A 171,537-nucleotide genomic window follows, 5' to 3' on the forward strand; every position below is an offset into this window, starting at 1 on the left:
CGGTCGGTGAGCCGATCAACCCGGAGGCCTACGTCTGGTACCGCCACGTCATCGGCGGCGACCGTACGCCGGTCGTCGACACCTGGTGGCAGACCGAGACCGGCGCCGTGATGATCTCCCCGCTGCCCGGCGTCACCGCCGGCAAGCCCGGTTCGGCGATGACCGCGATCCCCGGGATCGAGGCCGACGTCGTCGACGACGAGGGCAACTCGGTGCCCAACGGCTCCGGCGGATACCTGGTCGTCACCTCGCCGTGGCCCTCGATGCTGCGCACCATCTGGGGCGACGACGACCGCTACGTCGACACGTACTGGTCGCGCTTCAAGAAGGAGGGCTTCTACTTCGCCGGCGACGGCGCGAAGAAGGACGACGACGGCGACATCTGGGTCCTCGGCCGCGTCGACGACGTCATGAACGTCTCGGGCCACCGGCTCTCGACCACCGAGATCGAGTCGGCCCTCGTCTCGCACCCCAAGGTCGCCGAGGCCGCCGTGGTGGGCGCCTCCGACCCCGACACCGGCCAGGCCGTCGTCGCCTACGTCATCTTGCGCAACGACGCCGGGGACGGCGGCGCGGAGATCGTCAAGGAGCTCTCCGACCACGTCCGCAAGGAGATCGGACCGATCGCCAAGCCCCGCCAGATCATGATCGTCCCCGAGCTTCCCAAGACCCGCTCGGGCAAGATCATGCGCCGCCTGCTTCGCGACGTCGCCGAGGGCCGCCAGGTCGGCGACACCCAGACCCTCGCCGACGCCTCGATCATGGACCTGATCAGCGCCGGCCAGGCCACCTCGACGGAGGCGTGATCACTTGCCGGTCTGGCAGCCCGTCGTCTGGTCCGCGCTCCCGCCTGCGCTGGCGGAGTTCTGGACCGAACGGCACCTCTGCACGCTGAGCACCCTCGACCGCGACGGCGCACCGCACGCCGTCGCGGTCGGGGCCGTGCTCGACCCCGACCTCGAGTGCGCCTGGGTGATCACCGACGGCGGCTCGCAGAAGGCGGCCAACCTGCGCCGCGACCCCCGCCTCGCGGTCAGCCAGGTCGACGGTGCCCGATGGTCGACGATCATCGGCACCGCCGAGGTGCGCTCCGACGCCGCGTCCGTCGAGCGCGCCTGCGAGCGGTACGCCGCCCGCTACCGCACCCCGCGCGCCAACCCGGACCGGGTCGCGCTGCGGATCACAGTGACCCGGTTCCTCGGTTCGTCGCAGGTGCTTCCTCCGGACTGACCTCGCCCGCCGTCGGCCGCCGCGAGGCCAGCAGCAGGAGCACGACGCCGACGACCGCCGCGAGCACCGACGCGAGCAGGATGCCGACCTTCGCCTGGGCGGTGAGCACCTCCGCTCCGGGGAAGGACAGGCCAGCGATGAACAGCGAGACGGTGAAGCCGATGCCGGCGACCGCGCCGATGCCGACCACCTGCGGCCAGGAGGTGCCCTCGGGCATCCGGCCGAGACCGAGGCGGATCGCCAGGAAGCAGGCCAGGGTGATGCCGAGCGGCTTGCCGAGGACCAGGCCGGCGGCGATGCCGAGCGCGACCGGCGCCTGCAGCGCGTCGCCCAGGACGCCGTCACCGAGCGCGACACCGGCGTTGGCGAGCGCGAACACCGGCAGCACGACGTACGACGACAGCGGGTGCAGCTTGGTCTGGAGTCGTTCGACCACCGGCACGGACTCCGCGATGAGGAAGCGCAGCCGGCGCAGCTCCTCGGCGTCGAGCTCGTTGTCGCGCAGGCCCTCGACGGCGTAGTCCACGGCGACCTCGGGGCGCAGCAGCGCGACGGCCGGGGTGAGCAGGCCGATCGCGACGCCGGCGAGGGTCGCGTGCACGCCGGACTCGAGCAGCGCGAACCAGACGGCCAGGCCGAGCGCGGCGTAGACCGGGATCGCCCAGACCCGCGCGGCCCGCAACCCGGCCATCACGGCGAGCAGCCCGAGGGCACCGAGCAGCCAACCGAGGGAGAGGCCGTCGGTGTAGAAGACGGCGATCACGAGGATCGCGCCGATGTCGTCGACGATGGCGAGGGTGAGCAGGAACAGCCGGGCAGCGGACGGGATCCGCGGCCCGAGCAACCCGAGCACACCGACGGCGAACGCGATGTCGGTGGCCATCGGGATCCCCCAGCCGGCCGCGCCGTCGCCACCGCCCGCGACGGCGGCGTAGAGCACCGCAGGGACCGCCATCCCGCCGACCGCGGCCACGATCGGGAGCGCGGCGGTGCGCGGGTCACGCAGGTCGCCGTGGACCAGCTCGTACTTGATCTCGAGCCCCACGACGAAGAAGAAGATGGTCATCAGCCCGTCGTTGACCCAGTGCTGGAGGGACTCCTCGATCCTCCAGTCACCGACCTCCAGCGCGATCGGGGTGTGCCAGAAGTGGTCGTACGCCGACGCCCAGCCGTCGAACGGCAGGTTGACCCACAGCAGCGCGATCACGGTGGCCGCCAGCAGCAGCACCGAACCCGCCGACTCGACGTGCAGGAACTCGCGCAGCGGGCGGGCGAGGTACCGCACCAACGGACGTTCGCTCTCCGTCCAGACGGGGCCGCGGCGCCACAGGTCGTCGGGGTGGTGCGGGGACTCGGACACGGCGGTGTCTCCTGGCGTCGTGCGGGCAGGGGCGTTCACATGCCGACCAGACTTCCCGGCTCACCTGTGCCGAGGATATCGGTATCGGTAAGGTCGGCCGCATGGCCACCGAACCGCGCACCCTCCCTGGTGAAGAGCCGACCATCGGACGTCTCATCAAGGACGCGCAGACCGATCTCTCCACGATCATGCGCAAGGAGATCCAGCTCGCGAAGTCGGAGCTCAAGGTCAGCGTGACCGCGGGCGGTGTCGGCGCCGGGCTGATCGCGGCCGCCGGCTTCCTGCTCGTGCTGGCCGTCATCATGCTCTCGGTGGCCATCGCCTACTTCATCAACTGGAACGGCCAGGGTCTCGACCTGCACTGGGCGTTCCTGATCGTCTTCGCGTTCTACGTCCTCCTCGCGGGCCTGCTGGTGTTCCTGGCGATCCGCAGCTTCAAGAAGGTCAAGGCCCCCGAACGCGCCATCGAGCAGGGCTCGAAGATCCCGCGCGCGCTCAAGGGCCAGGCCTGAGCCGGACCGCCTGACGGACCGGACAGGGGGAGCCGATGGCGCGCCAGCCGGTCGTCGCCGGGAGGGCCGAGCAGCTGCTCGGCTCGGCGGTCGTCGCCACCGCACCGGTGGCGGGCGGCGACGTCTCCACGGCCGTCAAGCTGCGCCTGTCCAGCGGGCGCACGGCCTTCCTCAAGACGCTCAGCCCGGCACCGCCCCAGTTCTTCGCCCGTGAGGCCGCGGGCCTGCGCTGGCTCGCCGAGGCCACGCCGGGTGGCGGGGTCGCGACCGCCGAGGTGCTCGCGGTCGACTCGGACTGCCTGATCCTCGAGTGGGTGGAGGCGGGCCGTCCCACCGCCGAGGCCGCCGGCGCCTTCGGCCGCGCGCTCGCCGCCACCCATGCGTACGGCGCGTCGTGCTTCGGGCTCGACGAGAGCGCGCTCGGGGGATCCACCGGAGCCCTCCGTGTGGATGGGTACATCGGCCGGCTGCCGCTGCCCAACCGCAGCCTCCCGACCTGGGCCGAGTTCCACGCCGAGCGCCGGATCGCGCCGTACCTCAAGGTGCTGCGCGACAAGGAGATCGTCAGCGCCGAGGACGCCGCCCTCATCGAGACCGCCGCCGCGCGCTGCCCGTCGATCGTCCCCGAGGAGCCGCCCGCCCGGCTGCACGGCGACCTGTGGAACGGCAACGTGCTCTGGGCTGCCGGCGACCGGGCCGTGGTCGTCGACCCGGCCGCGTACGGCGGCCACCGGGAGGTCGACCTCGCCATGCTCGCCCTCTTCGGCCTCCCCCAGCTGCCGCAGGTGATGGCCGCCTACACCGAGGCCCACCCGCTGGCCGACGGCTGGGAGGACCGGCTGGGCTACCACCAGCTGTTCCCGCTGCTCGTCCACGCCTGCCTGTTCGGCGGCCAGTACGGCGCCCGCGCGGCGGGGGTGGCCCAGCGCTACCTCTGAAGCACCGGCCGCGACGTTTGGCTCCCGGCTCGCGGGGGATCTGGTGACCCATGGCCTACACCGCTGAGGATCTCCCGGAGCTCGTCGGCAAGATCGTGGACGCCGCCATCGAGGCGCAGCTGTCCTGGTTCGGCATGAACGGCACGGTCGACGGCGGGTTCGAGGGCACCGACGCCGGGCGCGGCATCCACATCTCGCCGCTCGGCGGTCGCTACAACGGCAGCACCTTCGAGAAGGGTGGTCAGGTCACCGATCCCTTCACCGGCACCCCGACCACCCTTCCCATCCCGCCGGGCTGGCCCTTCGACAGCCTCCAGGGCCTGGTCGACTACTACACGACCGAGATCCACGAGCTGTTCCGGCCGTGGATCACCCGGCCCCGACCGGCCGACTTCGACGGCGCGGTGCAGGCGACGTTCAACGCCGCGAAGGCGATCGCCGCCACCGGCAACCCGAACCCGAAGACCGGCGACGCCTGGGACCCGGCGGTCGACCTCTACACCTCCATCGACGTGGTCAACACCAACGTGGCGGGCTTCCGCGGCGAGGCGATGTGGCACCTGCAGAAGGACGTCACGGCGCGCATCCCGCACTCGCTGGAAGGGCTGGGCGCGGTGGCCTCGGTGCTCTACGCCGCGGCCCACGGCGAGGCCGAGGCCTGGAAGAACGGCGCCGACGGCCTCACCGACATCATGGTGAAGTCGATCGACGCGATGAAGGCCTCCGACATCTCGGCCGGAGGCGGCGGCGACATCGTGGCGGTCCTCAACGTGGTCGGGGCGCTCTCGGCCATCCTCGGCCCGCTGACGCTCGGCGCGTCCTCGGCGGCGTTCGCGATCGCGGGCACCGTCCTGCAGACCTCCAAGGACTTCATCCCGGAGAAGAAGGAGCAGCCGGTCCCCCTCGGCGCCGACAACCCGGTCGCCGTCCTCACCAAGATCCGCGAGGCTCTCGAGCAGCTCTCCGACGACATCGCGACCGAGGAGACCGCGATCCAGTCGATGGTGCGCACGGTGAGCCAGCTGCCCGGCTGGGAGGACGGCACCTACGACCTCGCCGAGCCGCGGATCCTGCAGCACACCGACCCGTCGTACTTCGACGAGATCCAGACCGACGCCGACGAGCTGCGCCGGATCGCCTCGTCCATCGAGACCGAGATCAGCCCCGTGCTGGGCGGCGCCGCCACCCAGCTCGACAGCGCCACCGAGTTCGCCCCGTGGCAGCGCCCCAGCGGCATGGGCCTGGGCACCTACGGCGGCTGGGGCGAGTACGCCCACCTCACGAACACGGTGCGCGACTCGTTGCGCAGCTCCGAGGCCTACCTCAACCACTGCGCCGACGTCGTCCGGCTGATCGCCCGCAGCTTCACGATGACCGACGCCGGGATCCGCGCGGGGCTGGAGCAGATCGCGGGCGAGGTCGACCGCGACCCGGCGATCGACGACGACTGACCGGCGGCGCCTCTCAGCCATCGCTCAGGCCGATCGGACATGATGGGAGGGTGCCCACCCGTCCCGCCGTGCCCCACCGCGTCCTCGTCGTCGACGACGACCGCGCGGTGCGGGAGTCGCTGCGACGCTCCCTGGTGTTCAACGGCTACGACGTCCACCTGGCCGGCGACGGGGCCGAGGCGCTGGCGGGGATCGGCGCGGTCGCGCCCGACGTCGTCGTGATGGACGTGATGATGCCCAAGCTCGACGGTCTCGAGACGACCCGGGCGCTGCGGGCGGCCGGCAACGACGTCCCGATCCTGGTGCTGACCGCGCGCGACGCCGTCGGCGACCGCGTGGAGGGACTCGACGCGGGGGCCGACGACTACCTGACGAAGCCGTTCGCGCTCGAGGAGCTGCTCGCCCGGCTGCGGGCGCTGCTGCGGCGGGTGACGCCGGTCGACGACGGCGCCGAGGAGGAGGTCCTCTCTTTCGCCGACCTCACCATGAACGTGACCACCCGCGAGGTGCGCCGCGGCAGCCGGTTGATCGAGCTGACCCGCACCGAGTTCACGCTGCTGGAGATGTTCCTGCGCCGTCCACGCCGGGTGCTCGACCGCAGCTTCATCCTCGAGGAGGTGTGGGGCTACGACTTCCCCACGACCGCCAACTCCCTCGAGGTGTACGTCGGCTACCTGCGCCGCAAGACCGAGGCCGAGGGCGAGCCCCGGCTGATCCACACCGTCCGCGGCATCGGGTACGTCCTGCGCGCGACGGAGACATGAGCCGGACGTGACGGTTCCCTGGGGCCTCACGGTCGGCCAGGGCGCCGACGGTCGCTGGCACTACCGCCGCTCGCTGGCGAGCCGGGTGATCTGGCTGACCACGATCGCGGTCGGCATGTCGGTCGCGCTGGTGGCCGTGGGCGCCTACATCACCGCCCGCGTGCAGATGCAGGACACCCTCGACAACGCGCTGGTCGATCGCGCCGAGAAGGCGGCCGACTCCGACAGCCTGCTCCAGGCCGGCTCGCAGGGCATCCCCTCGTGGGCGCTCGGCGCGGGTGACGTCCGGATCGCGATCCTCGACTTCAACCAGGGCACGCTGCGCATCCTCGACCGCGGACCGACCCTCGAGCTCGGCCAGTCCGAGCTGGAGGTGGCGCAGGGCAAGCAGGACCGCAGCCTGCGCACCGTCGTACTGGCGGGCGAGCGCTACCGCGTGGTCGCCGTCCCCACCCAGCAGAGCGGGATCGCGCTGATCATCGCCCAGCCGCTGGTCGACCAGGACCGCACCCTGCGCCGCCTCGGCTGGGTGACCGTCGCGTTCGGCTTCTTCGGCGTGCTCGTGGCCGGACTGGCGGGCTGGGCGGTCGCGAGCAACGGCCTGCGGCCAGTACGCCGGCTGAGCGCGTCGGTCGAGGAGATCGCGCGCACCGAGGACTTCACCCCGCTCGCCATCGAGGGCGACGACGAGGTGGCGCGGCTGTCGACGGCGTTCAACCACCTGCTGGTCGCACTCGACGCGAGCCGGATCCGGCAGCGCGAGCTGATCGCCGACGCGGGCCACGAGCTGCGCACGCCGCTGACGGCGCTGCGCACCAACATCGACCTGCTGACCATGACCGCACGCAGCCCCGACGGCCTCGCCGCCCTGCCGGCCGACGCGCGCGACGAGCTGCTCGACGACGTGCGGGCGCAGATCGAGGAGCTCACCACCCTCATCGGCGACCTCACCGAGCTGGCCCGCGACGAGCCGATGCCGATCCAGGTCGAGCCGGTCGACCTGGCCGACGTCGTCGACCACGCCGTGCAGCGGGTGCGACGCCGCGCTCCCAGCCTGGAGTTCGAGGTCTTCACCCGGCCGTGGTGGGTGATCGGCGAGGACGCCGAGCTGGAGCGGGCCGTGACCAACCTGCTCGACAACGCCGCGAAGTGGAGCCCCGAGGGCGGTCAGGTGACCGTCCGCCTCAGCGACGGCGTGCTCACCGTCGACGACCAGGGCCCCGGGATCGCCGAGACGGACCGGACCCGGATCTTCGACCGGTTCTGGCGTTCCGACGACGCCCGCACCATGCCCGGATCGGGCCTCGGCCTGGCGATCGTGCGCCAGGTCGCCGAACGCCACTCCGGCTCGGTCCAAGCCACCGCCAACGCCAGCGGTGGCGCACGCCTCGTGCTCAAGCTGCCCGGACGGGAGAACAACCCCCATGCCTGACCTCCGTCGTACCGCCCTCGTCGCGGCCCTCCTCGCTCCGCTCGCCCTCGCCGGCTGCGGCGGCGACGAGAAGGTCGGCCCGAAGCCGGACCTGCCGACCACTCCGGTGGCGCGGTGGAATCCCTGCGACGTGCTCGACGCGGCGTTCGTCAAGGCGCAGTTCGGGATCGAGGCCACCGAGCACGCCGGCACGCCGACGAAGCCGGAGTGCCGCTTCACCCCGGCCGAGGGCAGTGGCGAGGCGGTGGTCTCCGCCAACTACCTGCTCTTCCCCGGCACCCTCGACCAGGCGTGGAAGACGATGGGCCAGCAGGTCGACGCCGACGTCCGCACCCCTACCGTCGACCAGGCCGACGACGCCCGGGTCGTCGTCAACGCGACGAAGGACCAGCTCTACGTCACCGGCTTCGTCCAGAACGGCGACCTGATCCAGAAGGTCGACGTCGTCGACCCGGCGCCGTACGACGAGAAGCGGGTCGTGCGCGGCGTCGTAGCCACCCTCACCACGCTGTCGAGCCACGCGGCCCAGACGGGGGCCGGCTCCGACCCGAGCTGATCGCCTCGGAGGTCCTCGGCTCCCAGAACCGTGCCCGTCGCCTCAAGCGGCGCGTGGTCGGGCGGGTCGGTAGGTCGCTCTCCCGCGGAGGCTGTCGAGGGTGTGCCTGGGTGGTGGGGTCCACACGGGTTGTCGGGTGTCGGGGTCGATGTGGACGGCCCAGGGGGTCTGGTGGACCAGGACGTGGTGGTGACGGCAGAGCATGACGAGGTTGTCGAGGCTGGTGGCGCCGCCGTCGGCCCAGTGGACGACGTGGTGGGCATCGCAGGCCAACGGCATCCGGGTACAGCCCGGGAAGGCACAGTGCCGGTCGCGGACGACCAACGCCATCCAGATCGCGGCGGTCACCAGACGTTGGGCCCGGCCCACGTCGAGAACTTGGCCTTCGGCGCCGAGGACGCTCGGGATGATCTCGGCATCGCACGCCATGCGTCGTACGGCGCTCGCGGAGAACCGGGCACCGGTCGGGGTGTGCCCGTTGCGGGCCAGACCAGCATCGATCACCTGCTGCTTCAAGCTGTCCTGGTCGATGAGGACCACCACCCGCGGCTTCGACCCGTGGTCACGAGGAAGCTCGTCGGTGGCGGCGAGCCGGTCACAGGCATCGACCAGGGCGTCCCACAACCGGGCCCCGGCCTGCCGCGGGTCGCGGCCATCATGCCCACACTCCGGGGTCAGACAGGGTGCGCTGGTGGCGACACCGTTCTCGTCGAACATCGCCTCACCCGGCCGGCGGCTCACCCCGCCACAGGCACCGGGTTCGGTGGTGACCGGAGCCGCGAGGGGGTGCAGGGTGGCCTTGATCCTCTCCGCGTCTTCGACGGTGCCGTAGCCCTTGAGGCGCACTCCGCCGTGGCCGTCCTCGGCGAAGGACAGGTGCCGGGCGTGGTGGGCAGCGCGTTCGGCCTTCGCCTTCTCCTTCTCGGCGTCGACGATCGCGCTGTCGGGGTCGAGCTCGCGCACCACGTCGCTGAACGCGGTCTGCAGGTCGGAGGCGTCGTGGCCGTGGGTGTCGACCAGGTCCAGCATCGCGCCGGCGACCGCGGTTCGGAACTGCGGCACCCGGGGCAGGGTGTGCACCTTGGCCGCGATCGCGCGGGCCTGGGGCAGGGTGACCCGACCAGTCTCGAGGGCGGTCTGGACCTCGGGCAGGTCCCGTAGCTGCTCCACCGCCCGGACCAGCCCGCCACCGCTGCCCTTGTGGCCACCGGTGAGGTGGGTCAAGAAGTCCTTGACCGTCGCCCACCCGAGGCCACGCACCGCGTCGGTGGCCTCAACACGTGCGATGCCGCGCAACAGGGCGGCATCGAGGAACGAGCGCGCGGCAACCACCGCTTCCACGCCCGCCACCGCGTCCGGACCGGCGAGCACGTCCCAGTCCTCACCGGCCAGCTCCGCGGCACGCTCGGCCACGGCTGTGGCCTGGTCGAGCGCCCCGAGAGAAGACATGCGCTCAGTCTACTCGAACGTGTGTTCGAGTCAAGAGTCTCGGGGGGCGAGTTCCTTGTGATGTCTCAGGACATCGGTGACAGTTCTGTATCAGGACATCGGTGACAGTTGATGTATCAGGACTTCCGTGACGAATCCTGGTCTTTGGGGCGGGGGCCGCTTGGGCGACCGTTGCCGACGTAGCGCACGCCGGGGGCCGCGCGGGTGAGCTCGGCGATGATCACGCCGTCGAAGTCGGTGACGGTGACGGTGAATCGGTCCCCATCGGTGATCACGAGGACCTGTTTGAAGGCGTGGTCGACATGGAGCTTGTAGAAGACCTTGTCGATGTGGACGCCGCCGGCAGAGTTGACCTTCCGGACACGAGCGTTGGCCGTGGGTCAGCTGGTCGTTGCCGTCGCGGTGTCCGACGTGCGACGGCGGGACGGCCGAGCCAACTCCGCTCGGTGTTGGGTCAGGGTGGGTCGGCCTTCGGGGTCGCTGCCCACGCTGCGGCTGGGGTGACCCGCCCCGGCAGTCCTTGATGCGGACGCTGGGTGTTGTAGATGTTGTCGAACGTGTCGACCTGTGCCTGCAGCTCGGCCAGTGATGCAGCCAGGGGCTGCTTGTCGAGGTAGCGGAACAGAGTCTGGTGGAAGCGTTCGTTCTTGCCTTGGGTGGTCGGCTTGTAGGGCTTGCCGGTGATCGCCTCGACCCCCAGCCGGGCCACGTGATCGACGAGTTGGCCGACAACGCCACGCCGCGAGGGGTTCAACGCGAGTCCGTTGTCGCTCAGCAGCCGTTGCGGCACGCCGTGGGCAATGATGGCCTTGTCGACGACCCGGATGGCGTCCATGACCGTTTCGCCCCAGGCGACGTGGGATGCGACGGCGTAGCGGGAGTGGTCGTCGATGAGCTGGGAAGATCACGCACTTGCGGCCACCAGTCAGGACGTACTCGGTGGCGTCGAGTTGCCAGCACGCGTTCGGGTTGGGGTACACGAACCGTCGCCATGCCGAACGGGGTCGCATCTTGGGCTCAAGTCGCGCGACTCCTGCCTCGCGGAAGGTCCGGGCCAGCGACGCGACCGAGGGGACCTGCTCCAGGCCCATCGCCTTCATCTTGTCGTGCACACTGATCGGCCCATGATCGAGGCCTGAGGCTTCCAGCGCGGCGCGCACCTGAATGGCCTGCGTCTTGACCTCCTCACTCAGCCTCGACGGGCTCGACTTGGGCCTGCGAGTCCGGGGCTCGAGCACGGCAGCCGGGCCATCGACAGCGGCGCGTTTGCGGAGCTCGTAGAACGACTTGCGCGAGATGCCGTGCTCGGCACAGAACGTCGTCACCGCCCCACGAGGAGCGTCGTCGGGCCACTGTGAGATCGCGAGACGGGGATCAATGGGTTCACGAGTCGGCACCGCCGAAGCCTCGCGGGCGAAGTGTCACCACCAATACCACCGGAAGTGTCACCTATGTCCTGATGCAGAACTGTCACCCATGTCCTGCGACATGACAGACGAATCCTACGACTCAGTCCGGTACCAGGACGAGGGATAGCTCGGCAGGTCGGTGACGATGAGTTCCTTGCCGGGCTCGGTGCCTCGGTGACGCCCAGGCCGCCGTCGAGTGTCCCGACAGGAGCTTGTATCGGCGGTTCAGTCGGCCTCTGGCGGGGGTGTCCAGGTGCGGGAGTCGCGGAGGTTCGGACACAGGAAGTCCCAGGCGTTGTAGATGACGTCGCCGCGAACACCTCTGCGGCCGAAGGGCCACGTCGGAGTGGGTTCGACGGTACGGACGTACCGTCGGTACAGCTCGCCGGAGGTCTGGTTGGGCGCCTCTGCGGTGACAGGGGGCTCCCGCGAGAGCCATCGACAGGCGTGGTCGCCTTCGGCGATGTAGATGGCATCGGTGGCACGTCGAGCCTTCGCGGGGGCGTCGGCGAAGTATCTCTTGACCTGCACCAGGAACCGAGTCTCGTTCCGGGCCTGGTTCAGGGTCATGTCGCGCACGTGCGCAGGCGGGGCCGACGCCATCTGCGCCAGTGCTGCGCACGCCGTCGCCAGGACGAGCACCATGACGGCGACCGGGATGACGATCGAGCCCGTCGCTCGCTGGTCGACCGTCCTGAGGGCTTACGCGGGGCCGTCGACGTTCTTGGGCATGCGTGTCGTGGCCCGGTCGTCCATGAGCGCGACGATGGCAGTTTCGCTGTGCCCTGTGCATGCCCTCGACCGGGTAAATCCTCTGCTCTTTGATTTGTGGCCAGCATGGGTCCGCGCGGCCGGAACGGCTGCTCAGCCGGAGCAACCCCCGCGGGCGGGGGGCTGCTCGCAATTCCCACTTCTCAAGCTCGCAAGCTGGAATTGCTCACCAGGCAGCAAGGGAGGCGCTGTCGCACGGATCGCGGCAGATCCGGACGGTTTCGTGACAACCTGACCGTGTGGTGTCGCGGAACAAGTACGTGGTCAAGACGGACGGACTGAGCACCTCTGAGCGAGTTGAGCTGTGCCGGGAGCTTCTTGCGCTCGCGGCACCGGACGTCGCGACCTTCGAGACCGACATCCCGTGGTCCATGGCGGCGGAGTGGCCGACCGAAGTGCGCGAGGCAGCCGAGCACTTGAGCTCGCTGAGGACGCCCAAGCGGGGGGAAGACCGGCTCTACCGCCGGACAGGGGTCCGACAGAACGGCGAGGTCGCCGTATGGGATGCGTTCGTCGCGTTCGCGCCCTACTCGTTCGATGCGTCGGCGTGGGCGCCGGGTCCACGTCGTCTGGTCGCGCTGGCCGACTGCGCGCAGTCGATCGCCGTCGACCTGACCCGTGACCAGATCGCGTTGCTGAGCACCGCAGTCGAAGCTCGACTGGTGCCCACGAGGCGATGACCGAATGGAACACGGCTCATCGGCATGACCGAGTGGATCGCGGCAGATCCGCGCGGATCTCACGTGCAGTTGCGGTCCCTCCCCCTAGCCTCAACGCATGGCTGATGTGATCTTGGGTCGTGCGGGGAGCACTGTTCTCATCGACCTCGACGTCTGTGTCAAGACTGGTCGCGTCACCCACGACCGCGTGACCCTGCGCGGTCACACCACGCCAGCGTGGGTCACGCTTCTCCTGCTCTTCACCATCGTCGGCTTCTTCATTGCCGGCATGATGAGTTCGCGCCGTTACCGCGTCACGCTCCCGTTCAGCCACGAGGTCCATGAGCGCTGGCGCAACAACAGGCGCCTGGCCTGGCTGGTCGCGTTGATCGGTGTCTGTGCCCTCATGGCAACAGCCACCGTTGGCGACGACGACGCAGGGCTGTTCGTCGGCTCTGGCTTCGCGTTCATGGCGGGTGGAGTGGTCCTCGGAACCATTAATGCGGTCAAGAACAACGTGGGCATCCGCATGACGCGAGACGACGACCTCGTGCTCACTGGCGCTCACCCGACCTTCGTGCAAGCGGTGAACACGGCGTCCCGTGAGCCACTGACGCGCTGATCGTCCCGCAGGATCTGTCCGCACACCCACTGCGCGCTTCTCGGCAGATCCGGACACCCACTCGCGCCCAAGCACCCCTACGGGTTGATCGCCTGGAGCAGCCGTGCGGCCTTCCACTCCGTCTCGGCCCACTCCTCGTCGACGTCGCTGGCGACCGTGATCCCGCCGCCCGTACCGAGCACGTAGTCCTCTCCGGCGGTGGTGAGGGTGCGGATGACGACGCCGAGGTCGGCGCGGCCGTCGCCGGAGACCCAGCCGAAGGCGCCGGAGTAGGCCCCGCGTGGGGTCGCCTCGACCTCCTCGATGATCTCCATCGTACGCAGCTTGGGGGCGCCCGTCATCGAGCCCGCGGGGAAGAGCGCCTTGAGCGCGCCGACGGTGGTGACGTCGGCGCGCAGCCGGCCGCGGACGGTCGAGACCAGCTGGTGCACGGAGGCGTAGGACTCGACGTCCATCAGGGTGGGGACCTCGACGCTGCCGACCTCGCAGACCGTCGCGAGGTCGTTGCGGAGCAGGTCGACGATCATCAGGTTCTCGGAGCGGAACTTGGGGTCGCTCGCCAGCCGGTCGCGCGCCTCCTGGTCCTCGGCGGGGGTGCCGCCGCGCGCGGTGGTGCCCTTGATCGGCTTGGTCTCGAGGACCCGGTCCTCGTCGACCAGGGCATAGCGCTCGGGCGAGGAGCTGAGCAGCCAGGCGCGCGCGCCGTCGACGTCGTGCTGGAGGAAACCCGCGTAGGGAGCGGGATTCAGAGCCCGTAGGCGGAGGTAGGCCGCGGCCGGGGAGAGCGGGCTGCCGGCCCGGATCCGGTGGGTCAGGTTGACCTCGTAGGAGTCGCCCGCGCGCAGGTGCTCCTGGACCGCGGCGAAGGCCCGGGCGTAGTCCGGCGGAGTGGCGCTCGGCTCGTCGGCGCTGATGCCGACGGTGGCGGTCGGGGCCGCGACCGGGTGCTCGTACTCGCGGAGGTGGGAGGGACGCAGCCAGACCGCGTCCGGCAGGTCGGGGTCGGGTACGGCGGGCAGGTCGGCGCGGGCGGCGTACCCGAAGTAGCCGAACCACTGGTCGCTCGGCCTCCCGTCGGCGAGCTCGGCCTCCAGCACGGTGAACGGGTCGTCGCCGACCACCACGGACCGGCCGCCGGCGTGCCGGGTCACCTCGCGGGTCGCCGCGTCGTAGGTCAGCGAGACGTCGTCGTCGTCGAGCCAGCCGAGGATCGAGCGGCGACGGGACCAGTCGCGGGCACCGCCGCCGTCGAGCCAAACGCAGCGGGCGTGGCGCGCCTGGATCCGGGCGAACGCCTCGGCGGGGTCGCCCTGGGTCACCATCCGGCCACCATGCGGGTCAGCGTCCCATGGCGAGGAAGTTCGCGACCAGCCGCGCGCCGTGCTCCGAGAGCACCGACTCGGGGTGGAACTGCACGCCCTCGATCGGCAGCGTCCGGTGCCGCACCCCCATGATCGTGCCGTCGGCCGCCCAGGCCGTGGCCTCGAGCCCGTCGGGCAGCCGGGTGGCGGCGAGCGAGTGGTAGCGCACGGCGGCGAGCGGCGACGGGAGCCCGGCGAACACACCGCGGCCGTCGTGGGTGACCGCCTCGACCGTGCCGTGAGCCGGCTCGACCCGGCCCACCTCGCCCCCGAACGCGAGCACCATCCCCTGCAGACCGAGGCACACGCCCAGCACCGGGCGACCATCGTCGAAGCGCCAGTCGTACTCGCTGGGGTGGCCCGGGCCCGGGGACAGCACGACGTGGGAGTACGCCGACAGGTCGACCTCGTCGTCCCACTGGACGACGCTCGGCAGCACGCCGGTGACGCCGGCGATCAGGTGGACCAGGTTCCAGGTGTAGGAGTCGCGGTGGTCGACGACCACGACGTCGGGGGGACTCACAACGCGACCGCCAGCTCGCCGCGGCGCAGCGCGGCGACCACGCCGGGCGCCGCTACGACGTGCACCTCGGGCCAGTCGATCTCGCCCGCCGCCGGATCCACCGGCCAGGCCAGGCGTTCCTCGCCCAGCGAGAACTCCGCTGCCACGCCCGGCTTGTTGCCGCGCGGGTCCTGCCGGTGCCAGCCGCCGTCGAGGTGGACGGCGACCAGGCCGTGCACGACGTACCCGTCGCCGTCGGCCAGCCACTGGTAGCACAACCCCGTCGGCACGCCTCCGGCGCGAAGTACGGCGGCGAGCAGATGTGCCTTCGCGTAGCACCAGCCGACGCCGTCGGCGAGCACCTCGGTCGCCGTGACGGCGAACCGCGGGTCTCCCGCATCGCCCGCGTGGGCGATCTTGTCGCGCACCCACGCGAACGCCGCCGCCGCGAACGCCGCGTCGTCCAGCGCGCCCGCGCCAAGCCGCTCGGCCAGGGCTACGACCTCCGGCGCGCGGGCCTCGACGACGTCGTCCGCTGCGAGGTACGACGCCGGCGACCCTGCGATCAGCTCCACGTCACGACGCTCAGAGCAGGACGCCGGAGACCAGGTCGTGGACGATGTCGAAGCCACGCTCGGTGAGGATCGACTCGGCGTGGAACTGGACGCCGCGGAAGTGCGGGCCGGCCAGCGCGTGGACGTCGCCGGTGTCGGTGTCGGCGTCCACCCGGATCCCGGCAGGCAGCTCGACCTCCGGGGAGACCCGGCCCACGAAGGTGTTGTAGAAGCCGACCTTCTGCGGGCGGCCGTCGAGCAGCACGGTGGCCTGGGTGCCCTGGAAGACGATGTCCTTGTAGGCGAGCGGGATGCCGAGCTGGTGACACAGCGCCTGGTGGCCCAGGCAGACCGCGACGAACGGCTTCTCGTTGGCCAGCAGCCAGGCGACGGCGGCGCGCAGCTGGCCCATCTTCGGGTCGGCGTCGTCGCGCGGGTCGCCGGGGCCCGGCCCGACGATGACCAGGTCGTAGCCGTCGAGCACGCCGTCGGCGTACTCCTCGTGCCGGACGACCGAGCTGGTCATGCCCATCCGGGCGAGCATGTGGCGCAGCATGTTCACGAAGTCGTCCTCGCCGTCGAGGATGACGGCGGACTTCCCGGCCAGGCGCGGGTCGACCGGCGTACCGGCCTGGTCGGCGAGCCAGAAGCCGGAGAGCCGGTTGTTGCGGGCGTTGAGCGCGATCAGCACCTCCTCGTCGGCGACGAGGGTGGCGATGTCGGTCGTGGGGACGGGCGCCGGCGGGACCAGGCCGAAGGCGGACAGGATGCCGCCGGCCTTGGCGTGCGTCTCGGCGACCTCGTACGCCGGCACGGAGTCGCGCACGAGCGTGGCTCCGGCGGTCACCTTCAGCTCGCCGGCGGGTGAGACGTCGGCGGTACGCAGCACGATCGGGCTGTCGAGGACGGCCTCGCCGGCCTCGTCGCGGCCGAAGATCGCCAGCGCCGCGGCGTAGTAGCCGCGGCCCTCGGGCTCGTAGGCCTTGATCAGCCGGCACGCGTTCTCGACGGGCGAGCCGGTGACCGTGGCGGCGTACATGGTGTCGCGCAGGACCTCGCGGACGTCGCGCGTGGTGCGCCCGGCGAGGAGGTACTCGGTGTGGATGAGGTGGGTCATCGGCTTGAGGAACGGGCCGAGCACCTGGCCGCCCTCGGTGCAGATGTCGCACATCATCTTGAGCTCCTCGTCGACGACCATGAAGAGCTCGTAGATCTCCTTCTCGTCCTTGAGGAACTCAGCGATCCGGGCCTCGGTGCTGCGGGTCTCGCCGGCGGGCGGACGCAGGTGGAAGGTGCCGGAGATCGGGTTCATCCGGACGTCGCCGCCGTGGACGGAGACGTGTCGCTCGGGCGAGGCGCCGATGAGGAAGCGGTCGCCGGTGAAGAAGACGAAGGTCCAGTAGGCGCCGCGCTCGCGCTCGAGCAGCCGGCGGAGGACGGTGAGCGCGACGTCGGGGCCGAAGTCGGCGACGACGGCGCGGTAGTTGCGCCCGATGACGAGGTTCGCGCCCTCGCCCTGGCCGATCTCCTCGCTGATGATCTGCTCGACCAGCTTGCCGTAGTCCTCGTCGGACGTCTCGAAGCCGCCGCGGTCGGTGAAGTCGACGTCGACCGGGTCGATCGCGGCGATCACGTCGGCGACGGAGAACTCGTGCTCGCTCTGCACGTCGACCACGACGAGCGGCGTACCGTCGTCGTGGGCCTCGAAGCCGCGCTCGCCGACCTGGCGGAACGGTACGGCGACCAGCCGGTCGCAGATGTGCCCCGGCTCCGGCACGCCCGTCTCGAGCGGGATGTCCATGATCGACTCGACCACGCTGCGGGTGCCGCCGAGGACGCCGACGGTGTCGCGGTCGCCCGCGCGGGTGGAGCGCCGGATGATCGCCCAGGCCTCGTGCCCCTGGACGGCCGCGATGGCTTCCCGGGCGGTGAGGGCGGTGCTGGGCTGTTCAGGCATGACCGAAGCCTATGCGGGGTCGGGGTCCCAGGGATGCCCCCCTCCACCCGCTGGATCGCCGCGCCCCAGGCGAATTCGTCGTGGATCGGCCGGATCGGCGACCTATTCGAATGGGGCGCGCTCGATCAGAGCAGTCCGGGAACCAGCTCGCCGACGAACGGCAGCACCAGCGCGCAGCGGACCGGGCGCGGGTGCTCCGGGTCGAGCGCGTTGAGCACGAGCTGGGCGGCGTTGCGGCTCGAGGCGATCTGGAAGTGCTCGGAGTAGTCCTGCTTGCACACGTCCTGGAGCACCACGTTGTGCACGCCGGGCAGGATGCCGTTGGTGTAGGGCAGCACCAGCTCGTCGTACTTCGTGACGATGCTGGTGTAGCGCACCCCGGGCTGGACCATGCCGCCCTCGTGGAGCTTCTTCATGAACCTCGAGGTCGGCGAGAACTGCAGGCACGACCGGCACCCGGTCGGAAGCATGCCGTCAGGGAGGACGCCGGCCACGACGTCGCCGAGCGAGGCGACCCGGGTGCCGCGGTACGCCGAGGCGAGGCCGACGTAGTTCTCGACGCGCTTCGCGCCGCCGAGGAACTTCAGGTACCACTGCGGCATCACCGTGCCCTCGGAGTGCCCGACCAGGTCGACCTTCGTCGCACCGGTCGCCCTGAGCACCGTCGTGACGAACCTCTTGAGCTGGCGGGCGCTGACCCGCATGTCGTCCAGGCCGCCGAACAGGTTGACCGGGGTGACGTCGTACTCGACGCCGTAGGTCAGCGAGAACACGCAGTAGCCGTTGTTCCTCAGCAACGGGCCGTAGGTCTGCCAGTTGGTGGAACGGTTGCCGAGCAGGCCGTGGACCAGGATCACCGGGCGCGGGTGGGCGGGCGTGGGCCTGCAGCCGAAGTCGTTGGTGCCGGGGGCGTTCGCCCCGGGTACGCCGCCGAAGGCGGCGTTGGGCAGGAAGCTGTAGGGCACCGGCAGCGGCTTCGTGTCCGCCCGCGCCGGTGCGGGTGCGGCGAGGAGGCCGCCGAGCAGGGCGAGCAGGACGGCGACGGTGGTCAGGGCACGGCGCAGCATGTCCTCCCAACGAGAACAGGTTCTGTCGGTCACACGCCCAGGGCCAGGAACGCCGCTGCGGTGCCGGCCGCGACCGGGTCGCCTGCGGCGCGACGGCGCACCTCGCACAGGGCGGTGGCCGGGTCGCTGCCGACGGCGAGCGCCGCGTGCAGGTCGACCATCAGGGCGGCCGTGGCGGCGTCGTTGACCTCGCCGACGCTGCAGACCAGGCCGGCGGTGCCGAGGGAGAACAGCGCTGCCGCCAGCCCGAGCAGCTCCTCGGCCCCGACCGGCGCGAGCACGCCGGACTCGCAGGCCGACAGCACGACGCGGTACGGCGCCCGCGGGACCCGCTCCAGGTCGTGGACCGTCAGCGGCCCGTCGGCCAGGTCGAGCGCCGAGAACAGCGGGCTGTCGGCCCGGAACCGTCCGTGCGCGGCGAGGTGGACCAGGCCGGCGCCGTCGAGGTGGGCCAGCACGGCGTCGAGCGTGGCCCGCGGACCGTCGAGGAGGACGGCGTCCGGGTGGCGCCCGGCCAGGACCGGCACCTCCGCGCCGCCGCTCGCCAGGGCCGGACCGGCGACGAGGACGGTGCTGGCCGGGTCCGGTGGGGTGGAGGCACGGGCCCGCAGCCACTGCCCCGCCGACGGGACCACCGCGAACGGCCGGTCGTGCAGGGTGGGCAGCAGCGACCAGGCCAGGCCGTGCAGCCGGGCCGGGGGCGCGAGCACGACCGGGGTGTCGGGGAGGAGCGCGGCCGCGTCGCCGAGGACCGCCTCCTGGAGGGCCTTCCCGAGGCTCGTGGTGTCGGCCGGCCGGCCGCGGGCCGCGCGGCGCAGCAGCATCGCCGCCGGGCCGAGCAGGGCTGCGATCTCACTCGTCGCGCCGGCCACCCGTCGTCGTACCTTCCCGGCGTGGGCGAGAACGACGTGCAGGACCCCATCGACGTCGACCAGCTCGACCAGGCAGGTCTCGCCGGTCGCCGCGAGGATCTCCTCAACGCTCGCCGGCCGCTGTTGGGCGGCCGTGGTCGCCGACAGCGTGTGGCTCTCCGCCCGCACCGCCCGCTCCAGCCGACGCCGCTCCCGCTCGAGCTCCTCGGTCGGCGCCCCTTCCTGGCGCGCCTCGGCCAGCTGCCGTCCGTTGTCGCGCAGCGCCGCCAGCGACGCCGGGATGGTCGCCGCGTCCGAGGTCGCCGGCGGCTGCGCCAGCGCCGTCGCCCGGGTCCGCTCGCTCCACCGCAGCAGGGTCCTCGCGTCAGTGGCGGCATGGCGCAGCGCGATGGCGGTCAGCTCGCGCCCGTGGGTGGTCGCCAACGCCCTGAGCTCGGACGAACCGATCAGTCGCCGGTGCTCGTCGATCGCGTCCAGGCCCGCGGCGGCCGCGCGCAGCACCCCGCCCCGATCGTGCGTCTCCTCGCGGGCCAGGGCCCGGGCGTGCCAGGCGCCGGCGCGGACCAGGGCGTTCGGGTGGTGGCGGTACGACGCGGCCTGGGCCCACAGCTCACGACGCTGCTCGCCCGTGCTGAGCCGGCCCGCCAGGGTGAGGGCCGATGGGGCCTCGTGCGCCCGCTCGGCGTGGAGCTGACCGGCCAGCGCGACCGCTCGGACCCGGCTGGAAGGCGCGCGCGCGAGGTCGCGTGCCTGGAACTCGGCGAGCTCCGCGCGCGCTCGGTGCCAGGGGCGGTGCTGGCGTCCGAACAGGGTTCGTGCCGTTCGCGCCTCGGCCAGCGCCGGGACCGCGTCGCCCATCGCCAGGAGAGCCGAGGCGTGCAGGAGGTGGAGCTCCGCCTGGTCGACAGCAGGTATCTCGCGCTGCGCGAGGAAGTGATCGAGCAGTTCGACGGCCTCCCGTGCGAGGCCGGCCGAGAGGTACGCGCGCGCACGGGTCGCGGTCCCTGCATAGCGGACCTGCCTGCCCAGAGACCGGTATCGAGCAGCGACCTCTGCATGGATCCGGAGGCCAGTCGCCAGGTCTCCGCGCGCGATCGCGATGTCGGCGCGGTTCTCGATGGCGGTCAGCCGCTCGAGCTGCGCACCCTCCCTGTCCAGGATCTCTTCTGCGCAGCGCGTCTCCTCCTCCGCCACGTCGAGGTGACCGCGCCGCAGCTCCAGGTCTCCGAGCCAGATCCGGGCGCGCGCTTCCCAGACGGCGTCGCCGGTGAGGACGAGCGCGTCGCGTGAGGCCCTGAGAACCGGCACCGCCTCGGCGTCTCGACCGAGCAGCACGAGGATTCCTGCCCGTCGCATGCCGATGCGTGCGCCGAGCCCGCCGGTCGCTCCTGCGGCGGCGCGTTCGAGCTGGAGGAGACCGGATCGCGTGCGTCCAGCGAAGACCAGCGTCGCTCCCAGCGTGGCGCGCACGTCACGCTCACGATCGAGGACGGACGACCGGCGCGCGTCTCGGAGGGCCGCGCGCAGCTCCCGGAGCGCGGCGCCGTGGTCGCCCCTCTCGCGGTGGACGATGCCGAGGCACTGGTGCGCGTAGGACCGCCGGACGGGATCGGAGTCACCGACCAGGACCTCCTCTGCCCAGGCTCGGCCCCGGTCCGGGTCCTCGAGCGCGAGCGCGAGCAGCTCCTCCATCGACGGTCTGCTCCTTTACGGGACCTGCACAGCAGCAATACGTTAGCGCCGCCGACGGGTTTCTCGGCCTGTCATCAGCACCAGGAGCCGCCATGAGCGATCCCATCCGTCCCTCCCTGCCGATCGACCTTCTGCGCAGCCTTCTCGAGAAGCTGCGCCTCACCCGACCGCGACCGCCGCGCGATGTCGGCGCCGATCGGCTGCGCGCCCAGGTGCGCGTCATCAGGGACGCGATGAAGGAGTCGGGCGTCTCCGGAGCGCCGGTGGAGGGGTCGCAGCCACCGCGCGACGACGCTGACATCCACTACCTCTACCGCCCCGGTCACGCGCTGGTGAGGCGTCACGACCTCGGCCGGCTGGAGGAGTACTTCGGCACCGATGAGAACCGGGAGCGGTTCAGGGGCGATCTGGAGTCCCGGGAGACACGGATCCCGGGTCTGATGCTGGCCGCACTGCCGTCTCGGGTGGACGGTCAGGACGACGTCTTGGCGACGCTCGCCGAGCTGGAGCGCTCACACGTCGTCGAACCAGGCGCGATCACGCCGGACCACGTGGTCTACGTGACTCCGCGGGGCTTCATGTGCCCCGCCACCGAACCCGAGACCCCGCACCGCCACACCAAGCCCTGGCCCCCGGCCCTGCCCTCCTCGCGAGAGCTTGCGGACCGCGACCGGGTCCGGGTGGCGGTGGTCGACACCGGCCTGTGGACCGAGGCGGTCGGCAGCGCGATGTCCCCGTGGCTCGAGGTCGGCGACGTCGTGGCCGATCCTTCCGACGTCGAGACGGTCGACCCGACCGCGATCCACCCGTACGCCGGCCACGGCACCTTCGTCGCCGGGGTGATCAGCTGCCTCGCACCGGACACCCGGGTCGAGGTCGAAGGGGTGCTGGTGCACGGCGGCGCGGTCTACGAGTCGGAGATCATCCAGCAACTGCAGGAGGCGATCGACGACGACGACCACCCGCAGGTCATCAGCATCTCTGCGGGGACCCACACCCGCGGCGACTTCGCGCTGCTGGGCTTCGAGCTCCTCGGCGAGTCCAACAAGCTGGCCGAGCGGGAGGACGTGCTGATCGTCGCGGCGGCCGGCAACGACTCCAGCGACAAGCCGTTCTGGCCGGCGGCCTTCCCGTGGGTGGTGTCGGTCGGATCGGTGGACCCGGACGCCTGCGTGTCGGACTTCTCCAACGTCGGTCCGTGGGTCGACGTGTACGCCCGCGGGCGCGACCTGGTCAACGCGTTCCCGAAGGGCAGCTACACCTGCCACGAGCCGCCGAACGTCGGCGAGGTCCGCACCTTCGACGGCCTGGCCCGGTGGAGCGGTACGTCGTTCTCCACCCCGGTCGTGACCGGGCTGATCGCCGCCCGGATGCGGGAGACAGGCCAGTCGGCGCGGGAGGCGTGGCGAGACGTCCTCGCCACCGCGGCGCCGCACACCGACCCGCGGGGCGGCGCGATCAAGGTCGTCGGCCCGCTGACCTGACGTTTCGAGGCTCGTCGCCGGCGCTGCTCGCACCTCAACCAGCGGTCAGAGCATCACCCACGGGGTGGTGAGCGACCAGCCGCCCTGCTCGACGACGAACCGGACGGTGCCGGGGTGCACGCCCTCCAGCCGGAAGAAGCCGGAGGCGTCGGCCTCGGCACTCAGGGCGTGCGCGTCGGGACGTTCCAGCATCACCGAGGCCGGCTCGGTGACGGAGGCCGCCTCCCCGGCGGCGATCACCTGACCGAGGAGGGTCTCGCCCTCGACCTCGACCTCGAGGGTGAGGCCACTGTGGCCGAAGGACAGGGTGCGGGGCTCGCCCCCCTCGTCCGAGCCGGAGCGTACGGCGGCGCCCGCGTCGAGGGCGGAGTCGTGGAGCAGCTCGGCCAGCTCGGCGTCGACCGAGCGCCACGTGAGGGCGGCGCGGGCCGCCGTACGCCGCCGGTCGCTGACGGCCGCCTCCTCGGCGACGGCCTCGCCGAGCAGGGCCATCAGCTCGTCGTCGTCCAGGGGACCGGTCACGGGGTCACCTCCACCAGTCGGCGCAGCGCGGGGGTACGGCGCAGCTGCTCGAGCGCGCGGGCGCGGGTCGGGCCGATGCTGCCGACGGGGATGCCGAAGCGGCGGCTGATCTCCTCGTAGCCCACAGGTGGGTCGGCGAGGAGGAGCAGGAGCAGGGCCCGGCGGGCCTCGGGGAGCGCGGCGAGGGCCTCGCGGAGCAGCTGGCGGCTCTCGGCCGCGAGCAGGTCGGTGCCGGCGACGTCGTCGACGACCGCGTCGAGGCCGGTCGCGTCCTGCGGGTCGACGGGGCGGACCCGGCCGCGGGCGGCCAGCAGGCGCAGGCACTCGTTGCGGGTCGTCGTCCGGATCCAGCCGGGCAGCGCCGCGGGCTCGCGCAGGTCGCCGAGGTGCTCGACGAGGCGCAGCCAGACGGTCTGGCTGACGTCGTCGCCGTCGGCCTCCGAGAGCCGGTGGCCGCGGATGATCGCGTCCACCAGCGGGAGGAAGCGGTCCACGATCGCATCCCATGCATGCTGGTCTCCTTCCCGCGCCGCGGGGACGAGCGCGGACAGCGGTGAGCTCACGTCCACACCCGACCCCCTTCGCACGGTGCGAGAGCTTGCGGATGCATCGTCCCGCACTTCTGACCCGCGAACCAGTGCCGCTGATACGTCGAGACCGGGTGTATCACCCGGTCCCGCCGTCCCCTCCTCCTTCCATCACCCCACCGCGGCACTCCCGCAGCTCCCCGGAAGGAACCCGTCATGACCTGGACCGAGACCCACGAACGCACCCGCATCATCCGCGAGGTCGAGGCCGCCGCCGCGACCGACATGAGCGGGCGGTCCCCTGGCGCGAGGAGTGGCGCCCGTACTTCGACGGCCCCGTGGCCCTGGTCGTTGCGCTCCGGGCCCGCTGGCAGCACATGTGCGAGGCCCAGCTCGACGTCCAGGCCGGTGAAGACGAGGTCGAGCACACCTCTGCGCGGCTGCGTCGTACCCAGGCGGCCGTCCTGCTCATCCTGCGCCGGTACGACGCCGGCGCGCCCGGTGCGCCCGTCGTCCTCGGCCTGGCGGCTCCGCGGCCCGTTTCCGTCCCGCGGCGGCCCGCCGGTTCCACCTGCGCGGCCCGATCCTGCCTGCCTAGGCCCGGATCGACCGCCGTCCTCGCGTTCTCGGCCCGTGGGGGGTCGGTGCGGCGCGAGCGGGTGGCCCGTCCGGACGCCGGACGGGCCACCCCCTTCTCACGTCGAGGGGCTCAGCCCTCGCGCTCCTCGGAGCGCACCGTGACCTTCTTCAAGAGCCGGTTGAGGGTCGCGAGCTCGCGCTCGGTGAGGGCCTCCGCGAGGTCGTCCTCGGCCCGGCCCCGGAGGTCCATCGCCTGGCGCCAGATCGCCATGCCCGCCTTGGTGACCTCCACGATCACCCGCCGCCGGTCCTCCACGGCGGGGATCCGGCGGATCCAGCCGGCCTTCTCGAGGCCGTCGAGGCGCCCGGTCATCCCGGCCCCGGAGACGCCGAGCTCGGTGGCGAGCTCGGTCGGCGAGGCGGAGCCGGGGGTGTCGCGGATCATCAGCACGTGCAGGGTGTCGTACTCGAAGTCGGTGAGCCCGACCTCGGCGACGGCGCGCTGCTTGGCGCGGCGCAGGTAGCGGTCGATCCGGTTGACCCGGACGAACACGCCCTCGACGGCCTCGTCGAAGGCCAGGTCGAGCCAGTGGTCCTTCCACCGCGCGACGTGGCGGTCCGTCCAGTCCTCGGCCATGGCCGAACGCTACTGCGCGACGCGCAGCCGTCCGCGCCAGCGCCCGGCGAGGCCGGCACCGACGAGCATCGTGGCGACCAGCGGGAACAGGTACGACGGCGAGGCGAACCAGTAGTACGTCGACGGCAGGTCGCGGGTGAAGTCGAAGAAGCTCTCGATGTCGGCGAGGAACCACGCGAACGGCACCAGGCCCCAGAGCAGGCCGGCCAGCACCGGTCCCAGACCGGAGAGCCGCGCCGTCGCCGCGACGGCGAGCAGGATCAGGGCGCCGACCAGCATCAGCAGCAGCTCGTCGAGCGCGCCGGAGTTGTCCATGCTCCGCGCCCGCTCGATGTAGTACTTGCCCGCGCCGTAGTCGAACACCAGGACTCCGATCGGCGTCAGCCCGAGGGCGAGGACCACGCTGCCGAGGTGACGCAGCGCCATGGACGAGCGACGCCGGATCGTGGGAGACCCGGGAGACCCGGGCGGCCCGGGAGGCGGGAGGTAGGGAGCAGCTGGCTCGGTCATGGCGCGAGCCTGCCCCGGCGCGGACCGGTCCGAAACAGGTATTTCGTGAGCGAATACTTAGGTGGCGAAGTATCCTCCTCCGGTGCCCCCGTCCTCCCCGCTCCGCTCGCGCAACTTCCGGCTGCTCGTCGGAGGCGTTGCCGTCAGCGGTCTGGGGTCGGCGATGACCCCCGTGGCGCTGGCCTTTGCCGTCCTCGACCTCGGCGGCACCGCCACCCAGCTGGGCCTGGTCGTCGCCGCGTTCTCGGCCGCCGAGGTCCTCACCATCCTGTACGGCGGCGTGCTCGGCGACCGGCTCCCCCGCCAGCTCCTCATGCAGGGCTCGTCGGCGGCGACCGCCGTCAGCCAGGCGGCGTGCGCGACGGTGCTGATCACCGGCCACGGCTCGCTGTGGTTCCTCACCGCGATCGGGGTGGTCAACGGCTGCCTCGGGGCGATCGCGCAGCCCGCCTCCAACGCGATGACCCGCTCGACGGTCACCGACGAGCAGCTCGGCCGTGCGGTCGTGCTGCGCAGCCTGGCCACGCAGACCGCGTTCGCGATCGGCTTCGCCGTCGCCGGCGTCATCGTCGCGGTCACCAGCCCCGGCTGGGCGATCGCGGTCGACGCGGCGACGTACGCCGTCGCGGCGGTGCTCTTCGCGATGATCCGCGTCCCCAGCGCCGTGAGCGCCGAGCGCGAGCGACTCCTCGCCGAGCTCGCCGACGGCGCCCGCGAGGTCTTCCGGCACGCCTGGCTGTGGCTGCTGATCGGGCAGGCGTTGCTCTACCACCTGTGCTTCGGCGGGGTGCAGGGCGTGCTCGGGCCGATCGTCGTGAGCGACACGTGGAGCAAGGAGGCCTGGGGCTGGGCGCTCTCGGCCCTCATGCTCGGCTTCGTCGCCGGCGGCCTGGTCGCGCTGCGCTGGCGCCCGCGGCACCTGCTGCGCTGGGGCGTGCTGATGCTGTCCCTGACCGCCGCCTTCCCGCTCGCGCTCGCGGTCGCCGACGACCTGTCCGTGGTGCTCGCGGGCGCGTTCGTGCACGGCGTCGGGCTGCAGCTGTTCAGCGTCAGCTGGGACCTGGCGATCCAGGAGAACGTCGCCGAGGACATGCTCGCGCGGGTCTACTCCTTCGACCTCGTCGGCTCGTTCGTCTGCCGCCCGCTCGGCCTCGCGCTGACCGGTCCGGTCGCCGCTCTGGTCGGCACCGACCGGTGGCTGGTCCTGGTCGCCGCCGTGATCGGGCTCAGCTCGCTCGCCGCGCTGGGCGCGCCGTCGGTATGGCAGCTGACCCGTCGTACGACGCCGGTCGCCGCGCCCGCGCCCGCGCCGCTGTAACACGCCGTCCACCCGACAGGTCGGCGGTTGTCAGCAGCCGTACGGCGTGTCGTGCGGCGTGTCGCTACGTGGACAGCGTGTTACTTGAGCAGGGCCGGTCAGCGCAGCCGGGAGCGCTTCGGGACGACCAGCGGGGCGCCGGGCTCGCCCACCTCGACCTCGAGGATCGCGTGGTGGGAGGCCGTGCCGAGGATCGCCGACTGGTTGGCGACGAGCAGCCGAGTGCCGAGGAAGGTCGCGTTGGACGGACTGTCGAACGGGATCGCCGAGCCGTTGGTGCCGAGGACCGGGCCGGGCGGGAACTTCGCGAGGAGCGTGCCGTCCGGGCCGAGCTTGACCAGCTGGTTGGTCCCGAGCAGCGCGACGTAGACGTTCCCGGACTGCGCGACGCCGAAGCCGTCGGGCAGGTCGAGCGGGCCCGAGGTCCACACCGTCGCGACCGGGCCGGGGCTGCCGTCGGCGGCGACCGGGATCCGGTAGAGGTGGCCGCGGAGCAGGTCGAGCGGGTCGGTGGTGGTCTGCTGGCTGACCAGGAACGAGCGGCGGGAGCGCTCGTAGACGATGCCCGTCGTACCGAACCCGGCGCCGGCCAGGGTCTTCGACCGCAGCCATGGCGCCGGCTCGCCGCCCTTCGCGGGAAGACGCCAGATCACGCCCTGGCCGTAGTCGGTCAGGTAGAGCCTCCCGCCCGGGCCCCACGCGGCGTAGTTGGGGATCGGGTGTCCGGGACCCGGCAGGTCGGGCAGCGTCGCCTGCACCTTGAACCGGCCGGTGCGCAGGTTGAGGGTGAGCACCTGGGCGCGGGACTTCTCCAGCAGGACCAGGCGGCCGCGGGCATCGGAGGTGGCCACCTGGACCCCGCGCGGACGGCCGAGGTCCTGGCCGGGCACGGTCCACGACCGCAGCAGGGTGCCGTCGGCGGTCCACTCGAGGACCCGGGAGGCCATCGTGTCGCCGGCCGGGTTGGTGTACGTCGCGGCGTAGACCCGCCCGTTCGGCGCGACGTGCACGTACGCCGGGAAGCCGGGCTTGCCGACGGTCGAGAAGACCCGGGTGGGCCACTTCTCCGGCGACGCCTGCTCGCCGGACGCCGGGCCGGCGAGGCCGGCCAGACCGGTCATGCCGGCCAGCGCGGCGACGAGGGTCAGGGCGAGGGCGAGCGGTCGCCTCACAGGGCGTCCAGCACTTCCCGGGCCGCGCGCTCGCCGGAGCGGACGGCGCCGTCCATGTAGCCGGTCCAGTACGTCGAGGTCTCGGTGCCGGCCCAGTGCACCCGGCCGTGCGGCGTCCGGATGTGCCGGCCGTGGGTCGCCATCACGCCCGGCGGGTAGATCGCGGTCGGCCCGCCACCCGTCCACTGCTCGCGGGTCCAGTCGTGCTCGGTGTAGTCGATCGGGTGCAGCGCCTGCTCGCCGAACATCTTCGCGAAGCCCTCGAGGACCGCGGTACGACGCTCCTCGAACGAGCGGGTGCCGTACTGCTGCCACGCGGACCCGCCGACGAAGGCGAGCAGCACGCCGTGGCCGGTGTCGGTGACGTGGTTGTCGAAGGCGACCCGGACCGCGCCGGTCTCGGCGATGCCGAAGCCGGTGAGCCCCTTCTCGCGCCAGAACGGCGTGTCGTAGACGGCGTCGCACTTCATCAGCCGGCCCATCTGGACCTGCTCGAGCAGCGCGGTGCGGCCGGCGGGCAGGGCGGGCGAGAAGCCGATGCCGAGGACCTGCTTGGGCGGCGCGGCCACGATCACCCGGCGCGCCTTCACCTTGCCGCGGCGGGTGTGGACCCGGACCCGGCCGTGCGGGAGCTGGACGATCCTCGTGACCGCGGCGTTGAGCGCGATCCGCTTGCGCAGGCGGCGGGCGAGCTCGAGCGGGACCCGCTGGGAGCCGCCGACGAACCGGCTCTCCTGGGCGCCGCCGACGGTGTCGGAGTTGCGCTCGAAGGTGCCGGGGTGGGTCTCGTCGCCCGAGCAGGCGATGTAGTGGAGCACGAAGAGCAGCGAGATCTGGTCGGGGTCGGCGCCGAAGCCGGGCTGGGTCCAGGACTGGATGAGCTTCTCGACGCCCCGGCTGTTGACGGTGTTGCGGCGCAGCCAGTCGCCGAGGGAGACGGCGTCCCACTCGGCGGCGCGCGGGTGCGACCAGGGCGCGTCGACGGGGACCTCCTTCGCGAACGCGTTGAGGCGCTTGAGCGCGAGGGCGGCGTCGAGCAGGATCGTCGGGTCGGGCGGCACCGTGCCGGTGAACTCCATCCGGCCCAGCAGCGAGGACAGGTAGACGTTCTTGCCCGTGACGTACTCGTCGAAGGTCGCGATGCCGAGCCTGCTGGCGAGGTTCTTGATGTGGTCCTGCGTGGGTCCGACGAAGGCGCCGCCCGCCTCGATGGTGCCGCCGGTGGGGAGCTCGTGGTTGAGCACCCGGCCGCCGACCCGGTCGCGGGCCTCCACGACGAGGACGGAGTGCCCGGCCTGCTTGACCTGGCTCGCGGCGACGAGCCCGGCGATGCCAGCGCCGACCACGACGACGTCCACCTTGCGCGGCAGCCTGCCCTTGCGGACGCCGGCCTGGACGTCGGCCTCGAGGGCGTCGAGGGCGAGCACGCCGAACGCGGCGGCACCTCCGGCGAGCAGGCCGCGCCGGCCCAGGGTGTGTCGCGGGATGGTCTGCACGTCGCCTCCGAAGATGAATCTGTGTCAGGTTCGGTTTCGGAGGCTACACTTCGTGCATGTCTTCCGCCACCGTTGGACCCGGCACGGGTCCGAGCCGTCGCCGGGTCCCTGCCCAGGCCCGGTCCCGGGAACGGGTCGAGCGGATCTTGGAAGCAGCCGCCCGGCTCGTCCTGGTCAACGGCGTCGACGGGCTCACGACACGCTCGATCGCGGAGGCCGCCGAGCTGCCGGTCGCCTCGCTCTACCAGTACTTCACCGACAAGGAGGCCGTGCTCCTCGCGCTCTGCGAGCGGGACATGGCCGAGATGGACGACCAGGTCGCCACCGACCTCGCCGCCGTCGAGGAGCTCACCATCGCCTCGATGGTCGACACCGTGATGCGCGCGTTCGTGAAGGTCTACCACCGGCGTCCGGCCTTCATGCAGATCTGGATGCGCGGGCGCACCAACACGGCGATCTACGACTACGGCCGCCACCACAACCGCCGGACCGCCGAGAACCTGCTCGCCTTCGGCCTCGATGCCGGGCTCCTCGCCGCGGGCGAGTACGACGAGCAGGAGCTCGCCATGATCGCCGAGCTCGCCGTCGAGGTCGGCGACCGCGCGTTCCAGGTCGCCTTCGAGAACGACCCGCGCGGCGACGTCTTCCTCATCGACCAGGCGATCGCGCTGGTCACGGGCTACCTGGCCAAGATCGCGGCCGGCCGGTGACGGACCTCCGGCACGCGGTCGCAGCCGCGTCCCGGCAGCTCGCCGACGCCGGCCTCCTCGTCGGCACCGCCGGCAACGTGAGCGCCCGCGCCGGCGACCGGGTCGCGATCACCGCCACCGGCGTCCGGCTCGGCTCCTGCACGCCCGACGAGGTGAGCGTCGTTTCCCTCGACGGCACCGTCGTCGACGGGACGCTCGCGCCGACCAGCGAGCTCTCCCTGCACCTCGGCGTCTACGCCGACGGCCCGGCCGCGGCGGTCGTCCACACCCATGCCCCCTTCGCCACCGCCGTCGCCTGCGTGCTCGACGCGCTGCCGGTGCTCCACTACCAGCAGCTCGCACTGGGCGGCGAGATCCGCGTGGCGCCGTACGCCACCTTCGGGACGGGCGAGCTCGCGACCCACGTGCGCACCGCGCTCGAGGGGCGCAGCGCCGCGCTGCTCGCCAACCACGGCTCGGTCACCCTCGGCGGCTCGCTCGAGGCCGCCGTCGAGAACGCCCTGCTGCTCGAGTGGCTCTGCCAGCTGCACCACCGCGCCAGCGCCCTCGGCACGCCGCGCGTGCTCACCGAGGAGCAGCAGCTCGACGTCATCCGCGCCGCGATCGAGCGCGGCTACGGCACCGTGAAAGGTCTCCCCGCATGAGCATGGTGGTCGCCGCCGTCGGCGTGCACGTCCTCGACACCCACGTCCTCGGCATCGAGTCCATCCCCGCGGGCTCCGAGGGCCAGCTGGTGGAGACGATCCGGATGTCGCCGGCCGGCACGGCGGGCGGCACCGCCGTCGTGCTCAGCCGGCTCGGCGCCACGGTGCGGTCGTACGGCGCCGTCGGCACCGACCCCGTCGGCGACACCCTGCTCGGGCTGCTGGGCCGCGAGGGCGTCGACGTGGCGGGCCTGGTGCGCAAGGACACCGCACAGACCTCGGCCTCGGTGCTGCCCGTGCGGCCCGACGGCGATCGGCCGGCCTGGCACTGCATCGGCGCCAACGGCGCCTTCACCCTCGACGACCTCCCGGCCGACGTGCTCGACGGGGTGACCCACCTCCACCTCGGCGGCCCCGAGTTCCTCGGCGGCGACGCCGCCGCCGAGCTGCTCGCCCGCGCCCGCGCCGCGGGGATCACCACCTCGGTCGACATCCTCGCCCCCGGCGACCCCGACCTGCTGGCCTGGATCGCCGCCGCGCTCCCCCACACCGACCACCTGCTGCCCAACGACGAGCAGGTCCTCGGCTTCACCGGTGCCGCCTCGCTGGCCGAGGGCGCGCAGGCGCTGGTCGCCGCCGGCGCAGGCTGCGTCGCGGTGACCCAGGGCGCCCGGGGCGCCCTCGTCGCGACCGCCGACGGCGTGATCGAGGTGCCGGCGTACGCCGTCGAGGTCGTCGACACGACCGGCTGCGGCGACGCGTTCTCCGCGGGCTACCTGCGCGGGCTGTCGCTCGGCCGGAGCCCAGTCGGGGCCGCCGCACTCGGCTGCGCCACCGCCGCGCAGGTCGCGCAGGGCCTCGGCACCGACGCGGGGAGCTACGACCTGGCGTCGGTCGAGGCGTTCGTGGAGACCGCAGGCGGCTGAGGCCGGTCGTCGATCGTGCGCCAGTCCGGCGAGAGGACCGGGGCCATCGTGGTGAGGAGGTAGGCCGCGCCGAGGACCAGCAGACCCCCGGACAGGCCGATGCCGGTCACCGCGAGGCCCGCGAGCAGGCCACCGAGCGGCATCAGCGACCAGGACGCGGCGAGCGACAGCGCGCTGACCCGGCCCATCGCCTCCTCGGGGATCCGTTCGAACTGGACGGCGCCGAGGACCGGGTTGATGAACCCCGCGCCGAGACCGGCGACCACGTGCACGAGCGCGACCAGCCACAGGGGCGTGCCGAGCGCGAGGACGATCCAGCGCGGGGCACCGGCCAGCAGGTAGCCGACCACGTAGGTGCGGAACCGCGGCAGCCGCTCGGCCCGCCAGGTCGCCAGCGCCGAGCCCACGAGCGCCGCCCCGCCCATGCACGCACCCAGCAGGCCGATCGCGGCCGGCCCGCCACCGGCGTGCTCGGCCCAGACCGGCAGCAGCACCGCGGAGTAGCCCTGGTCGAGCAGGTTGGTCACCGCCACCATGACCATCATCCCCAGCAGCACGGGATCGCGGCGCAGCACCGCCCAGCCACCGCGCAGCTCGGAGAGGTACGACGACCCCGACTGCGGCTCCGCTCGGACGCGGTCGACCCGGCGGGTCGCGACCGCGAGGACCGCGGCGCACAGGAGGAAGGACCCCGCGTCCACGGTCAGCGCCGTGGCGGGCCCGAGGACCGCCACCAGGCCACCACCGACCGCCGCACCGACGAGTGCGGAGAGCCGGTCCGTGGTGCCGACCAGGCCGGTGACCCGCTCGGTGGACATCCCGACGTGCCGCACCAGCGAGGGCACCAGCGCGTGGCGGGCCGCCTCCGAGGGCCCCCGCAGCACACCGGTCACGGCCACCAGCGCGAGGAGCACGGGGAAGTGCAACCAGCCGGCGGCGTACGCGATCGGGACGGCGGCGACGGCGACTCCGGAGGCGACGTCGAACCCGATCGCCACCCGGCGCGCGCCGGTGCGGTCGATCCACGGCCCGCAGAGGGCCTGCGCGAGGACCAGCGGCAGCAGGCCGGCGAAGGCGACCAGACCGGTGCGGGTCGCGGACCCGGTCGTGGTCAGGACCAGCCAGGGGACCGCGATCTGCGAGAGCCGGGTGCCGGCGAGCGAGATCGCGTCGGCGGCGAGGAATCCGGCGAGGGCGCCCGAGCCCGCCCGCACGTCACTCAGCTCGCTCGGGTGCGACGTGGCCGGGGACCGGGAACGCCTGGAGCTGGAAGGCGAACGGCACCGCGTCCTCGCCCGGTTCGTCGGCGCAGGAGGCGATCAGCTCCTTGATCCGCGCGGTGAGGTCGGCGGCCCTGGACGCCGGGATGGTGTGCACCCAGTCGCTCACCGTCGACGCCGCCCGCCACTGCGGCGGCAGCAGCGGCCGCTCCTCCATCGCGGCCTGCAGGTTCTGGGCGTACATCACCGTCGCCGCCTGCAGGAAGGCGTCGGCGACGTCCCGCTCCTCCGGGGTGCGCGCCTGGGCCGCACGGCTGTGCGTCTCCTGGTGCGCGGCCCGCCACCAGCGGTCCCGGGCGTTGCCACGGCCTTCGTCCTCGACCACGAACCCGTGTTCGGCGAGCTGGCGCAGGTGGTACGACGTCGCGCCACTGTTGAGCCCGAACCGGTGCGCCAGCGTGGTGGCCGTGGCCGGCCCTTCGATCCGCAGGTGGCTGAGGATCCGCAGCCGGGTCGGGTGGGAGAGGGCCCGCAGGCCCGTGAGGTCGGGGGTCACCACGCTCGGTCGCTGCTCGGACATGGCTCGACCCTACGACCGCAAAGAACCATTTGCAAACAACTCTTTGCAATATGGACGCGCGAGGATGACCCCATGCACCCCGCGATCCGTGCCCAGCGTCCCGACGAGGGAGCCGCGACCCTGCGGCTGATCGCCGCCGCCTTCGGTGCCGAGGGCGCCGCCGTCGTGGCGGTGTGGAGCGACGTCGTGGCCCGGGGCCTGGACCGGGCCCAGCTGGTCGCGGTGGACGCGGCCGGGGAGCCGGTCGGCCACGTCGGGCTCAGCCACGGCTGGCTCGACACCCGGCAAGCACTGGTCGACGTGCTCGTCCTGAGCCCGCTCAGCGTCGCGCCTGCGCACCAGGGGGCGGGCATCGGTGCGGCCCTGCTCGAGGCCGCCGTCGCGGAGGCCGACCGTCTCGGCGCGCCGGTCGTGGTGCTCGAGGGCGACCCGGGCTACTACGGGCGGCACGGCTGGTCCCCGGCCGCCGACCTCGGCATCGAGGCACCCAGCCGGCGGGTGCCGGGTCCGGCGTTCCAGGCGGTGCCGCTGGCGTCGTACGAGAGCTGGATAAGGGGCCGGGTCGTCTACCGCGACGTGTGGTGGGAGCACGACTCCACCGGGCTGCGCGACCCGCTGCTCGCCGAGGTCGAGGCCGGCCTCGCCCCGCCCGCCGGCCCGCCTCAGGCGTCGTAGTCGATCCGCAGCTCCTCGGTCACCGGGTGCGCCTGACAGGTCAGCACGAAGCCGTCGGCGACCTCCGCCTCGTCGAGCACATGGTTCTGGTCCATCACGGCCCGGCCGAGGACGACCTTGGCGCGGCAGGTGCCGCACGCCCCACCGGCGCACGAGTACGGCGGGTCGATCCCGCGCTGCAGGGCCGCATCGAGCACCGAGTCGCCCGTCGAGGCGAGCGGGAAGGTCGTCTCGGCGCCGTCCAGGGCGACCGTGACCTGGCTGGTGACCTCGGCGAGCTCGGCGGCCGCCGCGGCGGTGGCGTGGAAGACCTCGGTCAGCACCCGCCCCGTGCCGGGTACCCGGCCGAGGGCGTCGCGGACCTCATCGACCATCTCCTGCGGGCCGCACAGGAACCAGGCGGCGACCTCCGCCGCGTCCGGCACCAGCTCGGCGACCAGGGCGGGCGTGATCCGGCCGGTGACGACGCCGGGAGCCGTCTCGCGGGAGCGCACGTGGTGCACGACCAGGCGCTCGCCGTACCGCTCCTGCCAGGCGGCGAGCTCGCCGGCGAACATCGTGGACGCGGCGGTCCGGTTGCCGTAGAGGAGAGTGAACCGGCTGCCCGGCTCGGCGTCGAGGGTGGTCGCGACGGTCGACATCAGGGGCGTGACGCCCGAGCCGGCGACGACCCCCACGTGGTGCCGCGCGGCGGCCGGGTCGAGGCTCACGTGGAACGCACCGGCCGGCGTCATCACGTCGAGCAGGTCACCGGCGACCAGTCGCTCGTTGGCGTACGACGAGAACCGCCCACCGGGCACGCGCTTGACCGCGACCCGCAGCGTGCCGGGCCCGTCCGAGGCCACCGGCGCGACGAGGGAGTAGCTGCGCCGCACCTCCTCGCCGTCGATCACCGCGCGCAGGGTGAGGTGCTGGCCCTGCACGTAGCGGTACGACGCCGCGAGGTCGGCGGGCACGTCGAAGGTGATCGCGACGGCGTCGCTGCTCACCGGCTCGACCGCGCGCACGCGCAGCGGGTGGAAGGTAGGTCGGCGGGTGATCTCGTCGGTGAGCCGGCGCCAGGTGCGGTACTCGCTGGGCGTCAACGAGCGACCGAACCACGTGGAGATCGCGGCGTTGCGGTCGAGGTAGGCCTGCTCGTTGCGCTTCCAGGCCCGGACGTAGCGGTAGAACGGGATGCTCGGGTGCAGGTGGTGCACCAGGTGGTAGTTCTGGTAGACGAACAGCGGCGTCAGCAGACCCTCGCCACCGACTCGCACGCGGGTCGCGCGGTACTTGTCCTCACGCTGCGTCGCGGTCAGCCCGTGGTGGGGCAGGTAGTCGAACCACCAGGCCAGCACCAGCATGCCGAGGCGCTGCGGCACCAGGAAGCACCAGAGCAGCTCGCTGCCGTAGCCGGCGGCCGCGATCGCGGCGAAGCCGCCGATCACGGCGGTGAAGACGGTGAAGGTCACCGCGACCTCGCGTCGGGGCCGGTCCGGCAGGCGGCGCAGGTAGAACGCGACGTACCAGAGGTCGATGGTGGCCCAGCGCAGCGGCAGCTGCCAGGCCGGGCCCTCCTCGCACCAGGCGTCCGGGTCGATCGACTTGGACTCGTTGGTGTTGCGGTGGTGCTCGATGTGGATGAACTTCACCAACGCGTACGGCGCCCACGGGACCACGAGCAGCACCGCGAGGTGGCCGAAGGCGTTGTTGACCCGCGTGTTCGTGCTGATCGCGTGGTGCGTGGACTCGTGCAGCACGCTGAACATCAAGAAGGTGACCGCGGCGCCCAGGGGGACCGTCAGCCACCGCGAGAGGTCCCACGCCAGCACGCCCGCCATCTCGACGCCGAACAGCGCCAGCGTGCCGACGTACAGGGCGGCGGTCGGCCAGGCCAGCGCCGGAACCCGCTCGCCGGGGTCCGGCAGTCCCGAGACGGACTGGGGGAGCTGAGCACGCGGCGCCGCGGCGGCGGTCGTGATCGGTTGGCTCTGCATGGGGGTGACCGTAGGAGCCCGGGCCCCGTCAGGGCCTTGGCCGCCCGTCACAAAATCGCCCCCGGCAATTGTCCGGGGGCCCGTACCTGCGGGGATGCGCGGTCCCGAGACTTGCCGCCATGACGACGATCGCGGTCGAGAACCCTGCCACCGGACGGGTCATCGGCACCGTCCCCGACCTGAGCGCCGACCACGTCGCCGACGCGGCCCGCCGGGCCCGCGCCGCGCAGCCCGCCTGGGCCGCCCTCGGCTTCGACGGCCGCGCGCAGGTGCTGCGCCGGATGCAGCGCTGGATCGTCGACCACACCGACGAGCTCATCGCCACGATCTGCGCCGAGACCGGGAAGACCTACGAGGACGCGCTGCTGGCCGAGGTCAGCTACGGCGCGGCGGCCTTCGGCTTCTGGGCCAAGCAGGCGCCGCGCTACCTGGCCGAGACGAGGATCCGCTCCAGCCAGCCGCTCGTGGCGGGCAAGCGGCTCGTCCAGCGCTACCGCCCGCTCGGGCTGGTCGGCGTCATCGGGCCGTGGAACTACCCGCTGACGAACTCGTTCGGCGACTGCATCCCCGCGCTCGCCGCGGGCAACGCGGTGCTGCTGAAGCCGTCGGAGATCACCCCCCTGACGTCGCTGCTGCTCGCCGAGGGCCTGGCCGCGTGCGGCCTGCCGGACGGCGTCTTCGGCGTCGTGACCGGTCGCGGTGAGACCGGCGCGGCGCTGGTCGACGAGGTCGACATGGTCATGTTCACCGGTTCCACCGCGACCGGACGACGCGTCGCGGCACGGGCCGCCGAGCGACTCATCCCGGCGTCGCTGGAGCTCGGCGGCAAGGACCCGATGATCGTGCTCGCCGACGCCGACCTGGAGCGCGCGGCCACGCACGCGGCGTACTACGCGATGTTCAACTGTGGCCAGACCTGCATCTCGATCGAGCGCTGCTACGTCGAGGAGCCGGTCTACGCCGAGTTCGTCGAGCTGGTGAGCGCCAAGGTCGACGCGCTGCGCCAGGGCGTGCCGCAGGGGCCCGGCAGCGTCGACGTCGGCTCGCTGACCTTCCCCCCGCAGGTGGACGTCATCGACCGGCACGTGAGCGAGGCGCTCGCCGCCGGGGCGCAGGCGCTGACCGGCGGCGTGCGTCCCGAGCGCCCGGGGTACTGGTACCCGCCGACCGTCCTCGTCGACGTCGACCACTCGATGGCGATCATGCGCGAGGAGACGTTCGGCCCGACGTTGCCGATCATGGCGGTGCGCGACGCCGACGAGGCCGTGCGGCTCGCCAACGACTCGGAGTACGGGCTGTGCGCATCGGTCTTCGGTCGCGACCTCGCCCGCGCCGAGGACGTCGCGCGCCGGCTGGAGGCGGGCGCGGTGACGGTCAACGACGCGGTGGTCAACTACACGGCGCTCGAGCTGCCGATGGGCGGGGCCAAGCCCGCCTCCGGGATCGGTCGGCGGCACGGGCGCGAGGGCATCGTCAAGTACTGCCGCCAGCAGTCCCTGCTCGTCTCCCGCTGGCACCTGCGCCACGACGTGCACACCTACCCCTACCGCGCCGCCCGCAGCCGGTTCCTCGCCCGGGTGCTGGGCGTGCTCAATCGCGGGCGGCGGACGACCTGAGCGGTGCTCCCGGGGCCGCGATGAACATCTCGTGGCACCGCAGCGCGACGTCGATCTCGGTGGACTCCTCGGCGATCCGGCGTCCCATCAGCTCCTCGGCGCGCTCGACGCGGTAGCGCACCGTGTTCTTGTGCACCGAGAGATGGCGGGCGGCCGCATCCACGCTCCCGGTCGAGAGCAGGGCCCGCAGGGTCATCCGCAGCCGAGCGGCCTGCTCGTCGGTCGCGGCGAGCCGGCCCAGGGTGCGGTGGATGTAGCGCCGGGTCGCCTCGCCGTCGCCGACGAGGGTCAGCAGCTCCACGTCGGTGAAGAAGGTGACCGGCACCTGGCGCTCCGCGCCCAGGCACAACCGCTGGGTGGCGAGGGCCTCGGTGTGCGAGGAGCGGAACCCGTCGACCCCGGGGGCGGCCGCGCCGACCATCGCCACCATGCGGCGCTCCCGCAGCCAGTCCGAGCAGGTCCCCAGCAGCGTCAGGTCGGGGGCCTCCGCCGAGCTGATCCAGGCCCAGAGGTCGCGGCCCCCGGGATGGACCACGAGCGGCTGGCGCAGGCCGAGGGACGCGGTCAGCGCCTGCGCCGCCTGGGGCAGGTCGGCGATCCGGGCGTCGTCGTCGGTGTGCAGCAGCAACGCGGTCTGAAAGGCGGACACCGGGTGCCCGCCGAGGCCGGCGGAGATCTCCCGCGGATCGACCAGCGTGCCCGCCAGGACCGCGCGGACGACCTCCAGCCTGCGCGCCGCGTCACCCTGCCGGATCCGCTCGAGCTCCTCTTGGAACAGCGCGACCGACATCTCGACGGAACGGTCGAACCACGTGCTCGAGCGGGTCCAGAAGTGCACCAGCGCGTCGGCCTCGCTCACCCCCGTCGGCGACCCCTCCTTGACCGCCGCGGTGATGAACTCCCACACCGCCTGCTCGCCCGCGGTGTAGATCTGGAACAGGATGGGCAGCGGGTAGCCGTGCTGCGCGACGACGAGCGGCACCTGCCGGGCCTCCTGCACCAGGTGGAAGGTCTGCTCGGGCTGGCCGAGGTTCGCCAGGAACGAGCGCCAGTGCGCGTCGCACGCGTCCCGCACCACGCTCTGCAGCGCGGCGTCCTGACGGACCTCGGGAACGCCGTCGACGATCCGGCCGAGCACGTGCGCCACCCAGGCGTCCACCGCGGTGTTGTCGGAGGCGGCACTGACGAAGTCGGCGATCCACCGCTTGAGGTCACTGGTGAGCGACACGAACCCTCCCTCGGGCGGCTTCGAACCGGGTGCCCGGTGCACGGCGGGGCCTCCCGTCGGGGACGAGGTTGTCACACCGGCCTCAGACCGGCGATGCGCCACCGGTCGCCGTCACGGGTCATGGTCACCTCGACCCGGCTGCCGGACACCGACGTGCCGCCCTTGCCGCCGCCCTCGCCCTTCGTGGTCGTGGTGGTCTGGGTCAGGAACAGCAGCACGACGACCCGGTCGCGGGAGCCGGAGACCACGCCGGCCGCGTCGACCACGGCGGTGGTGGAGATGCCGCGCTGGGCGGCCGTGGGCTTCACGACCTCGGCGAGGATCTTGCCGTAGTCGGTGCGGAAGGCGCCGGTGGTCTGCTCGGCGGCGACGGCCAGGTCGGCGTCGAGGGTCGCGGCGTCGTACCCGAGGAGCGCGGGGACCCGCTCCTTCGCCGCGGCGAGCGCGGCGGCGCGGGCGTCGGCCAGGCCCGCGGCACGGTGGGCCTGGACGGTCGTGAACGCCGCGGCGGCGACCAGCAGGACCAGGACGCCGGCCGCGAGCACGCCGCCCCGCGACGTTGTCCGCCGCAGGAGCGCGACGGGGGAGGCGACGAGCCTCGTGGGCCGGCTCATGCGACGAACTCCAGTCCGGACACCAGCCAGTCCCCCTTCACCCGCTGCAGGTCGACCGTGAGCCGGTAGTTGCGCGGCTCGGCGGCGGTCGTCTGCTTGTTCTGCACGGAGCCGGCGGCCGCGACGATCACCGTCGCCCGGTCCCCGGCGAGCTTCACGATGCCGGCGGAGACGACGTCGCCGCTGGCCCGGACGGCGTTGTCGGTGAGCGCCTGCTGCAGCCGGTCGGCCTGGGCCGCCAGCTCGGTGCGGAAGCCGGCGGTCGCGCCGGCGAGCAGCTTGGCCATGTCGGACTGCGAGGTGGCCGAGCTGATGTCGACGAGCCCCTCGACCTCGGCGGTCGCGGCCGCGACCGCCTCCTTCGCATCGGCTGCCTGGGCCCGCTCGTCCTGCCAGGCCAGCGCCCGCTGGCCGGTGCCGAGGAGCAGCACGAGCGCCACCAGCAGGACCGCGCCGCTGCGCCAGGTGAGGCGGTCCAGCGCGGTCGTCACCGGACCCCCAGGGGTGCCAGCACGAGGATCTTCCACAGCTCGTCTCCTCCGGTCCCGTCGGCGCCACTCGCCGTCGTGGTGGTCGTACTGGTCGTGCTGCCGTCGCCGCGACCCACGGCGAGGTCGTAGGCGACCGTGCCGCTCGAGTCCGGCCAGACCCCGCCGCCGAAGTGCTCGCCGCAGGCCGCCGGGGTGTTGCCGCGGCCGTCGCCCTGCGGGCAGGGCAGGTTGCGGGCGCCGCGGATCGCGGTCGGGTTGTCGGGCGCGAGCTCGCAGTGCGCCAGGGTGTCGACGTCGCGGACCTCGCTCGCGCGGGGGTTGCGGCGCTCCTTCGGCGACAGGTAGCCGCTCTGGCAGGTCGGCGGGTTGTTGAGCGCGGCGCGCAGGTCGAGCTGCACGTCGCCGTGCTCCGCCCGCGGGTTGATCGCCGACTGCAGGCGGGCGACCAGCGACGGGTAGACGACGAGGGTCTGGTGCACCTGCGGCAGGTAGGTGTTGAGCACCTGCGCGTTGGTGGTCAGGTTGGCCAGCATCATCGGCAGCACGGGCTGCAGGTCGGTGACCGTCCGGGTCGCGGCGTCCAGGCCGCCGGGTGCGTTCTTGAGCAGCGTGCGGACCGCGGCCGTGTCGCCCGCGGCGAGAGCACCGGTGAGCTGGTCGAGGGAGGCGGCGTAGGCCTGCGTCCGGCCACCGAGGTCGCGCTGGGTCTCCAGGACGGGCTGGACGGCGGCGATGAGCGAGGTGGTCGCGTCGATCCGCGCCTGTGCCTCGGTCAGCACCTCGCCGGTGGACGCGACGAGCTCGTTGAGGTCGGGGCCCGCGCCGCCGAGGCCGGCGTCGACCTGGTCGAGGACCCGCTTGGTCTCGGCCTTCGGCACCGACTCCAGCAGCCGGTTGACCGAGTCGAGGACGGGCGTGATCTGCGGCATCGGGACCGCTCGCTCGCGCGGGATCCGCGCACCGTCGGCGAGCACGTCCCCGGATCCGGCGTCCCGCTCCGCGCCGGAGGACCCCGGGCGTGGGTCGACGAGGTCGACGTACTGCTCGCCGACGGCGGAGGTGCTGTGCAGCTCGGCCGAGGCGCCGGCCGGGATCGCCGCGTCGTCCTCGAGCCGCAGGGTGGCGATCGCGCCCTCGTCGGTGACCTCGAGCCGGGAGACCTCGCCGACCTCGACGCCGCGGTAGGTGACGGCGGCCTTCGGGTAGAGCCCGCTCGCGTCACCGAAGTCGACGGACACGTCGTAGACGCCGATGCCGACCATGGCCGGAACCCGTGCGTACTGGAAGAACGCGAGGCCGAGCGCGATCGCCGCGAGCACGGCGAAGATACGCAGCTGGCGCTTGATCAGGGGCGTGAGCAGCATGGCCTAGCAACCTCCCAGGATCTTCTGGAGCAGCCCGCACGTCGGGGGCCCCTCGGCGGGCGCGACCGGAGGGGTGGCCTGACCGGCCTCCTGGTCCGTGGGTGCGGGGGTGCCGGGGGCCGGCACCGGGGCACCCGGCGCGGCCGGCGGGACAGGGCTGACGGGGGCGTCGGCGGTGTCCGCCGGCCCCTTCGGCGGTACGCCGACCAGGCCGAGCCAGCTGCCGAGGAGGCTGCTGTCGCGCAGGTCGAGCGTGGCGAACAGGTTGGCGTAGTCGCCCCGCAGCGCGTTGCGGGTGGTCATCACCGGGAACGGGATGGTGAGGCCGAGCTTGAGCGCCTCGGGCAGGGCCTCGCTGGCCTCGCCGAGCTTGGCCAGGATCGGCCCGAGGGAGTCGAGGTTCGCGAGCAGCGCGGACTCGCTGGCGCGGATGACCTCGACCGCGCGGGCGCCGGTGCGGCCGGTCCTCGTGACCGCCTTGACCAGGCGGTCGCGCTCCTGGTCGAGGACCTTCAGGCCGGGCGTGATCCGGTCGATCGCGGTGGCGATCCGCTGCTGGTCCTTGCGCAGGCCCGCGCTGAGGCTGTTGAGCGACTCGAGCGCGCGGACGATCTCGGACCTGTTGGCGTCGAGGACGGAGAGCAGCTCGTTGGTGTGCCGGATCAGGCCGCGGGTGTCCGGCACCCGGTCCCGCAGCGCCGTCGAGAGCTCGCCGGTGATGTCGCTGATCTGGGCGAGACCGCCGTTGTTGAGCAGCAGCGCGACCGCCCCGAGGACTTGCTCGGTGGCCGGGTAGGTACCGGTCTGCGCCACCGGGACCACCGCACCGTCCGCCAGCCGCCCACCGGTCGACGCCGCGGGGGCCGACACCTCGACGTACTGCGCGCCGAGGAGGGTCTTCTGCCCGATCGAGAACACCGCGTCGGCCGGCAGCGCGACGTCGTCGAGCAGGTGCAGGTCGACGACGGCCTCCCAGCCGTCGGCGCGGATCTCGCCGACGGTGCCGATCACGACGTTGTCCTTCTGCACCGTCGAGTTCGGGACCAGGTTCTCGATCTGGTCGAAGTGCACCTCGACGGTGTAGCCGTCGTCGCCGACCGCGACCTGGCCCGGGAGGGTGTTGTCGTTGGGCTGGATGTCGCAGCCGGTGAGGAGCAGCCCGGCCACCAGCGTGGCGGGGACGAGCGCACGGGACAGGCGGTTCACTGGGTGCCTCCGATCGAGCCGATGCCCAGCAGGTCGATGAGGGGCTGGAGCACCTTCGAGCACTGCTCGGCCGTGCCGCCGACCCCGAGGACCGCGCCGCAGAGCAGCTGCGGGACGTTGTCGAGCGCCGAGAGCGTGGCCCGGCCGGTGATCGCCTGGTCCTGGATGGTGTTGCTGAGGTCGACGATGGCGTGCGGTGCGACGTGCAGGACGCCGGCGAGCTCGTTGGAGCGGTCGGCCAGAGCGGCGGCGAGCAGGTTGACGTCGCTGGTCGTCGTCCGGATCCGGTTGCGGTGGTTCTTGAAGTACCTCTCCGTGACCGCGAGCACCCGTCCGAGGTCGGTCAGGGCACCGGTCAGGTCGGTGCCGTTGTCCGCGAGCACGGTGCTGACGTCGTCGAGCTCGGTCGTGAAGCCCCGTACCGCCGCGTCGTTGAGCGCGAGGTTGCGGGTGAAGGTGTCGAGGTGCTCGATGGTCGAGAACAGGTCCGACCGGCCCTCGGACAACGCGGTCGCCGCGCCGCGGAGCTCGGCGATCGAGGTTCGCAGCTGGTCGGCGTTGCCGGCGGCGAGACTCCGGTCGATCGCCTTGATCGCCACCGCCAGCGGGCCGTCCTTCTTGCCCGCGTCGGGTCCGAGGGTGATGGCGAGGTCCGTGAGCTGCTGCTTCACGTCGTCGAAGGTGACCGGGACCGCGGTCCTCTCGCGCGCGATGGTGGCGCCGTCCTCGAGCCGCGGGCCGCCGTCGTACACGGGCTCGAGCTGGACGAAGCGGCCGCTGACCAGGCTCGGCGAGACGATCGCGGCGCGCGCCTCGGCCGGGATCGGCTGGCCGGCGTCGACCTGGAGGGTGACGAGCACGCCGTCGGGCCTGTTCTCGATGGCGGTGATCGAGCCGACCTTGACGCCGAGCACCTTCACGTCGTCCTTGACGTTGAGCCCCTCGGCGCTGGCGAAGTACGCCCGGACCGTGGTGCTGCTGGTGTCGCGGTTCCAGGTGAACGCGCCGAACACGAGGGCAGCGGCCACGAGCGCGATGAGGATCTTCTTCTTGGTCACGGCACGATTCCCGACAGGATGGGGGCGAGGGTTCCGGGCGAGGTGAGGTTCTGGATGTAGGCGTCGAACCACGGCCCGCTCGAGATCGCCTCGCCGAAGGCGGTGGCGTAGCCCCGCAGGCCGACGATGCTGGCCTGCAGGTCCTTCCGGTTCGCGTTGAGCACGTCGACGACGCCGTCGAGCTCGTCGAGCGCCGGTCCGAGCACGTCGTCGGTGTCGTCGAGGAGCAGTCGCAGCTGGGCGGCGAGCGCGCGGGCGCTCTGCAGCAGGCTGACGACGACGTCCTGACGGGCGTCGAGCTCGCCGAGCAGCGAGCGCCCGCTGGTCAGCAGCGAGGCGATCTGCTGGTCCCGGCCGGCGAGCACCCCGGTCACGCTGTCGGCGTGGGCGAGCAGCGCGCGCAGCTCGTCGTCGTTGGAGGAGACCGCCCGGGACAGGGCGGTGATCCCGTCGAGCGCGGGACGCAGGTCGGGGCTGGAGGACGAGAGCGTCGCCGACGCCTGGTCGAGCGCGGCCGCGAGCTGCGTCTTGTCGATCGCGGCGGTGGTCTCGGTGAGCTGGTTGAGCGAGCTGGTCAGGTTGTACGGCGACGAGGTGCGCGCCAGCGGGATCGACTCCCCCGCGCCGATCTCCCCGGTGCCGCGGGGCACCAGCTCGACGGCGGCCCGGCCGAGCAGCGTCATGGTGATGATCCGGGCCTCGGTGCGCTCGCCGAGCACGATGTCGGGATCGGTGAGGACGACGTCGGCGACGACGCGCTTCCGGTCCAGCCGGACCTCACGGACCCGGCCGACCTGGGCGCCGGACACCATCACGGCGTCGCCGCCCTTGAGCCCGCCGGCCTCGGCGAACTCGACGTGCACGACGTCGCTGTTCCCGACCAGCGGCAGCCGGTTGATGTTGAGCGCCGCGAGCACGACGAGGACGAGGACGACGGTGCCGACGAGGCCGCGGGCGGCCAGACGGTCGGGGCTGGTCACGCGGCTCACTTGCACCTCGGGGCGTCGGAGTAGATCCACGGCGTCGTGACGTTCGCGCCGGCGACGCCGGTCTGGATCCGCACGCCGCACAGGAAGAAGTTGAAGAAGTTGCCGTACGACGCGGTGTTCTGGACCGCCCGGTAGTGCGCCGGCAGGTTCTCGAGCACGGCCTCCAGGGTCCCCGCGTTCTTGTTGATGCCGCGCGCGGAGACGGTCAGCCCCTCGAGGTCGGTGCGCAGGTCGCCGCGCGCCTTCGCCACCAGGTCGGTCGCCGTGGTCGCGAACGTGTCGATCCGGGCGGCGGCGTCGAGCACCTGGGTGTCCTGCTGGTCGAGCCCGGTCAGCAGCTGGTCGAGCCGGTCGAGCAGCAGCCCCACGGTCTCCTTGCGGTCGTCGACGGTGCCGAGCACGCTGTTGAGGTTGCCGATCACCTGCCCGATCAGCTCCTCACGACCACCGATCGTGGTCGTGAACGACGCGACGTGCTGCACCAGCGTGGCCACGGCGGCCTGCTGGCCCTGCAGCACCTGCACCAGCTGGCCGGACAGCTCGTTGACCTGGGTGGGGCTGAGCCCGGCGAAGAGCGGCTTGAAGCCGTTGAGCAGGGTGTCGAGGTCGAGCGCCGATGCGGTCTGGCCGGCGGGCAGCGTGCCTCCGGCCGGCAGCACCTGGGGCGTCTCGTCGCCGTCCGCCTCCCCGCGGGTCAGCTGGACCACCCGGTCGCCGATCAGGTTGCGGTACTGGATCGTGGCGCGGGTGTCTGTCGTCAGCTGCTGGTCGTCGCTGACGTCGAAGGTCACCAGCACGGTGTTGTCGCGGCGTACGTCGATGCCGGTCACCTTGCCGACGTCGACGCCGGCGACCCGGACCTCGTCGCCGACCTCGAGACCGGACACGTCGTCGAAGACCGCCTTGTAGTCGGCGCGGTCGCCGGGCCGGTACTCCCCGGTGACGGCGGCGACCCACACGGTGAAGACCGCGGCGAGGGAGAGGAAGGCCGTGAACTTGACCAGGTCGGCGCGCTGGCGCCGCTTCTCGGGACTGAGCCGACTCCTTGACGTGGCGCTCATGGCAGGTTCCCCACTCCCCGGAGCAGGCCCAGCAGCGTGTCGGTCACGGCCTCGCTGGGCGTGGGCGGCGGGCCGACATGGGGGTTGGCACCGGTCCGGAACGACGGCGGCGCGGCCTTGCCCTCCTGGGCGTCGACGTACGGGAGGCCGTAGCAGGCGGGGCCGTTGTCGGCACCGAGCTCGGGCAGGTTCTCCCGGTAGGTGTACGGGTCGCGGCCGGGGATGATCCGGGTGATCGTCGTGACGCCCGGGTGGGTGCCACCGACCGCGGGCTCGGCGAGCTCGTTGGCCGAGGCGAGGCCGAGCACCAGGCAGGGCAGCTCGGGCGAGTAGCGCTCGAGGACGTCGGTCACCGGCTGGAGCAGGCCGAGGGAGGTCACCAGCCCGTGGCGCGAGCTGCGGAGGAGCACGTCGGTCTGGTCGCTGAACCCGGTGAGGCTGCGCTCGAGGGCGCGCAGGGAGGCTTGCTGCCGCACCAACGTCCGGGAGACCTGTCCGGTGTGGGTGAGCGCACCGACCAGGTCGGGGCGCGCGATGTCGTAGACGTCGGCCACGTCGTCGGCGATCCGGAGGTCGGCGGACAGGGTGCGCAGCGAGGGGTTGAGGGAGCGCAGGTAGGTGTCGGTCTGCGTGATCAGGTCGCCGATCAGCTGGCCGCGCTCCTCGACGGCTCCCGCGACGGCGGTCAGCGCGGAGCTGACCTCGGCCGGGCGGGCGACGTCGAGGACCTGGGTCAGGTTCGCGAAGGCCTCGTCGACCTCGACGGTCACCCGGTCCGCCGGGATCACCGCGCCGGCGCGGATCCTCTCCCCGCTGCCGGTGCTCCCGGGGGGCGGCGTGAGCTGGACGTACTTCGCGCCGAACGCGGTGGGCGGCACGATCTGCGCGGTCACGTCGGCCGGCACGCGGTCGACCTTGTCGGCGTCGATCTCCAGCTCGATGCTGACCTTCCCGTCGGCCGCGGGGTCGTCGCCGATGTCGCCGACCCGGCCGATCTCGACGCCGCGCAGCTTGATCGGCGCGCCCGCGGCGAGGGTGAGGCCGGCGCGGTCGGACTGGACGGTGACCACGACGTTGTCCTCGAAGGCGCCGCGGTACTTGGCGATCGTGCCGGCGATCAGGGCCGCGACCAGAGCGACGAACAAGAACCCGTAGACGACCTGCCGGTCGACATGATGGGGGTGGTGGGCGTGCTTCTCCCGGGTCATTCCCGCCTCACCCCGCGATGTGGACCGACGGACCGCCCCAGACGGCGATCGCGAAGATCAGGTCGATGAACATGGTCGAGATGAGCGCGGAGCGCACGGCCTTGCCGACCGCCTGGCCCACACCCGCCGGGCCGCCGGCGGCGCGGAAGCCGTGGTAGCAGCAGATCGAGACGATCACGAGCGCCATCAGCGCGACCTTCACGATCGCGAGGAACAGGTCGCTCGGGATGAGGAAGGTGTCGAAGTAGTGCTGGTAGGTGCCCGGCGCCTGGTCGTAGCCGACGGTGACGACCAGGTAGGTCGCCAGCCAGCACATCATCAGCGCGATCGCGAACAGCGGGACGACGGCCACCAGGCCCGCGATGATCCGGGTCGTCACGAGGTACGGCACGGGCGGGACCGCCATCACCTCCAGCGCGTCGATCTCCTCGCTGACCCGCATCGCACCGATCTGCGCGGTGAAGCCGGCGCCGACGGTCGCGGTGAGCGCGATGCCGGCGATGATCGGGGCGACCTCACGGGTGTTGAAGTAGGCCGAGAAGAAGCCCGACAGCGTGGCGACGCCGATGTTGTCGAACGACGTGTAGGCCTGCAGGCCGACCTCGATGCCGGCCGCGGCGGTGAGGAAGCCGATGACCAGCACGGTGCCGCCGATGAGGGCGAGCGCACCCGAGCCGAGGGCGACCTCGGCCAGCAGCCGGACGACCTCCTTCGGGTAGTGCTTGAGGGCCCGCGGCATGTGGGCGTAGGCGTTGCCGTGGAAGCTCAGCTGGTCGCCGAGGCTGCGCAGCGAGGACATCGGCCTGCCGACGTGGCGAGCGAGGAAGCCCGGGGTGGTGGCGGACATCGCTACCTCACGCTCCCAGCTTGATCTGGAGGAACAGGGCACTGATCACGCTGTTGGCGGCGAAGAGCAGCATGAACGCGAAGACCACGGTCTGGTTGACCGCTTCGCCGACGCCCTTCGGTCCGCCCTTGGCGTTGAGCCCGAGGTAGCAGGCGGTGAGGCCGGCCAGCAGGCCGAACACGGCCGCCTTGGCCTCGGAGGCCAGGAAGTCCGGGAGGCCGACGAGCAGCGTGAGGTCGGAGAGGTAGAGCCCGGGCGTGGCGCCCTGGAGGACGACGGAGAAGAAGTACCCGCCGACCAGGCCGACCACCGTCACCATGCCGTTGAGCGCCACGCCGACCAGGGTCGAGGCGACCACCCGGGGAACGACGAGCCGCTCGATCGGGTCGATGCCGAGGGTCACCATCGCGTCGATCTCCTCGCGGATCTTGCGTGAGCCGAGGTCGGCACAGATCGCCGTGGCCCCGGCGCCCGCGACGACGAGCACCGACACGATCGGGCCGATCTCGCGGACCACCGCGACCGCCGCGCCCGCGCCGGCGAGGTCGACCGCGCCGATCTGGATGAGCAGCTGGTTGACCTGGAAGATGATCACGACGCAGAACGGGATCGAGACCAGCAGCGCCGGCCCGAACGACACGGTCGTGATGAACCAGGCCTGCGAGATGAACTCGCGGAAGTGGAAGCGCCGCGTGAACATCTGCGCGAAGACCTTGCCGACGAAGCCGTAGAAGTCGCCGAAGGTGCCCAGCGTCTTGAACGCGAACGTCGAGCGCACCGCCTCGCGGGCGACCTGCCGGGTCCGCTCGTCCATCCCGTCCGGGCCGGCGCGCCGCTTGTCGGGGGCCTCGAGCGTGGGTGCCGCGGTCATGCAGTGACCTCGGCGTCGGCCGGGCTCTTCACGACGTACAGCGGGAGGCGCAGCGCAGCCGGTGCGGTCGGGGGCACAGCCGGCCGCACCGGCGCGATCGGGGAGAGCCGCTCGTAGCCGGCTCCGAGGGCGGGGCGCCGGTCGGCCTCGCCCTGGTTGGGCCACACCGCCATCGCGCGCTCGGCCTGCGCGGTGATGGTGAGGCTGGGGTTGACACCGAGGTTCGCGGAGATCGCGGCGCCGTCGACGACGTGCAGGCCGGGGTGCCCGTAGACCCGGTGGTAGGCGTCGATCACACCGGTCCGCGGGGAGTCGCCGATCGGGCAGCCGCCCAGGAAGTGCGCGGTCATGGGGATGTTGAAGATCTCGCCGGCGGTGCTGTACGAGCCGCCGTCGATCTTGTCGCTGATCCGGCGCACGACCTCGTTGCCCGCCGGGATCCAGGTCGGGTTCGGCTCACCGTGTCCCTGCTTCGAGGTGAGGCGCACCCTGCCCTCGCGACGCAGCCGGCGCTTCTTCGGCAGGACCGTGATCGAGTTGTCGCTGGTCTGCATGACCAGCGCGATGATCGTGCGCTCGGGCCAGCTGCCGAGGCCGGCGTACGCCGACAGGAGCAGGAGCGGGTGGCGCACCGCCTGGCCGATCCACCGCAGCCAGCGCGGCGTGCGGCCGCCGCCGTCGGTCATCAAGGTGAGCAGCAGCCCCATCAGGCCCGAGCCCTTGCCGTAGCGGACCGGCTCGACGTGGGTGACCTCGTCGGGGTGGATCGAGGAGGTGATCGCGACGCCGTGGTGGAAGTCGTGCTTGCCCTTGTTGCGCAGCTTGGTGCTCGACGCGCACAGCGCCTCGGAGTTGGTGCGGGTCAGGTAGCCGAGCCGGTCCGACAGCTCGGGCAGGTCGCCGGAGCGGCGCATGCCGTGCAGCAGCTCCTGGGTGCCCCAGGTGCCGGCGGCCAGCACGACCTGGGCGGCCGCGACGGTCGTCGTACGACGCGCCGAGCGGCCCGAGCGGTGGGTGACCACGTCGTAGCCGCCGCCCGGACGCGGCGTGACCGCGGTGACGGTGGTGCGCTCGCGGACCTCGGCGCCGATCTTCTCGGCGAGGTAGAGGTAGTTCTTGAGCAGCGTGTTCTTCGCGTTGTGGCGACAACCAGTCATGCACTCGCCGCACTCGAGGCAGCCGCGGCGCTCCGGCCCGGCACCGCCGAAGTACGGGTCCGCGATCGCCTCGCCTGGGGTGCCGAAGCAGACACCGACCGGCGTCGCGCGGAAGGTGTCGCCGACACCCATCTCGTCGGCGACCTGCTTCATGACCACGTCGCTGGGCGTGACGGTCGGGTTCTGCACGACGCCGAGCATCCGGCTCGCCTGGTCGTAGTAGGGCGCCAGCTCGGCCTTCCAGTCGGTGATGTGGGCCCACTGCGGGTCGCGGTAGAAGGCGTCCGACTTCGGCTGGTACAGCGTGTTGGCGTAGACCAGCGACCCGCCCCCGACGCCCGCGCCGGCGAGCACGACCACGTCGCGCAGCAGCCGGATCCGCTGGATGCCGAAGCAGCCGAGGCGGGGCGCGAAGAGGAACTTGCGCACGTCCCAGGAGGTCTTCGCGAACTCCTCGTCCGCGAACCGGCGGCCCGCCTCCAGCACGAGGACCCGGTAGCCCTTCTCGGCGAGACGGAGGGCGGTGACCGAGCCCCCGAAACCGGAGCCGACCACGACGACGTCGTACTCGAAGCTGTCAGCGCGCATGCGGCGGCACCCCCATGAGAACGGCGGGGCCCCTGTGCCGGGCCCGCCTGTGAGCGCCTAGTCCACCCGGTGACGACCGTCACGCTCTCGTGGTGACGGTCCAAAGAACGAGGGGCCGGTTGTCCCGGCGCACAAAGCGCCTCGTCGCGCCCTAGGGTGTGGCGGGTGAGCAGCGCGTCCGTGCCGTCCGACCTCGCACCGTGGCTGCTGGCCTACGTCGCCGAACAGGCACAGCCCGCCCAGGTGGACGCCTGGGTCGACCGGGTCGCCAGCGCGATCCTGCGCGAGATACCCGAGGTCGCGCTCGTCGAGGGCCTGCCCGCGACGCTGCGGGAGACGGTCCACGACCACTGGTTGGCGTTCCTCGGCGACTTCGCCCAGCCCGAGCAGCACTTCCACCTCCCCGAGGCGGCTCGCCTGCTGGCGCTCGACATCGCCGAACGGCAGCTGCCGCTGGAGTCGCTGATCCGGTTCTACCGGGTCGCCCAGCAGGAGGTGTGGGCCTACGTCAGCGAGATCATCAAGGCGCTGCCGCCGTCCGACCTCGACCGGGCCGACCTGCTGATGTACTTCTGGAACCGGGCCGGCGTGTGGCTCGACCAGTCGATCACCGAGTCGATCGCCGCCTACCAGGCCGCGCGGTCCCGGGTGTTGGCCGGGGCGGCGGCCCAGCGGTTCGAGTCGGTCCGCTCGATCCTGTCCGGAGAGCTCACCGACCCGCGGGAGGCGTCGGCGGCGCTCGGCGGGTACCCGATCTCGGTCCACCACACCGCGGTCGTGCTGTCCGTCGGCGACGCCGGCCAGGCCGGCACCCTCGAGTCGCTGGCGCCGGACCTGGCCCGCCGGATCGGCGCGGCCACCCCGCTCGTGGTCAAGCCCGGCGGCCGCCAGCTGTGGATGTGGCTCGGCACCCGCGGCCAGCCGGACCTCTCCGGTCTTGCCGCGGCCGCCGCGGACCTGCGGGCGCCGAGCGTGGTCGTCGGCGTCGGCTCGGCGACCCCGGACATCGCCGGCTTCGTGGCCTCCCACCGCGAGGCCCAGGGCACGCTGCGGGTCACCGCCCCCGACACCGAGGACTGGCTGGCGGTCTACCCCGACGTCGAGCTGCCGGTGCTGCTCGGCTGCTCACCCGAGGTCGACCGGTTCATGACCCGCCAGCTCGGGCCGCTCGCCGGCGAGGAGGAGAGCCTCCAGCGCATCCGCGAGACGCTGGCGGCGTACCTCGACTGCGGGGGCAGCGCCGAGGAGGCCGCACGCACGCTGGTCGTGCACCGCAACACGATCCGCTACCGGCTCGGCCAGGCCGAGGAGATGCTCGGCCAGCCGATCACGCGGATCAGCCCGCAGCTCGCCGCCGCGCTCCAGCACCACGACCTCTTCCACCGGGGCCGGGGGGGCCGGGGCCCCCCCCCCCCCCCCCCCCCCCCCCCCCAGCCCGCCGGGCCCGGGCCCCCGCCCCCCCCCGCCCCCGGTCAGCCAGTCAGACGGTCAGCCGGTCAGCGGGCGTCCCAGCTCCAGGTCGCGGTGACGCTCTGGTCGCCGCCGGGGTGGTAGCTGCGGTCCCCACGGATCCAGGACATGTCGGAGTGCAGCGGGACGTTTCCGGTGTTGGCTGCGTCCCCGTTGAGCGGGGTCGTCCACTCGGTCTGCGGCTGACGGCCCGGGCAGGTCACGGTGACCTCCACCTGACGGGAACGGTCGGGGTAGAGCTGGCCGGTGTAGTAGCCGAAGTCCAACCACACGGCGAAGGACGCCCGGCCGGGCAGGGCAGAGGCCCCCTGGTAGGTGCAACCGTCGGGGTCCGTGCCGCTGATCGCCCACTGGAAGATGGCCGGTCCCTCGATCAGCTGCGGGGTCTCGTCGGTGCTGTCCATCGTGAAGGTGGCGGTCCAGGTCTCGATGACGCCGACGGAGTACTGCAAGGTGCCGCCGGCCGTCCCGGAGTACGCCGTGGAGTCGGCCGAGCGGCACGACCGCATCTCCTCCGCGTCGCAGCGGTCGGGGTCGCCGGGGGTGTTGGCGTCGCCGCCGGGCGCACCGCCGTCGCACGTGTCGCGGCCACCGTTGCCGGTGCAGATGTCGGCGCCGTCGCCGCCCTCGATGGTGTCGTCGCCGGGACCGCCGCGCAGCACGTCGTCGCCGGGACCGCCGTCGACGTCACCGGCGCGGCCGTAGACGTCGACGTAGTCGGCACCCACGCCGGCGAGCGCGTGCGAGCCGTTGCCCTCCAGGACCAGGTGGTCGTTCCCGGCACCGCCGATGGCCAGCTCCCGCTTGCCACCGCCGGTCCAGATCACGTCGGCCCCGGCCTGGCCGTCGACCACGTCGCGGCCGCCGCCGGCGTCGACGTAGTCGTCACCGCCGCCGCCGAGCACCTTGTCGGCGCCGCCACCGGCGCAGATGACGTCGTCGCCCCCGAGACCCTGGACCACGTCGTTGCCGCCCAGGGCGGCGATCACGTCGCGGCCCTTGGTGCCGGTGATCCGGTCGGCGCGGTTGGTGCCGACGATGGTCGCGGTCTCCCCGTGGCACCGGGGCTTGCGCTCGCTCGCGGCCGCGCCGGCCTGGACGGAGGGGGTGAGGAGGGGGACGAACAGGGCGGCGAGGAGGCCGACGGTCGCCGTACGACGGCGGGCGGGGCTGGACAACGAGGTTCCTTCCGGGAGGTCAGATGACTGCCCGATCCTGCCGGGACCGTGTCGGTGGGGACCATCCCAGATCGTTGGGGAATCGGCGCCGGGGGGGGCCCCCCCCGGGGGGGGGGGCCCCCCCCCCCGGGCCGATGATCCGGTGGTCGGCGGCGGCGCCTCAGCCCTGCAGGGTCAGGGCCAGCACCGGGCAGGCCTGGACGGCGGCGTACACGTGGGTCCGGTCGGACTCCGGCGGGTGGGCGTCGAGGACCGTGACCAGCTCCTCGTCCTCGTCCACCTCGAAGTAGTCGTCGGCCATGGCCTCGCACATCCCCAGGCCCTCGCACTTCGCGCGGTCGGCGACGATCCGCAGCGCACTCACGCTCCGACCTTGCCGACGAGGTGGCGACGGGGCTCGACGGCCGTGAAGTCGACCTTCTCGCGCACCCCGCAGTCGGGGCAGCACCAGTCGTCGGGGATGTCCTGCCACGCCGTACCGGCGGCGAACCCCTCGAGCTCGTTGCCCTCGGCGACCTCGTAGGTGTACCCGCACCCCGGGCACCGGGCGGCGAGCACCTCCCCCTCGAACGCCTGGGCGCTGGTGTCGGCCTTCGCCTGCTCCCCGGCGGGCTCGGCCGTGGGGACGGGGTACTTCCGCAGCAGCCGCTCGCGCTTGGCCGGCTGCAGGTTGGCCAGGCGCAGGTCTCCGTCGTAGTGGGCGACGACCCGCTTGTCCATGAGCGCCCGGAAGACGGGCGGGAACATCGCGACCACGATCATGCCGGTGTATCCGGTCGGCAGCACCGGCGCGTCCTTGAAGTCGCGCAGCGTCTGGTAGCGCCGGGTCGGGTTCGCGTGGTGGTCGCTGTGCCGCTGCAGGTGGTAGAGCAGCACGTTGGTCGCGATGTTGTTGGAGTTCCAGGAGTGCGCCGGCGTGACCCGCTCGTAGCGCATCCGGCCGGGGGTGCCGACCTTCTGGCGGACCATGCCGTAGTGCTCCATGTAGTTGACCACCTCGAGGAGCGAGAAGCCGACGACGGCCTGGAGGACGAGGTACGGCAGCAGGCCGAGCGGGTTGACGTCGTAGGCGAGGCCGAGCCAGAGCATCAGGCCGCCCCACAGGGCGACGGTCATCAGCCAGGCGTTGAGCACGTCGTTGCCGAGGTGGAACGGGTGGGTGCCCTTGCGCTGGTAGCGCTTGGCCTCGAGCTCCCACGAGCTCTTCAGCGAGCCGGCGACGGTGCGCGGCCAGAAGCGGTAGACGCTCTCGCCCATCCGCGCGCTGGCCGGGTCCTCCGGCGTCGCGACGCGGACGTGGTGGCCGCGGTTGTGCTCGATGTAGAAGTGGCCGTAGAACGTCTGCGCCAGCGCGATCTTCGAGGCCCACCGCTCCACCGACTCGCGCTTGTGGCCCAGCTCGTGCGCGGTGTTGATCGCCACGCCGCCGACCACACCCACCGAGATCGCCAGGCCGACCTTGGCCACGACGGACATGTCGGTGGTGGCGAGGTACCAGATCGCGGCCACGAAGCCGCCGTACTGGACCGGGAGGTAGAGGTAGGTCACCCAGCGGTAGTACTTGTCGTTCTCGAGCGCGTCGATCACGTCGTCCGGCGGGTTGGTGTCGTCGTACCCGGCGACCAGGTCGATCAGCGGGATGACCCCGAAGAACACCACCGGCGTCAGCCAGAAGAAGAGCGCCTGGCCACTCGCCTCGACCAGCGCGATCCCGACGATCGGCGTCAGCGGGACCACGAGCCCGAGGACCCACAGATAGCGCTTCTTGTCGCGCCACGGGACGGTCGTGCCGTCGGCTCCTTGTGTTGCGTACCTGGCCATCGGGTGCCTCCTTGGACGTGGCGACGGCGGCGGCGCCGCCGGGTAGGTCTCCCACGCTCGCAGCGCCCGGCAGCCCGGCTCTCGGGCGAGGTGCACAAGTTGTGCCGGGGGCGTTGGCTGGCTGCACAACGGTCCCCGGGACCGGGTTCCGGGCGTCCGGCCGGGGCCCGCGCTCAGCGTCCTCCGGCCCGTGTCACGCCGACGCGGCGGGCGGTGCCATCGCCCACCGGATGGTGCCGACCGCCGCGGCTCCCATCGCCCGGACCGCCGTGCGCTCGGCCATGGGCAGCCAGGGCAGCCGGAGCGGCGCGCGCGACCAGACCGGCATCAGCCCGACCGCCGCCGCGGCGAGGGCGCCGTAGGCGGGCCGCGCCAGCAACGGCAGCGGCGGGCGCACCAGCACGTAGCCGACGGCCTCCCGCGCCTCCGGCGTCCCGCGCAGCTCGGGCCGGAAGGAGGCCAGGACCTGCGCCAGCCCGGCCACCGTGGTGGGCGGGTCGAGCACGCCCAGGCGTCGCGCCACCTCGGCGGTCTGGGCGACGTAGGCGTCGTACCCCGCGTCGTCCAGCGGGTCGGCGCCGTAGACCCGGTGCGCCCGCAGGAAGCTGTCCACCTCGGCGACGTGGACCCACAGCAGCAGGTGCGGGTCGGAGGCGGCGTACGGCGAACCGTCGGGCATCGTGCCGCGGACCCGGTCGTGGATCGCGCGGACCGCGTCGACCGCACGCTGTGCGTCGGCCGCGGTGCCGAACGTGGTGACGGCGAGGAAGCGGCTCGTGCGCGCCAACCGCCCCCACATGTCGCCGCGGTAGCCGGAGTGCTCCGAGACCGCGCGCATCGCCGCGGGATGGAGGCTCTGCAGCAGCAGCGCCCGGATGCCGCCGACGAACATCGCGGCGTCGCCGTGGACCCGCGCGATCGGGCTGTCGCCGTCGAACCACCGGGGGCCGGCGGTGTGGTGGATCCGCTCGCGGTGGCGAGCACCGTCCGGCCCGGCGACCCGCAGGAAGAGCGCCTGGCCCAGCCGGCCGCGCACGTCCTCCACGGTGGGGAGGCGTCGGTCCGTCGTCATCGGTCCAGTGTGCCGGTGCGGGGCAACGGCCACGCTCGGACCGGCTAGGTTCCTCCGGTGGCCCGGCAACACCTCGACGACGCCGTCGGTCCCGACGGCATCCGGGTCACCATCGCGATCGAGCCCGCCGTCGACCGGTTCGTCCGAGCCCAGGACAAGCTCGGGAGCGCTCTCGTCGTACCCGTGCTCGGCCCGCTCACCGGCGGCCGCGGCCGCAAGCTCGTGCAGCGGGCCGTGTTCGCCGGCACCTGGGTGGTCGACGTCGAGTCCGACGCGGGCCAACGGGTCCGGGTACGCCGACCCGACCGCTCTCGTGCGCTCGACCTCGCGAAGGCGACCTGGCGCGATGTGGTCGCGCGTGGCGTGGTGGCGCTCCGCGAGATCGGCTGACTCCCGGGGGCGTGCCCCGCATCCGCGGTGGCCGGCCGGGAAGTAACACGCCGTCCACCCGACTACCTGACGGTACTCAGCGCGACACGCCGGGCAGATGGCCGCCCGGCCGCTGACGACCGGCGCCCAGTCGTATGGACAACGTGTTACAGCCACGAGGCCAGGCAGCGGCAGCCGGTACGACGGGCCCGTGTCGGCGTACTCGCCGCGGGTGACCGCTCCGGGCCACCCGCGCGGAGCCGGCGTCAGCCCACGGTGGTCAGCAGCTGGGTGGCGCGGGTGAGGACGACGTACAGCGTGGCGCGGCCGGTGGCCGACTCGTCCTCGATCTCCTGCGGCCGGACCACGACGATGCCGTCGAACTCCAGTCCCTTGGTGTCGAGGCCGGTCAGCACGACCACCCGGTCCTCGCCCGAGGGCGTGACCGACGAGTCGATCGCGGCGCGCGCCCCCGCGGCGTCGGCGGCCAGCTCGGGCCAGGAGGCGAGCCAGGCGTTGACCTCGGAGCGGCGGGCGACGGGGACGACGATGCCCACCGTCCCGGAGACCGCGCCCGCGACGTCGAGCACGGCGGCCCGGGTCGCCGCCTCGAGGTCGGCCGCGCCCGCGCCGGCGGGCAGGTCCACCACCACGGGCTCCGAGCCCGTACGGCGGACCGCGTCGGGCAGGTCCGCGTCGAGGCCCACCCGCTGGGCGTAGGCCGCGGCGTGGGCGTAGATCTCGGCGGAGTTGCGGTAGTTCGTCGACAGGTGGAAGGAGTGCACCTGCTTGCGCTCCAGCGCCGCCGAACGCGCCGCATCGGCCTCGGCCGGCACCGGCCACGAGGACTGGGCCGGGTCGCCGACGATCGTCCACGAGGCGGTGCGCCCGCGACGGCCGACCATCCGCCACTGCATGGGGGTGAGGTCCTGGGCCTCGTCGACGAGGACGTGGGCGTAGCCGTCGTCCTCGATGCTCGAGATCGGCGGGCGCCAGGCGCGACCCGACGGCGCGAACTCGCGGTCGGAGGCGGTCATCAGCTCCCGGATGTCGACGGCACCCTCGATCAGGGCCATCGGGTCGTCGCGCTCGTCCTCGGCCTTCTGCGGGACGTCGCCGAGGGCGTAGCGCAGCTCGTCGAGCAACGGCACGTCCTCGATCGCGATCTGGGGGCTGATCGGGCGGGACGGGTCGAGCTCGGCCCAGGTCTTGAGCAGCAGCCGCTGCTCCTCGGCCGACAGCAGGCCCTCGCCGACCCGGGCGAGGAACTCCGGGTCGCGCAGCCAGCACAGCACGGTCGGCGCGTCGAGCGGCGGCCACCAGGCCAGGGCGAAGTCGAGGAAGTCGTCGCGCGAGAGCATCTCGTCGTTGAACTTCTCGCGGCCCTGCTCGCGGCCGCGCTCGCCGCGGACCTGCCGCCACAGCGCGTCGAGGAGGGCGTTGGAGACCCGCGGGAGCTGCTTGTTGCGCAGCCCCTGCGACATCAGCTGCCGGCGGACCTGGCCCAGCTTGCCGCGGTCGAGGACCAGCCGGTCGTCGCGCCAGAAGACGCGGTACTCGCGGGGGCTGCCCGGCGCCTGCTGGCGCGCGGTGCGCCGCATCAGCTCGGCCATCCGCGCGGAGCCCTTGATGTCGGCGACGGCCGGCTCGTCGTGCCGGGTCGCGCGGACCTCGTCGACGACCTCGCCGAGGCTGCGCAGCGCGACCGCGGTCTCGCCGAGCGAGGGGAGCACCCGCTCGATGTAGCGCATGAAGACGCCGGACGGGCCGACGACCAGCACGCCGCCGCGCTCGTAGCGCTGGCGGTCGGTGTAGAGCAGGTACGCCGCCCGGTGCAGCGCGACGACCGTCTTGCCGGTGCCGGGTCCCCCGGAGATCGACACGACACCGCGCGAGGGGGCCCGGATCGCCTTGTCCTGCTCGGCCTGGATGGTCGCGACGATCGAGTGCATCGACCGGTCGCGGGCGCGGGAGAGCTGGGCCATCAGGGCGCCCTCGCCGACGATCGGCAGCGAGCGGCCGGCCGCCTCGGCGGCCTCCAGCCCGGCGGCGTCGAGGAGCTCGTCCTCGACCCCGACCACCGAGCGCCCCGCGCTGCGCAGCACCCGGCGGCGCAGCACGCCGTGGGGGTCGGCCGCCGTCGCCTGGTAGAACACCGCGGCGGCGGGCGCGCGCCAGTCGATCAGCAGCGACTCGTGGTCGTCGTCGCGCAGGCCGATCCGGCCGACGTAGCGCGGCGCGGCGTCGACGGCCGCGTCGAGGTCGAGCCGCCCGAACACCAGGCCCTCATGGGCGGCGTCGAGCTGTGCGATCCGCTTCGCGGCCTGGAACACCATCGCGTCGCGCTCCACGAGACCGCCCTCGTGGCCGAGCCGGCCGCGGGAGTGCCCTTCCTTCGCCAGCTGCTGGGCGGCCTTGCCTGCCTGCTCCAGCTGCCGGTAGACCCGGTTGACGAAGGTCTGTTCTTCCGCGACCTCGCGCTCCACCAGCTCGTCTGCCACAGCCCCGTTGCCCCTGCCGTCCGCACTCGTCCCTGACCGCCGCACGAAAGCGGCAAGCCACCAACTCTACAGGCGGCGTACCCGATGTCGGTGAACGGTGAGCGGACGGGACGGCGAACTCCCACCAAAGGCACTACCCTGGTGGTGAACGGCCCGAAGCATCGCGTGTCCAAGGGGGGAACACGATGAGCATGTCGACCGGGACGACCTTGTCCCGCAAACCAAACCGCCGCGGCGTGGCCGCGCGCGAGAAACTGTTGTCCACGGCGGTCGAGATGCTCGGGACCGGCCGCCCGGAGACGGTGTCCATCAACATGGTCGCCAAGGAGGCCGGCCTCAGCTGGGGCTCGGTGCAGAACCTGTTCGGCGACTCCGACGGGTTCTGGTCCGCCGTGGCCGACCAGGTCGCCGAGGTCGGACCCGACCTCTGGGCGAAGCCGCAGAGCACCACGATCGCCGGCCGCGTGGCCGAGGTGACGGAGCTCTACAGCAAGGTCCTGGCGTCGCCGTACGCCGTCACCGTGGAGACCATGCGCTGGGCGCTGCCGCGTCCGCTCGACGTGCTCGAGGAGACGCATCCGCGCACGGCCGCGTCGATCCGGCGCCTCGACGAGCTGGCCTCGAAGGCGTTCGTCCACTTCTTCGACGGGGTCGAGGGCCTCGACGAGGAGCGGCGGACCGCCATGTCCGAGGTGCTGCCCGCGATGCTGCGCAGCCTGCGCAACGAGCAGCTGCTGGGGACGCACGTCGACCTCGAGCGCGCGCACAAGGCGATCGTGACGATGCTGACGGACTACCTGGAGGGGTAGGGGCTCAACCACCGAGCAGCGCTCGGGTCGGCGCGATGACCTCCGCGCCGAACCGGGCGATGCCGTCGAGCCGCTGCTCCACGGTGGCGTGCGGCGGGTAGTAGTACATCCACGGCATCGTCATGCACATCGTCACGCCGCCTCGGGCGGCGCGGACGAAGTCCTCGGGAGCGAAGGCGTCGGTGAGCGCCGGTACGACGGCGAACGGCTCGTCCGGGTCCTTGCCCGCCCCGCGCCGCAGGGCCGACAGCCGCTCGACGATCGCGATCGCCTCGTCGACGGTCGCCATGTCGCCGATCCAGCCGTCGTTGCGCGCCGCCCGGCGCAGGGCGACCTCGGACAGCCCGCCGACCCAGACCGGGATCGGGCCCGGCGGCTCCGGCAGCATGACCAGCCGCTCACAGCTGTAGAACTCGCCGGCGAACTCGGTCCAGCCGGGCCGCCACAGCTCGCGCATCAGGTCCAGGCCCTCGTCGGTACGACGCCCCCGGGTGGCGAAGTCCTCCTCGAGCAGCTCGAACTCCTCGCGGCACCAGCCGACCCCGACGCCGAGGGCGACCCGGCCGCCGGAGAGCGCGGCCGCCGTACCCACCGCCTTGGCGACCACGAACGGGTTGCGCATCGCGGCGACGTAGATCGAGGTGAAGAACCGCAGCTCGGTCGTCACCTGGGACAGCGCGCCGATGGTGACCCACGGGTCGGGCCAGTCGACGTCGGGCGCCCAGCGCCGCTCGCCGTCGCGCGTGTAGGGGTAGGGCGTCGCGAGCGTCTCCAGGTCGACCACGTGGTCGGCGAGGCTCAACGCGGTGAACCCGGCCTCCTCGGCGGCGCGCGCCAGCGGCACGAGCTGGTCGATCGGGTGGTAGGCGGTGACCATCGCGAAGTCCACGGGCCGACCCTAGTCAGGAAATAGAACAGGTTCTAGCCTCGGCACGTGTTCTCCCACCTGCTCGCCCCCGGGCGGATCGGCTCGATGGAGCTGAGCAACCGGATCGTCCTGTCCCCGATGGAGACGATGTACGGCACCCCCGAGGGCCACCCCTCCGAGCGGACCGTCGCCCACTTCGCCACCCGGGCGGCCGGCGGCGTCGGCCTGGTGACGGTCGGCGCGACCGGCATCGACCCGCAGCACCCGGAGACGCCGGGCGGCCTGCAGATCGGTGAGGACGCAGCCGTCCCCGCCCACCGGCGGCTGGTCGAGGCGGTGCACGCGCACGGCGCCCGGATCCAGCCGCAGATCGTCCACGCCGGCCCCGACGGCCTCGGCCCGGAGCTGCACGGGGTCACCTCGCTCGGGCCGTCGGTGATCGCGTCGTACCTCACCGGGCGCCCCTCGGCCGAGGCCACCAAGGAGCAGATCGCGGCGGTCGTCGACCAGTTCCGGGCGGCGGTGGTGCGGGTGCGCGAGGCGGGGTACGACGGCATCGAGCTGCACGCCGCGCACGGCTACATGTTCCTCGGCTCGTTCCTGGCACCCCAGCGCAACCGGCGCGGGGACCGCTACCGCGGCACCTCGGTCGAGGGCCGGATCCGGGTGGTGCTCGAGACGCTGGCCGCGATCCGCTCCGAGGCGGGCCCGGACTTCCCGGTCACGCTGCGGATCTCCGGCTACGAGCGGGTCGCCGCGGGCCGCCCGGTCCACGACACCGCGACCATGGCGCCCCTGCTGGTCGAGGCCGGTGTCGACGCCTTCCACGTCAGCGGCGGCGTCATCGACCGGCTCGTCACCGGGATGGTCAACGCGGCCGACGACGGCGACGGGCTCAACGTCGGCGGCGCCGCCGCGGTGCGGGAGGTCGTCGACGTCCCCGTCATCGCGGTCGGCCGGCTGCACGACCCCGCCCTGGCCGAGCGGGTGCTGGCCGAGGGCCGTGCGGACTTCGTGGCCCTCGGCCGGCCGCTGCTGGCCGACCCGGACCTGCCGCGGAAGCTCGCGGGCTGGGGCGGTGGCGCCTCGGCGGTACGACGGTGCATCTCGTGCGAGAGCTGCATCGACACCCTGGAGGAGAAGCTGGCCGCCGAGTGCGCGGTCAACCCGCTGACCGGACACGAGCTCGAGCTCGTGCGGACCGCGCCCGCGCGGCCCCGGCGGCTGGTCGTCGCCGGGGGCGGTCCGGCCGGGCTGGAGACCGCGTGGCGGGCGGCGGACGCCGGGCTCGAGGTGGTGCTGCTGGAGGCCGCGGACCGGCTCGGCGGAGCGCTGCTCGACGCGTGCGCGGTGCACCCGGAGAACCGGTCGTACCTCGACTGGCTGCTGGCCCGGGTGGCGGCCGCGGCGGTCGACGTGCGACTCGGCACCGCGGCCGACGCGGCCCTGGTGCGCTCGCTCGACCCCGCGCTGGTGGTGGTCGCCACGGGCGGCCGGGTCAACCTCCCGGAGGTCCCGGGCGCCGACCTGCCCCACGTCGTCACCGGCATCGAGCCGGGCCGGGTGCCCGAGGGCCGCCGGGTCGTCGTCGTCGGCGGCCGGATGGCGGCGGTCGAGTGGTGCGAGCAGCTCGCCCGGGCCGGGAGGCTCGTGGCGCTGCTCCACACCGGTCCGGAGATCGCGCCCGAGTTCGGGGCGAAGCGGCGCACCGAGCACATGGACCGCCTCGACCGGCTCGGCGTCACCGTGCACGTCGGCTGCACCATCACCGCGATCACGGCGGACGGCGTTGCGTGGACGCCCGCGAACGGCACCGCGCGGGTGCTGCCCGCCGACGCGGTCGTCCTCGCGGGCGAGGTCGCCGCGGACTCCGCGGTGCGGGACCGGCTGGTCGCCGCGCTGCCCGCGCTCGACGTACGCGTGGTGGGGGACGCGAACGGGCTGGCGCTGATCCGCGGCGCCACCGCCGACGCGGCCCGGCTGGTCGCGACCCTGTGAGCGACGAATCACCACGGTGATGCAACCCTCGGAGGCGGCTACGGCCTTGGGGTAGTCGTGAGCACGAGGTCTCGGGAGGGGGTGAGCGGCGCGTGGACGCCGAGTTCGCCGCGTTCGTCGCGGCGAAGCAGAACGGACTCCTGCGCTACGGCATGCTCCTGACCGGCGGCGACCCCCACACCTCCGCCGACCTCGCCCAGGAGACCTTCCTGCGGCTCGGCCGGCGCTGGCGGCACGTCCGCGACGTCGAGCACCAGGACGCCTACGCCCGGCGCACGATGACCCGGCTGTGGTGGACCCGCAGCAAGCGCGACCGGCGCGAGCAGCTGCGGGCCGAGACCGAGGAGCGGGCCGGCAGCGAGGTCGGCCCGGCCTGGGAGTCCGACGTCTGGGCGGCGCTGCAGCAGCTGCCGCCGCGCCAGCGCGCCGTGCTCGTGCTGCGCTACTACGAGGACTGCTCGGAGAAGGAGATCGCCGAGGTCCTCGGCTGCCGGCCCGGCACGGTCAAGAGCCAGGCCAGTCGCGGCATGGCGAGCCTGCGGCGGTTGCTGGGCGTGGACCTGCTCGACGGCGACCTCGACGACGACCTCGACGGCGACAACGTGGGGGAGGTCGGCGTATGAGTGAGCTCGACGAGCAGCTGCGCGACTTCGTGCGTCGTGGCGCGGTGCCGGTCCCCCACGTGCCCGACCTCCTCGAGCGCGTGGCCGCCGGCCAGCGGCGGCACCGGCGGCGCCAGGTGGCCGGCCTCGCCGCTGCTGCCTGCGTGGTGGCCGGGCTCGGCGTGGCGGGCGTCGTGCTGCGCCCCGCCGGCCACGACCGGGTCCCGAACCCGGCCGCGTCCCCGGCCTGCGGCACCGTGACCATCCGGGCGACCGGGGTCGACCCCGGCGATCCGGGCACCGGCCTGCCGGGCGGGCTGGTGCTCGTCCTCGACGGCCCGGCGGCCCGCACCTGCGCCATCGGCTCGGGCGTGCGGATCACCGTCGGCACCGGTACGTCGGCGACCACCGGCACGATCCCGCCAACCTTCGCGCCGGTCTCGCTCGGCGTCGGGCAGCACGCCTCGGTGCACGCGTCGTGGCGCAACTGGTGCGGTGAGCAAAGCCCCGCCGTGCGGATCGACTTCCCCGACGGGTCGGCCACCGAGTCCGAGCTCGGTCGCGACGTCCCCGCCTGCACCGACCCTGCGACACCGTCGGTGCTGGAGTTCACGACCGCCCAGCTGACGGACGTGCAGGGCGGAGGACAGCGGCCCTAGCAGCAGGCTCCTAGCGCATCCGCACCGAGTTGGCCGCGCGGTCGAGCGCCCCGAAGTACCCCGAGCTCGCGACGAAGCCGTACGCCGCGCCGTCGTACCAGGCGTGGTTCCAGACCTTGAAGTCGCAGCGCGCGTAGCCCACGCCCGACCGGATCCGGTTGCGCCACTCGGGGGTCAACGTCGGCCAGGCCCACTCCACACCGGAGTCGTCGTCGCAGCCGCCGGGTGCCTCCATGACCAGTGCCGCGCCGGTCGCGTAGGTGCCGTCGTAGAAGATCGCGGTGACGACGGACGCCAGGGGGGCACCGGGGGCGCGGAACCCCGGGGCCTCGGCGGCCCCCGCCAGCCCGGACTCGATGGCCGCCACCGTCGCGGGCGCCGCGAGGTCGGTGGTGCTGAACCCCTCGGCGGGCTCGCCGGTCACGGCCTCCAGCAGCGCATCGGCGCTCGGATAGCACTGCACCCGGCCGGTCGCGGCCCGCACCAGGCAGGCCTCGTCGCTCGCCTCCGTGACACCAGCCGTCGCACCCGCCGGCGTACCCCCCGGCAGGACCACCACGGCCAGCGCCACCGCTCCCGCCACACCCGCCACGAGCCTGTTCGTCATCGTGCGCACCACGCCCACCTCCACCGGTGCCCATGCTCCGGATCCGGGCGTGGCAAACCCCGATCAGGGGCCCGGGTCAGCCCTTCTTGCGGGCGAGGAAGGCGGTCATCGCCTCGCGGGCCTCGTCGGAGCCGAAGAGCCGGGCGCTGAGCTCGACCAGCTCCTCGCCGTCGGCGTCGATCCGCTCGAGGAGGTCGGCGCTGAGCAGCCTCTTGGTCTCGCGCAGGCCCTGGGCGGCGCCCGTGGCGAGCCGGCCGACGACCTCGTCGGTCTTCGCCCAGACCTCGGCGGCGGGGACCGCGAACGTGGCCAGGCCGTAGGTCACGGCCTCGGCACCGGTGAAGACCTCGCCACCGAGGGCGGTCCAGGCCAGGCCGCGGGGGGTCAGCCGCGGGAAGACGGTCAGCGAGATGACCGCGGGGGTGAGGCCGAGCTTGACCTCGGTGAGCGCGAAGGTGGCGTCGTCGGCCACGACCACGACGTCCGAGGCGGCCACGATGCCGATGCCACCGGCGCGGGCAGCACCCTCGACCACGGTCACCACCGGCTTGGCGGAGGCGACGATCTGGCGCTGGAGCGCCACGATCGCCCGCGCGCCGTCCTGCATGGGGACCGTCGAGGCCTCGGACAGGTCCGCGCCCGAGCAGAACACCCGGCCCGACGACCTCAGCACGATCACCCGGACGTCGTCGGCCGCCTCCGCCGCCGCGAGGTGGCCGACCAGCTCGGTGAGCAGCTGGCGCGAGAGCGCGTTGCGGTTGTGGGGCGAGTCGAGGGTGATCGTCGCGATGCCGTCGGCGACGTCGAGGTGGACCAGCTCGGCGGGTGCGTCAGTCATGCGGGTCATCCTGCCGCACCAGCTGAGCTCGTAGCCGCGAGCGCCAGCGAGCGGCGTATCGAGACGACTGACCTGCGTCTCGATACGCCCTCGCCCAGGGGCTCGGTCTACTCGACGAGCTCAGGCAGGCTCACCCCTCGTGGATCGGCGTCTTCGGGAGCTTCTTGACCCGGGCGCGGCGCTTGGGCCGGGCGGGGATCATCGAGCGCATCTCCTCCAGCTTGCCGAAGCACAGCAGCCGGTCCTCGGCCTCCAGCACGTGGTGCGGGAACGGGTTGGGGATGACCAGGGTGCCGCGGTGGAGGGTGAGCACGGTGATGTCGCGGTCGCGCAGGCCGGAGTCGCCGATGCTCTTGCCGACGAGATCGGCGTCGCCGTGGACGACGAGCTCCGCGACGCCGTACCCGGTCGAGACGGACAGCCGTTCGCGGACGTCGATCTGGGGGAAGGCGACCTGGTTGTCGATGTAGTCGATGATCGCGCCGGCGACGTCGAGCTTGGTGGCGTTCTCGATGCCCTCCAGGCCCGGGGAGGAGTTGACCTCCATGACGAGCGGACCCGACTTGGCCTCGAGCATGTCGACACCGGCGACCTTGAGGCCCATGATCTGGGCGGCGCGGACGGCGACCTGCTCGTACTCCGGGTCCAGGTCGACCCGCTCGACGCTGCCGCCGCGGTGCACGTTGGAGCGGAACTCGTCGCCCTGCGCGACCCGCCGCATCGCGGCGACCACGCGGTCGCCGACGACGAGGGCGCGCACGTCGCGGCCCCTCGACTCCTTGACGAAGCGCTGGATGAGGACCTGCTGCTTGGTGCTCTGCAGGGTCTCGATGATCGCCTCGGCGACCTTGATGCTGGGCGCGAGGATGACGCCGATGCCCTGGGTGCCCTCGAGCAGCTTGATCACGACCGGCGCACCGCCCACCCGCTCGATCGCGGGGATCACGTCGGCGCGGTCGCGGACGAACGTCGTCGCGGGCATGCCGATGTTGTGCCGCGACAGGATCTGGGTGGCGCGCAGCTTGTCGCGCGAGTTGGCGATCCCGTTGGCCGTGTTGGGCGTGTAGACGTCCATCTGCTCGAACTGGCGCACGACGGCGGTGCCGAAGTAGGTGATCGAGTTGCCGATCCGCGGCAGCACGGCGTCGTAGTCCGAGAGCTGCTTGCCCCGGAACTGCAGGTCGGGCTCGTCGCCCGACAGGTCGATCGCGAAGCGGAGCGTGTTGAGCACCTTCACCTGGTGCCCCCGGTCGAGGGCGGCGGTGCGCAGACGCTGCGTGCTGTAGGACCGCGGAGCGCGGGAGAGGATCGCGAGCTTCATACCCGACCTGATTGGATTGGCTTGTGGACGCCGCCCATTCAACCAGTCCTCCGGTGGTCGCCGGATGGCGCGAGTGGGTGCGCCTGCCCGCACTGGGGGTGGGGCCGGTCAAGGCCAAGCTGGACACCGGTGCCCGCACGTCGGCGCTGCACGCCTTCGACCTCCACGAGTTCGAGCGCGACGGCGTCGCCTGGGTCCGGTTCTCGATCCACCCGTGGCAGCGCTCGGCCGAGGACGCGGTGTACGTCGAGTGCCCGGTCCACGACCGACGCACGATCCGCAGCTCCACCGGCCACACGCAGCAGCGCTTCGTGGTCCTCACCGAGCTCGAGCTGCTGGGGCGCACCATCACCACCGAGGTGACGCTGACCCGGCGCGACGAGATGGGCTTCCGGATGCTGGTCGGCCGCGAGGCCCTGCGGCAGGGCTTCCTCGTCGACTCCGGCCGCTCCTACCTCGGCGGCCGACCGCCGCGGCGGGTACGGCGCAAGAACCGCGGACGCGCCGAGGTCTCCTCCTGATGGCGCTGCGGGAGTCGTTCGCCATCGGCAACGTGCGCGTGCGCGCCGGCTCGGCCAAGGAGGTCGAGCTCCCGATCACCCGGCTGGTGACGGGCGGCGACATCAGCCTGCCGGTGCGGGTCGTGCACGGCCGTGAGCCCGGGCCCGCGGTCTGGGTCAACGCCGCCATCCACGGCGACGAGGTGATGGGCGTCGAGGTCGTGCAGCAGATCGTGGCGAGCCTGTCGCCGAAGACGCTGCGCGGCACGCTGCTCGCCGTACCGGTCGTCAACGTCTTCGGGTTCATGACCGGCGACCGCTACCTGCCGGACCGCCGCGACCTCAACCGCTCCTTCCCCGGCTCGGCCCGCGGCTCGCTGGCCAGCCGGATCGCGCACCTGTTCATGACCGAGGTCGTCAGCAAGTGTGACGTGGGCATCGACCTGCACACCGCGGCCGACCGGCGCAGCAACCTGCCGCAGATCCGAGCCGACCTCGACGACCCCCGCACCCGCGAGCTGGCCGAGACCTTCGGCGCCCCGGTCATGCTGCACGCCCGGCTGCGCGACGGCTCGCTGCGCCAGGCCGCCCGCGACAGCGGTGCGCGCGTCCTGCTCTACGAGGCGGGCGAGGCGATGCGCTTCCAGGCCGAGCCGATCGCCGTCGGCGTCGACGGGGTACGACGCGTGCTCGCCTCGCTCGACATGATCGAGCCCGACCCGGCCTGGGCCGACCACCCCGCCCCCGCCGAGTCCCGCTCCAGCGCGTGGGTCCGGGCCCGGGGCACCGGCATCCTGCACCTCGAGGTCAAGCTCGGGGACCGCGTCGAGAACGGGCAACGCCTCGGCGGCCTCTCCGACACCTTCGGCCGCCGGGTCCGCCTGGTCCACGCCGACCGCGACGGCATCGTGATCGGCTTGACCCGCGCCCCGATCGTCAACGCGGGCGACGCGCTCGTGCACATCGCCACGCCCGTCTGACCCATCTCCCGAGGGGGTCCGCGCCGAACCCCTCCCATGAATCGACTGCAACGGGCACTCCCCTGGGCCGGGTACGGCGTGCTGGCGACCCTGGTCGGCATCGGCCTGGCCCACCTCGTCGCCGCTCTCACCGACGCCGCCGCCTCCCCGGTGCTCGCCGTCGGCTCGGCGGTCATCGACCGCACCCCCACCCCGATGAAGGAGTGGGCGATCCGCAGCTTCGGGAGCGCCGACAAGACGATCCTGGTCGGCTCGGTGCTGGCAGGGGTGCTGGTGCTGGCGGCGGTGGCCGGCCTGCTCGCCCGGCGCCGGTTCGTCGCCGGGGCGGGGCTGCTGGTGACGCTGGTCGGCATCGCAGCGGTCGCCGTACTGACCCGGCCGGCACCCGACCCGCTGGACCTGCTCCCCTCCCTGGTGGCGGCGGTCGCCGCCCCGGCCGCGCTCCGGCTGCTGTCCCGCACCCACGCGCAGGCGGCCACCGGCGACGGCGGCCGCCGTACCGTCCTGCTGACGGTCACCGCGCTGGCCGCGATGGCGGCGGTGGGCGGCGTCGCGGGACGCCTGGTCTCCGGCCTGCGTTCCCGGCCCGAGGACGTCACCTTGCCGCGGCCGGCCGAACCGGCGCCCCCGTTGCCGCGCGGCCTCGACGACCAGGTCCCCGGGATCACCCGGTTCCGCACGCCGACCGCGGACTTCTACCGGGTCGACACCCGGCTCGACGTCCCCGTGATCAGCGCCGACGACTGGACCCTGACCATCGACGGCGACGTGGACCGGAAGGTGACGCTGCGCTTCGACGACCTGCTCGCGATGCCGATGGTCGAGCGCGACATCACGCTGACCTGCGTCTCCAACAGCGTCGGAGGCCCGTACGTCGGCGGGGCGCGCTGGCTCGGCGTGCGGCTGACCGACGTGCTCGACCTGGCCGGGATCGACGGGACGAAGGCCGACCAGATCCTGTCGACGGACTTCGCCGGGATGACGATCAGCACGCCGCTCGCGCTCGCCACCGACGGCCGTGACGCCCTCGTCGCGGTCGGCATGAACGGCGCGCCGCTGCCCCGCGAGCACGGCTTCCCCGTGCGCCTGGTCGTCCCCGGGCTGTACGGGTTCATCAGCGCCACCAAGTGGCTGGCCCGCCTCACCCTGACGACGTACGACGACCGGCAGGCCTACTGGACCGAGCGCGGCTGGGCGACCGAGGCCCCCATCAAGATCAGCGCCCGCATCGACACCCCGAAGGCGCTGGCCGAGCTCGACGCCGGGGACGTCGTGGTCGGCGGCGTCGCCTGGGCACAGGAGCGCGGCGGGATCGCCGGCGTCCAGGTCCGCGTCGACGGCGGCCCGTGGGTCGACGCCCAGCTCGGCCCCGACGGCGGCGACGACTACTGGCGCCAGTGGTTCCACCGCTGGTCCGCCGAGCCCGGGTCGCACCGGATCGCGGTCCGCGCGGTCGCCGGGAACGGCGAGCCGCAGACCGCCGTCCGCGCCGAGCCGTTCCCCGACGGCGCCAGCGGGCTGCACGAGCTGCTCGTCCGGGTCTCCTGAGCTCCCCCGAACCGTTCGATCGAACGGATCGGGGGACTTTTCGCCCGAGATCTCCCCCAGATCGTTCGATCGAACGCAATCCGCGACCGCCCGGGCTCCGAATCACCTGCACAAGGCACCGATCACCCTCCACGGAAGGCACCACCATGAAGATCCAGAAGCTCCGCCGGGTCACCGGCGCCGGCGTCGCCGTTCTCGCCCTCTCCGTCTCGCTCGCCGCGTGCGGTGACGACGGCGACAAGGACGGCACCGCCTCGGCCAACAACGACGGCGGCTCCAGCTCCGAGCCCATGGCCGCCGAGGACGCGGGCGCCCAGACCTTCGGTCCCGGCTGCTCGGCGATCCCGACCTCGGGTGCCGGCTCGTTCGACGGCATGGTCAAGGACCCGGTCGCCACCGCGGCCAGCAACAACCCGCTGCTGAGCACCCTGGTCACGGCCGTCACCAGCATCGACGGCCTGGCCGACACGCTGAACGGCGGCGAGGCGCTGACGGTGTTCGCGCCGTACAACGACGCGTTCGCCGCGATCCCCGAGGACCAGCTCACCGGCCTGGTGACCGAGGGCAAGGAGAAGGGCCAGGACAGCGCCCTCTACAAGATCCTCGCCCACCACGTGCTCGGCGAGAACGACACGGCCGACTCCGTCGCCGGCGACAAGGAGACGCTCGCGGGCGACAAGCTGACGATCGAGGGCGACGCGGAGAGCGGCATGACCGTGTCCGACGGCACCGTGACCGCCAAGGTCCTGTGCGGCAACATCCCGACCGCCAACGCGACCGTCTACGTCATCGACACGGTGCTCACCGGAGTCAAGTGACCCGCTTCGGGCACTTCCCGTACCCCAGCTGAACCGGAAGGATCACCACCATGGATCCGGTCCCCGGCGACCCGGCCGGCGCCCCCCACCCGGGGGCGCCGGCCGGCGGCCACGGCCCCGACCTGGGCGCACTGCTGCGGCAGTCCGCCCGCGGTGACAGTGCCGCCTTCGCCTCGCTGTACGACGCCACCGCGGCGCGCGTCCACGGCCTGGTGCTGCGCGTGGTCCGCGACCCCGCCCAGGCGGAGGAGGTCACCCAGGAGGTGTTCCTCGAGGTGTGGCGACAGGCGAGCAGGTACGACGCCGAGCGCGGCAGCGCGCTGGCGTGGCTGATGACCATCGCCCATCGCAAGGCGGTCGACCGGGTGCGCAGCGCGGAGGCCGCGAGCCGGCGCGACGTGACCTGGGAGCAGCGCAACCAGGGCGTCGAGCACGACACGACCGCCGAGGCCGCCCACGCCTCGCTCGAGGCGCACCGCGTGCGCGCGGCGCTCGGCCAGCTCACCGACGTCCAGCGCGAGGCCATCGAACTGGCGTACTTCGGCGGCTACACCCACACCGAGGTGGCCGCCCTCCTCGACCTACCCGTCGGGACGGCGAAGACCAGGATCCGCGACGGCCTCATCCGGCTGCGCGACACGATCGGAGTAGGACAATGACCGGTCACGACCAGACGCCCGGCTGGGACGTGCACGCGCTCTCCGGGGCGTACGCCGTGGACGCGCTCGACGACGCGGAGCGGGCGCGCTTCGAGGACCACTTGGCCCACTGCGCCGAGTGCCGCGACGAGGTGGACGGGATGCGCGAGTCGGCGGCGGTGCTGGGGGCCGTCGGTCCCGTCGAGCCGCCCGCTGCCCTCCGCGACCGGGTCCTCGAGGAGATCACCCAGATCCGGCCGCTGCCGCCGCTGAGCACGCCCGCGCCCGGGGGGTCGCCGGTGGAGCTCGGCGCGGCGCGGCGTCGGCTCCGGCCGCACCGGTCGGGGCGGACCGGCCACCTGCTCCTGGTGGCCGCGGTCCTCGTCCTGGTGGCCGCGGCAGGCGGACTCCTGCTGCGGCCCTGGGCCGACGACAACCCCGACAAGCCGAACCTGACCGCTGCCGAGCGGGTCCTCGCCGCCGACGACGCCACGTCGGTCGACAAGAGGTTCCCCGACGGGTCCACCGCGACCATCGTCGTGTCCCGCACCGAGGGCCGCGCCGTCATCCGTACGACGGACATGGCGCCGGCGCCGGACGGCAAGGTCTACGAGCTGTGGCTGCAGACGCCCGCCGGTGAGATGGAGCGGGCCGGCCTGATGCCCGACCTGCGCGACGCGACCGTGCTCCTCGACGGCGATGCCTCGCGGGCGACCGGCGTCGGGATCACCGTCGAGCCCGACGGGGGCTCCGACCAGCCCACCAGCGAGCCGATCGCCTTCTTCACCCTGGACTCCTGAGGCCCCGATGACTTCCACGACTCCACGGCGGATCGCCGTGGTGGGCTCCGGCGTTGCCGGACTCACCGCGGCCTACCTCGCCTCCCGTCCCGCGGCCGGCGCCCAGGTCACGGTGCTGGAGGCCGACGACCGGCTCGGCGGCCACGCCGACACGCACACCGTCACCGACCCGACCGGGCGGGAGCTGCGCATCGACAGCGGGTTCATCGTCCACAACCGGCGCACCTACCCGGTGCTGATCCGGATCCTCGACGAGCTCGGGGTGCCGACCCAGGCCTCCGAGATGTCGATGTCGACCAGCGACGAGGTCACCGGCCTGGAGTGGGCCGGTGCGCTCGGGCGGCGCGGACTGTTCCCCGCCGGCGCGGGCAACCACCGCAACCCGGTGTACCTGCGGATGCTGGCGGAGGTCCCCCGCTTCCACCGGGCGGCGCGGAGGCTGCTGGACGCACCGGACGGGAACGACCTCACCACGCTGGCCGCGTTCCTCGACCACCACGGCTTCTCGCCGTACTTCCGCCGGCACTTCATGGAGCCGCTCGTCGCGGCCGTGTGGTCCTGCGACCCGGACACGGCGCTGGACTACCCGGCCGCCTACCTCTTCGCGTTCCTGCACCACCACGGCATGCTCGCGGTCTTCGGCTCCCCGCCGTGGCGCACCGTGACCGGCGGCTCGGCCACCTACGTCGCCGCCGTCGCCGCGGCGCTCGAGGCGTCGGGCGGCCGGATCCGCACCTCGAGTCCGGTGCTCGCCGTCGTGGAGACCGAGAGCGGCGTCGAGATCACCACGCCCGGGGGCCGGGACACGTACGACGCGGTCGTGGTCGCCACCCACCCCGACCAGGCGCTCGGGATGCTCGCGGCGCCGACCCGGGAGCAGAAGGAGGTGCTCGACGCGATCCCGTACTCGAGCAACACGGCCCTGCTGCACACGGACACCCGGCTGCTGCCGCACGCCCGCGACGCCTGGGCATCGTGGAACTTCCGCCGCCCGCGGGTCGCCCAGGACCGGGTGCAGGTCACCTACGACCTGACCCGGCTGCAGCGGCTGCCCACCGACACCCACTACCTGGTCACCCTGGGCGGCGAGGACGCCGTCGACCCCGACCAGGTGCTCGTCCGGCGGGAGTACGCCCACCCGCTCTACACGCCGGAGTCCGTGGCCGCCCAGGCCCGGCTGCCGGAGATCGACACCGACCGGATCGTCTTCGCCGGCGCCTACCACGGCTGGGGCTTCCACGAGGACGGCGCGCGCTCGGGCCAGCGCGCGGTCGAGCGGCTGCTGGGGCCGAGCTCGTCGAGTGGCCCACGACCGAGGAACGAGGTCGTGGGCGTATCGAGACGCGGTGAGGCGTCTCGATACGCCGCCTCCGCTCGTTCCTCGCTCCGACGGCTACTCGACGAACAAGGACCAGCCGGCTGCTCGACGGCCTCGGGGCCCGGCGCCACGACGTACGCCACGACGCTGGTGCACCGCCGCCGCGAGCCGCTGCGCAACACCTTCACCCACCGCTCCCACCTGAGCGTCGTCGACCTCGACCGGGTCGCGGCCGACGGGACGGTCGCCGGCGTGCCCGGCCGGTTCCTGGGGCGCGACCACTTCGGCGGCGACACCCCCTCCGTGCGCGAGGGCCTGGACCGGTTCCTGGCCGCGCACGACATCGACCTGCGGGGCGGTCGGGTCCTGACGGCCACGCAGCCGCGTGCCTTCGGGCACTGCTTCAACCCGATCACGGTCCACTGGTGCTGGGCCGCGGGCGAGGAGCGCGGCCGCCCCGCAGCCACGGTCGTCGAGGTGCACAACACCTACGGCGGCCGGCACGCCTACCTGCTCGACCCGGGGCGCACCAGCGCGGACGGACGCTACGTCGTCGACAAGGCGATGTACGTCTCGCCCTTCCACGGCACCGACGGCCACTACGAGGTGCTCGCGCCGCCGCCCGACCCGGCGACCGGCCGGCTCCAGCTGGCGGTCCGCCTCGTCACCGACGACGGCGCCCGGTTCGACGCGACGCTGACCGGCACCCCCACGGCGCCGCCCCGGCTGCCCCTCGCCGGCCTGCGTGGCGCGGCCCTGATCCGCACGCACGGCGTCGCGCTGTGGGCGCGCCGTCTCCCCGTCCAGCCCCGACCGCGCCACCACTCCCCCGAAGGAGAGCCCCGATGACGCTCACGGCCACCCCCACCACGTCCTGGCCCGACCTCGCGCCGGTTCCCGAGGGCGGGCTCTCCGCCCGCATCGCGGAGCGGCTGTTCCGCTCGGCGGTCGCCCGCCGCCACGTCACCGTGCGGCTGCACCACCCCGACGGCACGATGGAGCAGATCGGGCTCGGCGGCCCCGCCGTCGTCGTGCACCGCCCCGCCGAGCTGTTCGCCCGGATCGGCCGGGACAAGCTGATCGGGTTCGGCGAGGCCTACCTGACCGGGGCCTGGGCCGAGGACGGCGTCCCCGGCGACGGGGTCCTCGGGGAGTTCCTCACCGTGCTCGCCGCCGACCTGACCGACCTGGTCCCGCGCAGCCTGCAGCGCCTGCGGACCGTCGTCTCCCCGCGCCTGCCCCGCAGCCACCGCGGCACCCGCGAGAACACCCAGGCCAACGTGGCCCACCACTACGACCTGTCCAACGACCTGTTCGCCGCCTTCCTCGACCCGACCCTGTCGTACTCCAGTGCGCTCTTCGAGGACCTGGCGACGGCGCTGACCGAGGACTTCGCCACCGCCCAGCACCGCAAGATCGACCGGCTGCTCGACCGCGCCGGCGTGGGCCCCGGCACCCGGCTGCTGGAGATCGGCACCGGCTGGGGCGAGCTCGCGATCCGGGCCGCCGCGCGCGGCGCGACCGTCCGCACCCTGACCCTCTCCGTCGAGCAGCAGGACCTGGCCCGCCAGCGGATCGCGACAGCGGGGTACGCCGACCGGGTGCGAGTCGACCTGTGCGACTACCGGGTGCTGTTCGACGAGCCCGCCGGGGCGTACGACGCCGTGGTCTCGGTCGAGATGGTCGAGGCCGTGGGCCGCGAGTTCTGGCCGGCGTACTTCCGCACGCTCGACCACGCGCTGGCGCCGGGCGGCCGGGTCGCGATCCAGGCGATCACGCTCCCCCACGACCGGATGCTCGCCACCGGCTCGACGCACACCTTCATCACCAAGTACATCTTCCCCGGCGGGGCGCTGCCGTCGGTCCGCGCGATCGACCAGGTGACGGGCCGGCACACCCGGCTCCGGATCGTCGACGACCTCGCCCTGGGACGGCACTACGCGGCCACCCTCCACCGCTGGGACCGCGCCTTCCTCGCCGCCCACGACCGGGTCGCGGACCTCGGCTTCGACGCGACCTTCGTGCGGATGTGGCACTTCTACCTGGAGTACTGCCGCGCCGGCTTCGCCGCCGACTACATCGACGTGCACCAGCTCGTCCTGGCCCGGGAGGACGCGCGATGAGCGCCGCCGTCGCCACCGAGCTGGCCGACGCGCTGCGGCCGTTCGTCGGTGGCGACCTCCCCGTTCGCCTGGTCGCCTGGGACGGTACGGCGGCCGGCCCGGCCGACGCGCCGGTGGTCGAGCTCCGCTCGCCCGACGCGCTGCGCCGGCTGCTGTGGCATCCCGGCGAGCTCGGGGCCGCGCAGGCGTACGTGACCGGCGAGCTCGACGTCCCAGGTGACCTGGATGCCGCGCTGACCCACGCGTTCGCCGTCGCCACCGACCGGTCGCTGCCCCGGAGGCCGTCGCTGCGCGCCCTCGCGCGGGCGGTGCGGACGGCGGCGGGGCTCGACGTCCTCGGACGCCCGCCGGCCGCGCCCGCGACCCAGGCCCGGATCCGCGGCCGACTGCACAGCAAGGACCGCGACCGGCGGTCCATCAGCCACCACTACGACACCACCGCCGACTTCTACTCGCTGATCCTCGACGAGCGGACCATGGCGTACTCGTGCGGCTACCACTCCTCGCCCGAGCAGCCGCTGGCCGACGCGCAGGAGGCCAAGCTGGACCTGGTCTGCCGCAAGCTGGGCCTGGAGCCGGGGATGCGGCTGCTCGACGTCGGCTGCGGCTGGGGCTCGCTGTCCCTGCACGCCGCCGAGCACTACGGCGCGCACGTCGTCGGGGTGACGCTCTCCGCCGAGCAACGCCGGTACGCCGAGGCCGCGGCGCGACGCCGAGGGGTGGCCGACCGGGTCGAGATCCGGCTGTGCGACTACCGCGACGCCGTCCCGCTCCCGGGCGCCGAGCACGACGCCGTCGCGTCGCTCGAGATGGGCGAGCACGTCGGCGAGCGGAACTACCCGACGTACGCCCGGGTCCTGCACGACGCGGTCAAGCCGGGCGGACGGGTGCTGGTGCAGCAGATGTCGCGCGCCGCCCACCATCCCGGCGGCGGACCGTTCATCGAGTCGTTCATCGCGCCGGACATGCACATGAGGCCGGTCGGTGCGACCATCGGCCTGCTCGAGGAGGCCGGGCTGGAGCTGCGGGGCGTGGAGGCGCTGCGCGAGCACTACGTGATGACCGTCGCCGGATGGCTCCAGCGGTTCGAGGAGAACCTCGACGCGATCACCGCGCTGGTCGGCGAGGAGCTGGTCCGGGTCTGGCGGCTCTACCTCGTCGGCGGCTCGATGGCCTTCCGCGACGGACGGATGGGTGTCGACCAGCTCCTGCTGCGCAGGCCGGCGCGATGACGCAGGTCGTCGTCAGCATCGCCCTGTCCGTGGCCGCCGCGGCCGTGGTGATGGCCGTGACCGCGCTCGTCGCCCGGCGCCAGGGCCGCGTGGCCGTCGTCGACGTGGCCTGGGGGGTCGCGTTCGCCGGCGCCGCGGTCGCGTCGGGTGCGGGGGCGGCGGCCGGGGACGCGGGCTCGGGCCCGCGGACCTGGCTGCTGGTGGCGCTCGTCGTGCTGTGGGGCGGCCGGCTCGCGTGGCACATCGGACGCCGGACGGCACAGCACCGTGACGAGGACCCGCGCTACGAGAAGCTGCTCGGCGGCACCCTCGCCGAGGTCGGGATGGCCCGGGCCGTGCGGAAGGTGTTCGCCCTGCAGGGCGCGATCGTCCCGGTCATCGCGCTGCCCGTCTCGGTCGGCGTGGCGCGCGAGGTGCGCTGGTGGCCGCTGGTCGCCCTGGGCGCCGTCGTGTGGGGGGTCGGGCTGTTCTTCGAGGCGGTGGGCGACGCCCAGCTGGCGTCGTACCGCTCCCGGCCACGCGACCAGCGCCCGCCCGTCCTCGACACGGGGCTGTGGGCGTGGACCCGGCACCCGAACTACTTCGGCGACGCGTGCGTGTGGTGGGGCCTGTGGCTCGCCGGGGGGCTCGCCTCGGGCTGGGTCGCGGGGCTGGCCACGCTCGTCGCTCCGCTCGCCATGACCTGGTTCCTCAGCGAGGCGACGGGCGCCCGCCTGCTGGAGCAGACGATGATGCAACGCCCCGGCTACCCGGCGTACGCCGCCCGGACCTCGCGCTTCGTGCCCCGACCGCCACGACGCGGACGCCACGTCGTCTCCTAGGGTTTCGTCCGTGAGCGATGAGCAGGAGTACCTGCGGCTGGCGTCGGCCGACAACTTCCGCGACGTGGCCGGTAGCGGCTACGCGACGGTGGACGGCGGGAAGGTCCGCACCGGCGTCTTCTACCGCTCCAACGACCTGCGCCTCAGCGAGGTCGACTCGGCGGCGCTGCACGCGATCGGGCTGAACGCGGTCATCGACCTGCGCTCCCCCACCGAGATCGCCCTGCACCCCGACCCCGAGGTCCCCGGGGCGGAGAACCTGCACTTCGACGCCATCGGCATCTCGATGGACCGCCTCTCCGGCCTGACCGATCGGGCCGAGGCGGTCGCGCTGATGGACGAGGTCTACCGGGGCTTCGTCGTCGAGCAGCGCTGCCGCACGGCGTTCGGCGGGGTGCTCCGCCAGCTCGCCACCGGCGGACCGCAACTCTTCCACTGCTCGCAGGGCAAGGACCGCACCGGCTGGGTCGCCGCGCTCCTGCTGCACGTCGCCGGCGTCGACGACCCGACGATCGAGAGCGACTACCTGCTCACCAACGCGCGCAGCGCGGCCAGCCGCGCCCGGGTCGCGACCGAGATCGAGAAGCACGGCGGCCCCGACCTGGTCGCCGTCTACGAGCCGACCCTCGTCGTCGACGTCGAGTACCTCGGCGCCGCCTGGGCCGCCGTCGAGGAGCACTACGGCGACCGGTCGACGTACCTGCGCGACGGGCTGGACCTCGACGAGGACACCCTGACCCGGCTGCGCGGGCTGCTGCGCGACTCCTGAGGCGGGCCGGCCGCGGCGGGGGTGTCCGCCGGGCCGGGCCGCCCGCGTCAGCCGAGCCGCTCGCGCTCCGCGGCGATGGTGGTGTCCTCGCCGTGCCCGGTGTGCACGACGGTGTCGCCGGGCAGGTCGAACAGCTTGGCCCGGATCGACGCCTCCAGGGTGGGCCGGTCGCTGTAGGAGCGCCCGGTCGCGCCGGGTCCACCGTGGAACAGGGTGTCGCCGGTGAAGACGCAGCCCAGGTCGGGCGCGTACAGGCACACCGCACCGGGCGCGTGGCCCGGGGTGTGGAGCACCTGCAGCGTCGTACCCCCGACCTCGAGGGTCTGGCCGTCGGCCAGGTCCAGGTCCCACAGGTACTGGGTGTGGGTGAGCTCCCACAGCGGCTTGTCGTCGGGGTGGAGCAGGATCGGCGCGACCACCTTCTCCCGCAGCGCCGGCGCGACCCGGACGTGGTCGTCGTGGGCGTGGGTGCACACGATCGCCTTCACCCGCCGGTCCCCGACCACGGCCAGGATGTCCTCGACGGAGTGGGGGGCGTCGATGACGACGCACTCGGTGTCGTCGCCGACGACCCAGACGTTGTTGTCGACGTCGAAGGTCTCCCCGTCGAGCGAGAACGTGCCGGACGTGACGGCGTGGTCGACCCGAGCGGTCCCGGCAGCGCTCACAGGATGACCACCGAGCGGAGCACGTCGCCGTGGTGCATCTTGTCGAACGCGGCCTCGATGTCCTCGATCCCGATCTCCTCGGTCACGAACGCGTCCAGGTCGAGGCGCCCCTGCTGGTAGAGGTCGACCAGCATCGGGAAGTCGCGGCTCGGCAGGCAGTCGCCGTACCAGCTGGACTTCAGCGCGCCCCCTCGACCGAACACGTCGATCAGCGGGATCTCGGGGACCTTCATGTCCGGGGTCGGTACGCCGACCAGGACCACCGTGCCGGCCAGGTCGCGGGCGTAGAACGCCTGCTTCCACGTCTCCGGACGACCGACCGCCTCGACCACCACGTCGGCGCCCTCGGCGCCCTCGTAGGTCTGCGCGCAGATCCGCTTGATCTCCTCGACCGGGTCCACCTGGGAGGAGTCGACCGTGTGCGTCGCGCCCATCTCGACCGCCTTGGCGAGCTTCTTCGCGTCGATGTCGACCGCGATGATCGGGGAGGCACCCGCCAGCGCGGCACCCGCGATCGCCGCGACGCCGACGCCACCGCAGCCGATGACCGCGATCGACTTCCCGCGGCCCACGGCGCCGGTGTTGATGGCGGCGCCGATGCCGGCCATCACGCCGCAGCCGAGCAGGCCGACGGAGGCCGGACGGGCCTTCGGGTCGACCTTGGTGCACTGGCCGGCCGCGACGAGGGTCTTCTCGGCGAACGCGCCGATGCCCAGGGCCGGGGAGAGCTCGGTTCCGGCATCCTCGCCCTCGGCGAGCGTCATCTTCTGCGTCGCGTTGTGCGTGTTGAAGCAGTACTGGGGCTCGCCGCGCCTGCAGGCCCGGCACTCACCACACACCGCACGCCAGTTCAGCACCACGAAGTCACCGGGAGCCACCGACGTCACGTCCGGGCCGACCGCCTCGACGATGCCGGAGGCCTCGTGGCCCAGCAGGAACGGGAAGTCGTCGTTGATCCCGCCCTCGCGGTAGTGCAGGTCGGTGTGGCACACCCCGCAGGACTGGACCTTCACCACCGCCTCGCCCGGCCCCGGGTCCGGCACGTTGATCGTCACGACCTCCACCGGCGCCCCCTTGGCCCTGGCCACGACCGCCTTCACCTGCTGGCTCATCCGCTGCTGCTCCCTGCACTCGACGTCCGGGACTGCTCTGCCCCACCGCCCATCATGGCGGCTCGGCGGTGAGCCCGGCATCGCTTCCGATCGCGTCGACCCACCTGACCCGATCGGCAGCGATCACCTCCACGCAGTCCGGACAGGTCGTCGGGCTGCCGTCCCAGCCGCGCACCTGGAACAGGCGGGCCAGCTTGGCGGCGGTGCGGCACGGCCGTCCGAGCACCTGGCCGTAGCCCAGGCGCAGGGTGTCCGTGCCGTCGAGGGCCGCGTCGAGGTCGCGCTCGAGGTCGCGGTCACGCGCTGCCGGCGAGTCGTGGAACACCCGGCCGTCGAGCTCGACGATCTGGCGCCAGTGCGGCCGTCGGCCCCCGTGGACGACGTCGCGGAGCATCCGTCGGCCGTCGGGTCCCACGGCCGGGACCTGGCGCAGGCCGCGGGGCAGCCCGTGGGGGCGCTCGACCCTCGTCAGGTAGGCGTGCTCCAGCACCGAGCACGTGCCGTCCGCGACGTCGGCCAGGACGGCGACCACGAGGTCACGGCGAGCCAGACGGCTCATCATCCCCACCCGTCGCAGGAGGCGGTCGGCGTCGTACGCCGGCTGCCGCACGCGTCCGCGAGCAGAGCGATGGCGCGCAGCTCGTCGCGGGCCCGGTCGGCGAGCTCGATGATCGCGTCGTCGTACCGCTGTCGGGGCGGGCTCAGGTGCAGCTGGACCGATTCGTCGAACCGGCGCGAGATCCGCACCCGTACGCCCGGGAGCGGGGCGGGATGACGGCCGTTGCGGACCACCACCTCGATCGGCCCGTCGTCCGCGAGCATCCGTCGGCCGGGCCCCTCGTGCGCGCGGATCGCCGACCAGCCGCCGAGCGCGGCGGGCCAGCAGGCGAGCACGGCCGCCCACGCCCGCTGCCGCCAGGCGAGCGGCCCGGTGCGGTCGACGTAGACACCCGGGTGCACGGGGACCCGCGCGCGCCGACGCAGCATCCGTGCGATCTCGGGATGGGTGCACCCCGCGGCCAGTGCCTGGCGGCGGGCGACCACTCCGTCCTGCAGCCCGATCAGCCTCTCCAGCTCGTCCATGGCGCAGCGATCCCCCGGCTCCGGACCGCCCACACCTGACGACCCGCGGCCTGTGGACGGGAGCGGTGGAGAGGAGTCCGCAGGGACATCGCTTCCGATCGCGTCGACCCACGTGACGAGATCGGCAGCGGTCAGACGGGCGGCGGCAGGTTGACCGGCTGGGTGGGCTCCTCGGCCGCCTCGGGTCGGGGCGGCCGGCCGGGGATGTGCTGCTTGTGCACCTTCTCGGTGCGCGGGTCCAGGACGATCTCGTGGGAGTCGCCGTCGCGACCGTCGAAGCGGACCGCGACCGTCTGGAAGCCCTTGTGCCGCTGCATCTGGGCGTACATGGCGTAGGCGCGGCGGTCCGCCTCGGTGAGGTCGACGGAGTCGGTGAACGGCGTGAGGAGCGCGCGCGGCCACAGCCTGCGCGCGAGCACGACGTTGACCTCGATGCCGATGACGCCCATGACGGCGCCGATGTAGAGCAGACCCATCAGGCCGAGCACGAGGCCGAAGGTCTCGGTCATGCTGTTGCGGTCGGCGCTGGCGATGACGTTGGTGACGTACCAGGTACCGATCCACTGCAGGAACTGCCACAGCACCGCGACCGTGAAGCCACCGGGCGCGGCCCGGATCCCGCGGTCCCGGATCGCGCGGGCCGCCGCCATCCGCAGCAGGACCGTCATCATCAGGCCGAGGAGGACCAGGGACAGCAGGCGCACCAGCCAGTGGAACCACCCATGGGTGGACAGGTCGCCGACCAGCTTGGTCTCGGTGAGCACCGCCGAGCCGACGAAGACGGTGAAGATCGCGATGCCGGCCACTGCCAGGATGAACAGGCTGTTGACCCGGGTCATCACCGGGTGCGGTCGGCTGTTGCGCGGCACCGCCCAGGCAGCCGACTGGACGTTCTGCAGGGCCAGGCCGAGCCCGAGGGCGCCGTACAGCGCCGTCAACGATCCCGCGATGATGCCGCCAGCCGAGCCTTGGATTCCGTTGGGTCGGCCCAGCTCCGTACCGATGATCGGGAACTGCCCCAGCGCCGAGTCGAGGACCTGCTCCTGGAGCGCCGGGCGGCCGTCGAGGACGAAGCCGAGGATCGAGGTGCCGAGCAGCATGAGCGGGAAGATCGAGAGGAACGTGTAGAACGTCAGGATCGCCGCGAGGTAGTTGCCCTGGTCGTCGAAGAACTTGTAGATGACCGCGAGCGGGAAGCCGGCGGCGGGGCTGCGCCGCTGTGCCCGATCGATGTCTCCGACAAGTCCCACAGGCGCAACCTATGACATCGACCCACCGGGCCACGCGAGGGTCGCCCCTCGGGATGTTGGGCCGGCAGCACCCTCGCGAAGGACGCGATGGCCGGTGCGAGCCCGCAGCGACCTTCCCGAGATCCGCTCAGGGGTGCAGCGGCGGCATCCCGGTGCCGGCGGACTGCGCCGCGCCGGAGAGGAACGCCTCGACCGCCTCGGCTCCCGTGTGCCGCGGCTGCCAGTCGAGATCGGCGTGGGCCCGGTCCGTGGCGAGCACGGGTACGGCGAGCAGCGCGTCCGCGAGCGAGCCCGGCACCCCGACCAGGCGAGTCAGCCACCCGGCGTCGAACGCCCCGCTGACCAGCCGGTGCGGGACCTCCACGGTCGGCGCGCCCACGATCTCACCGAGCTCCTCGCGCCGCAGCACACCGGCGCCGGCGAGGTTGAACGCGCCGCTGACCGGTCGTTCGACGGCGGCGCGGACCGCGCCGGCGACGTCCTCGGCGTGGACGGCCTGCAGCCGCAGCCCCCGCGGGACGGGGAGCGCCGGGATCCGTCGCCGGTCGAGCATCCAGGGGCGCAGCAGGAGACCGCCGAAGATCCGGCGCTGCTCGCTGGCCGCCGAGCGCTGGAAGACGAAGGCCGGCCGCAGCCGGACGACCCGGATCCCGGCGACGGTCGCCTCGAACGCGTCGAGCACCCGCTCGTTGTAGGCCTTCTCCCGGCAGTACGCCGCCGACGAGGCCCCGTCGGTCTCCCAGGCCTCGTCGACCGGGTCGTCGTGGTCGGCCGGGGAGTACGCCGCGAGCGAGGAGGCGCAGACCAGGGCGGGGACCCGCTGCCGCCGTACCGCGGCCAGGAGGCGGCGGGTGCCCACCACGTTGGTCCGCCAGGTCTCCTCCGGGCGGTGGGTGGGCTGGAACTGCCACGCCAGGTGGACCACCGCGTCCGCACCCTCGAGGAGCGGGTCGAGGTCGTCGGTGCCGAGGTCGGCGGGCCGCCAGGTCACCGATGCCTCGGCGACCGCGCGGTCGGACAGCTCCGGTCGGCGCCGGGCGACGCCCACCGCGTGGTGCCGGCCCTCGGCGGTGAGCTCGCGCAGCGACGCGCTCCCGATGTTCCCGGACGCTCCGGTGACGACGACCTTCATGCCGCGATCCGCCGGCGCGCCGTGGTCAGGTGCAGCTCGGCCAGCTTCTCGAGCTGGTGCTCCGAGCGGGCGACCAAGCTGTCGAGCAGGGCGGCGTCCAGGCGGGGGTCGGCGTCGGCGACCGAGCGCAGGGCCTGCCACCCGGCACGCTTGCCGAACACCGCGATCCGCAGCGCCTCGATCTCGACCAGGTCGGTCAGCGGTGAGCGGGTGAGCAGCCGGCCGTTGGGCTTGAGCCGGCCCAGCTCCGCCCCGGCCTTCGCGGCGATCGTGCCGACCGTGCTCGGCCGGGCGCCGAGGTCGTGCATGACCCGGCGCAGGGTCTCCCGCTCCTGCTCGATCTCGTCGGCGAGCTGGCCGACTGCGGTCGCCACCTCGTCGATCCCGTGGGTGCGGGCCACCCGCTGGAACAGCGACACCCCCGCCGTCGAACCGACCCAGTGGTGCTGCAGGTATCCGTGGAGCACCTCGTCATCCATCCTCCGGGGGTACCCGCCCCGGAGCGCGGCAGACCTAGACGGGGTCCGGGCCCTCCTGCTGGCGCCGTTCCTCCTCGCGCTGCTCCCGCTGCGTGCGCTCGTACGCTCGACGCTGCTCCTCGGCGCGCTCGCGGATCTTGCGCAGGAACTCCTCGTCCTTCTCCGCGTCGGCGGCGGCGAACCGGCCGCGACGCTCGTACTCCGGGAAGCCCGGCGCCGCACCCTGCTGACGGGTCAGCGGCCGGTCGGTGACCGGTCGCCCGGCGATGAACCAGGCGATCGACCCGGCGAGCGGGAAGAAGAAGACGATGAGCAGCCACCAGGTCTTCGCGAGGTTGCGCACGCTGTCGTCGCGCGCCGTGATCACGTCGACCAGGCAGTAGATCCACAAGATGAGGACCAGGAGGGGCGGCAGCAGGCGCAGCATCCCGGCATTGTGCCCCACGGTGCGCGGAGGAAGGCCAGTTTCACCGGCCGGCCGGTGAAACTGTCGGGGGTTGGACGACAAAACTCTCACGCTTGGACGAGGAAGTTTCCTCGTCCAAGCGTGAGTTTCACCGGCCGGCCGGTGAATCTGTCTCCCCGCCTCAGTACGACTTCGGCAACCCCAACGAGTGCATGGCCACGAAGTTGAGGATCATCTCCCGGCTGACGGGGGCGATCCGGCCCAGGCGGGCGGCGACGAGCATGTTGCCGAGGCCGTACTCCTGGGTGAGGCCGTTGCCTCCGTGGGTGTGGACGGCGACGTCGGTGGCGTTGCAGGCGACCTCGCCGCCGGCGTACTTGGCCATGTTGGCGTACTCGCCGGCCGTGAAGTCGTCGCCGGCGTCGTAGAGCGCCGCGGCCTTCTGCCAGAGCAGACGGGCCTGCTCGAGCTCGATCTTGATCTTGGCCAGCGGGTGGGCGATGCCCTGGTGGGCGCCGATGGGCTGGTCCTTCCAGACCGAGCGCTCCTTGGCGTAGCCCACCGCCTTGTCGAGCGCGTAGCGGGCCAGGCCGCACGACATCGCCGCGCCCATGATCCGCTCGGGGTTGAGGCCGGCGAAGAGCTGCCACAGGCCGCCGTCCTCGTCGCCCACCAGCGCGTCGGCGGGGACCCGGACGTCGTCGAGGAACAGGGTGAACTGCTTCTCCGGCGCCTGCCACGACATCGGGATCGGCTGCTTGGTGAAGCCCTCGGCGTCGGTGGGTACGACGAACAGCGCCGGCTTGAGCTTGCCGGTCTTGGCGTCCTCGGTGCGGGAGACGATGAGCACCGACTGCGCCTCGTCGACCCCGGAGATGAACGTCTTCTGCCCCTTGAGCACCCACTCGTCGCCGTCGCGGGTGGCGGTGGTGGTGATCTGGTGGGAGTTGGAGCCGGCGTCGGCCTCGGTGATGCCGAAGGCCATCAGGTGCGAGCCGTCGGCGATGGCCGGCAGCCAGCGCTGCTTCTGCTCGGGTGTTCCGCAGCGGCTGATGATCGAGCCGCAGATGGCCGGCGAGACGACCATCATCAGCAGCGGGGCGCCGGCCGCGGCCGTCTCCTCGAGGACGGCGGCCAGGTCGGCCATGCCACCGCCACCACCGCCGTGCTCCTCGGGGATGTTGACGCCGAGGAAGCCGGTCTGGCCCATCTCGAGCCACATCTCGGTCATCTTGCCGCCCTCGCGGGCCTGCTTCTCGACGTACTCGCGGCCGTACTTGCCGGCGAGCTTCTTGACCGCCTCGCGCAGGGCGACGCGCTCCTCCGGCTCGGTGAACATGGTCTGGGTCATGCGTCCTCTCCTTCGGACTCGGCGGGTTCGACGACGGCGAGCACGACGCCCGCCTCGACCTGCTGGCCGGCGCTCGCCGACAGCTCGGTGACGGTGCCCGCATAGGGCGCCGCAATGGTGTGCTGCATCTTCATCGCCTCCATCACGAGGATGGGCTGGCCTTCCTGTACGACGTCGCCGACCGCCGCGCGGACCGCGATCACGCTGCCCGGCATGGGCGCGAGCAGCGAGCCCGCGGCCACCTGGGTGGACGGGTCCACGAAGCGCGGCTTGCGGCGCAGGGCCACGTGACCCAGCGACGACTCGACGTCCACCCGGTCGCCGTCCACGAACACCTGGAAGGTGCGCGCGACGCCGTCGACCTCGATCGTCACCCGGTCCGGTCCGGCCTCGGTGACCACGACGCACTCCAGGTCGGCGGAGCGGAACGAGCGGCCGCCGTACCAGCGCACGGCGATCTCGTCGTCGCCCGCCGCCCCGCGCAGGAAGGTGGTGACCTGCGGACCCGCGATGACGTTGCGCCATCCCGCGGGGATCCGCGCCTGCACCGGCCGGGAGACCCGGGCGGCCTCGGCGAGCGCGACCGCCGCCGCGAAGGCCGAGATCTCGGTCGTGCCCTCGCCACCGGGCGCGGCCGCGAGGGCGGTCAGGTCGGCGGTGTCGAGCCAGGTCGTGTGCATCTCGGCGGCGCTGAGCACCGGGTCGCGGAGCAGGTTGACCAGCAGGTCGCGGTTGGTGACCAGCCCGTGCAGCTCGGCCTTCGCGAGCGCGCCGGCGAGCTGGCGCAGGGCCTGCTCGCGGGTCGGCGCGTGCACGATCACCTTGGCGATCATCGCGTCGTAGAAGGTGCCGATCGCGTCGCCCGAGCCGACGCCCGAGTCGAGTCGGACCCCGTACGATGACGGCCCCTCGAACGAGCTCAGCACACCCGGCACCTCGAACCGGGCGATCCGCCCGCTCTGCGGCTGGTAGTCGTGGGCGGGGTCCTCGGCGTAGAGCCGGACCTCGACGGCGTGCCCGACGGGCTCCCCGACCGCGACGGCCGGCGAGCGACCCTCCGCGACCGCGATCTGCAGCGCGACCAGGTCGACGCCGTACACGGCCTCGGTGACGGGGTGCTCCACCTGGAGGCGGGTGTTCATCTCCAGGAAGTAGAAGCGGTCGCGGGCCGGGTCGTAGAGGAACTCGACGGTGCCGGCGCCGCGGTAGTCGATCGCCTCGGCGGCGGCCCGCGCGGCCTCGTGCAGCGCGGTCCGGGTCGCGGTGGGCAGGCCGGGGGCCGGCGCCTCCTCGATCACCTTCTGGTGGCGCCGCTGCACCGAGCAGTCGCGCTCGCCGAACACGATCGTGCCGTCCGGCGTGCCGAGCACCTGGACCTCGACATGGCGGCCGTTCTCGACGTACGGCTCGACGAAGACGGTGCCGTCCCCGAAGGCCGACTCCGCCTCGGAGGCGGCCTTCTCGATCTCGCCGGCCAGGGCGTCGAGCGTGCGGACGACCCGCATGCCGCGACCGCCGCCACCGGCACTCGCCTTGACCAGCAGCGGCAGGTCCGCGGCGCTCGCCGTGTCGGCCGTGAAGTTGCCGAGGACCGGCACGCCGGCCGCCTCCATCAGCTTCTTGGACTCGATCTTCGAGCCCATCTGCTCGATGGACGACGGGTCGGGGCCGACCCAGGTGAGCCCGGCCTCGGCGACCTGGCGGGCGAAGGCGGCGTTCTCGGAGAGGAAGCCGTAGCCGGGGTGGATCGCGTCGGCGCCGGCCTTGCGCGCGGCCGCGATGACGAGGTCGCCGCGCAGGTAGGTCTCGGCCGGCGTGTTCCCCGGCAGCCGTACGGCGGCGTCCGCGTCGCGCACGAACGGCATCCCCGCGTCGGCGTCGGAGTGCACGGCCACGGTCTCGATGCCGAGGTCGCGGCAGGTGCGGAACACCCGGCGGGCGATCTCGCCGCGGTTGGCGACCAGGATCCTTCGGATCAAAGGCACTTCGTGCCTCCCTTCAGACCAGCCCGCTGCAAACGCGAGCTTGCGAGTGTTTGCCCGACCAACCGCGAGCGAAGCGAGCCTGGTTGATCGGAATATCCAGTCAGTGCGGCGAAGCCGCTCGATGCCTTTCGGGCGAAGCCCGGTGCGGCGAAGCCGCTCACATGCGGAAGACGCCGAAGTTCATGGCGCCCTCGATCGGCTGGTTGTCGATGACGGACAGGCAGATGCCGAGGACCGTCCGGGTGTCGCGCGGGTCGATGACGCCGTCGTCGTAGACCATCCCGGACAGCACGTAGGGCAGCGACTGCTCCTCGATCTGCGCCTCGACCATCGCCTTGACGGCGGCGAAGCCCTCGGCGTCGAAGGGCTGGCCCTTCTTCTCCGCTGACTCCCGCGCCACGATCTCCAGCACCCCGGCGAGCTGGGCGGGTCCCATCACCGAGGACTTGGCGGAGGGCCAGGTGAACAGGAAGCGCGGGTCGTAGGCGCGCCCGTTCATGCCGTAGTTGCCGGCGCCGTACGACGCGCCCATGATCACCGTCAGGTGCGGCACCTTCGAGTTGGAGACCGCGTTGATCATCATCGCGCCGTGCTTGATGATGCCGCCCTGCTCGTACTCCGCGCCGACCATGTAGCCGGTCGTGTTGTGCAGGAACAGCAGCGGCGTGTCCTTCTGGTTGGCCAGCTGGATGAACTGGGCGGCCTTCTGGGCCTCCTCGCTCATGAGCACGCCGCGCGCGTTGGCGAGGATGCCGATCGGGTGGCCGTGCAGCTGGGCCCAGCCGACGCACAGCGCGGTGCCGTAGAGCGGCTTGAACTCGTCGAAGGCCACCTCGTTGCCCCCTCCGGCGGCGGAGCCTGGCGAGACCCCGTCGACGATGCGCAGGATCGCCTCGCGCGGGTCGAACGGCTCCTTGAGGTCGGTGGGGATCAGGTCGAGCAGGTCCTCGGGGTCGAGGTCGGGCTCGGCGTACGTCGTCGCGGGGACGGCGCCCTGCTTGCGCCAGTTGAGCCGGGCGACGGTACGACGGGCGAGCCGGATCGCGTCGTGCTCGTCGACCGCGAGGAAGTCGGACGAGCCGGAGATCCGCGAGTGCATCTCGGCGCCGCCGAGGGTCTCGTCGTCGGACTCCTCACCGGTCGCCATCTTCACCAGCGGCGGGCCGGCCAGGAAGACCTTGGCCTGCTCCTTGACCATGATCACGTAGTCGCTCATCCCGGGGACGTAGGCGCCGCCGGCGGTGGAGTTGCCGAACACCACCGAGATGGTGGGCTGCTTGCGGGCGCTGGCCCGGGTGAGGTCGCGGAAGCCGCGACCACCGGGGATGAAGATCTCCTTCTGGGTGGGGAGATCGGCGCCGCCGGACTCGGTGAGGTTGATGGTCGGCAGGAAGTTCTTCTCGGCGATCTCGGCGGCCCGGAAGTTCTTCCTCAGCGACCACGGGTTGAGGGCGCCGCCCTTCACCGTCGGGTCGTTGGCGACGATCATGCACTCGACGCCCTCGACGACGCCGATGCCGGTCACCAGCGAGGCGCCGACCGCGAAGTCGCTGCCCCAGCCCGCCAGCGGCATCAGCTCGAGGAACGCGGAGCCCTCGTCGACGAGCAGGTCGATCCGCTCGCGGGCGGTGAGCTTGCCGCGCTCCTGGTGGCGGGCGATGTACTTGCCGCCGGCCTCGACCGCCTTGGTCTGCTCGGCGTGCAGGTCGGCGAGCTTCGCCTCCATGGCGCTGCGCCGGGCCTGCTCGGGCGCCTCGGTGGTCGTCATGACTCGCTCACTCCCTCAAGCACCGCCTTCATCCTCTCCAGGGTCGTGCGCATGCCGCGCTCGTTGGTCCTGCCACGCAGCCGACCCAGGACCAGCCAGTAGCCGCGCATGTACCAGGCCGGCGTGAGCCGGAAGTACTCGGTCACCCTCGTGCCGCCGTTCTCCGGCGCCATCCGGTAGCCCCACGTGTTGAGGGGGTTGCCCTCGAGCCCGACGCCGAACTCGAACACCTCGTCAGGGACGCACGCCGTGACCGTGCAGGGCGTCCAGTAGACGGGGCCGACGCCGTTGCGCCGCACGTGGCCACGGAACCGGGCGCCGACCGCGGGCCCGGTGGCACCGTGGGTCCACTCCGCCTCGAAGGTCTCGGGCGAGAACTCACCGATCCGGGTGACGTCGCTGACCAGCGCCCACACCTCCTCGACCGGCGCCTTCATGTGCACGCTCACCTCGCCGCCGAGCGGCTTCACCAAGAACGACATCCAGCACCTGCTTTCCGGGGGGTGGTCACGCATATCCGAGGAGTCGGGCGGCCAGGTCGGTGAGGACCTCGGTCGCGCCACCGCCGATCGGGAGCAGCCGGGCGTCGCGGTAGTGCCGTTCCACCTCGGTGCCGTGCATGTAGCCGGCGCCGCCGTGCAGCTGCACGGCGATGTCGGAGACCGCGACCGCCGTGTCGACGGCGGTCTGCTTGGCCAGGCAGGCCTCGGCGATCACGTTCTCGCCGGCGACGTGGCGGGCCGCGACGTCGAGGGTGTAGGTGCGGGCGACCTCGACCTGGCGATGCATCTCGACCAGCTGGGACCGCACGACCTGGTTCTTGTTCAGCGGCTTGCCGAAGGTCTCGCGGTCGCGGGTGTACTGCGCCGCGAGGTCGAGGCAGCGCTTCGCGTGGCCGTAGCCCATCAGGGCGAGGAAGATCCGCTCCACGACGAACTGCTGGGCGATGTAGTAGAAGCCGTGGTTCTCCTGCCCCACCAGGTTCTCCACCGGGACCCGCACGTCGACGTACGACAGCTCGGCGGTGTCGGAGCAGTGCCAGCCCATCTTCCTCAGCGAGCGCTGGACGGTGAAGCCCGGCGTCCCCTTGTCGACGACGATGAGCGAGATGCCGGCGTGACCGGCCTCGCCGGTGCGGCACGCGGTGACGACGAAGTCGCCGCGGACCGCGGAGGTGATGAACGTCTTGGCACCGTTGATGACGTAGTGGTCGCCGTCGCGGACGGCCTTCGTGGTGATGCCGGCGACGTCGGAGCCGCCTCCCGGCTCGGTGATGCCGAGGCTGCCGATCTTCTCGCCGGCCAGGGTCGGGCGGACGTAGGTGTCGATGAGGTACGGCGAGCCGTTCTCCACCATGTGCGGGACCGAGATGCCGTGGGTGAACAGCGAGGCCATCAGGCCACCGGACGCGCCGGCCTCCATCAGCCCCTCCTGCAGGGCACACGCGTCGAGCAGGTCACCGCCCTCGCCGCCGACCGCCTCCGGGTAGCCGACGGCCAGCAGCCCCGCCTTGGCCGCGGCCTGGGTGAGGCTGCGCGGCAGCTCGCCGGCGTCCTCCCACTCCTGCAGGCCGGGCATGATCTCGCGGCGCGCGAACTCGGTCGCCGACTCCTTGAGCGCCTGGCGCTCCTCGCTCCATCTCATCCAAACCTCTTCTCGAAACTGGGGCCCTCCGGCGGGGCCCCCGCGGCGTTGTTGCGGGGGAGCGAAGCGGAGGAGCAAGAACGTCGTGGGGTGCCTAGACCAGGTCCTCCTGGATGTGGACGATCCGGCTGCGGACCCACTCGCCCAGGCCCTTGGCCTGCGGGTCGAACCGGGTGGACGCGGCGACCCCGTCGCCGAGCAGGCCGTGGATGACGACGTTGACGGCGCCCAGGTTGGGCAGCACGTAGACGTCGACGTCGAGGTCCTTCGCCTCGGGCACCAGCTCGCGGATCTTGCGGTCCTTGACCATCTTCGCGAGCCACTGGACGCGCGCCTCGTACTTGGGCGAGCCGTCGTGCTTGACCCACAGACCGAGGTTGGCGTTGCCGCCCTTGTCGCCGGAGCGGGCGTGCACGAACGTGCCCAGCGGCATCCGGCGGGTGATCGTGTCCGCCGGGGCGGGGTACGGCGAGGGCCGCTTGCCGAGCCCGGGGTCGAGCTCCGCGGGGTCGGCGAACGTGGTCGGGTCGGCGATCACCTCGCGGGTGCCGTCGTGGTGGACCACGGTGTGCTCGACCAGCTCCCGGTCGACGTACTCGGGGGTGTAGATGCCGAACGGGCTGGGCTTCTGCGGCGGCGCGGTCATGGTGAAGCCGGGGTAGCTCGCGAGGGCGAGCTCGACGGCGGGACCGGTGAACGGCTTGCCGAGCGGGCCGGCCTCGGGGTCCTTGCCGATGCACCGCAGGATGACCGAGGCGCCTTCCTCGGTGTCGGCGTCGCCGGTGCGGGCCGGGGCCTGGGTCCAGGTGACGTCTCGTGCCGTGAGCTGTCCGTCGAGCTGGCTGCGCAGCCACTCCGCCTTGGCGTCGACGTCGAGGCCGGTGAGCACGAACTCGACCTGGTTGCGGTAGCCGCCGAGCCGGTTGACCGCGACCTTGAGCCGCTCGGGCGGCGCGGTGCCGGTGACGCCGCTGATCTCGACCCGGTCGGGCCCCTGCTGGTGGAGGCGGATCGAGTCGAGCCGCGTCGTCACGTCGGGGTTGAGGTAGCGGGTGGTCTGGATCTCGTACAGCAGCTGGGCGGTGACGGTGTCGACGGTGACCGCACCGCCGGTGCCGGCGTGCTTGGTGATCACGCTGCTGCCGTCGGCGGCGACCTCGGCGATCGGGAAGCCCAGCGGGGTGGTCATGGGGGCGCCGGCCCGGAACAGGTCGGTGAACCCGGAGAAGTTGCCGCCGGTGGCCTGGGTGCCGCACTCGATGACGTGGCCCGCGACGACAGCGCCCGCGAGCTCGTCGTAGGACGTGGGGGTCCAGCCGTGGTGGGCGATCGCGGGACCGACGACGACGCTGGCGTCGGTCACGCGCCCGGTGACGACGATGTCGGCGCCACGGTTCAGGGCGGAGGCGATGCCGAACGCGCCGAGGTAGGCGTTGGCGGTCAGTGCCCCGTCGAACAGGTGGGCGGCGCGCAGGTCGTCGCCCTCGACGTGCGCCACCTTGGCGTCGAGCCCCAGGCCCGCCGCGAGCTCGCGGATCCGGGTGGCGAGTCCCGCGGGGTTGAGGCCGCCGGCGTTGCTGACGATCTTCACGCCCTTGTCGAGCGCGAGGCCGAGCGTGCCCTCCAGCTGCTTGAGGAAGGTCCGCGCGTAGCCGAGGTCGGCGTCGCGCAGGGTGTCCATGCCGAGGATGAGCATGGTCAGCTCGGCGAGGTAGTCGCCGGTGATGACGTCGACGTCGCCCCCCTCGAGCTGCTCGCGCAGCGCGGAGAGGCGGTCGCCGTAGAACCCGGAGCAGTTGGCGATCCGGATCGCGCCGGTGGTCGAGGCGCGAGGCGCGCCAGCGCCGGGCCTCGAGACCTCCGGCCCCGTCATGCCAGTTCTCCCTTCGACTCGCGCCCTCCGCCGGCGGGGCCGGCGAACGCCTGCGCGATGGTGAGCCACTTCTCGGCGTCGTCGCCGACGGCCTTCAGGTCGGTGTCGTCACGGTGCACCCGCTGGGTGACCAGCTGGCAGAAGTCGTACGCCGAGCCGGTGACGAGCTGGGCTGCGTCCGGCGGCCCCCAGGTCCACAGCTCGCCGCTCGGTGCGACCAGCTCGACCCGGTGCTCCTCGGTCGGCGCCTCGAGCCCGTTGTTGGCGTAGGAGAAGCTGCGGGTGCGCACGCCGATGTGGGCGACGTGGCGGATCCGGTCGGTGGCCGCGGGCCGCACGCCGATCGCGTCGTAGACGTCGAGGGCGTGGGCCCAGGTCTCCATGAACCGCGCGGTCGCCATCGACGTCGGCGCCATCGGCGGGCCGAACCACGGCATCTTCTGGCCCGCGGGGTAGGCGCGGAGCGCGTCGAGGAGCGCCGGGCGGGCGGCGTCCCAGCGGGCGAGCAGCGCGTCGGGCGCGAGCCCGCCGATCCGCACGGCTTCCTTGTCGACGAAGCCGGTCGGGTCTTCGATCGCGGTGAGGACCACGGCGTCCCAGGCCTGCTTGCCCTCCTCACTCAGCGCGCCGGCCGCGAGCACCGCGACCTCGTCGGTCCACAGCAGGTGGGCGATCGTCGTGGCGACGTCCCACCCCGCGGCAGGGGTGGGCGTGCGCCAGGCGTCGGCGTCGAGGGCGGCGACCGTGGTGCGCAGCTGGTCGCCCTCCGCGCTCAGGTCGGCGATCACGTCGTCGAGGACACTCATCGGTTGTCTCCCTCGCTGTCGGCCGGGCGGAGCGCTGTCTCCAGGGTGCGCGCCCACTCGGTGAGGATCCGGCGGCGACGAGGGGCGTCGTCGCCGAGCGTGTTGGCGAGGCCGAGGCCGCGCACCAGGTCGAGGGTCGCCTGGACCAGCTCGCGCGCGCCCGGCTGCGTCTCGTCGACGCCGAGCAGCTCGACGGTCAGCCGGTGCGTCTCGCGACCGACGCGCTGCTCGAGCGGCCCGACCGCGTCGTGCAGGCCGGGGTCGGTGCGCGCCGCGACCCACAGCTCGAGCGCGGCCGTGAACACCGGCGAGGCGAAGTGGTCGCCGAGCATCTGCACGACCGCCTCGGTGCGTCCCTTGCCCTTCGGCAACCGAGCCGCCGCGGCCTCGAGGTCGGAGCCGCGGATCGCGGTCAGGTGGCCGACCGCCGCGACGACGAGGTCGTTCTTGGTCGGGAAGTGGTGCAGCTGCGCACCGCGGCTGACCCCGGCCCGCTCCGAGACGAGCGTGGTCGTCGTCCCCCCGAAGCCCTTCTCGACCAGCAGCTCCACCGTCGCGTCCATCAACCGCTGCCGCATGGCGCGGGTGCGCTCCTCCTGCGGGATGCGGGTGGTCGCGGGCGTGGTCACGTCGCCAGCATGACCCGTCACTAACAAACAGTCAAGACTGACTTTAAGTTGGAGGACAGGGATCCGCCTCGACCCGCGCCGCCGGGTAACGTGCACGACAGACTCGGCCCCACGAAGGATCCCCATGCGCACCCGCCTCGCCGCCCAGACCGCTCTCACCTGCCTGATCGCCCTGGTCCTGACCAGCGCTCTCGTCGCGACCGCGCCGGCCGGCGGCGCAGCCTCGCGGCGGGTGGAGCCGCGCGACCTGCCGTCGCGCTCCGAGGTGGTCCACGCGCTCCCCGGCCTCAAGGGCATCCGCCTGGGCCAGGTCCCCGACCAGTCGGTCCGCCACTACGCCGGCGTCTGCTCGAGCTGGACCTGGACCGAGGCGCGGTCGGGGCAGGCCCGCTCGGGCGACGACATCTGGTCCCAGCGCGCGTTCGACGCCCAGGTCGTGCAGTTCCGGCGGAAGAGGGAGGCGCGGGCGGTGTTCGCCAGCTACCGGAGCTTCGTGCGCGACTGCGGCCAGCACTGGGCGGGCGTCGACACCACCGTCCAGCGGGAGCGGGTGCCCCGGCTCGGCGACCAGCGGATCGGCTACCGCACCACCCAGATCCCCGCGCCCGAGACGAACCGGGCGCCGCGCCACTTCTTCACCGTCGTGGTCCGCACGGGCAGGCGCCTGCTGCTGCTGAACGTCCAGCAGCCGGCGCCGACCCGCCGGGCGCAGATGGCGCGCCTGACCCGGGTCGCCGTCGACAAGATGGGCTGACGGGCTACCGCTCGCAGCCCTGCTCCACCTCGGCGGAACAGGAGTCCTTGCCGGGGCCACCGGCCGCGGTGTCGTACCCGCCCTTGCCGTTGACCACGTCGTTCCCGCCGCCGCCCCGGATCAGGTTGTCGAAGCCGTCACCGAGGAGCAGGTCGTCGTCCGGGGTGCCGCGGACCTGCTCGACGCCCGCGAGCGAGGTGCGCAGCCGCAGGCTGCCGACCGAGGTCTCCGCGGACGCGAGCCCGAGCGCGAGGTTGACGTAGACGCCGGACGTCGCGCCGGCGAGGTACCCCTCGTAGAACTCGACCAGGTCCGCGCCCCGGCCGCCGTCGAAGGACCCGGTCCCGATCGGCGCCCAGTACGTGTCGGCACCGCGGTCACCCCAGGCGGCGCCGACCCCGTGGAAGGTGTCGCTGCCGCGGCCGCCGCGCACCCGGGTCCGCACGTTGCCGCAGACCAGGTCGTCACCGCCGAGCCCGAGCACGACGTCGCTGCCCCTGCCGCGCCCGGCGACGATCACGTCCGGCCCGCGGGTGCCGACGATCCGGTCGCCGCGCCGCGAGGGGTCGACGATGGTGGCGCGCTTGCCCGCGCACGTCGGCCCCGCGGCCGCCGACGGGGCCGCCGACGGGGACGCCGGTGAGGGCGCCGCCCCCGCCAGGCCGACCCCGGCCGCCAGCAGCACGATCGCCGCGCCCGTTCCGATCCTCCGCATCCCAGCTCCCCTTCCGAGTCGGCGTCACCCTGTCACAGCCACGGGTGCGGAACACTGGCGCCCATGGCACAGACGATCCTGATCACCGGTGCGTCCAGCGGTCTGGGGGCCGAGATGGCGCGTCAGTTCGCCGACCGCGGCTACGACCTCGCGCTGGCGGCGCGGCGCACCGAACGGCTCGAGCAGCTCGCCGCGGAGATCCGTACGGCACACCCGGAGTGCCGCGTCGCGCTGCGGGCGCTCGACGTGACCGACCACGCCGCGGTGTTCCGGGTGTTCGGCGAGCTGCGCGACGAGCTCGGCCGGCTCGACCGGGTCGTCGTCAACGCCGGCCTCGGCAAGGGCGCGAAGCTCGGCACCGGCCGCTTCGAGGCCAACCTGGAGACCGCGATGACCAACTTCGTCGGCGCGCTCGCCCAGACCGAGGCGGCCATGGAGATCTTCCGCGCCCAGGAGGCCGGGCACCTCGTGATGGTGTCGTCGATGTCGGCGATGCGCGGGATGCCCTCGGCGATGACGACGTACGCCGCCACGAAGGCCGGTGTCGCGCACCTGGCCGAGGGCCTGCGCACCGAGCTGCACGGCACGAGGCTGCAGAAGAAGATCAAGGTGAGCGTGCTCTACCCGGGCTACATCCGCTCGGAGATGAACGACAAGGTCGCGCAGTCGACGCCGCTGATGGCGACGACCGAGAAGGGCGTGGCCGCCATGGTGGCGGCGATCGAGAAGGAGGTCGCCGACGCCTGCGTGCCGCCGCTGCCGTGGGCGGCGCTGGCGCCGGTGATGAGGCACGCCCCGCTCGGGGTGCTCAAGAAGCTGATCTGACCGGCTCCCGAGGTCAGGACGTGTCCTAGCGGTAGGTCACCAGCGGCCGCGGCAGGTGCGGGTGCTCGTTGAAGGTGAGCAGCCGGGCACCGGTCGCGCCCACGATCACCCGGGTCACCGAGGTGTTCGCGATAACCGTGTTGAACCGCGCCCACACCGGTCCGACCGCCGCCGGGTCCGGTACGACGAGCAGCGCGGCCAGCGCCGCGATCACGCCCCCGGACGTGACGACGAGCGTCGGCCCCGGCCGGGCGGCCGCCGCGTCGAGAGCGGCGCGGGCCCGGCCGACGAAGGCGTCGTACGGCTCGGGGTAGCCGCCGTCGGGTCCGGCCTCGGTCCAGTGCGCGGTGGAGACCTCGAACTGCTCCTGGAAGGCGCGCCGGTCGGTGGTGTGGTCGACGGTGGCACCGGTGGCCTCGGCGTAGCGGGCGAGCACGGCGAGGTGGTCGAACTCCGCCCAGTCCTCGTCGACCGCCGCCTGCGGGGCACCGGGCAGCCCGGGCAACCAGCCCGCGCCCTCGGCGATCGCCTCCCAGGTCTCGCGGTGCCGGCGCATGCCGCCGTGCACGACGGAGACCGGATCGGGTCCCTCCTTGGCGAGCCAGCGACCGAGCACCCGGCCCTGCTCCCACCCGGTCTCGGAGAGCACGTCGTAGTCGTCGGCGCCGAACGAGGCCTGGCCGTGGCGGACCAGCAGCAGCACGCCCATCAGGCCCCCTCTCCCACGGGCAGGGCGGCGAGCACCTGCCGGCACCGGGTCTCCAGGTAGCCGACGGCCGGCCCGAACGCGGCGTACGCCTCGTTGGTGGTCTGGCCGTGGAAGTAGCGGTACCAGATCTGCTGGGCGATCACCGCGAGCCGGAACAGGCCGAAGACCTCGTAGAAGGCCCACTGTGCCGGGGTCAGGGTGAGGCCGCTGCGCTCGCAGTAGGCGTCGACGACCTGCTGGCGGGTCCACATCCCCGGCGCGGTCGTCGGCTGGCGCCGGAAGAGGCGGAAGAACTCGTCGTCGTCGGCCTGCACCCAGTAGGCGAGGGTGCAGCCGAGGTCCATCAGCGGGTCGCCGACGGTGGCGAGCTCCCAGTCCAGCAGGCCGATGATCCGGGTCGGGTCGCCGGCGTCGAGGACCATGTTGTCGAAGCGGTAGTCGTTGTGGATCATCCGCTGCCCGACGTCGGCGGGCTGGTGGGCGGCGAGCCAGCCGGTGATGTCGGACCAGTCGCCGGTGTCGTCGGTGCGGGCGGCCTCGAGGCGCGCGATCCAGCCGCCGACCTGGCGCGCGACGTACCCGTCGCCCTTGTTGAGGGCCGCGAGCCCCGGGACGGCGGCCACATCGATCGCGTGCAGTGCGACGAGGGTGTCGACGGCGGCGTCGCAGAGCGCGGACGCCTGCTCCGCGGTGATCGGGAAGCCGAACTCGCGGCGCGGGATCAGGCCGTCGAGCCGCTCCATGACGTAGAGCTCGCTGCCGATCGGGCTGTCCTCGGCGGTGCAGTACGCCACCATCGCGGGCACCTGGGGGAAGACCGGCCGGAGCGCGGCCTGGATCCGGTACTCCCGGCCCATGTCGTGCGCGCCCTTGGCCTTGGTGCCCACCGGCGGGCGGCGCAGGATCAGGTCGGGCCCCTCTGACTGCGCAGACATCCGCAGCAGGTAGGTCAGGTTGGAGGCACCGCCGGGGAACTGGCGCACCTCGGCGATCGGGCCGCGCCCGAGCCAGGCCTCGACGGCGCCGACGTCGAAGGCGTCCTCGTCGCGGACCGGCCGCGACTCGTCACGGCCCGCCCGGTCCACTCCGCTCACTCGGCCACCGCGTCGAGCTTGCGGGCCTGCGCGCGCATCACGGCGTCGTACGACGCCCGGTCGGTGAGCTTGAGCCGGTAGGCCGCCCGCGCGGCGTCGTCGGGGATGATCAGCTCGGCGCCGGCGTCGATCCCGTCGAGCACTGCGGCCGCGATCTCTTCGGGCCCGAGCGGCGCGTCCTGCACCAGCTGGGTCATCACCTGCTGCAGCGCTGCGTCGCGGCCCTCGACGCCGGCCATCAGGTTGGTGCGGAAGTACGACGGGCACACGACGTGGGCGCTGACCCCGTGCGCGGCGAGCTCGTGGCCGGTGGTCTCGGTGAGGGCGACGACGGCGGCCTTGGTGGCGTTGTAGCCGCCCATCCCGGCCGGGTGCACGAGGCCGGCGAGCGAGGCGATGTTGACCACCCGGCCGCTGCCCTGCCGCTTGAACATCGGCGTGAACGTGGCCGTGCCGCGCACCGCCCCGAGCAGGTTGATGTCGACCAGGCGCTGCCACTCGTCGATCCCGGACACGTCGAGCCGCCCGCCGCCGGCGATGCCCGCGTTGTTGACGAGCACGTCGAGCCCGCCCCAGGTCCGCTCGACGTGCTCGCGGGCCGCGGCCCAGTCGGCGTCGCTGGTGATGTCGAGCGGGAGGATCCCCTCGGCGGGCGCACGGTCGGTGCGGAGCACGTCGGCGCCGCGCTCCTCCCAGGCCCGGGCGAGGGCGGCGCCCAGCCCGGAGGCCGCGCCGGTGATCAGGACCCGCTGTTGCTGCTGCGTCACCCGGCCGACATTAGTGCCTACGCCAGCACGTCCCGCAGGGCGCTCACCAGCAGGTCGACGTCGTCCTCCGTGCAGACCAGCGGCGGCGCGAAGCGGACGGTGGAGCCGTGCGTGTCCTTGGCCAGCACCCCGCGTGCCATCAGCGCCTCGCACACCTGGCGCCCGGTCATCAGGGTCGGGTCGACGTCGACCCCGGCCCACAGACCCCGCGCCCGCACCGCGACCAGACCCGACCCGACCAGCGCCTCCAGGCCGGCGACGAGCCGCTTGCCGAGCACCCGGGCGCGCTCCTGGTACTCCCCGGTGGCCAGGAGCCCCACGACCTCGTGCCCGACCGCGGCCGCGAGCGGGTTGCCGCCGAAGGTCGAGCCGTGGGTGCCCGGGCGGACGACGTCCAGCACCGCGCGGTCGGCGGCGATCGCCGAGACCGGCAGGATCCCGCCGCCCAGCGCCTTCCCGAGGACGTAGATGTCCGGGACGACGTCCTCGTGGTCGCAGGCGAAGGTCCGCCCCGTGCGACCGAGCCCCGACTGGATCTCGTCGGCGACCATCAACACGTTCCGCTCGGTGCACAGCTCGCGGACGCCGCGCAGGAAGCCGTCGGGCGGCAGGACCACCCCGCCCTCGCCCTGGATCGGCTCCAGCAGCACCGCGACCGTGGTCCCGGCGGAGGCGTCGATCGCGGCCGTGAGGGCCGCCAGGTCGCCGTACCGGGCCCGGGTGAAGCCGGGCGTGAACGGCCCGTGGTCGGCGGTGGCGTCGGGATCCTCGGAGAAGCCGACGATCGTCGTGGTGCGGCCGTGGAAGTTGCCGCTCATCGTGATGATCGTCGCGGCGCCCGGCGCGACGCCCTTGACCTGGTAGCCCCACTTGCGGCTCACCTTGATCGCGGTCTCCACGGCCTCGGCGCCGGAGTTCATCGGCAGCACCATGTCCTTGCCGGTCAGCTCGGCGAGCGCCCGGGCGAACGGTCCCAGCTGGTCGTTGTGGAAGGCCCGGCTGGTCAGGGTCAGCCGGTGCAGCTGCTCGGCGGCGCGGGCGACCAGCCGCGGATGACCGTGCCCGAAGTTGAGGGCGGAGTAGCCGGCGAGGCAGTCGAGGTAGCGGCGGCCCTCGACGTCGGTCACCCAGGCGCCCTCGCCGGAGGCGAGCACCACCGGCAGGGGGTGGTAGTTGTGCGCGGCGTAGGTCTCGACGAGGTCGATGTGCTGGCGGGTCGTCGTCATGGCACCAGCATGAGGTCCCCGTCAGGCTGCCACAACGGTCACGACCGACGCCCGTCGGACCGGGTCCGCCCAGCGGCGTGCGGCCCGGCCGATCCGCACGGCCGCGACGGCGAGCAGGACGACCGCGCAGAGGGCGACCAGGTCGGCCCGGCCGACGCCGGCGAACCCGGCGAGCAGCAGCCCCGAGAGCGTCGTGGCGACAGCCAGGCGCAGCGAGTAGCCGACCATGGCGAGCGGGGGCGCGGGGGTGGCGCGCGCGGAGCGGAGGTCGACGGCGTACGGGTGGGCGAGGGACCAGCGCAGCGCCGCCGAGACCGACTGGGCGACGACGACGAGCAGGGCCAGGACCACGGCCAGCGCCTCGACGGTCGTCGGGCGGCCGGCCCGGAGCGCGCCGAGGGCCAGGGTCGCCGTACCGGCGCCGAGGAGGACCTCGGTCAGCACGAGGGCCCGGGCGAGCAGGACCGTGCGCGGCGCCACCGGGAGGGACTCGCGCCAGAGCATCCCGCGCCCGTCGAGGCACCACAGGTTGACGCCGAACAGCAGCACGCAGCCGGAGGCCACCAGGCCGGGCAGCAGCACGAGGCTCGACCACGCCAGGCCGCCGGCGAGCGCCACGGCGCCGGGCGCGAGGGCGAGCAGCACCGTGCCGCGACGCAGCGGGACGCTGCGCCACACCGAGGCCCGGTCGGTACGCCGCAGCAGGGCGAGGTCCGAGCGCGGCAGCGGTCGGGCCGCGTGGGTCGCGGTCTCCTGCCGAGCCTCGTCGCGCGGCACCCGGCCCGCGGTGAGGACCGCCAGCGCGCCGCCGACGGCGACCAGCAGGACCGTTGCGACGAGGAGACCGGCGACGGCCAGCGCCTGCTGGGCCGGGCGGCCGTGCCCGATCGCGGCGGCGACCAGCGGGGCCGGGGCCACCCCGAGACCCGCGAGCGGGAGGGCGAGCCAGGCGAGGACCCGGCGGCGGCGCAGGTACTCCGCGGCCCAGCCGACCGCCTGCGCCAGCGCGGTCACCGCCACCAACCAGGCCAGGGCCACCGGCGCTCCCCCAACGCCGGCGGCCGCCGCGACCAGGCCGAGCAGCGCCCAGGCCTGGATCAGCCAGGCGGCGCTGAGCGGGGCGAGGAGCAGCGCGCCGAGGTGGTCGGTCAGCGGGCTGATCGGGTACACCGCCGCGGGGTCGCGGGCCAGCAGCTCCCGGCCGCCGCCGCTCGCGACCGCACCGCTGACGGCGGCCAGGACGACGGCGGCCAGGGCCGGGGCGAGCAGCCGGTCGAGGTCCCCGCGCGCCGCGGGGGCGGGCACCAGGTCGGGCAGCGTCGCCGCGGCCACGGTGGCCGCCCCGAGCCCGGCCAGCGCGAGGGCGGCGGCCCGCGGTCGCCGTACCGTCGCCCGGCGGAACCAGAGCAGGTGCCGTACGTCCGCGACCGCGGCGAGCAGGCGGGCCCGGCGCTCAGGCCAGGAGCGCACGGTAGGCACGGGCTCCCTCGTCCCCGGCCATGTGGTCGGCGCTGACCGTGGCCACCCGGACCCCGGCGCGCAGCACGGCCACCTCGCTGCAGACCTCGACCGCGAGGTCGCGCAGGTGGGTGGACACCAGGACCCCGGCGCCGCGGGCGCGCGCGTCCTCGATGACGGTGAAGGTGGCCTCGACACCGACCGGGTCGACGCCGTCGAACGGCTCGTCGAGCAGCAGCACCCGGGGTTCGTGCAGGGCGGCGAGCACGACGCTGAGCCGGCGACCCATGCCGTGGCTGAACCCCGCCGTCACCCGGTGGGCGACGTCGCCCAGGTCGAACTGCTCGAGCAGCGCGCGGGCCCGCGGCTCCCAGCCGTCGAGCCGCCGCAGCCGGGCGCTGAGCTGGAGGTGCTCCCACGGCGTGGCGCGCGGCACCAGGCCGCCGACGTCCGGGCAGTAGCCGACCGCCCGCTTCGCCGCGAGCGGCTCGGCGTGGACGTCGTGCCCGGCGACCAGGGCGCGCCCCGCACTGGGCGGCACCACGCCCGCGAGCACCCGCATGGTCGTCGACTTGCCCGCGCCGTTGCGGCCGAGCAGCGCCAGCGCCTGGCCCGCCTCGACCCGCAGGTCCACGCCCGCCACCGCGTCGACGGCGCCGAACCGCACGCACAGCCCGGCGACCTCGACGGCAGCGTCGGCTGGGTCGGCTGGGTCGGCTGGGTCGGCTGCGTCGGCCGTGGGCTGAGGCTCCCTCCCCGTCACGGCTCCCACTCTGGCGGCGACCCGCCCGCGGCGCCAGGCGAAGGCAGACAATGTGTCCGATCGGTCAGCCGGCACCACCCGTCGGGAGGAGAGCCGCGGCCGACGTGGCTCCGGTCTTCCCGGCCGGCCGACTTTTGGAGTAGCGTTCAATTATGAGCGAGACTCCAACGACGATCCGGGCCGCCGCCGTCCAGACCGAGGCGCGCCTCGGTGACGTCGCGGCGAACCTCGCGGACTGCGAGCGGCTCGCCGACCGCGCGGTGGTCGACGGGGCCAGCTGGGTGGTGCTGCCGGAGTTCTTCTCCACGGGCATCGGGTACCTGCCCGCGCTGTCGGCGCAGGCGCCGGGGCCGGACGGGGAGCCGACCCGGCTGCTCGAGGCACTGGCGGCGCGGCACGGGATCCACGTCGGCGGGTCCACGCTCGTGCGCGACCCGGACGGCGAGGTCCGCAACGCGTTCTTGCTGTTCGGGCCACAAGGTCTCCTCGGGCGCCACGACAAGGACCTGCCGACGATGTGGGAGAGCGCGCTCTACACGGGCGGGCGGGACCCGGGCCGCATCGACGTGGACGGCACGAGGGTCGGGGTCGCGTTGTGCTGGGAGCTGATGCGCTCGCAGACGGTGGCCCGGCTCGGCGGCGAGGTGGACCTGGTGGTCGGTGGCTCCGGCTGGTGGAGCATGCCGTCGTGGCCGCTGCTCGGGGGCGCGGAGCGGCGCAACCACGCGCGGGCGACGGCGGCACCGGCCGTCTTCGCCCGGCACGTCGGGGCGCCCGTCGTCCACGCGGCCCACGCCGGGCGCGTGGAGTGCGGCTTCCTCGGCACGCCGCTGCGCTACCGCGGCCGGCTCGAGGGCGGGGCGCAGATCTGCGACGCGCAGGGCCGGGTCCTCGCCCGCCGCGACCGCGACCAGGGCGAGGGGATCGTGGTCGCCGACGTCACCCTCGGGCGGACCACGCCCAGCTACGCCAGCGACCGCTTCTGGCTGCAGCGGCGGGGCACCGTGGCCGCGGCCGCGTGGCACTTCCACAACCGGGTCGGGCGGCAGGTCTACGCCCGCGCCCAGGCGAGCCGGACGGAGGTGGCGCGATGACGACGACGCCGAGCGCCCTGGCCGCATCCGGCGCGGTCGAGCTCGCGGCGAGCGCCCTGTCCGGTTGGGTCTACACGCTCGCGATCGCGGACCAGGAGCGGGCCCGCCGCCTCGGCATCGTCAGCACGCCGCGGGTGCGCCAGTGGCACCTCGACCTCGCGGCGCTCGGTACGGCGACGGTGGCTCTCGGCGCGGCGCTCCCCGATGCGCCGCGCCCGCTCCAGCGCACGTTGGCCGTGGGCTCGTGGAGCAACGCGATGCTCTTCCTGCCGCTCGCGTTCCGGCCCGGGCTGGCCGAGGACCCTCGCTACCGGGCCGCGGTGGCGGGCTCGTTCGTGACCACCTCCGTCGGCTTCGTCGGGTTCGCCGCTACCGCTCTGCGGCGCCGACGCGCAGCGCGTCGCTGAGCAGCCGGCGGCCGACGGCGAGCGTCCGCTCGAGCTCGTCGTCGTCGACGCGGAGCCGGTCCTGGCGCAGGGACAGCGCGATGACGCCGTTCCAGGCACCCCACACGAAGCGGGTCGCCCGGTCCAGGTCGACGTCGGCGCGGATCTCCCCCGCCCGCACGGCAGCCTCCAGGTCGGCCTGCACGGCCCCGACGAGCGCCTCGACCCGGTCGGCGATCCGCGCCTCGACCTCCGGGTCGGCCTGGCCGGAGCCCGGCTCCAGCACCCGCAGCGCGATCATCTGGAAGGCGCCGGGCTGCTCGAGGTGGAAGCGCAGATAGGCGTCGCCCGCGGCGAGCACCCGCTCCAGGGGGCTGTCCAGCCCGAGGTCGAGCACCCGGGCCATCGCCTGCTCGTTGAGGTCGAGGGCCCGCTCGACCAGGGCGAGGTAGAGCCCGGCCTTGTTCTTGAAGTGCACGTAGACCGAGCCGACGGAGACGTCGGCCGCCTCGGCGACCTCGTCGATCGTGGTCGCCTGGAGTCCGCGCTCGCGGAAGAGGCCCTCGGCGGCGTCGAGGATCGCGGTGGCGGTGCGGGCCTTGCGGCGGGCGCCACGAGGGCTCGTCGTCACGTCCCGAACTGTAGTTGGCCTCGCCGGGCAACCGATCCGCCCTCCAGCACGTCTCTTCCTACGTGATGTGGCTCGCCGCCGGGATCTTGTGGTTCATCGTGCTCCTGCTCGCGGGCGTGGCGATCGCCCGACGCTGAACCGGCCCCGGGCGGAGCGAGCCGGTCGTCAGCTGCACAGGCCCGCGGCGGCCCGGTCGTCGTCCGACAACCCGCCGGACGGCGCCGGGCTGGCGGCACCACCGGGCGAGGCGGGCGCCTCCGAGGCCGTGCCGGACGGGGAGCCGGACGGGGAGCCGGAGGCCGTGCCGGACGGGGCGCCGGACGGGGAGCCCGGGCCGCCGCCCGGGGAGTCCCCGGCGCTGAGCGCGTCGTCGAGGAACTCCTTCGTGAGCGGCTTGTCGTCGATCACCAGCTGCCACAGGCGCGAGACCGACGGCCGCCACTCGACGCCGCCGCTGACCTTGTCGGTGTCGAGGGTCCACGGCGTCGTCACGAACTTGATGTTGTCGGCGCCCACGTCCTGCGCGCTGGCGGCGACCTTGGCCATCGCGGCGACGGAGGGGAAGTTGGTCTGCAGGTCGGTGGTCGCGGCGCCGATGAAGCTCGCGAGACGGTCCGGCCGGGCGAGCATTCCGCCGGTGAGCGCCTTGTCGATCATGGCGCCGATCAGCGCCTGCTGACGCCGGGTGCGGTAGGGGTCGATGCCGCCGCTGATGCCGTAGCGCACCCGCGCGTAGGCCAGCGCCTCCTCGCCGTCGACCTCGCGGGTCCCCGCGTCGAGGTGGATGTTGCCGGTCGTGTCGTCGATGTCCTCGGGCACACAGATCTCGACACCGTCGAGCGCGTCGACCATGTCCTTGAACTGGTTGAAGTCGACCACCACGAACCGGTCGACGTGGATCCCGGTCAGCTGCTCGAGCTGCTGGCGCGTGCAGCCCGGCCCGCCGACGGCGTACGCCGCGTTCCACTTCTCGTAGGTCGTGGCGGCGGGGATCTCGCTCTCGTCGGCCCGGTAGCAGGTCGGTCGCATCACCGCGGTGTCGCGCGGGATCGAGATGCCGTAGGCGAAGTCCCGCTTTGCCGAGAGGTGGAACAGGATCGTCGTGTCGGACAGCCCGCCCCCGGCCTCGCCGTCGATCTTGCAGCCCTCACAGCTGCGGCTGTCGGTGCCCATCACCAAGACGTTGAGGGCCTTGGTCGTCTTCTGGGGCCGGTTCTTGCCGACCACCGTCGGGTGCTGGAGGTTCCCGTTCCAGCTCTGGTAGGCGAGCACCACCCCCAGCCCGGTCAGCAGGCCGAGCGCCAACAGGCTCGCCGCGATCACCCGGAGCACCGTGCGCCCCGGCCGTGCCACCCGTCGCCGGCCGCCCATGCCCGGAAACGTACCGGGAGGGTGGGAGATTCGCCGGCCGGCCGGTGAAACTCACGCCTGGACGAGGAAGCTTCCTCGTCCAGGCGTGAGTTCTGTCGTCCCGGTCAGGGACTTGTCCACAGGATCAGGCGGGGAAGCCCTTGCCCGAGGCGGCCAGCTCGCGCAGCCACGGGGTTGCCCGGAAGCGGTCGCCGTACTTCTCGGCCAGCTCGTCGGCCCGCGCGAGGAAGGCGTTGAGCCCGATCTCGCCGGTCGCCTTGTTCTCGTAGCCGGTCATGAACTGCGCGGCGCCACCGGTGTTGGGCGGGAAGCCGATGCCCATGATCGAGCCGATGTTGGCGGCGGCCGCCGAGGTGATGACGCCCTCCTCGAAGGTCTTCGCGGTCTCGAGCGCCTCGGCGAAGAGCATCCGGTCACGGATGTCCTCGATCGGCGGCTGCTCCTCGGCCACCGGGAACAGGTCGGCGAGACCCGCCCAGATCGAGCCGCGCTTGCCGTCGACGTAGTCGTAGAAGCCGGCGCCGCGCAGGCGACCGGCACGGCCGGCCTCCAGCATCTTCTCCACCACGGCGATGCCCGGGTGCTCGGTGTCGAGGTTGCCGTCGCGCTCGTTGGCCTCGCGGGTGGCCTTGGCGATCTTGGCCATCAGCTCGAGGTTGAGCTCGTCGGAGAGCTGGAGCACCGGAGCCGGGTAGCCGGCGGAGGTGGTGGCGCGCTCGATGGAGTACGGCGCCACGCCCTCGGCGAGCATCGCCATGCCCTCGTTGACCATGAAGCCGATGACCCGCGAGGTGTAGAAGCCGCGGCTGTCGTTGACCACGATCGGCGTCTTGCGGATCTGCAGGACGACGTCGTACGCCTTCGCCAGCGCCTCGTCCGAGGTCTCCTGGCCGGAGATGATCTCGACCAGCGGCATCTTGTCGACGGGCGAGAAGAAGTGCAGGCCGATGAAGTTCGGGCGCTTCGACGCGTCCTCGATGCCCTCGGCGAGACCGGTGATCGGCAGGGTCGAGGTGTTCGAGCACAGCAGCGCGTCGGGGTTGACGTGCGGCAGGATCTCGGCGAACACCTTGGCCTTGAGGGCCGGGTCCTCGAAGACGGCCTCGATGACGAGGTCGCAGCCGGCGAGGTCGGCCGGGTCGGCGGTGGGCTTGATCCGGTCGAGCAGCTCCTGGGACTTCTCCTCGGTCAGCTTGCCGCGGGAGATCGCCTTCTCGTTGATGCCCTGGCTGTAGGCCTTGCCCTTCTCGGCGTTCTCGATCGCGACGTCCTTGAGGACGACCTCCATGCCGGCCCGGGCACAGACGTAGGCGATGCCCGCGCCCATCATGCCGGCGCCGAGGACGCCGACCTTGGCGGCCTTGTACGGCGCGACACCCTGCGGGCGCAGCGAGCCGGAGTTGATCGCCTGCAGGTCGAAGAAGAACGCCTGGATCATGTTCTTCGAGCCCTGGTTGATGATCAGGTTGGTCAGGTAGCGCGACTCGATCCGCGAGGCGGTGTCGAAGTCGACCTGGGCACCCTCGACCGCGGCCGCGAGGATCGCGCGCGGCGCCGGGTAGTCCGCACCCTTGAGCTGCTTGCGCAGCAGGGCGGGGAAGGCCGGGAGGAAGCCGGCGAGGGCCGGGGACTTCGGCGTGCCGCCGGGCATCTTGTAGCCGGGGGCGTCCCACGGGTTGAGCGCGGCCTCGGGGTTGGCCTTGAGCCACGCCTTGGCGGCCGGGACCAGCTCGTCCTGGGTGGCGACGAGCTCGTCGACGACGCCCTTCTTGAGCGCGGCCTCCGGGCCGAACTGGGTGCCCTGGAGCAGCACGTCCATCAGCGCGGTCTGCAGGCCCCACTTGCGCACGGCGCGGGTGACGCCGCCGCCGCCGGGGAGCAGGCCGAGGGTCGCCTCGGGGAGGCCGACCTTGATCTTCGGGTCGTTGACCAGGATCCGGTGCTGCGCGGCGAGGGTGATCTCGTAGCCGCCGCCGAGCGCGGCGCCGTTGATCGCGGCCACGACGGGCTTGGGGAACAGCTCGAGGCGGCGCAGCGCCTTCTTGACGTTCTCGGCCATCGCGAACACGTCCGGGGCGTCGTCCTTGGTCGCGGTGACCATGCCCTTGAGGTTGCCGCCGGCGAAGAAGGTCTTCTTCGCCGAGGCGATCACCACGCCGGTGATGTCGTCCTGCTCGGCGTACAGCCGCTCGACGGCGTCGGCCATCGAGGCGATGTACAGCTCGTTCATGGTGTTGGCGCTGGCGGTCGGGTCGTCGAGCGTGAGGGTGACGATGCCGTCGGCGTCGCGGTCGTAACGCACCGCGGTCTGCGTGTCAGTGCTCATGTCTTCTTTCGGTTCCGTGAAGTTCGAGGGTTCGGGACTACGACGCTCAGACGCGCTCGACGATGGTGGCGATGCCCATGCCGCCGCCGACGCACAGCGTGGCGAGGCCGCGGCGCAGGTCGCGGCGCTCGAGCTCGTCGATCAGGGTGCCGAGGATGATCGCGCCGGTCGCACCCAGCGGGTGACCCATGGCGATCGCGCCGCCGTTGACGTTCGTGATGCTGTCGTCGATGCCCATGTCGCGCATGAAGCGCATGGCCACGGCGGCGAACGCCTCGTTGATCTCGAACAGGTCGATGTCGCCGACCTCGAGGCCGGCCTTGGCCAGCGCCTTGCGGGCGGCCGGGGCCGGCCCGGTCAGCATGATGATCGGGTCCGCGCCGGAGACGGCGGTCGCGATGATGCGGGCCCGCGGCGTCAGGCCGAGGTCCTTGCCGACCTGCTCGTTGCCGATCAGGGTCAGCGAGGCGCCGTCGACGATGCCGGAGCTGTTGCCGGCGTGGTGGACGTGGTTGATCTTCTCGACCCAGTGGTACTTCTCGAGCGCGACCTCGTCGAAGCCGGCGTCGGCGCCGAGCTGGGCGAAGGACGGCTTGAGGCCGCCGAGGCTCTCGACCGACGTGTCGGGACGGATGGTCTCGTCCCGGGCGAGGATCGTCATGCCGTTGATGTCCTTGACGGGGACGACGGCACCGTCGAAGTAGCCGTTGGCCCACGCCTTCGCGGCGCGGTGGTGCGACTCGGCGGCGAAGGCGTCGACGTCCTCGCGGCTCCAGCCCTCGAGGGTCGCGATCAGGTCGGCACCGATGCCCTGCGGCACGAAGCCCGCCTTGAACGCGGTGGCCGGGTCCGACGCCCAGGCGCCGCCGTCGGAGCCCATCGGCACGCGGCTCATGCCCTCGACACCACCGGCGAGGATCAGGTCCTCGAACCCGCCGCGGACCCGGCTGGCGGCCTGGTTGACGGCCTCGAGGCCCGAGGCGCAGAAGCGGTTGAGCTGGACACCGGCGACGGTGTCCGGGAGGCCGGCGGCGATGGCCGTGGTCTTGGCGATGTCGCCACCCTGGTCGCCGATCGGCGAGACGACGCCGAGCACGAGGTCGTCGATCCGGTTCGGGTCGAGGCCCGGGTTGCGCTCCTGCACGGCGTCGACGAGGCCGACGGCGAGGTCGACCGGCTTCACCTCGTGGAGGGAGCCGTTGGCCTTGCCGCGGCCGCGCGGGGTGCGGAGGTGGTCGTACACGAATGCTTCTGCCATGACCGTCCTTGTTTCTGTACGGGAGAGGTGTCTCTGAGGACGATTGTGACACTATTACTGTCATGGTCAAGAGCGAGGGGCCCGCGGACGGTGTGAGCCACGACGCACCCGGCACGGCGTCGCGTCCGGATCCGCAGGCGCAGCGGGGCGAGGAGCTGCTCACCCTCGAGGAGCTCACCACGCGGGTCGGGCTGACCGTGCGGACCGTGCGTTTCTACACCTCACGCGGCCTGATCCCGCCGCCGATCAGGCGCGGCCGGTCGGGCTACTACTCCGCTGCCCACCTGGCCCGGATCGAGCTGGTGCTGGAGCTGCAGAGCCACGGATTCACGCTGTCGGCGATCGAGCGGTACGTCGCGGGCATCCCCGAGGACGCCAGTCCCGAGGACATCACCCTGGCGCGCACCATGCTCGCGCCCTGGCAGTCCGACCTGCCCGTCGAGATGGACCGCGAGCAGCTGGAGAAGAAGGCCGGGCGCGCGCTCTCGGCCGAGGACGTCGCCACGCTGCAGGCCCTCGGCGTGCTGCGGGTCCGCGGGTCGTCGTACCTGGTGGCGAGCAACCAGCTCGCCATCGGCATCCGGCTGCTCGAGCTCGGCTTCCCCCGCGAGGTCGCGGTCGCCGCCGCGGCGGTCTACCAGGAGCACGGCGAGCAGATGGCCAAGGAGCTCTACGAGGTCATCAACGACAAGCTCGCCCCGCTGTACGGCGACGCGACGACCTCCGAGCACTTCCGCGAGATCATGGAGCGGCTCAAGCCGCTGTCGGTCGGCGGCCTGGTGTCGGCGTACGAGTCGGCGGTCACGCGCGCGGCTCGCACCCCCGGGCGCAGCTGAGGTCGGGCGCACCCCATGCGCTCTGGTCGCGATCTGTCGGAATCAACGACCATTTCGCATGGGGCGCGGAACGTCAGCGGCGACCGGAGCTGAAGCCGGCAGCGCTGTGGCCGCCGCCCGAGGCTGAGCCCGCGCCGGCGCCCGAGCCGGCGCCACGCGAACGCGACCGGCCGCGGCCGCCGCCGCCCGAGCGCTGGCCGGCCGGCTTCGCGCCGCCCTGGCCACCCGAGCGCGGCTGACCCTGACCCTGACCCGGGCCGCCGCCGTTCTTGGCGCCCGGCTTCTTCGCGGCGGGCTTCTTGCCGGCGGGACGACGGCGACCGCCGCCACCGTTGCCGCCACCGTTGCCGCCACCCTGGGCAGCGGCCGGGGTGAGGTCGATGCCACCGGGGCGGGACCGCTCGCCGGGGGCGAGGTCCTGCAGCACCGGGTGGTCGGGGCCCTGGATCCGGGTGGTGGTCGGCGTGATGCCGGCGGCCCGGGTGAGGGCACGGACGTCCCCCCGCTGCTCGCTGGTCATCAGGGTGATCACGGTGCCGGCGGCGCCGGCGCGCGCGGTGCGGCCGGAACGGTGCAGGTAGGCCTTGTGCTCGGCCGGCGGGTCGGCGTGGACGACGAGCGAGACGTCGTCGACGTGGATGCCGCGGGCCGCGATGTCGGTGGCGACGAGCGTGGTCGCCGTACCGCTGTGGAAGGCCTCCATGTTGCGGGTACGCGCACCCTGGCTGAGGTTGCCGTGGAGGTCGACCGCGGGCACGCCGTTCTTGTTGAGCTGGCGGGCCAGCGCCTTGGCGCCGTGCTTGGTGCGCGTGAAGACGACCGTGCGGCCGGGCGCGCTGACCAGGTCGAGAAGGACGGGCAGCCGCTGCTCGCGCTCCACGTGGAGCACGTGGTGGTCCATCTTCGTGACCGGCGACTGGGCCGAGTCGGCCTCGTGCACCGCCGGGTCGACGAGGAAGCGCTTCACCAGGACGTCGATCGCGTTGTCGAGCGTCGCGGAGAACAGCATCCGCTGGCCACCCTTGGCCGTCTGGTCGAGCAGGCGGCGCACGGCCGGCAGGAAGCCGAGGTCAGCCATGTGGTCGGCCTCGTCGAGCACGGTGACCCGGACGTCGGCGAGGCTGCAGTAGCCCTGGCCGATCAGGTCCTCGAGCCGGCCGGGGCAGGCGATGAGGATGTCGACGCCGTCGCGCAGGGCGTTGACCTGCGGGCCCTGACCGACGCCGCCGAAGACGGTGGTGGTGCGCAGGCCGACGGCCTTCGCGAGCGGGGCGACGGTGGCCGCGATCTGGCTCGCGAGCTCACGGGTGGGCGCCAGCACGAGGGCACGGGGGCGCTTCGGCGCGGGGCGGCGGCGCTCACCCTCGGCGGCCAGGCGCGCGACGAGCGGGATGCCGAAGGCATAGGTCTTGCCCGAGCCGGTGCGACCGCGGCCGAGCACGTCGCGACCCTTCAGCGAGTCGGGCAGGGTCGCGGCCTGGATCGGCGTGGGGACGGTGATCTGGTCGGCCGTCAGGACGTCGAGCAGAGCAGTGGGCACGCCGAGGTCGGCGAAGGTGGTGGTCACGGTGTTTCTCTCCGGAGACCGCAGGACGCAGCGATCCCCTCAGGTGGGCGTCTCGCCGTGCTGCCTGTCCGGTGACAGGCGGTGAAGCGGTGCCTCTGGTGAGGGGCGCGGTCCGCGAGGTGGTGCTGCGCGGTGCGCCGGGATCCGGGGCAAGACTGGCCGGATCGGTGTCCCCAGCCTAGGGGCCGCGGGTCCGGCGGGGTGAATCCGCGCCGGACGTGGCGATGTGGGCTGTGCCACCTTGCCCGCGACCTTGCCCACCACCGGGCCCGGTGCCGGCGGGGATCAGCCCTCGAGCTGCACCGCGGCGCCGCGCTCGATCAGCCCGTCGACGTCCTTGACGCCCCAGGCCTCGAGCGCCTCGCGAGTGTGGGAGCCGGCGCCGGCGGCCGGCGGGTGCGAGAGGGTCGCCTTCGTGCGGGAGAACCGCGGCGCGGGCTGCGGCTGCACGATGCCCTCGTGCTCGACGAAGATCTCGCGGCCCTTGATGTGCGTGTGGTCCTTGGCCTCGCTCATCCGCAGAATCGGGGCGACGCATGCATCGGTGCCGTCGAAGATCGCGCACCACTCCTCGCGGGTCTTCTGCTTGAAGGTGGCGGTGATCAGGGCGCGCAGCTCGTCGGTCTTCGCGACGTCCCAGCGGTCGGGCGCGGTGTCCTTGATGCCGAGCAGCTCGACGAACAGGTCGTAGAACTGCGGCTCCAGGGCACCGACGGACATGTGCTCGCCGTCGGCGGTCTCGTAGATGTCGTAGTACGGCGCGCCGCCGTCGAGCAGGTTGGCCGCCCGCTCCTCCTTGTACCCGCCGCCGGCGAGGAAGGCCGAGGTCATCGCGTTGAGGTTCGCCGTACCGTCGACGATCGCCGCGTCGACGACCTGGCCCTGCCCGGAGGCCTGCGCCTCGAAGACCGCGGCGAGAATGCCGATGACCAGGTACGTCGACCCGCCGCCGAAGTCGCCGACCAGGTTGGTCGGGAACTGGGGCTTGTCCTTGACCTGGCCCAGGCCGTGGAGGGTGCCGGTGATGGCGATGTAGTTCATGTCGTGGCCGGCGGCCTGCGACCACGGGCCGTCCTGGCCCCAGCCGGTCATCCGGCCGTAGACCAGGCGCGGGTTGCGGGCGTGGCACTCCTCGGGGCCGAAGCCGAGCCGCTCGGCGACGCCGGGGCGCATGCCCTCGACGAGCACGTCGGCCTGCTCGACCAGGTCGAGCACGGTGGCGACCGCGTCGGGGTCCTTGAGGTTGAGCGCGACGCTGGGCCGGCCGCGGTTGAGCAGGTCGTGCGAGCCACCGGTCAGCATCTGCCCGCCCGGACGCTCGACCCGGATCACGTCGGCACCGAGGTCGGCCAGGATCATGCAGGCGTGCGGGCTGGGCCCGATGCCGGCGATCTCGACGACCTTGAGGCCCTTGAGCGGACCGGTTCCCTGACCAAGCGCGAACGTCATGGTGCCGATCCTCGCACAACGCTGACAGCGATGCTGTCAGTGTCTCGGGCTGGTCCTGTGCCGCGCCCCATGCGTTCTGGTCGCAGTTCGGCGGATCTGACGACCAGAACGCATGGGGTGCGGTACCAGACCGGCTGCGAGGCTCAGCCCGGGTTGACGATCCGAGCCAGCTCGAAGTGCATCGGGTCGGTGTAGGCCCAGTCGCCGCCCCAGGCGAAGCCCCACTTCTTGAAGATCGCGACGACGACCCGATCCATCTGACCGACCGTGCCGCGCTGGTTGCCCGGGACGTTGAAGTCGAGCGCCAGCCCGAAGGAGTGGTTGGACAGCTGGGTGGACCCGGCGATGAAGCGCGGGTAGTAGCAGCCGGCGTACTCGCCGGGGTGGATCTTGTCGGCCAGCTTGCTGGTGACGATCTCGGCGAGCGCCGCCTTGAGCTGCGGCATCAGGTACTTGTTGCAGGTGACCGAGCCGAGGATCGGGACCACCTCGGTCACGATGTGGGCCTTGACCCAGGCTGGGTCGGGCGCGATCCGGCCGCCGCCGATCGGCGTGTAGCGGAAGACACCGACCGCGTCGCTGAACGCACCGACCGGGATCGCCTGCTGGTAGGTGCCGGGGTCGATGCCGCTCTGCGCGACGATGTCGAGGGCGCTGATGGAGAACCGGTCCTTGCCGAAGGCCTTCTCGATCTTGTCGCGCACCACCTGCGGCGAGGACAGCCCGGTGTTGATCAGCACGGCGTTGTCCTCGGGCAGCCCGAGCGCGTCGCCCCAGCGGCTGTTGACGACCGCGGCGATGCCGTCGACACCGCCGGGGAACAGCGCGCCGATGTGGATCTTCTCGTCCTCGACGTTCAGGTAGCCCTTGGCGTCGGGCACCAGGTCCTGCTCCAGCGCCTTGGGGATCGCGACCTCGCCGCCGGCGATCCGGTCCCACTGCTCCTGGAACGTCGCGGACCCGTTCCCGGTGAACCGGCGGTACTCGCCCGGGTCGACGGCGGCGATGTTGAAGAGCTTGTTCTGCACCGAGAACTGGCCGTAGGACAGCTGGGTGAAGGCGGCGACGCCCTTCTTGCCGCGCACCATGACGCCGGTGATCGTGGCCAGGTCGGCCTCCGACAGGGTGCCCTCGGAGACGAGGAGCAGGTCGTCGCCGTACTGCTTGCCGTCGAAGGGCCCCGGCGGGGCCACCGCGTGCGCCGGGTCGGCCACGGCGGTCGTCGACGTGGCGGTCGTGCCGGCCGCCGCCTCGCTCGGGTCGGCCTTCGGGCCCTTCTCCGCACCCTGCGGCGTGCCGCAGGCGGTCAGCGCGAGGAGGGCAGCACCGCCTGCGAGCCCGACCACCGGCCGGCTCCACGGGGTGCGGCTCCCGAACCCCGGCCGGCTACGCGACGATTCCGACTCGATCTGGCGGCGTTGGCGTCGCTCGAAGGGCCATCCAGCACGACGTCGCTCCGCCGCCTTGCCAGATCGGCCGGAATCGCCGCTCGCCACGGCCGTGGCTCGAGAGCCACACCCCAGGGCGCGTCGCACCAACCCCATGGTCCTCATCCCTCCGCCGGCCCTCCCGACGGCTCCCGAGGCGAAGGGTAGTACGTGCGCGATCAGCGAAGGACGCGTTCGGCGATCCAGGCGATGTCGTCGCCCGTGCGGGCGGGGTCGGCCGAGGGCTGCATGACGTGGCTGAGCACCAGCCGCACGACCATGTCGATGCTGGCGGCCAGGCGGTCGGGAGGCAGGCCCACGTCGTACGCCGCCACGCGGTCGGCGACCACCAGCTTGGCGCCCTCGAGGAGGTACTCGGAGTGCGTGGTCAGCAACGGCAGCAGCTCGGTGTCGGCGCCGTGGGTCGCCGACACGACGGCGTGGAGCAGCGCGTTGTCCTGGGCGTACTTGAGGACCCGCCGCGCCGAGTCGCGGATCGCGGCGACCAGGTCGTCGGGGTTCTCGTCGAAGGAGCGGGTCACCCCGCCGAGGAAGCGGTCCAGCTCGCGGCGCACCATCGCCTCGGCGAGGTCGCTCTTGGTGCCGATCTCGTTGTAGACCGTCTGCCGGCTGACCCCGACCTCGTCGGCGAGGCGGGCCATCGTGACCTTCGCCCACCCCGCGGAGGTGGTGAGCTCGACGGCCGCCTCGAGCAGGCGGTCGCGAAGGGTCAGGGTGGCCACCCCTGTGAGGGTAGCCACCCGTTCGACCAGCGCCCGGGTCCGGTCGGCGAGGAGGGACATCGGGCCCCGGCCTCAGCCTTCGAGCGTCAGCGCGAGCACCGGGCACGCCTGCACGGCGGCGTACACGTGGGCCCGGTCGCCCTCCGGCGGGGCGTCGTCGAGAACGGTGACCTTGTCCTCGTCCTCGTCCACCTCGAAGTAGTCGTTCGCCATGGCCTCGCACATGCCGAGGCCCTCACACTTCTCCAGATCCGCGACGATCTTCATCTCAGGCCTGCACCTTCTCGGGGTCGAACGGGACGAAGTCGATCTTCTCGCGGACGCCGCAGTCCGGGCAGCACCAGTCGTCGGGGATGTCGGCCCAGGCGGTGCCGGCGGCGAAGCCCTCGTGCTCGTCGCCTGCGGCGACCTCGTAGACGTAGGAGCAGCCCGGGCACTTGGCGGCCAGCACCTCGCCGACGAACTGCTGCGCGAAGAGGTCCTCGGTCTTGACCGCGTGCTCGCCCGGCGGCGGGAACTTCGCGAGGTACTTCGCCTCCTTGCCCGGAGCGATGTTGGCCAAGGTGACGTCGCCGTCGAGGTGCTCGACCACCCGGTGGTCCATGACCTTGCGCCACAGCGGCGGGATCAGCGCCAGGTTGATCATGCCGGCGTAGCCGGTCGGCAGCGCCGGGGACTCCTTGAAGTCGCGCAGGGCCTGGTAGCGCCGGGTGGGGTTGGCGTGGTGGTCGCTGTGGCGCTGCAGGTGGTAGAGGAAGATGTTGGTGACGATGTTGTTGCTGTTCCAGCTGTGCATCGGCAGCACCCGCTCGTAGCGCTGCTTCTCGCCGACCCGCTGACGCTTGAGGCCGTAGTGCTCGAGGTAGTTGACGACCTCGAGGAGCGAGAAGCCGAAGACGACGGTGATCGGGACGTAGACCGCGACCTCCCAGCCGTTGAGCGCGACGACGGCGGCCCACAGCACGACGGACATGGCCCAGGCGTTGAGCACGTCGTTGCCGACGTGGAAGGGGTGCGTGCCCTTGCGGCGGTAGCGCTTGGCCTCGACCTCCCACGAGCTCTTCAGCGAGCCCCAGACGGTGCGCGGCCAGAAGCGGTACAGGCTCTCGCCGAGGCGGGACGACGCCGGGTCCTCGGGCGTGGCCACGCGGACGTGGTGGCCCCGGTTGTGCTCGATGTAGAAATGGCCGTAGAAGGTCGGCGCGAGGGTGATCTTGGCGAGCCAGCGCTCGACCGACTCCTTCTTGTGACCGAGCTCGTGGGCCGTGTTGATGCCGATGCCGACGACGCCGGCGATCGACAGCGCCCACAGCGCCTTCTCCCACCACGGCAGCTCGAGGTGGTCGACCATCAGGTTCGCGCTCAGGTGCGCGTCGCCCCAGTCACCCAGGCCGACGTGGTTGAGCAGCCAGGCGACCGGGTTGCCCTCGCCGATGATGTAGTAGCCCGCGAACACCAGCGCGAACATCATCGGCACGTAGGCGAAGACCACCCAGCGGTAGTACTTGTCGTTCTCGAGCTCCTCGATGACCTCGTCCGGCGGGTTGCTCTGGTCGGTGCCCATCGCCAGGTCGAGCAGCGGGATCAAGAAGTTGATCAGGAACGGCGCGACGAGGGCGAACCCCCACCAGCCGCCGGTCGCGATGTAGGCCAGCGCGAACAGCACGCCGAAGCCGGGGACCATCAGTCCCCACAGCCACAGGTAGCGCTTCTTGTCCTTCCACTGCTCCGTGGATCCCTCGGGAACGGTCGCACCGACATTCGGTCCGGTCATCGTCTGGCCTCCTCGCCCGCGGCAGGCACCTGCCGCTTGACAGAAAGGTAGGACTTGTAAAGTCTTTTGACAAGAGGGGCCGACTTGTAAAGTGCCTGTCGTCACATCCGCACGGTGGTCCGCACCGGCAGTCGCTCGAACCCGCGCAGCACCCGGGTGCCGCGCCGCTCGGGGCGGCCGGCGACGTGGAGGTCGGGGTAGCGCTCGTACAGCGCCCGCAGCGCCACGGCGGTCTCCAACCGGGCCAGGCTGGCGCCCAGGCAGAAGTGCACGCCCGCCGAGAAGGCGAGGTGCTGGTCCGCGTTGGCCCGGGTGACGTCGAAGACGCCGGGATCGGCGAACACCGCGGGGTCGCGGTTGGCGCCGCCGAGGTAGAGCAGGATGCCGTGGCCCGGCAGGAACCGCTTGCCGGCGACCTCGGTCTCGCGCAGCGCGATCCGCAGGGTCAGCTGGACCGGCGACTGGTGCCGCAGCACCTCGTCGACCGCGTTGCCCCAGCCGTCGGGGTTCTCCTGCAGCCGGCGCAGCTGGTCGGGGTGCCCGTCGAGGAGCGCGACGGCGTTGCCGATCAGGTTGACGGTGGTCTCGAAGCCCGCGGCGAGCACCAGCAGGCCGACCTGGTGGAGCTCGACCGGGTCGAGCCGGTCCGGGCCGTCGAGCAGGACCAGCTGGCTGATCAGGTCGTCGCCCGGACTGGCCCGCAGCCGCTCGACGTGGCCCCGGAACCAGGTGTGCATCTCGCGCAGCGCCACCTCCGCCCGGCGGAACTGCCGCCAGGACAGGCCGGGGTCGAGGGTCACGGCAGCCTCGTTGCCCAGCGCGAGGAGCCGGTCGCGGTCGAGCTCCGGGACGCCGAGGAGGTCGGCGATCACGGTGACCGGCAGCTGGGAGGCGTAGCGGGCGATGAGGTCGAACTCCTCGACCCCGGTCAGCTCGTCGAGCAGGTCGCCGGCGACGTCGCTCACCCGGTCGCCCATCCGGCCGACCTTGCGGGCGGTGAAGGCACGGGCGACCTGCTTGCGGTAGCGGGTGTGCAGCGGCGGGTCCACCGCGAGCATCGACGGCGGGTCGACGGGCCCGAGGGTGTCAGGGTCGATCACCTTGTGGTGCAGCCAGCGCAGCGGCTTCGGCAGCTCGCCCTGGCCGCCGGCGGTGCCGAAGGCGTCACTGCGGAGCACCTCGTTGCAGACCGCGTGGTCGACGCTCGCCGAGATCAGGTCGTTGGCGCCGATCACGCCCCGGCCACGCAGCTCCTCGTACGCCGGGAACGGGTCCAGACGCAGCGACGGGTCCATCACCATCCGGCTGATCAGGTCACCCCGGCGGGCGCCGCGCTGGATCAGTGAGCGCTGGATCCCGTGGGCCAGGCCCCAGGCGGCGAAGGAGCGCGGCAGGTCGACGGCGCGCGCGAGGTCAGGCGACCGCATGCGTCGTACCCAACTCTTCCCCCGTCTCGCTGTCCAGCACGGCGAGCACGCCGCGGGCGCGCTCGGCGAGGAGCCGGCGCTGCTCCTCGAGCACCCGCTCGGGCAGGTGGGTGTCGAGCTGGGTGGTGACGGCGAGCCGCCAGCGGTAGCGCAGCGCGGCCCGCAGGCCGGCACGGTCGCCGAAGATCAGCGCGAGCTCGTCGTTCCACGGGAGCGCGGGCCGATCCGTGGCCCCGAGCTCCTGCTCGATCGCGCGCAAGGCCTGCCAACGGCGGCGTGTCTCGGTCCAGGTCATCGTCCTCACCGACCTCTCTGTCGGGTGGATGTCGTGCGGAGGGATGGGTCGAAAGTAGGCGCGAGATCGCCATGCGGACATCGGACGACGGCAGGGACCTGGCCTCCTACCAGGGGAGGAGCCGGGCGGCCTCCCGCGGCCGGATGACCGCGACCCCCCTGCTCCCTAGGCTGTCGCCATGCTGCGCTGGTTGCGCGCCGGGATCGAGTCGAACCTCGAACGGCACCAGATCCCCTACCCGTGGTGGGTGCCACTGGCGTCCCACCTGGGCCAGGTGGTCTCGGTGGTCGTCGCCCTGGTGCTGCGCGACGCGCTGTGGCCACTCGACCCGCTGCTGGTCTGCGTGCCGCTGGTGATGGTCTCCCCCCTCATCCAGTTCACGACCCACCGCTGGGTGCCGTGGTGGGCCGACAGCGCCGGCAGCGTGCTGGCCGCGGCGCTGCTGCTGTCCCGGCCGCCGGACGGCGTCCTCGACCTGGCCCCCGTGCTGCTCGGCCTCGCCACGGCGGAGATCACCGCCCGCGACGGGCTGCACGAAGGCCTGTCCGTCGCCGCCATCGGCCAGGTCGTGCTCATCGGGGCCGCGATCGGGCCCGGGCTGGTCGGAGCGCCGCTCTACACCTTCGAGCTGTTGCTCGGCTTCGTCATCGGCGCCATGCTCCTGTGGCAGATGCGGGCCCTGATCGCGGAGCGGCGCGCCCGGGAGCAGGCGTGGGACCGGGCGACGACGGCCGAGCGGGAGCGGATCGCCCGCGAGATCCACGACCTCGTCGCCCACTCGCTGAGCATCTCGCTGCTCCAGGTCACCGGCGCCCGCCGCGCCCTGCGCGACGTCGGCGAGACGGCCAGCCCGCAGGAGACGGCCGAGGCGGTGGCCGAGGTCGACGCCGCACTCGCCGACGCCGAGCAGGTCGGACGCCGCGCCATGGCCGACATCCGCCGGGCGGTGAGCGCGATGGCCGACGGCACCTCCGAACGCCATGCCCTGCCCGGTGCCGCCGACATCGCCGCACTGGTGCGGGAGATGGCGGCCGCCGGTCTCGCGGTGGAGTACGACGAGCAGGGCGACCCGCGCAGCCTGCCGGACACCGCCGGGCTCGGTCTCTACCGGATCGCCCAGGAGTCGCTCGCCAACGTCGTCAAGCACGCCGGCGGCGACGCCCCGGTCCGGGTGCGGTTCACCGTGACCGGCGGCCGGGCGCGGCTGCGGATCAGCAACCCGCTGCCCAGCGGCCGACCGCGCCCCGACGGGATCGGCTCCGGACTGGCCGGAATGCAGGCCCGGGCGGCCCAGCTCGGCGCGCTGCTCGACGCCGGGCCGGCGGGCGGCGACTGGGTGGTCGACGTACGCCTCGGCGGGGCCGTGCGATCCGGCCCCGGCTTCGACCTCCCGTGCGGGCGGACCCTCGGAAGGATGGAGACAGCATGAGCACCCCGCGACGTTCTTCTCCTCCGCCTCGCTCCCCCGAACAACCCCGCGGGGGCCCCGCTCAGACCCAGCCCCTGCTGAAGGTGGTCCTCGTCGACGACCAGGAGCTGGTGCGCTCCGGTCTGCGGCGGATCCTGCGCCGGCGCGACGGCTTCGACATCGTCGCCGAGTGCACCGACGGCGCCGAGGTGCCGGCCACCCTCGACGGGCTCGGCGCGGGCGGCGTCGACGTGGTCGTCATGGACCTGCGGATGCGCTCCGTCGACGGGATCACGGCCACCCGCGCGGTGGTCGAGGCCGCGGGGCCGCCGGTGCTCGCGCTGACGACGTTCGACGACGACGAGATGCTCTCGGGCGCGCTGCGGGCCGGGGCGGCGGGCTTCCTGCTCAAGGACTCCTCGGCCGACGACCTGATCCGTGCGGTCCGCACGGTCGCCGAGGGCGGCAGCTGGCTGGACCCGGCCGTGACCGGGCGCGTCCTCGACCGGTTCCGCAGCTTCGCGCCCGCCCCGGTCGCCCCTGCCGGCGGGGGCGTGGACCCGCTGACCGCACGCGAGCTCGAGGTGCTCCGTGCGATCGCCGGCGGCCGCAGCAACGGCGAGATCGCGGCCGAGCTGGTCATCTCCGAGCTCACCGTGAAGAGCCACGTCGGACGGATCTTCACCAAGCTCGGCCTGCGTGACCGGCCGGCCGCGATCGTCTACGCGTACGACCACGGGCTGGTGTCACCCGGCTCCTGAGGTACCTCGCAACGACCGGATTCGTCGGCGCGAGCAGGGCCAGCTCGGCGATGCCGAGGACGAGGAAGACCGGCCACGAGTGCTCCGGGTACGGGGACGCGCTCCGGATCGTAGGCACGATGGCTCGCCAGAAGCGCGCGGTCGGGGCGGAGTGACCCCCGTCACGATTTTACACTACACCCCCCAAAGTGCAAAGATGCACTCATGGCCGAACTGTGCAACAGGCGCGAGGAGAAGCGGCACCTGACCGCGCTCCGCCTCCAGCAGTGCGCGGTACGGCTGACGCTCGAGCACGGCTTCGACGGCTGGACGATCGACGACCTGGCGGCCGCGGCGGACGTGTCGCGGCGCACGGTCTTCAACTACTTCGACGGCAAGGCGGAGGTCGTCCTCGGCCCCGAGCCCGCCGTGGACGAGGAGCTCGTGGCGACCTTCGTCGGCGGCGGCCCGACCGGCCGCCTGTTCGACGACCTGATCGTGCTGGCCCACGAGACGACCCGGGACCAGGCCGGCTCCGAGCAGCACATGGCCGCCGTACGGGACGCCGTGACCCGCGGCTCATCCAGCTGGTGCACGGGCGCTTCGAGTCCGCCGCCGACCTGCTGGGCGAGTGCATCCGCCAACGCGAGGGCGCCGACTTCCCGAACGAGAAGGTGCGCGTGATCCTGCGCCTGCTGATCACGTTCTTCGACGACGCCCTCGAACGCACCGCCGCCGACGCCGGCCGCACCTTCGCCGAACACTTCGACACCACCGTCGCCGACGCCCGCGCGGCGCTCGGCTGAGCACCATCCCCAGCACCCCCACCAGGCCCACCAGGAGACCCCACATGGCCCGCCTGCTCTACCGCATCGGCTCGACCGCCTACCGGCGGTGGCCGTTCTTCATCGCCGGATGGCTGCTCGTCGCCGTCGTCCTCGGCAGCCTCGCGGCCGCCTTCTCCAAGCCGATGACCGACGCCTTCTCGATCCCGGGCATCCCCTCGGAGAAGGCCGCGGACATCCAGCAGGAGCTGTTCCCCCAGGCCGGTGACGCGTTCGACGACGCCTCGGTCAACCTGGTCGTCGCGGCGCCGGACGGCCACACCCTGGCCGAGCCGCGCTACCAGGCGGCGATCCAGCAGCTGATCGAGAAGGTGCCCACGCTGCCGCAGGCGGGCACCGACAACCCCGGTCTGGTCGCGCCCGCGCCGCCGGCCGAGGGCGTTCCGACGGCGTTCTCGACCCTCTCCGACGACGGCCGGATCGGCATCATGTCGTTCGAGTGGGACGTCGAGACGCCGGCCGACCTGAAGACCACGACCATCGACGACCTCGAGGAGCTGCTGGCCGACACCACCGAGGAGACCGGCCTGGTGGCCGAGGCCAACGGCCCCGGCATGGCCGTGATGGAGCCGCCCGGCGGCTCGTCCGAGCTGATCGGCCTCGGCATCGCGCTCGTCGTCCTCGTCCTCACCTTCGGCTCGCTGATGGCCGCCGGCATGCCGCTGTTCAACGCGGTCTTCGGCGTCGGCCTCGGCATGACCGGCATCACCGCGATGACGGCGCTGATGGACATCGGCTCCAGCACGCCGATGCTGGCCACGATGATCGGCCTCGCGGTCGGCATCGACTACACCCTGTTCATCCTCGCCCGCTACCGCACCGAGCTGCACCACACGAAGGACCGCGCCCACGCGGCCGGCATCGCCGTCGGTACGGCGGGCAGCGCCGTCGTCTTCGCCGGCCTCACCGTCCTCATCGCGCTCTCGGCGCTGGCCGTCGTACGGATCCCGTTCCTGACCGCGATGGGCCTGGCCGCCGCCGCCACCGTCTTCGTCGCGGTCCTGGTCGCGCTCACCCTGCTGCCGGCGCTGCTCGGCCTCACCAAGTCGAAGGCCTTCGCCGGCCAGGTGCGCAAGTACGCCCCCAAGCGCGACAAGCACGGCCGGGTCCACAACAACGGTGTGCGCTGGGCGCAGACGCTCGCGAAGGCGCCGGTCGCCTGGGCGCTGGGGGTCGTGGTCCTGCTCGGCGCGCTGGCCGCGCCGATCACGCAGATGTACCTCGCGTTCCCGACCGACAGCACCTCGCCGACCGACACCACGCAGCGCAAGGCCTCGGACCTGATGACCGAGGCGTTCGGCCCCGGCCGGGAAGGCCCGCTGCTGGTGGTCGTCGACGGCCGCCAGATCACCGACGACGACGCCCGCCAGTCCGCCTTCGACCGGGTCGTCGACTGGGCCGCGGGCCAGGACGACGTCGCCAGCGCCGACCTGGTCGCCACCAACGCCCCGATCGGCGAGGACGGCGAGCCCACCGGGACCGGGACCGGCGCGATGATCCAGGTGGTCCCGTCCTCCGGCCCCGACGAGCCGGAGACCCTCGACCTGCTCGAGGCGCTGCGCGACGGCCAGCGCGCGGTCGAGGACCAGACCGACACCGTCGTCGGCGTCACCGGCCTCACCGCGATCACCACCGACGTGTCGGACCGGCTCAACAGCGCGCTGCCGATCTACCTGGCCGTCGTCATCGGCCTGGCGTTCGTCCTGCTGGTCCTGGTGTTCCGCTCGATCCTGATCCCGCTCACCGCCACCCTGGGCTTCCTGCTCTCGGTGCTGGCCACCCTGGGCGCCACGGTCGCGGTGTTCCAGGAGGGCGCGTTCGGCCTGTTCGAGGGCCAGCCGATCGTGAGCTTCATGCCGATCTTCCTGATCGGCGTGGTGTTCGGCCTCGCGATGGACTACCAGGTCTTCCTGGTCACCCGGATGCGGGAGGCGCACGTCCACGGTCTGCCCACCCACGAGGCTGTCATCGACGGCTTCCGCAACAGCGCCCGCGTGGTCACCGCCGCCGCGACGATCATGATCGCGGTGTTCTCCGGCTTCATCCTCGAGGACACCGCCGTCGTGAAGTCGATGGGCTTCGCCCTCGCCGTCTCGATCGTGTTCGACGCCTTCGTGGTCCGGATGGTCCTCATCCCGTCGGTGCTCTACCTGCTCGGCGAGAAGGCCTGGTGGCTGCCGGCATGGCTCGACCGGATCCTGCCCAACGTCGACGTCGAGGGCGAGTCGCTCGAGCGTGACTCCGCGCCGGTGCACGTCGGCAGCGACCGGGGCGACCTCGACGGGGACAAGCAGCTGGCCGAGGTCTGATCGCGCTGCTCTGATCGCGCTGGGCCCAGCATCCCTCGAGCCGTTCGATCGAACGGTTCGGGGGATGTTCTGCGTCCCGATCCCCCCTCACCGTTCGATCGAACGATCTGGTGGGCCGCGGGATCAGGCGAGCGCCGCCTCGATGTCACCGGCGAGCTTGGCCGGCTCGGTGGTGGGCGCGTAGCGGTCGATGACCTCGCCGTCGCGGCCCACCAGGAACTTGGTGAAGTTCCACTTGATGGCGCCGCCGATCAGCCCGCCCCGCTCCTTCTTCAGCCACTGGTAGAGGGGGTGGGCCTCCTTCCCGTTGACGTCGATCTTCGCGAACATCGGGAACGAGACGCCGTAGTTGCGCTGGCAGAACTCCGCGATCTCGTCCTCGGTGCCGGGCTCCTGGTGGGCGAACTGGTCGCACGGGAAGCCGAGGATCGTGAAGCCGCGCTCGCCGTACTGGTCGTACAGCTCCTGCAGGCCCTGGTACTGGGGGGTCAGGCCGCACTTCGAGGCCGTGTTGACGACGAGCACCACGGTCCCGTCGTACGACGCCAGGTCGGTCTCCCGGCCGTCGATCGCGGTGGCCTTGAAGTCGTGGAGGGAGGTCATGCTGGCAGTGTGGCACGCACGACGCGGCGCTGGCGCCACAGCAGCAGCCCGAGCAGGAGCACGATCGTGTCGACGACCCCGATGATCACCCAGCCCAGCGGGGAGGCGTGTGCACCGTCGACGCGCTGCGCCGACGGCTTGCCCGGCAGCACCCGCACCCCGATCTCGCCGTTCTCCTCGGCCGCCTGCCAGGCGGCGCGGTCGACCTCGGCGGGCCAGGTGCGGCGCTGCGGGTCGATGTCCTCAGGGAGGCGGAAGCGGACGACGTAGTGGGGGTCGGTGGCCTCCCGCAGGACGTCGGTGGCGCTCACCTCCGCGGTCACCTCGCGCCCGTCGCGGGCGAGCTCCCAGCGCTGCCAGGCCTGGTGGGCGGCGGGGAGGTTGACGAGCAGGGCGACCAGCACCAGCGCGGCCAGCACGCCGCGTCCACCCTCCACCTCAGTCGCGCTCCGCGACCGTCCGACCGGAGGGCGCCAGGCCGGGCCACGGGACGCCCCAGGTGCCGAACGCCGTCTCCGTCAACGGCCGCCGGTGGCGCTCGCGGTGGTCGCGCTCCGCGTCGCGCTCGGAGACCTCCGCCGGGTTCCCGCGGACACCGACCGCGATGCCGGCCAGGACCCGCGCCGTGTCGGGGATGCCGAGGCCGGCGGCGACGGCGTCGTGGTCGAAGCCGCCGAACTGGTGGGCGTGCAGGCCCATCGCCTGCGCCTGCAGGGTGAGGTGCGCCGAGGCCTGGCCGACGTCGTGGGTCGGGATGAGCACGTCGCTGAGCTCGACGCCGTCCTGGCCCAGCTCCACCACCGACAAGAAGACGACCGAGGCTCGCGGCACCCAACCGGAGTTGCCGCGGCTCAGGTGCGGCACCAGCACCCGATGGGCGGCGCTCCCCCGGACCGCCACGACGTAGCGCCACGGCTGGCGGTTGCCCGAGCTCGGCGCCCACTGGGCCGCCTCGAGGAGGCGCGTGATCTCCGCGTCGGTGAGCTGGTGCTGCGCGTCGAAGACGCTCGGGCTCCAGCGGGACCGCAGCGGCTCGGCGATGTCGACCGGGTTCATGGCACGAGTATCGCGCGCCTCAGGGCCAGCGCAGCGTGCCCAGCGCCCGGATCGCGCTGACCGCCGACTGCATCGGCAGCTCGAACCGCAGCTCGCCGGCTCCGACCTCGATCCACGCAGGTCCGGCCGACAGGTCGGCGTGCCAGGTCGTGTCGTCGGTGACCTCGCCCGGCGCGAGGTAGAGGTCGAAGGCCTCCCACCACTCGATCTCGCCGGCCTCGCCTCGGCGCATCTGCTCGACCAGGTCGTAGCGTCCGGGCCCCTCGTGTCCCGGTACGGCGAGCGACAGCTCGCTCAACGTCGTGCTCCCGAGCGGGACCGGGTCGAGGGCCTCGGCGCGGACCAGCAGCCAGCCGGGGCGCTCCTCCACCGAGACCGGCAGCTCGAGCTCGACGTCGCCCTGCTCACCACCGCTGACGGTGAGGGTGACCCGGCCGGTGGCCTGCTCGGCGAGCCGCTCGCGACGCTGCGCCACCTCGCGGGCGGCGACGTTCTCGGGCCGGGCGTCGGTGACCTTGCGCGACCACTGCTCGGGCAGCACGGCCTCGAAGGTGGAGGTGCCGAGCTCCTCCTGGGTACGGCGACCGATCTCCTGGAGCTCGGCGCGCGCCCGCTCGCGCTCCTGGTTGTCGGTGGTCAGCAGCTCGGTCTTCTTGGCCTCGGCCCATTCCCGGCCCAGCTTGGCGATGTCCTTCCAGCCCACCCGGGGAACCCTAGGGGCATCGAGCCCGCGGGACGAGTCGAATGGGGAACTCGGCACCCCAGGCCCTAGCCCTGGCCCTGGTCCGGACCCGGACCGGTACGGCGGTCAGCGGATCCAGGCCGGCGCGACCGGCTCCCCCGCCCCGTCCCCGAGCGGGGTCGCCAGCCCGGCGGCCGGCCCGGTCACGACGAAGACCGCGCCGCTCGTCGTACCGATCTGCCGGGGGGTGCCAGCCGGGACGACCACGGTGTCACCGGGTGCGAGGTCGACCGGTTGCGCGTCGAGGACCAGGGTGGCGGCTCCCTCGAGGAGGTGCCAGGCCTGCTCGACGTCGAAGCTGTGCTCGGGCCCGCGCTGGCCGGCGGCCATGTCGACGCGCCACAGGCTCAACAGCTCGGAGCCGCCCTGGGTCGGCGAGGCGAGCGTGGTCATCGTGGCGTTGGGGGTCGTGGTGACCCGGGCCTGCGCCCGGGTGGTCTTGGCAGCGGACATCGCTCGCTCCTTGAATAGACAATGTGGTTGTCTATCACGCTACGGCGTGGGGTGCGGTATCGTCAACCCGGTTGTCTATCGAGGGGTGGAGCATGAGCGAACCGGCATGGCGCGTGGTGCTCCTGCTCGCCGGCGCGTTCCGCGAGGGCGTGGACACGCTCCACGCCGAGCTCGCCGAGCAGGGCCACCCCGAGGCGCGGCCGCTGCACGGCTTCGCGCTGCAGGCCGTCGGCGCCCGCGGCTGCACCATCAACGAGCTCGGCCAGCGCCTCGGGGTCTCCAAGCAGGCGGCGGCCAAGACCGCCGCAGGGCTGGAGAAGGCCGGCTACCTCGCGCGAGAGCCGGTCCCCGGCGACCGGCGCGCCGTGCTGCTACGGCGTACCCCCCGCGCCGACGACCTGCTGGCCGCGAGCGAGGCAGGCTTCGAGCACGTCGCGCAGCGGTGGCGTCGCGAGCTCGGCGCCGCCCGCTACGACGACCTGGTGGACGCGCTGACCCGGATCGCCGGCGACGGCCCGCTCGGCGACCTGCCCGGCTGGCTCACCCAGCGCCCCTCGTCCTGACCCGACGCCGGCCGAGAGCCCACGAGAGCCGGTCTCAGCGCGGTGCCCGACGCGAAAGGCCGAGCAGCAGCGCCGCCGCGGCGAGGAGCCCGACCCCGACCCCGACCTGCCACCACTCCGCGCCGACCCGGGCCGCTCCCGACGGCTCCGCCGACCGCGCACCCGCCGTTGCGCCGGCGTCCCCACCAGCCGTGGTCCCGGCGGCCCGTTCGGGGCCGGACGCGCTCGGCGCAGGAGCCCGCGGGGTGAGCGGTCCGTCGCCGACGACGAAGGACAGCTGGCCGGTCACCGGATGACCGTCCACCGACACGACGCGGAAGGCCAGCGCGTACGTGCCGGGACCCCCCGAGCCCAACGTGGCGCGGACCTCGCGACCGGCCACCGACGGCTCCCCCACATCGGTCCGCGAGCCGTCAGGACCGGTCACCACGACGTACGCCGGCGCGCTGATGTCGGCGCTGAAGGTCAGCACCGCACTGTCGGGCAGCGCGGCCAGTCGCGCGCCGCTGCCCGGCGTGCTGGAGACCAGGGCCGCGTGCGCGAAGGCGGGTGGCGTGGCGAGCGAGACCGCGCAGAGCACGACGAGCAGGGCCGCCAGCCGCGTGCCGGGCCTCATGAGTCCGCCACGCCGTCGTCGGCTCCCTCGAGCAGGGTCTGGCCGACGTATCCGCCCGCGGGGGCCGCCGGCGGGACGGCGTACACCGCGGAGCCGACGGTCGTGACCCAGGCGTTGAGCCGGTCCAGCTCGTCGAGACGCTGCTGGACCGGCACGAACTGGCGCGCGAGGTCGGCGGCGTAGGCGAGGAAGAGCAGGCCGCTGTCCTCGCCGGTGGAGCGCCGCGGGTCGGGCTCGGTGTAGTTGTAGGCGCGGCGCAGGAACCGCTGCGTCGGGTCGCTGCTGCGCGCCCGCGCGACATGGCTGGCCGGGTCGATCACCGGCAGCCCGAGATGGTCGGTCGCCGAGAAGTCGGGGGCGTCGAACTCGTCGGTCCCGGTCAGCGGAGCGCCCGTGTCGAGTCGTCGCCCGATGACGCCCTCCCGGCCGGCCCGGTCGACGCGGTCCCAGCGGTCGAGCTGCATCCGGATCCGTCGTACGACCAGGAAGGTCCCGCCGGCGAAGGGATCGGTGTCGGACGTCTGCGTCCACACCAGCGGCGCGAAGTCCGGGTCGGCCTCGGTGGGGTTGACCGTGCCGTCGACCTGACCCATCAGGTTGCGCGAGGTGGTCCCCTCCGGCACGGTGCCGCGCGCGGTGCGGAAGCCGTGCTGGATCCAGCGGACCTCGGCGAAGGGACGGGCGTCCTTGAGCAGCATCCGCCGCGCGTGCGCCAAGGTGACCGGGTCGTCGCAGCAGATCTGCGCGACCACGTCGGTCTGGGACCACTGCTCCTCCAGCTCGTCGCGACTGAACGCGGGGAGCTCCTCCAGGACCGGACGACGCTGCGCCGGGACGAGCGTGCGCAGGACCTGCGGGCCGAACCCGAAGGTGACCGTCAGCCGTGCCGGGTGCAGCGCGAGGTCCGGCTCGGTGTCCGCGAGCGCGGGCCGCCCGGCGCCGAGCCGGGCCGCGTCGTCGCTCAGCAGCCGCATCATCCGGGCCAGGTCGCGGCGACCGGCCCCCGGCTTGAGGTCCCAGCCCACCAGGGCGAGGTGCGCCTGGGGGGTGGTGGCGATGCCGGTCTGGTGCCGACCGAGCGCCGGAACGGTCTGCGCGCCCGCGGGCGGCCCGACCACCGTGGTCGGGCCGCTCGCAGCCGGAGGGGCGGGTGCGGTCGCGGCCACGGCGGTCGCGGCGCTCCACCCCACCCCGGCGCCGCCGAGAGCGGCGGCGCCGGTGCGCAGCAGGTTCCGACGGTCCCAGCGGGGACCGCCGGCCATCAGTGCTCGCCGCCCATCTCGCCCATGTCGCCGCCCATGTCGCCGCCCATGTCGCCGCCCATGTCGCCGTTCCCCTGGGTGGCACCGTTCTGGTAGTTCTCGTCGGCGCCGGTGAACGGCTTGACCGTGGCCTCGATCGTCTTGGTCGAGCCGTCACCCAGGGACAAGGTGATCTCGACCGTGGCACCGGCGGCCAGGGAGCGGGTGAGCCCCATCAGCATGATGTGGTCACCGCCCGGCGCCAGCTCGAGGGTCCCGCCCGCGGGCAGGACGAAGCCGCCGTCCTTGGGCTGCATCGCCATCGAGCCGTCGGCGTTCTGGACGGTCTCGTGCAGCTCGGTGAGCTCGTTGACCGTGGACGTCGCCCCGACCACCGTGATCTCACGGTCGCTGTCGTTGACCAGGACCGCGAAGGCGCCGGTCATCTTGTCCTGCTCGGTCGCGGCCTTGACCCACGGGTCGGTGACGCCGAGTGCGTCGGCGTCGCTCGCGGCCGGTGAGGCCGAGGTGTCCGCGCTCGCGGCCCCGGTCGTGGAGTCGGCGGCGCTGGTGGAGTCGTCGCCACAGGCGGCGAGGGCGGGGATCAGCAGGGCGCACAGCAGGACGGCGGCCAGGTTCGACTTGTGCTGGTACATCAGGTCTTCTCGATTCGTGTCCGGGCGCGACGGAGCGCGCCACGATGAGCGCAGGCGCGCACGCCGGCGCCGCCCCTGGGGGGCCGGACCGAGTCAGTGCGCGTAGCGCGGGGATGGATGCGGGTGCAGCCCGCGGCGCGGTGGTCCGCGCGGAGCCGCGGTCGATCCGGAGGTCTGGGAGCGGGCGACGAGTCCGACGCCCCTCACGCGCGCACGGACACCGTGCGGAACCCGGGCCTGCCCCAGCAGCGGCAGCAGCAGCCAGGCGAGAGCGGACCAGATCGCGGCGACGAGGGCCCGGTCCATCCCGGCCGCCACGAAGGTGGTGGCGAGGACGACCACGAGATGGGTCAGCACCATCGGTACGGGCAGGAGCGCGTGGGCGCTCATCGCCGGCTCGCCCACGGCGTGGGCGTGCTGGTGCACGCCGGCCGGCGCCATCATCAGAGTCAGGTGGCCGACGGCCTGAGCGACGATCGCGGTCGCGGCCAGGCGGGGGACGTCGACGGTGCCGATCCGGGTCGACACGATCGCGAGCGGCAGCGTGACCGCCACGACCGCGAGCCCGGGCACCACCGTCACGGAGCCACCGGCGAGCGCGTGGGCGACCAGGGCGCCGAACGCCGCCACCAGGCCCGCGGTGAGACCGCGGGCAGCGCGGAACCGGCGCCCGGAGGCGTGCGCGGCGCGTGCGGCGTACATCGACCCGTTCCCCGTTGACTCGGACGCACGGCTGTGCGTCCCTCGCCATGGTAGACAGCGCCCAGCAGCGGCCCGCCGGGCCGTCCCCGGGTGGCCCACGTCAGCCGCCCGTGACGCTCTGCCAGGCGGTGTAGCCGGCGACCAGGACCATGACGAGGGCGAAGGCGACCTGGAGCAGGCGGGCGGGGAGCCGGTCGGCCACCCGCTTGCCCCCGAGCGTCGCGACCATCGCGGCTGCGGCGAAGGGCACCACGACCGAGGCGTCGACGTGGGCATCCGCAGCGCGCGAGGCCAGGGCGGTGGCCGAGTTGAGGGCCACGATGACCAGCGAGGTGCCCACGGCCAGGTGCATCGGCAGGCGCAGCGCCAGCACCAGCGCCGGCACGATCACGAATCCTCCGCCCACGCCGAAGAATCCGGTCAGCAGGCCGGCCGCCGAGGCGACGAGAAGGGTCGGCACCAGGGGAAGCCGGTCCGCTGCCCCGGCTGTCGCGGCCACGACCCGGGCCGGGGCGGCCACGCGCAGCGTGGTCGTGGCCGATGCCCGACCGGAGCCGGGCGCAGCGGGCGCGGCGGGCGCCGCCCCGGGCACGCCGGCGCCGTCCCCTGCCCCGGGGCGCCGGCCGCGGGCGCCGCTGATCATGGCCACCGCCGCGACGACCATCAGAGCGGCGAAGCCGAGCAGAAGCACGTCCTGGTCGACGCGATGGTTGAGCTGGCTCCCCGCCCAGGTGGCGGGGATCCCGACCAGCCCGAAGACCAGGCCGACGCGCCACCGGACGCGACCGGAGCGCAGGTAGGACAGGGTCCCGACCACCGCGGTCAGGCCGACGATCACCAGGCTGCTGGTCGTCGCCTCCTGGGCGGACTGGCCCACGACGTACACCAGTGCCGGCACCGTGAGGATGGCTCCGCCGCCACCGAGGCCGCCGAGGATCGCACCGATCAGCGCACCCAGGGCGAGGATGAGCAGCAGCTCCCCCATCACTCCCACCCCGCGAACCGGGGGGCCATCGCGAAGGAGGGCGGCTGCGAGCGAGCAAGGTCGCTGACCAGGGCGAACCGGTCACCGCGCACGAGCGTCTGACGCCACTCGACCGGCCGGCCCCGCCACTGCGCGAGCCGGTCGATGGCCAGGGCGGCGCCCCGGGCGTCGAGTCCGAGGAGCGATCGCTCGGCCGCCGTGGGGACGACGGCCCGGACCTCCTCGCGGCCGCCGGTCAACCGGATGCCGCAGCGGCGCTCGAGCTCCTCGTAGAGCGAGGTCGCGGTGAAGTCGGCGTCGAGGAGCGGCGCCGCGAGCCGGGCCGGCAGCCAGACCCGGTCGATGGCCAGCGGCTCGCTGTCGACGAGCCGGAGTCGCTCGAGGTGGACGAGCGGGGTGGACTCCTCCAGACCCAGGCGGGCGGCGACGATCCCGTCCGCGCGCGCGTCGAGACGGCGCACCACGCTGCGCTGGCGCCGGCCGGTCGCCTCGACCGAGGCGAAGAGGCTGTAGAGAGTGCCCTGCGGCTGGGTGATCTCGCGGGCGGCGACCCGGGGCGCCCGCCCACGGCCGGCCTCGACGATGCCCGCCTCACGCAGCGCCCGCAGCGCCTGTCGGACGGTCTGACGACTGACGCCGTACTCGGCGACGAGGCTCATCTCGCCGGGGAAGGCGTCGTCGAGCTCGCCGCGCCGCAGCCGGCGCTCGAGGTCCTGGCGGACCTGGGCCCACAGCGGCAGCGCGCTGGTGCGGTCGACCGGGGTGATCGAACGTGCCCGCCGGTCCATCGCACCTCCTCGCTGTCGGTGGGGCTCGGAGTGGGCCGAGCCTGTACGGTAAATGTACGTACATACGGACACCTGCGCAACCGCGACCGACACGAGGACGACGACCATGCCGACGCTTCGCCACCTGCTCGCCGCCGCCTGCCTGGCGACGCTGACCCTGACCGCCGCCACGGCCTGCGCCGAGGACGACGCCAGCATCGGCGCCACGAGCACCGGACCCGCCGTCCGCGAGGCGGCACCGTCCGCCATCGCCGTCGACGCCACGACCACCGTCGTGGACGTGCGCACCGCCGAGGAGTTCGCCGCCGGCCACCTCGAGGGCGCGGTCAACATCGACGTCTCAGCGCCCGACTTCGAGGCGCAGCTGGCGCAACTCGACCCCGCCGCGACGTACATCGTCTACTGCCACTCGGGGAACCGCTCGGCGCAGGCGACGGCCGCGATGGCGGCGCTCGGCTTCGCCGAGGTCGTCGACGCCGGAGGGATCGAGCACGCGGCCGCCGCGACCGGGCTGCCGATCACCCGCTGAACGGAGCCCCGAACCGGGCGCCGCGGCTCAGAAGGGGACGCCCCAGGAGCCGCCGCGCCCGGCCAGGGCCAGCACCCGGCGCAACGCCTGGCACAGGCGCCGCGCGAGGCCGCTGCGCTGCTCGCACGACACCTCGCTCGCACCACTCGCCGCGATCTCCATGCCCCCATGGAACCAACCTGCGCCGACCCCGCAGCCGGGATCTCGCCCACCGGACGGGGGCGAGGTACCCCAGCGGGCGCGCCGGCGCCGAGGTCACGCGAAGCCGAGGAAGAGCCGCTCCATCCGTCGCAGGTCCGCCTCGCCGTCGGGGTCGCCTGCCCGGAGGCACTGCTGCAGACCCGTGGTGACCATCGCGTAGCCGGCGCGGGAGATCGCCTTGTCGACGGCGGCGAGCTGGGTCAGCAGGGACTCACAGTCCGCACCTCCCTCCATCATCGCGATCACCTTCGCGAGGTGGCCATGAGCCCGCTTGAGGCGGTCGAGGACGGGCTTGGTGGCGGTCGGGTCGAGCTCCATGAGGACCTCCCTGGTCGACGTGCCGGCGAGCTGCCGACTTCTGCACTTTACATCCCCCCGGGGGGTTGTGTTACCGTGGATGACATCCCCCCAGGGGGTTACCTGACGAGAAGGAGCAACGCCGTGCGCGAGGTCGACATCCACGAGGCGGGCCGAGCCGAGGAGGCCGGTGCCACGCTGATCGACGTCCGCGAGACGTCGGAGTACGCCGCGGGCCACGTGCCCGGTGCGGTCAACATCCCGATGGGCCAGCTGCCCGGCCGGCTCGCCGAGCTGGACCGGTCCCGCCCGGTCTACCTCGTGTGCGCCTCGGGCAACCGCAGCGGCGTGATGACCGAGCTGCTCAGCACCGCGGGCTTCACCGCCAGCAACGTCGTCGGCGGCACCAACGCCTGGGCCACGGCCGGTCTCCCCCTGGCGACCCCGCAGCGTCCGGCGCTGGTGGTGCACGCGATCGACACCCCCACGCTCGGCGACCGCAGCTACCTGGTGCACGACGGCGAGGTCGCCTTCGTCGTCGATCCACAGCGCGACATCGACCGGGTGCTCGACCTGCTCGAGGCCGACGGCGTGCGGCTGACCCACGTCTTCGAGACCCACATCCACAACGACTACGTGACCGGCGGGTTCGCCCTCGCCGAGGCGACCGGAGCCGACTACCTCGTCAACGCCGACGACCCGGTCACCTTCGTGCGGACCCCGATCCGCGACGGCGACGTCGTCGCGGTCGGACGCAGGATGCGGGTGCGGGCGATCGCCACGCCCGGGCACACCTTCACCCACCTCGCCTACGCGCTGACCGACGGCGACGAGCCGTGGGCGGTGTTCAGCGGCGGCTCGCTCCTGTACGGCGCCACCGGGCGCCCCGACCTGCTCGGCCCGGAGCACACCGACGCGCTGGTCCGCCACCAGCACTCCTCGGCGCACCGGCTCGCCGACGAGCTCCCCGACGACGCGGCGGTCTACCCGACGCACGGCTTCGGTTCGTTCTGCTCCGCGACCCAGTCCGAGGCCACCGCCTCGACCATCGGGACCGAGCGCCGGACCAACCCGGTCCTGGTCCAGGACGAGGAGACCTACGTGCGCGAGCTGCTCGCCGGTCTCGGCGAGTGGCCGGCCTACTACGCCCACATGGCACCCGCCAACAGTGCCGGACCGGCCGCGCCGGACCTGTCTCCGGTCGCCCGCGCCGACGCCCAGGAGCTGCGCCGCCGGATCGAGGCCGGCGAGTGGGTCGTCGACCTGCGCAACCGCACCACGTTCGCCGCGGGTCACGCCCCGGGCACGTTCAACTTCGGCATCGACGGCTCGTTCGCCACCTACCTGGGCTGGCTGATCGAGTGGGGGACGCCGCTGACCCTGCTCGGCGAGAACCCCGAGCAGGTCGCCGAGGCCCAGCGCGAGCTGGTGCGGATCGGGATCGAGCGTCCGGCCGCGCAGGCGACCGGCGGGCCCGAGCAGTGGTCCGACCGGCCGCTGGCCAGTTTCGCGACCGCCACCTTCGCCGACCTCGCCCACGTCCGCCACCACCGCCCGGTCGTCGTGCTCGACGTGCGCCGCCGCGACGAGCACGCGGCCGGGGCCCTCGAGGGCGCCCTGAACATCCCCCTCCACGAGCTGCCCCGCCGGCTGGCGGAGGTGCCCGACGGGGAGGTGTGGGTGCACTGCGCCGGCGGCTACCGCGCCTCCGTCGCCGCGTCCTTCATCGACGCCGCCGGCCGACGCCCCGTGGCCGTCGACGACGACTTCACCAACGCCGCCGCGGCGGGACTGACCGTCGCCGCGCCTCCTGCCTGATCCCGACGACCGCCCACCCACTCCCGCAGAGAAGAAGAAACGGAAGAGAGATGACGTCCCACTCCACCCCGCGGCACGCCGCCGCGACCAGCGCGGCGGCCCACGGTCCCGCGCACGCACCGGGCCCGCTGGGCCGGATCGGCCTGTGGGTGACCACCCACCGGCGCCTGACCGCGATGGTCTGGGTGCTCCTCATCGTGGGCCTCGGCGCGTTCGCGCCGAAGGTCGAGCACGAGCTGTCCGGCGCCGGCTGGCAGGCCGACGGCTCGGAGTCGGTGGCCACCCGCGAGCTGGTCCAGGACCACTTCGGCGGCCTGGCCTCCCACGCGATCCAGGTCGTCGTCCACTCCAGCGACGGCCCGGTCACCGAGGGCGACGGCGCCAAGGTCATCGCCGAGGTCACCCGCGTCCTCGAGCAGGAGCCCCGCATCGCGGAGGTCGTCGCCCCCCAGCCGGGCGCGACGCTGTCCGCCGACGGCAGTACGGCGATCGTGCTGGCCGGTGCCGGAGCCGACACCAACGAGATGGTGCGCGTCGCGACCGACCTCAAGGGTGAGCTGCAGGACCTGTCCACCGGCAGTGTGGAGGTGAACCCGACCGGCTCGTCACTGCTGTGGTCGGACTTCAACGAGGCCAACCTCGAGGCGATGCTGAAGTCGGAGTTCATGTCCTGGCCCGTGACGCTGGCCATCCTGGTCCTCGCCTTCGGCGCCCTGGTGGCCGCCGGCCTGCCGCTGATCCTGACCCTGGCCGGACTGGTCGCCTCGGCCGGCTCGCTGGTCCTGATCAACCAGGTCGTGCCGGTGTCCATCTGGGCGATGAACTTCGCGATGATGTTCGCCCTCGCGCTCGGCATCGACTACGCGCTGTTCCTGGTGGTCCGCTACCGCGCCGCGCGGGCAGCTCGTCCTGACGACAAGTCGTGGGCCATCGCGCAGACCATGGACACCGCCGGCAAGGCCGTGCTGCTCTCGGGCCTGACCGTGCTGGTGTCGCTGACCGCGGTGATGCTGGTTCCCTCGCCGTCGTTCCGGTCGATGGCCGGCGGCATCATCTTGTCGGTCGTCTTCGTCCTCGCCGCCACGCTGACCCTGCTCCCGCTGGTGCTGTTCAAGCTGGACATGAAGATCAACAAGTTCGCCCTGCCGTGGGCGCGCTCGGGCGAGCACCGCTCGGCGGCGTTCGCCGCCTGGGGTGAGCGGCTGTGGCGCCGCCCGGTGGTCTGGGGTGCCGCGTCGCTGGTGATCCTGGTCGCGCTGGCGGCCCCGATCCTCGGCCTGAAGACGGCGATGCCCTCGATCAAGGTGCTGCCGGAGGACGCCTCCGCGCGGATCGGCTACGACCAGGTGCAGGACGCCTTCGGTGAGGGCGCACCCGGCACCCTGCAGATCGTCGCCGACACCGGCGAGGCCGAGGCCACCAGCGCGGTGCTCGCGAACGACCCCGGGATCGCGGGGGCGATGCCGGCGATGCCCGCCGCCGACGGCAGCGACCTGGTCATGATCCAGGCCGTGCCCACCGTCGACCCGTCGGACCCGGAGCTCTCGGCCACCGTCGACCGGCTGCGCGCGGATCTGCCGGGCTCGGCCCAGGTCGGTGGCGCCGCGGTGGAGAACCTCGACCTGAAGACCCAGCTCGACGACTCGACGCCCCTGGTGATCGGCGTGGTCATGGTGCTCGGCTTCCTGCTGCTGCTCTTCGCGCTGCAGGCCCCGCTGATCTCCCTGCTGGGCACCCTGGCCAGCCTGCTGTCGACCGCTGCCGCGTTCGGCGTGGCCCGGCTGATCTTCCAGGAGGGCCACGGCACGGGGCTCCTCGGCTTCGAGTCGCAGGGCTTCTTGGACGCGTGGGCGCCGGTGTTCTTCTTCGCGATGATCTTCGCGATCGCGATGGACTACACCGTCTTCCTGCTCGCCTCGGCCAAGGAGCACTTCGAGCGCTCCGGAGACCCGCGTGAGGCCATGGTCGGTGCCCTGGCCCACTCCGGCCGGGTGATCTTCGCGGCCGGCGCGGTGATGGTGGCGGTGTTCTTCACCTTCGCCCTGTCGGGCCCGATCCCGCCCAAGGAGATGGGTGTGGTCCTCGGCATCGCGGTCCTGCTGGACGCCTTCCTGGTCCGCCTGGTGCTGCTGCCGGTCATGCTGCGCCTGACCGGACGCGCGGCCTGGTACACCCCGCAGTGGCTGCGCCGGATCCTGCCGGACATCACCTTCGCCCACGACTGACCCTCACCGGCGCGGGGGGGCGCCGGCGCCGGGCCCCGCGCCCCCCCCCCCGCGGCTGCCAAACCCCTCCCCCCCCCACTCCCCCTCCGGGGGGGGGGGCCCCCCCGGGGGGCCCCCCCGCGCCACCCACCTCGCTCATCTCTCAGCCAAGGAGTTCCTCATGTGTCGAGCAACCACCTGCCGCAAGTGCGGCAAGACCACCTGGGCCGGCTGCGGCCAGCACGTCGCCCAGGTCAAGGCCCGGGTCCCCGCCGCGGACTGGTGCCCCGGCCACACCTCCGAGCCGTCCGAGCCGTCCAGTGGCGGCGGGTTCTTCTCCCGCCTGCTCGGGCGCTGAGGAGGATCGGATGAACGTCGACCGCGCCGTCCTGCGCCTCGCCGGCACCATGGTCCTGATCAGCGTCGTCCTCGTCGCACTGGTCTCGTCCTGGTGGCTGCTGCTGACCGCCTTCGTGGGTCTCAACCTGCTGCAGTCCAGCTTCACCGGGTTCTGCCCCGCAGCGATCATCTTCCGCAAGCTGGGAGTTCCCACCGGCTGCGCACTGAAGTAGCCCGACGCACCGAGTGAGCCGGAGCCCCGCGGGGCCCCGGCTCACTCGCATGTTGCGACGTCACCGGTGCCACGACCGCAGGATCCCGCGAGCCTCGGGACCAACGCCCCTTTCGGCGAGGCCGTCGGGGTGCCTGACTGGGACCGAGGCGACGAGAGGAGCCAGCCATGGCGCACCCGATGGATCTCACCCGCACCGCGGCGACAACGGCGGCGGTCACCCGCTTCCACGTCGCCTACGCCGAGCTCCCCATGATCGGCGAGCGGATGGGCCGCGCCTTCGGCACGGTCGCGGCCGCGCTGGAGAAGGCCTCGATCCGCTCGGACGGCCCCGCCCTGGCCTACTACGAGCCCGGCGCGGACGGATTCGACGTGGCAGCCGGCTTCCGGGTCGAGGCCGACCTCGCCGCGCCGCCCGGTGTCGAGCGGCTCGACCTCCCGGAGGTGGAGGCCGCCCACCTGACGCATCTGGGTGCCTACCGCGACCTGCCCGCGGCGTACGACGAGCTGCGCACCCAGGTCGAGCAGGCCGGCCGGACGCTGGCCGACGGTCCGATGTGGGAGGAGTACTGGACCGGGCCGGAGACCCCGGAGGACCAGCACCGCACGGAGATCTACTGGCCGCTGTCCCCCGCCTGAGCCGGGAGATCGGGCGGGGAGCGGCGCCGGGGCCGACCGTAGACTCCGCTCATGGCCGACCTCGACGCCGTGGAGGCAAGGATCTGGTCGCTGCTCGACCGCTTCCGCGACGAGCTGGAGGACGCGACGATCTACGCGATGCCCTCGTTGCGCTGGCCCGGCTCGGGCGGCCACGACTACTTCGCCGCGGTCCAGCGCAGCGCGAAGAAGGTCAGCCTCTACGCGGTCGCGATGGACACCTGGCCGGACGCGCTCGCGGCCTCCTCCGAGCGGCTCCGGGCGTGCCGCACCGGCAAGGCGACCTTGTCGTTCCCGACCCTGGACGACGAGCTCAGCGCCGAGCTCGATGCCTTCTTGACCCGGCTCTACGCGCGGTACCGGGCGCACCACGCCGGCCCGCACCCGGAGTAGGCCGCCGGCGCCGCGGCGTGCGACTCAGCCGGCGACGAAGAGCAGCACGACGAAGGCCACCAGTGCGAGCGCCGCGATCGCGAGACCGAGCAGCCCACGGCCGCGCCCCGGACCGCCCCGGGCCACGGCGAAGGCCAGCGGGGCTCCGAAGAACCCGATCGGCAGCCACACCAGGCCCACCACCCGGACGCCGTTGGGCGGGTTGACGCCCTCGCTCAGGCTGAGCACCCAGGTGAACGCCGTCGCCGCGGCCGCCAGCAGGCCCAGCACCAGGGTCAGGCTCCCGGCGCGCCGCGAGCGGGCGTCGGCCGCCGCGGCGGGGCTCGGGGTGCTCATGGGGTCCATCCTGCCGTGCCGCGGGCGCTGCGGACCATCACAGCGCCGGTCGCGCGCCGGCCCATGGGCGGGCCCGCTCCAGCTCGGCGGAGAGGGTGAGCAGCGTCGGCTCGTCGCCGCGCCGGCCGACGAGCTGCACCGCGAGCGGGAGGCCGTCGGCGGCGAACCCCGCAGGGACCGAGGCGGCCGGGTTGCCGGTCACGTTCCACAAGGCGGTGTAGGCGGTGACGGGGAGCGAGCGGCGCGCCGCGCCCACCAGTCCGACGCCGTCCAGGACGCCGACCTGCGGGGGCCGGTGGGGGGTGACGGGGGTGAGCAGCACGTCGTACCGGTCGAAGGTCGGCTCGACCCGGGCCGCGATCGTCTCGCCCCGGCGCATCGCCCCCGCGACGACGCGTGGGGTGGCCCAGAGCCCCAGTCGGAGCGCCTGCCGCGTGCGCCGCTCCACCAGGTCCGGACGCTCGACGTGGGCCAGCTCCGCGCGGACCCCGCCGAGGAACTGCGGGACGAACGCCGTGGTCGTGTCGGGGAAGCGCGGCTCGAGCGACTCGACGTGGTGGCCCAGCGCGTCGAGCAGGTCGGCGGTGGCGTGCACCGCGCGCACGTGCTCCCGGTCCGGCCGCACGCCGCGGATCCCCGAGCGGGTGATGACCCCGATCCGCAGGGGGCGCGGCTCTGCGCGCGCCGCATCGACGAAGGAGCGGCGCGGATCGTCCGCCCGGAACCGGTCGCCGGAACCGGCGCCGCGGATGGCGTCGTACACCAGGGCGCTGTCGAGCACGGTGCGGGTCAGCGGACCGACGGTGCCCAGCGCCCACCACAGGTGCTCCGCCGGGGCGGAGGTGACCCGTCCCCGTTGGGGCTTGAGCCCGTAGAGGCCGCAGAAGGCCGCGGGGATCCGGATCGAGCCGCCGCCGTCCCCGCCGATGGCCGCGGGGACCAGACCCGCGGCGACCGCCGCCGCGGTGCCGCCGCTCGAGCCACCGGGGCTGCGGGCGGTGTCCCACGGGTTGCAGGTGATCCCGTGGGCGACCGACTCGGTGAAGGGCCACTGCCCGAACTCGGGCATGTTCGTCTTGCCGACGATCACGGCGCCCGCGGCGCGCAGTCGCCGCACGACCTCGCCGTCGCTCGCGCGTGGCGTCCGGTTGGCGCGGCCGCCGAAGGTGGTGACCTCGCCGGCCACGTCGATCTCCTCCTTGACCGCGATCGGTACGCCGTGCAGCGGCCCTCGACCGTCGCGCTGGGCGTCGCGGGCCGCCGCCTCGGCCAGCGCCCGCTCCGCGGCCACCACGGTGAAGGCGTTGAGACGGCCGTCGTGACGCTGGATCCGCGCCAGCACCGCCCCGACGAGCTCGCGTGAGGAGAGCCGGCCCTCGCGGACGGCGTCCGCCTGCCCCGCGACACCGGCGAAGAGGAGGTCGTCGTCGTCTCGGGCGGTGTCGGGTGGCGCGTCGGCGCGGTCGTTCATGGGCGACTCCTCACGGGGGCGGGTGTCCCCATGGTGCCGCGTCGGGGCGGGCCGTTCAGCCACATCGACCGGGACCTATGGCCCGCGTCGACCGAAGCCACCTCGTCCAGAGCGCCCGGCCGGGGAGAATGGCGGCGTGGAACTCCCGAGCACCGGTGGGCCCGCGGCGAACGCCTCCCGTCGGGCTCCCGCCGACCAGCGCGAGCGGCGGCGACGTCCCTACCCGCTGCCCTCCGACGACGCGGACCAGCGGGGGGACGCGACCGCCCTGGCGGCCACCCGTGCCCTGCTGCGCGCGCTGACCCGCGAGGAGGCGGCCCTGGTCCTGCGGACGGCGGTCGACGACCTCGGGGGTCTCGTCGTCCCCGCCCGGCTCGCGAGCGACGACGCCCTTCCGCTCGACGTGTCGCTCGGCGTCGGCGAGCCGGCCGTCGTGGAGGCCGCGGCCGGCAGCCGGGCGCGTGACCTCCTCACCCGGCACCTCACCGAGCTCGTCAACGACGCCCACACCGTCGCCAACCGCAACGACCTGAGCCAGCAGCAGGAGCGGATGGCGAGCATCGACGCGCTCACCGGAGCGGCCACCCGTCGGGAGATCGGGCTGCGCCTGGGCCGCGCGGAGCCCGGTGACGTGGTCTGCGTGCTGGACCTCGACGGCTTCAAGCAGCTCAACGACACCCGGGGGCATGCGGCCGGCGACGACGCCCTGCGCGACCTCGGGCGCCTGCTGCGCTCCTCGATCCGGCCCGGGGACTTCGTCGGCAGGTACGGCGGCGACGAGTTCGTCCTGGTGCTGACGTCGACCGACCCGGCGTCGGCCCGGGAGCGGTTGGCCGCCCTCGCGCAACGCTGGCAGGCGCTGGGCGAGCACGGCACCACCGCCTCGATCGGCGTGGCCGCCGTCGACGACCGGGGCGGCGCGCTCGCCACGCGGGCCGCGGACGCCGCGCTCTACCGGGCCAAGCGGGGCGGCCGCGCCCGGGTCGAGGTCGCCCTCGCCGAGGACTACCCCGCGAGCCCGGCGCACGGCGGTGAGACCTGATGGCGGACACCTACGCCCGCTACTTCCAGGCGGTCTCGACTCCCGACCCCGCGGCGGCGGTCGAGGTCGTCGACGAGGCCCTCACCGGCGGCGTACCGCCGGCCGCGCTGATCACGGACGTGCTCGCCCGGGCCCAGCGGGTCGCCGGGGAGAAGTGGATGCAGGGCGAGTGGACGATCGCCGACGAGCACGCCGTGACCGCGGTGACCAAGCAGGCGCTGACCGTGGTGGCCCCGCCGCGTCCCCGGACCCGCGGTGGCCCCCACGTCGTGGTCGCCTGCGCCGAGGGCGAGTGGCACTCGCTGCCGGCCCGGATGGCCGGGGAGCTGCTGCGGGACGACGACCTGGACGTGGCCATCCTGGGCGCGAGCATCCCGGTCGAGCAGCTGCGCGAGCACCTCCGCAGCAGCCTGCCCGACGTGCTGGCACTGTCGGCGACGATGCCGACCAGTCTGATCGGAGCCGCGCGCAGCATCGCGGCGGCCCGCCACGAGGACGTTCCGGTCGTCGTCGGCGGGAATGCGTGGGGCAGCGGGCAACGTCGCGCGCGAGCCCTGGGTGCCCACCTGCGCCTCGACGACATCCGCGAGGTCCGTGGCCGGCTCGACGAGATCCGCGCGATGCAGCCGCCGCCCCTGCCGGACCTCCCGGACGAGGTGTCCTGGCTCGACGACGTCCCGCGCGAGGTGCTGAACGCCGCGTTCGAGCGTCAGTGCGCCCAGGACGCCGCTCTGGGCGGGATGGACGACCAGCAGCGCTCGGAGCACGAGCGCGACCTGCGCTCGATCGCCCGGCACGCGGCTGCCGCCGTCGCCTGCGCGGACCCCTCCGTCGTGTCCGACCTGCTGGACTGGCTGCTCTCGATGCGGTCGGCCCGGGGGCTGCCGACGGAGGCCGTGCTGGACGGCGCGCGCCACCTGGCGGACGCGATCGACAGCCAGGCTCCGCTCGCCGCCGCCATCCTGCGCGGAGGGGCGCCGCGGGAGCGGAGCCACGAGTCGACGGATCGCGACCCAGGCCCCGGCCTCACTCCTGCTGGATGAGGCGCGTCGCGTCCGACCCCAGCGCGACCAGTCGCTCGACGAGCGCCGCGCGCTCGAGGTGGAGGTCGCCGCGCAACCACCTCGCCACCACGTCCGTCGTACCGGCGATCACGACGTGCGCCAGCACCCGCGCCGGCTCGCGCCCCTCCTGGCCGACGCCCAGCAGGTCGAGGAACTGCGCGACGAAGCCGTCGATGGCGCGCTCGCGCGCCGTGCGCAGCCCCGCGTGCCCCGGCGACTCGAGGTACATCCGCGCCACGCGGGGGTCGTCGAAGACCCCCAGCACGGCCTCGACGGCGGCCCGCTGCAGCGGCTCGACCGCGGCGACCTCGGCCGTGCTCGCGGCCGCGATGTCGGCGGCGACCGGCTCCAGGGCGTCGCTCAGTGCCTGGCCGAGCAGGTCGTCGAGCGACCCGAAGCTCTCGTAGAAGTAGCGCTTCGCCACGCCCGCGCGCTCGCAGACGCCGCCGACGGTGAGCGCGGCGACCCCGCCCTCGCCCACCAGGTCCAGCGCAGCCTCGACCAGCCGGCGGCGCCGGCCGGCGCTGCGCTCGGCGGCGCTGGCGCCGGCGTAGGAGCGTCCCGGCGGCGTGGACGTCGTCATGGGACCCATCTTGACAGCCCTGCGACGCCCCCTATGCTCGACATCCGAAACTGCTACGCCACAGTTCCCGATTGGAGTTGCGATGGGTCCCGCCCCGACGTACGACGACGCCCGGGTCGCCCGGTGGTGACGCCCGGCATCGCGGTGTCGCGCCGGATCGCGCGCCTCGACCCCGCCGAGGACGCCGACGAGATCGCCCGGCTCTCCCTCGTGGTCCTGCACGGCAACGCGGCGCTGACCTCCGCGCTGTTCACCGTGGCCTTCATGAAGCAGGTGGCGGTGCCGACCATGGCCCGCATCCTGCACCGCCGCGGCACCGGCGACATCATGCGGGAGACGGCGCTGCGCAACGACGACACCATCGTGTTCTTCGGCCAGCTCCTCGACCACGGTCCGGACTCGGCGGTCGGCTCGGCGTGGATCGAACGGCTCAACGCGATCCACGCCCACTTCCCCCTGCGCAACAGCGACTCCCTCTACACGCTGGCGACCCTCGCCCTCGACCCCCACGCCATCACGGCGTCACTGGGTCGCTCCCCCTTCACCCCCACCGAGCTCGAGGCGCAGTGGCTGTTCTGGCGCCGGGTCGCGCAACGCCAGCAGATCACCGACATCCCGGCCGGCCGGGCGGAGCTGGCGGCCTGGTCCGCGGCCTACGAACGTGCCGAGTACGCGCCGAGCCCCGAGGGTCGCGCGGTGACGGGTGCGCTCGTCGACGCCTTCGCCGTCCAGGCCCTGCCCCGGGTGCTGCGTCCTCTCGCGGGCGAGATCATCGCGACGGTCAGCCCGCCGGTCCTGCGCGAGGTCCACGGGCTCCCCGAGCCGCGCCGCCGGGTCCGGCTCGCGGTGCGCGCCGCGGTGGGTGCCTACGTCGCCGCGACGCCGCTACGCCCGGTCCGGCTCGACCGGTCCTTCGTCGAGGAGTTCGGCGTACGACGCCACGGCCACCGCCGCATCGACGAGGTCGGCTACCAGCGGCCCGCCCGTCGGCACACCGACGTCGGCTCCTCCTAGGAACCGGCCAGCCGCGAGAGCTGCTCGAGCTCGTAGACGGTGATCCGACCCCGGCCGAGCGCCACCAGGCCGGCCTCGGCGAACTCGCCGAGCACCTTCGTGGTCGTCTCCCGCGACGTCGCCGCCAGGGCGGCGAGCTGTTCGTGGGTGAGCCGGACCTGGACCCCGCGCCCCAGGGCCCGTCCGGATCCGGCGGTGGCGAGGGTGACCAGCGCGCCCGCGACTCGTTCGGGGACGGACTTGAAGACCGCGTCGGAGAACTTCTGCTCCAGCTCGCCGATCCGGCGGCCCAACGTCTCCGAGATCCGGACGGCGATGCGCGGGTCGCCGAGCAGCAGACGGCGTACGTCGGCCTTGGTCATCACGCACACGGTGACCTCGTCGAGAGCCTCGGCGAAGCTGTCGTGCATCTGCTGGCCGACGATCACCATCTCGCCGAAGATCGTTCCCGGCTCCACGATCGCGGTCGTGAGCGCGCGACCGTCGGCGGAGACCCGGAAGATCCGGATGCGCCCCTGCTTGAGGATGAACAGCGTCTCCAACGGCTGGTGCGGGGTGTAGACGAGCTCGCCTGCGCCGTAGGTCCGCCTCGGCGCGGCCTGCGCCATGGCGTCCATCTCGGACTCCTCGAGGTCGCAGAAGATGTCGACCTCGGCCATGCACCACAGGTCCTGCGAGCCGTTGCGTGCCACGCGCTCGATGTCCACGTCGTCCTCTCTGCGGCCCGGTGACCACGGTCGGTCCCCGCCGGCCAGCTCGTCGGGTCGGGCGACGATCCGGCAGTGGGGGGTGTCGGCGTCCATGGTCTCAGCCTCATGCTTCGCGCGGGTGGGTCCGGGTCGGGTGGAGGGGATCCACCCGACCCGCGACGACCGGTGGGTCAGTGGGCGGCGGCGTGCTCGGGAACGCTGGCCACGGCGCGCCGACCGAGGACGGTGACGACGCCGAGGACGAGACCGAAGACGAGGTGCTCGACGATGAAGGTTCCCCAGCCCGCCAGCTGCGCCATGTCCTTGATCGCATCGCCGCTGCCGAAGATCGCGGCCGCGAGCGGCAGCGCGAGGTAGGCGCTCACCGCGAAGACCACGAGGCCGTAGCCGAGACCGATCCCGGCGAGCGGGGCGAGGCCGAGCCGCAGCCGGGCGACGGCGAGTCCGAAGACCGCGCCGAACATGGCCCCGGTCATCATGTGGATCATAGCGCCGAGCAGGGCCGGGCCCGCCAGGAAGGTGAAGGAGTCGCCCTCGAGGCCGGCGGCCATCATCGAGGTCATCATGTCGGTGTCGTCGCCCACCAGCGAGGCGATGTGGTAGAGCGGGGTGAAGAAGCCGGTGTCCTTGGCGTAGGCCGCGATCATCGCGTACATCGCCATTCCCAGGGAGGCGATCACGCCGGCCCGGGCGCCCACGAGGGCGGCTCGGCGCAGACTGGTGGGGGTCGTGGTCATGGTGGCACTCCTCGTCGAATCGCCGGCCGGTTCGGCCAGCAGCGTGGTGCCGATCATTCGGCGGGCCGGAGGGTCGCGTCGGTGAGCGGGCTTACACAGCACGAGCACGGCGGAGCGGTCACCACCTCGGGGCCGTCCCCGGCGGCGAGGAGGACGTCGAACTGGGGTGTCGCACTCCTTGCGTGTGCGCGCTTACAGAAGCAGCCGGTGGATGCAGGCATCGTCGTCGGCGCCGCCGTCGGCGAGGCGGCGCCCGTACCCCTGAGGAGATCCATGTCCACCGCACCCGCGACCGCGAGCGTCCCGCTCGACCTCGTGCTCACCACCCCCGAGGCGACGAGCGTCGCGTTGGGCGACCTGCTGACCCACCGGCTGACCGTCGTCCAGCTGGTCCGCTACTTCGGGTGCCTGCCTTGCCAGGAGTGGCTGCTCGAGCTCGACGCGAGCGCGCCGGGGCTGGCCGACGACGGCGTCGGCGCGATCGCGGTCGGCGGCTCGGCCGACTACCAGGCGATCTGGCTTCGCGACGAGAGAGGCGCCGCCCTCCCGCTGCTGCTCGATCCCGAGCACCGACTGCGGGACCACGTCGGGGCGACGGCTCCGCTGGGATGGCGGATGGCCGACCCCCGGGGCGCCGCCGCCTACGCCCGCTCGCTCGCGAAGGGGCTGCGACCCCAGCGGGTCACCCGAGACTCCGTGCGCAGTCCCGGCGTCGTCGTCCTGGACCGGGCGGGGCGGGTCCGCTGGCAGCACATCGGCACCCGGATCGGCGACTACCCGCCGCTCGACGAGGTGCGCGCCGCTGTGGCCGCGCTGCTGCCGGACACCGATGCCCACTGACGGGCACCCGCCGGCTCATTGCGGCGTACGACTCCGCAGCGTCTCCTCGCCCGGCGCCCGACGGACCTCGACCCCGCGCCAGAAGGCCACGCGGCCCTTGATCCTGCGGGCCAGCGGTGACGGCTTCGGGTAGAACCAGGCGGCGTCGCGGCTCGTGACGCCGTCGACCTGGACGGTGTAGTACGAGGCGCGACCCTTCCAGGGACACAGCGAGTGCGTGCTGCTGGCGACGAGGTACGACGAGTCGAGCGACTCCGCGGGGAAGTAGTGGTTGCCCTCGACGACGACCGTGTCGTCGCTCTCGGCGATCACCACGTTGTTGAAGACGGCTTGCATCCTCATCGCTGCTCCTTGCTCGTCATCTCGGCTCAGGTCCCGCCGTGGGCCTGCGCTGGAGTCTCTCCCGGGACTCTCGGCAGCTTCTGTGAGCGCCCTCACCGAAGCACCACCGACTCGGCGCTCGCTGGCGGCGATCCCGCTCGGGACCGGGGCCCCCGGCCCACGCCCGGCCAGTCTCTTCACGCCAGGTGGTCAGGGCTCAGGTCGTCGGCGCCGATGACGGCTCCGGTCGTGGCGGCATAGGAGCGGTCGATGGCGGTCAGGACCTGGTCCAGCGCCTCGCCGCGCTCGACCTCGCCGGCATTGCGCAGCGGGCCTTCGAGGCTGAGGACGGAGAACCCGTGGACGGCCGACCAGCAGGTGATCTCGGCGCCGGGCCGAGCGGAGGCCGCGAGGAAGCCGGCCACCACCAGGTCGTCGAGCACACGGCTCAGCACACCGTAGGGGTCGTGCTCGGGAACCGGACTCGGGTTCGTCACCGCGGTGGACAAGAACGCCAGGCGGAAGAGGTGCGGCTCGCCGATCGCGAAGGCGACATAGCCGCGGCCGAGCTCGGCCAGCCGACGCCGGGCCCGCAGCACGGGATCGTCGACCCGTACCGTCGCGAGCCGCTCCTCGAGTGCCTGGACGAGGCGACCCATCGTCAGCTCGGCCACCACGGCGACGAGCTCATCACGGTCGGCGAAGTGACGGTAGGCCGCATTGTGCGAGACACCGACGCGACGACAGAGGTCCCGCAGCGACCAGTTCTCGGGGCCCTGCGCACGCACGGCGTCGATGGCCGCGTCGACGATGGCCTGACGCAGGTGTCCGTGGTGGTAGGCGGTGGCGCTCACGACGCCACGGTAGCGCCCTCCTCCATTGATCTTGACACTGTCAACATCGCGGTCCATCCTCATGTTGACACTGCCTACAAGGGAGCGCCTCCGTGCCACGAAAGCCCCTGATCCTCCTGACCGTGTGCCTGGCGACGGTGACCATCAACCTCAGCACCACGATCACCAACATCGCGCTGCCCACCCTGGCCGCGGAGCTCGACGCGAGCACCCGGGACCTGTTGTGGATCGTGGACGGCTACAACCTGGCCTTCGCCGCGCTCGTCCTGGCGATGGGCAGCCTCTCCGACCGGTTCGGACGGCGCCCCGCGCTGATCCTCGGTCTGTCCGGCTTCGCCGCCAGCAGCGCCGCGGCCGCCCTGGTCGACAGCAGCGACGCTCTCGTCGTCATCCGGGTCGCCATGGGCGTGTTCGCGGCGCTCATCTTCCCCACGACGCTCTCGATCATCGCCAATGCGTTCACCGAGCGCCGTGAGCGCGCCTCGGCCCTCGGCCTGTGGGGCGCCTCGGTCGGCGTCGGCGTCGCGCTCGGCCCGGTCGCCGGCGGGTTCCTGCTCGAGCACTCCAGCTGGCACAGCGTCTTCCTCGCCCTGGTCCCGATCAGCGTGCTCACCATCGCGATGGCAGCCCTCTTCGTGCCCGAATCGCGCGACCCTCACGTACCCCGGATCGACAGGCCGGGATTCGTCCTCTCGGTCGCCGCCCTCGGCGCCTTGACGTGGACGATCATCGAAGCCCCCGGACACGGCTGGGACAGCGCCGCGACCATCGGCGGCTTCGCCGTCGCCGCGGCGCTCGTCGTCGGCTTCGTCGTCGTCGAGCGTGCCGTCCGGCATCCCATGATCGACGTGACGCTCTTCCTCGACCGCCGGTTCAGCGCGGCGTGCGCGGCGGTCACCATCGCCTTCTTCGCACTGTTCGGGTTCATCTTCCTCATCACGCAGTTCTTCCAGTTCGTGCGCGACTACTCGGCGCTCGAGACGGGGCTCCGCTTCCTCCCGGTCGCCGGGTCGATCGCCGTCACGTCGATCCTCGGAGGCCAGCTCGCGCCCCGTCTCGGCACCAAGGCGGTCGTGACCCCGGGACTGCTGATGCTCGGCGCAGCGTTCCTCTGGATCGCGACGATCCCGGCGGACGCGTCCTACCCCGCCGTCATCGTGCCGCAGATGATCCTGCTCGGCGGCGGCCTGGGGCTCGTGAGCACGCCGGCGACCGAGTCGATCATGCAGGTGCTGCCGCCCTCGCGCGCCGGTGTCGGCTCAGCGGTGAACGACGCCACCCGCGAGCTCGGCGGAACCCTCGGCGTGGCCGTCGTCGGATCGATCTTCTCCTCCCGGTACGCCGACACCCTCACCTCCCTCGTCGCGGGACGGCTCGACGGCCCGAGGGCAGAGGCTGCGGGCGAATCGGTCGGTTTCGCCGACGCCCTCGCCGCCCAGGTGCCCGGACTCGGCCCGGCGGTCGACCGGGCCTTTCTCGACGGCCTCGGCCTGGGCTGCACCGTGGTCGGCGTGCTCTGTCTCCTGGGGGCGATGGTCTGCCTCGCCGCACTGCCCGGCAACCGCTACGACCCGCTGGCCGAGGTCGAGACCGCGGGCGAGGGCCAGGGCGATGCGACTCCCCCCGCCGCCCGGGTGCACTGATGCCCCGATCGCAAGGACCGGCGGCCCACCCGCTCTCACGGGTGGGCCGCCGTCACCAGCTCAGATCAGCTCGTAGGCCGGGTCCCGGTGCAGGCGGGCGTCGATGCCCACCTCCTCGTCCTCGGGGGAGATCCGGATGCCCATCGTCTTCTTGATCGCGAGCGCGATGCCCAGGGAGATCACGAAGGAGTAGACCAGCACCGCCGCGGCGGCGAGGAACTGCTTCCACAGCTGGTCGAGGCCGCCTCCGTAGAGCAGGCCCTCGACACCCTGGACGGACTCGGCGGAGCCGACGACGCCGATCATCAGGGTGCCGATGACGCCACCGACGAGGTGGACACCGACGACGTCGAGGGAGTCGTCGTAGCCGAAGCGCTCCTTGAGGCCGACCGCGAGCGGGCAGATCGCGCCGGCGACGAGGCCGACCAGGATCGCGCCCATCGGGGTGACGTCACCGCACGACGGCGTGATCGCGACCAGGCCGGTGATCGCGCCGGAGGCCGCGCCGATGCCGGTGACGTGCCCGTCCTTCCACTTCTCCACACCCAGCCAGGCCAGGGTCGCGGCGCAGGTGGCCAGGAAGGAGGTCACCATCGCGAAGGCCGCACCGTCGGAGGCACCGAGCCAGGAACCGCCGTTGAAGGCGTACCAACCGGCCCACAGCAGGCCGGCGCCGAGCAGGGTCAGCGGAACGCTGTGGGGCTTGGTTCCCTTGCCGAAGTTGGCGGACTTGCCGAGCACGATGGCGACGGCGAGGGCGGCCGCACCTGCGTTGATGTGCACCGCCGTGCCGCCGGCGAAGTCGAGCGCGCCGAGCTTGTTGGCGATCCAGCCGCCCTTCTCGGAGATGACACCGTCGAAGGAGAACACCCAGTGCGCGACCGGGAAGTAGACGACGACGGCCCACACCGTGGCGAAGACCATCCAGGCGGAGAACTTCATCCGGTCGGCCGCGGCGCCCGAGATCAGCGCGACGGTGATGCACGCGAACAGCGCCTGGAACAGCGAGAAGAGCAGCAGCGACAGGCCCGAGACCGAGGTCTGGTCGGTGGATCCGTCGAGGCTGAACATCCCGGAGCTGCCGAAGAAGTCCGTCGGATCACCCAGGAAGCCGCCGAGGGAGTCGCCGAAGACGAGCGAGAACCCGAAGACGAACCAGAGCAGGCCGACGATCGCGACGGCGCCGTAGGTCATCATCATCATGTTGACCGAGCTCTTCACGCTGACCATGCCGCCGTAGAACAGCGCGAGCCCGGGGATCATCAGCGTGAGACCGATGATCGAGCACAGCATGAAGGCCGTGGTGCCTGTATCCATGTCACCTCCTGGAACGTGAGGCGGTGGATGGCACCCGCCCCAGCTTGACGTTTCGCTCCAGTAGACAGTGTTTCCTTTACGGATACTCGGCTCTGTCGTTGCCTTCGTGTTACGGCTTCAGGTGCCGTCGGGGAAGGCGATCACCGACAAGAAGCGCACCGGCAGCTGGATCAGCCGCGTGGGGCCGTGGGCACCCTCACCGTCGAGGATCAGCGAGTCGCCGGGCTCCATCCGGTAGACCGAGCGGCCGTGCCCGTAGTCCATGACTCCCTCGAGCACGTGCAGGAACTCGGTGCCCGGGTGCTGGAAGAGCGGGTAGACCTGGCTGTCCTCCGACAACGTGACCATCAGGCACTCGAGGCGCTTGTGCTCGCCCCGCAGGGCGCCGAGCAGCTCGTAGGCGTGGCCCTGCTTGCTGCCGGTCCGGGTGATCTCGGCACCCTGCCCCGCCTTGGTGTACGACGCCTCGCGCTCGCCGTCCGCACCTCGGATCAGCGCGGCGACGGGCACGTCGAGCCCGGCGGCGAGCCGGGCGAGCATGCCGAGGCTGCAGGAGGTCTGCGCGTTCTCGATCTTCGACAGCATCGCCTTGGAGATGCCGATCCGGTCCGCGAGCTCGGTCACCGACAGGTCGTAGCGCTGCCGCAGGGCGCGCACGTTGGACCCGATCGCGTTCTCGAGCGCGAGCTGCTCCGCCGCCGCGCCGGGATCCCGGTCGCGGGCGATGCCCGCGGTGTTGCGGATCAGGTCGTCGTGCTCCCCACTCACGAGGCACACCCTAGGAGACCGCCCGCGCCGGCCCGGCCAGGTGCCGCAGCACGCGGGCCAGCGCCTGGGCGCCGGCCTCCGCGTCGTCGTCCTCGACGGCCTCGTCGGGCGCGTGCGAGACGCCCGTCGGGTTGCGGACGAAGAGCATGGCGCTGGGCACGTGCTCCTTGAGCACGCCGGCGTCGTGCCCGGCCCCGGTGGCCAGCACGGGCGCTCCCGGCAGGACGACGGACAGCTCGTCGCGCAGGTCGGCGTCGAAGTCGACGGTGGTGCTGAACGACTCCTCGACCAGCGTCGCCGTGCACCCCTGCTCGGCCGCCGCCAGCACGGCCGCCGCACGGATCTCCTCGACCAGCGCGAGGGTCAGGGCGTCGTCCTCGTGCCGGACGTCGACCCACAGGTCGACCCGGGAGGCGATCACGTTGGTTCCTCCCGGCGTCGGCTCCAGCCGGCCGACCGTGGCCCGCGCCCCGCGGACCGCCCGCGCGAGGCGCTGCACCGCCACGACCAGCGCGCCGGCGGCGACCATGGGGTCGCGACGGTCCGCCATCACGGTGGTGCCGGCATGGTTGCCCGCGCCCTCGAGACGCACCCGCCACCGGCCGTGGCCGAGGATCGAGGAGCCGATCGCGACGGGTCGGCCCAGGTCGACCAGGCCGCGGCCCTGCTCCACGTGCAGCTCCACGAAGACGCCCATCCGGCCCAGCGCCTCCGGATCGGGGCCGAGATGCTCGGGCACGCCGCCGGCGGCGGTGAGCACCTCGGCGAGGGTGCGACCGTCGGGATCCCTCAGGCCCAGGGCGCGCTCGGGCGCCAGCGCCCCGGTCAGCAGCCGCGAGCCCAGGCAGGCCACGCCGAAGCGGGAGCCCTCCTCCTCGGGGAAGACCGCGATCGCCCGGGGCCGGCCGCCGACGCCCTCGGCCGCCAGCCGGTCGAAGGCGACCAGGGCCGACGCGACGCCGAGCGGCCCGTCGTAGGCGCCCCCGCCGGGGACGGAGTCGAGGTGCGAGCCGGTGACCACCGCGTCGTCGTAGCGGCCCTCCGGCGCGTGCCAGGCCCACAGCACGCCGTTGCGGTCGGTGTGGACGTCGAGGCCGCGTTTGTCGGCGTGCGCCACGAACCACTCGCGCAACCCCAGCTCTGCATCGGAGAGCACCGGTCGCGACCACCCGCCGCGGACCGGGTCGCGGCCGAGGTCGGCGATCTCGGCGAGCAGCCCCGCGACGGTGTCGCTCACCGCATCTCCCCCGCGCCGACGTATGGGTGCGGGCTGCGCAGCAGGTCGCCCTCGGCGAAGCGCTCGAGGCGGAAGTCCCGGGCGGGCACGTCGGGATCGGTGCTGTCGCCCTCGAGCACCAGGTCGGCGACCAGGTCGCCGACGGCCGGGCTGATCTTGAAGCCGTGCCCGGCGAACCCGGCACACAGCACCAGGCCCTCGGGACCGACCGGCGCGATGACCGGGTTCCAGTCCGGCGGCACGTCGTAGACGCCGGCGTAGCTGTGCGTGACCGAGGGGTCCGGGAAGCCGGGGAAGCGGTGCATCACCTTCTCGGCGTACTTCTCGATGCCGGCCTCGCTGGCGATGTTGGAGTAGTCGTCGGGGTCGACGTAGCGGTTCTCGGGGTCGTCGTGGTCACTGTTGCCGACCAGGAACTGGCCCGAGCCCTCGATCCGGCAGTACTGCAGGCTGACCAGGTCGGAGACCACCGGCAGGTCGGCGAGCGGGACGCCGGCGTCGACGACGAGCAGCTCGGAGCGGTAGCCCTCGACCGGGAAGTCGATGCCCAGGCCGGCGAGCAGCCGAGCCGACCACCATCCGGCGGCCAGGATCACCGTGTCGGCCTCGACCACCTCGCCGCCCTCGAGCTCGACGCCGGTGACCTTCTCGCCCTCGGTCAGCACCCGGGCGACGGGCGTGTGCTGTCGGACCCGGGCGCCCTTGTCGCGGGCGACCTGCCCGAAGTACAGCGCGAGCTGGGAGGCGTCGGCGTACCCGCCGCGCCGCTCGATGGCCGCGGCCGCCACGTCCTCGACATTCATCATCGGCCACAGGGCGGCGAGCTCGTCGACGGCGAGCATCTCGGCCTCGATGCCCAGCGACTGGTGGGTCGCGATGTTGGCGCGCAGCGCGGCCTCGTTCTCCTCGCCGACGATCACGGTGTATCCGGTCTGCCGGAAGCCGACGACGTCGCCGAGCTTCTCGATCAGCGGGAGGCTGCGCCACGCCATCGCGGCGATCGACGGCACGCCGTAGTGGGCGCGGACGATGCCGCTCGACTTGCCGGTACCGCCGCTGGCCAGGCTGTGCCGCTCGAGCACGAGGACGTCGCTGACGCCGCGCTCGGTCAGGGCCCGGGCGATCGAGAGCCCGATCAGCCCACCGCCGACGATGACGACTCGGTTGCGGGTCATGGCTGGTTCTCCTTGGTGCGTTCGGGGGTGCGTTCGGGGGTGCGTTCGAAGATGTGGACCTCGGCGACCAGCGCGTCCCCGAGCTGGAGGGCCAGGGGGGACGGCCCGGTGACGACGACGGGCGAGGGGCCGTCGAGCAGCACCACCGCGCGGACGTACGGCGGCCACCAGGTCGCCCCGTCGTGCCGGACGACGACGAGCGAGCCCGCGCAGTCCGTGCGGCGGGTGATCAGGTTGAGCGCGGCGGTCGGCTGTGGCAGCGACGGCAGCACCACGGGCACCTCACCGGCGAAACAGACCGGCTCGAGGGGCCGCGCCTCGATCAGGCGGCCGTCGACCTCCAGCGGGTAGCCGACGCCGAGCGGGACGTGCACCCGGTCGCTGCCGGGACAGGCGGAGAACGGTGCCGGCGCGGTGAGGTCGGCGAGGCTGAGCCGCCAGCCCGGCCCGGCGGCCAGCTCGCAGGTGAGACCGGCGCCGTTGCGCCACGGCACCGGCGACAGGTCCGCTGCGGCGAGCCGGACGAGACCGGTCCGCGGCTCGGGTGTCGCCGGTCCGGGCATCGGCTCAGAGTCCCTGCTGCCCGGGCTGTCCGGGGATCCACGACGTGCCGGCCAGCGGGACGCGGGCCATCGCGGCGGCCTCGATGGTGAGGGCAACCAGGTCCTCGGGCTCGAGGTGCTGCAGGTGGGCCTTGCCGCACGCCCGGGCGATGGTCTGGGCCTCCATGGTCAGCACCCGCAGGAAGTTCGCGAGCCGGCGGCCGCCCTCGACCGGGTCGAAGCGGGCGGCGAGCTCGGGGTCCTGGGTGGTGATGCCGGCCGGGTCCCGACCGTCCTGGAAGTCGTCGTAGAAGCCGGCGGCCGAGCCGATGGCCTCGTATTCCGCGGCGTAGCGGGGGTCGTTGTCGCCGAGCGCGATCAGGGCGGCCGAGCCGATGGCGACCGCGTCCGCGCCCAGCGCCATCGCCTTCGCGACGTCGGCGCCGTTACGGATCCCGCCGGACACGATCAGCTGGACCTTGCGGTGCAGGCCGAGCTCCTGCAGCGCCTGCACCGCCTGCGGGATCGCGGCCAGCGTGGGGATCCCGACGTGCTCGATGAACACCTCCTGGGTGGCGGCCGTGCCGCCCTGCATCCCGTCGACCACCACCACGTCGGCTCCCGAGTGGCAGGCCAGCTTGACGTCGTAGTAGGTCCGGGTCGCGCCGACCTTGACGTAGATCGGCTTCTCCCAGTCGGTGATCTCGCGCAGCTCGTTGATCTTGATGGCGAGGTCGTCCGGGCCGGTCCAGTCCGGGTGCCGGGACGCCGAGCGCTGGTCGATGCCCTGCGGGAGCGTCCGCATCCCGGCCACCCGCTCCGAGATCTTCTGGCCCAGCAGCATCCCGCCGCCGCCCGGCTTCGCGCCCTGGCCGAGGACGACCTCGATCGCGTCGGCCTTGCGCAGGTCGTCGGGGTTCATGCCGTACCGGCTCGGCAGGTACTGGTAGACGAGGTGCTTGGACTGACCCCGCTCCTCGAGGGTCATCCCGCCGTCGCCGGTGGTGGTCGACGTACCGACCTCGGAGGCGCCGCGGCCCAGCGCCTCCTTGGCGCGCCCGCTCAACGCGCCGAAGGACATGCCCGCGATGGTGACCGGCGTGGCCAGGTGCAACGGGTACGTCGCGTGCCGGTCGCCGAGCACCACGTCGGTGCCGCACCTCTCGCGGTAGCCCTCGAGCGGGTAGCGCGACATGGAGGCGCCCAGGAAGAGCAGGTCGTCGAAGTGCGGCAGCGGCCGCTTCGCACCCCAGCCGCGGATGTCGTAGATGCCGGTGTCGGCGGCCCGCTGGATCGCCGCGATGGTGGTGCGGTCGAAGGTGGCCGACTCGCGCAGGCCCCAGTTCTGGCTGGATGTCTGGGTGGTCACGATGATGCCTCCGGTCAGTACTTGTTGGCGGCGGTGAAGTGGTAGAGCGTGCGGGCCGAGCCGTAGCGGGTGTACGACGACGGGTCGTCGTCCTCGAAGCCCGCGGCCTTGAGCAGGCCGGCCAGCTCCTCGACGTGCTCGGCGCGCATCGGCTTGGCGACGCAGTCGGCGCCGAGCGAGGCGACCTCGCCGCGCACGTAGATGCGGGTCTCGTAGATCGAGTCACCGAGCCCCTCCCCCGCGTCGCCGCGGACGACGAGGCGGCCGGCCTGGGCCATGAACGCCGTGCTGTGGCCGACGTCGCCGCCGACCACGATGTCGACGCCCTTCATCGAGATGCCGCAGCGTGCGGCCGCGTCGCCCTCGACGACGAGCAGCCCGCCGTGGGCAGTGGCCCCCGCCGACTGCGAGGCGTTGCCGCGCACGACGACGGTGCCGCTCATCATGTTCTCCGCGACGCCGGTGCCGGCGTTGCCGTCGATGGTCACCTCGGCCTGCTGGTTCATACCGGCGGCGTAGTAGCCGACGTGGCCGTTGATGCTCACCCGCACCGGGGCGTCGAGCCCGACGGCGACGCTGTGGGCGCCGGCCGGGTTGTCGATGGTGACCGCGCCCTCGAGGTCGGGGGCGTGCAGGGCGGCGTTCACCTCGCGCAGCGAGTCGCGCGCCAGGTCGAAGTGCCGGTCGTGGGGACGGGGGGTCAGCGGGTCCATGCGTACACCACCTCGGGCTCGGGCTCCCAGATACGGGCGTTCTCCACGCCGGGCAGGCCGGCGAGCGCGCGGTACTCGCTCGCCATCGCCACCCAGTCGTCGGTCTCGGCGATGACCGCCGGCTTGCAGGCGATCGCGTCGCGCACGACCGCGAAGGAGTCGCGGTTCGACACGAGCAGCGTGTAGAAGCCGTCGAAGGTCGCGCACAGCTCCTTCAGCGCCACCTCCACGTCCTTGCCGTCGGCGAGCGCCTTCGCGACGAAGCGCGCCCCCACCTCGGTGTCGTTCTCGCTGTCGAACTCCACGCCGGCGGCGCGCAGCTCGCGCCGGATCGTCGCGTGGTTGGAGAAGGAGCCGTTGTGGACCAGGCACTGGTCGGGGCCGACCGCGTACGGATGGCAGCCGGACGGGTCGACCGCGGACTCGGTCGCCATCCGGGTGTGCCCGACGCCCTGCCAGCCCTGCGCCCCGGCCAGGCCCCACGAGGCGGCAAGGTCGCGGGGGGCGCCGACCCCCTTGAGCACGGCGAGGTCGGCGCCGAAGCCGGCGACCAGCGCGTCCGGGTACGCCGCGCGGGCCGCGGCGAGCAGCTCCTCGGACGGCACCGGGACGGTGACGACGAGCGTCGCGTCGACCGCGCGCACGGCGACCGGCACGCCCAGCGCCGTACCGATCGCGGCCTCGACCTCGGCGGCGGGCAGGTCGAGCTCGAGCAGCGAGACGGCACCCTGGCCGGGCGGCGTCCAGGTCGGGTCGCCGTAGACGGCGACGCCGGCCGAGTCGGCGCCGCGGTCCTGCATCTCGCAGAGCATGTCGGTGAGCAGCTCCCCCAGCCGGGGGTGGAGCTCGGGGTTGCGCAGGTGCAACCCGACGATTCCACACATGTGGTCGTTCCTCTCGGTGGTCGGGTCGGTCGGGGCTCAGAAGGCGGTCAGGTAGCGGTCGACCTCCCACGCGCTCACGGCGGCGTGGTACTCGCGGAACTCCGCGCGCTTGAGGTCGGCGAAGTAGTCGGCGACACCGGGGCCGGCGGCGTCGAGCACGCCGCACACGACCGGGTCGGCGACCATGAGCTCGATCGCCTCGAGCAGCGTGTTCGGCAGCTCGCCCTCGGGTCCGCCACCGAGCGGGCCGGGGTGGGCGCCGCGGGCGATCCCGTCGAGTCCGGCGCCCAGCGCCCCGGCGACGGCGAGGTAGGGGTTGGCCGACGCGTCGGCGCCCCGCATCTCGATGCGCTGGTCGTCGGGCACCCGGATGTAGTGGGTGCGGTCGTTGCCGCCGTACGTCGGCGTGCGCGGGGCCCACGACGCACCGGACGCCGTGGCGACCGCCCCCGTGCGCTTGTAGGAGTTCACCGTCGGGGCGATCAGGCCCTGCAGCGCCTGGGCGTGCTCGAGGATGCCGGCCATGAAGGCGTAGGCGGTCGGCGAGAGGCCCAGCACCGCGTCGTCCTCGCCGGGGAAGACCGCGGTGTCCTGGGAGGTGAGCGAGAGGTGCAGGTGCAGCCCGCTGCCGGTGCGGTCGGCGAACGGCTTGGGCATGAAGGTCGCGATCATCCCGCGCTCGGCGGCCAGGACCGAGAGCAGGTAGCGCAGCGTGACCACGCGGTCGGCGGTGGTGAGGGCGTCGGCGTAGGCGAAGTTCTGCTCGAACTGCCCGTTGCCGTCCTCGTGGTCGTTGGCGTAGTTGCCCCAGCCGAGCTGGTTCATCGCCGTCGAGATCGAGGTGAGGTGGTCGTACATCCGGAACACGCCGCGGGCGTCGTAGCAGGGCTGGGCGGCGTCGTCATGAGGATCGGCGGTGCGCAGGGCACCGTCGGCGTCGCGGCGGAGCAGGAAGTACTCGACCTCGGCGCCGACCCAGGGCTGGAAGCCCATCTCCGCGGCCCGGGCGATGACCGCCTTGAGGATGACGCGCGGCGCGAACGGCCACGGCTCGCCCGCGACGTGCGGGTCGCAGTGGACGAGCGCCAGCCCCTCCTTGACGAAGGGGATCGGGGTGAACGAGGAGACGTCGGGGACGGCGACCAGGTCGGGGTCGCGCGGCTCCTGGCCGATCGCCCCGACGGCGTACCCGGCGAAGCCGACGCCGTCCTCGGCGAGCTCGTCCACGGCCTCGACCGGCACCAGCTTGGCGCACGGCTTGCCGCGCAGGTCGACGAACAGCGCGAGGATGAACCGGGTGCCCGCCTGCTCGGCCAGCTCCTTCAGCGTCTCCATCTCCGACTCCGTTTCTTTCGGTGAATCACTGTGTCCTCACAGTGAACCGGGGAGATGTTTCGGGGCTGTTGCGCCCCGGAGAGATCCGGGTTTCCTTCTGCAGACGAGGCCGGGCATGACGACGGAGTCGGTGGTGATGCTCAGGTGCGCGTCCTCTCGGAGGCGGGAAGCGGGGGGGGGGGCCCGCCGTTCGCGCCGGAGTGGTGGTGCTGGTTCAGCGGGTGCCAGGAATGACGACGCCGCCCGAGGCGCCGGGCCAGCAGGTGAAACCGGCCGGAGCGTTGTAGCCCTCGGCGAGCAGGTCGAGGCACTTCGACACGAGGACGTTCGGGTCGTTGCTGATCGACTTCGACAGGATCTCGTTCGCCTTGGCCTGGGCTTCGGCGGTCTTCTGCGCCTGCTCGGCGATGCGTGTCTTGCTGACCTCGGTGATGTAGTCGTCGATCTTCTTCTGGGAGTCCTTGTCCAGCTTGACCAGGCTGATCGTGATCGACTCGATGTCGACCAGCGACTTGGTCTGCTTCAACATCACGGCGGCAATCTCTGCTGCCAGCGCGGGATAGTCGGGCTTCGTTCCGGTCGCACCAGCCAGGGTCAGCGGGTCGAAGCCGGCGAACACGCTGTTCGTCGCGGCTTTGAACTGAGTCGAGACGACGGCGTCACGCAGGCTCTTGGTGGGGTCGTCCGACCGGAAGTCGGCATACACCTTGCTGGCGTTCTCAGCGCTGACACTCCACCGGATCGTGGCGCTGATCGTGGCGGCGTTTCCGTCGCTGAGGCGGACTTCGATTCCCGAGTCGCCGTGGTACTCGTCGGTCTGGATCGTCGCATCGATCTCGGTGACCTTCTGCCACGGTGCCTTGAAGTGGAGGCCGGACGAGAGCGTGTGGTCCGACGGCTTGCCGAACGTGGTGACGACGCCGACCTGCTTGGCCTGGACGGAGGTGACGCTCGCGACCAGCAGCGCGACCAGCGCAACGACGATGGGCGCAAGCCCGACCGCGCGTGGCTTGCCGAACGACAACCAGGCAAGCCCGCCGAGAATCAGCACGGCGGCCAGGAGGGTGATGAACATGCAGGGTTTCCTTCCCCGAAGCGGGTTTGAGACTCGACTGTCCGGAGCGACAAGTAGTAGACGATCCAATCGGCCGGGATCTTGCGAGGGGGCGGGTCTCAAGCAGCGGGCCAGTCGCGCCGGAGCCCGACCGCCTCTTTCTGGTTGCCACGCGAGTGCCGTCGATCGGCGCGATCTCGTCGGTTCTGTCGAGGAAGCCGTTCTTGCCGCACGCCGGCGCCCGCCGGGCGGAGCACGACCGCGGCCACATCGCTACACGTGGTCGTTTGCACGGGCACTGACACCCCACGCGACCCGCGCAAACGCAGTCCGGTCGCGGTGGCGCACAGAACCGGCCCAGGCACGGACGCGGCCCCGGATCCGAAGACCCGGCGCCCACACGTGGGTGTTTCACGAAACGCGCTGACCTGTGGCTTTGATCAGCCTCGCGGTTGAGACCTGCCGACCTCGGTAGGGTGGGAGGGTCAGCGGTAGCGGGCGCGCGCTGGGCTCCGGCGTGGCGGCCTTGGATTGCACCCTCGTGGTTCGCACCGCGGCCGGCAGGGTCCGCGGCCAGATCTGCGTGCCGGAGTAGCGCCGCTCGCGACTGTTGCCCGGGACGACCAGGGCCCGGCGGCGCAGGAGGGCTACGGCATCAGCAGCAGGTCGATGCGCGCTCGCTCGTCGGCCTCGAGGTGCGGCCCGTAGTAGTCGACGAGGTCTTGTCGCGCCAGCGCCTCCGCCGTACGCCCGTCACGGTCACGGATCGCCTGGAGGTAGGCGCCGTGGCGCCGCAGCGTCTCCTGGATCAGCTCGGTGGGGTCGCCGGACTCCTTGAGGTTGTCGGTCGTCAGCTGCAGCACCGTGTCTCGGGCGAACTGGCTGCAGGCGCTGAACAGGGAGTTTCCGGAGCAGGCGGCGACGGCGAGGTGGAACGAGACGTCGGCTGCCGAGAAGTCCTCGAAGGAGACGTCCGCGGCGCGCTTCATGTCGGCGAACGCGTCCTCCATCGCCGCCAGCGTCTCGTCGTCGTGCAGCTCGGCCGCGAGACGAACCGCGCTTCCCTCGACGACCATCCGGAACTCGATCAGCTCGCCGACCCCGATCTGACCGAGCTTCACGAAGGTCGTCAGCGCCTTCGCCAGTCGCGCCGAGGAGTTGGCCTGGACCGTCGCACCGCCGGGGTCACCCGGTCGGGAGCGGATGATCCCGCCGCTCTCGAGGACCCGCAACGCCTCACGGACGGTTCCGCGGGAGACGCCGAACTGCGCCATCAGCTCGCGCTCCGAGGGCAACCTGTCCCCGGGGACGAGCTGGCCGGCGAACACCGCGTTCTCGATCTGCGCGACGACGCTCTCGTAGGCACGCACCGGCGTGACGTTGGTGAAGCGAGGCCTGGCCTCGTCGGGGGAACTGGTCACCGCCGGTACTCCTCGGGAGTGCGTTGCTAGAGCGGAAGATCGAGTGCAGCGAGCGTATCCGGCAATCCGGTGAGATCGGGCAGCACCCCGACGACCCGGGCCGGGTCGTGTGCCTCGCCTTCGCGGTTGACGAACACGCAGGGGACACCGAGCTCGGTGGCGGGGACGACGTCGTGGCGCCAGCTGCAGGCGACGTGGATCCACCCGCCCTCGGCGGGCTGGGCGCGGCGCCTGAACTCCTCGAAGTGTCCCCGTGCCGGCTTGTAGGACCCCACGTCCTCGGCCGTGACGACGAGGTCGATCGGCTCACCCAGGAGCGTCAGGGTCTTCTCGATGATGTCGTTGTCGACGTTGGACAAGATGGCCAGCTTCCATCCCTTCGCCTTGAGCGCAGCCAGGATGTCGGCGGTCTCGGTGAACGGCGGCCAGGTCGCCATGGTGTCGGCGAGGACGGTGGCGTGCTCGTCGTCGAGGTCGACGCCGTTCTCGGAGGCCGACGAGATCAGGCCGCGGCGCAGGATCTCGCGGTAGCTGAGGACGGGGCGTCGTTCCTGGAGCGCGGGCTCTGCCCGGTGGTAGCCGGCCAGCAGGTCGGCGACGCGAGCGGCGTCGACCTGGGCGAGGGCGCGTTCCATCCCGGTTCGCCAGTCGACGAGGGTTCCGTAGCAGTCGAAGGTGAGCCATCCGGGTTCGGTCGGGTTCATGTCGATCCTCGTTCCAGGTGCGGGGTTGCCGGGGAGATGCGGGGCCAGGTCCGGGGCCAGGTCGGGGGCTAGGCCCGGGGCCGGTTGTCGAGTCGGTCGGAGATCAGCCGGGCTTCCACGATCGCCCGCTCGTGCTCGATCACGGCGCATTGTCCGGCGGCGTCACTGAGCACGACACGGAAGGTACGGCGGCCGCCCTTGCGGCCGGTCTGGGTCGCGACGGCGGTCAGGATCTCCCCCACCGGCGTCGGCGCCTGGTGGCTGATGGTCGCTGCGACGCCCACGGTGATCTGCCCGGCAGCCAGCTCGTGCGCGACGGCCTCGTGACAGGCCACCTCGGCGAGGCCGAGCACGAAGGGCGTCGACGCGGCCTCGGGGAACGTCGGGCCGAACGTGCGGGCGGTGTCCGCCGCGGTGACCTCCCGGCGAAGTGTCGCTGTCGGCAGCGCGGGTGCGTCGGCGCCCTCGGCGTGGGTGCGGTCGGCGGTCGTCTCCGGAGTCGGGTTCATCGCTGGTTCTCGTCCTTGCCTCGAAGGGCGGCAACAAATTTCGCCCAGGTGGTTGACACAGATCACTTGTCTGCCTTTCACTCTAGCACACTGGTCCTACCAGTACACTTCGAATCCGATCGCAGGAGGCGCGGCATGGTCGCGAACACAGGCACGGCATCTCGGACCACCCACCCATGGCGGCGCCAGGGACGCCCCCGCAGGCTCGGCACGCTGCTGGTCGCCACGGCGTCCGTTGCCGTGCTGGCGTCGGCCTGCGCGACTCGCGAGTCCGACGGAGGGGTGGCCGCCGACGGCGACCTCGCCATCGCCGTCGGCGTCCCGCTCTCGGGCCCGTACGCACGGGCGGGGCGTGAGACGGTCAACGCGGTCAAGATCGCGGTCGCCGAGATCAACAAGGCCGGCGGCCTCGACGGCCGCAAGGTCAAGGTCGTGGAGGGCGACGACCAGGGTGAGCCGCAGACCGGACAGTCGGTCGCGCAGAAGTTCTGCGACGACGACGCGGTCGTGGCTGTCATCGGTCACTACAACAGTGGCGTCACCATCCCGGCGTCCGACGTCTACCAGCGGTGCGGTCTGGCGCAGGTGTCGCCGCTCAGCTCCAACCCCGACGTCACCAGCCGGGGCCTGGACAACGTCTTCCGGGTCGGCGCACGCGACGACTACATGGGGCCGGCGCTGGCGACCTACCTCGCGACCGAGACCGACTACACCGAGGTCGGCACGATCGACGACCAGTCCAGCTATGGCGTCGGGCTGGTGGACCAGTTCACCGCGCAGGCGAAGTCCCAGGGTCTGGACATCGTCAAGTCCGCCGCCATCAAGGCCGGCGACAAGGACTTCCGGGCGGTCCTGGGAACGTTCCCCGACGACACGCAGGTCATCTACTTCGGTGGCTACCCCGCTGACGCGGCACTGCTCGCCCAGCAGGCACGCGAGGTCGGCCTCGATGTCGTGCTCGCCGGCGGCGACGGGCTCTTCGACCCGGACCTGTTGAAGGGCGGCGACGCGGTCGAGGGCACGCTCCTCACCGCGAGCGCGGGCAATCCGACCGACGAGGCTCAGGCGTTCCTCGACGCCTACCGCGCCGAGTACGGGCAGCCGTCGGGCTACGGGCTGCTCGAGTACAACGCGGCGCGCCTCGTTCTCCAGGCGCTCGGCGAGGTGGACGACCTCAGCCGCGACGCCGTCGTCGACGCGATCAGCGCGGTGAGCTATCCGCCGGTCGAGGGTGGCGAGCCGATCGAGTTCGACGACAACGGCGACAACACCAACGCCGAGGTCCACATCTTCACCGTCCGGACCGGTCGGTTCGACGAGGTGGCCGTGCTCAAGCCGGACGACTTCCGATGAGCGCGCATCTGGTGGCCGCCAGGTCGGCACGAGTACCCGGGGAGGGATGAGCGGTGGACGCACTCGAATCGTTGCCCCAGCAACTGGTCTACGGCCTGGCCCTCGGCTCGGTCTACGCCATGATCGCCCTCGGCTACTCGATGGTCTACGGCGTGCTGGAGTTCATCAACTTCTCCCACGGCGAGGTCTTCATGGTCGGCGCGTTCGCGTCGCTCCTCACCCTGACCGCCCTGACCGGGATCGGTGGGATCCTCGCGTGGGGGCCGCTCCTGCTGCTGACCATGCTGGCTGTCGCGATGCTCGCCAGCGGGGCGCTGGGTGTCGCGGTGGAACGTCTGGCCTACAGACCGCTGCGCAAGAGCAGTCGGCTCGCTCCGCTGATCAGCGCCATCGGGGTCAGCCTCATCCTCCAGAACCTCGTGATGCTGCTCCAGGTCCACTTCCAGGGTGACTCCCGGCCGCAGTCGGTGCCGGCTCGCGATGTCGTCCCCGCGGGGAGCTGGGAGGTCCTCGGGGTCCGGATCAGCTACACCGCCGGCCTGGTGTTCGCGGTCAGCATCGTGTTGATGATCGCCCTCGGCGCGTTGGTCTCGCGCAGCTCGCTCGGGCGCTCGATGCGCGCCACCGCACAGGACGCGGAGGTGGCCGGCCTGATGGGGATCAACGTCTCGGGCGTCATCACGCGGACGTTCTTGATCGGATCGGGGCTTGCGGGCGCCGCCGGCTGCCTCGTGGCGCTCTACTACACGCAGATCGACTACACGATGGGCTTCAGCGCCGGCATCAAGGCGTTCGCCGCCGCCGTGCTCGGCGGGATCGGGAGCATTCGCGGCGCGATGGCCGGCGGTCTCGTCCTCGGCGTGACGGAGGCCTTCGCGGCCACCTTCCTCTCGGCCACCTACAAGGACCTCGTCGCCTTCGTGCTCCTGGTCGTGGTGCTCGCGATCCGGCCGGCCGGCCTCCTGGGCCGCAAGACGCTGGAGCGTGTGTGATGACCGCGCTGATGGAAGGTCGGGAGGCGAAGACACGCCTCCCGTCGCCCGACGCGGCGTCGCGGCGAAGTGCAGCGAAGCAGGCCGGCATCCTCGCGATCGTCTGCGCGCTCGTTCTGCTCGCCGCCCCGAGCGACTACACCGTGCGCATCGCGACGATGATCCTGATCTACGCCGCGCTGGCCATGGGTCTCAACGTCGTGGTGGGCCTGGCCGGCCTGCTGGACCTGGGGTTCATCGCCTTCTTCGGGGTCGGGGCCTATAGCTACGCCCTGTTGGCGAGCAACCTGCACGACATCCACATCAACTTCTGGCTCATGGTGCCGGTCGGCATGTTGGCCGCAGCCCTGCTCGGGGTGGTCGTCGGCCTGCCTGCCCTGCGGACGCACGGCGACTACCTCGCCATCGTCACGCTGGGATTCGGCGAGATCGTCTTCATCCTGCTGGTCAACCTGGACCGGCCGATCAACATCACCAACGGTCCCCAGGGTGTGCTCGGCATCGACCTGCCCGCCGTCGGCGGCTGGCAGATCGGCCGCGAGGACGTCTACCTGGGCCCCATCGGGCTCACCACGACGATGCAGTTCTTCGTGCTGGCTGCCCTGTACACCGCCGGCGTCATGTACTGCGCGCTGCGCCTGCGCGACGCCCGGCTGGGTCGGGCGTGGCGAGCCATGCAGGAGAGCGAGGCAGCGACGAGCTCGTGCGGCGTGAGCATCGTGCGCGCGAAGCTGTCGGCGTTCGTGTTCGGCGCGAGCGTGGCTGGTGGCGCCGGGGTGCTCACCGCCGCCTGGTACGGCTCGGTGTTCCCCGACAGCTTCTTGTTCTCCGAGTCGATCAAGGTGCTCGCCATGGTGGTGCTGGGCGGGATCGGGAGCGTCTGGGGAGCGCTCGCCGGCGCTGTGGTGCTCGTCTTCATGCCCGAGCTGCTGCGCGAGTTCGACCAGTACCGGCTGCTCATCTTCGGCCTCGTGCTGGTCCTGGTGATGCGGCTGCGCCCCCAGGGCCTGTTCGCGAGCGGCACCCCACGCGTACGGCGCTGGACGCTGCGACGCTCCACGACTCGACGAGGAGGAAGCTCATGACGGCGACGGCACAGCGGATGGACGGCGGGACGGGGGTGCTCGCCGCGGAGTCCACCGCGGGGCACCTGCTGAGCGCGACCGGCCTGGTCAAGCGCTTCGGGGGACTCATCGCGGTCGACGGCGTCGACCTCGCCGTCCCGGCCAACGACATCGTGGGCATCATCGGGCCGAACGGTGCCGGCAAGACCACGTTGCTCAACATGCTGAGCGGCGCCCTGGCCGTCGACGAGGGCACCATCCGGCTCGACGGTGTCGACATCACGCAACGCAACGCCGCGTCCCGCGCGGCGCTCGGGCTGCGGCGCACCTTCCAGAACATCCGCCTGTTCGGGGGAATGACGGTTCTCGAGAACGTGCTGGTCGGCATGCACGTGCAGACGCGCGGCTGGATCGCCGGCGGCATCATCGGAGGCTGGGGGGTGGCCCGCGCAGAGCGCGCCGCCGTCGAGACCGCCGCCACCGTCCTGACCACGCTCGGCCTGGAGTCGTGCGCGAACAGCCTCGCCGGCAGCCTGTCGTACGGGCAGCAGCGACGCGTCGAGATCGCCCGTGCGCTCGCTTCCTCGCCACGCGTCCTGCTGCTGGACGAGCCCGCGGCGGGCCTCAACAGCGCCGAGAAGCGGGAGGCGACCGAGCTGATCTGCTCGCTGCCGGAGCGCTACGGGCTGTCGGTGGTGCTCGTCGAGCACGACATGGACCTGGTCAGCGACACGTGCTCGGCGATCTCGGTGATCGAGTACGGCAGGCCGCTGTGCGACGGGCGACCGGCCGAGGTGCTCAACGACCAGCGCGTGATCGACGCCTACCTCGGAACGGCGGTCGTGCGATGACTCTCGAAGCGATCGACCTGGACGTCAGCTACGGCGCCGTCAACGCGTTGCGCGGTGTCAGCATGCGGGTCGCCGACGGCGAGGCCGTGGCTCTCATCGGGAGCAACGGAGCCGGGAAGAGCACGACGCTCAAGACCCTGAGCGGCATGCTCGCGCCGCGTTCCGGGGCGGTCCTCCACCAGGGCACCGACATCGCCGGAGCCCCCACGCACGTGATCGCGCGCCGGGGCATCGCCCACGTCCCCGAAGGACGCCGCCTGTTCCCGCGGATGAGCGTTCGCGAGAACCTCTACCTGGGCGCCTTCCACCGCAAGGATCGCGAGGTCCAGCAGGACCTCGACGCACAGCTCGACCTGTTCCCCCGGCTGCGGGAGCGCATCGACCAGGACGCGGGAACGCTGTCCGGCGGCGAGCAGCAGATGGTGGCGATCGCCCGGGCCCTGATGTCCCGGCCGTCGCTGTTGCTGCTCGACGAGCCGAGCCTCGGGCTCTCACCGTTGATGGTGACGACCGTGTTCGAGGCGATCGCCGCGATCCACGCGACCGGGACCGCCCTGCTCCTCGTCGAGCAGAACGCGGGACAGGCGTTGTCGGTGACGTCTCGCGGCTACGTCATGCGCAGCGGCGAGATCGTCAAGGAGGGTCCCAGCGACGAGCTGAGGACGGACCCGATGGTGCGGGAGATCTATCTCGGTGCCACCTCACACCAGGAGCCTGCGGCAGACCCGCAGGTGACCCACTGACCACAAGGAAGAACGATGACCACTGAGCTTTCCACCCATTCCCCCGTGCTGGTCGAGTCGTCCGACGGCGTCCACGTCATCACCCTCAACCGTCCGGCGGCCCTCAACGCGCTGAACGTCGAGCTGCTGTCCGGCCTGGTCGACGCGTTGGCAGCCACCCAGGACAGCGGCCCGGTGGTGGTCCGGGGAGCCGGCCGGGCGTTCTGCGTCGGCGAGGACCTCAAGCAGACCCTCGCTCCCCGCACGGGCAGCGCCGAGGAGCTCCGGACCGCGTTCGAGCTCCTGCAGGACATCACCCGCCTCATGGTGAGCAACCCGTGCCCGGTCATCGCCGCGGTCCACGGCTACGCCGTCGGTGGAGGCGCCGAGATCGCCCTGGCCGCCGACCTCGTGGTGGTGCAGGCCGGGACCCGGATGCGGTTCCCCGAGGTCCCGATCGGGCACGCGCACACCGGGGGGATCAGCTCCCGGCTCCCCCAGATGGTGGGACTGCTGCGGGCCAAGGAGCTGCTGTTCACCGGGAGGTGGATCGCCGCCGAGGAGGCGCAGGCCCTGGGCCTCGCGACCACGCTCGCCGAGGACGCGTTCGCCGAGGCGAGCGCGCTGGCTGCCCGGCTCGGCGAGCAGCCGCGCCGGTCGCTGGCTTCGGCGAAGCGCGCCGTCGAGGCCGCGGCCTCGACCCAGCTCGAGGCGACCCTGCGGCTGGAGGTCGAAGCAGCGCTGTACTGCTTCGCGTCCGCGGAGGCCAACGCCTCCTTCGAGCAGTTCGCCACGAGCGGCACCGTGGCGGGTGCGCGATGACGGTCCGGATCGGATCCGTCGACATCGACCAGACGCTGCCGGAGCTTCTCGAGCGCGCCGCTGTCGCGTGGCCGGATCGGGTGTTCCTCAGGATCGACGGCGTGGACACGACCTTCGCGGAGTTCCGTGACCAGACTGCTCGGCTGGCTGCCGGCCTCGCCAAGCAGGGACTCGCCCCCGGCACCCGGCTGAACGTCTTCATGCGCAACTCGCTGGCGTGCGTGCAGACCTGGTTCGCCGCCAACTGGCTCGGGGCGTCGTGGGTGCCGGTGAACACCGAGTGGCGCGGCCAGACGTTGCACAACGCCCTCACCCTGGCGGACCCCGCCGTCATCGTCGTGGACGAGGACCTGGAGACCCACCTGCGTGACGGGGTGGGCGACGACCTGTCCGCCCCGGTGCTGGTCGCGCCCGCGGGCGACGGGCTCGCGTCCCTGGACGAGTGGATGGTCGAGACGCCGGTCGATCCGGTGCCCCAGGGGTCGGCCGACGTGGCGGGAATGCTCTACACGTCCGGCACCACGGGGCGGTCGAAGGCGTGCGTCCTCTCGCACCGCTACTTCGTCTCCCAGGCCGCGATCGCGGTGCGGGACTTCGGTCTTCGCGACGACGACGTCCTGTACTGCCCGTTTCCCCTGTTCCACGCCGACGCGACGGCGCTCACCACGGTGCCGGCGCTCCTGCTCGGTGCCACGGCAGCGCTGTCGCGCCGGTTCTCGGCCTCACGGTTCTGGGACGAGGTGCGCGAGACCGGAGCGACGGTCTTCGACTTCATGGGCGCCACCTTGTCGATCCTCTACAAGGCCGAGCCGAGGCCGGACGATCGCGACAACACCGTCCGGCTCGCCTGGGGAGTGCCCGTGCCGGACTGGGCTCCCGACTTCGAGGCGCGCTTCGGCCTGCAGGTCCTCGAGCTGTACGGCAGCGTCGAGGCGAACATCCCCATCACCCAGCGGTGGGACCAGCCCCAGGTGCTCGGCTCGTGCGGACGGGTGACGCCCGAGTTCGAGATCCGGATCGCGGACGAGAACGGCGACGCGCTGCCGGCGGGTGAGGTCGGCGAGCTCCTGGTCCGGCCGCGGATCGCTGGCACCGTCCTCGACGGCTACTTCGCGAACCCCGAGGCGACGGCCACCGGGTTCCGCGGGCTCTGGTTCCACAGCGGCGACCTGGTGCGGAGCGACGACGACGGCAACATCTTCTTCGTCGGCCGCGGGAAGGACTCGATCCGTCGGCGCGGGGAGAACATCAGCGCCCTCGAGGTCGAGGAGGGCATCGAGGCGCACCCCGACGTCGTGGAGTGTGCTGCCGTCGGGGTGCCGAGCGAGCTGACCGAGGAGGAGGTCCAGGTGTTTGTCGTGCCCCGTGCGGGCAGCAACGTCGACGCGGAGTCGATCTGGCGCCACAGCGAGGCGACCATGGCGAGGTTCCAGGTCCCGCGCTACATCGCCCTCGTCGACGCGTTGCCGAAGACGCCGACCGGCAAGGTGAGCAAGCCGGCTCTCGCCGAGGTGTTCGCCGACGTCGTGCCCCACGACCGACAGGCGCAGTGATGGGCCGAGCGGCGGACCTGCGCGGCGGCGATCGCGGTCGGTCGTGCTGACGGGCCGGTACGTGCTCCACCTCGCGAGCACGGATGCGGTCCGCTCGGTCGTCCAGCTGCTCGCGGCACGGCAGGTCGAGGTCGTCACCCTGTCCGTCGCTGCCGACGCCGACGGCACGGCGACACTGCACCTGACCGCCACGCTCCCGGACCTGGCGTCCGGCGAGCTGCTCGTCAAGCGGTTGAACCGGCTGATCGACGTCGTCAAGACCGTCGAGGTCAGCGCCGCCCGGTTCCACGAGCGAGAGGCGGTCCTGGTGCGTGTCGAGGCCGAGGCGACCACCCGGCGCCTCGTCCTCGACGTCGCCGACGCGTTCGGCGCCGACGTCGTCGAGGTGAAGCGCCACTCGCTCACGCTCGGCCTGTTCGCCGAGCCGCGGCGGGTGCGTGACTTCCTGACCGTGTTGGCCGACCATCCGATCAGCGAGCTCGTCGGCTCCGGCGTCCTCCCGGTTCGGCGCGGCGGCGCATCACTCCGGCGCCGACCCGCCGCGTCCGTCGACGCGTCACGGGAGCCTGCGTAGGGCGTGTCTCCCACTTGCGCGTGGGGAGTCGAGTGCTGGAGGGGTGCACCAGCCGGTCGTCGGTTGCCAGGGCTCGGCGAGCCTGAGCGCAAACACCCCACCCGCGAAGGGAAGGTCTACTGCTGCGTCGTGCTCGACACCTTCCCTCGTCGTGTCGTGGGCTGGTCGATCGACGCCTCCCCGACAGCTGCGTTAGGGACCACGCCCTGGGAATGGCGATCACAGCCGACTCGGGAAGACCTTGTCGGCCGGGACGGTGATCCACTCCGATCAGGGCGTCCAGGGCGAAATCAACCGGTCGTCGCAACACCTCGATCATGGAGGTGTTGAACGATGGCGACGAAGGACTGGAGCAGGAAGACCAGCGATGTGCCCGAGAGCGGGCGTCGGCAGTGGCGTGCTGATCGGGC

The 171,537-nt window shown here is 72.7% G+C and carries 173 protein-coding genes and 1 pseudogene (1 of these 174 cut by a window edge); 65 read left to right on the plus strand and 109 right to left on the minus strand.

The window, feature by feature from the left end; translation table 11 throughout:
• Nucleotides 1-806 carry the final stretch of an acetate--CoA ligase gene (acs, locus tag KU893_RS17290; RefSeq protein ID WP_257441348.1) on the plus strand. 1,192 nt of this gene lie to the left of the window's left edge, so the window shows 806 of its 1,998 coding nt (coding positions 1,193-1,998); its start codon lies beyond the left edge, outside the window; it ends in the stop codon at nt 804-806.
• 4 nt (nt 807-810) lie between these two features.
• A complete protein-coding gene (locus tag KU893_RS17295) occupies nt 811-1,230 on the plus strand; it encodes a pyridoxamine 5'-phosphate oxidase family protein (protein ID WP_246592802.1) in 420 nt (139 codons plus the stop codon).
• On the opposite strand, the gene nhaA is transcribed toward KU893_RS17295, so the two are convergent.
• Complete coding sequence (nhaA, locus tag KU893_RS17300; RefSeq protein WP_218235632.1) at nt 1,181-2,590, minus strand: Na+/H+ antiporter NhaA; 1,410 nt, start codon at nt 2,588-2,590, stop codon at nt 1,181-1,183. The genes KU893_RS17295 and nhaA overlap by 50 nt on opposite strands.
• Before the next feature lie 101 nt (nt 2,591-2,691).
• Here nhaA and KU893_RS17305 point away from each other — a divergent pair, with 101 nt between their 5' ends.
• The 6 genes from KU893_RS17305 to KU893_RS17330 are packed head-to-tail and all read left to right on the plus strand — an operon-like array spanning nt 2,692 to nt 8,243.
• A complete protein-coding gene (locus KU893_RS17305) occupies nt 2,692-3,102 on the plus strand; it encodes a phage holin family protein (RefSeq protein ID WP_218235633.1) in 411 nt (136 codons plus the stop codon).
• Nucleotides 3,103-3,137: 35 nt separating this feature from the next.
• Nucleotides 3,138-4,040 (plus strand): fructosamine kinase family protein, encoded by a 903-nt coding sequence (locus tag KU893_RS17310; protein ID WP_218235634.1) that lies wholly within the window; start codon nt 3,138-3,140, stop codon nt 4,038-4,040.
• A gap of 50 nt (nt 4,041-4,090) precedes the next feature.
• On the plus strand, nt 4,091-5,491 hold the full coding sequence (locus tag KU893_RS17315; protein ID WP_218235635.1) for a hypothetical protein: 1,401 nt from the start codon (nt 4,091-4,093) through the stop codon (nt 5,489-5,491).
• Nucleotides 5,492-5,541: 50 nt separating this feature from the next.
• On the plus strand, nt 5,542-6,255 hold the full coding sequence (locus KU893_RS17320) for a response regulator transcription factor (protein WP_308167230.1): 714 nt from the start codon (nt 5,542-5,544) through the stop codon (nt 6,253-6,255).
• A 7-nt stretch (nt 6,256-6,262) separates the two neighbouring features.
• Nucleotides 6,263-7,687 carry a sensor histidine kinase gene (locus tag KU893_RS17325; RefSeq protein WP_257441349.1) on the plus strand — a complete coding sequence of 475 codons (1,425 nt, stop codon included), beginning with the start codon at nt 6,263-6,265 and terminating at the stop codon, nt 7,685-7,687.
• Nucleotides 7,680-8,243 carry a hypothetical protein gene (locus KU893_RS17330; RefSeq protein WP_218235636.1) on the plus strand — a complete coding sequence of 188 codons (564 nt, stop codon included), beginning with the start codon at nt 7,680-7,682 and terminating at the stop codon, nt 8,241-8,243. Before KU893_RS17325 ends, KU893_RS17330 begins: the two co-directional genes overlap by 8 nt.
• A gap of 42 nt (nt 8,244-8,285) precedes the next feature.
• On the opposite strand, the gene KU893_RS17335 is transcribed toward KU893_RS17330, so the two are convergent.
• From KU893_RS17335 to KU893_RS17350, 4 genes and pseudogenes are all read right to left on the minus strand, one after another.
• Nucleotides 8,286-9,692, minus strand: a complete 1,407-nt coding sequence (locus tag KU893_RS17335; RefSeq protein ID WP_218235637.1) for an HNH endonuclease signature motif containing protein — start codon at nt 9,690-9,692, stop codon at nt 8,286-8,288.
• Nucleotides 9,693-9,808: 116 nt separating this feature from the next.
• The gene (locus tag KU893_RS17340) at nt 9,809-9,967 is read right to left on the minus strand and encodes a hypothetical protein (protein WP_218235638.1); all 159 of its coding nucleotides are present in this window, start codon (nt 9,965-9,967) and stop codon (nt 9,809-9,811) included.
• Between the two features lie 185 nt (nt 9,968-10,152).
• Nucleotides 10,153-11,089: pseudogene (locus KU893_RS17345) on the minus strand (integrase core domain-containing protein); the annotation flags it as partial.
• A 237-nt stretch (nt 11,090-11,326) separates the two neighbouring features.
• A complete protein-coding gene (locus tag KU893_RS17350; protein ID WP_218235639.1) occupies nt 11,327-11,671 on the minus strand; it encodes a hypothetical protein in 345 nt (114 codons plus the stop codon).
• Nucleotides 11,672-12,132: 461 nt separating this feature from the next.
• Here KU893_RS17350 and KU893_RS17355 point away from each other — a divergent pair, with 461 nt between their 5' ends.
• Together KU893_RS17355 and KU893_RS17360 are read left to right on the plus strand one after the other, a co-directional pair.
• Nucleotides 12,133-12,552 carry a hypothetical protein gene (locus tag KU893_RS17355; RefSeq protein ID WP_218235640.1) on the plus strand — a complete coding sequence of 140 codons (420 nt, stop codon included), beginning with the start codon at nt 12,133-12,135 and terminating at the stop codon, nt 12,550-12,552.
• Between the two features lie 97 nt (nt 12,553-12,649).
• A complete protein-coding gene (locus KU893_RS17360; protein ID WP_218235641.1) occupies nt 12,650-13,153 on the plus strand; it encodes a hypothetical protein in 504 nt (167 codons plus the stop codon).
• A gap of 77 nt (nt 13,154-13,230) precedes the next feature.
• On the opposite strand, the gene pabB is transcribed toward KU893_RS17360, so the two are convergent.
• The 6 genes from pabB to KU893_RS17390 form a co-directional block, all read right to left on the minus strand.
• Complete coding sequence (pabB, locus tag KU893_RS17365) at nt 13,231-14,475, minus strand: aminodeoxychorismate synthase component I (protein ID WP_218235642.1); 1,245 nt, start codon at nt 14,473-14,475, stop codon at nt 13,231-13,233.
• 16 nt (nt 14,476-14,491) lie between these two features.
• Nucleotides 14,492-15,037, minus strand: a complete 546-nt coding sequence (locus KU893_RS17370) for an anthranilate synthase component II (protein ID WP_218235643.1) — start codon at nt 15,035-15,037, stop codon at nt 14,492-14,494.
• Complete coding sequence (locus tag KU893_RS17375; RefSeq protein ID WP_218235644.1) at nt 15,034-15,591, minus strand: transglutaminase-like domain-containing protein; 558 nt, start codon at nt 15,589-15,591, stop codon at nt 15,034-15,036. The genes KU893_RS17370 and KU893_RS17375 overlap by 4 nt, the downstream gene beginning before the upstream one ends.
• A gap of 10 nt (nt 15,592-15,601) precedes the next feature.
• The gene (locus KU893_RS17380; protein WP_218235645.1) at nt 15,602-17,527 is read right to left on the minus strand and encodes an anthranilate synthase family protein; all 1,926 of its coding nucleotides are present in this window, start codon (nt 17,525-17,527) and stop codon (nt 15,602-15,604) included.
• 125 nt (nt 17,528-17,652) lie between these two features.
• Nucleotides 17,653-18,594: an esterase/lipase family protein gene (locus KU893_RS17385; protein ID WP_218235646.1), complete on the minus strand. Its 942-nt coding sequence runs from the start codon at nt 18,592-18,594 to the stop codon at nt 17,653-17,655.
• Nucleotides 18,595-18,623: 29 nt separating this feature from the next.
• Nucleotides 18,624-21,158 (minus strand): CHAT domain-containing protein, encoded by a 2,535-nt coding sequence (locus tag KU893_RS17390; protein WP_218235647.1) that lies wholly within the window; start codon nt 21,156-21,158, stop codon nt 18,624-18,626.
• Between the two features lie 92 nt (nt 21,159-21,250).
• Here KU893_RS17390 and KU893_RS17395 point away from each other — a divergent pair, with 92 nt between their 5' ends.
• Entirely contained in the window at nt 21,251-22,642 is a 1,392-nt protein-coding gene (locus tag KU893_RS17395) for a S8 family peptidase (RefSeq protein ID WP_218235648.1), read from the plus strand.
• A gap of 45 nt (nt 22,643-22,687) precedes the next feature.
• Here the strand turns inward: KU893_RS17395 and KU893_RS17400 are convergent, their stop codons facing one another.
• From KU893_RS17400 to KU893_RS17415, 4 genes are all read right to left on the minus strand, one after another.
• Nucleotides 22,688-23,164 carry a hypothetical protein gene (locus KU893_RS17400; RefSeq protein WP_218235649.1) on the minus strand — a complete coding sequence of 159 codons (477 nt, stop codon included), beginning with the start codon at nt 23,162-23,164 and terminating at the stop codon, nt 22,688-22,690.
• Complete coding sequence (locus tag KU893_RS17405; protein ID WP_218235650.1) at nt 23,161-23,727, minus strand: RNA polymerase sigma factor; 567 nt, start codon at nt 23,725-23,727, stop codon at nt 23,161-23,163. Before KU893_RS17405 ends, KU893_RS17400 begins: the two co-directional genes overlap by 4 nt.
• A 673-nt stretch (nt 23,728-24,400) precedes the next feature.
• Entirely contained in the window at nt 24,401-24,907 is a 507-nt protein-coding gene (locus tag KU893_RS17410) for a MarR family winged helix-turn-helix transcriptional regulator (RefSeq protein ID WP_218235651.1), read from the minus strand.
• 9 nt (nt 24,908-24,916) lie between these two features.
• Nucleotides 24,917-25,333: a hypothetical protein gene (locus KU893_RS17415; RefSeq protein ID WP_218235652.1), complete on the minus strand. Its 417-nt coding sequence runs from the start codon at nt 25,331-25,333 to the stop codon at nt 24,917-24,919.
• 166 nt (nt 25,334-25,499) lie between these two features.
• Between KU893_RS17415 and KU893_RS17420 the strand changes: the two genes are divergently transcribed.
• The gene (locus KU893_RS17420) at nt 25,500-26,735 is read left to right on the plus strand and encodes an MFS transporter (protein ID WP_257441350.1); all 1,236 of its coding nucleotides are present in this window, start codon (nt 25,500-25,502) and stop codon (nt 26,733-26,735) included.
• A 98-nt stretch (nt 26,736-26,833) separates the two neighbouring features.
• Here the strand turns inward: KU893_RS17420 and KU893_RS17425 are convergent, their stop codons facing one another.
• Together KU893_RS17425 and KU893_RS17430 are read right to left on the minus strand one after the other, a co-directional pair.
• The gene (locus KU893_RS17425) at nt 26,834-27,907 is read right to left on the minus strand and encodes an SMP-30/gluconolactonase/LRE family protein (RefSeq protein ID WP_218235654.1); all 1,074 of its coding nucleotides are present in this window, start codon (nt 27,905-27,907) and stop codon (nt 26,834-26,836) included.
• Nucleotides 27,904-29,403 carry an NAD(P)/FAD-dependent oxidoreductase gene (locus tag KU893_RS17430; protein ID WP_257441351.1) on the minus strand — a complete coding sequence of 500 codons (1,500 nt, stop codon included), beginning with the start codon at nt 29,401-29,403 and terminating at the stop codon, nt 27,904-27,906. The genes KU893_RS17425 and KU893_RS17430 overlap by 4 nt, the downstream gene beginning before the upstream one ends.
• Before the next feature lie 56 nt (nt 29,404-29,459).
• Here KU893_RS17430 and KU893_RS17435 point away from each other — a divergent pair, with 56 nt between their 5' ends.
• The 3 genes from KU893_RS17435 to KU893_RS17445 are packed head-to-tail and all read left to right on the plus strand — an operon-like array spanning nt 29,460 to nt 31,683.
• Entirely contained in the window at nt 29,460-30,113 is a 654-nt protein-coding gene (locus tag KU893_RS17435; protein WP_218235655.1) for a TetR/AcrR family transcriptional regulator, read from the plus strand.
• Complete coding sequence (locus KU893_RS17440) at nt 30,110-30,757, plus strand: class II aldolase/adducin family protein (RefSeq protein WP_218235656.1); 648 nt, start codon at nt 30,110-30,112, stop codon at nt 30,755-30,757. The genes KU893_RS17435 and KU893_RS17440 overlap by 4 nt, the downstream gene beginning before the upstream one ends.
• On the plus strand, nt 30,754-31,683 hold the full coding sequence (locus KU893_RS17445) for a carbohydrate kinase family protein (protein ID WP_246592803.1): 930 nt from the start codon (nt 30,754-30,756) through the stop codon (nt 31,681-31,683). Before KU893_RS17440 ends, KU893_RS17445 begins: the two co-directional genes overlap by 4 nt.
• Here KU893_RS17445 and KU893_RS17450 read toward each other — a convergent pair.
• Together KU893_RS17450 and KU893_RS17455 are read right to left on the minus strand one after the other, a co-directional pair.
• Nucleotides 31,635-32,897, minus strand: coding sequence for an MFS transporter (locus KU893_RS17450; RefSeq protein ID WP_218235657.1), 1,263 nt, complete (start codon nt 32,895-32,897; stop codon nt 31,635-31,637). The genes KU893_RS17445 and KU893_RS17450 overlap by 49 nt on opposite strands.
• A 1-nt stretch (nt 32,898) precedes the next feature.
• A complete protein-coding gene (locus KU893_RS17455; RefSeq protein ID WP_218235658.1) occupies nt 32,899-33,483 on the minus strand; it encodes an ArsR/SmtB family transcription factor in 585 nt (194 codons plus the stop codon).
• 72 nt (nt 33,484-33,555) lie between these two features.
• Here KU893_RS17455 and KU893_RS17460 point away from each other — a divergent pair, with 72 nt between their 5' ends.
• Nucleotides 33,556-34,158, plus strand: coding sequence for a GNAT family N-acetyltransferase (locus KU893_RS17460; protein ID WP_218235659.1), 603 nt, complete (start codon nt 33,556-33,558; stop codon nt 34,156-34,158).
• On the opposite strand, the gene KU893_RS17465 is transcribed toward KU893_RS17460, so the two are convergent.
• Nucleotides 34,146-36,137, minus strand: a complete 1,992-nt coding sequence (locus KU893_RS17465; RefSeq protein WP_246592804.1) for a fatty acid desaturase — start codon at nt 36,135-36,137, stop codon at nt 34,146-34,148. The genes KU893_RS17460 and KU893_RS17465 overlap by 13 nt on opposite strands.
• A 119-nt stretch (nt 36,138-36,256) precedes the next feature.
• On the opposite strand from KU893_RS17465, the gene KU893_RS17470 reads away from it, so the two are divergent.
• Nucleotides 36,257-37,753 carry an aldehyde dehydrogenase family protein gene (locus KU893_RS17470; protein ID WP_218235660.1) on the plus strand — a complete coding sequence of 499 codons (1,497 nt, stop codon included), beginning with the start codon at nt 36,257-36,259 and terminating at the stop codon, nt 37,751-37,753.
• On the opposite strand, the gene KU893_RS17475 is transcribed toward KU893_RS17470, so the two are convergent.
• The 12 genes from KU893_RS17475 to KU893_RS17530 form a co-directional block, all read right to left on the minus strand.
• Nucleotides 37,728-38,981: a PucR family transcriptional regulator gene (locus tag KU893_RS17475; protein WP_218235661.1), complete on the minus strand. Its 1,254-nt coding sequence runs from the start codon at nt 38,979-38,981 to the stop codon at nt 37,728-37,730. The genes KU893_RS17470 and KU893_RS17475 overlap by 26 nt on opposite strands.
• A 71-nt stretch (nt 38,982-39,052) precedes the next feature.
• Nucleotides 39,053-39,595, minus strand: coding sequence for an Rv1363c family protein (locus tag KU893_RS17480; protein WP_218235662.1), 543 nt, complete (start codon nt 39,593-39,595; stop codon nt 39,053-39,055).
• On the minus strand, nt 39,592-40,086 hold the full coding sequence (locus KU893_RS17485) for an Rv1363c family protein (RefSeq protein WP_218235663.1): 495 nt from the start codon (nt 40,084-40,086) through the stop codon (nt 39,592-39,594). The genes KU893_RS17480 and KU893_RS17485 overlap by 4 nt, the downstream gene beginning before the upstream one ends.
• Nucleotides 40,083-41,450: an MCE family protein gene (locus tag KU893_RS17490; RefSeq protein WP_218235664.1), complete on the minus strand. Its 1,368-nt coding sequence runs from the start codon at nt 41,448-41,450 to the stop codon at nt 40,083-40,085. The genes KU893_RS17485 and KU893_RS17490 overlap by 4 nt, the downstream gene beginning before the upstream one ends.
• A gap of 3 nt (nt 41,451-41,453) precedes the next feature.
• A complete protein-coding gene (locus tag KU893_RS17495) occupies nt 41,454-42,656 on the minus strand; it encodes an MCE family protein (protein WP_218235665.1) in 1,203 nt (400 codons plus the stop codon).
• On the minus strand, nt 42,653-43,714 hold the full coding sequence (locus tag KU893_RS17500) for an MCE family protein (protein WP_218235666.1): 1,062 nt from the start codon (nt 43,712-43,714) through the stop codon (nt 42,653-42,655). The genes KU893_RS17495 and KU893_RS17500 overlap by 4 nt, the downstream gene beginning before the upstream one ends.
• Nucleotides 43,711-44,694 (minus strand): MCE family protein, encoded by a 984-nt coding sequence (locus KU893_RS17505; protein WP_218235667.1) that lies wholly within the window; start codon nt 44,692-44,694, stop codon nt 43,711-43,713. The genes KU893_RS17500 and KU893_RS17505 overlap by 4 nt, the downstream gene beginning before the upstream one ends.
• 5 nt (nt 44,695-44,699) lie before the next feature.
• Nucleotides 44,700-45,764, minus strand: coding sequence for an MCE family protein (locus KU893_RS17510; protein WP_218235668.1), 1,065 nt, complete (start codon nt 45,762-45,764; stop codon nt 44,700-44,702).
• Nucleotides 45,761-46,972 carry an MCE family protein gene (locus KU893_RS17515; protein ID WP_218235669.1) on the minus strand — a complete coding sequence of 404 codons (1,212 nt, stop codon included), beginning with the start codon at nt 46,970-46,972 and terminating at the stop codon, nt 45,761-45,763. The genes KU893_RS17510 and KU893_RS17515 overlap by 4 nt, the downstream gene beginning before the upstream one ends.
• A 7-nt stretch (nt 46,973-46,979) precedes the next feature.
• Nucleotides 46,980-47,819 carry an MlaE family ABC transporter permease gene (locus tag KU893_RS17520; RefSeq protein ID WP_218235670.1) on the minus strand — a complete coding sequence of 280 codons (840 nt, stop codon included), beginning with the start codon at nt 47,817-47,819 and terminating at the stop codon, nt 46,980-46,982.
• 7 nt (nt 47,820-47,826) lie between these two features.
• The gene (locus KU893_RS17525; RefSeq protein ID WP_218235671.1) at nt 47,827-48,690 is read right to left on the minus strand and encodes an MlaE family ABC transporter permease; all 864 of its coding nucleotides are present in this window, start codon (nt 48,688-48,690) and stop codon (nt 47,827-47,829) included.
• Nucleotides 48,687-50,435 carry a GMC family oxidoreductase gene (locus KU893_RS17530; RefSeq protein ID WP_218235672.1) on the minus strand — a complete coding sequence of 583 codons (1,749 nt, stop codon included), beginning with the start codon at nt 50,433-50,435 and terminating at the stop codon, nt 48,687-48,689. The genes KU893_RS17525 and KU893_RS17530 overlap by 4 nt, the downstream gene beginning before the upstream one ends.
• Nucleotides 50,436-50,600: 165 nt before the next feature.
• Here KU893_RS17530 and KU893_RS17535 point away from each other — a divergent pair, with 165 nt between their 5' ends.
• Nucleotides 50,601-51,989, plus strand: a complete 1,389-nt coding sequence (locus KU893_RS17535) for a PucR family transcriptional regulator (protein ID WP_218235673.1) — start codon at nt 50,601-50,603, stop codon at nt 51,987-51,989.
• Here KU893_RS17535 and KU893_RS17540 read toward each other — a convergent pair.
• The 4 genes from KU893_RS17540 to KU893_RS17555 all read right to left on the minus strand — a co-directional run bounded on the left by KU893_RS17540 (nt 51,932) and on the right by KU893_RS17555 (nt 55,976).
• A complete protein-coding gene (locus KU893_RS17540; protein ID WP_218235674.1) occupies nt 51,932-53,083 on the minus strand; it encodes a calcium-binding protein in 1,152 nt (383 codons plus the stop codon). The two genes, KU893_RS17535 and KU893_RS17540, sit on opposite strands and share 58 nt — an antisense overlap.
• Before the next feature lie 160 nt (nt 53,084-53,243).
• Nucleotides 53,244-53,447: a ferredoxin gene (locus KU893_RS17545; RefSeq protein ID WP_218235675.1), complete on the minus strand. Its 204-nt coding sequence runs from the start codon at nt 53,445-53,447 to the stop codon at nt 53,244-53,246.
• Entirely contained in the window at nt 53,444-54,904 is a 1,461-nt protein-coding gene (locus KU893_RS23360; protein ID WP_218235676.1) for a fatty acid desaturase, read from the minus strand. The genes KU893_RS17545 and KU893_RS23360 overlap by 4 nt, the downstream gene beginning before the upstream one ends.
• A 193-nt stretch (nt 54,905-55,097) precedes the next feature.
• Complete coding sequence (locus KU893_RS17555) at nt 55,098-55,976, minus strand: oxygenase MpaB family protein (protein WP_218235677.1); 879 nt, start codon at nt 55,974-55,976, stop codon at nt 55,098-55,100.
• Between the two features lie 57 nt (nt 55,977-56,033).
• Here KU893_RS17555 and KU893_RS17560 point away from each other — a divergent pair, with 57 nt between their 5' ends.
• On the plus strand, nt 56,034-56,366 hold the full coding sequence (locus KU893_RS17560; RefSeq protein WP_218235678.1) for a hypothetical protein: 333 nt from the start codon (nt 56,034-56,036) through the stop codon (nt 56,364-56,366).
• A 245-nt stretch (nt 56,367-56,611) separates the two neighbouring features.
• Here KU893_RS17560 and KU893_RS17565 read toward each other — a convergent pair whose 3' ends face one another.
• Entirely contained in the window at nt 56,612-58,846 is a 2,235-nt protein-coding gene (locus KU893_RS17565) for a HelD family protein (protein WP_218235679.1), read from the minus strand.
• Between the two features lie 185 nt (nt 58,847-59,031).
• Between KU893_RS17565 and KU893_RS17570 the strand changes: the two genes are divergently transcribed.
• Nucleotides 59,032-59,655 carry a TetR/AcrR family transcriptional regulator gene (locus KU893_RS17570; protein WP_218235680.1) on the plus strand — a complete coding sequence of 208 codons (624 nt, stop codon included), beginning with the start codon at nt 59,032-59,034 and terminating at the stop codon, nt 59,653-59,655.
• A gap of 4 nt (nt 59,656-59,659) precedes the next feature.
• Here KU893_RS17570 and KU893_RS17575 read toward each other — a convergent pair whose 3' ends face one another.
• A complete protein-coding gene (locus KU893_RS17575) occupies nt 59,660-60,544 on the minus strand; it encodes a TIGR03619 family F420-dependent LLM class oxidoreductase (protein WP_218235681.1) in 885 nt (294 codons plus the stop codon).
• A gap of 45 nt (nt 60,545-60,589) precedes the next feature.
• On the opposite strand from KU893_RS17575, the gene KU893_RS17580 reads away from it, so the two are divergent.
• From KU893_RS17580 to KU893_RS17590, 3 genes are all read left to right on the plus strand, one after another.
• Entirely contained in the window at nt 60,590-62,521 is a 1,932-nt protein-coding gene (locus KU893_RS17580; RefSeq protein WP_218235682.1) for an oxidoreductase, read from the plus strand.
• 92 nt (nt 62,522-62,613) lie between these two features.
• Entirely contained in the window at nt 62,614-63,144 is a 531-nt protein-coding gene (locus KU893_RS17585; RefSeq protein ID WP_218235683.1) for a SigE family RNA polymerase sigma factor, read from the plus strand.
• Nucleotides 63,141-63,782 carry an anti-sigma factor gene (locus KU893_RS17590; RefSeq protein WP_218235684.1) on the plus strand — a complete coding sequence of 214 codons (642 nt, stop codon included), beginning with the start codon at nt 63,141-63,143 and terminating at the stop codon, nt 63,780-63,782. The genes KU893_RS17585 and KU893_RS17590 overlap by 4 nt, the downstream gene beginning before the upstream one ends.
• A 10-nt stretch (nt 63,783-63,792) precedes the next feature.
• Here KU893_RS17590 and KU893_RS17595 read toward each other — a convergent pair whose 3' ends face one another.
• The 3 genes from KU893_RS17595 to KU893_RS17605 form a co-directional block, all read right to left on the minus strand.
• Nucleotides 63,793-64,389 carry a hypothetical protein gene (locus tag KU893_RS17595; RefSeq protein WP_218235685.1) on the minus strand — a complete coding sequence of 199 codons (597 nt, stop codon included), beginning with the start codon at nt 64,387-64,389 and terminating at the stop codon, nt 63,793-63,795.
• A 76-nt stretch (nt 64,390-64,465) separates the two neighbouring features.
• The gene (locus tag KU893_RS17600; protein WP_306811647.1) at nt 64,466-65,227 is read right to left on the minus strand and encodes an enoyl-CoA hydratase-related protein; all 762 of its coding nucleotides are present in this window, start codon (nt 65,225-65,227) and stop codon (nt 64,466-64,468) included.
• Nucleotides 65,228-65,357: 130 nt separating this feature from the next.
• The gene (locus KU893_RS17605) at nt 65,358-66,548 is read right to left on the minus strand and encodes a RimK family alpha-L-glutamate ligase (protein ID WP_218235687.1); all 1,191 of its coding nucleotides are present in this window, start codon (nt 66,546-66,548) and stop codon (nt 65,358-65,360) included.
• A 23-nt stretch (nt 66,549-66,571) separates the two neighbouring features.
• Between KU893_RS17605 and KU893_RS17610 the strand changes: the two genes are divergently transcribed.
• From KU893_RS17610 to KU893_RS17660, 11 genes are all read left to right on the plus strand, one after another.
• Nucleotides 66,572-67,069 (plus strand): ATP-dependent zinc protease family protein, encoded by a 498-nt coding sequence (locus KU893_RS17610; RefSeq protein WP_257441354.1) that lies wholly within the window; start codon nt 66,572-66,574, stop codon nt 67,067-67,069.
• Nucleotides 67,069-68,028, plus strand: coding sequence for a succinylglutamate desuccinylase/aspartoacylase family protein (locus KU893_RS17615; RefSeq protein ID WP_218235688.1), 960 nt, complete (start codon nt 67,069-67,071; stop codon nt 68,026-68,028). Before KU893_RS17610 ends, KU893_RS17615 begins: the two co-directional genes overlap by 1 nt.
• A 36-nt stretch (nt 68,029-68,064) precedes the next feature.
• Entirely contained in the window at nt 68,065-69,576 is a 1,512-nt protein-coding gene (locus KU893_RS17620) for a molybdopterin-dependent oxidoreductase (RefSeq protein ID WP_218235689.1), read from the plus strand.
• A gap of 146 nt (nt 69,577-69,722) precedes the next feature.
• On the plus strand, nt 69,723-70,394 hold the full coding sequence (locus KU893_RS17625; RefSeq protein WP_218235690.1) for a fasciclin domain-containing protein: 672 nt from the start codon (nt 69,723-69,725) through the stop codon (nt 70,392-70,394).
• Nucleotides 70,395-70,444: 50 nt separating this feature from the next.
• Nucleotides 70,445-71,053: an ECF RNA polymerase sigma factor SigK gene (gene sigK / locus KU893_RS17630; protein WP_218235691.1), complete on the plus strand. Its 609-nt coding sequence runs from the start codon at nt 70,445-70,447 to the stop codon at nt 71,051-71,053.
• Entirely contained in the window at nt 71,050-71,832 is a 783-nt protein-coding gene (locus tag KU893_RS17635; protein WP_218235692.1) for an anti-sigma factor, read from the plus strand. Before sigK ends, KU893_RS17635 begins: the two co-directional genes overlap by 4 nt.
• Nucleotides 71,833-71,839: 7 nt before the next feature.
• On the plus strand, nt 71,840-73,999 hold the full coding sequence (locus KU893_RS17640) for an FAD-dependent oxidoreductase (protein ID WP_218235693.1): 2,160 nt from the start codon (nt 71,840-71,842) through the stop codon (nt 73,997-73,999).
• On the plus strand, nt 73,996-75,273 hold the full coding sequence (locus KU893_RS17645) for a class I SAM-dependent methyltransferase (protein ID WP_218235694.1): 1,278 nt from the start codon (nt 73,996-73,998) through the stop codon (nt 75,271-75,273). The genes KU893_RS17640 and KU893_RS17645 overlap by 4 nt, the downstream gene beginning before the upstream one ends.
• The gene (locus tag KU893_RS17650) at nt 75,270-76,505 is read left to right on the plus strand and encodes an SAM-dependent methyltransferase (RefSeq protein WP_218235695.1); all 1,236 of its coding nucleotides are present in this window, start codon (nt 75,270-75,272) and stop codon (nt 76,503-76,505) included. The genes KU893_RS17645 and KU893_RS17650 overlap by 4 nt, the downstream gene beginning before the upstream one ends.
• Nucleotides 76,502-77,326 (plus strand): DUF1295 domain-containing protein, encoded by an 825-nt coding sequence (locus KU893_RS17655; protein WP_218235696.1) that lies wholly within the window; start codon nt 76,502-76,504, stop codon nt 77,324-77,326. Before KU893_RS17650 ends, KU893_RS17655 begins: the two co-directional genes overlap by 4 nt.
• A 10-nt stretch (nt 77,327-77,336) precedes the next feature.
• Nucleotides 77,337-78,095, plus strand: coding sequence for a tyrosine-protein phosphatase (locus KU893_RS17660; protein WP_218235697.1), 759 nt, complete (start codon nt 77,337-77,339; stop codon nt 78,093-78,095).
• A gap of 47 nt (nt 78,096-78,142) precedes the next feature.
• Here KU893_RS17660 and KU893_RS17665 read toward each other — a convergent pair whose 3' ends face one another.
• The 16 genes from KU893_RS17665 to KU893_RS17740 form a co-directional block, all read right to left on the minus strand.
• The gene (locus KU893_RS17665; RefSeq protein ID WP_218235698.1) at nt 78,143-78,763 is read right to left on the minus strand and encodes an MBL fold metallo-hydrolase; all 621 of its coding nucleotides are present in this window, start codon (nt 78,761-78,763) and stop codon (nt 78,143-78,145) included.
• Nucleotides 78,760-79,875: an S-(hydroxymethyl)mycothiol dehydrogenase gene (locus KU893_RS17670; protein WP_218235699.1), complete on the minus strand. Its 1,116-nt coding sequence runs from the start codon at nt 79,873-79,875 to the stop codon at nt 78,760-78,762. Before KU893_RS17670 ends, KU893_RS17665 begins: the two co-directional genes overlap by 4 nt.
• Before the next feature lie 52 nt (nt 79,876-79,927).
• Nucleotides 79,928-80,434, minus strand: coding sequence for a putative endonuclease domain-containing protein (locus tag KU893_RS17675; protein WP_218235700.1), 507 nt, complete (start codon nt 80,432-80,434; stop codon nt 79,928-79,930).
• The gene (locus KU893_RS17680; protein WP_218235701.1) at nt 80,434-80,958 is read right to left on the minus strand and encodes a hypothetical protein; all 525 of its coding nucleotides are present in this window, start codon (nt 80,956-80,958) and stop codon (nt 80,434-80,436) included. The genes KU893_RS17675 and KU893_RS17680 overlap by 1 nt, the downstream gene beginning before the upstream one ends.
• 131 nt (nt 80,959-81,089) lie before the next feature.
• Nucleotides 81,090-82,208 carry a YihY/virulence factor BrkB family protein gene (locus tag KU893_RS17685; protein ID WP_218235702.1) on the minus strand — a complete coding sequence of 373 codons (1,119 nt, stop codon included), beginning with the start codon at nt 82,206-82,208 and terminating at the stop codon, nt 81,090-81,092.
• Nucleotides 82,209-82,335: 127 nt separating this feature from the next.
• Nucleotides 82,336-83,340: an NAD-dependent epimerase/dehydratase family protein gene (locus KU893_RS17690; RefSeq protein WP_218235703.1), complete on the minus strand. Its 1,005-nt coding sequence runs from the start codon at nt 83,338-83,340 to the stop codon at nt 82,336-82,338.
• On the minus strand, nt 83,337-83,819 hold the full coding sequence (locus KU893_RS17695) for a hypothetical protein (protein WP_218235704.1): 483 nt from the start codon (nt 83,817-83,819) through the stop codon (nt 83,337-83,339). The genes KU893_RS17690 and KU893_RS17695 overlap by 4 nt, the downstream gene beginning before the upstream one ends.
• Nucleotides 83,820-83,853: 34 nt before the next feature.
• Nucleotides 83,854-84,246 (minus strand): PLDc N-terminal domain-containing protein, encoded by a 393-nt coding sequence (locus tag KU893_RS17700; RefSeq protein WP_218235705.1) that lies wholly within the window; start codon nt 84,244-84,246, stop codon nt 83,854-83,856.
• A 160-nt stretch (nt 84,247-84,406) separates the two neighbouring features.
• Nucleotides 84,407-85,576, minus strand: a complete 1,170-nt coding sequence (locus KU893_RS17705; RefSeq protein WP_218235706.1) for an acyl-CoA dehydrogenase family protein — start codon at nt 85,574-85,576, stop codon at nt 84,407-84,409.
• On the minus strand, nt 85,573-87,561 hold the full coding sequence (locus KU893_RS17710) for an acetyl/propionyl/methylcrotonyl-CoA carboxylase subunit alpha (protein WP_308167231.1): 1,989 nt from the start codon (nt 87,559-87,561) through the stop codon (nt 85,573-85,575). The genes KU893_RS17705 and KU893_RS17710 overlap by 4 nt, the downstream gene beginning before the upstream one ends.
• A 157-nt stretch (nt 87,562-87,718) precedes the next feature.
• Nucleotides 87,719-89,329 carry an acyl-CoA carboxylase subunit beta gene (locus KU893_RS17715; protein WP_246592805.1) on the minus strand — a complete coding sequence of 537 codons (1,611 nt, stop codon included), beginning with the start codon at nt 89,327-89,329 and terminating at the stop codon, nt 87,719-87,721.
• Nucleotides 89,326-89,811, minus strand: a complete 486-nt coding sequence (locus tag KU893_RS17720) for an SRPBCC family protein (RefSeq protein WP_218235707.1) — start codon at nt 89,809-89,811, stop codon at nt 89,326-89,328. Before KU893_RS17720 ends, KU893_RS17715 begins: the two co-directional genes overlap by 4 nt.
• 25 nt (nt 89,812-89,836) lie before the next feature.
• Nucleotides 89,837-90,973, minus strand: coding sequence for an acyl-CoA dehydrogenase family protein (locus tag KU893_RS17725; RefSeq protein WP_218235708.1), 1,137 nt, complete (start codon nt 90,971-90,973; stop codon nt 89,837-89,839).
• A gap of 94 nt (nt 90,974-91,067) precedes the next feature.
• Entirely contained in the window at nt 91,068-92,846 is a 1,779-nt protein-coding gene (locus KU893_RS17730; RefSeq protein ID WP_218235709.1) for an acyclic terpene utilization AtuA family protein, read from the minus strand.
• A complete protein-coding gene (locus KU893_RS17735; RefSeq protein WP_218235710.1) occupies nt 92,843-93,652 on the minus strand; it encodes a TIGR03084 family metal-binding protein in 810 nt (269 codons plus the stop codon). Before KU893_RS17735 ends, KU893_RS17730 begins: the two co-directional genes overlap by 4 nt.
• Nucleotides 93,649-94,281, minus strand: a complete 633-nt coding sequence (locus tag KU893_RS17740) for a TetR/AcrR family transcriptional regulator (protein ID WP_308167232.1) — start codon at nt 94,279-94,281, stop codon at nt 93,649-93,651. Before KU893_RS17740 ends, KU893_RS17735 begins: the two co-directional genes overlap by 4 nt.
• A gap of 124 nt (nt 94,282-94,405) precedes the next feature.
• On the opposite strand from KU893_RS17740, the gene KU893_RS17745 reads away from it, so the two are divergent.
• Nucleotides 94,406-95,035: a hypothetical protein gene (locus KU893_RS17745; protein ID WP_218235711.1), complete on the plus strand. Its 630-nt coding sequence runs from the start codon at nt 94,406-94,408 to the stop codon at nt 95,033-95,035.
• Between the two features lie 4 nt (nt 95,036-95,039).
• On the opposite strand, the gene KU893_RS17750 is transcribed toward KU893_RS17745, so the two are convergent.
• Nucleotides 95,040-95,750, minus strand: coding sequence for a hypothetical protein (locus KU893_RS17750; protein ID WP_218235712.1), 711 nt, complete (start codon nt 95,748-95,750; stop codon nt 95,040-95,042).
• 63 nt (nt 95,751-95,813) lie between these two features.
• Here KU893_RS17750 and KU893_RS17755 point away from each other — a divergent pair, with 63 nt between their 5' ends.
• The gene (locus KU893_RS17755) at nt 95,814-96,575 is read left to right on the plus strand and encodes an SDR family oxidoreductase (RefSeq protein ID WP_218235713.1); all 762 of its coding nucleotides are present in this window, start codon (nt 95,814-95,816) and stop codon (nt 96,573-96,575) included.
• 25 nt (nt 96,576-96,600) lie between these two features.
• Here the strand turns inward: KU893_RS17755 and KU893_RS17760 are convergent, their stop codons facing one another.
• From KU893_RS17760 to KU893_RS17785, 6 genes are read right to left on the minus strand one after another with little or no spacing between them, the layout of a single operon-like run.
• A complete protein-coding gene (locus KU893_RS17760) occupies nt 96,601-97,284 on the minus strand; it encodes a histidine phosphatase family protein (protein ID WP_218235714.1) in 684 nt (227 codons plus the stop codon).
• Entirely contained in the window at nt 97,284-98,378 is a 1,095-nt protein-coding gene (locus KU893_RS17765) for a phosphotransferase family protein (protein WP_218235715.1), read from the minus strand. The genes KU893_RS17760 and KU893_RS17765 overlap by 1 nt, the downstream gene beginning before the upstream one ends.
• The gene (locus KU893_RS17770; protein ID WP_218235716.1) at nt 98,375-99,145 is read right to left on the minus strand and encodes an SDR family NAD(P)-dependent oxidoreductase; all 771 of its coding nucleotides are present in this window, start codon (nt 99,143-99,145) and stop codon (nt 98,375-98,377) included. Before KU893_RS17770 ends, KU893_RS17765 begins: the two co-directional genes overlap by 4 nt.
• Nucleotides 99,146-99,162: 17 nt before the next feature.
• Nucleotides 99,163-100,371, minus strand: a complete 1,209-nt coding sequence (rocD, locus tag KU893_RS17775) for an ornithine--oxo-acid transaminase (RefSeq protein ID WP_218235717.1) — start codon at nt 100,369-100,371, stop codon at nt 99,163-99,165.
• 21 nt (nt 100,372-100,392) lie between these two features.
• The gene (locus KU893_RS17780) at nt 100,393-101,850 is read right to left on the minus strand and encodes a hypothetical protein (protein ID WP_218235718.1); all 1,458 of its coding nucleotides are present in this window, start codon (nt 101,848-101,850) and stop codon (nt 100,393-100,395) included.
• Nucleotides 101,825-102,592, minus strand: a complete 768-nt coding sequence (locus KU893_RS17785; RefSeq protein WP_218235719.1) for an ABC transporter ATP-binding protein — start codon at nt 102,590-102,592, stop codon at nt 101,825-101,827. The genes KU893_RS17780 and KU893_RS17785 overlap by 26 nt, the downstream gene beginning before the upstream one ends.
• Nucleotides 102,593-102,744: 152 nt before the next feature.
• On the opposite strand from KU893_RS17785, the gene KU893_RS17790 reads away from it, so the two are divergent.
• Both KU893_RS17790 and KU893_RS17795 read left to right on the plus strand, forming a co-directional pair.
• Entirely contained in the window at nt 102,745-103,686 is a 942-nt protein-coding gene (locus KU893_RS17790; protein WP_218235720.1) for a carbon-nitrogen hydrolase family protein, read from the plus strand.
• Nucleotides 103,683-104,093, plus strand: coding sequence for a hypothetical protein (locus KU893_RS17795; protein ID WP_218235721.1), 411 nt, complete (start codon nt 103,683-103,685; stop codon nt 104,091-104,093). The genes KU893_RS17790 and KU893_RS17795 overlap by 4 nt, the downstream gene beginning before the upstream one ends.
• On the opposite strand, the gene KU893_RS22910 is transcribed toward KU893_RS17795, so the two are convergent.
• The 4 genes from KU893_RS22910 to KU893_RS17815 all read right to left on the minus strand — a co-directional run bounded on the left by KU893_RS22910 (nt 104,056) and on the right by KU893_RS17815 (nt 109,658).
• On the minus strand, nt 104,056-104,703 hold the full coding sequence (locus KU893_RS22910; RefSeq protein WP_218235722.1) for a TetR/AcrR family transcriptional regulator: 648 nt from the start codon (nt 104,701-104,703) through the stop codon (nt 104,056-104,058). The genes KU893_RS17795 and KU893_RS22910 overlap by 38 nt on opposite strands.
• Nucleotides 104,704-104,868: 165 nt before the next feature.
• A complete protein-coding gene (locus tag KU893_RS17805) occupies nt 104,869-106,074 on the minus strand; it encodes an LCP family protein (protein ID WP_218235723.1) in 1,206 nt (401 codons plus the stop codon).
• A gap of 124 nt (nt 106,075-106,198) precedes the next feature.
• The gene (locus tag KU893_RS17810) at nt 106,199-108,400 is read right to left on the minus strand and encodes a 3-hydroxyacyl-CoA dehydrogenase NAD-binding domain-containing protein (RefSeq protein ID WP_218235724.1); all 2,202 of its coding nucleotides are present in this window, start codon (nt 108,398-108,400) and stop codon (nt 106,199-106,201) included.
• Nucleotides 108,401-108,446: 46 nt separating this feature from the next.
• A complete protein-coding gene (locus tag KU893_RS17815) occupies nt 108,447-109,658 on the minus strand; it encodes an acetyl-CoA C-acetyltransferase (protein ID WP_218235725.1) in 1,212 nt (403 codons plus the stop codon).
• 62 nt (nt 109,659-109,720) lie between these two features.
• Between KU893_RS17815 and KU893_RS17820 the strand changes: the two genes are divergently transcribed.
• The gene (locus tag KU893_RS17820; RefSeq protein WP_218235726.1) at nt 109,721-110,494 is read left to right on the plus strand and encodes a MerR family transcriptional regulator; all 774 of its coding nucleotides are present in this window, start codon (nt 109,721-109,723) and stop codon (nt 110,492-110,494) included.
• A gap of 73 nt (nt 110,495-110,567) precedes the next feature.
• Here the strand turns inward: KU893_RS17820 and KU893_RS17825 are convergent, their stop codons facing one another.
• The 8 genes from KU893_RS17825 to KU893_RS17860 form a co-directional block, all read right to left on the minus strand.
• A complete protein-coding gene (locus tag KU893_RS17825) occupies nt 110,568-112,061 on the minus strand; it encodes a DEAD/DEAH box helicase (protein WP_218235727.1) in 1,494 nt (497 codons plus the stop codon).
• 285 nt (nt 112,062-112,346) lie between these two features.
• Entirely contained in the window at nt 112,347-113,510 is a 1,164-nt protein-coding gene (locus tag KU893_RS17830) for a CaiB/BaiF CoA transferase family protein (RefSeq protein ID WP_218235728.1), read from the minus strand.
• Between the two features lie 143 nt (nt 113,511-113,653).
• Complete coding sequence (locus tag KU893_RS23690) at nt 113,654-114,856, minus strand: M15 family metallopeptidase (protein WP_218235729.1); 1,203 nt, start codon at nt 114,854-114,856, stop codon at nt 113,654-113,656.
• Nucleotides 114,857-115,116: 260 nt separating this feature from the next.
• Entirely contained in the window at nt 115,117-115,680 is a 564-nt protein-coding gene (locus KU893_RS17840; protein ID WP_257441355.1) for a TetR/AcrR family transcriptional regulator, read from the minus strand.
• 72 nt (nt 115,681-115,752) lie between these two features.
• Nucleotides 115,753-115,947, minus strand: coding sequence for a ferredoxin (locus KU893_RS17845; protein WP_218235731.1), 195 nt, complete (start codon nt 115,945-115,947; stop codon nt 115,753-115,755).
• A gap of 1 nt (nt 115,948) precedes the next feature.
• Nucleotides 115,949-117,454 (minus strand): fatty acid desaturase, encoded by a 1,506-nt coding sequence (locus KU893_RS23695; protein WP_218235732.1) that lies wholly within the window; start codon nt 117,452-117,454, stop codon nt 115,949-115,951.
• A gap of 101 nt (nt 117,455-117,555) precedes the next feature.
• Nucleotides 117,556-118,881, minus strand: a complete 1,326-nt coding sequence (locus KU893_RS17855; RefSeq protein ID WP_218235733.1) for a cytochrome P450 — start codon at nt 118,879-118,881, stop codon at nt 117,556-117,558.
• A complete protein-coding gene (locus KU893_RS17860) occupies nt 118,868-119,176 on the minus strand; it encodes a hypothetical protein (protein ID WP_218235734.1) in 309 nt (102 codons plus the stop codon). The genes KU893_RS17855 and KU893_RS17860 overlap by 14 nt, the downstream gene beginning before the upstream one ends.
• A 178-nt stretch (nt 119,177-119,354) precedes the next feature.
• On the opposite strand from KU893_RS17860, the gene KU893_RS17865 reads away from it, so the two are divergent.
• The 5 genes from KU893_RS17865 to KU893_RS17880 all read left to right on the plus strand — a co-directional run bounded on the left by KU893_RS17865 (nt 119,355) and on the right by KU893_RS17880 (nt 124,478).
• Nucleotides 119,355-120,605 carry a sensor histidine kinase gene (locus KU893_RS17865; RefSeq protein ID WP_218235735.1) on the plus strand — a complete coding sequence of 417 codons (1,251 nt, stop codon included), beginning with the start codon at nt 119,355-119,357 and terminating at the stop codon, nt 120,603-120,605.
• 83 nt (nt 120,606-120,688) lie between these two features.
• On the plus strand, nt 120,689-121,345 hold the full coding sequence (locus KU893_RS17870; protein ID WP_257441356.1) for a response regulator transcription factor: 657 nt from the start codon (nt 120,689-120,691) through the stop codon (nt 121,343-121,345).
• Between the two features lie 204 nt (nt 121,346-121,549).
• The gene (locus KU893_RS17875) at nt 121,550-122,008 is read left to right on the plus strand and encodes a TetR family transcriptional regulator (RefSeq protein WP_218235737.1); all 459 of its coding nucleotides are present in this window, start codon (nt 121,550-121,552) and stop codon (nt 122,006-122,008) included.
• A complete protein-coding gene (locus KU893_RS23370) occupies nt 122,005-122,130 on the plus strand; it encodes a hypothetical protein (RefSeq protein WP_257441357.1) in 126 nt (41 codons plus the stop codon). The genes KU893_RS17875 and KU893_RS23370 overlap by 4 nt, the downstream gene beginning before the upstream one ends.
• 44 nt (nt 122,131-122,174) lie before the next feature.
• A complete protein-coding gene (locus KU893_RS17880) occupies nt 122,175-124,478 on the plus strand; it encodes an MMPL family transporter (protein ID WP_218235738.1) in 2,304 nt (767 codons plus the stop codon).
• Between the two features lie 123 nt (nt 124,479-124,601).
• On the opposite strand, the gene KU893_RS17885 is transcribed toward KU893_RS17880, so the two are convergent.
• From KU893_RS17885 to KU893_RS17905, 5 genes are all read right to left on the minus strand, one after another.
• On the minus strand, nt 124,602-125,081 hold the full coding sequence (locus KU893_RS17885) for a glutathione peroxidase (protein ID WP_218235739.1): 480 nt from the start codon (nt 125,079-125,081) through the stop codon (nt 124,602-124,604).
• Nucleotides 125,078-125,518, minus strand: a complete 441-nt coding sequence (locus KU893_RS17890) for a hypothetical protein (RefSeq protein ID WP_218235740.1) — start codon at nt 125,516-125,518, stop codon at nt 125,078-125,080. The genes KU893_RS17885 and KU893_RS17890 overlap by 4 nt, the downstream gene beginning before the upstream one ends.
• A gap of 1 nt (nt 125,519) precedes the next feature.
• The gene (locus tag KU893_RS17895) at nt 125,520-126,137 is read right to left on the minus strand and encodes a nitroreductase family protein (protein ID WP_218235741.1); all 618 of its coding nucleotides are present in this window, start codon (nt 126,135-126,137) and stop codon (nt 125,520-125,522) included.
• Nucleotides 126,138-126,156: 19 nt separating this feature from the next.
• Nucleotides 126,157-126,840 carry a hypothetical protein gene (locus KU893_RS17900; protein WP_218235742.1) on the minus strand — a complete coding sequence of 228 codons (684 nt, stop codon included), beginning with the start codon at nt 126,838-126,840 and terminating at the stop codon, nt 126,157-126,159.
• A 105-nt stretch (nt 126,841-126,945) separates the two neighbouring features.
• A complete protein-coding gene (locus KU893_RS17905) occupies nt 126,946-127,332 on the minus strand; it encodes a cupin domain-containing protein (protein WP_218235743.1) in 387 nt (128 codons plus the stop codon).
• A 92-nt stretch (nt 127,333-127,424) separates the two neighbouring features.
• Between KU893_RS17905 and KU893_RS17910 the strand changes: the two genes are divergently transcribed.
• Entirely contained in the window at nt 127,425-127,895 is a 471-nt protein-coding gene (locus KU893_RS17910; protein WP_218235744.1) for a MarR family winged helix-turn-helix transcriptional regulator, read from the plus strand.
• Nucleotides 127,896-127,929: 34 nt separating this feature from the next.
• Here the strand turns inward: KU893_RS17910 and KU893_RS17915 are convergent, their stop codons facing one another.
• The 6 genes from KU893_RS17915 to KU893_RS17940 all read right to left on the minus strand — a co-directional run bounded on the left by KU893_RS17915 (nt 127,930) and on the right by KU893_RS17940 (nt 132,883).
• Complete coding sequence (locus tag KU893_RS17915; protein ID WP_218235745.1) at nt 127,930-128,511, minus strand: copper resistance CopC family protein; 582 nt, start codon at nt 128,509-128,511, stop codon at nt 127,930-127,932.
• On the minus strand, nt 128,508-129,773 hold the full coding sequence (locus KU893_RS17920) for a Dyp-type peroxidase (RefSeq protein ID WP_218235746.1): 1,266 nt from the start codon (nt 129,771-129,773) through the stop codon (nt 128,508-128,510). Before KU893_RS17920 ends, KU893_RS17915 begins: the two co-directional genes overlap by 4 nt.
• The gene (locus KU893_RS17925) at nt 129,773-130,408 is read right to left on the minus strand and encodes a copper chaperone PCu(A)C (RefSeq protein ID WP_218235747.1); all 636 of its coding nucleotides are present in this window, start codon (nt 130,406-130,408) and stop codon (nt 129,773-129,775) included. Before KU893_RS17925 ends, KU893_RS17920 begins: the two co-directional genes overlap by 1 nt.
• Nucleotides 130,409-130,501: 93 nt before the next feature.
• The gene (locus KU893_RS17930; RefSeq protein WP_218235748.1) at nt 130,502-131,110 is read right to left on the minus strand and encodes a hypothetical protein; all 609 of its coding nucleotides are present in this window, start codon (nt 131,108-131,110) and stop codon (nt 130,502-130,504) included.
• A 100-nt stretch (nt 131,111-131,210) separates the two neighbouring features.
• Entirely contained in the window at nt 131,211-132,095 is an 885-nt protein-coding gene (locus tag KU893_RS17935) for a sulfite exporter TauE/SafE family protein (protein ID WP_218235749.1), read from the minus strand.
• Nucleotides 132,095-132,883, minus strand: coding sequence for a GntR family transcriptional regulator (locus tag KU893_RS17940; RefSeq protein WP_218235750.1), 789 nt, complete (start codon nt 132,881-132,883; stop codon nt 132,095-132,097). The genes KU893_RS17935 and KU893_RS17940 overlap by 1 nt, the downstream gene beginning before the upstream one ends.
• A gap of 106 nt (nt 132,884-132,989) precedes the next feature.
• On the opposite strand from KU893_RS17940, the gene KU893_RS17945 reads away from it, so the two are divergent.
• A complete protein-coding gene (locus KU893_RS17945) occupies nt 132,990-133,412 on the plus strand; it encodes a rhodanese-like domain-containing protein (protein ID WP_246592806.1) in 423 nt (140 codons plus the stop codon).
• 27 nt (nt 133,413-133,439) lie between these two features.
• Here KU893_RS17945 and KU893_RS23375 read toward each other — a convergent pair whose 3' ends face one another.
• Nucleotides 133,440-133,574, minus strand: coding sequence for a hypothetical protein (locus KU893_RS23375; protein WP_257441358.1), 135 nt, complete (start codon nt 133,572-133,574; stop codon nt 133,440-133,442).
• Between the two features lie 93 nt (nt 133,575-133,667).
• On the minus strand, nt 133,668-133,931 hold the full coding sequence (locus KU893_RS17950) for a metal-sensitive transcriptional regulator (RefSeq protein ID WP_218235751.1): 264 nt from the start codon (nt 133,929-133,931) through the stop codon (nt 133,668-133,670).
• A 123-nt stretch (nt 133,932-134,054) separates the two neighbouring features.
• On the opposite strand from KU893_RS17950, the gene KU893_RS17955 reads away from it, so the two are divergent.
• From KU893_RS17955 to KU893_RS17980, 6 genes are all read left to right on the plus strand, one after another.
• On the plus strand, nt 134,055-135,728 hold the full coding sequence (locus tag KU893_RS17955) for a rhodanese-like domain-containing protein (RefSeq protein WP_257441359.1): 1,674 nt from the start codon (nt 134,055-134,057) through the stop codon (nt 135,726-135,728).
• A 50-nt stretch (nt 135,729-135,778) separates the two neighbouring features.
• Complete coding sequence (locus tag KU893_RS17960) at nt 135,779-137,953, plus strand: MMPL family transporter (protein ID WP_218235752.1); 2,175 nt, start codon at nt 135,779-135,781, stop codon at nt 137,951-137,953.
• 160 nt (nt 137,954-138,113) lie between these two features.
• Nucleotides 138,114-138,290 carry a DUF8730 family Cys-rich protein gene (locus tag KU893_RS17965; protein WP_218235753.1) on the plus strand — a complete coding sequence of 59 codons (177 nt, stop codon included), beginning with the start codon at nt 138,114-138,116 and terminating at the stop codon, nt 138,288-138,290.
• Between the two features lie 10 nt (nt 138,291-138,300).
• Nucleotides 138,301-138,504: a YgaP family membrane protein gene (locus KU893_RS17970; RefSeq protein WP_218235754.1), complete on the plus strand. Its 204-nt coding sequence runs from the start codon at nt 138,301-138,303 to the stop codon at nt 138,502-138,504.
• A 167-nt stretch (nt 138,505-138,671) separates the two neighbouring features.
• On the plus strand, nt 138,672-139,142 hold the full coding sequence (locus tag KU893_RS17975) for a GyrI-like domain-containing protein (RefSeq protein ID WP_218235755.1): 471 nt from the start codon (nt 138,672-138,674) through the stop codon (nt 139,140-139,142).
• Between the two features lie 51 nt (nt 139,143-139,193).
• Nucleotides 139,194-139,553, plus strand: coding sequence for a hypothetical protein (locus tag KU893_RS17980; protein WP_218235756.1), 360 nt, complete (start codon nt 139,194-139,196; stop codon nt 139,551-139,553).
• A gap of 24 nt (nt 139,554-139,577) precedes the next feature.
• On the opposite strand, the gene KU893_RS17985 is transcribed toward KU893_RS17980, so the two are convergent.
• Together KU893_RS17985 and KU893_RS17990 are read right to left on the minus strand one after the other, a co-directional pair.
• Nucleotides 139,578-139,889: a hypothetical protein gene (locus tag KU893_RS17985; protein WP_218235757.1), complete on the minus strand. Its 312-nt coding sequence runs from the start codon at nt 139,887-139,889 to the stop codon at nt 139,578-139,580.
• 37 nt (nt 139,890-139,926) lie between these two features.
• Nucleotides 139,927-141,360 carry an amidase gene (locus KU893_RS17990; RefSeq protein ID WP_218235758.1) on the minus strand — a complete coding sequence of 478 codons (1,434 nt, stop codon included), beginning with the start codon at nt 141,358-141,360 and terminating at the stop codon, nt 139,927-139,929.
• 136 nt (nt 141,361-141,496) lie between these two features.
• Here KU893_RS17990 and KU893_RS23700 point away from each other — a divergent pair, with 136 nt between their 5' ends.
• Together KU893_RS23700 and KU893_RS18000 are read left to right on the plus strand one after the other, a co-directional pair.
• Nucleotides 141,497-142,402 carry a GGDEF domain-containing protein gene (locus KU893_RS23700; protein ID WP_218235759.1) on the plus strand — a complete coding sequence of 302 codons (906 nt, stop codon included), beginning with the start codon at nt 141,497-141,499 and terminating at the stop codon, nt 142,400-142,402.
• Nucleotides 142,402-143,445, plus strand: coding sequence for a cobalamin B12-binding domain-containing protein (locus KU893_RS18000; RefSeq protein WP_218235760.1), 1,044 nt, complete (start codon nt 142,402-142,404; stop codon nt 143,443-143,445). Before KU893_RS23700 ends, KU893_RS18000 begins: the two co-directional genes overlap by 1 nt.
• On the opposite strand, the gene KU893_RS18005 is transcribed toward KU893_RS18000, so the two are convergent.
• Nucleotides 143,429-144,049, minus strand: coding sequence for a TetR/AcrR family transcriptional regulator (locus tag KU893_RS18005; RefSeq protein WP_218235761.1), 621 nt, complete (start codon nt 144,047-144,049; stop codon nt 143,429-143,431). The genes KU893_RS18000 and KU893_RS18005 overlap by 17 nt on opposite strands.
• 123 nt (nt 144,050-144,172) lie before the next feature.
• Here KU893_RS18005 and KU893_RS18010 point away from each other — a divergent pair, with 123 nt between their 5' ends.
• Complete coding sequence (locus KU893_RS18010; RefSeq protein ID WP_218235762.1) at nt 144,173-145,063, plus strand: oxygenase MpaB family protein; 891 nt, start codon at nt 144,173-144,175, stop codon at nt 145,061-145,063.
• Here the strand turns inward: KU893_RS18010 and KU893_RS18015 are convergent.
• Together KU893_RS18015 and KU893_RS18020 are read right to left on the minus strand one after the other, a co-directional pair.
• Nucleotides 145,060-145,866 carry a Crp/Fnr family transcriptional regulator gene (locus tag KU893_RS18015; protein WP_218235763.1) on the minus strand — a complete coding sequence of 269 codons (807 nt, stop codon included), beginning with the start codon at nt 145,864-145,866 and terminating at the stop codon, nt 145,060-145,062. The genes KU893_RS18010 and KU893_RS18015 overlap by 4 nt on opposite strands.
• A 77-nt stretch (nt 145,867-145,943) precedes the next feature.
• Nucleotides 145,944-146,510, minus strand: coding sequence for a hypothetical protein (locus KU893_RS18020; RefSeq protein WP_218235764.1), 567 nt, complete (start codon nt 146,508-146,510; stop codon nt 145,944-145,946).
• A 207-nt stretch (nt 146,511-146,717) separates the two neighbouring features.
• Between KU893_RS18020 and KU893_RS18025 the strand changes: the two genes are divergently transcribed.
• A complete protein-coding gene (locus KU893_RS18025) occupies nt 146,718-147,350 on the plus strand; it encodes a thioredoxin domain-containing protein (RefSeq protein ID WP_218235765.1) in 633 nt (210 codons plus the stop codon).
• A gap of 15 nt (nt 147,351-147,365) precedes the next feature.
• Here the strand turns inward: KU893_RS18025 and KU893_RS18030 are convergent, their stop codons facing one another.
• Complete coding sequence (locus tag KU893_RS18030) at nt 147,366-147,692, minus strand: DUF427 domain-containing protein (RefSeq protein WP_218235766.1); 327 nt, start codon at nt 147,690-147,692, stop codon at nt 147,366-147,368.
• 176 nt (nt 147,693-147,868) lie between these two features.
• Complete coding sequence (locus KU893_RS18035) at nt 147,869-148,525, minus strand: TetR/AcrR family transcriptional regulator (RefSeq protein ID WP_218235767.1); 657 nt, start codon at nt 148,523-148,525, stop codon at nt 147,869-147,871.
• Between the two features lie 92 nt (nt 148,526-148,617).
• Here KU893_RS18035 and KU893_RS18040 point away from each other — a divergent pair, with 92 nt between their 5' ends.
• Nucleotides 148,618-150,168 carry an MFS transporter gene (locus KU893_RS18040; protein ID WP_218235768.1) on the plus strand — a complete coding sequence of 517 codons (1,551 nt, stop codon included), beginning with the start codon at nt 148,618-148,620 and terminating at the stop codon, nt 150,166-150,168.
• Between the two features lie 60 nt (nt 150,169-150,228).
• Here the strand turns inward: KU893_RS18040 and KU893_RS18045 are convergent, their stop codons facing one another.
• The 13 genes from KU893_RS18045 to KU893_RS18105 form a co-directional block, all read right to left on the minus strand.
• Nucleotides 150,229-151,485: an ammonium transporter gene (locus KU893_RS18045; RefSeq protein WP_218235769.1), complete on the minus strand. Its 1,257-nt coding sequence runs from the start codon at nt 151,483-151,485 to the stop codon at nt 150,229-150,231.
• Nucleotides 151,486-151,602: 117 nt separating this feature from the next.
• Nucleotides 151,603-152,253: a helix-turn-helix domain-containing protein gene (locus tag KU893_RS18050; protein WP_257441361.1), complete on the minus strand. Its 651-nt coding sequence runs from the start codon at nt 152,251-152,253 to the stop codon at nt 151,603-151,605.
• Nucleotides 152,254-152,263: 10 nt separating this feature from the next.
• Nucleotides 152,264-153,490, minus strand: a complete 1,227-nt coding sequence (locus KU893_RS18055; protein ID WP_257441362.1) for an allantoate amidohydrolase — start codon at nt 153,488-153,490, stop codon at nt 152,264-152,266.
• Nucleotides 153,487-154,665, minus strand: coding sequence for an NAD(P)/FAD-dependent oxidoreductase (locus KU893_RS18060; RefSeq protein ID WP_218235770.1), 1,179 nt, complete (start codon nt 154,663-154,665; stop codon nt 153,487-153,489). Before KU893_RS18060 ends, KU893_RS18055 begins: the two co-directional genes overlap by 4 nt.
• On the minus strand, nt 154,662-155,228 hold the full coding sequence (locus KU893_RS18065) for a HutD/Ves family protein (protein WP_218235771.1): 567 nt from the start codon (nt 155,226-155,228) through the stop codon (nt 154,662-154,664). The genes KU893_RS18060 and KU893_RS18065 overlap by 4 nt, the downstream gene beginning before the upstream one ends.
• Nucleotides 155,229-155,232: 4 nt before the next feature.
• Nucleotides 155,233-156,576: an FMN-binding glutamate synthase family protein gene (locus tag KU893_RS18070; protein WP_218235772.1), complete on the minus strand. Its 1,344-nt coding sequence runs from the start codon at nt 156,574-156,576 to the stop codon at nt 155,233-155,235.
• Between the two features lie 14 nt (nt 156,577-156,590).
• Nucleotides 156,591-157,289, minus strand: coding sequence for a GltB/FmdC/FwdC-like GXGXG domain-containing protein (locus KU893_RS18075; protein ID WP_218235773.1), 699 nt, complete (start codon nt 157,287-157,289; stop codon nt 156,591-156,593).
• Nucleotides 157,277-158,173 (minus strand): class II glutamine amidotransferase domain-containing protein, encoded by an 897-nt coding sequence (locus KU893_RS18080; RefSeq protein ID WP_218235774.1) that lies wholly within the window; start codon nt 158,171-158,173, stop codon nt 157,277-157,279. The genes KU893_RS18075 and KU893_RS18080 overlap by 13 nt, the downstream gene beginning before the upstream one ends.
• Before the next feature lie 36 nt (nt 158,174-158,209).
• Nucleotides 158,210-159,508, minus strand: coding sequence for a type III glutamate--ammonia ligase (glnT, locus tag KU893_RS18085; protein WP_218235775.1), 1,299 nt, complete (start codon nt 159,506-159,508; stop codon nt 158,210-158,212).
• Nucleotides 159,509-159,722: 214 nt separating this feature from the next.
• On the minus strand, nt 159,723-160,583 hold the full coding sequence (locus KU893_RS18090; RefSeq protein WP_218235776.1) for an SPFH domain-containing protein: 861 nt from the start codon (nt 160,581-160,583) through the stop codon (nt 159,723-159,725).
• A 626-nt stretch (nt 160,584-161,209) separates the two neighbouring features.
• The gene (locus KU893_RS23380; protein WP_218235777.1) at nt 161,210-161,983 is read right to left on the minus strand and encodes a FadR/GntR family transcriptional regulator; all 774 of its coding nucleotides are present in this window, start codon (nt 161,981-161,983) and stop codon (nt 161,210-161,212) included.
• 26 nt (nt 161,984-162,009) lie between these two features.
• The gene (locus KU893_RS18100; RefSeq protein ID WP_218235778.1) at nt 162,010-162,687 is read right to left on the minus strand and encodes an HAD family hydrolase; all 678 of its coding nucleotides are present in this window, start codon (nt 162,685-162,687) and stop codon (nt 162,010-162,012) included.
• 68 nt (nt 162,688-162,755) lie between these two features.
• On the minus strand, nt 162,756-163,196 hold the full coding sequence (locus KU893_RS18105) for a thioesterase family protein (protein WP_218235779.1): 441 nt from the start codon (nt 163,194-163,196) through the stop codon (nt 162,756-162,758).
• A 135-nt stretch (nt 163,197-163,331) separates the two neighbouring features.
• Between KU893_RS18105 and KU893_RS18110 the strand changes: the two genes are divergently transcribed.
• Genes KU893_RS18110 through ilvN form a run of 8 tightly spaced genes read left to right on the plus strand, consistent with a single transcriptional unit; the run spans nt 163,332 to nt 171,127 of the window.
• The gene (locus tag KU893_RS18110; protein WP_218235780.1) at nt 163,332-164,549 is read left to right on the plus strand and encodes a branched-chain amino acid ABC transporter substrate-binding protein; all 1,218 of its coding nucleotides are present in this window, start codon (nt 163,332-163,334) and stop codon (nt 164,547-164,549) included.
• Between the two features lie 53 nt (nt 164,550-164,602).
• The gene (locus tag KU893_RS18115; RefSeq protein ID WP_218235781.1) at nt 164,603-165,541 is read left to right on the plus strand and encodes a branched-chain amino acid ABC transporter permease; all 939 of its coding nucleotides are present in this window, start codon (nt 164,603-164,605) and stop codon (nt 165,539-165,541) included.
• Nucleotides 165,541-166,626, plus strand: a complete 1,086-nt coding sequence (locus tag KU893_RS18120) for a branched-chain amino acid ABC transporter permease (protein WP_218235782.1) — start codon at nt 165,541-165,543, stop codon at nt 166,624-166,626. The genes KU893_RS18115 and KU893_RS18120 overlap by 1 nt, the downstream gene beginning before the upstream one ends.
• A complete protein-coding gene (locus tag KU893_RS18125; protein WP_218235806.1) occupies nt 166,623-167,456 on the plus strand; it encodes an ABC transporter ATP-binding protein in 834 nt (277 codons plus the stop codon). The genes KU893_RS18120 and KU893_RS18125 overlap by 4 nt, the downstream gene beginning before the upstream one ends.
• Complete coding sequence (locus KU893_RS18130; RefSeq protein WP_218235783.1) at nt 167,453-168,199, plus strand: ABC transporter ATP-binding protein; 747 nt, start codon at nt 167,453-167,455, stop codon at nt 168,197-168,199. Before KU893_RS18125 ends, KU893_RS18130 begins: the two co-directional genes overlap by 4 nt.
• 15 nt (nt 168,200-168,214) lie before the next feature.
• Complete coding sequence (locus KU893_RS18135; RefSeq protein ID WP_218235784.1) at nt 168,215-169,000, plus strand: enoyl-CoA hydratase/isomerase family protein; 786 nt, start codon at nt 168,215-168,217, stop codon at nt 168,998-169,000.
• Complete coding sequence (locus KU893_RS18140) at nt 168,997-170,553, plus strand: AMP-binding protein (protein WP_218235785.1); 1,557 nt, start codon at nt 168,997-168,999, stop codon at nt 170,551-170,553. Before KU893_RS18135 ends, KU893_RS18140 begins: the two co-directional genes overlap by 4 nt.
• A 43-nt stretch (nt 170,554-170,596) precedes the next feature.
• A complete protein-coding gene (gene ilvN, locus KU893_RS18145) occupies nt 170,597-171,127 on the plus strand; it encodes an acetolactate synthase small subunit (protein ID WP_218235786.1) in 531 nt (176 codons plus the stop codon).
• The last annotated feature ends 410 nt before the right edge of the window (nt 171,128-171,537 follow it).

Origin of the sequence: Nocardioides daeguensis (assembly GCF_019192965.1) — a bacterium.
GTDB lineage: Bacteria > Actinomycetota > Actinomycetes > Propionibacteriales > Nocardioidaceae > Nocardioides > Nocardioides daeguensis.

Excerpts from the sequence above, each read along its gene's own strand:
- KU893_RS17595 (WP_218235685.1), bottom strand. The coding sequence starts at position 64,389 with ATGACGAACAGGCTCGTGGCGGGTGTGGCGGGAGCGGTGGCGCTGGCC.
- KU893_RS18030 (WP_218235766.1), bottom strand. The coding sequence starts at position 147,692 with ATGAGGATGCAAGCCGTCTTCAACAACGTGGTGATCGCCGAGAGCGAC.
- KU893_RS17880 (WP_218235738.1), top strand. The coding sequence starts at position 122,175 with ATGGCCCGCCTGCTCTACCGCATCGGCTCGACCGCCTACCGGCGGTGG.
- KU893_RS18015 (WP_218235763.1), bottom strand. The coding sequence starts at position 145,866 with ATGGACGCCGACACCCCCCACTGCCGGATCGTCGCCCGACCCGACGAG.
- KU893_RS17920 (WP_218235746.1), bottom strand. The coding sequence starts at position 129,773 with ATGGCCGGCGGTCCCCGCTGGGACCGTCGGAACCTGCTGCGCACCGGC.
- KU893_RS17555 (WP_218235677.1), bottom strand. The coding sequence starts at position 55,976 with ATGACGACGGACCGACGCCTCCCCACCGTGGAGGACGTGCGCGGCCGG.
- KU893_RS17390 (WP_218235647.1), bottom strand. The coding sequence starts at position 21,158 with ATGGAGGAGCTGCTCGCGCTCGCGCTCGAGGACCCGGACCGGGGCCGA.
- KU893_RS18110 (WP_218235780.1), top strand. The coding sequence starts at position 163,332 with ATGGTCGCGAACACAGGCACGGCATCTCGGACCACCCACCCATGGCGG.
- KU893_RS17620 (WP_218235689.1), top strand. The coding sequence starts at position 68,065 with ATGAATCGACTGCAACGGGCACTCCCCTGGGCCGGGTACGGCGTGCTG.
- KU893_RS17415 (WP_218235652.1), bottom strand. The coding sequence starts at position 25,333 with ATGGCGCTGCGTCACCTCGGCAGCGTGGTCCTCGCCCTCGGGCTGACG.
- KU893_RS17360 (WP_218235641.1), top strand. The coding sequence starts at position 12,650 with ATGGCTGATGTGATCTTGGGTCGTGCGGGGAGCACTGTTCTCATCGAC.
- KU893_RS17940 (WP_218235750.1), bottom strand. The coding sequence starts at position 132,883 with ATGGACCGGCGGGCACGTTCGATCACCCCGGTCGACCGCACCAGCGCG.
- KU893_RS17745 (WP_218235711.1), top strand. The coding sequence starts at position 94,406 with ATGCGCACCCGCCTCGCCGCCCAGACCGCTCTCACCTGCCTGATCGCC.
- KU893_RS23375 (WP_257441358.1), bottom strand. The coding sequence starts at position 133,574 with ATGGAGATCGCGGCGAGTGGTGCGAGCGAGGTGTCGTGCGAGCAGCGC.
- KU893_RS18045 (WP_218235769.1), bottom strand. The coding sequence starts at position 151,485 with ATGGATACAGGCACCACGGCCTTCATGCTGTGCTCGATCATCGGTCTC.
- KU893_RS17820 (WP_218235726.1), top strand. The coding sequence starts at position 109,721 with ATGGTCAAGAGCGAGGGGCCCGCGGACGGTGTGAGCCACGACGCACCC.
- KU893_RS18120 (WP_218235782.1), top strand. The coding sequence starts at position 165,541 with ATGACCGCGCTGATGGAAGGTCGGGAGGCGAAGACACGCCTCCCGTCG.
- KU893_RS17930 (WP_218235748.1), bottom strand. The coding sequence starts at position 131,110 with ATGTACGCCGCACGCGCCGCGCACGCCTCCGGGCGCCGGTTCCGCGCT.
- pabB (WP_218235642.1), bottom strand. The coding sequence starts at position 14,475 with ATGGTGACCCAGGGCGACCCCGCCGAGGCGTTCGCCCGGATCCAGGCG.
- KU893_RS17935 (WP_218235749.1), bottom strand. The coding sequence starts at position 132,095 with ATGGGGGAGCTGCTGCTCATCCTCGCCCTGGGTGCGCTGATCGGTGCG.
- KU893_RS17305 (WP_218235633.1), top strand. The coding sequence starts at position 2,692 with ATGGCCACCGAACCGCGCACCCTCCCTGGTGAAGAGCCGACCATCGGA.
- KU893_RS17605 (WP_218235687.1), bottom strand. The coding sequence starts at position 66,548 with ATGAAGCTCGCGATCCTCTCCCGCGCTCCGCGGTCCTACAGCACGCAG.
- KU893_RS17885 (WP_218235739.1), bottom strand. The coding sequence starts at position 125,081 with ATGACCTCCCTCCACGACTTCAAGGCCACCGCGATCGACGGCCGGGAG.
- KU893_RS17760 (WP_218235714.1), bottom strand. The coding sequence starts at position 97,284 with ATGGGCGTGCTGCTGCTGGTCCGCCACGGCCAGGCCTCGTTCGGCGCC.
- KU893_RS17725 (WP_218235708.1), bottom strand. The coding sequence starts at position 90,973 with ATGAGATGGAGCGAGGAGCGCCAGGCGCTCAAGGAGTCGGCGACCGAG.
- KU893_RS17615 (WP_218235688.1), top strand. The coding sequence starts at position 67,069 with ATGGCGCTGCGGGAGTCGTTCGCCATCGGCAACGTGCGCGTGCGCGCC.
- KU893_RS17715 (WP_246592805.1), bottom strand. The coding sequence starts at position 89,329 with ATGACGACCACCGAGGCGCCCGAGCAGGCCCGGCGCAGCGCCATGGAG.
- KU893_RS17985 (WP_218235757.1), bottom strand. The coding sequence starts at position 139,889 with ATGAGCACCCCGAGCCCCGCCGCGGCGGCCGACGCCCGCTCGCGGCGC.
- KU893_RS17645 (WP_218235694.1), top strand. The coding sequence starts at position 73,996 with ATGACGCTCACGGCCACCCCCACCACGTCCTGGCCCGACCTCGCGCCG.
- KU893_RS17455 (WP_218235658.1), bottom strand. The coding sequence starts at position 33,483 with ATGTCCGAGCAGCGACCGAGCGTGGTGACCCCCGACCTCACGGGCCTG.
- KU893_RS17730 (WP_218235709.1), bottom strand. The coding sequence starts at position 92,846 with ATGACGGGGCCGGAGGTCTCGAGGCCCGGCGCTGGCGCGCCTCGCGCC.
- KU893_RS17950 (WP_218235751.1), bottom strand. The coding sequence starts at position 133,931 with ATGGAGCTCGACCCGACCGCCACCAAGCCCGTCCTCGACCGCCTCAAG.
- KU893_RS17350 (WP_218235639.1), bottom strand. The coding sequence starts at position 11,671 with ATGACCCTGAACCAGGCCCGGAACGAGACTCGGTTCCTGGTGCAGGTC.
- KU893_RS17910 (WP_218235744.1), top strand. The coding sequence starts at position 127,425 with ATGAGCGAACCGGCATGGCGCGTGGTGCTCCTGCTCGCCGGCGCGTTC.
- KU893_RS17435 (WP_218235655.1), top strand. The coding sequence starts at position 29,460 with ATGTCTTCCGCCACCGTTGGACCCGGCACGGGTCCGAGCCGTCGCCGG.
- KU893_RS18125 (WP_218235806.1), top strand. The coding sequence starts at position 166,623 with ATGACGGCGACGGCACAGCGGATGGACGGCGGGACGGGGGTGCTCGCC.
- KU893_RS18130 (WP_218235783.1), top strand. The coding sequence starts at position 167,453 with ATGACTCTCGAAGCGATCGACCTGGACGTCAGCTACGGCGCCGTCAAC.
- KU893_RS17830 (WP_218235728.1), bottom strand. The coding sequence starts at position 113,510 with ATGACGTTCGCGCTTGGTCAGGGAACCGGTCCGCTCAAGGGCCTCAAG.
- KU893_RS17860 (WP_218235734.1), bottom strand. The coding sequence starts at position 119,176 with ATGACCTGGACCGAGACACGCCGCCGTTGGCAGGCCTTGCGCGCGATC.
- KU893_RS17815 (WP_218235725.1), bottom strand. The coding sequence starts at position 109,658 with ATGGCAGAAGCATTCGTGTACGACCACCTCCGCACCCCGCGCGGCCGC.
- KU893_RS18090 (WP_218235776.1), bottom strand. The coding sequence starts at position 160,583 with ATGTTCATCACCCTCCTGGCCGCCGTGCTGATTCTCGGCGGGCTTGCC.
- KU893_RS17625 (WP_218235690.1), top strand. The coding sequence starts at position 69,723 with ATGAAGATCCAGAAGCTCCGCCGGGTCACCGGCGCCGGCGTCGCCGTT.
- KU893_RS17970 (WP_218235754.1), top strand. The coding sequence starts at position 138,301 with ATGAACGTCGACCGCGCCGTCCTGCGCCTCGCCGGCACCATGGTCCTG.
- KU893_RS17335 (WP_218235637.1), bottom strand. The coding sequence starts at position 9,692 with ATGTCTTCTCTCGGGGCGCTCGACCAGGCCACAGCCGTGGCCGAGCGT.
- KU893_RS17695 (WP_218235704.1), bottom strand. The coding sequence starts at position 83,819 with ATGGATGACGAGGTGCTCCACGGATACCTGCAGCACCACTGGGTCGGT.
- KU893_RS17600 (WP_306811647.1), bottom strand. The coding sequence starts at position 65,227 with ATGACTGACGCACCCGCCGAGCTGGTCCACCTCGACGTCGCCGACGGC.
- KU893_RS23360 (WP_218235676.1), bottom strand. The coding sequence starts at position 54,904 with ATGGCCAGGTACGCAACACAAGGAGCCGACGGCACGACCGTCCCGTGG.
- KU893_RS17755 (WP_218235713.1), top strand. The coding sequence starts at position 95,814 with ATGGCACAGACGATCCTGATCACCGGTGCGTCCAGCGGTCTGGGGGCC.
- KU893_RS17735 (WP_218235710.1), bottom strand. The coding sequence starts at position 93,652 with ATGAGTGTCCTCGACGACGTGATCGCCGACCTGAGCGCGGAGGGCGAC.
- KU893_RS17460 (WP_218235659.1), top strand. The coding sequence starts at position 33,556 with ATGCACCCCGCGATCCGTGCCCAGCGTCCCGACGAGGGAGCCGCGACC.
- KU893_RS17395 (WP_218235648.1), top strand. The coding sequence starts at position 21,251 with ATGAGCGATCCCATCCGTCCCTCCCTGCCGATCGACCTTCTGCGCAGC.
- KU893_RS17960 (WP_218235752.1), top strand. The coding sequence starts at position 135,779 with ATGACGTCCCACTCCACCCCGCGGCACGCCGCCGCGACCAGCGCGGCG.
- KU893_RS17470 (WP_218235660.1), top strand. The coding sequence starts at position 36,257 with ATGACGACGATCGCGGTCGAGAACCCTGCCACCGGACGGGTCATCGGC.
- KU893_RS17845 (WP_218235731.1), bottom strand. The coding sequence starts at position 115,947 with ATGAAGATCGTCGCGGATCTGGAGAAGTGTGAGGGCCTCGGCATGTGC.
- KU893_RS17980 (WP_218235756.1), top strand. The coding sequence starts at position 139,194 with ATGGCCGACCTCGACGCCGTGGAGGCAAGGATCTGGTCGCTGCTCGAC.
- KU893_RS17915 (WP_218235745.1), bottom strand. The coding sequence starts at position 128,511 with ATGAGGCCCGGCACGCGGCTGGCGGCCCTGCTCGTCGTGCTCTGCGCG.
- KU893_RS17975 (WP_218235755.1), top strand. The coding sequence starts at position 138,672 with ATGGCGCACCCGATGGATCTCACCCGCACCGCGGCGACAACGGCGGCG.
- KU893_RS17385 (WP_218235646.1), bottom strand. The coding sequence starts at position 18,594 with ATGCTGCGCCGTGCCCTGACCACCGTCGCCGTCCTGCTCGCCCTGCTC.
- KU893_RS17810 (WP_218235724.1), bottom strand. The coding sequence starts at position 108,400 with ATGAGCACTGACACGCAGACCGCGGTGCGTTACGACCGCGACGCCGAC.
- KU893_RS17690 (WP_218235703.1), bottom strand. The coding sequence starts at position 83,340 with ATGAAGGTCGTCGTCACCGGAGCGTCCGGGAACATCGGGAGCGCGTCG.
- KU893_RS17795 (WP_218235721.1), top strand. The coding sequence starts at position 103,683 with ATGACGACGACGCCGAGCGCCCTGGCCGCATCCGGCGCGGTCGAGCTC.
- glnT (WP_218235775.1), bottom strand. The coding sequence starts at position 159,508 with ATGGAGACGCTGAAGGAGCTGGCCGAGCAGGCGGGCACCCGGTTCATC.
- KU893_RS17525 (WP_218235671.1), bottom strand. The coding sequence starts at position 48,690 with ATGACCGCGGCACCCACGCTCGAGGCCCCCGACAAGCGGCGCGCCGGC.
- KU893_RS17680 (WP_218235701.1), bottom strand. The coding sequence starts at position 80,958 with ATGGACGAGCTGGAGAGGCTGATCGGGCTGCAGGACGGAGTGGTCGCC.
- KU893_RS17945 (WP_246592806.1), top strand. The coding sequence starts at position 132,990 with ATGCCGACGCTTCGCCACCTGCTCGCCGCCGCCTGCCTGGCGACGCTG.
- KU893_RS18065 (WP_218235771.1), bottom strand. The coding sequence starts at position 155,228 with ATGCCCGGACCGGCGACACCCGAGCCGCGGACCGGTCTCGTCCGGCTC.
- KU893_RS17855 (WP_218235733.1), bottom strand. The coding sequence starts at position 118,881 with ATGCGGTCGCCTGACCTCGCGCGCGCCGTCGACCTGCCGCGCTCCTTC.
- KU893_RS17675 (WP_218235700.1), bottom strand. The coding sequence starts at position 80,434 with ATGAGCCGTCTGGCTCGCCGTGACCTCGTGGTCGCCGTCCTGGCCGAC.
- KU893_RS18140 (WP_218235785.1), top strand. The coding sequence starts at position 168,997 with ATGACGGTCCGGATCGGATCCGTCGACATCGACCAGACGCTGCCGGAG.
- KU893_RS17380 (WP_218235645.1), bottom strand. The coding sequence starts at position 17,527 with ATGCCTGAACAGCCCAGCACCGCCCTCACCGCCCGGGAAGCCATCGCG.
- KU893_RS18135 (WP_218235784.1), top strand. The coding sequence starts at position 168,215 with ATGACCACTGAGCTTTCCACCCATTCCCCCGTGCTGGTCGAGTCGTCC.
- KU893_RS17520 (WP_218235670.1), bottom strand. The coding sequence starts at position 47,819 with ATGTCCGCCACCACCCCGGGCTTCCTCGCTCGCCACGTCGGCAGGCCG.
- KU893_RS17865 (WP_218235735.1), top strand. The coding sequence starts at position 119,355 with ATGCTGCGCTGGTTGCGCGCCGGGATCGAGTCGAACCTCGAACGGCAC.
- KU893_RS17310 (WP_218235634.1), top strand. The coding sequence starts at position 3,138 with ATGGCGCGCCAGCCGGTCGTCGCCGGGAGGGCCGAGCAGCTGCTCGGC.
- KU893_RS17990 (WP_218235758.1), bottom strand. The coding sequence starts at position 141,360 with ATGAACGACCGCGCCGACGCGCCACCCGACACCGCCCGAGACGACGAC.
- sigK (WP_218235691.1), top strand. The coding sequence starts at position 70,445 with ATGGATCCGGTCCCCGGCGACCCGGCCGGCGCCCCCCACCCGGGGGCG.
- KU893_RS17925 (WP_218235747.1), bottom strand. The coding sequence starts at position 130,408 with ATGTACCAGCACAAGTCGAACCTGGCCGCCGTCCTGCTGTGCGCCCTG.
- KU893_RS18105 (WP_218235779.1), bottom strand. The coding sequence starts at position 163,196 with ATGAACCCGACTCCGGAGACGACCGCCGACCGCACCCACGCCGAGGGC.
- KU893_RS18005 (WP_218235761.1), bottom strand. The coding sequence starts at position 144,049 with ATGACGACGTCCACGCCGCCGGGACGCTCCTACGCCGGCGCCAGCGCC.
- KU893_RS17465 (WP_246592804.1), bottom strand. The coding sequence starts at position 36,137 with ATGCAGAGCCAACCGATCACGACCGCCGCCGCGGCGCCGCGTGCTCAG.
- KU893_RS17410 (WP_218235651.1), bottom strand. The coding sequence starts at position 24,907 with ATGGCCGAGGACTGGACGGACCGCCACGTCGCGCGGTGGAAGGACCAC.
- KU893_RS17720 (WP_218235707.1), bottom strand. The coding sequence starts at position 89,811 with ATGTCGTTCTTGGTGAAGCCGCTCGGCGGCGAGGTGAGCGTGCACATG.
- KU893_RS17790 (WP_218235720.1), top strand. The coding sequence starts at position 102,745 with ATGAGCGAGACTCCAACGACGATCCGGGCCGCCGCCGTCCAGACCGAG.
- KU893_RS17895 (WP_218235741.1), bottom strand. The coding sequence starts at position 126,137 with ATGAACCCGGTCGACATCGCCGAGCCGCTGCGGTCCCGCTGGAGCCCG.
- KU893_RS17515 (WP_218235669.1), bottom strand. The coding sequence starts at position 46,972 with ATGACCCGGGAGAAGCACGCCCACCACCCCCATCATGTCGACCGGCAG.
- KU893_RS17965 (WP_218235753.1), top strand. The coding sequence starts at position 138,114 with ATGTGTCGAGCAACCACCTGCCGCAAGTGCGGCAAGACCACCTGGGCC.
- KU893_RS17905 (WP_218235743.1), bottom strand. The coding sequence starts at position 127,332 with ATGTCCGCTGCCAAGACCACCCGGGCGCAGGCCCGGGTCACCACGACC.
- KU893_RS17655 (WP_218235696.1), top strand. The coding sequence starts at position 76,502 with ATGACGCAGGTCGTCGTCAGCATCGCCCTGTCCGTGGCCGCCGCGGCC.
- KU893_RS18020 (WP_218235764.1), bottom strand. The coding sequence starts at position 146,510 with ATGACCACGACCCCCACCAGTCTGCGCCGAGCCGCCCTCGTGGGCGCC.
- KU893_RS17705 (WP_218235706.1), bottom strand. The coding sequence starts at position 85,576 with ATGACCCAGACCATGTTCACCGAGCCGGAGGAGCGCGTCGCCCTGCGC.
- KU893_RS17530 (WP_218235672.1), bottom strand. The coding sequence starts at position 50,435 with ATGCGCGCTGACAGCTTCGAGTACGACGTCGTCGTGGTCGGCTCCGGT.
- KU893_RS17805 (WP_218235723.1), bottom strand. The coding sequence starts at position 106,074 with ATGGGCGGCCGGCGACGGGTGGCACGGCCGGGGCGCACGGTGCTCCGG.
- KU893_RS17445 (WP_246592803.1), top strand. The coding sequence starts at position 30,754 with ATGAGCATGGTGGTCGCCGCCGTCGGCGTGCACGTCCTCGACACCCAC.
- KU893_RS17315 (WP_218235635.1), top strand. The coding sequence starts at position 4,091 with ATGGCCTACACCGCTGAGGATCTCCCGGAGCTCGTCGGCAAGATCGTG.
- KU893_RS17700 (WP_218235705.1), bottom strand. The coding sequence starts at position 84,246 with ATGCTGCGCCTGCTGCCGCCCCTCCTGGTCCTCATCTTGTGGATCTAC.
- rocD (WP_218235717.1), bottom strand. The coding sequence starts at position 100,371 with ATGACGACGACCCGCCAGCACATCGACCTCGTCGAGACCTACGCCGCG.
- KU893_RS17670 (WP_218235699.1), bottom strand. The coding sequence starts at position 79,875 with ATGAGCCAGCAGGTGAAGGCGGTCGTGGCCAGGGCCAAGGGGGCGCCG.
- KU893_RS17330 (WP_218235636.1), top strand. The coding sequence starts at position 7,680 with ATGCCTGACCTCCGTCGTACCGCCCTCGTCGCGGCCCTCCTCGCTCCG.
- KU893_RS18100 (WP_218235778.1), bottom strand. The coding sequence starts at position 162,687 with ATGAACCCGACCGAACCCGGATGGCTCACCTTCGACTGCTACGGAACC.
- KU893_RS17875 (WP_218235737.1), top strand. The coding sequence starts at position 121,550 with ATGGCCGAACTGTGCAACAGGCGCGAGGAGAAGCGGCACCTGACCGCG.
- KU893_RS17590 (WP_218235684.1), top strand. The coding sequence starts at position 63,141 with ATGAGTGAGCTCGACGAGCAGCTGCGCGACTTCGTGCGTCGTGGCGCG.
- KU893_RS18075 (WP_218235773.1), bottom strand. The coding sequence starts at position 157,289 with ATGGACCCGCTGACCCCCCGTCCCCACGACCGGCACTTCGACCTGGCG.
- KU893_RS17635 (WP_218235692.1), top strand. The coding sequence starts at position 71,050 with ATGACCGGTCACGACCAGACGCCCGGCTGGGACGTGCACGCGCTCTCC.
- KU893_RS18080 (WP_218235774.1), bottom strand. The coding sequence starts at position 158,173 with ATGTGTGGAATCGTCGGGTTGCACCTGCGCAACCCCGAGCTCCACCCC.
- KU893_RS18000 (WP_218235760.1), top strand. The coding sequence starts at position 142,402 with ATGGCGGACACCTACGCCCGCTACTTCCAGGCGGTCTCGACTCCCGAC.
- KU893_RS23695 (WP_218235732.1), bottom strand. The coding sequence starts at position 117,454 with ATGACCGGACCGAATGTCGGTGCGACCGTTCCCGAGGGATCCACGGAG.
- KU893_RS17510 (WP_218235668.1), bottom strand. The coding sequence starts at position 45,764 with ATGAGCGCCACGTCAAGGAGTCGGCTCAGTCCCGAGAAGCGGCGCCAG.
- KU893_RS17570 (WP_218235680.1), top strand. The coding sequence starts at position 59,032 with ATGAGCATGTCGACCGGGACGACCTTGTCCCGCAAACCAAACCGCCGC.
- KU893_RS17750 (WP_218235712.1), bottom strand. The coding sequence starts at position 95,750 with ATGCGGAGGATCGGAACGGGCGCGGCGATCGTGCTGCTGGCGGCCGGG.
- KU893_RS17490 (WP_218235664.1), bottom strand. The coding sequence starts at position 41,450 with ATGCTGCTCACGCCCCTGATCAAGCGCCAGCTGCGTATCTTCGCCGTG.
- KU893_RS17480 (WP_218235662.1), bottom strand. The coding sequence starts at position 39,595 with ATGAGCCGGCCCACGAGGCTCGTCGCCTCCCCCGTCGCGCTCCTGCGG.
- KU893_RS17650 (WP_218235695.1), top strand. The coding sequence starts at position 75,270 with ATGAGCGCCGCCGTCGCCACCGAGCTGGCCGACGCGCTGCGGCCGTTC.
- KU893_RS17640 (WP_218235693.1), top strand. The coding sequence starts at position 71,840 with ATGACTTCCACGACTCCACGGCGGATCGCCGTGGTGGGCTCCGGCGTT.
- KU893_RS18060 (WP_218235770.1), bottom strand. The coding sequence starts at position 154,665 with ATGACCCGCAACCGAGTCGTCATCGTCGGCGGTGGGCTGATCGGGCTC.